Here is a 224,740-nt window from a genome sequence, read left to right as displayed (position 1 = left end):
CTCTGGGGCCTCGTCGACGTCTGGAGCGTCGTCGGCGCCCGGGGCGTTGTCGACGTGCGCGGGCTCGTTGGGCAGGGCCGGTCGGGTGGACTGTATTCGCGGCCCGCGACGCCTGTCCGGGTCCGGGCCGCCGCCGTCGGGCACGCACGTGCTGCTGCCGTCCGCCCGTGTCGGCTCAGCGGTGGTCACTGCGGCTCTCCCCGTTCCGTCCCTCTGTCTTGTCCCTGTGTGCCGTCGTCCCCCGGGCTGCCGGGCTCCGTCGCGTGCCGTTCGTACGGAGAGGACGCCGTCCCCGCGCCCTCAGTTGCCCGGGACGCTAACACGTGGGCGTCCCGGTCGCCCGGGACGCCCACGTGCTGCCGATGGCCCTCGGGCCCTCAGCCGATACGGGTCAGCTTCGCGCCGAAGCCCGGTTCCAGCAGGTCCTGCTGGAGTGCGACGGGCACGCTGATGGTGCCCGCGCCCGAACCGGCGGTGAGGCTGCCGACGACCGTGCCCGCCGTCGCCGTGTGCGGCAGCTTCTTGCCGCCGTCCGTCATGCCGAGTTCGACCTTCAGGCCCGACCACCCGACGACCGTCAAGTCCTTCGTGGCCACGACCGGGGTGTGGCCGCCGAGGCCGTCGTCGACGTGGCCGACGACATCGCCCTTCTTGATGACGGTCTTCGCCTGCAGCGCCTCGCGGGTGGCGACCAGCACCTCCTCGCTGACGCGGTTGACCGTCTCGAGGATGGACGGCTTGTTCTGGCCGAGTACCGCGCCGACGATCGTCTGCGTCGTGCCGCCGATGTCCTTGTACGCCGCGAACAGCAGGTTGCCGCCGGCCTTGGTGGTCGATCCGGTCTTGATGCCGATCGCGCCGTTGCGCGGCATCAGCGTGTTGTAGTTGCTGTGCCGCTTGCCGGACGGGTCGTACCACTCCTGCTGACGGGTGATGTCCACCATGACCTTGTTCTTCATCAGGGCCTGACCCAGTTTCACCTGGTCGGCCGCCGTGGAGACGGTGCTGGCGTCGAGACCCGAGGGGTCGGTGTACGTCGTGTTCGTCATGCCGAGTTCCTTGGCGGTGTCGTTCATCTTCTTGACGAACGCCTCCTCGGAACCGGCGTCCCAGCGGGCGAGCAGCCGGGCGACGTTGTTGGCGGACGGGATCATGACCGCGCTGAGGGCGTCGCGTTCGGAGATCGTGTCGCCCTCCTTGATCGTGTTGAGGGTCGACTCGTCGTTGGTCCTGTCGTAACCGCCCTCCTTCTCGGCCAGCGCGTCGACGGGGATGGATGCGCCGTCCTCGCCCCGCTTGAAGGGGTGGTCGCGCATGATGATGTACGCCGTCATCGTCTTGGTGACACTGGCGATCGGAACGGGCTTCTCCTCGCCGAACTCGCCGACGACTCCCAGCCCCGACACCGCGATCTGTCCCTGGCCCTCGCCAGGCCACGGGAGCGCGGGCCTGCCGCCCTCGAAGGCGACCTCCGCGTCGGCGGTGAGCGCGAGCTCCGGAGCCGGGAGCGGACGGAACATCTGCACGACCGCAAAAACGATCAGCAGAAGCAGGACCAGCGGGGTCCAGATCTTGATGCGTCGCACGACGGTACGGACCGGGGTCTCCGGCGGCGGAGGGGTGTTCGTCAGCTCGGCGAGCAGGTCGAGCGGGGGCAGCGGCGGCATGGGCTGCTGCTTGGTCCGCTCGGCCTCGGTGAGCGAGGCGGGAGGCAGGGGCGCGGCCGCGGCCTGCGGCTTGTAGGCGGCGGCGTGCGCGTCGTCGCGCCGCAGGGGCACGAAGGTGCTGGAACGCCCGGCCCCGGCCGCCTGCTCCTGCGTGGACTCGGCCGCCGGCTCGGAGGCGGCCGGCTTGGGCAGCGGCGGCAGCTTGAGCGCGGTCGTGGGCTGGTCGACGACAGGGCGGCGCAGCGCCTTGATCGCGGTGGTGGGCTGGTCGACGGGAGGCCGTTCGGCGCGGCCCGCACCCGCCTCCGCGTTCGGCTTGGCGCTCTGATCGGACTTCGCGTCCTCGTTCGCAGGTGCGGAGGAGTCGGCGGAGCCGTCGCCGTCCGCTGCTTCAGCGGAAGCTTTCTCCGCCGGTGACGGGGCGTCGGCGGAGGGCTCGTCGTCGGTCTTGCTCACCCACGCCGCCACCGCCGCGCGCAGACGCGCGTCGTTCCCGTTGCCGCCGGGCCGGCCGTCGCCGTCGCTCTTGGCCGCCTCCGGGGCCGCGTCGGACGCACCGCGCGCGGGCAGTGTCCGGAAGACCGCCGTCCGCTCGCTCAGCGGCGGCTCGGAGGCCTTGGGGCTGTCACTGTCGTCGGAGTCGTCGCCTGCGGCGTCCGGACGGGACGCACCCGAAGACGCGGCCGCGTCGTCCTCCTCGGAGCCCGAGGCCGAGTTCACGCCGTCGCCGTCTTCGGACGGCGTCCGGGCCGACGCCTCGCCGCCATCGGCAGCCCCAGTGCCCGCGCCGCTCCGGGCCGCAGCACCACGGGGCGCGTCACCCTCGGTCGTGTCGGCCGGCTCCGACGGCAGCGCCGGGGCCCCGTCGGCCTCGGCGTCCGGGGACACAGCGTCATCCGGCGCGGCGGCCTCCTCCGCAGGCCCCCGCAGGGACAACGCCCGGAAGACCGTCGTCCGCTCGTCCAGCGGCGGCTCCGCGGCCGACGCCAACGGCTCGGCCGGCTGGGAAGAGGTCGGGGAACCCTCGCGGAACACAGCGAGCCGCGGGTCGCGTTCGCTCCCCGTCGTCGCCCCCGACGATTTCCGCTGCTCCGCCCTGTCGGGGGACTCGCCCGCCACCGTGCCTCCTTCATGAGTCATTGCCGTGCGCCCATGCGTATCCAGGTGCGTACACCACCCGTGTACGGCACTACGAGTGTCACGACGAGCCCCCGAAACGCACGAGCGCCCGCCGTGTCCGAACCATCTACCAGTGTCCTGTGTGAGCGCTTGGCTCCCGTGCTAGACGAGAACGACATACCTATCGGTTCCCTAACAAAGCACCCAGGCGCTCTCGACAGACCAATGTGAGAGGGGTCACCCTGTCATTCATCCACGCGGGGAGGCATGGATGGGCAGGAGCCGCAGAACACTTCCGGAGGAGCTTCTGCTGCTCGCTCTGGACCCGGCCACGGGTACCACAGCGCAGCCGCAGTCGCTCGACCTCGGCCTGGCCGGGGCACAGCTAGTAGAGCTGGCTCTGGCAGGACGGATAGCCCCAGACGGGGATCGTATCGCCGTGGTGATGCCACGGCCGACCGGAGATCCGACTCTGGACTCCGCACTGGAACTGCTGCGCCGACGCGGCAGTCCGGTACGGGCGGTCCACTGGATCGGCGGGCCCCGGCTGGGGCTGCGCCAGATTTACCTCTCGCATCTGGAGCGGTGCGGCATGGTGCATGCCGTGGCGGGCCAGATGTGCGGAGTGCTGCCGACGACTCGCTACCAGGCGACGGACACGGCGATCAGCCGGGACATCAGGGCCCGGCTGGACAGTGCGATCCGCACCGGTGTACCGCCGGACCCGCGGACCGCGGCGCTCGCCGCACTGGCCCACGCGGTCGGTCTCGGCAAGCACCTGTACCCCGGGAACGAAGGGCGTTCCTCGAGGTCCCGGCTGCGGGACCTCATCCGGCACGACCCGATGGGCGGTCTCGTGGCGCACGCCGTCATGGACGTCCAGAACGGAGTGGCCGCCCAGCCGCGCCGTAGCCAGCCGGCGAACGGCAGCAGCCGCCAGCCGGGACCGGTACCGATGCAGCCACGCCGCAGCGGCATGGCCCGCGTCGCCGCGCACTGAGCGCGCCACCGCACCGCGTACCGCAGCACCACCGCTCGGGCACACGCACCATCCGCACCACGCCGCACCGATGTCCCCATGACCCGGTTCGGGAGCCGCAGAACGCGCGGGGCAGCTTCACCGCTGCCCCGCGCGTTCGCGTGTGTGGCCATTCGGCAGCGCAGGAAGGCCCTTTGGTGGCAGTCTGCTGAACAGTAGATACGCAGAGCAACGCGGTGGAGGTGCAGTTCCGTGGCGTCCAACGTCAATCCCACTGTCCGGAGACGCCGATTGGGCCAGGAGCTGCGCCGGCTCCGGGAACTGAAGGGCATGACGGCCGAGGAGGTCGCGGAGCGCCTGCTCGTGTCCCAGTCCAAGATCAGCAGGCTGGAGAACGGCCGCCGTTCCATCAGCCAGCGCGACGTCCGCGACCTGTGCGGGGTGTACGAGGTCGAGGACTACCGCATTGTCGACTCGTTGATGCAAATGGCCAAGGACTCCCGCCAGCAGGGCTGGTGGCACGCGTTCGGCGACATCCCGTACAGCGTGTACATCGGCCTGGAGACGGACGCGGCGAGCCTTCGGGTGTACGAACCGCAGGTCGTGCCCGGCCTGTTGCAGACGCGGCAGTACGCCGAGGCGCTGATCGCCGGCGCCCTGCCGGAGAGCGGGGTCCCGGACATCGAGAAGCGGGTCAGCGTCCGGCTGCGCCGCCAGGAGCGCATCAGGGACGCCGAGCACCCGCTGCGGCTGTGGGCGGTGATCGACGAGGCCGCGCTGCGCCGGAGGGTCGGCGACCACCAGCTCATGCGCGAGCAGCTGGAGCACCTGATCGAGCTGTCGCACCAGCCGCACGTCACCGTGCAGGTTCTGCCGTTCGACATGGGCGCGCATCCGGGCATCAACGGGCAGTATGCGATCCTGGAGTTCCCCGACGCCTCGGACTCGAGCGTCGTCTACATCGAGGGCGTCACGAGCGACCTGTACCTGGAGAAGGCCAACGACGTGCAGAAGTACAGCGTCATGTACGAGCACCTGCGGGCCCAGGCGCTGAACGTGGAGCAGACGCGGCAGTTCATCGAGACGATCGCGAAGCACTACGCACGGGAGACCGCGGGGGGCTTCATCGGCTGAAAGTGCCGCACGGTACACCACCGGACGGGCGTGATGGAAGAGTCGCTTGGTATATGCCATCCGGTCGAGTGAATGCCTGTCTCGCGCTCCCAGCGCGGCGAGTAGCGTCGATCACGCCAGCATGAACGTTGGCGCACATCACATCACTTGCCGAAGCGGAGCGATCATGGCAATCATTCAGGGCGCCACGGAGACCTGGACGAAGTCCTCGTACTCCACGGGTAACGGTGCTTGCGTCGAGGTCAAGTCCCCCGTGGTCGACGCGGTTTCCGTGCGCGACTCGAAGGTCACCGCCGGTCCGACGATCACCTTCCTCCCCGACTCGTGGAATGCGTTCGTGAACGAAGTGGCGCAGCGCCCGTTCGGTCGCGACTGAGCGCGGCGCCACGATTCACCCGCGAGTACCAGCGAGTATTCAGCCAGAATCGGACAGCACCGACAGGAGCCCTCTCGACTGGTTCGCCGTCCCGGCCGAGGGGGCTCGGCCCATCCCATCGAATCTCACCTGACATCCTCAGCGAGATCCTCGTCCGAGGCCCTCATCTGAGCAGGTCGACGTAGCGGTCGGTCCCGGGGATCGTCCTGGGCACCCTGCGGATGACCCGCGCCTGCCTGCCGGCGCTGAAGCAGCGGGGCGGCGCGGTCGTCGTCATCGGTACGCAGTCGGCCGTCGCCGCGCCCTCACAGGTCCGCCAGGCGGCGTACGCGGCATCCAAGGGTGCGCTCACCTCGGCGATGTACTCCCTGGCACGCGAGCTCGGCCCGTACCGGATCCGCGTGAACACCGTGCTGCCGGGCTGGATGTGGGGACCGCCGGTCCAGGCGTACGTCCGTATGACCGCGCACACGGAGGGCGTTCCCGAGGACGAGGTGCTCGGGCGGCTCACCGGGCGGATGGCGCTCCCGGAGCTCGCGACCGACGGGGACGTGGCCGAGGCCGTGGCCTTCCTCGCCTCCGAGCGGGCGCGGGCGATCACCGGTCAGTCACTGCTCGTCAATGCGGGCGAGCTGATGCGCTAGGCGGTACCGCCCCCGGGCGGGCAGACGACGCTGCTCTTCCTCGGCCTGTCGATGGCGATCGCGACGCAGGTCAACTCGCTTCTTCGGCGACATCGCCACCGTCGTCATCAAGTGGGTCGCCGGCCTTGGGCCCGATCGCGATCCTGCTGATGCTGGGCCTGCTCCCCTGGTTCCGCAAGAGCGGCCCGACGGCGGCGCTGCTCAGCCGGGGCGTCGGGCTGGTCGCCTTCTGGCTGGTCAACTACGCGATCAGCTGGAACGTCGAGGGCGGAGTGCCGCTGCAGTACCAGGTGTCGGTGCCGCTCGCGGTGTCGCCGGTGCTCCACGTCGTGGCCGGCTGGGTCAAGCCGGAGGCGACGCCGGAGCGGGACGAGGTCCTGTCGGAGATCAACACGGACGGTCCGTCGGGGGCGTCGGGCGCGGGTGCGCGCGCCACGGTCCCGGCAGGCGCCGACGGCTGAGGGCGGGGCCGCGCCTGCGTGCAGCCGCACCCGGCGACAATGCCCGCCGGCGGGGGCGGGCGCATCGTCGCCCGCCGAACCGGGCCACCTGCGGGGGCGGGCGCATCGTCGCCGGGTGCGGCCCGGCCACCACACGCCGCCGGCGCGGCCGCAGGCCCCGGGCGTCGCGGGGCGCGTGCCGGGGCGGGGCATCGGGGCGAGGGTTCAGCGAGGGCACCCGCTGCCGTGCGCGGCAGGCCCGGGGCCCAGGCGGGCGCGGCGGGGGCGGCGTCAGGGCAGTTCCGCCGCGCCGCGGGGATAGCGGGCCAGCCAGCCCGGCGCCGTGGACGTCGGGCTGTGCAGCGCCGGCCCCTGCGTCATCTCCATCGCGAAGTCGTCCGCGAGCTCCAGCACCGTCCCCCGCCCCTCCAGCTCGCACAGCCACGCGGGCGGCAGCGCCGTCTCCCCGTGGAGCGCGCCCAGCAGCGCCCCGCACACCGCGCCCGTCGCCTCCGACGGGCCGTCGTGGTTGACCGCGAGGCGCAGGCCGTGGCGGATGTCCTCACCGACGAGCGCGCAGTACACGGCGATCGCCAGCACCTCCTCCGCGTACCCGTCCTCGCCGAGCGCCGCGACGCGGGCGGGACTCGGGATGCCCTGCCGTACGGAGCCCAGCGCCTGCTTGAGCGCGTCCGTGACGGGCTGGTGGCCGGGGCGGGCGGCGAGCTGCGCGAGGGCGCGCTGCACCGAGCCGTCGAGGGTCTCGCCGCGGGCGAGCCCGTGCACGATCACGGCGAACGCGCCCGCGGACAGGTACGCGGTCGGGTGCCCGTGGGTCTGCGCCGCGCACTCCACCGCGAGCTGGCACACGAGCTGCGGCTCCCAGCCCACCAACAGCCCGAACGGCGCCGACCGCACGAGCGCACCCGCGTCGCGGGCGGTGGGGTTCTTGGGCGCCTGCAGCGTGCCCATGGTCTCGTCGCCGAGCCCGGTCAGGCACTCGCGGGAGGGACCGCGGCGGACGTAGAGCCATTCCTCCCGCGCCAGCCATCCGTTGTCCTTGCGGCGCTCGTCCGGTCCCCAGTCACGCTGGGTCGCGGCCCACCGCAGATACGCGCGGTGCAGGTCGGTCGGCGGATGCCAGGCTCCGGTGTCCCGCCGCACCTGGGCGCGGATCAGCCCGTCGACCGAGAACAGGGTCATCTGGGTGGCCGCGGTCACCGTCCCCCGCCGTCCACCCACCGGCACGAAGTCGACGAGGCCCTCCGGCCCGTGCGCCGCGCGCAACGCGTCGAGGCCCGCTCCCTCGGCCCCCGCGCCGAGCGCGTCGCCGATGGCGCCGCCGAGGAGCGCGCCGCGCACGCGGGAACGGAAGTCCTGCTGCTCGGCCCGGCCCCACACGGCCGCGGCTGCTGCACTCACCGTGCCCTCCACGACGTCGAACGAACACTGCCCGGCGCAGCACTGTAATCGAACGAGAACCGGGCTCCCGGGACGCGCAGGGGTTGGCGCGAATATGTGGCCATTCCTGTCGGATCCTGTCGGAGGTTCGCTTGTGACCGCGCGCGGAGGCCGCCCGGCAGGGCCGAACGGCGTCGGCCGACGGGCTGGGCCATGTGCGGCTGCTGCCGGTCACCCCGGCCCGCCCGTCCGCCCGGCCCGTGGGCCCCGCCCGTCAGTCCGGCAGCAGCGGAAGCAGGGCCGGGAGGTGGCCGTCGGACGCCGCGGCCGCCTCCTGCCGCTCCTGCGGCACCTCCCCGTACAGGGTGGTCCGCGGCTTCGCCGGCCGGCCCGCCGCCTCGGCGATCGCGGTGAGATCGCGCACGGACCGGTACGAGCCGTAAGCGGAGCCCGCCATGCGGGAGATGGTCTCCTCCATCAGCGTGCCGCCGAGGTCGTTCGCACCGGAGCGCAGCATCTCCGCGGCACCCTCTGCGCCCAACTTGACCCAGCTTGTCTGGATATTGGTGATGTGCGGGTGGAGCAGGAGGCGGGCCATGGCGGTCACGGCCCGGTTGTCGCGGTCCGTCGGGCCGGGACGGGCGATCCCCGCGAGGTACACGGGCGCGTTGGTGTGGATGAACGGCAGCGTCACGAACTCCGTGAAGCCCCCGGTCTCCTGCTGGATGCGGGCGAGGGTACGGAGGTGGCCGAGCCAGTGCCGGGGCTGGTCCACGTGCCCGTACATCATCGTGGAGCTCGACCGGATGCCCAGTTCGTGCGCGGTCCGCACGACGTCGATCCAGGTGGCAGCGGGCAGCTTGCCCTTGGTCAGCACCCAGCGGACCTCGTCGTCGAGGATCTCGGCGGCGGTGCCGGGAATCGAGTCGAGGCCCGCTTCCTTCGCAGCCGTCAGCCAGTCCCGTACCGACATGCCCGTCCGGCTCGCGCCGTTGACGACCTCCATGGGCGAGAAGGCGTGCACGTGGATGCCGGGGACGCGCTCCTTCACCGCCCGCGCGATGTCGAAGTACGCCGTGCCGGGCAGGTCCGGATGGATGCCGCCCTGCATGCACACTTCGACCGCGCCGACGTCCCACGCCTGCGCGGCGCGGTCGGCGACCTGCGACAGGGAGAGGGTGTACGCGTCGGCGTCCGTGCGCCGCTGGGCGAAGGCGCAGAAACGGCAGCCGGTGTAGCAGACGTTGGTGAAGTTGATGTTCCTGGTGACGATGTACGTCACCTCGTCCCCGACGACGTCCCGGCGCAGCTCGTCGGCGATGCGGGTCAGCGTGTCGAGGGCCGGTCCGTCGGCGTGGAGGAGGGCGAGCGCCTCGTCGTCGGTGAGCTTCGTCGGATCGTCCGCGGCCCGGCTCAGTGCCCGGCGCACGTCCATGTCGACGCGCTGCGGCGCCATGCCGGGTGCCGCGGCCTCGCGCAGCGCGTCCCAGTCGCCGTAGACGTGGTCGAAGTCGTCGCGCCGGTCGTGCGTGCGGCCCTCGGAGTCGATGGTCCGGTGCAGGTCCGTGCGGCCGGTGGCGGTGAACCCTTCGTCGGGCTCCTGCCAGGGCAGGCCGGCAGGCATCGCGTCCTCGCGCGCGAGCCCGGTGTCGGGGTCGGCCAGCGCCTGGACGTGCGGGAACAGCCGGGGATCGAGCCACGGCTCGCCGCGCTGCACGAACTCCGGATACACGCACAGCCGTTCGCGCAGCTCGAACCCTTCGGCGGCCGACTGCTCGGCGAGCAGCTCGATCTGCGGCCAGGGCCGCTCCGGGTTCACGTGGTCGGGGGTCAGCGGGGACACCCCGCCCCAGTCGTCGATCCCGGCGCGCAGCAGCCTGGCGTACTCCCCGTCGACGAGATTCGGCGGAGCCTGCAGGCACGCCGACGGGCCCATGATGAGCCGGGCGACGGCGACGGTGGCGACGAGTTCGTCCAGCTCGGCGTCGGGCATGCCGCGCATGGCCGTGTCCGGTTTGGCGCGGAAGTTCTGCAGGATGAGTTCCTGGATGCCGTGGTAGGCGCGGGAGACGCGGCGCAACGCGAACAGCGACTCGGCGCGCTCCTCGTACGTCTCGCCGATGCCGATGAGCAGGCCGCTGGTGAAGGGGACGTTCGACCGGCCGGCGTCCTTAAGGACGCGCAGCCGCACGGCGGGCTCCTTGTCCGGGGAGCCGTAGTGGGGCCCGCCGGGCTCGGACCACAGGCGGGTGGCGGTCGTCTCCAGCATCATGCCCATGGACGGCGCGACCGGCTTGAGCCGCTGGAAGTCGGTCCAGGACATGACCCCGGGATTGAGGTGGGGCAGCAGCCCGGTCTCCTCCAGGATGCGGATCGACATGGCACGCACGTACGCGATCGTGTCGTCGTACCCATGGGCGTCCAGCCACTCCCGGGCCTCGGGCCAGCGGTCCTCGGGCTTGTCCCCGAGGGTGATCAGCGCCTCCTTGCAGCCGAGTTCGGCCCCGCGCCGGGCGATTGCCAGGACCTCGTCCGGGGACATGAACGCCCCGTGGCCGGCCCGGCGAAGCTTGCCGGGGACGGTGGCGAACGTGCAGTAGTGGCACGTGTCGCGACACAGGCGGGTGAGCGGAATGAACACGCTCTTCGAGTACGTGATGACCCCGGCGCGCCCGGCGGCTTCGAGCCCCGCGTCCCGCACGCGCGCGGCGGAGGCGGCCAGGTCCTCCAGGTCGCTCCCCTGGGCCTGCAACAGGACGGCGGCTTCGGCGACATCGAGCGCCACGCCGTCCCTGGCCCGCCTGAGCGCGCGCCGCATGGCGTTCGCGGTGGGCCGTCCCGTGTCGTGTCCGCCCTCGTGATCGGTCATGCAGCGAGCATACGAGCGCGGGCTCGCGGGCCGGATGGGGCGGCCGAGTTGCAGGGGGGCGGCTGACCTGAGCCTCTACCGCGAGGGCACCCTGGTTTCCGGCCAGGGAGCCGATGCCCGCTCACGTAGCGTGTGATCATGACCATGCCTCCACCGCAGCAGCCGCCCGGTCCGTTCGGATCGCCGCCGCCCCAGCCGAACCCGTACGGGCAGCCCTGTCCGCCCTCTTACGGACAGCCGTCTGCGCCTCCGCAGCCGTACCCGCCGTATCCCGGGCCTCCCGGACCGTGGGGCCGGCCGCCGTCAGGGCCGCCGCGCAAGAACAGGACCGGTCTCGTCCTCGGGATCGTCTTCGGCTCGATAGCCTCCGTTTTCGGCCTCTTACCTCGGCACGCGGGGCGATGCCGCCGCCGACCGAGCCGCCAGGGAGGCCGCGCATCCGTTCCCCGCGGCCGAGTACCGGTTGACCGTGCCGCAGACGTTGCTGGACGGCGAGTACGAGCTGATCAAGGACGGCTCCTCCGAGGCGAACGCCGACATGGAGAAGAGCGGCCACGGTGCCGGACCGGATGCCCGAAACATCAAGGCGATCCGCGGCTCCTACAACGGCACCAGCACCGACGGCAACAGTGGAGTCGTACTCATCGTAATGTGCGGGCAGGTCAGATATCCGGCGCAGCCCCGTGACAGTCTCCTGGACGGCATGCGGAAGGCGGACGGCATGAGCGAGCCCAAGCCGGCGAGCACCATCACACCGCCGGGCTCCGACGTCGACCTCGAGTGCACGGTGATGCTGTCGAAGGACGAGGACGGCACCGCGACCATCCCGGTGTGCGCATGGGGTGACGAGAACACGGCCGCCTACGTCGCCTTCCTGACGCCGGCCGCCGCCGCACAGGACCCCGACTTTGTCGACCTCGACGCGATCGCAGAGCAGGTCGCGAAGGTCCGCGAAGAGGCGCGGCAGCCGATCAACTGACGCGACGACCGGCGAGCGCCGCCGGGCAACACCTCGACCGCCCCGTGCGACGGCATCGGCTTGCCCACCGCCGTCACCCCCCCCGGAGCCGTCACCCGCTACGAACGTGATGCCTTCGTAGGGCGCGCGGGAGTTCTGTCACGCTGCGACCTCGGCGCCCCCTGGCGTGCGACGCCGTCGCGCGGCTGAGGTCGTGGATCTACTCGGTGTCCTTCGGGTGCCGGGTGGACGCGTAGACAAGATGCACGGTGTCAATCGCTCGGGACTGACGAGGGAGAACTCGCCCTCGTAGGGCAGCGGTTCCGCTGGCAAGCGCGCGGGTCCCGGCGACGGGCGGGGACGGCCCGGTTCGCCGCTCGCGGCTCGCGTCGGCGTTCATCCGACTGGTCGGTAGGACCATTAGGCCGATTCAGCGTAATCGTCCGTGACTGGTACTGAATGCCGCAGGCGAGGGGAAGCATCGGCTGGCCTGTCCGCCTGGCAGGCCCCACGGCATTGTCCGCTCATGGAGGTTCACAGCATGTCGCTCACTGTCCGTAAGGCTCTCAGGGCCGCGGTCGTCCCCGTCGCCGCACTCTCCCTCACCCTGGGTGCGTCGTCCGCCGCCCTGGCCGCCTCCCTCGCGTCTCCTGCCGCTGCTTCGGCCGCGCAGCGGGCCGTCACGCCTCTCGAAACGGCCATCGCGGCTGACGTGGAAGCCGTTCTCGAGGCGCAGCTCGACACGGACGTCTCGGCCGCCGTCAACATGCAGGTCGCCCTCGACGGGAGCCTCGAGGTCTGGGTGGCGGTTGTCGCCGCGGCCGAGGTGGACGCCGACGCCGAGCTCGAGGCCGTCATCGCCGCCGAGCTCGAATCCAGAATCGAGGCCACCCTCAAGTCGCGCCTCGGCTTCGCCATGGACGTCGATGTCGAGGTCCAGGTCGACGGCGACATCGCGGTGGAGGTCACCAGCTTCTGACGCCTCGGCCGTCACGACGTTCCCACGCCTCCGTCACAGACCAGCGCCTGTCCACGGAGGATGAAGACGGCGGCCCGAGTGCCACATCGGCCGGCGCCCGAAGGGGCGAGGCCGAGCCGCTCGGGCCGCACGGAGTCCGCCGACTCCCTCCTACAGATACTGCGCGTACTCGTCCAACGCCCTCAGCACCTCTGTCGTCTCGCCGGGCGGGAGTTGCAGGACCACCTCCTCCACGCCCAGCTCCGCGTAGTGCGCCAGTTTCCCCGGGGAGGGGCGGACCGCGTACGGGACCACCTCCAGGGACTTCGGGTCGCGGCCCGCCGCCGCCCATGCGTCGCGCAGCAGCGGGACCGACTCCCGCATGCCGCGGCCGCCGACCGGCAGCCAGCCGTCGCCGTACTCCGCGATGTGTGCGAACAGCTTCGGGCCCGCCGAGCCGCCCACCAGGATGCGGGGCGCGCCGCCCTGCGGCTTCGGATGGGCGAAGGACGCGCTGACCGACGCGAACTCGCCGTCGTAGGCCTGCGGTTCGGCTGACCACAGCGCCCGCATCAGGCGCATCCTGTCCCGGACCAGTTCCCGGCGGGTCGACCACTCGACGCCGTGGTCGGCCGCCTCCTCCACGTTCCAGCCGAAGCCCACGCCCAGCGTGAACCGGCCCCCGGACACGTGGTCCAGGGTCGCGACCCGTTTCGCCAGGGCGATCGGGTCGTGCTGGGCCACCAGCGTCACACCCGTGCCCAGCCGCAGAGTCGACGTGACCGCCGCCGCCTGGGCCAGCGCGACGAAGGGGTCCAGGATGCGGCCGTACTCCGGCGGGAGTTCGCCGCCCGGGCCGTACGGGGTGGTCCGCGCCACCGGGATGTGGGTGTGTTCGGGGAGGTAGAGCCCGGCGAAGCCGCACTGCTCGAGTTCGCGGGCCAGCCGCACGGGGCTGATCGTCTCGTCCGTCAGAAAGATCGTGGTCGCGATCCGCATGGGGACAAGGTAGGCCAAACCCCGGGTCCCGTCGTCGGCCATGGCCGTGTCATCCGGCGATCCCCTGCCAACCCCCTTCCCTTGCACCCCCGTTCACGGCTCAATACCAGGGTTCGACTGCATCGACGCACCACCGCACCTCTCCTGTCCCTCGACATCCCGGGAGCCGACGGCATGTGCAACGACGACGAACACGCCCTGGGCAGGCGCGGTCTCCTCGTGACGGGAGCCGCCGCCGCCCTTACCTTGGGCACCGTGAGCTTCGCGAACGCGGCACCACGCATCGGCGAAGGGGCGACGGAGGTCGTACGCGGCACACTGCCGCCCGGCGCACCCGACTTCGTGTACCTCCCCGTGGAGATCCCGCCGGGCGTCAGCCGGATCCACGTCTCGTACAGCTACGAGAAGCCGCCCCAGCCCGCCGGCACCGCGGGCAACGCCCTCGACATCGGCATCTTCGACGAGCGCGGAACCGCCCTCGGCGGCAAGGGGTTCCGCGGCTGGTCGGGCGGCGCCAGGACGGAGTTCTTCATCCAGGCGGACGACGCGACTCCGGGCTATGTCCCGGGGCCCGTCCGGCCCGGCCTGTGGCACGTCGCCCTCGGGCCGTACACCGTCGCGCCGCAGGGCCTGACGTACGAGGTACGCGTCACACTCACGTACGGGGACGGGGCCGAGCCGCGCCCGGCGGTGTATCCGCCGGAGCGGGCCAAGGGGCGCGGGCGCGCCTGGTACCGGGGGGACTGCCACCTGCACTCGTGGTACTCGGACGGCAGGCGCACCCCCGCCGAGATCGCCGCCCTCGCGCGCGCCGCCGGTCTCGACTTCATCAACTCCTCCGAGCACAACACCCATTCCGCACACGCCCATTGGGCCGACGTCGCCGGTGACGACCTGCTGATCCTGCTCGGGGAGGAGGTCACCACCCGCAACGGGCACGTGGTGGCACTCGGCACCGACCCGGGGACGTTCGTCGACTGGCGCTACCGTGCCCGCGACAACCGCTTCGGGCACTACGCCCGCGCGATCCGCCGGGCCGGCGGCCTCGTCGTCCCGGCCCACCCGCACGCCACCTGCATCGGCTGCAACTGGAAGTTCGGCTTCGGCGACGCGGACGCGGTGGAGGTCTGGAACGGGCCCTACACCCCCGACGACGAGGTGTCCCTCGCCGACTGGGACAGCGCGCTGGCGGTCGCCGCGCGCTCCGGGAAACGCTGGACCCCTGCCATGGGCAACAGCGACGCCCACCGCCACCCCGACCCGATCGGCACTCCGCAGACGGTCGTCCTCGCCGACGATCTGACGCGCGAGGCGATTCTGGCGGGCATCAGGGCCGGGCGCGCTTACGTCGCCGAGAACAAGGACGTCACCGTGGCCTTCTCGGCGGCCGGCGGACGCGGGCAGCACGCGGGAATCGGCGGGCGGCTGCGCGTGGACGACGACGATCCGGTGACCGTACGGGCGGAGGTTGCGGGCGTACCCGGGTGCACGGTCCGCATCGTCACCGACCAGGGCGTCCTGCACACGGTGCCGGTCCCCGCCTCGGGGGCGGGCACGGTGGAGTGGCGTACGACGGCGCAGTACGCCACGTACGTACGCGCCGAGGTACGGCACGCGCCGGTTGTCGCCGGGCTGCCGGGGCCGCTGGCCGCCTTCACCAACCCGATCTTCCTGGGCGGCTGACCGGGCACTGGGGCCACGTACGCTCGGAGGACCCGAGACCGTGGAAGGAACGTGATCATGCCCAGTCCCGCCTCCGGGCCGCGGTCCGTCGACCGCGCGCTGGAGATCCTCGACGCCGTCGCCGACGCGCCGGGCCCCCTCGGGGCCAAGGTGCTCGCGCGGCGGCTGGGGTGTTCGCTGTCGACGGTGTACCACCTGCTGGGGCCGCTCACCGCGCGGGGGCACTTGGTGAGGACCTGCGACGGATACGCACCGGGGCCGCGCGTGGCCGTCCTGCACCGGTCGTTCCAGCGGCATCTCGGGCTCGGTCCGCAGCTCGCCGAACTGCTGCCGCGGCTGCGGCGGGCGACCGGCGCGGAGGCGTACGTCACGGCGTACCGGGACGGCCGGATCGTCGTGCTCGACAGCACGGTGCCGGTCACGGACAGCGAGCACCCCTTCGTGCCGGGTCCCGAGACGCGGGCGCACGCGACCGCACACGGCAAGGTGCTGCTCGCCGCGCTGCCGAGGGCGGCACGGCGGCGGTACCTCGCGGAGTACGGGATGGCCCGCTTCACGGACCGCACGATCACCGGCGCGGAACGCTTCGAGGCGGAGGTCGAGCGGGTGCGGGGCCGGGGGTACGCGGTGTCCGTGGGCGAGGCCGACCCGGCGTACACCTGCCTCGCGGCGACGCTTCCCGCCGGCCAGGGCGCGGACGGTGTCGTGCACGCGCTGTCGTTGTCGCTGCCGACGGCGGACTTCCGTCGCCGCCACGGCGAACTGCGGGCGGCCCTGGTGCGCACGGCGGCGCACCTGCCACCGCCCGGCGCGCCCACCGGCTGACCGCGTCGCTGTCGCGGTGCGCGCCATGCCACCATCCGGTGGCCGCCGACCGCCCGCGCCACCGTCAGGTGCGCCCGCCGGCTGACCGCGACGCCACCCTCGCGGTGCGCGCCCACCGCTGACGGTGCCACCCTCGCGGTGCGTCGCCGGCCGACCGCGCCACCGTCGCGGTGCGCGCCATGCCACCATCCGGTGGCCGCCGACCGCCCGCGCCACCGTCAGGTGCGCCCACCGGCTGGCGGTGCCGGCCTCGCGGTGCGCCGCCGGCCGACCGCGCCACCGTCCGGCGCGCTGTCGGCTGACCGTCGGCCGGATGTCGGCGGGACGGCGGCCGGAGCATCGGCCGGACATCGGCCGACCGTCGCCGGACCCGTTTCCGACGGTGTCGGAATGCGGGGGCGCCCAAGTGGTGCCGGGTCACCGGACCGCGGACCCTGGAGGCATGATCTTCATCGCCGTCAGGTTCACCGTCCGCCCCGAGTACAGCGACCGCTGGCTCGACATCGTCGACGATTTCACGCGCGCCACCCGCGCCGAGCCCGGGAACCTCTTCTACGACTGGTCGCGCAGCGTCGACGACCCGCACACGTACACGCTGCTGGAGGCATTCGCGGACGCCGAGGCGGGTGCGGCCCACGTCGCGTCCGACCACTTCAAGGCGGGCATGGAGGCCATGGCCACCGCCATCGCGACCAAGCCCGAGATCATCAACGTCGAGGTGCCGGGCCAGGGCTGGAGCGAGATGGCCGAGCTGGAGCCCGCCCCTCGCTAGTCGGTCCCGGGCCGTACGACTAGCGCTTCTCCTGCGGGAACAGCGGCGTCCAGGGCAGCGCGGTGCGCCACGCCACGCCGTCGCGCATCCAGTCGTCGATGACCTTCGCCACCGGCTCGGGGCCGATCACCGGACCCTGCGAGGGCACATGGGCCTGGAAGTGCAGCTCCTCTCGGCCTTCGCGGTACTCGACCTGGTAGCTGAGGTCATCGTTCAGATACACCTGCATGTAGTGGTGGCCCGCCGGCTCCCTGTCGCGCCGTTCGACGATCACGTAGGGGTGGGAGAGGTTCATGTCGGCGAGCAGGTCGTGCACCTCGACGTACGTGGGGTCGTCGACGGCGTTCCCGCCCGCTTCGACGGCACGGATCACAGGCTCGGGCTTCGTCGGCTCGGACGTCGTCGGATCGGGCTTCGTCATGCGGGCGACTGTACGGGGCGGCTCCGACAACCGCCGCGGGGCACGGGAGCGACGGCGAGGCTCCGCCACCTCCCCGTCCCTCGGCGGCAGAGTCGGTGCCGGACCCCGACCGAAGGAGCGCCTCATGAGCAAGGTCGTCGCGGACATCTCCGTGTCCCTGGACGGATTCATCGCCGGACCGAACGACAGTCGCGACAACCCGCTCGGCGACCGGGGCGAGCGGCTGCACGAGTGGGTGTATCCGCTCGCGGGCTGGCGGGAGATGCACGGTCTCGACGGGGGCGCCACGGGGCCCGACTCCGACCTGGTGAAGGAGGCGGTGCAGCGCGCCGGGGCCTACGTCATGGGCCGGCGGATGTTCGACCACGGCGAAGGGCCGTGGGGCGACGAGCCGCCGTTCCACGCCCCGGTGTTCGTCGTCACGCACGAGGAGCGTGAGCCGCTGGAGAAGCGGGGCGGGACGACGTTCACCTTCGTCACGGGCGGGGTCGCGGAGGCCGTCGAGCGTGCCCGCCGCGCCGCCGGGGACAAGGACGTGGCCCTGGCCGGCGGCGGGCAGCTGATCTGCGGCGTGCTGGCCGCCGGGCTGCTGGACGAGATCCAGCTCCATCTGGTGCCGGTGCTGCTCGGCGGCGGGGTGCGGCTGTTCGCCGCGGAGGGTGGGCGGACGGTCGAGTTCGAGACGACCCGCGTGACCGGCTCACCCTCCGTGACTCACCTGCGGCTGCGGCCCGTGCGGGCCTGACGGTCAGTCGGCCATCACCAGGGCCGGCGTCTCCTTCGTCAGCACCTCGCCGCGGAAGAACGCCGGGCTGCGGCGCTCCATCACGAGCATCAGCACGGCGCCCAGGAGCAGCAGGCCGACGCCGATCACGAACACCGAGCCCATGCCGAGGACGGAGGAGCCGGAGCCGTACGCGGGGTCCCACATGTCGTAGAGGGTCTTGGCGAAGACGGCGGTGAGCATCAGGCCGCCGACGCCGGGGAGCACGCCCTTGACCATGAGGTTGGCCGTCGAGCGCGAGAGCTCCTTGCGGAAGAACCAGACGCAGGCGAAGGCCGTGATCGAGTAGTAGAAGCAGATCATGAGGCCGAGCGCGTAGATGGTGTCGACCAGGACGTTCTCGCTGACGAGGCTCATCACCGTGTAGAAGAGGCCGGTGGCGACGCCCGCGGCGACGGTGGCCAGGCCGGGCGTCTTGAAGCGGGGGTGGACCTTCGCGAACGCCTTGGGCATGGCCTCGTACGAGCTCATCGCGAGGGCGGTACGGGCGACGGGGATGAAGGTCGTCTGGAGGCTCGCCGCGGCGGAGGCCAGGACGGCGACGAAAAGCAGGATGCCGAGACCCGAGCCCATGATCGGGTCGGCCAGGACCGCGAACACGTTGTCGGAGGTGTCCGGGTTGCCGAGGCCGGTGCCCTTGTCGCCGATGCCGGCGTACATCTGCACGGCGATGGCGACCATCAGGTACGAGACGACGATGATCACCATGGCGAGCATGGCGGAGCGGCCGGGAGTGCGGGCGCTGCCGACGCTCTCCTCGTTGATGGACAGGCAGGCGTCCCAGCCCCAGTAGATGAAGATCGACAGGGAGAGTCCGGCAGTGAAGGCGGAGAAGGACTCGACACCGAACGGGTTCATCCAGGACAGGGAGAAGTCCAGCGAGCCGGCGACCTCGTCCGCCTTGGCGATGGCCATGACGGCGAAGATGGCGATAACGGTGAGCTGGAGTCCTACCAGGGCGTACTGGACCCACTTGGTCGCGGTGATGCCGCGGTAGCTGATCGCCGTGGCGACGGCGATGAAGGCGAGGGTGGTGAGGATGTGGACGGCCTTGTTGCCGTCGAGCGCGGCCACGCTCTCGCTGCCGCTGATCTCTCCGGCGGTGAGCCAGAAGAAGGACGTGGCCACTCCGGCGAGGTTGGAGAGGACGACGACGGTGGCCACGAGCAGGCCCCAGCCGCACATCCAGCCGATCCGCGGGCCGAAGGCCTTCACGGTCCAGGTGAAGGAGGTGCCGCAGTCCGGGACCGCCTTGTTGAGCTCGCGGTAGGCGAAGGCGACCAGGAGCATCGGGAGAAAGCCGGCGAGGAAGATCGCCGGCATCTGGAGCCCGACCTCCCCGACGGTGGGTCCGAGTGTCGAGGTCAGGCAGTAGACGGGGGCGACGGTCGAGACACCGATGACGGCTCCGCCCATCAGGCCGACGGAGTTTCCGCCGAGACCTTTCTGGCGGACACCTCCGGCGTCTTCGGGGGCGGCCGTGCCCCGTACTGCATCTCCGGCCTGCGGCCGCGCATCGATCTGGGTCATGAAGAGGACGTTAAGTCCTGCGGTTTCCACATCCGGAGGATCGAAGTCCGGATATCACCCTTTGGATTCGCAGGCCAAACCGGCGGATTGGTTCATTATTGAAAGATCGAGAGGTGCGATGGGCCGCACTTCAGCAGGTCCAGACCCAACCTCCCCAAGGTGCGAGAACCGCAGCAAAGCCCGTTTTGCCCCTTTTCAAATCTTCCCGTGCCGATTTTCGGACGCCTTTTCCCGCAGGTTCGGCACACGTCCTCACCCCGGCCACACCACCGCCTGCAGCTCGCTGTACGCATACAGCGCGTACGACCCGACGTCCCGTCCGACCCCGCTCCGCTTGAACCCGCCGAACGGTGCCTCCATGTTCCGGCCGACCGTGTTCACCCCCACCCCGCCCGCGCGCAGCTCCGCCGCCACGCGGAAGGCGCGGGCCACATCACCCGACCAGACGTAGTCGATCAGGCCGTAGTCGCTGTCATTCGCGAGCGCCACGCCCTCCTCCTCGTCGTCGAACGGGACCACGACCACCACCGGCCCGAAGATCTCCTCCCGCACCACGCGCATGTCGTTGGTGCAGTCCGCGAAGAGCGCGGGCGCGACGTAGAAGCCCCGCTCGAACGCCGGGCGCTCACCGCCCGCCACCAGCCGCGCCCCCTCCTTGCGGCCCAGCTCGACGTACGACTCGACCCGCTCGCGCTGCGCGGCCGAGATCAGCGGGCCGACCACCGTCGCGGGATCGGCCGGATCGCCGACCCGCAGCCGCCCCGCGTACGCGGCCAGGCCCGCCACCACCCGCTCGTAGACGCCCCGCTGCGCGAGCACACGTGTCGGCGCCGTACAGATCTGGCCGCTGTAGAACGAGAACGTCGTCCCGATCCCGCGCACCGCGGATTCCACGTCCGCGTCGTCGTAGACGAGCGCGGCGCCCTTGCCGCCCAGCTCCATCAGCTGGCGTTTCATCGTCCGGCCGCACACCTCGGCGATGCGCTGCCCGACCGCCGTCGAGCCGGTGAAGCTGACCATGTCGACGTCCGGCGAGTCGACGGCGGCCTCCCCCACCGCGGGCGCGGACCCCGTCACGACGTTCACCGTGCCGGGCGGCGCACCGGCCTCCTGAAGCGCCTCGGCCATCCGGTAGACCGACAGCGGGTCCTGTGGGGCGGGCTTCACGACGACCGTGTTGCCCGCCGCCAGCGCGGGCGCGACCTTGCCGGCCGCGTTGGCCCACGGGTTGTTGTACGAGGTGATGCAGGTGACGACGCCGACCGGGCGGCGCACGGCGACCGCACCGACGACGCCCGCCCTCCCCATGGGGCCCGCCGCGTTGATCTGCGGCGGCAGCGCCTGCTCGACCGGCTCCAGCGCGCCTCTGGCATAGCGGCGGAAGCGGGCCGCGCCGACGGCGACATGCATGCCGCGGGCCGTGGCGGTCGTCGCGCCGGTCTCGGCCCGGGCGAGCGCCGTGTGCGCCTCGGCGTCCCGCTGGACGAGGTCGGCGGCCCGTGCCAGGACCGCCGCTCGCTCCTCCGGTCTCGTACGCGACCAGACCGCGAACGCCTCCCGGGCCGCAGCGGCCGCCTGGTGCACCTGGGCGCGGCTCGCCTCGGGGGCGAGGCCCACGACCTCCTCCGTGGCCGGGTCGACGACCTCGTAGTGACCGAGGTCCGGCTCGACCCAGGCGCCGCCGATGAACAGCTTCTGGGGTGTCATCGGGTCCTGGGGCTTCATCGAGTTCTGCTCTGTCAAAGGATTCTGCTCTGTCATCGGATTCCGGGGCGTCATCGGGTCGACACCGTCCTGGTGTCCCGTCCCGAGCGCAGGACGACGCCCGGCAGCGCCCCGGTGACCCGGTCGTCCCTGATCGTCTCGACGCCGTTGACCCGCACGGAGACGATGCCCCTCGCCTGCGCGTCCAGGCGCGGACTGTCCCCCGGCAGGTCGTGCACCAGCCGCGCGGGGCCGGCGTCGATCCGCTCCGGGTCGAACAGCACCAGGTCCGCGTGCCAGCCCTCCTGGACCCGTCCCCGCTCGCGCAGTCCGAACAGCCGCGCCGGGTCGTCCGTGAGCATCCTGACCGCCTGCTCCAGGCCGACCAGCCTGCGGCCGCGCAGGCAGTCCCCGAGGAACCGCGTCGTGTACGGCGCCCCGCACATGCGGTCCAGGTGCGCGCCCGCGTCGGAGCCGCCGAGCAGCACGTCCTCGTGCTGCCACGTCTCGGCCCGCAGCGCCCAGGACGCCGGGTCGTTGTCGGGGGGCATCGGCCACAGCACCGTCCGCAGCTCGTCCTCGGCGCAGATCCCGACGAGGCACTCGAAGGGGTCCTGGCCACGCTCGGCGGCGATGTCCCGGACGACCCGTCCGGTCAGGCCCTCGTTCTCCTTCGCGTACGTGTCGCCGACCACGTACCGGCCGAAGTCGGCGAGGCGGCGGAAGACACCGGCCTCCTCGGAGTCGGCGCGCCACAGCATCCGTGCCCGGACGGCCGGGTCGCGGAGCTTCGCGATCCGCTCGGGGACCGGGAGGGCGAGGATCTCGCCCCAGCCGGGGAGCAGGTTGAGCGCGCAGAACGTGCCGAGCGACATGTTCATGGGGGTCAGGATCGGCATGGTGAGGGCGACGATCCGGCCGCCGGCCCGCCGGGCACGCTCGCTCGGTACGAGCTGGCGGGGCACGCGCTCGGGAACGGCGGCGTCGATGGTGAGGACGTTCCAGTTGAGGGGCCGCCCGGCGGCGGCGCTCATCGCGACGAGCAGGTCGATCTCCTCGTCCGCGAACCGGTCGAGGCACCCCGCGACGATGGCCTCGAGTTGGGTGCCCTCGTGCTCGCCCACGGCCGTCGACAGGGCAATGAGTTCGTCGGGCCGGGCGTGCCGGGATGCGACGGGCCGCCCGTCGCCGTCGGAGTGCGTCGACGACTGGGTGGTGGACAGGCCCCACGCACCCGCGTCCACGGCGTCGTGGAGGAGGCCGGTCATCTGCCGGAGCTGCGCGGGCGTGGGCTGCCCGCCGACGGCGTCCGGGCCCATGACATGGCGGCGCAGGGCACAGTGCCCGACCATGAACCCGGCGTTGACGGCCGTCCGGCCGTCGAGCGCGTCCAGATACTCGCCGAACGTGTGCCAGGTCCAGGGCGCGCCCTGCTCCAGGGCCACCAGCGACATGCCCTCGACCTTGGACATCATGCGCCGGGTGTAGTCGGCGTCCTCGGGCCGGCCGGGATGCAGCGGGGCGAGGGTGAAGCCGCAGTTGCCGCCCACGACGGTGGTGACGCCGTGGTTGAGGGAGGGCGTGGCGTAGGGGTCCCAGAACAGCTGGGCGTCGTAGTGGGTGTGCGGGTCGACGAAGCCGGGGGCGAGTACGAGGCCGGTGGCGTCCTCCTCGGTCCGCGTGTCCTCGGTGACGCCGCCGGGAGGGGCGATGACCGCGATGCGTCCGTCGCGGATACCGACGTCGCCGGCGAAGGCGGGCCCACCACTGCCGTCGACGACGGTCGCGCGCCGTATGAGGTGGTCGAGCATGGGGCGTCCCTTTCTGGTGGGGGTGGGGGTGCGCTGCCCGCGGGAGCGGGCGGGGTGCGGGGGCGCTGCGCCGCGGGGGCGGTGTGGCCCGGCCGGGGGCGGCGCGTTCGGCCGCGAACGGGCGCCCGCCGGCCGGGCCGTGGACGGATGGCGGTCCGGGAAGACGCCACCCGCGGTTGTGGGGGGGTGGGGCGCCTGCGGCGGGCCGTTCCCCTACCCGCCCTCCCCCTACGGCCTGGCGGCCGTGGGAGGTGCCCCCATCCCGAAACCCGGGCTCCCCCCGGACCCGGTACCGCGCTGCGCGCGGTGTCCTCAAACGCCGGACGGGCTGCATTGCAGCCCCGCCGGCGATTGAGGCGCGGGGGTCCGCGGGCGGAGCCCCCGGTTCGTGCCCCCGCCCGACCTCACCCCGCCGACTCCCGCATCCGCGTCGTCCGGTGGATCGGATCCGTGTCGATGTGGGGGATCACCTGGTCGCCGATCAGCCTGATCGTCGTCATCGTGTCCTCGTACGACACCCCGATCGGCAGCCCGAACGACAACTGGTCCGCCCCCGCCTGCTCCCACCTCTTGCACTGCTGCAGCACCTCACCGGGGTCGCCGCAGATCATCAGTTCCTCCGCTATCAGCAGCTCGATGATCTCCGTCGTGTACTCCGGCAGCAGCTCCGGCCACTCCGGGATGCCCTCCGGCCGCGGGAAGGTGTCGTGGTAGCGGAAGAGCAGCGACTGGAGGTAGTTGAGCCCGCCGCCGGCCGCGATCTCGACCGCCTTGTCGTGCGTCTCCGCGCAGATCGCCGTCGACGTCACCATCACGTTGTCGTTGACGAACGCGCCGACCGCCTGCGCCTCCTTCACCGCCGTCTTGTACGACTCGACGACCCACTCCATGTCGGAGACCTTCTGCACGCTGAAGCCCAGGACGCCCAGGCCCTTCCGGCCCGCCATGGCGTACGAGGACGGGGAGCCGGCCGCGTACCACATGGCGGGGTGGGCCTTCCCGTACGGCTTGGGCAGGACCTTGCGCGGCGGCAGGGACCAGTGCTTGCCCTGGAAGCCTGCGTACTCGTCCTGGAGCCACATCCTCGGGAACTCGGCGATCGTCTCTTCCCAGATCTCCTTGGTGTGGTTCATGTCGGTGATGCCCGGCATGAAGCCGAGGATCTCGTGCGAGCCGGCGCCCCGGCCCGAGCCGAACTCGAAGCGGCCCTGCGACAGGTGGTCGAGCATCGCGACCTTCTCGGCGACCTTGACGGGGTGGTTGACGGGTGCGAGGGGGTTGAAGATCCCCGATCCCAGGTGGATCCGTTCCGTCGCGTGCGCGAGGTAGCCGAGGAAGACGTCGTTGGCCGACAGGTGGGAGTACTCCTCCAGGAAGTGGTGCTCGGAGGCCCAGGCGTACTTGAACCCGGACCGGTCCGCCTGGATGACGTACTCGGTCTCCTCCATGAGCGTCTTGTGCTCGGCGAGCGGGTCTGTCTCGGCGCGCTTGCCGAGGTATCCCTGTACGAAGATGCCGAATTCCACGGGGGTTCACCGCCCAATCGTTTCTGACGCTCCGTCAGACCTGGTTGGCTCCGACTGTTCCACCGCCCACCCGGACCGTCAATACCTGACGGTCCGTCAGAGAACGCTGACCCCGGCGAGCCATCCCCCGTCGATGACGAACGGCTGGCCCGTGATGTACGAGGAGTCCTCGCCGGTCAGGAAGAGCGCGAGCCGCGCGACCTCCTCGGGCCGCCCGACCCGGCCGAGCGGCACGAGCGTGCGGTACAGCTCCTCGATCGCGCCCGGGTCCGCGCCCTCCGGGTTGCTCATCGGGGTGTCCACCGCGCCCGGGCACACGGCATTGACGCGTATCCCCCGCCCGGCCAGCTCCAGCGCGGCGACCCTGGTCAGGCCAAGAATCGCGTGCTTGGAGGCGGTGTACGCGCCGACGTACGCCATGCCGGTCAGGGCCGTGTACGAGGCGGTGTTGACGATCGTCCCGCCGCCGGCGGCCTCGATCTCCGGGGCGAGCGTCTTGATCCCGAGGAACGCACCGACCTGGTTGACCTGGGTGATCAGCTGGAACTCCGCCAGCGGCGTGCCGACCAGTTCGTTGAAGCGCAGGATGCCCGCGTTGTTGACCAGGCCGTCGACGCGGCCGAAGGCGTCCTTCGCAGCGGCGACGGCGGCGGTCCAGTCGTCCTCCCGGCTCACGTCCAGGTGCACGTAGAGGGCCCCCAGCTCCTCGGCCAGCTTCTGTCCCGGCTCGTCGAGCACGTCGGCCAGGACCACGCGCGCGCCCTCCGCCGTGAAGAGCCGGGCCTCCGCCTCGCCTTGTCCGCGCGCCGCACCGGTGATGAACACGACGCGTCCGTCCAGTTTGCCCATGCCGAGTCTCCCTGGTCATTCGAGGGTCATGCGAGGCTTATGCGAGGTGAGGGGCCACGTCGGCGGCGAACGCCGCCATCTGATCCGTCAGTTCGGACACACCGCGGCTGCGGAAGCGGACCTGGATCTGGTCGACGCCCATCACCGCGTAGGCACGCAGTGCATCGGCGAGGGCCTCGGGCCTGCCGGTGAGGGTCCTGCGGCCGGTGGGCCAGGAGGGTTCGCCGACGTAGAGCGGTTCGGTGAGCGCGCCGATCACGCAGGGCACCTCGATCCCGGCCTTCTCGCGCAGCGCCCTGATGCGGGCGATCTGCGCGGGCAGCCGGTCGCGCGGGTCGCCCTGCGGCAGCCAGCCGTCGCCCTTGAGCGCGGCCCGGCGGACGGCGGCGGGCGAGGACCCGCCGACCCAGATCGGTACGCGCTCCTGGGCGGGCCGGGGCCGTTGCCCCAGGTCCTTGAAGGAGTACCGCACCCCGGTGAACTCGCAGAACTCCTCCGGGCCGAGCGCCGCCCGCAGCGCGTCGACGCTCTCGTCCAGCAGGGGTCCGCGGTCGTCGAAGCCGACGCCCAGCGCGTCGAACTCCTCGCGCACGTGCCCGGCGCCGACGCCGAGGATCAGCCGCCCGCCGGAGAGGTGGTCGAGGGTCGCGTACTGCTTGGCGGTCAGCAGGGGGTGGCGCAGTCCGACGACCGCGACATGGCTCAGGAGGCGGACGCGTTCGGTGACCGCCGCGAGGTGCGACAGCGTGGCGACGGGGTCGTACCAGACGGTGGACATGGCGTCGGCCAGGCGGCGCGGGATCGCGACGTGGTCGCAGACGGCGATGTACGCGAAGCCGGCGCGGTCGGCGGCGCGGGCGATCTCGACGAGCGCGTCCGGCCCGGCCTCGACCTCCCAGGGCTCGGCGTAGAGGGTGCTCTGGGACTGGACCGGGAGCTGCATCCCGTACGCGACCATGGAGGGCTCCTCGTATCTGACGGACCGTCATAAACAGCCCGCCCATGGTCGTGCCCCGCGGTCCAGCAGGCAAGGCCCCCGCGCCGCCTACCCCAGCAGCGCGTACACCGTGGAGGCGCGGGCCGCGGGGCCGTCCGCGCCCTCGGGGGTCATGGTGATGTCGGCGAACGCCATGCGCCGGCCCAGCTTGGTGATCCGCGCGTCGACGAGGACGTCGGCGCCCGTGACGGCCCGCAGGAAGCTGGTGGACTGCTGGACCGTGGTCATGGGGACGAAGGCCCCGCGGGCCGACGACACGGCGATCACGGTGGCGGTGTCGGCCGCGGCCATGAGCGCCTGCCCGGACAGGGCCAGCCCTCCCGCGCGAGCGCCTCGGACCAGGGCAGGCGCAGCACCGCGTGCAACTCGCCCGCCTCGTGGACGGTCAGCCCGAGGTCGAGCACCCAGGGCACGAAGTTGTCGGACAGGATCTTGTCGGCTTCGGCGATGGAGAGCGTCATGCGAAGCATGGTGCCGTGGAGGGAGCGGCGGGGGTAGCGGGCGTGGCCGGCACGCGTTTGCGTCGGCGGAGCGTGTCCGTATCCGGGTCATGCCCCCTACGCGCGCTCAACCACCTGGGGCCGCGTCCTGGGCTCGAAGGAGAGGTGATCTGTCGCTTCTCGGCTTCCGTAGATCGCCAGGACGGCGTCCACGCCGTCGATGGTGAGTTCTCTCAGCTCAAGGCGCCGGTCTTCGGCCGCTTCGCACCTGGCCGCCCACGATGCGGGCTCAGGTTGGAGGGAGGCAAAATCTCGATGACTGTGGCCATGCCGACGACAGGTCTGCCCTCGTGCATGGTGATCACGTCACCGACCTTCAGATGCAGCCATTGGTCGGGGCTCAGGGGAGCCAGCCGAACGTCGGCGGTCTCTCCGGGACCCAGCTCTTCCGCGAACTCCACCCACAACATCGCAATGTTCAGATCTCGCCCTCCATCGGCAGTGCGGTTACCGATGTCCCACAGTGGTCTGAGCCGACCGTCCCCGGAGAAGGCAGCCTGGCGCCCGCCCTCTTCTGCTTCCAGCAAGCTCAGCGTCGCCCGGACGGTGCCGTGCTGGACTTCCCAGCCCCGCCACTCGCACCAACGGCGGCTACGGTCGAGCATCATCTGCCGAGCGGCCTCGGCGAGGAGCTCCCAGAAGTCCACAGACAGGGGCCGGACGTCCGCGATCTCGACGAGAAGGCCGAGCGCCATCTCCCATTCCTGGCGCTTGATGTTCTCGCGCACATCCTCGACTGTCACGCCGTTCTCCGGCATGGCATCTTCGGGCAGCAGATCGACGGCCTGCCGAAGGAGTGTGAACGCGTCATCCATGTGGTGGATTGTCTCCTGACCACGGATGCCTCGTCACAGGCGACCAGGCAGGGCGCCACGGCACGACATGTCGTTCTGGTCGCCGGCCGCCAAGGGGTACGCCTCTCTTCTCGCCGTGCCCTTCGGCGAGAAGATCCACATCACCGCTCCGTTCGACTGCGTCCTCGACACCACCGGTTTCCAGGCACCGGCCGAAGGCTGACCCCCCGGCACCGGGCCCCGGCCGGCCCGGTCCAGCGCTACGCCCCCGCCCACAGCCCGTCCTCCGTCAGGCCCAGCAGCTCGATCGCGTTGCCGCGCACGATGCGGTTCACCACCTCCGGCGGGAGGTGGGCCATCTGGGACTCGCCGACCTCCTTCGACTTCGGCCAGGTCGAGTCCGAGTGCGGGTAGTCCGTCTCGTACAGCACGTTGCCCGCGCCGATCGCCGCCAGGTTCCGCAGGCCGAAGGCGTCGTCGAAGAAGCAGCCGTACACGTGCTCGGCGAACAGCTCGGAGGGCGGGCGGGTGACCTTGTCGGCTACGCCGCCCCAGGCGCGGTTCTCCTCCCAGACCACGTCGGCCCGTTCCAGGATGTAGGGGATCCAGCCGATCTGGCCCTCGGCGTACATGATCCGCAGGTTGGGGAAGCGCTCGAACTTGCCGCTCATCAGCCAGTCGACCATCGAGAAGCAGCAGTTGGCGAAGGTGATGGTGGAGCCGACCGCGGGCGGGGCGTCCGCCGAGGTCGAGGGCATCTTCGAGGACGAGCCGATGTGCATGGCGACGACCGTGCCGGTCTCGTCGCACGCCGCGAGGAAGGGGTCCCACTCGTCGGTGTGGATCGAGGGCAGTCCCAGGTGCGGGGGTATCTCGGAGAAGGCGACCGCGCGCACGCCCCGGGCGGCGTTCCGGCGGACCTCGGCGGCGGCGAGGCGGGCGTCCCAGAGGGGGATCAGCGTCAGCGGGATGAGCCGGCCGCGGGCCGCGGGGCCGCACCACTCCTCCACCATCCAGTCGTTGTACGCCCGCACTCCCAGCAGGCCGAGCTCCCGGTCGGCGGCCTCCGTGAATATCTGGCCGCAGAAGCGGGGGAACGTCGGGAAGCAGAGCGCCGACTGCACGTGGTTCACGTCCATGTCGGCGAGCCGGTCCGGGACGCTGTACGAACCGGGCCGCATCTGCTCGTACGTGATGACCTCTAGCCGGATCTCGTCGCGGTCGCAGCCGACGGCCGTGTCGAGCCGGGTCAGCGGGCGGCGCAGGTCCTCGTACACCCACCAGTCGCCGATCGGGCCGTCGTCGCCCGGCGCCCCCATGACCGGCGCGAACTTGCCGCCGAGGAAGGTCATCTCCTTCAGCGGGGCACGCACGATGCGCGGGCCGGTGTCGCGGTACTTCGACGGGAGCCGGTCCCGCCAGACATTGGGGGGCTCCACCGTGTGGTCGTCCACCGAGATGATCTTCGGGAAGGTCTCCATGGATTCACGGTAGCGCCGATCTGACGGTACGTCAGGTAGCGTGCACCGGTTCGCCGTGCGCCCTACGTATACACCGTGTCTATAGTGCGCTCACGCACGCGGCCGACCACCGCGGCACGCGCCGCTTCGCGCGACCACCACACAGGGGGAACACCGTCATGCCCGTCAAGACGCCCATACGCAGGCCGCGGGTTGTCTCCGCCGTCGCCGCCGTCTCGCTCGCGCTGGTCCTCACCGGCTGCTCCATGGACACGACCTCACCCGCCGACGCCCGCGCCGACGCCCCCGCGTCCGACGCCAAGGCACCCGGCAGCGGCAAGGGCGTCGGCGCGGGGGGCGGGTCGGCCGTGGACTACGAGAAGGCCAAGTGCATCGCGCTGACCTTCGACGCGGGTCCCGGCAAGGACACCCCGCGGCTGCTCGACATCCTCGAGTAGGAGAAGGTGCACGCCACCTTCTTCCTCCTCGGCAAGAACCACGTCCTCAAGTACGCGGACGTCGTCCGGCGCCTGGCGGCCGAGGGCCACGAGGTCGCCAACCACACCTGGACGCACCAGCGCCTGGACCAGCTGGACAAGGACGGGATACGCGACGAACTGGGCCGCACCCAGGACGCCATCGCCGACATCACCGGCACGAAGCCCACGCTGATGCGCCCGCCCCAGGGCCGTATCAACGACGACGTCACCGCCGTCAGCAAGGAGCTCGGCCTCTCCCAGGTGCTGTGGAGCGCCACCGCCAAGGACTACTCGACCACCGACTCCGCACTCATCCAGAAGCGCATCCTCGACCAGGCCGACCGCGACGGAATCATCCTGCTCCACGACATCTACGACGGAACGGTGCCCGCCGTCCCCGGCATCATCAAGGAGCTGAAGAAGCGCGGTTACACCTTCGTCACGGTCCCCGAGCTCCTCGCGCCCGCCGAACCGCAGCCCGGAACCGTCTATCGTCCCTGATCAGGTGTAGGACGAGGCTCACACGGGCAGGCGGGATCCGAGGTGCCCCGCTGCTGACGCGGCCGCACCCTACAGGGCAGACTGTCGGGGGCGATTTCCGGCAGTACGGGCAGGGGGCAGCCAATGGACCGTGACAGCGGGCCACGCGTACCGAATCAGCGCGCTCCGCTGCACAGCGGCGGCAGCGAGGCCGCCGGTCTGTACTTCAGCGTGCTCGGCCCCGTCCGGGTCAGGCGGGGCGCCGAGACCCTGCCGCCCGGCTCGCCGCAGCAACGCGCCCTGCTCGCCGCGCTGTTGCTGCGCGACGGCCGGACCGCGACGGCGTCGGAGCTGATCGACGCGATCTGGGGCGAGGAACCGCCCTCGCAGGCGCTCGCCGCCGTCCGCACGTACGCCTCCCGGCTGCGCAAGTCCCTGCCCGCCACGGTGCTCGTGAGCGAGTCCGGCGGTTACGCGCTGCGCGTCGGGCGGGACGCGCTCGACCTCGTCGTGGCGCAGGAGCTCGCCGCGGAGGCGGACAAGGCGCGTGCCGCCGGCGACCGTGCCCAGGCCCGGACGCTGATCAACAAGACGCTCGGCCTGTGGGACGGCGAGCCGCTGGCGGGCGTCCCCGGGCCGCACGCGGAGAACGAGCGCGCCCGGCTGGACGAGTGGCGGCTGCAACTGCTGGAGACCCGCCTCGACCTGGACCTGGAGCTCGGCTGCCACGCAGAGGCCGTCTCGGAGCTCACCGCGCTCACCGCCGCGCATCCGCTGCGGGAGCGGCTGCGGGAGCTGCTGATGCTCGCGCTGTACCGCAGCGGGCGGCAGGCGGAGGCCCTGGCCGTGTACGCCGACACGCGGCGGCTACTCGCCGATGAACTGGGCGTCGACCCGCGGCCCGAGCTGGCCCGTCTCCAGCAGCGCATCCTGCGGGCGGACGCGGAGCTGGCGCGGCCGGTCGAGGAACCGTCGCCCGCGCCGCAGGTCACGCGGCCCGCGCAACTTCCGGCCACGGTCCCGGACTTCACCGGCCGGGCCTCGTTCGTGCGGGAGTTGGGCGACCGGCTCGCCACCGCCGAGGGCTCGGTCATGGCGGTCTCCGCCCTCGCGGGCATCGGCGGCGTCGGCAAGACGACGCTGGCGGTGCACGTCGCCCACCAGGCGCGCAAGCACTTCCCGGACGGGCAGCTGTACGTGGACCTCCAGGGCGCGGGCAACCGGGCCGCCGAGCCGGAGACGGTACTCGGCGCGTTCCTGCGCGCCCTGGGCGCGGCGGACTCCGCGATCCCGGACACGCTGGACGAGCGGGCCGCGCTGTACCGCTCGACGCTGGACGGACGCCGGGTCCTCGTCCTGCTGGACAACGCGCGCGACGCGGCCCAGATCCGGCCCCTGCTGCCCGGCACGGCCGGGTGTGCGGCGCTGATCACCAGCCGGGTGCGGATGCTGGACCTCGCGGGCGCGCACCTGGTGGACCTGGACGTCATGTCGCCGGAGGAGGCGCTGCAGCTCTTCACGCGGATCGTGGGCGAGGAGCGGGTGCGTGCGGAGCGCGAGGCGGCGTTGGACGTGGTCGCGGCGTGCGGATTCCTGCCGCTGGCGATCCGTATCGCGGCCTCCCGCCTGGCGGCGCGCCGGACGTGGACCGTCTCGGTCCTGGCGGCCAAACTCGCGGACGAACGCCGCAGGCTGGACGAGCTCCAGGCGGGCGACCTGGCGGTGAAGGCGACGTTCGAGCTGGGCTACGGCCAGCTGGAGCCGGCCCAGGCCCGCGCGTTTCGCCTGCTGGGCCTGGCGGACGGCCCGGACATCTCGCTGGCGGCGGCCGCGGCGGTGCTGGATTTCCCCCTCCACGTGACGGAGGACCTGCTGGAGGCGCTGGTCGACACGTCGCTGCTGGAGTCGGCAGCACCGGGCCGATACCGCTACCACGACCTGGTCCGGCTCTACGCGCGTGCATGCGCGGAGCGGGACGAACAGCCGCCGGAGGAGCGGGAGGCGGCGCTGTCGCGGCTGCTGGACTTCTATCTGGGCACGGCGGCGCGGGTGTTCGCCATTGAGCGTCCCGGCGACCGGCTGGTGGACCATCTGGAGCCGACCGGGAACGCCGGGCTGTCGTTCACCGACCGGCAGGCGGCCCAGGACTGGCTCTACGCCGAGGCGAACTGCCTACTGGCCTGCGCGCGTCAGGCATCCGGCGGGTCTCACCTCCGGCGGGCGGTGGACCTGCTGTGGGCCGCCCAGAACCTGGCCGAGTCCGGGGCCAACTCGAAGACCTACGAGGCGGCGGCCTTCCTCGCCTTCGAGGCGGCGCGAGCCGCCGGCGACACGCGCACGGAGGCCCGAGCGCGGACGTCCCTCACCAATGTCCATCTGGTCGCGGGCCGTTATGCGGAGGCGGACGAGGAGGCCGCGCAGGCGGCGGTGCTGGCGAAGGCCGCGGACGACCCGGCGCCGGTGTACTGGTCGGACAACGACCGCGGCATCATCGCGTTCAACCAGGGGCGCCATGCGGAGGCCGAACAGCATCTGCGTCACGCCATGGAGGGCTCCCGGGCCGACGGCAATCTGCCCGGCGAGGCGAGTGCACTGTGCAACCTGTCGCGCGTCCACGTCGTCACCGGTCGGGCCTCCGAAGCCATCATCCTGGCCCGTGAGGGCGTCGCCATATACGACAGGATCGGCCACAAGCTGCGCCTGGCGAACGCCAGGTTCGCACTCGGCATCGCACTCACCGCGGCGGGGCACCACGCGGAGGCGCTGAATCAGCTGACGGACGCTCTGGGCCAGTTCGAGGTGAACCGGCAGCGACTGTGGGAAGGGACGACTCACTTCCGCATCGCCGAGGTCCACCTGTCCGCCCGCCGCCCGGCGGGGGCGGCGCAGCATGCCGAGCAGGCTCTGGCGATCGGCTGCATCGGTGGCGACCGCACGCGCGGCAAGGTGCTGCTCACTCTCGGCCGGGCGCTGGAGGCTCTTGGACAGGCGGACCGGGCCCGTGCCTGCTGGCGTGAGGCGCTGGCCCTGCACGAGCAGTCCGGCGCCGCTGAGGCCGAGGAGGCCCGGCAACTGCTCACCACTCCGCTGAGTGCCGCCTGAAAAGGCAGGGCCAGGGCGTTCATCGAATGTTTATGCTCGTCCGACATGCTCAACAGCAGTCGATCCGTCGTGTCGGGGGGCAGACGGATCACCGGGGCCGAAAGGTCCACTGGCCTTCCGTCCGGCAGCCCTCGGGGGAGTTTCCGGGCGGAGGGCCGAACTCAGTCGCATCGGTCAATCCCATGGGGGCACGAAGCATGAGCAGCACCGAGAAGAAGAACGAAGAGATCACCACGATGGGCGACCACCATTCGCCGGCGCCCCCGGCAGACGGCGGCATCACCACCATGGGCGACCACCACTCGCCGCTGCCCCCCGCCGACGGTGCGGTGACGACTCTCGGAGACCACCACTCCCCGCTGCCGCCGGCCGACGGCGGGATCACCACCATGGGCGACCACCACTCGCCCGCACCCCCGCTGGACTGAGCCACCCACGACGGGGAACGGCCGCGGCGGCGCGGAGGGGGAGCCGCCGCGGCCGTGGTGTGCCTGGGCGCGGTCACCCGCCGTGCCGGGCGCGCAGCTCGGCCTTCAGCACCTTCCCGCTCGCGTTCCTGGGCAGTTCGTCCATGAACTCCACCTGCCGCGGCACCTTGTAGTTCGCCATTTCCCGTCGCGACCAGGCGATCAGGTCGTCCGCGGTGAGCGTCGCGCCGGGGCGGCGGACCGCGTAGGCCTTGCCGGCCTCGCCCAGGCGGGCGTCCGGGACGCCGATCACCGCCACGTCCGCGATGTCGGGGTGCAGGCCCAGGAGTTGCTCGATCTCCGCCGGGTACGCGTTGAAGCCACCGACGATGAACATGTCCTTGATCCGGTCCGTGATGCGCAGGTTGCCCGCCGCGTCGAGGACGCCCACGTCGCCCGTGTGCAGCCAGCCGTCCGGGGTGAGGGCACGGGACGTCTCGGCCGGGTCCTCGAAGTAGGCGCGCATCACGTTGAGGCCGCGGACCAGGATCTCGCCCGGTTCGCCCGGGGGCGCGGCAACGCGGACCTCCGTGCCGGGGATCGCGCGGCCCGAGGTCGTGGCGATCACCGACGGGGCGTCGCCGCGGCGGCACATCGTGACGATGCCGCTCGCCTCGGAGAGGCCGTACGCGGTGAGCACGGTCGGGACGCCGAGTTCGCAGCGGAGGCGTTCGACGAGGCGCAGCGGGACGACGGCGGCCCCGGTCACCACCAGGCGCAGGGCCGACAGGTCGTGCTGGTCCCGGGCGGGATGGTCGAGCAGCGACTGGTGCAGGGTCGGGGGCCCCGGCAGGACCGAGATCCGTTCGGCGGCGATGTTGGCGAGGACGGTGTCCACGTTGAAGACGGACTGCGGCACCATCGTCGCGCCGCGGGTCAGGCAGGCGATCACGCCCGCCTTGTAACCGAAGGTGTGGAAGAAGGGGTTCACGATCAGATAGCGGTCGCCCTCGCGCAGCCCGGCGATGTCACTCCACAGGTCGTAGCAGCGCAGGGTCTGGGCGTGGGTGATGACCGCGCCCTTGGGGCGGCCGGTCGTCCCGGACGTGTAGACGATGTCGGACGGATCGGCCCCGGTGACGGTGTCCGCACGGGCACGGACGGCGGCGGACGTGATCGCGTCGCCGCCGGCGAGGAAGTCCTTCCAGGCGCGGTAACGCGGGGCGTCGGGCGCACAATCGGCGAGAACCACGATCTGCTCCAGGTCGGGAAGTTCCCCGTCGGCCCGGCGCAGCGAGGCGACGTACGAGGTGCCGAGGAAGGTCCCGGTGACGAACAGGAGCCGGGCGCGGGAGCGCCGGAGGACGTCGGCGGCCTCGGCGCCCTTGAAGCGGGTGTTGAGGGGGACGAGGACGGCGCCCGCGGTGACCGCGCCGAGCGCGGAGACGATCCAGTCGAGGGTGTTGGGCGCCCAGATCGCGACCCGGTCGCCCTTGGCGACGCCGGACGCGATGCACGCGGCGGCGGCGCGTTCGACGCGTTCGCCCAGTTCGGCGTAGGTGACGCGAGTGCGGCCGTCGACGACGGCCTCCCGTTGCCCGTACCGCCCGGCCGCGTCCCGCACCAGCCCCGGGACGGAGCCCCACTCCAGGTCGCCGCGTCGCATCGCACGCACCCCTCTCGGCAGCCAACTTAGCTGACGGTACGTCAGATTAGCTGTACGCTGCCCGCCATGGCGACCCTCAAGGACCGGGCGGCGATAGCCGGCATAGGACAGACCGCCTTCGCGAAACACCTGCCGGAATCCGAGAAGACCCTGGCCTGCCGGGCGGTGCTCGCCGCGCTCGGCGACGCCGGCATCGCGCCCTCGGAGGTCGACGCCTTCGCCTCGTACACGATGGAGGAGACGGACGAGGTCGAGCTCGCGAAGGCGATCGGGGCCGGGGACGTCACCTTCTTCTCCCGCGTGGGCTTCGGCGGCGGGGGCTCCTGCGCCACCGTCGCGCATCTCGCCACCGCGATCGCCACCGGCCAGGCGACCGTCGGCGTCGCGTGGCGCTCGCGCAAACGCGGCTCGGGCCCGCGCCCCTGGACGAACACGACCGCCCAACTGCCCACCCCCGCCCAGTGGACCCGCCCCTTCGGGCTGCTGCGGCCCGCCGACGAGATCGGCATGCTCGCCCGCCGCTACATGCACGAGTACGGCGCGACCCGCGACCACTTCTTCAACGTCGCGCTCGCGTGCCGGAGCAGGGCCAACCAGAACCCGGCCGCGATCATGTACGACCGGCCGCTGACCCGCGAGATGTACATGACGGCCCGCTGGATCAGCGAGCCGCTGTGCCTGTTCGACAACTGCCTGGAGACCGACGGCGCCCTCGCCTGCGTGGTCGTCTCGGCCGAACGTGCCCGCGACTGCCGCCGGCGGCCCGTCTACGTCCACTCGGCCGCCCAGAGCCTGCCCGCCCAGCACCACGGCATGGTCAACTACTGGAACGACGACCCGCTCACCGGCCCGGCCTGGACCGCGGCCCGGCAGCTGTGGAAGCAGGCCGACTTCGGGCCCGAGGACGTCGACGTGGCCCAGATCTACGACGCGTTCACGCCGCTCGTCCCGCTGTCCCTGGAGGGCTACGGCTTCTGCGGGAGGGGGGAGGGCGGCGCCTTCACGGAGGGCGGGGCCCTGGAGATCGGCGGACGGCTCCCGCTCAACACTGGCGGGGGCGGGCTCAGCGAGGCGTACGTACACGGCTTCAACCTGATCAACGAGGGCGTGAAGCAACTGCGCGGCGCATCGACGGCCCAGGTGGCGGGCGCGGCGACGTGCCTGGTCACGGCGGGCGAAGGCGTCCCCACATCCGCTCTGCTGCTGAGGAGTTGAGATGCTCGCACCCGTTTCCGACGAGGACGGCGCCCCCTTCTGGGAGTACGCCGCCCGGGGCGAACTGCGGATCCAGGCTTGCGCCGCCTGCGGCGAGCCGCGCTTCCCGCCCCGCCCGTGCTGCCCGCACTGCGGGTCCTTCGACAGCGAGTGGCGCCTGATGTCGGGCCGCGGCCGCATCTGGTCGTACGTGGTCCCCCACCCGCCCCTGCTGCCCGACTACGCCGACCAGGCCCCCTACAACGCGGTCGTCGTCGAACTCGCCGACGCCCCACGCATCCGCCTCGTCGGCAATGTCGTCACCTCGCCCGACGCGCCGCTGAACTCGCTCGACCCTGCGCGGCTGCGGATCGGGGCGCCGGTGAAGGCGGTCTTCGACCGCACCGGCCTGCCCCGCTGGCTGCTGGAGCGGCCGTGAGCATCCGGGTGGAGACGCACGAGGACACGGGCGTCGCCCTCGTCACCCTCGACCGGCCGGCGAAACACAACGCGATCGACCTCGCCATGGCCGGTGAACTGGCGGCGGTCTGGCAGCGGTTCCGCTTCGACGACACGGTCCGCGCGGCGGTCGTGACGGGCGCGGGAACCGCGGCGTTCTGCACCGGCATCGACCGCTCGGCCGAGGCGCCGCAGCCCTCATCCCCGTACTCGGTGGACGATCCGCTGCTGAGCATCGGGCCCAAGGCCCACGACCTGTGGAAGCCGGTCGTCTCGGCGGTGGAGGGCATGGCCTGCGGAGGGGCGTTCTACCTGCTCGGGGAGAGCGAGTTCGTGGTGGCCTCGCGCGAGGCGACGTTCTTCGACCCGCACACCTCGTACGGGATGGTCAGCGCGTACGAGTCGGTGAACATGGCGCTGCGGATGCCGCCGGGCGAGGTGGCGCGGACGGCGCTGATGGGGACGGCGGAGCGGCTGTCGGCCCGGCGCGCGTACGAGACCGGCCTGGTGTCCGAACTGACCGAGCCGGGCGGGGCCGTCGCGGCGGCGCTGCGGGCCGCCGCCGTGATCGCCTCGTATCCGACGGAGGCGGTGCAGGGCACCGTACGGGCCGTCTGGTCGGCGACGGAGTCGGCGCGAGCCGGGGCGCTCGCCCTCGCCCCGCACCTGGTCGTGCTCGGGAACCTGCCGCCGGAGCGGCAGGCCGAGTTGTTCGCGAAGGGGCGGGGCGGGGACGGGCGGGGCCGGGCCGGCTTCAGGCTGCGCTGAGGACCTCGTGGGTGCCGGACCTGGCGGGCCGGTCAGCTGCGGGAGGCGCGGGAGACCTCGCACTTGGTGTACTCGGAGCCGTCACCGGAACCGGTGTACGGGGTGGTGAGCACGGCGCTCTCGGACGCGCCCGCGGCGACGGCGATCGCCGTCTTGCTCGCGGTCGCCGGGACGACGGAGCCGCCGGCGGCACCCATGAACTTCATGGTGACGTCGTAGTCGTAGTCCGGCGCACCGCTGTTGGTGACCGTGATCCTCGCGGTGAGGTTCTTGGTCGCGGTGTCGTACTTGCACTCGTCGATGGTGATGTCGCGCGCGGCCTTGTCGGCGCTGGAGCCGCCGGGCAGCGAACCGCCGCTACTGCCGGAGCTGTCGTCGTCACGGTGGCTGCTGCCGCCGCTGCTGGAGCTGGAGCTGCTGTGGTTGTCGCAGCCGCCGCCACTGGAACCGCGGGCTCCGGTCAGGGCGACGAGTGCGATGCCGAAGACGGCGAGCGCGCGGACATGACGGATCTTCACGTTTCAACCCCCGTTGAAAGTGTCGGCAGATGGGCTCGGTTGACGAGCGCACGTCACCCTAGCAGCGCTCGGGGCCCCTCTCGTCCCGCTGCCCGTCTCCCGCGACCGCGTCAGCGTTCGTCGCGCTGCCCCGGCTGGGGAGGATACGTGGGCGGGCCTCCCGCGCCGTGTCCGTCGTCGTAGGGGCCGTGCCGGTGGGGGCTGTCGCGGTAGGGCACACCGGCGTCGGACCCGTACGGCCCCCGGTCCTCCTCCGGCGGGGCGTGCGTCTCCTCGTATGCGCCCCGGCGCGGGCGTCCGCTCATCACCACGGCGGCGACGAGCAGCAGGAGGCCGCCGCCCGCGGCGAGCGCGACGCCGATGCCGAGACCGGCCCCGTCACCGCCGACGGCCAGGCTGCCGGCCGCCTGGCCCTGGCGGACCATCCACAGGACGGTGAAGCCGAGCACGACCAGCCCGGACACGGCGACGAGCAGGCGCGAGCGCAGCACCACGCCGACCAGCGTGATCAGCGCGCCGACGGCGAGCGGCAGCAGGACGGACGTCAGGAGCGGGCCGTCGGTGCCGGTGATGCCGGTGAAGAGGTCCTGGACGCGGTAGTCGCGTCCGTGACGGCCGTCGTACCAGTCACGGAAGGGGCTCCATACGGCGGCCGTCGCTCCGACGAGAGCGAGGATCGAGCCGATGAAGTTGCGGATCATCGCCGGCCTCCTTGGGTCAGCCGCTCCGGTCGCGACCGCTCCCGGTCACGACGCTACGCCGGCGCGGGTACCCCGCCAAGCGGGTCGTAAGCCGCCGCGGGGGCGACTCCAGCCCGTCCGGCCCGTCCGGCGCGGGGGCGTGCCGACCGGGGGCAACTCCAGCCCGTCCGGCGCTTGAGGACACGGCCGCAGGCCGTGCCACGCCACCAGGGCGACGGCCGGATCCGAAACCTCAGCCGAGTCGCCGGGGCTCTGCCCCGGCCCCCGCGCCTCAAACGCCGGCGAGGCTGGATTCACCCGGTCCGCCGGCGCAGCCCACCCGCAGGGCTGCAATGCCCCCGGGCCGGGCACGCAGCGCACCCGTGTCAGCGGGCCGCGCGGCCCGTGGCCGTGCCCTTCTCCGCGTCGAGTGCGTAGACGCAGCGGTCCTTGCTGCACGCGTACACGACACCGTTGCGGGCGACCGGCGAGCCGGTGATCTCGCCGCCCGTGGCCAGCTTCCAGCGCAGCTGGCCGCCGCTCGCGTCGAGCGTGTAGAGCACGTGGTCGGCCGAGCCGAAGTGCACGCGGCCGTCCGCGACGACCGGTGCGCCGACGACCTCGCCGCCCGCCGCGAACCGCCACATCGGCGTCCCGGTCACGGCGTCGAGCGTGTAGAGCGCGCTGCCGCTGCCTACGTGGATGTTGCCGGCGGCGACGAGCACGGGCTCGATGGACTGGCGGGGCTCCGTGGCGATGCGCCAGCGGTCCTTGCCGGTGGTGGCGTCCAGCGCGTACACGGTGCCGAGGTAGTCGGCGAGGTACACGCCGCCGCCCGTCACGGCGGGGCCCGGCGCGAAGGCGGGCGGCGAGAGGAAGACGGCCGGCGCCTCGAAGTGCCAGCGCACCAGGCCCGAGGCGATGTCCACGGCGAGGACGCGCGTGCCGGCGGAGACGTAGACGTAGCCGTCGGGCGCGGGCTGTACGCGCACGGGCACGTTGCCGCAGGACGCGGCGTCGCCCACGGGGTAGGACCAGCGCTCGTCGCCGGTGCGGGCCTCCAGGGCGCGCAGGCGGGCGTCCTTCCACACGTAGACGGTGTCGCCGAAGATCGCCGGCCCCGCCTCGGGCGTCTCGAAGTCCGTCTGGGCACCGGTGATCTCCCACAGCTTCTGGCCGTTGGACGCCTCCCACGCCTGCACGCCGCCGCCACGGGTGCCGGTGAGGACGGTGCCGCGGTCGACCTTGAGGGAGTACACCCAGGCATCGGTCTGCAGCCGCCAGCGCTCGCCGCCGCTCGTGGCGTCGAGCGCATAGAGCGTCGGCCCGTCGGAGCCGTGGATACGGCCCCCCTCGACGGCCATGGACCAGGCGACGTCGCGGGTCTTGAACTGGCGTCGGCCGGTGCCGACGTCGAGCGCGTGGACCTCGAACGACGTCACGTACAGCAGGTCGCCGGAGACGACCGGCGTCCCCCACACGTCGTTCGACATGCGGAAACGCCACGGGCGCCAGTGCCCGGGCCCGGTCTCGGGGGGCGGCGCGGGGGCGGGTACCGGTGCGGGAACGGCGCTGGTGGCGGCCTCGGGGCCGTTCAGCCCACCGGGCGGACGGATCCATCCGGTGGCCGGGCCGGCGTCGGCGACCGGGGCGGCGTGACCGGCGCCGACCGCGCGCAGCCCGGGGCCGATGGCCACGGCGGTGCCTGCCAGCCGCACGGGGGCTCCGCCGGAGTGGGCGGGGCCGTGGCCGTGCCGGGCCGGCTCACGCTCGGGAGCGGGCGGCGCGGGGGGCGGCGGGGGCGCCTGGGGCGCGGGCCTCGCGGGCTCGGCGGGGCGCGGCGCGGGGGCGCGGCCGCCGCCGCGGCGGGCCTCGATCATGGCGGTGGCGAGGCCGGGCAGCCACGCGGACGCGGTGCCGCTGTCGTCGCCGCCGGCGGAGAACAGGTGCGGGGCGAGCTGGGCCTGGAGGTCCTCGGGGGTCGGCCGCAGCGCGGCCTCCATCTGCATGCACGACTCGATCAGCGGGCGCAGCTCGTCGGGCAGGCCCTCCAGGTCGGGCCCTTCGCGCAGGAGCATGAAGACGGTCTCGACCGGGTTCGCGCCGTGGAAGGGCGCATGGCCGGTGGCGGCGAAGACGAGGGTGGAGCCGAGGGAGAACACGTCACTGGCCCCGGTGACGCTGCGGGAGTCGCGGGCCTGCTCGGGCGACATGTAGGCGGGCGTGCCGACGGCGACGTTGGTCATGGTCAGCCGGGTGTTCGAGACGCCGGACGCGATACCGAAGTCGATGACTCGGGGTCCGTCCTCGACGACGAGGACGTTGGACGGCTTGAGGTCCCGGTGGACGAGTCCCGCGCCGTGGATGGACTGGAGGGCCTCCGCGATACCGGCCGCCAGCCAGCGCACCGCCTGGGCGGGCAGCGGCCCGCACTCGTTGACGATCTCCTCGAGGGAGGGCGCGGGCACGTAGGCGGTGGCGAGCCAGGGCACGGCGGCGCGCGGGTCGGCGTCGACGACGGCGGCCGTGTAGAAGCCGCTCACCGCGCGGGCGGCCTCCACCTCGCGCGTGAAGCGGACACGGAACAGCTGGTCCTCGGCGAGCTCGGTGCGCACGGTCTTGATCGCGACTCGGCGGCCGGACGCCGACCGGGCGAGATAGACCAGTCCCATGCCGCCGGCGCCGAGCCGGCCCAGCACCTCGAACGGACCGATCCGTCTCGGGTCGTGCTGCGTCAGCTGCTCCATACCTGCGTGCCACCTCCCCGTACGGGCTCCATCGACATGGAGCCCGTCATCTACCCCGTGCAGGGTCTCACCCTCGAGCCCCTCTGCGGTGAGCACCCTGATTCTTCCTGTCCGCGGCGACGGTTGCGAACCCGGGGGCGGATCGGGGTGTCTCACCCGGTTCCGGACACGTCGGACAGCGGGTCGCCTCCGGTGGGGACGCGCCGTACGGGTCCGAAGGTCTGCCGCCCGGTTGCGTCCGGGGGCCGCTCCCTCAGCGCGGGCGGCGCGGAGCCACCGCATCCGGCTCGCGGTGCTCCTGCGTGCGGTCCGGCGGGCGGGGGCGTTCCGTGTCCGGGTGGAGTTCGGGGTCCAGGCGCGGGGCCGGGGACGTGGTCGGTTCCGGGGCGCGCTGGGCCAGCGGGCCTTCCGGGAGGAGGGGCTCCGCGGGCGCGGGCTCCGCCAGGATCGCGAACGTCGCCCCCTGGTCGTCCGTGAGAACCGCCATGCGGCCGTACGGGATGTCGTACGGCGCCGTCCGCACCCGGCCGCCGAGCCGGACGACCGTCTCCGCCGCCGCGTCACAGTCCTCGACGCAGAAGTAGACGAGGAAGTGGCCGGGCATCTCCGCCGGGAGGGAGTCGTTGATCACGCTGCGTCCGCCCACGGCCGTGCTCTCGCCCGGCACCGTCCCCGCGGGCGACCACATGCGGAAGTCCTCGGACGTGATGCCGGGCAGGTCGGTGCCCTGGAAGCCGAGGACTCCCTCGTAGAAGGCGTCGACGCGCTCCTTGTCGCGCGTGTAGACCTCGGTCCAGCAGAACGAGCCGGGCTCGCCGTGCTTCTCGAAGCCCACGCGCTCCCCCGCCTGCCACAGGCCGAAGACCGCGCCGCCCGGGTCCGCCACCACGGCGGCCGTGCCCGCCCGGCCCACGGGCAACGGGTCGTTGATCACCTGGCCGCCACCTGCGGCGATGCGCCGCGCGAGCCCGGTGGCGTCAGGGGTGGCCAGGTACACGCCCCACACGGTGGGCATGCGCCCGTCACGCTTGGGAGTGAGGGCGGCGACGAGGCGACCGCCGCTGTATGCGTCGGCGTACCGCCCGCGTGAGCCGCCGCCGGGGAGCGGGTCCCCGCCGCCCTCGGTGAAGGTCCAGCCGAAGAGCTCCCCGTAGAAGCGCTTGCCCGCCTCGACGTCCGGAAGGGACGCGTCCACCCAGCAGGGCGTGCCCTCGGTGAATCCGGCCATGGAGTGGTTCCCTTCCGTGTGGTGCCCGTCACATCACGCTAACGTCGCCGCACCCGGGGCGCGCGGAAGGAGACCGAACAAAGGTCCAAGGAGGACATGAGGGGCAGTCGTCACGTTGAGCGACGACCCGTCTCGGTGGGTTGTCCACCGAAGTTGTCCACAGGCTGTTGATAACACTATTTCCGTCGCGCACCCGCCCCATTTGCAGTCGGCCGAATCGCGCGCCGATCGCCCCTCGGTAAGCTGACGGCATGACAGGACAAGTACGCACCGTCGACGGCCGGGTGGCCGGACGACGCGGTCAGGCGACGCGGCAGAAGCTGCTCGACTGCCTCAGCGAGATGCTCAGCTCCTCGCCGTACCGGGACGTCAAGGTCATCGACGTGGCCCGGAAAGCGGGCACTTCACCCGCGACGTTCTATCAGTACTTCCCGGACGTGGAGGGTGCCGTCCTCGAGATCGCCGAGGAAATGGCGAAGGAAGGCGCGTCGTTGACCGATCTGGTCTCCGGGCGCTCCTGGGTCGGCAAGGCCGGCTGGCAGTCCTCCGAGGAACTGGTCGAGGGTTTCCTCGACTTCTGGCGCCGCAACGACGCGATCCTGCGCGTGGTCGACCTGGGCGCGGCGGAGGGTGACAAGCGGTTCTACAAGATCCGCATGAAGATCCTGAACTCCGTCACCAACTCCCTTACCGAGGCCGTTCAGGAGCTCCAGTCCAAGGGCAAGGTCGACAAGGACGTGAGCCCCGCGGCCATGGCCGGATCGCTCGTGGCGATGCTCGCCGCGGTGGCCTCGCACCAGAAGGGCTTCACCACCTGGGGCGTGAAGCAGGCCGAACTGAAGCCGAATCTGGCGCTGTTGGTGCACCTCGGCATCACCGGCAAGAAGCCGACGAAGTAGCGTCGCCCCATCACCACCCGTAGTCCTGTCACGCGTAGTCCTGTCACGCCGACGGCGGTCACCCATGAGGTGGCCGCCGTCGCGCATTTGCGCCGCCGTGCGAGCCGCCGGACCGCAGGCCGAGGCGGCCGGCGAGCCGGCTCCACGACGCCCGGACGCGGGGAACGGAACGGGGGGATCAGCAGACCGGGCCGGGCGCGGCGGCGGTGGCGCGCAGCAGGTCGCGCACGAGGTCGAAGTCGATCCGCTCCATGCGGCGCAGCCGCAGGCAGCCCTTGCCCATGTCCTGTCCAGCGAGGCGCGCGTCGAAGGCCTCGCGCACATCGGGGCGCATGAGGTAGAGAGCCACGTACTGCTTCTGGTTCGCGAAGGCGATCTCCGGCTCGGCGCCCGGCCTGCGGTAGGCGGGCATGCCGTACGCCATGACCTCCTCGTAGCCGGTCAGCTCGATCCGGCACAGCTCCCTGATGCGGACGAGCGCGGTGAGCCGGTCCGGCTCCGCCACCTCCTCCATATAGGCGTCGACGTCCGCGGCACTGCTCGAGACCATACGACCCACCTTTTCTGATGTACCGTCAGATGCATGCCTTCTCCACAGCGCAAGGTCGCCGTCGTCGGCATATCCCTCTCGGACTGCGGCCGCGTCGACGGCCCCACTCCCTACACCCTGCACGCCCAGGCCGCGCGGCGCGCGCTCGCCGACTCCGGCCTCGACCGGTCCGTCGTCGACGGCCTGTGCTCGGCCGGCCTCGGCACGCTGGCCCCGATCGACGTCGCGGAGTACCTGGGCCTGCGCCCGAGCTGGGTGGACTCCACCGCGGTCGGCGGCGCGACCTGGGAGGTCATGGCCGCGCACGCGGCCGACGCGATCGCCGCGGGGCACGCGAACGCGGTCCTCCTCGTGTACGGATCGACCGCCCGCGCCGACATCAGGGCCGGACGCCGGACCTCCAGCCTCTCCTTCGGGGCGCGCGGCCCGCTGCAGTTCGAGGTGCCGTACGGGCACACGCTGGTCGCCAAGTACGCGATGGCCGCCCGCCGCCACATGCACCAGTACGGCACGACCCTGGAACAGCTCGCCGAGGTTGCGGTCCAGGCCCGTGCGAACGCCGCCGCGAACCCGGACGCCATGTTCCGCGACCCGATCACCGTGGACGACGTGCTGGGCGGACCGATGATCGCGGACCCGTTCACCAAGCTGCACTGCTGCATCCGCAGCGACGGAGGCTGCGCGGTGCTGCTGGCCGCGGAGGAGTACGTACCGGACACGGCGAAGGCGCCGGTGTGGGTCCTCGGTACCGGCGAGCACGTCTCGCACACCACGATGTCGGAGTGGGACGACTTCACCGTCTCGCCGGCAGCGGTCAGCGGCCGGCTCGCCTTCGCACGCGCCGGGGTGCGGCCCGACGAGATCGACATCACCGAGATCTACGACGCCTTCACGTACATGACGCTGGTGACGCTGGAGGACCTGGGCTTCTGCGCGAAGGGCGAAGGCGGCGCGTTCGTGGAGAAGGGCCGGCTGCTGCGGAACGGAGAGCTGCCGGTGAACACCGACGGCGGCGGTCTCTCGGCCTGCCACCCGGGGATGCGGGGTCTGTTCCTGCTGGTGGAGGCGGTGCGCCAGCTGCGCGGCGAGGCCGGGGCCCACCAGGTCCGCGACGCGGGGGGCGCGGTGCCCCGGCTGGCGGTGGCGTCGGGGACGGGGGGCTGGTTCTGTTCGTCGGGGACGGTGGTGCTGGGGCGGGAGTGACATGGACGGTGGTGCCCTGGGGCGGGAGTGACATGCCCGACCCGTGGGCCCGGCCCACGCCCGGAGTGACGTGACCGACCCGTGGACCCGGCCCACGCCGTGGGAGCGTTGAATGAGGCCCATGAGCCCCATGAGCGACGACGAGACCGCCCGCCAGGAGACGTTCCGGGCGCTGCTGCACGCCCAGCGCGTGTGGGACCTGCCGTCCCTGCCCTCCTTCGACCCGGACACGGCACCGGACACACCGCTGGCACTGTTCCACCGCTGGTTCGCCGAGGCCGTCGCGGCCGGGCAGTGCGAACCGCACACGATGACGCTCGCGACCGTGGACGACGCGGGCCGCCCCGACCTGCGGACGCTGATGCTGCACGACGCCGACGTGCGCGGCTGGCACTTCGCCTCGCACGCCACGAGCGCCAAGGGCCGGCAGCTGGCCGCCCGCCCCGAGGCGGCGCTCGGCTTCTACTGGCCCGCGCAGGCCCGCCAGATCAGGGTGCGCGGCACGGTCACCGCGGGCACGGCGACGGAGGGCCGGGCCGACCTGCACGCCCGCTCGACGGGGGCGCTCGCCGCCGCGCTCACCGGCCGCCAGAGCGAGGTGCTGTCCTCGCGGGACGAGCTCGCTCGGGCGTCGGAGGCCGCGTGGGCACGGGCCGAGGCGGAGCCGGACGCGCCCGTGCCGACCTGGACGCTGTACGTGCTCCGGCCGCGCGAGGTCGAGTTCTTCCAGGGGGACGCCCGGCGCAGGCACGTACGGCTGCGCTACCGGCGCACCGAGGACGGCTGGGAGCGGGAGCTGCTCTGGCCGTGACCCGCACGCCGGAACGTCACGCCGGAACGTCACACCTGAGCCTCACGCCGGACGGAAGACCGGGACCGTGACACCGTCCTGCCCCGTACGGAACGCCACGACCAGCCGCATGCCGACGGCGAGGTCCGCAGCCGCGCACGCCACGACCTCGGTCATCATCCGCGGGCCTTCGGCGAGTTCCACCACGGCGGCGGTGTACGGGACGCGGTCACCGAACGGCGGCAGGTCGTTGCGGTGGACGACGGACCACGTGTGGAGCACGGCCCGACCGCTCGCCCGCTCCCAGACGACGTTCTCGCTCCAGCAGTGCGGGCAGAACTCACGCGGGTAGTGGTGCGCCCGGCCGCAGTCGTCGCAGCGGCGGATCAGCAGGGCGCCGGCCGCCGCCGCGTCCCAGAAGGGGCGGGTGAAGTCGTCGACTTCGGGCGTGGCGGTCACGGGAAGAGTCCGATCGCGCGGTCGAGGGACCAGGTCTGCCAGGACATGGCGAAGAGGGCGACGACGGAGACGAGCGCCATCATGGCGTTCTGCCCCTGCTCCGCCCAGTCGTGGATCATCAGCACGAGATACAGCAGGTTGAGCAGCAGCCCCCCGACGAGGGCGACGGGGGTGAGCAGGCCGCCGATCAGGCCGAGACCGAGGGCGAGTTCGGCGTACACGACGATGTACGCCATCAGCCTGGGGCGCGGGGCGACGACCTTGTCGAAGCCGGTGCGCACCGCCTGCCAGCGGTGCTCCCGCGCGATGCCGGCCGCCCAGGCGATGCCGGTGCCGCGCTCGAACCAGCCCTTTTTGTCCTTGTGTCGCCAGCTCTCCAGCCACCACAGGCCGAGACCGATGCGCAGGACGGCTGCCCATTCGGCGCCGGTGAGCCAGATGGTCCGCATGGCCGACCCCTCTCCCCGAAGCGGAACCTGACGGTACGTCAGTTGAGCCGATTCGAGCGCTGGGCGCAAGACCTTCACAGCCGTGACCCATTCGCAACCGAACGAGGTCTTGACCGAGACCCATCAATAAAACGGAAGATTTACGCTCACCGTTCATGGCCGACGAAACAGGCAGGATCAAGGGCATCGACCGCACGGAGGACCGGCCCGTTTACGTCGTCGGCGGCGGCCCCGGCGGGCTCGCCGCCGCGGCCGCGCTGCGCAGGCGGGGCGTACGGGCCGTGGTGCTGGAGAAGTCCGGCTCCGTGGGCGCCTCCTGGCGCGGCCACTACGACCGGCTGCGCCTGCACACCACCCGCGCCCTGTCCGGACTTCCGGGCCTTTCGATGCCGCGCTCGTTCGGGCGCTGGGTCGCGCGCGACGACGTGATCCGCTACCTGGAGACGTACGCCGAGCACCACGAGCTGGACGTCGTCACGGGCGTCGAGGCGCACCGCGTGGAGCGGGCGGGGGCGGACTGGCTGGTGCGGGCGAGCGGCGGCCGTGAACTGACCGGCCGCGCGGTGGTGCTGGCCACCGGCTACAACCACACGCCGTACGTGCCGGCCTGGCCGGGCCTTGAGGGATACGGCGACGAGCTGCACCACGCCTCGCGCTACCGCAACGCCGCGCCCTACGCGGGCAAGGACGTCCTCGTCGTGGGCGCGGGCAACACCGGCGCGGAGATCGCGGTCGACCTCGCGGCGGGCGGCGCGGCGCGCGTCCGCCTCGCGGTCCGCACGGTCCCGCACATCCTGCCCCGCTCCGTGGCCGGCTGGCCCGCCCAGCGCACGGCCGTCCTGGCGCGCCGCCTGCCGGCGTGGCTGACGGACCCCGCGACCACGCTGCTGTGCCGGCTGGCCCTGCCCGACCTCTCCGAGCGCGGCCTGCCGCGCCCGGACACCGGCCTGCAGGCGCGGGCGAGGGCCGGCGCGACGCCGGTCCTCGACATGGGGCTGATCGACGCGGTGCGTTCGGGCCGGGTCGAGGTGGTCGCGGCGGTGGAGTCGTTCGACGACCGGAAGGTGGTATTGACGGACGGCACCCGGCTGGCCCCGGACGCGGTGATCGCGGCGACGGGCTACCGCCGGGGCCTGGAGGGCCTGGTCGGCCACCTCGGCGTCCTGGACGCCACCGGCCGCCCGTCGGCACGCGGTGGACGCTGCCCGGCGGGGGCGCCAGGCCTGTACTTCACCGGTTTCACGAACCCGATCAGCGGGATGCTGCGGGAGCTGTCGAAGGACGCGAACCGGATAGCGCGAGCGGTTGCCCGCGCGACGCCCGGCTGACGCCCCGGGGGGCGTTGCGCCCCCGTGCCCCTTGCCCGGGGGTGCTTACGCTCCCGGGGGGTGCCCCTGCCCGGGGGTGAGTGCGGGGGCCGGGGCCGCCACCCGCCGAAGGCGGGGCCTCGGGCCGGTCGACGGCCCCACCCCGGTGCCGCGGGGCCGGCCGCGTCCTGAACGCGGGCATCACGGCCCGCCACCCGCCGCAGGCGGGACCTCGGGCCGTCGACGGCCCGACCGCACGATGCCCGGCCGCGGCCGAGGGCACCGGGAGGGTCGCCTGGGGATCGGGACTCATTGCGTGCGGGCGGTTCCTGACGCTTCGTCAGTTGGGTAAACTGACTGAGCGTCAGATATGGGCCAGTCGGCCCGCACCGTCGAGCGGGAGCGGGGACCAGCGATGCTCGGATCAACTCACGGCACCCTCACCTCCGACCTCCGCGCGCGCGTCGTCGCCTGCGGTGAGCAGACCGGGGACGCCGTCCACGAAACCGCCGCCGTCGCCGTCGCGGCGGGCGAGACCGACGTCAGCGGACAGCCGTTGTACGCGCCCGTCCCCGACCTCGACCGGTTCTTCCGGCCCGCCTCCGTCGCCGTCGTCGGCGCCTCCGACAGCGACGGCCGCCCAGGCGCCGGCATCACCCGGCAGCTCGTCGCCTGGGCCGAGCACGTCGGGGCACGGCTGCACCCCGTCCACCCGTCGCGCCCGTCCGTCTACGGGCGCGCTTGCGTGCGGTCCGTACGGGAGCTGGCGGCTCCGGTCGACCTGGCCGTCCTCCTGGTCTCCGACCCGCTGCCTGTGATCGAGGAGTTGGCCGAGGCCGAGGTGCGGTTTGCCGTGGCCTTCGCGTCCGGCTACGCCGAGACCGGCCCCGAAGGCGCGGCCGCCCAGGCGCGCCTCGCCGAGGCCGCCGAGCGGGCCGGCGTACGGCTCCTCGGGCCCAACACCAACCTCAACGCCTTCGAGCGCTTCCGCGACGACCTCCAGGGCCCGGCCGTCGCGCTGATCACCCAGTCCGGGCACCAGGGCAGGCCCGTGTTCGCCCTCCAGGAACTCGGCGTACGCCTCTCGCACTGGGCGCCCACCGGGAACGAGGCGGACCTGGAGAGCGCGGACTTCCTCTCCTACTTCGCCGAGCAGCCGGAGGTCGGGGCCATCGCGTGCTACCTGGAGGGGCTGAAGGACGGGCGTTCCTTCCTGCTCGCCGCCGACCGGGCCGCACGCCGCAAGGTGCCGGTCGTCGCGGTCAAGGTCGGCCGCACCGAGACGGGCGCGCGGACGGCCGCCTCGCACACCGGCAAGCTCACCGGGACGGACGCGGTGGTGGACGCGGCGATGCGCCAGTACGGCGTGATCCGGGTCGACGGACTCGACGAACTCCAGGACACCGCCGCCCTGCTGGCGCGGGCCCGCACCCCGGTCGCCGACGGGGTCGCCGTGTACGCGATATCCGGCGGCACGGGCGCGCACTTCGCGGATCTCGCGACCGCCGCCGGGCTGCGCATCCCACGGCTCTCCGAGGCCCGGCAGGCCGAGCTGCACCAGTGGATACCGCCGTATCTGAACGTGGCGAACCCGGTCGACAACGGCGGTCACCCGGTCGGTGACGAACGGGGCCGGAAGATCATCGACGCGATCCTCGCCGACCCCGCGATCGGCGTGCTGATCTGTCCGATCACCGGCCCGTTCCCGCCGATGAGCGACCGGCTCGCGCAGGACCTGGTGGACGCCGCGGAGACCACGGACAAGCTGGTGTGCGTGGTGTGGGGTTCGCCGGTCGGCACGGAGCCGGCGTACCGGTCGACGCTGCTCGGGTCCTCGCGCGTGGCGACGTTCCGCACGTTCGCCAACTGCATCACGGCCGTACGGGCCCACCTGGCGCACCACCGCTTCACCGCCGGGTACGTCTCGCCGTTCGACGAGGCGCCGCGCACCCCGTCCCCGTCCTTCCGCAAGGCGCAGGCACTGATGCGGCCGGGCGAGCAGCTGAGCGAGCACGCGGCCAAGCAGCTGCTGCGGGCGTACGGCATCCGGGTGCCGCGCGAGCAGCTGGTGACGAGCGCGGCCGCGGCGGTGCGGGCGGCGGGTCTGGTCGGCTACCCGGTCGTGATGAAGGCGTCCGCGCCGCGCCTCGCGCACAAGACCGAGCTGGGCCTGGTCAGGATCGGGCTCACCTCGGCGAGCCAGGTGCGCGACGCGTACCGCGAGCTGACCGACATCGCCCGCTACGAGGACATCGACCTCGACGGGATCCTGGTGTGCCAGATGGTCGAGCGGGGCGTGGAGATGGTCGTCGGCGTCACCCAGGACGCGCTGTTCGGCCCCACGGTGACGGCGGGGCTGGGGGGCGTGCTGGTGGAGGTGCTGAACGACGTGGCCGTACGCGTCCCTCCGTTCGGCGAGGACCAGGCGCGGGCGATGCTCGCCGAACTGCGCGGCCGGGCGCTCCTGGACGGCGTGCGAGGCGGCCCGCCGGTGGACGTGGACGCGCTGGTGGAGGTGGTGCTGCGGGTACAGCGGATGGCGCTCGAACTGGGCGGGGTGCTGTCCGAGCTGGACATCAACCCGCTGATGGTCCTGCCCCGGGGCCAGGGCGCGGTGGCGCTGGACGCGCTGGCGGTGTGCCGGTGACGCCGGACGTGCTGCACGCGTGCCAGGGCGGCGTCTCGTGGATCACACTGAACCGGCCCGAAGTGATGAACGCGGTGACGTGGGAGCAGCGGGAGCGGATCATCGGCCTGCTCGGCTCGGCGTCCGAGGACCCGGCCGTGCGGGCCGTGGTGCTGACCGCCACGGGGCGGGGCTTCTGCGCGGGTGCGGACCTGCGGGCCTCCCCCACCGCGGGCGACCGGCTGCCGGGTGACGTGGCCCGGATGATCCGGCTGGGCGCCCAGCGGCTGATCGGGGCCGTACTGGACTGCGAGAAGCCGGTGATCGCGGCGGTGAACGGCGCGGCGGCGGGCATCGGCGCGCATCTGGCGTTCGCGTGCGACCTGGTGCTGGCGGCTGAGGACGCGCGGTTCACCGAGGTGTTCGTCCGGCGGGGGCTGGTGCCCGACGGCGGCGGGGCGTACCTCCTCCCCCGCCTGATCGGCCCGCAGCGCACGAAGGAGCTGATGTTCTTCGGCGACGCGCTGCCGGCGCACGACGCGGAGCGTCTCGGCCTGGTGAACCGGGTGGTCCCGGCGGACGCCCTGGAGGAGACCGCCCGCACCTGGGCGAACCGCCTGGCGGCGGGCCCGACGCGGGCGCTGGCCCTGACGAAGCAGTTGGTGAACGCGTCCCTGGACACGGACCGGGCGACGTCGTTCGCGGCGGAGGCGGCGGCGCAGGAGCTGACCATGACGACGCGGGATGCAGCGGAGGGCGTGGCGGCCTTCCGGGAGCGGCGGAGGCCGCGGTTCGAGGGGCGATGAGAAAGTGCACCGGCAGAGCGGTTCGCTAAGGACGACAACAGGTACGGGTCAGCGTGATCCACCTCGGGCGTCTGCACTGAGCGGCCGCCGTTCCGGCGGTGTGCCCAAACGCATGGAGCGGGATGGGCACACCGAGTCGGCCGACGCGCTCACGTCGGCTGATGGTGCAGCACCCTTCACACCTGACGGATAGTCAGATTCAATGACGGCATGATGGGACACGCCGCCATGGCCGCCACCGCCGTCCGCTACCTCCGGTCCGTCGGGGCCGGGACCGACTCGCCCGGGGCGTACGCGGCGACGCCGCGGCCGCGGTTGCGGGCCGTCGGTCAGGACGAGCGGGCGGGTGTCGACCGCCGTGAATTCCGGCGGGTGCTCGGGCACTTCGCGAGCGGCGTCACCGTCGTCACGGCGCACGACGAGGACGGGCCCGCCGGGTTCGCCTGCCAGTCCTTCGCCTCGCTCTCGCTCGACCCGCCGCTCGTCGTCTTCATGGTCGGGCGCACCTCCACGACCTGGCCGCGCATCGCCCGCGCCGGGGTCTTCTGCGTCAACGTCCTCGCCGACGACCAGGAGGCGCTGTGCCGGGGCTTCGCGGTGAGCGGCGCCGACAAGTTCGCGGGTGTCGGGTACGGCCCGGCTCCGGTCACCGGGTCGCCGCTGCTGGACGGCGTGGCCGCGTGGATCGACTGCACGGTCCAGGCCGTCCACACCGGCGGGGACCACCTCATCGTGGTGGGCCGGGTCGAGGCGCTGGACGCCCGGGACGACGCCGCCCCGCTGCTGTTCCACCGGGGGCGGTTCGGGCGGCTCGACGTCTGAATCCCGCCGGCGCCCGGGCGGGCCGCGCCGGATGCCGGGGCGCTGCGCGAGCGCGACGACGCCGGGCTCGTCCCCACGGGGCACGCCGGGTGTTGCGCGCCTACGGCCCCGACGGACGCATCCTCGGCGGCACGCTCGTCGAGGTCCGCCGCCGCTGAGCGGATGCCGTCACCAGGCCGGGCGCGGATCGCGCCGCTCGGGCGGGGTCTGCTCCGGCAGCGGCCGGCCCGCGTCCGTGCGCAGCAGGAGTCCGGGGTCCGGCGGGAACTCGTCGGTCGGCGGGGCGGGTTGGTGGAAGCGGCGCGTTCGCGGCAGGGGTATCTCCGCAAGCCTGCCGTCCTGCATCATCCACAGGCCGAAGCAGTCGTCGTCCTCGTCGTGGATCAGCACCTGGACGCTCTCCGGATACGGCCAGGGCAGCGACTCCAGGTGCCTCAGCAGCCCGGACCGGGGCCGCACCCTCCCGAACTCCATGGCCCAGGCGTGGCCGAGCAGCGGCCCGCCTGAGTCGAGGCGGACCTGGGTGAAGCAGCCGCGCCATGTGCGGGCCGGGTCCGAGCCGTCGTCGTCGCGGGTCAGGGGCTCCATCACCTCGTCCGCGTACAGGGCGAGCACGAGGACCTCGGCGTATCTGCTCATGCGCGGATTATCACGCGGGCACCGGGCCCGCGGCGACAGGATTCCTACCCGGCCGCCGGCGCGACCTTCGGCAGCGGCTTGCGGCGGATGACGAGGGCCATCAGCGCGGCCGCCGCGCACAGCGCCCCCGAGGCGTACCAGACCACGTCGTACGAGCCGAACACGTCGCGCGCCACACCCCCGGCGAACGCCACCGCCGCCGCGCCCACCTGGTGGGAGGCGAGGACCCAGCCGAAGACGATCGCGCTGTCCTCACCGTAGTGCTCGCGGCACAGGGCGATGGTCGGCGGGACCGTGGCCACCCAGTCCAGGCCGTAGAAGACGATGAAGAAGATCATCGGCGGGTGCACGGACGGCGCCAGCAGCATCGGCAGGAACAGGAGCGAGACACCGCGCAGCGCGTAGTAGACGGCGAGCAGCCGGCGCGCCTCGAAGCGGTCCGTGAACCAGCCGGAGGCGATGGTGCCGACGACGTCGAAGACGCCGATGACGGCCAGCAGCGAAGCGGCCGCCGTGATCGGCATGCCGTGGTCGTGGGCGGCGGGCACAAAGTGGGTCTTGACCAGGCCGTTCGTCGAGGCGCCGCAGATCGCGAAGGTGCCGGCGAGCAGCCAGAACGGACCGGTGCGCGCCGCCCTGAACAGGACGGTGAGCGCGCGGCGGGCCGCGCCCGGCATGGGGTCGGGCTTGGGTGTGAAGCCCTCGGCGCCGTACGCCGCGAGGCCCACGTCGGCCGGGTGGTCCCGCAGCAGCAGCCAGACGAACGGGACGACGGCGAGCGCAGCGAGCGCGACCGTGACCGCGGCGGGCCGCCAGCCGTGGTGCTCCACCAGCCAGGACAGCAGGGGCAGGAAGACCAGCTGCCCGGACGCGCCCGCCGCGGTGAGGATGCCGGTGACCAGGCCGCGGCGCCGCACGAACCAGCGGTTGGTGACCGTCGCGGCGAAGGCGAGCGCCATCGAGCCGGAGCCGAGGCCGACGAGGACGCCCCAGTACAGGACCAGCTGCCACGGCTCGGTCATCCACACCGTGAGGACGGAGCCCGCCGCGATCACGGAGAGGGCGACCGCGACGACCCGGCGGATGCCGAACCGGTCCATCAGCGCCGCGGCGAACGGCGCGGTGAGCCCGTACAGCGCGAGGTTCACCGAGACGGCGAACCCGATCGTGCCGCGCGACCAGTGGAACTCGCTGTGGAGCGGCTCGATCAGCAGTCCCGGGAGGGACGCGAAGGCGGCGGCGCCGATGATCGTCACGAAGGTGACGGCGGCGACGAACCACGCGCGGTGGACACGAGGAGCACGGCGAAGGGGCTGCTGGGAGCCGGTGTGCGGGGCGGTTGTCTGGGTCACGTCACACAGCATCCGGGTTCGTACGCCGCACAACGAGTGGCCCGAGGGACAGCATTCACTAGGATCGGGCCATGACCGAGGTGAGAAGGCATCGGGTGGTGGTCCTGGCGCTGACCGGGCTGCTCCCCTTCGAGCTGGGCATTCCGCACCGCATCTTCGGCCGCGCCAAGGACGACGAGGGCCGCTTCCTGTACGAGATCCTCACCTGCGGTCTCACCGCCGGCCCGGTCCGGACCGACGCCGACTTCGCGGTGACCGTCGAACACGGACCCGAGGTGCTGGCCACCGCCGACACGGTCGTGATCCCCGCCTCGTACGAAATCGGGCCCGTCTACGAGGAGGGACGCCTCACCAACGAGCTGGCCGCGGCCCTCGCGTACATCCGGCCCGGCACGCGCCTGGTCTCGATCTGCACCGGCGGCTACGTCCTCGCCGCGGGCGGGTACCTCGACGGCCGGCCTGCCACCACGCACTGGATGTCGGCCGAGCACTTCCAGCGGCTGTTCCCTGCCGTACGGGTCGACGCGGACGTCCTGTTCATCGACGACGGGGACGTGCTCACCTCGGCGGGCGTCGCGGCCGGGGTCGACCTGTGCCTGCACATCGTGCGCCGCGACCACGGCACGGCCGTCGCCAACGAGGTCGCGCGCCGCACGGTGGTGCCGCCGCACCGGGACGGCGGCCAGGCCCAGTTCATCCACCGCCCCCTTCCCGAGCCGCAGATGGCGACCACGACCTCGGCCCGCGCCTGGGCGCTCGCCCGCCTCCACGAGCCGATCCAGCTGCGCGACATGGCCGAGCAGGAGGCGATGTCCGTACGCACCTTCACGCGGCGCTTCCGCGAGGAGGTCGGCGTCAGCCCCGGCCAGTGGATCACCCAGCAGCGCGTGGAACGGGCCCGGCACCTGCTGGAGTCCACGGACCTGTCGGTGGACCAGGTGGCGCGGGACGCGGGCTTCGGTACGGCCCAGTCGATGCGCCAGCACCTGCAGTCGGCGCTGGGGGTGCCCCCGACGGTCTACCGCCGGACGTTCCGCGCGGCGGGCGGGAGCGGCTGACCGGGTTGTGGGGGGCGCCGGGCTTGGGGCGGAGCCCACGCAGGCGCGCCGCGCCACCGGAGCGTACGCCTCAGAACGTGAGCACCCCGCGTGCCACCCGGCCGTGGTGCGCGTCGTCCGCCGCCTTCGCGAAGTCCTCGACCGGGTAGGTCTCGGTGACCAGTTCGTCGAGCAGCAGCTCGCCCCGCCGGTACAGCTCGGCGTAGAGCGCGATGTCGTGCTGCGGACGCGACGACCCGTAACGGCAGCCGAGGACCGACTTGTCCAGGAACAGCGACGCCGGCAGGAACGTGGCCTCCGCCGTGGGCGAGGTCATACCCAGCAGCACCGCCTGGCCGCGCCGGTCGAGCAGGTCGATCGCCTGCCGGACCAGCGCGGGGCTCCCGACGCACTCGAAGACGTGGTCGGCGCCGGTCGGCAGGACCTCCCGTACGGCGCCGGCGGAGGTGAGGAAGTCCGTCGCGCCGAACCGCCGCGCCATGGCCTCCTTCGCCGGGTTGGCGTCGACCGCGACGATCGCCGACGCGCCCGCGATCCGGGCGCCCTGGACGACGTTGAGCCCGATGCCGCCGGTGCCGATCACCACGACACTCTCGCCGCGACCGGTCCCGGCCCGGTTCAGCACGGCGCCGACGCCGGTGAGGACCGCGCAGCCGATGAGCGCGGCGGAGGCGAGGGGGATGTCGGCGGGGATTCGCACTGCCTGCACGGCCCTGACGATCGTGCGCTCGGCGAAAGCGGACGTGGCGGCGAACTGGAACACCGGGGCGCCGCCACGTGAGAACGGCCGGCCGGGGCGGCCGATCGCGCGCCGGCACATGGTCGGGCGGCCCCGGTCGCAGTCGGCGCAGGTCCCGCAGTTGGCAAGGGTGGACAGGCAGACGTGATCGCCCGGCGCGACATGGCCGACACCGGGTCCGACCGCCTCGACGATCCCCGCACCCTCGTGGCCGAGGACGACCGGGGACGGGAAGGGGATCGTCCCGTCGACCACCGACAGGTCGCTGTGGCACAGCCCGGCGGCGGCGATCGCGACAAGGACCTCGCCGGGACCGGGCTCGCGTGTCTCCAGGTCGTCGACGACCTGTGCCTGCATGCCGTCGAACACCACGCCTCTCATGGCCTCGGCTCCTTGGGCAGGCCGAGCACGCGCTCGGCGATGAGGGTGCGCTCGGTCTCGTCCGAGCCGCCGCCGTGGACGGTGTCGGCCCGGCCGACGGGGAACAGGCGCGGATGGTCGCGGAGTTCGTACGTGCCCGGGGCCCGCGGTGGCCGCCGCGGATGCGCCCGCGGCCGGCTCCGGGCCGCGTCCCGGAAGGCGGGGCTGCTGCCGACGTCGATGTCCATGAGGTTGCTCCTGTCAGTGACTCGGGCCTTTCCCACCCGCCCACCCCTTCTGCCGGAGGGGTAGGGCGTCCCCACGCCCCGCCTGGGCGAGCGTGCCCGACGGCCCCGCCGGGCGTTACGGCGGCGGCTGCCCGCGCGCCGCAGGCCGCAAGCGCAGAAGCCGCCGGACATGCATCACCGCTCCCCGACCGGCGCGCCACGGCCCGGCACATCGAGCCACCGGTGCTGCACGCCGCAAGCCTGCGCCGCGCCCACGCTGCCCCTGCGCGCGGACGGCCACCGCACCCATCCGCGCGCAGGCCCGCGCACGCGAGTTGTGGACCATACGCCGCAGGGCCGCGCCCGGTCCGCCGGGTCACGCGTTCGGGCGGGTGCCCTGGGCCGCCGCCGCGGACATGGCGGCGACGTGCGACAGCAGCGGCATCGGGTCCGTGCCCACCGTGCCGGGGAGCGTGCGGGCGATCCGTTCCGGGGTCCAGGCGCCGCCCTCCGCGTACGCCGCGCGGAGTTCTCTCGGCTGGGCCCAGACCGCGATCTTGGGGCCCGCCACCGTGTACACCTGGCCCGTGATGCCCTCCGTGCGCGCGGCGTCGGAGAGCAGGTAGACCACGAGCGCCGCCACGTCCTCCGGGTCGCCGATCTCGGTGAGCTCCACGGGGACGTTCGCCGACATGCGGGTGCGGGCGACGGGGGCGACCGCGTTGGCCGTGACGCCGTACTTGTGGAGGCCGAGCGCCGCGCTGCGGACCAGCGAGATGACGCCGCCCTTCGCCGCCGCGTAGTTGGCCTGCGACACCGACCCCTGGTGATTGCCGCTGGTGAAGCCGATCAGCGTGCCCGAGCCGCGCCGCCGCATCACCGCGGACGCCGCCCGGAACACGGTGAACGTGCCCTTGAGGTGGGTGGCGACGACCGGGTCCCACTCCTCCTCGGTCATGTTGAACAGCATCCGCTCCCGCAGGATCCCTGCCACGCACACCACTCCGTCGAGCCGCCCGTACCGCGCCAGCGCGACGTCGACGACCCGCTGCCCGCCGGCCATCGTGGAAATGTCGTCGGCGACCGCGACCGCGTCGCCGCCGGCCGCCTCGATCTCCTTGACGACGTCGGCCGCGATCTCGCTCCTCGGTTCGCCGCCCGCGACGGAGACGCCGTAGTCGTTGACGACGACGCTCGCGCCCTCGGCCGCGGCGGCTCGGGCGACGGCGCGGCCGATGCCGCGTCCCGCGCCGGTCACGGCGACCACCTTGCCTGCCAAGAAGTTCCCCACGACGGCCCCTTCCCGCACAATCTGACGGACCGTTAGATTCTTGGCCGTCGGACTGCCGAGCACAAGCCCCAGGAGGCGCCATGTCCCTGCCGGCCGAGTTCCACGAGATCGCGAAGCGCGTCAACAACTGGGGGCGATGGGGGGCCGACGACGAGATCGGCACACTGAACCTGATCACTCCGGCCGCCGTGCGGGACGGCGTCGCCACCGTCACGCAGGGACTGCGCATCCCACTCGCGCTCCCGCTCCGGCAGGACGGCGTCCAGACCGGCGTCATCCCGGGGCGGGTCAACCCGCTGCACACCATGGTGCAGATCAACCAGGAGCTCTTCGGCCCCGGCACGGTCGCCACCAGCGACGACGTGGTGACGATGGGGCTGCAGTGCGCGACGCACTGGGACGCGCTGCCCCACGTCTCGCACTCGGGCGTGCTCTACAACGGCCGTCCCGCCGCCTCCGTCACCGCCCACGGCGGCGCCGGCTTCAGCGGCATCGGCACGGTCCCGCCGGTCGTCGCACGGGGCGTCCTGCTGGACGTCGCCCGCGCGAAGGGCGTGGACGGACTGCCGGGCGACCACGCGGTGACGCCCGAGGACCTGGACGAGGCCGCCGAGTTCGGCGGTGTCACCGTCCGGTCCGGTGACGTCGTCCTCGTACGGACGGGCCAGATGCGACACCTGCTGAACGGGGACCGGCGCGGCTACGGCTACCCCTCGCCCGGCCTGTCCGTCCGCACACCCGAGTGGTTCCACGCGAGAGACGTCGCGGCTGTCGCGAGCGACACGCTCACCTTCGAGATCTTCCCGCCGGAGATCAAGAACCTGTGGCTGCCCGTGCATGCGCTCCACCTCGTGGAGATGGGCATGCTCCAGGGCCAGAACTGGGACCTGGAGGAGCTGTCCGCGGCCTGCGCGGAGCAGGGGCGTCACGCCTTCCTGCTGTGCGCCGTGCCGGAGCCGTTCGTCGGCGGCACGGGCGCGCCCGTAGCCCCGGTGGCGGTCCTCTGACCGTCCTCTGGCCGGCGGGGTCGGGAGGCCACGCGCCGTCGGCCGTCAGGAAGCGACGCGCCGTCGGCCTTGCAGGAAGCGCCCTCAAGCCCCGTGCGCCGTCGCGCGCAGCGTGCCGTACGACTCGATCCCGTACGTCGCCTCGTGCACCCGCGGCACCGCGGGCGGCACTTCCCGCACGGGACCGGGACAACGGTCCACCTCGCACCAGATGGACTTGCCGGTGCCCTCCGCGCGCCAGCCCCAGCGATCCGCGAGCCCGTCGACGAGTTCGAGCCCGCGGCCGTTCGTGTCCTCGCCCTCCGCGTGCCGGCGCCGGGGCGGGCAGGCGCTGCTGTCGGCGACCTCGACCCGTACGGTCCCGACGTCCGCCTGGTCCCCGCCGAACAGTATCCGCAGCACGGCCGGACAGCCGGTGTGCACCACGGCGTTGGTGACGAGTTCGGAGATCAGCAGGATCAACGTCTCGGCCAGCGGCTCGTCGTCGCGCACCCCCGACCCCAGCAGGCGCGACCGTGCCCATCTGCGCGCCCGTCCCACCTCCGCCGGATCGGGCCCGACTTCCAACTGCACCTGAAGCACCTGCACCGCTCACACCATCCGAACCGGCGGACACATCGCCTTGCGCCTCATAGCCATCACGGAACGTGATTTCCTTGCAGGACAGCATGGTTGACGTACAGTCACCGCAACAAGCGCTTCGGGCATATTCCAGCGCGAAGAAGTACCCATGGTGCATACTGTGCGACGCACCTCACGGGGAGTCGAACACAGGCTCGCAATCCGCACACGCACCGGCCGATCAGCGCGCATCGGCAGACCCGGCTCGGCCGGACCGGCCGGACCGTGACGCCTCGTCCTCGCAGCGACTCGCATCTCATGGAGCGTACCGGAGCGGCACGACGACTCCGGGCCGTGACGAGTCGTCGGAAGGACACAACCCGATATCGACGCACGGTGACTCTTCATGGTGCTGAGGCCAATGCCCGTGCCTGCGTCTCCTCCGCCTCCGCCGCCGTGAGCCACGTCCCGGCCCGCAACCAGGCGCGCTTGAGGTGGAGATGGACGTCGGCCTCCCAGGTGAAGCCCATCCCGCCGAACACCTGGAGACAGTCCCGGGCCCCCCGCACGGCCGCCTCGTCGGCGAGGAGTTTGGCCCCGGCGGTCTCCACGGGGTCCGCGGTGACGGCCGCGGCGTAGACGGCGCAGCGGGCGAGTTCCGTGCGGACGAGCATGCCGGCGCACAGGTGCGCCACGGCCTGGAAGGAGCCGATGGGCCGGCCGAACTGGGTGCGTTCGCGGGCGTATCGCGCGGCCATCTCCGTCGTCCGGGCCGCCGACCCCAGCTGCTCGGCGGCGGTGAGCAGCACGGCGACGCGATCGGGCGGCCCGGCGCGACCGCCGGTGTCCCGGTGCAGGGGAGTGAGCGGGTCGAGGGACCGTACGGGCACGGGGTCGCCGAGTTCCCCGAGCACGGCGTCGGCGGCGTCCAGCCAGGGGACGAGCGCCCCGTCGGACGCGGTGACGACCGTCTCGCCGGTGGCCGCGCCGGGGACACGGCCCGCCGCGAGGTGCGTGGCGACCAGCGGCCCCGGCAGCAGAACCCGGCCGGCCTCCTCGAAGGCGAGCACCGCCTCCGGGAGGCCGAGACCTGCCCCGCCCGCCGCCTCCGCAAGCCGCAGGGAGAAGAATCCGGCGCTCCCCAGCTCCCGCCACAGCCCGCGGTCGAGCCGGGGCTCCGCCACGGCGGCGCGCAGCGTCTCGCGCCCGAAACGGGCGGACAACAGGGCACGTACGCCCGCCCGCAGGGCCCGCTGGTCGTCGGTGAGCCGGAAGTCCATCAGCGCCCCTTCGGCAGGCCGAGTATCCGCTCGGCGACGATGTTCCGCTGGATCTGCGAGGTGCCGGCGGCGATCGTGTACGACAGGGAGGAGAGCCGGTCGCGCGTCCAGTCGTGGCCGAGGTCGAGCGCGTCGGGGCCGAGGACGTCGGCAGCCGCGTCGTACAGCTCCTGACGGGCGTGCGAGTAGCGAAGCTTGAAGACGGAGCCACCGGTGCCGGGGACGCCGCCGGTGGCGGACGCCTCGCTCACGTTCCACTGGACGAGCCGCCACAGCGCGGTGAATTCGGCGTGCAGCCTGCCGAGCCTGCGGCGCAGCACGGCGTCGTCCCAGCGGCCGTTGTCGCGAGCCGCGCGGGCCAGTCGGGTCAGGGTGCGGCGGCAGGCGACGACCTCTCCGGCGAAGGCGGTGCCGCGTTCGAAGAACAGCGTGACCATGGTGACCCGCCAGCCGTCGTTCTCCTCGCCCACGCGGTTGGCCGCCGGCACCCGTACCTCGTCGAGGAACACCTCGGCGAACTCGGCCGGCCCGGCCAGTGTGCGCAGCGGCCGCACGGTGATGCCGGGAGCGTCCATGGGCATCGCGAGCCAGGTGATGCCGCGGTGTCCGGAGGTGTCGGGGCCGGTGCGGACGAGGAGTTCGCACCAGTCGGCGACCTCTGCGTGCGAGGTCCAGATCTTGGAACCGGTCACGACGTAGTCGTCGCCGTCGCGGACGGCGCGGGTGCGCAGCGAGGCGAGGTCGGAGCCGGCGTCCGGTTCACTGAAGCCCTGGCACCAGATCTCGTCGCCACGCAGGATCGGTGTCAGCCAGCGGTCCTGCTGCTGGGGGGTGCCCTCGGCGGCGATGGTGGGTCCGGCGTGGAGCAGTCCGACGAAGTTGGCGCCGACGTAGGGGGCGCCGGCGCGTTCCGTCTCCTCCAGGAAGACGAGCCGCAGGGCCGGCGGGGCGTTCGTGTGCACGTCCCCGTACCCGGCGTCGTACAACGCCCGCTGCCAGGCGGTGTCGTACGCGCGCCGGGCCGGCCAGTCCTCCGGCGGCGGTTCGGAGGGGAGTTCGGGAAGGGCGACGTCGAGCCAGGCACGCAGCCGGGCCCGGAACTGCTCCTCCTCGGCCGTGCTGCCCAGGTCCATCAGACCAGGTCCAGTCCGAGCATGCGGATCGCGTTGCCCCGCATGAGCTTGTACACCGTCTCGTCGTCGAGGTCCTCGACGTGGTCGAGCGCGACCTCCTTGGTGTGCGGGAAGGTCGAGTCGACGTGCGGGTAGTCGGTCTCGAAGGTGGCGTTGTCGCGGCCGACGGTGTCGAGGGAGGCGATGCCGTGCTTGTCGCGGAAGAAGCAGCAGAAGATCTGCCGGTAGTAGTAGGTGGAGGGCGGTTCGGGGATCAGGTCGCGTACGCCGCCCCAGGCCCGGTGCTCCTCCCACACGTCGTCGGCCCGTTCGAGCGCGTACGGGATCCAGCCCATCTGTCCCTCGCTGTAGGCGAGCGTGAGCCGGGGGAACCGCACGAGGACGCCGCTGAAGAGGAAGTCCGTCATCGAGGCCATGGCGTTGTTGAAGCTGAGCGACGCCTGGACGGCGGGCGGGGCGTCCGGGGAGGCGGCGGGCATCTGGGAGCTGGACCCGATGTGCATGTTGACGACCGTGCCGGTGTCCTGGCAGGCGGCGAAGAAGGGGTCCCAGTAGCCGGAGTGGATCGACGGGAGCCCGAGATGGGTCGGGATCTCGGAAAAGGTCACCGCCCGCACGCCCCGCGCCGCGTTCCGCTCGATCTCGGCCACCGCGAGGCGGACGTCCCACAGCGGGACGAGGCACAGCGGTATGAGCCGGCCGCCGCTGTCGCCGCACCATTCCTCGACCATCCAGTCGTTGTAGGCGCGCACGCAGGCGAGGGCGACCTCCTTGTCGTGGGCCTCGGCGAAGGTCTGTCCGCAGAAGCGGGGGAAGGTGGGGAAGCACAGGGACGCCTCGACATGGTTGAGGTCCATGTCCTTGAGCCGTTCCTTCGGGTCCCAGCAGCCGGGGCGCATCTCGGCGCGGGTGATCCCCTCCAGGGTCATGTCGTCGCGGTCGAAGCCGACGGCGGCGATGTTGCGCTTGTACGGGAACTTCAGGTCCTCGTAGATCCACCAGTCGGCCGGCGGCCCGTCCGGGTCCATGGTGATGCGGTACTTGCCGCCCACGTAGGCGAGCTCGCCGATGCCCGCGGTCAGCGGCTTCGGGCCGCGGTCGCGGTACATGGCCGGCAGCCAGGTCTCGAAGAGGTGCGCGGGCTCGATCACGTGGTCGTCGACGCTCACGATCCGGGGCAGTTCCTGTTCCACCGGGGCCTCCGCTGCTGCATTTTTCTGACGAGTCGTCAGCTTTTTTTTCAGGCTAGTCCCGGACCCCTGGACCGACAAGGCGCACGGACCTATTCTCTGACGGCGCGTCAGCTCTGGAGGGGGCCCCATGAATGAGACCGCACACGCACTCGGCGCGGCACGGACCCTGTGGGAGCTCGTCGACCGGCGCGCCGCGCTCACCCCGGACCGCCCCGTGCTCCTCCAGGAGGAGCGCACGCTCACCTTCGGCGGGCTGCGCGAGCGCGCCGAACGAGCGGCGGCCGGGCTGTACGCCATGGGCGTGCGCCCCGGCACCGTCGTCGCCTGGCAGCTGCCCACCCGCATCGAGACCGTGCTGCTGACCGTCGCCCTCGCCCGGCTCGGCGCCGTGCAGTCTCCCGTCATCCCCTTCTACCGCGACCGCGAGACCGGCTTCGCGCTGCGCGAGTCCAAGGCGGAGTTCTTCGCCGTGCCCGGCGAGTGGCGGGGCTTCGACCACACCGCGATGGCCGGACGGCTCGGGGCGCGCGGCGTCTTCGAGGCGTACGGAACCCTGCCCGACGGCGACCCGGCGGTACTGCCCGAGCCGCCCTCGTCGGGCAGCGACGTGCGCTGGATCTACTGGACCTCCGGCACCACGTCCGACCCCAAGGGCGTCCTGCATACGGACCGTTCCCTGATCGCGGGCGGCTCCTGCCTCGCCCACGCGCTGCGCCTCACCGCCGACGACGTCGGTTCGATCGCGTTCCCCTTCGCCCACATCGGCGGCCCCGACTACCTCGTGATGCTGCTGCTGTACGGGTTCCCGGCGGTCCTCTTCGAGCGGTTCGCGCTGCCCGATGCGCTGGCCGAGTACCGCAGACACGGCGTCACGACGGCCGGCGGCTCCACCGCGTTCTACGCGATGTTCCTCGCCGAACAGCGCAAACGACCTGGCGAGAGGCTCATCCCGACCCTGCGGCTGCTCGCGGGCGGCGGCGCACCCAAGCCGCCGGAGCTCTACCACGCCGTCGTCCGCGAACTGGGCTGCGAGCTCACCCACGGCTACGGCATGACCGAGGTCCCGATGATCACCATGAACGCGCCCGACGACACCCCGGAGAACCTCGCCCACACCGAGGGCCGCCCGCCCGCCGGGATGGAGATCCGCATCGTCGACGGCGAGATCCGCCTGCGCGGCGAGGCGGTCTGCCAGGGCTACCTGGGCACCGCGGAGAGCCCGTTCGACTCCGAGGGCTTCCTGAGAACGGGCGACCTCGGCCGGCTCACCGACAGCGGCCACCTGGTGCTCACGGGCCGCGCCAAGGACGTGATCATCCGCAAGGGCGAGAACATCTCGGCCCAGGAGATCGAGGACCTGCTGCACACGCACCCGGCGGTGGGCGACGCGGCGGTGATCGGCCTGCCCGACGCGGAACGCGGCGAACGCGTCTGCGCGGTGGTGGAACGGACCCCTGGCACACCCGCCCCCACGCTCGGCGAACTCCGCGCCCACCTGCGGACATCGGGCCTGGCGGTGCACAAACTGCCGGAGCAGGTGGAGGTGGTGGACGCACTGCCGCGCAACGAGACGCTGCGGAAGGTGCTCAAGTACAGGCTGAGGGAGCGGTACGGGTGAGGGGGCGTCCGGGAACGGGCGCCGTCTCGTCCCTGACCGTGGACGAGACGGCGGCCGCAGGCCGCGGCAAAAGCGAAGGCCCCCGGCGTCATAGGCGGCATCCGGAGGCCTCGTTCGTCAGCTCAGGGGATCGCCAGGAGCCCCTGAACAAGGACACAGTCCACTGCTGTCGTGGCCACTTCCGTGATGGACAGAGCCACCTTTCGACCTTTGCTCATATCATTCCCCTTCCGTTCGTCGTGACGTGTGAACATCTGGAGACTCTTCAAGCGTTCGACCAATGAACCGAAAGACCACGGCGAGGACCAGAGGGAGCACTACTCCCAGCTCCTGGCGCAGCCTGAACTGACGACGCTTTTAGAGTAGCGATGTCAAGCGGCCCAGGGGGCACAAACCCCTGAGTGCTTGGCGCAAGGGCCGGGCTGTGCACTATCCGCACAAGATCCCCCTTCTACGCCTTCAGCGCGGCGACCTCTCGCACTCGGCCTGCCATCGCGCGCACTGCCCGTGATTTTGCGTGCGGAGCCAGCCGCTTGCGCATCGTGGCGAAGTGGTCGTCTCCGCGGGCTGACGACACGTGCTCGTACTCGCCGAGGAACCGGGTCCAGGACTCGCATGCAGCGTCCAGGTTCCCGTGTTCGAACTGGCGCTGAGCCAGCACAGCGTAGGCGTGCACGCGCCCCTGCCGCTCCTGGGCCGGCTGGACCTTGATGGACTGCTTCATCGCCCTGATGCTGGCGGGCAGGTCGCGCTCTTCGTACAGGACGTGCGAGACGTGGAGCAGGTAGGCGGTCTGGTCGTACCCGCCGATCGCGTCCCGCCTGTTGTCCGCCTTCGACAGGGCGGCTTCGGCCTCACGCAGTCGCATGTGGGCCTGCTGCCGGTCTCCGACCATGGACGCCGCATGCGCCTGCTGGCCGCGCAGGAAGGCCACCAGGCGAGGCCTGGCGGACGGGGCGGCCTCAGCTGCGGAGTCAGCCAGTTCGAGACTCTTCCGCCCGTGTCCCAAGTTCGTGGCCTGGAGCGACATGCCGCGCAGTGTGCGGCAGTAGGTCACGTGATCCTGGGCCTCTCGCGCCAGCTGCAGCGCCTTGACGTAGTACGTCTGTCCGAGTCCGTGCGCCTTCTCGTACATCGCCATCCAGCCGGTGAGGTACGTGAGGTCGGAGGCGGCCGCGAGCATGCCGGCGTGGACCTGTTCGGTGGCCTGCGCTCTGAGCCAGGGGCCGACGGTGTTGACGAGGAACGCCGCTGCCAGAGGCCGGGCGTGCCCGGCGCCGAACTCATCAAGAATGTCCGCGATGCGGTCTGTCATGAACCGCACCGATTCAACCTGCGAGGTGCCGATCCTGGTCGTCGCTTTGCCAGGAGCAACCGGTTCGCTCGCCGCGTGAGCGGACTCGGCGAAAGCCGGGACGGCGAGTGCCGCCGAGAACAGGGTGGCGGCCAGTACGCCGCGACGAGTTGGGTCCATGTCCGCCCTTCCGAGGTCCAACAGCTCCTCGACAGTGTCGGCCTCGGGAGCTCCATTTGTGGACGTCGCGCGTCGAAACCAAGAGGCCCCTGCCCGACGACGTAGCAGTCGAGCGAGTAACCGCGATGACCGGCGCACTGCGAAAGCACCTGACGATCGGCGTCGGCCCCGTGCTCGCCGCCGGTCAACCGCTTGCGCCCATCGCCGAGTGGATCACCGGCATGGAGCGCGGCGGCGTTGCGCTCGCCGACGCCGCCCGGGACGGGCGCCTCACCCTGGGCACACGAAGCATCCTGGCGCGGCACGTCATCTTTCACTGGAACCGCATGGGATTTACTGCACGGCAGCAGGCCATCTGGTCACGCGCAGCTCGGCAGGCTGTCCTCAGCGACTGAACACCGTGATGGGCACTGCTCGGAGGGATGGCCGAGGGCGCCGGTCCGGAAGGCGCGGGGTGGGGCCGCCCGGTGTGCGGGCGGCCTTGGGGGCGACGAGTTACCGGGGCTGCTCGGGGGTGACGTAGTACGCGGCGAACGCCGCCAGGAGCTCCTCCTCGGAGATCCGGTTGTCGCCGTCCGTGTCCAGCGACGCGGCGGCCTGCCGCGCGACCTGCGCGTCCACACCGAGGGCGCGCATCACGCGGGCGGCCGACGCGGGGGTGACACCGGTGCCGTCCTCGTCGGCCACGGCGACGACGGCGTGCAGGAACGGGCGGGCGATCTCGCCGAACCGCTCGGGGTTGTCGCGCAGTCTCTTCACCGCGCTCGTCACGAACTCCTGCCGGCTGACCCGCTGGTCCCCGTCCACGTCGGCGATCCCGGCCATGCCCTGCCAGAACGCCTCGGCGCCGCTGTAGAGCGCCTGTCCCTTGTCGGACCGTGCCGTCACGGAGAATTCGGCGAGGACCGAGGCCGCGGCCTTGCTGAAGTCCTCACGGTCGATGGAGCCGTTGCCGTCCTGATCGAAAGCGGCGAAGCGGGAAGCGATCTTCCGCTCGTACTCTGCGCTGTCCATGGCGGGAGCGTAGAGCCCCGGGCGCTGACGCGTGTACGTACCCGGTGAATTGCACGCCGACGGCATCCGGAAGAAGACCCGGTGACGGGCCGGGGGCGCTCACGCCGACAGAGGCCGCGCCTCGTCGTCCGTCGCCGAAGCCGCGTCCGCGTACACCTCGAACAGGCGGCGCACGCCGAGCGCGCTCAGCACCCTGTTGACGTGCGAGCCCTCCTCCGCGCCCCGCGCGGGCAGTATCAGCCGGAGTCTGCCCCGGCAGGAGCGCATCAGCCGGCGCGCCGCGACGAGCACACCCACGCCGCTGGAGTCGCAGAAGAACACCTCGGAGAGGTCGAGCACCACATCGCGGTCCCCGGCCGCGACCGCGTCGTGCACCCGCTGGCGGACCACGGGCGAGGACACGAGATCGAGCTCGCCGCACACGTGCAGCACGGTCCACGCGCCCTGCCGGGTCTCGGCCACCTTGAGCATCATCACGTACGGACCTCTCGTCGAACCGGCCGGCCGCGAGACCGGAAGCCGTCATTCCACTGGCCACTGCCCTGCCGTCCCTCCCTGAAACGCGACGCACGTCACGCGGAGTTCCGCCCTCCGGTACGCGTTCCCGCGCCGACCAGGCGGGCTCCTGCCATCGCGGGCGGCGCGGGCGGGCGTACTTGCCGCAAAGAAGGGTGCGTACGTCGGAGGGCGCACTACATTCGAATGAGGCACGGGACGTCGAGGGCGACACGGCTGGGGGCCGCATGGCGAAGGACGCACCACCGCGCTGGGACCGCAAGATGCAGCAGCGGCTCGCGCGGGGCGAGGCCGCGGCGCTCGGGGAGCTGTACGACCGGTTCGCCGCGCTCGTGCACAGCCAGGCCCACCGGGTGCTGGCGGACGAGGAGGCGGCCGACCAGGTCACCCACGAGGTCTTCGGCTACATCTGGGAGAACCCGGACGCCTACGACCCCAAGCAGGGCTCGATGCGCTCCTGGGTGGCGCGGCTCACCAACAAGCAGGCCGTCCACCGGCTGCGCGAGAGCGAGGCCGCGGCCCTGGCCCGGGGCGGCGGTGGCACCGCGGAGGAGCTGGAGCAGAAGGTGCGGCGCGCGGCGGTCGCCGCCCGCGCCGACTACATCGTGACGTCGATGCCCGCGCCGCTGCGTGCGGCACTGGAGCTGGCGTACTTCCAGCGCCGGGACTACCGGCAGACCGCGGCCGACCTCGGGGTGACGGAGGACGAGGCGCGGCGCAGGCTGCGGCTGGGTCTGCAACTGCTGTCCACCGCGCACACCCGCCCGCTGGAGGGGGCGTCACCGCCCGGATACGGACGCGCACTGTGAGCGGGCCGCTGGACGGAGGCGTTCCCCGCATACCGGCCCCCAGACCGGCCGCGGACGACCTGTCGCCGCATGCCTACCGCCCGCCGCGCGACGACTCCGGCACGCCGGACGACAAGGACGCGGCCGCGCCTGGCGCCGCGCCCGCCGACGACGGCGCCGGACGCCCGTCCACGGGGGACGGGACGCAGACCCGCCACCCCGCGGACAGCGGCGGCCGGTCCGGCGCGCACGGGCAGGCCGCGGACGACGGTCACGTACCGCCGGCCACGCCCGGCAGGGACACGACGCCCGAGGAGCGCGGAGGCGACGGCGGGGCCGGCCCCGACGCGCACCGTGTCCCCGCGGCGCAGCCCAGAGGCCGCGCGTCGCACAGTGTGCTCAAGTCGCTGCTCGGAGCATGGGCCCTGTCCGCCTGTTCCGCGGAGGAGACCGCCGCAGTCGAGGAGCATCTCGGCGAGTGCGCCCCCTGTGCCGACGAGGCTCTGCGGCTGCGCGACGCCGTCGGGCTGCTGCACACCGACCGGGACCTGGACCTCGATCCGCTGCTGCGCTTCCGGGTCCTGGAGAACTGCCTGGGCCGCAGGCCCGCCCGTATCCCCGTGCCCGACTGGGCCGACCCCTACGACGCCGAGACCGCACGGCTGGATGCGCTGCTGCGCGACATCGGCGAGTCCGAGTGGCACGCACCCGTGCGGCTGAAGTGGTTCGAGGGCGGCCGGCCGGTCGACCGGCGTACGACCGTCGCCGGGGTCATCGGGCATCTGATGAGCGTGGACGGCCTGGTCTCCGGCGCGCTCGGGCTGGACGACCCGCTGGGCCGGGGCGCGCCCGTGCGGCCCGCAGAACGGACGGAGGCGTTTTGGCGCAGCCGCGACCTGCCGCCCACGCGCGCGGTCCGCGTGCCCTGGCGCGACCAGAGCCACGCCCTCGTCCGCACCGTCTCGTTCGCGAGCCGGGGCGTCGCCGAAATGTCCGTGTCGTACGGGTCGTTCTCCCTGCCGCTGCGCGACTCCCTCCTCGACCGGGCCTTCGAGTGCTGGATCCACGCCGACGACATCGCCGACGCGGTCGACTACCCGTACGCGCCGCCGAGCGGGGCCCATCTGAACCGGATGATCGACCTCGCCGCACGCCTCCTGCCCGCCGCCCTCGCGGAACGGCGGCGCGCGGGGCTCGCCGTGCCCGCACGTGACCTGGTGGCGGCCGGGGCGCCGGGGCGCTCGCTGCACCTGGAGGTCGAGGGATCGGGCGGGGGCAACTGGTACATCGCCCTGGACTCGCCCGCCGCCGTCGGCTCACCCGACCGGTCGGTGGCCCAGGTGGCGCTGGACGGCGTCGAGTTCTGCCGGCTCATCGCCGGTCACGTGTCACCCCAGGAGGCCGCGGCGGGCCAGGACGGCGACCGGGAGGCGATCCGGGACGTGCTGTCGGCGGCGGCCTCGCTGAGCCGGCTGTGAGGCGTCGGGGAGTCGCCTCGCTGAGCCCGGCCGTGAGGCCGCCGGGAGTCGCCGGGCTCCACAAAAGAGCCGCTAGTGCGGCCGCAGGCCGCCCACGCTGATGTTCGGGTTGCCGTCGCGGCCGTGCGGCTTGAGCTGGATCTGGATGGTGTGGGTGCGGTCGTGGCCCTTCGTGCCGCCCCCGCCCGCCGTCAGTACGCCGATCCGCAGCCCGCCGCTCCCGGTGGCCTCGCGCCTGACCTGCACGGCGAACTCCAACTGCACGCTCTCCACGCTGAACCGCAGATCGCGGTCCGCGCCGGCGCGCTGGGCCTGCTCCAGTTCGTCGCGGACCTGTCCGATCACCTCGGCCAGCCCCGCCACCGCGGTTTCGTCACGCTCGGCCATCGCGCCCCCCGCTTCCCGTAGTTATCGTTGGCCAGTATGAGCGATGCGTATCGCACATCCAACTCCTCGATGTTCGAGGAGAGTTGGCGGGTCCGTCTGCTGCGCACGCCGGACCGTGGCGGCGCCCCGCTGGGCGCCGGAGTCCTCCTGTCCCGTTCGTGGGTGCTGACCTGTGCGCACACGGTCCTCTCGGCGCCCGACCGGTCGGGGGTCCGCGCCCGGCTGGACCGCGTGTACATCGACGTGGTGCGTCCCGCGTCGTCCGGCGGCGCGTGGGCGCCGGTGCGTGCCCGCGTGGTCCCCAAGTTCTTCGTCGAGCCCACCCCCGACTTCGGCGGCGACATCGCCCTCCTCGAACTGGACGACCGGCCCGGCCTGCCGCACGACGTGCCCGCCGCGGTCCTGCACCGGCAGATCCCGGCCACCGGCGAGCCGGTCCACTTCACGGGCTACCCGCACGACCTGCCCGGCGGCGAGCACCTGCACGCCCGGCTGATGGGGCGCGGCGGGCCCGCGCCGACACCGGAGTGGGTGCAGCTCGACACCCAGGACTCGCCGTACGTGGTGCGCCACGGCTACAGCGGCTGCGGCGTCGTGCACAGCCGCTCGCGCCGGGTGATCGGCATCCTGGTGCACCAGTTCGGCACGCCCGAGGCCCGGGTGCGCCGGGACCACGCGTACATGATCCCGACGGAGACGGTGCTGCGTCATCTGCGGCGGGAGCGGCTGGAGCGGCTCGGGCTGAAGATCACCGGGCTGCGGGCCGTGTCCCGGGACGTCGCGGTCGCGCCGGACCGGACGGTCTCGGGGCGGGTGCCGGGGCTGCAACGGCGGCTGACCCGCTGGCTGGACGGCGAGCCGGACACCGATCCGGTGGAGCCCGTCTTCGCCGGAGCCGGCGAGCACGACCTCCGGTACACGATCCGGTCGGTGCTGACGCTGGCGGACCGCGAGCAGAGCCCGCCGGCGCCTTCGGTGATGCCCGCATCGGCCGGCGAGCCGCAGCTGGGCAGCATCGACATCGCGGTGGACGCGACGAACCGCACGGCGAACGAACTGGCACGCCAGGCGGCGGACCGTATCGGACTCGATGTGCCGGTGCCTGCGGAGGCAGCCGGTTCGGAGTCCCAGGAGGCCCTGCTGCGGCGTATCGCCGAGGAGAGCCCGCCGCTGAACATCGCGTTCCTCGCCGTCGACAGGGCCGCGTCCTCCGACGACGAGATCATGGACCTGCTGCGCGCCCTGCGGGCCGGCGGCGGGACCCGCCTCCTGCTCGTCTTCGCCGACCGCAGCTCCCCCCTGCTCGACCGGGTGCGCGCCGACTTGATGGAGCCCGACTGGCCGGACCGCCGCGCCGACCGGCTGCGGCCGCGGCTCGACCGGCTCGCCGCGTGCGAGCGATGGATCCGCGAGCACCCGGCCCGGCCCAAGGACGCGGCGGAACGGCACGCGCACGCCGAGCGGTTACGGGCGAAGCTCTCACAACTGCGCCCCGGCGGCCTGTCGTACGACGGCCGGACCCTGCCGTACGCGATGTTCCGCCTCGCCGTCGACATCGAGACGGTGCTGCTGGAGGCCGAGAACAGGGAGGAGATCCTGCACCGGACGGCGGGCCCGCCCGAGTTCGTCGCCGAGCCGGCGGGCGAGGGGCTGACGGATCTGCCGGTCGTCACCGTCGGCGCGCCGGACGCACTGGTCACCGCCCGCTCCGGCGCGAAGCTGGTGGCCGGTGACCTGCTGCACCAGCAGTACGAGGTGGTGGGCCCGATCGGCCGGGGCAGTCACGGGCAGGTGTACCTGGCCCGCGATCTGCTGCTGGAGAGGCGGCCGGTGGCGCTCAAGGGAGTCCTCGACCCCGACAACCCGGCCGCCGTCCGCCAGGCGCACCAGGAGCGGCTGCGGCTGGTCCGGCTCAACCACCCGTCCATCATCCGGGTGGTCAACTACGCGCGGCACCCGTCGGCACCGGACGAGTTCATCGTGATGGAGTTCGCCGACGGGGCCTCGCTGTCGTGGGTCGCGGAACGCATCGCCGCACGGCGAGCGCCGTTCGCCGGGAAGCGGGTGCGCGAATTCGTCGTCACGTACGGGCTGCTGATCCTGGACGCGCTGAGCTATCTGCACGAGGAGGGGCTCGTCTACGGGGACCTGTCGCTCACGAACGTCCTGCACTGCCGCGACGGCATCAAGCTCATCGACGTCGCCGGCGTGCGCGAGCCGGGCGAGTCGGGTCCGGTCACCCACAGGCCCCCGCGGTCGGGGCCGAGGGGCGAGATGACGACCGCCGGCGACCTGTACACCGTCGGCGCCGTACTGCGCGAGCTGCTGTCCCGGGACCCGGAGCCGTCCGCCGACATCGGCGAGGAGTCGCTGAACCGGGCGCTGGACCGGGCCATGGAGGAGGAGCCGGAGCTGCGGTACGCGTCCGCCGACGAGATGGCCGTGCAGCTGCGCGGTGTGCTGCGCGAGATGCGGTCGCTGCGGCTGGGCGAGGAGACCTACCAGCCGTCGACCCTGTTCGACCCGCCGGCCGCCGCGCTCGACGGCCAGCTCGGCAAGGCGCCGTCGCTGGAGCGGTGGCGTACGGACCGCGCGCCGGACCGCCTCGGCGCGCGCATCCCGGACCCCGCGGAGGCGGCGGTGGCGCTGCCGAAGCCCAAGCCGGACGTGCGGGACCCCAACTGGAAGGAGCTGCAGCGCTCGTCGTACGACGACCCGGCCGGTCTGCTGCAGCTCAGCCGCGAGTGGGAGCGCTCGCCGGAACTCCACCTGCTGCGCTGCCGGCTCCATCTCCAGCTCGGGGACGTGGCGGCGGCCGAGACGGAACAGGGGCTGGCCGAGGAGCGGCTCGGCGAAAGGGCCCGGTACGACTGGCGGCTGGACTGGCACCAGGGGCTCATCGACCTCGCGTCCGGCCGCACGGCGGACGCCTGGCGCCGCTTCGACGCCGTCTACCGGGCGATCCCCGGCGAGTACGCGCCCAAGCTCGCGCTCGGCTACTGCCACGAGAAGCTGGCCGTCGCGCCGCCGGGGGACGACGAACCGCCCAAGCTGCCACGGCCCCCGGCGGACCGAGAGCAGAACGTGGCGCAGGCGAAGAAGTTCTACGAGGCGGTCCTCCAGCGCAACCATGCGATGGGGGCGGCGGCGTTCGGGCTCGCCCGGATCCACCTCGCGCAGGACGAGTGGCAGAAGGCGTGCGCGTACCTGGACAGCGTGCCGCCGGACTCGCGGCACCGCACGGCCGCGCGCACGGCCGTCGTGCGCATCCACGTGAACCGGCGTTCGCCCGTGGACGCCTACGCCGCGCTGCACCGGCTCACCAACGACGAGGGGCTCACGGACGGGCCGGCGCAGGACCGGATCAGGACGGAGCTGCTGGCGATGCTGCTCGGCCTGGTCGAGGAGGCGGGCGAGGAAGCGGGCGAGGAGCCCGGTTCCGGCGGGCCCCTGGAGCGGCTGAAGGCGGCGGGCTTCCCGGAGACGCAGGTCCCGAGGACGGAGAGGCAGCTGCGGGACGAGCTGTCGGCGAGCTACCGCCGGCTGGCGAAACAGGTGCCCCGCACGGACCGGCCGGAGGACACGGCGCTGGCGGAGGCCCTGCTGGACCGGGCGTTCCGCACCCGCCCGCTCGGTGTCCGCCACGTCCGGGGCCGCGGGCGCTCGTCGCCCTGGCCGCGGTGGGCCCGGCGCCGTCCGCTCCGGGACCGGGAGGACTCGGCATGACGGCCGCCACGAGGGGGGCGCGTGGCGCGGCACGGTTCCGGCCGCCGTACGCCGGACGCGGCGCGGTGCCGCGGCGACGGCCGGCCGCGCCCGCCGCGCGCCACGCCCGGCGCGTCACGCTCCGGGACGGGGAGGAGTCCGCATGACGGCAGCCGGTACGGACCCGTCACGCGCCACGGGGCCCGGCCGTGACGGCGACCCGGCGGACACGACCCCGCCGGCCGACAGCAGCATCCAACGGGACGACGGACCGGCGCGCACGGCCCGGACCGACGACGACGGAGCCCGGCCGGACGATGACGGCGGCCGCCGTGACGGCGGCCCGGCGGACGCGGTCCGGCCGCCCGCCGCACCGCGGGCCGACGGCAGCGTCCTGCGGAATGACGTGACCTCGCCGCGACGCGCCGGCGGACCAGCGCGCGCCGCCACCGCGCTTCGGCGGCTCGGCGGTCGCCTTCGGCGCGACGGCCGCCGGACCTGGCGGCAGGCGCGGCGCGTCCCACCCGCGCTGTGGGCGCGGGCCACCGGCCGGTCCCCCGGCACCGGGCCGCCGACCGCCGCGTTCCTGCGGCGCAGGATGCTGGTGCTGCCTGCCCTCGCGCTGATCGCCCTGGCGCTGAGCGCCGCCGCCTACAACGACGTGCACCGGCGCTCCGAGGAGCTGCGCGACCGGTCCGTGCCGGCACTCGTGGGGCTCGCCCAGGCGCGCACCTCGCTCGGACTCGCCCAGGCGCAGGCGGAGTTACGGCTGCTGAACCCCGAGCACGCCGGGCGCGTCGAACTCGGCGAGACCTACCGCTCGCACCTGGCCGAGGCGACCCAAAGCCTGAACCGGGTCGCCCGGTCCGGGGCCCTGAGCAGGGCCCAGGAGCAGGAGCTGCGGGTGGTGTCCGGCCTCGTCGTCGCGTACGGGGACAAGATCGCCTGGGCGGACCGCAACCGCGCGAGCCGGGTGCTGCGCGAGGCGGGGGTGGCGTACGCGGCCGGGATGCTGCGCAGCCCGCAGCCGGCGGGCGGCGAGCAGGACCCGACCACCGTGCTGGACCTCATCGAGGTCCTGGAGGAGCAACTCCTCGACGAGAGCGCCGATCTGGCCGACTGGAGCGCGCTCACCGTGGCGGCGACGGCCGCGGCCGCGCTGGTCGCCGTCCTGTTCGGCTTCGCGGTCGTGGGCACGTCGGTGTTCCTGCGGGACCGGCTGCGTCTGGTGAGCCTCCAGATCGTCGCGGCGTCGGTGCCCGTGCTGCTGACGCCGGTACTGCTGGCCGTCGGCGGCTGCCAGGAGCACTCGGCCCAGCAGGAGGTGCACGACGGGGTCGCCGAGCTGGAGTACGTCACGGCCGTGCCCGGGGTCGGGCGCGTGATCGAGGGCGTGGCGGGCGACGCGGCGGACCGGATGGCGTCGGCGCACCCGTACGGCTGGGCGCTGACCGCCGGCGTCGCCGTCCCCGTGACCGGCCTCGGCGCGCTGGCCTGCGGCGTGACGCTCTACCTCTACGCACGGCCCTATCCCTCGTACGTCGCGCGGCGGAAGGACACGGAGGCATGAAGCGCTTGAGGCTCGCCCTTGCGGTCTGTCTGCTCGCCGTGACCGCCGCGTCGGCGGGCGGTTGTGCGAGCACCCCCGAGGAGCGGACGCTCGTCGTCCTCGGCCCGTGGACGGACGGGGAGGAGGCCCCGTTCGTGGCCGCCTTGCGGCGCATCGGCAAGGAGACGGGCCACCGGTACGTCTACAAGGGCACGCGCTCGCTGCGCGAGACGCTGGTCGCCCAGCTCCAGGCGGATGCGCCCCCGGACCTGGCGATCCTCAACAGCCCCGGCGAGCTGGCGCAGTACGCGCGCTCGGGCGACGCCCATCCGCTGCCGGAGAAGGTCGCCGGGGCGGCCGTCCCGCCGTGGGCGCCGCCGGTCACCGTCTCCGGCAAGGGCGGCGCGGCCCGGACGCACGTCTTCTGGGCGCCGGTGCGCGTCGACCTGAAGTCGCTGGTGTGGAGCCGTGCGGACGTCGGGGAGAGCGAGCCGACGTGGTGTCTCGGCCTGAGCTCCGGCGCCACCTCCGGCTGGCCGGGCACGGACTGGATCGAGGACCTGATCCTGCAGCGCCAGGGGTCGGACGCGTACGAGCGCTGGGCGACCGGCAAGACGTCGTGGAAGAGCACGCGCCCGGTCTGGGAGGAGTGGGCGCGGATGCTCACCGCGAACGGCCGCTCCCCCGCGCCGGACGCGCTCACCGACTCCTTCGACCTGCTCGACGACGGCAGCTACGGCCTGCTGAACCGCGGCGACTGCACCCACGAGCACCAGGGGTCGTTCATCCGCAGGCACTACGGCGACGACGTGCGGCCCACCCCTACGGCCCGCCATCTCGACGGGCCCACGGCCGGCGATGAGGACGGCGGCGCCGTCTTCGAGGTGTCCGGCGACATGGCCGCGGTCTTCCGGCCCAGCGCGGCCGCCTGGGACCTGCTCGGCCGCCTCACCTCGGCGCCCGCCCGCAAGGACTGGGCGGACGCGGCGAAGCCCGGCGAGCGGCCGTTCTTCCCGGGCGGCACGTTCGCCTCCAAGGCGCCGTCGCCGGGGACGCGGGCGGTCCAGGAGTTGTTCGACTCGGCGGGCCGGATCTGCATGGACGCCTCGGACACGATGCCGCCGACGCTGCGCGACGCGTTCTACCGGGCCGTTCTGGAGTTCGTCGGCCATCCGAAGGACCCGGTGCTGCTGACCCGCCTGCTCGAACGGCTGGACGCGGAGACCGCGCTCCAGCAGGAGAGGGAGGAGGCGGAGGCAGGCGCGTTCGTCCTGGACGACCTCTGCGACAACCCGGTGGCCGGGCCGCCGGATCCGGCTGCTCCCTAGGCGGTGTCCGCAGGCGGGGTCCGCCGCACCGGGCTCAGGCGAAGACGACGGTGCGGCGCCCGTTGAGCAGGATGCGGTGCTCGGCGTGCCACTTCACGGCACGGGCCAGGGCCTGGCACTCCACGTCCCGGCCCACGGCCACCAGCTGCTCGGGCGTGACCTCGTGGCCGACGCGCGCGACCTCCTGCTCGATGATCGGGCCCTCGTCGAGGTCGGCCGTCACGTAGTGCGCGGTCGCGCCGATCAGCTTGACGCCCCGTGCGTGGGCCTGGTGGTAGGGCTTGGCGCCCTTGAAGCTCGGCAGGAAGGAGTGGTGGATGTTGATGATCCGGCCGCTGAGCTGCTTGCACAGGTCGTCGGAGAGCACCTGCATGTAGCGGGCGAGGACGACCAGCTCGACCCGTTCCGCATGCACGAGGTCCAGCAGCCGCGCCTCGGCCTCGGCCTTGGTGTCCTTCGTCACGGGGATGTGGTGGAAGGGGATGCCGTACGAGCCGACCAGCTCGGCGAAGTCCGTGTGGTTGGAGACGACCGCGGCGATCTCCACCGGCAGGGCGCCGGTACGGGAGCGGAAGAGGAGGTCGTTCAGGCAGTGGCCGAACTTGCTGACCATCAGGACGATCCGCATGCGCTCGTCGGCCAGGTGGATCTGCCAGTCCATCGCGAAGGCGTCGCCGACGGCGGCGAAGCTCGCGCGCAGCTTGTCCACGGTCACCGGGGCCTCGGCGGAGAAGTGCACCCGCATGAAGAACAGGCCCGTGTCCCGGTCTCCGAACTGCTGGCTGTCCTCGATGTTGCAGCCCGTGATGAAGAGGTAGCTCGACACGGCGTGCACGATGCCCTGTTTGTCGGGGCAGGAAAGCGTGAGGACGTACTGGTCAGTCATCCTTGTAGCCTGCCACACAGCGGGGTGCGGACCCCTCCGGCGTCCGTCAAACGGACGCGGTGGTGGACAGCCGGCTCACCCCGACCGGGTCATGATCCGCAGCACGTCCAGCGAGCGCGGCGGCGCGTCCGGGTCCTCGCCGTCGTTCGACGCGAGGAGTACGTGCGCGTCACGGGCCGCACGGACGGCCTCCGGCCAGCCGTGGTGCTCCATGTACGCGGAGACCGGGGCGTCCGCACCGACCTGGTGCATGATGCGCAGCACCCGCAGCACGGCGACGTCCACCAGCGCGGCCTCGCCCGAGTCGCGGAAGATCGTGCCGACGTACTTCTCGGCCGACCAGTTGTCCAGCCAGGTGTCCTCGACCAGGCGGTACACGGCGTCCGTGACGTCGCCGTACCCCTCGCGCCCGGCCAGCCAGCACTCCTGGTGGAAGACGGGATCGGAAAGCATGTGCAGCGCCGAACGCACATTGCTGCGCCAGCGCCACCAGGGCATGTCGTTGAGCGGCATGCCGCCCATGGTGGAGGAGCGACGGGCGCGACGGGAAGGGTTGACCGAACCTTGCTGCACGCCTTCGATCGTACGTTCCCTTTTCGATCACCCGGCCCCGCCCCCGTAATTCACCTCTCGGTCACCTTGCGTTGAACAACGCTCACTGTGCCGTTCCTCATGGGGAGGAAACATGCGGGGTCATGACCGGTTGGCGTCGTTTCCCCGCCCCCCGCCCCTCCGAGACCCGTCGGCTGCGGACCGCGTGCACCGCGGTGGTGGCGGCAGGAGTGTCCCTCGTCGCCGGCTGTGGTGTCCCCGGGGGAAGCGGGGGTTCCAGGGAGCCCGTCACCGTCATGACGTTCGCCCCGGAGGAGACCCAGGCCACCAACATGCCCGGCATGATGGCGATGGCCAAGGCCTACGAACGCTGGGCCGACGCGCGCGGCGGCATCGACGGGCACGACCTCCGCGTCATCACCTGCAACGAGAAGAACACCCCCCAGGGCGCGGCCAATTGCGCCCGCCGGGCCGTCAAGGAGGGCGCGGCCGCGGTCGTCGGCTCCTACAGCCAGTACGGTTCCTTCATGGCGCCCCTGGAGGCCGCCGGCATACCCTTCATCGGCGGATACGGCATGTCCGGCGAGGAGTTCACCAGCTACCTCTCCTACCCGGTCAACGGCGGCCAGCCGGCACTGGTCGCGGGCAACGGCCGACAGCTCGCCGACTACTGCTCCGGCGTCTCCCTCGTACGCCCCGACAGCATCAACGGCGACGACCTCGTCCAGCTGCTCAACTCCGGTCTCGATGAGGGGAATCGGAACGTCCCCTCGGCCGACATCCGCGCGGCCGACGACGCCACCGAGTACACCGAGCAGGCCGAGCAGGCGCGCAGGCGCGCCGCGGAGCCCACCTGGACGACGACCGCCTCGTCCGGCACCCGGCCCGGGTGTGTCACCGCCGCCCTCGGCGACCGCACCGAGACCTTCTTCGACTCCTTCCGGCGACTGCCCGAGGACGGCCGGTACATCCGCATCTCGTCCGTCATCGGCAGCGTCGGCCAGCCCCTCGTCGACCGCACCGGCGGCCGCAAGGGCCCCTTCGAGGGCGCCTACATCACCGGCTGGTACCCGGACGCGAACGACGACCGCTGGGACGGCATGCGCAAGGTGGTCGACGAGCACGCCTTCGGGGACGACCGCATCGACCCGGCCGATGCGGGCGTGCAGACCACCTGGATCGCGTACACGGTGCTGGAACGGGTGATCCGCGCGCTCGACAGCGACACGGTCACCCCGGGCCGTATCTCCCACGCCCTCGACCAGGGCCTGGAGGTGACGACCGACGGCCTGACGCCGCCGCTGCGGTGGGGCTACGAGGACATGCTCGGCGCGCCCGGCTATCCGCGCATCGTCAACCGCAGCGTGACCTTCCAAGTAGTGCGGGACGGACGGCTGGTGGCGCAGGACAAGAACTTCGTGGACGTGGGCACGACGCTGATGGACGCGGCCTGAGCCGTCCCGCGAGACGGCCGCCGGCGGGGGCGGTGAACCGGGTTCGCCGCCCCGCCGCGGACTCAGAGCTGCTCGCTGCGCCGCTCGGTCAGGCCGTACGTGCGGGCGATCGAGTTCCACAGCTTCGCGGCCTCGTTCTTCGCCTTCGTCGCCTCGCCGCTGGCCCGGTTGCCCTGCGCGGTCTGCGCCGTGACGCGCGCCTTCCCGTCCTTGCACCCCTTCTTGCCCTTGACCTGCTGCGCCCATGCCGCGTAGTGGTCGTCGGCCGAGGCCGACGCCTGCCACGCCTTGGTCAGGGCGGAGGTCAGCGCGGCGTTGTCCGGGAGCTTGTCGACGGTCAGCCCGTCGAGCCGGGTCACCAGGCTGCGCCGCTGGGCGGCCGCGCCCTTCAGGTCGGTGACGGCCTGGTCGAGGTTCTTGCAGACCTTGATGTTCTCGACCGAACGGATCACCGCGGCACGGCTGTTGTTGCTGTCCGCGAGCAGCTTGTCGAGCTCCTTCGCCTGCGGCTCGGCGGGGTCGGGAGCCTTGCCGGACGCGCTCTGGCTCGGCGCGGGGGTGCCGACGGCGACGTTCTCGTCCGGCACCGGGTCCTTGTCGTCGTCCCCGCCGGACATCACGGCCCCGACCCCCAGCCCGAGCACGGCGCAGCCGATCACCAGCGCGGCGACGACGGGCACGATGGAGCGCCTGCGCGTCACGGGCTCGTCGTCGTAACGGGAGGTGTGGCCGGCGTGCCCCGGCTGCTGGTGCGCGGCCGGCCGGCTGCCCGGCCCGGTGTCGAACCGGGGCAACTGCTGGGTGGAGTCGGCCGGCTGGGCCTGGGGCGCGTCGGAGCGGAACAGGCTGTCGAACTCCGCGGGCGGCTGCCGGTCCCCCGGCGCACCGGGCCGGATGCCGAACGGCGCGGCGGTGGGGGCGGGCGGCACGGGCGCGATGTACTGCGTGGCGTCGGAGTCGCCGCCACCCGCGCGCGCCGCCCCGAGGACGGTCGTCGACTCGGCGGGCATCTCGGGCGGCAGGGCCCCGGGCGGCGTGGCGGGGCCGCCGGCGACGGGCTGGATGTACTGGGTGGCGTCCGAGGCCCCGACGGGTCCGCCGTGGCCGCCCTGGCCGCCCTGGGGCGGCAGCATCTGGGTGAGCTCCTCCAGCCCGGGAGCGCCCTGCACCGGCAACGGCAGGGGCACGGAGGCGCCCTGCGGCGCGGGGGTGCCGGGGTGACCGGGGCCGCCGGCCTGCGGCGCGGGGGCGGCCGGGCCTGTGGGCGGCCCCTGCGGGGCCGGGGCCCCATAGACGCTGGCCTGGCCCTGTGCGGGAGCGCCGGGGTGACCGAGGGCACCGGCCTGCGGCGCGGCTGCGCCGGGGTAGCCGTAACCCGGCTGCGGCGCGGAAGCGGCCGCGCCTGTGGGCGGCCCCTGCGGGGCCGGGACGCCGTAGCCGTTCGCCTGGCCCTGTGCGGGAGCACCGGGGTGGCCCAGACCGCCCGCCTGCGGCACGGGTGCACCGGGGTACCCGTAACCGGGCTGCGCCTGCGGGGCAGAGCCCGGGTGACCCGGGCCACCGGCCTGCGGCGCGGAAGCGCCCGGACCTGTGGGCGGCCCCTGCGGGACCGGGGCGCCGTAGCCGTTCGCCTGGCCCTGTGCGGGAACGGCGGGGTGACCCGCCTGCGGCGCGGGTGCGCCGGGGTACCCGTAACCGGGCTGCCCCTGCGCGGCCGCGGCGCCGTAGCCGCCCGCCTGGCCCTGCGCGGGGACACCGGCGTACCCGTACGTAGTACCCGGCGCACCCAGGGAGTTGGGGGTGGCGTAGTCCTGCGGGGCCGGGCCGGGCGCGGTCGGATAGCCGTAGCCCGGCTGCGGCGGCGCACCGGGCGCGTCGCCCGCCGACGGCGGCGGAGGCGACTGCTGCGGTCCCCACGGCGCGCCCCACGGCTGACCGCCCGCCGGAGCCGCCTGCGCCCCCAGGGATCCGGGGATGAGGGGCTCGCTGCCGTCGGCGGGCAGCACGACGCCTTCGTACGCGGGCCGCGCGGCCGGCAGCCGCTGCTCGTCACCCTGTCCGCTGTGCGTCACCGGGACTCCTACGTGTGGACCTACGGAATCGTCGGCTCACGCTACCGGGTGCCCCGAGCGCTCCGCACACACGTGCAGGACCAGTAACAAGATGCGGACACAGGACGCTGTTCATGCCCGGTGTGCGCACGCCTCCTACACCCGTCACGCCGCCCGCAGCTCCAGGCGCGCGGCCAGCTCCCGTACCGCCGGCTCGGCCGCGTACGGCTCCAGCCGGAGCTGGAGGTCCTCCAGATACTCCGCGCCCCGGCTGGAGCGCAACGTGTCCAGCAGGTCGACCGCGCGCGCGGCCGTGTGGCAGGCGTGCTCCACCTCCCGCTGCTGGACCTGGGCCGACGCCAGCAGCACCAGCCCGATCGCCCGCCGCCGCGCGCGGGAGGCCGGGTGGCCGGCGAGCGCGTCCTCGGCCTGCCGGGCTGCCTCGCCCGCCTCGCCGAGGTCACGGTGGCAGTGCGCCAGCTCGTCCGCGAGATACGCCTCGTCGAAGTGGGTGATCCACGCCGGGTCGTCGCCCGTGTCCGGCTCGGCCCGCTCCAGCGCGGCCACCGCCCTGGCCGCGGCCTCGTGGCAGGTGCGGGCGTCGCCGAGCAGGGCGTGCCCGCGGGCCTCGGCCGCGTGGAACATGGCCTCGACCCGGGGCGTGACCTGCCCGCGCGCCCCTTCCTGGGCGGCCCTGGCCAGTTGGGCGATCTCGCGTGGATTGCCGAGCTCGGCGGCGAGGTGGCTCATGGACGCGGCGAGCACATAGCCGCCGTAGGCGCGGTCCCCGGCCGCCTGCGCGAGCCGCAGGGCCTGGATGTAGTACCGCTGGGCGAGCCCCGGCTGACCGGTGTCCACGGCCATGTACCCGGCGAGTTCGGTCAGCCGGGCGACCGCCGCGAAGAGGTCGCGGCCGACCGCTTCCCGGTAGGAGCCCGAGAGCAGGCCGGAGACCACGCTGTTGAGATAGTGCACGAGGACGGGCCGCACGTGTCCGCTGCCGAAGCGGTGGTCCAGCTCCGTCAGGGCCGCGGTCATGGCCCGTACCGCCTCGACGTCCGAGGCGCCGACGTGCGCCCCGGCCGTACGCGCCACTTGGGCGTCCGCGCCGGTGATCAGCCAGTCGCGGCTGGGCTCGACGAGCGCGGAGGCGGCGACGACGGAGCCGGACAGGAAGTCGCGGCGGCCCACGTCGGACCGCCACAGCTCGCAGACCTGCTCGATCGCGCCCCCCACGGTCGGGGAGAACTGGAGGCCGACGCCGGAGGCCAGGTTCTTTCCGTTGGCCATGCCGATCTCGTCGATCGTGACCGTACGCCCGAGCTTGCGGCCCAGGGCTTCGGCGATGATGCCGGGGGCCCGGCCGCGCGGCTGCTGGCCGCGCAGCCAGCGGGCCACCGACGTCTTGTCGTAGCGCAGGTCCAGGCCCCGTTCGGTGCCGACCATGTTGACGCGCCGGGCGAGGCCGGCGTTCGAGCACCCGGCTTCCTGGATGAGCGCCTGCAACCGTTCGTTCGGCTGTCGGGCGACGAGAGGCCTGGCTGCCATGAACTACCCCCTGATGCCGCGGTGATCAATGATGTGATCACTGCCCGGCTGATATACGGAGAATGCAGAGTTGGTCGGTTTGGTTCCGTTTCGCCGTCGTACGGGCCCCGTTGCCCACCGTGCCGGACGGACCCGTTCCGGCCCGTCCCGTACGTGTCTCCGCTCTGGCTACCCGTCCCTGCGGGTGCGGCCCCCCGCGCGCCCCCGGCCGTGCACCCGTGCGCCCCGCATGCAGGATCGATGCTCCACCGTGCGTCGACAGAGGGCCCGTAACCCGAGGTCGCGGCGGTAGTTGAGTGTGGCGTGGAAGAGACCATGACAGTCAGTCAATCCCCGCGGATCCCCCAGCAACGAGGCGAGCAGATGCTGGACACCGCCGTGCGGTACGCGGAAGAGCGGCACTGGGACGTGTTCCCCGGCACCTGGCTGGAGGCCGTGGCCGGAGCGGAGCACTGCTCCTGCGGGGACGCCGGCTGCCAGGCGCCCGGCGCGCACCCGGCCGGGGCGGACTGGGCGAACCAGGCGACGGGCAGCGCCACGGCCGCCAGGCGGCTGTGGGACGCGCAGCCCGCGGCGTCGATCCTGCTGCCGACGGGCCGCACCTTCGACACGATCGACGTGCCGGAGTCGGCCGGGTTCCTCGCCCTGGCCCGGCTGGAGCGGATGGATCTTCCCCTCGGCCCGGTGACCTGCACCCCCGACCGTCGCATGCTCTTCTTCGTGCTCCCCGGCGCCGCCCTGAAGGTCCCCGCTCTCATCCGCGGCCTGGGCTGGGCGCCCGCGTCCCTCGATCTCGTCGCCCGCGGCGAGGGCCATTACGTGGCCGCGCCGCCGACCCGCATCGGCGGCCGGGGCGCCGTGCATTGGGTGCGCCGCCCCACTCCGGCGAACCGGTGGCTGCCGGACGCCGACGAGCTGATCAGCCCGCTCGCCTACGCCTGCGGCAGGGAGGCCGCCGCGGCACGATCCCGGCAATCCTGACCAGCGATTACTGCCTGGATCACCGCTACGCCCCGGGCGCGTCCGTCCGTAGGCTGTGCCCGTACCAACGGGGACCACGGGGACAGTGAGAGGCAGTGACCATGCCGGAAAAGGCAGTTGACGGGGCGGGCGGGGCGAACGGGGGCACGGCACCGCCCGCCGTGCAGGTGGAAGGTCTGTCGAAACGGTTCGGCGACCAGATCGCCGTCCAGGGGATCGATCTGACGCTTCCGGCGGGCCGGTTCATCGGCCTGGTCGGGCCGAACGGCGCGGGCAAGACGACCACGCTCTCCATGGTCACCGGACTGCTCCGGCCCGATCAGGGCCGGGTGCTGGTCGGCGGTCACGACGTGTGGCGCGACCCGGTCGAGGTGAAGGCCCGCATCGGCGTCCTGCCGGAGGGGCTGCGGCTGTTCGAGCGGCTGTCGGGACGCGAACTGCTCGCATACAACGGCCGGCTGCGCGGGCTGCCGGGCGACGAGGTCGACAAGCGCGCGACCCAGCTGCTCGACGTCCTCGACCTCGCCGGCTCGCAGCACAAGCTCGTCGTCGACTACTCGACCGGCATGCGCAAGAAGATCGGGCTCGCGGCCGCGCTGCTGCACAACCCCGAAGTGCTCTTCCTCGACGAGCCGTTCGAGGGCGTCGACCCGGTGTCGGCGCAGACGATCCGCGGCGTGCTGGAGCGCTACACCGCGTCCGGAGCGACCGTCGTCTTCTCCAGTCACGTCATGGAGCTCGTCGAGTCGTTGTGCGACTGGGTCGCGGTGATGGCGGCGGGCCGTATCCGCGCGCAGGGACCGCTCGCGGAGGTACGGGGCGACGCGCCGACGCTGCAGAGCGCCTTCCTCGAACTCGTGGGGGCGCGGGACCGGGACACCGGGGACTCGCTGGACTGGCTCGGCGGCGGTGCGCGGTGAGCACCCCGCCGTTGAACACTCCGCCGTTGAACACCGCTTCACTGAGCACCGCGTCGCCGAGCACCGCGTCGCTGACCCGGATCTTCGTCGGACTGAAGCTGTCGCTGCTGCTGGGCGGGCTGCGCCAGTCGTCCGGCCGCAAGGCCGCGTACATCGTCTCGCTCGTGTGCGCGCTGCTGTTCGCGGCGGCGCAGTTCGTGGGTCTGGTCCTGCTCCGCGGCGAGACGCACGCCGCCTCGCTCGTCGTGCTGCTCGCGGGTGTGCTGGCGCTCGGCTGGGCCGTGATGCCGCTGTTCTTCCCCAGCGGCGACGAGACGCTGGACCCGACCCGGCTGGTGATGCTGCCGCTGCGGCCGGGACCGCTGGTGACGGCGCTGCTGGGCGCGTCGGTGGTGGGCATCGGGCCGCTGTTCACGCTGTGCCTGGCGGTCGGTTCGGCGATCGCCGTGGCGCACGGGGTCGGTGCGGTCCTGGTGTCGGTGCTCGCCGTGCCGTTGACGCTGCTCGAGTGCGTCGCGCTGGCGAGGGCGGTGGCCGCCGCCAACATCCGCCTGCTGACCTCGCGCAAGGGCCGTGACCTGGCGGTGCTCAGCGGGCTGGTGATCGCGGTGGGCTTCCAGCTCGTGAACTTCGGCGCGCAGCGCATCGGCAGGGCGGGCGGGCTCGCCACGCTGGACCCGGTGGCCGACGTCGTGCGCTGGGTGCCGCCCGCGTCCGCACTCGGCGCGGTCGGCTCGGCGGGCGACGGCGCGTACGGGACCGCGCTGGCCCAACTCGCCCTCGCGGCCCTGGCCCTGGCCGCCCTGCTGTGGTGGTGGCAGCGCAGCCTGACGAAGCTGATGACGACCCCTGACGGCTCGACCCTGGCGGCGGCCTCCGAGCCGACCCGCAAGGGGACGTCGACCGGTCTGCACCGGCTGCTGCCCCAGGGCCGTACGGGCACGGTGATGCAGCGAAGCCTGCGGTACATGTGGCGCGACCCGAAGACGAAGGCGGCGTGGGTGACGTCGCTCGCGGTCGGCATGATCGTGCCGGTCCTCAACGCGCTCCAGGGCACCGGCTCGATCTACCTCGTGTGCTTCGCGGCGAGCATGCTGGGCCTGCTGATGTACAACCAGTTCGGCCAGGACACGTCGGCCTTCTGGATGGTCGCGCTGACGATCTCGTCCGCGCGGGACGCCTACGCCGAACTGCGCGCCCGGGCCCTGGCGTTGCTCCTGATCACCGTGCCGTACATGACGCTGGTGGCCGTGGTCACCGTGGGCCTGCTCGGCCGGTGGGCGGACCTGCCGGAGACGCTGGGCCTGTCGTTCGCCCTGCTGGGCGCGATGCTGGCGACGGGCGCGGTGGCCTCGGCGCACTTCCCGTACTCGATCCCGCAGGACAGCGCGTACAAGAACGTCGCACCGGGGCAGGGCGGCATCGCCTGGATCTCGATCTTCGGCGGCATGCTCTTCTCGGCGCTCCTGTGCACGCCGCTGCTGGCGCTGACTATCTGGCTGCACGTCTCGGACCCGTCCGCGCTGTGGCCGCTGTTGCCGGCGGGCACGGCGTACGGGGCGCTGCTCCTGTGGTCGGGCCTGCGCCTGGCCGCGCCCCGCACGGCGAACCGACTGCCGGAGATCCTGACGGCGGTGAGCAAGGGCTGAGGGGACGGTGGCGTGACGCGTCACGCCTCACGCACCGGCAGGTCCGCTTCGCAGAAGACGCACACGAAGTCGTCCTCGCGCACCACGTTGAGCTGGCCGCAGGTGCCGCAGCGGCGGAAGACCACCTCGTGGGTGAGGCCGTCGCCGTGCGGGCGAGGCCCGCCCGGTCGAGGGCGGCGGCGACCGCGGGCCACGAGTCGGGGCCGGGGCAGTAGCCCGTGGACTGGTTGCTGACGTAATCGGCCCGCCAGCGGCCGTCGCCGGTGTGCCGGAAGGCGACTTCCCCGGCCCCCGCGACGGCAGCGCGACCGGCACAGGCGACGTGCTCGCTGCGCCGCGGCGCCAGGCGCAGGAAGCCCTCACCGTCGACGACGTACGTGAACGGCTCGGCCAGATCGCCCGGCTGCTGTGCCCCGACCCAGGCCGCGAACTCCGCGGGCGTACGGATCACGCGGCCGGGCGGGGCGTGCTCGGCGGCGAGCCGGATGTCCGCAGGGCCCACGTAGCCGAAGCGGCGGGGGCCGTGGGTCGCAATAACGGTCCGGGCGCGCAGCCGCGCCACGCCGTCGCCCGAGAACCGCACCTTCGCGCCGTGCGGCGGGTCTACGAGGTCGACGTCCCGCCCGTACCGGTCGATCGCCTCCAGGCGCAGCCGCCCCTCGTCGTACCCCTGCCCCGGCCGGGCAACGCCGCCGACGCACCGCACGACGCACACGGCGGTGCGCTCGTCGACCGGCTCCACGGTGTGGATCTGCAACGCGCCGTACCCGTCCGTCATACGCTTCAACTCCCCGCCGTGACCACCACGTCGAATCCCGCGTCCCTCAACGCCCCCGCCAGCAGTTCCCCTTCCACGAGTGTCCCCTCCAGCCCGCTCCCCCGCAGCGCGTCCGCCGCGGCGCGCGCCTCGGACAAGGTGCCTCCGCGGATCTCGCGCAGGCACCTCAGCAGCCGTGCTCCGCTCCCCTGCGGCGACACGGCGAGCGACACGGTCACCGGTCCGTGCTCCGCGAGGACCGCCTGGCGGACCTCCGGCGGCGGCTCGCCCGAACCGCAGCCGATCCAGCTGTGCCCGCAGCCGGCGCACGAAACCTCAACCTGCCAGTGGCGGCGGCCGGCGACGAGACTCTCGCCGGTGTCCCGGCGTCGGGGCGCGCCGCACACGTCGCAGGGCTCCCTGGACGTCGCGCCCTGCCCGACCGCTGGGACCGTCACGGCGTCAGGACCCCGTCCAGGAAGGGCTCGATCGCCGTGCGCCAGCCGTCCGGGTGGTCGTAGTGGACGAGGTGGCCGGCGTCGGGGACCTCCCCGTACTGGCCGAGGGGGAGCACGCGGACCATCTCCTGGGCCTCCGCGCGGCCCAGTTCGCCGTCGAGGCCGCGCACCACCAGCGTCGGGCAGCGGACCTTAGCCAGCTCCTCCCAGTGCGCGTCGAAGACCCACGTCTCGCGGGACGTGAGCATCTGGCGGCGGGAGAACACCGGCCGCCAGCCGTCCGCGCGCTCGGCCATCACCTCGGCGAAGAACTCGCCCCGCGCCGGATTCGGACGCTCCACCCACGGGTCGTCCTCACCGAACCACTTGCGAACGTCCGCCAGCGTCGCGAATGGCACCGGCCAGGAACGGAACCAGTCCTCCCATTCGCGCTGGGACGCCACCCCGAGCGCCGACGCCCGCATGTCGCAGATGATCAGCGCGCGCACGAGGTCGGGACGCCGGGCCGCGAGCTGCCACGCCGTGAGCGCCCCCATGGAGTGGCCGATCAAGGTCACCGGGGCCAGCCCCAGCTGCTCGACGGCCGCCTCCGCGTCCGCCACATACGCCTCGCGGGTGAACGGCCCGTCGGTCGGCTTCTCGCTGCGGCCGTGGCCCCGTTGGTCGAGGGCGACCGCGCGATGCCGCTCGGCCAGCCACCGCGCCGTGGGCGCCCAGTGCGAGGCGCGGCCCATCAGCCCGTGCAGCAGTAAGACCCCCGGCGCACTCTCGTGCTCCCCGTGCCCCTTCGGCGGATCCGCGAACTCCCAGGCAGCCAGGCGCACACCGCCGGCTCCGGTCACATCGATGCGCCGCACCATCTGGCCTGGCACCCCCTTGTCTCCCCCGGATCGAGTGGCTCGTGTCGAGATGAGGCGAGACTATCGAACCTGTATTCGAAAACGCGGCTCTGCCACGCAACACCCCTCGTTCGAGTGACCAGGTCCGGGGATTGGACGGCGCAGCTGAGGGGAGATTCCCTGCGGGAGGCGGGCCGCTCGGGGAAAACGGTCCGACGGGATTGACCCTGGGAGCTCGGGGCTCCGGGTCAGCACCGGGGAGGACAGGTCCCGGCGCCCTCGGGCGTCGGGACTCCTCCATGTCAGGACGAGCGGGACGCGCGAAACGTACGGCAGGCGGCGCATCACCCTGGCTCCCCTCCCGAACCGTGGTCATATGCCTCGGCTTCAGAGTGGCACGCGATCCGCCCGGCCGCTGCCCTTTGGGCCGGAAATCGGTTTCGGTCCGGTGAACTCCCGGGCGGCGCCGTTCACCGCCACACACACGTCGGGCGGCCCCGGAGCACAGGGCTCCGGGGCCGCCCGACGTCGCTCCCCGCCCGGTCAGCCGGGCATCGCGCGCCTCATTGCTTCGCCACGAAGACGTGCGAGGCGACCTCCGCCTCCAGCTCCGCCGCCTCGCCGCTGCTGCCCACCAGCACGCCGCCCGGCGACTCCGTCACACTCACCACCGAGCCGGGCTGCACGCCCGCCCTGCGCAGCGTGTACATCAGCTGGGCGTCGGTCTGGATCGGCTCACCGATCCGCCGCACGACCACCGTCTTGCCGTCCGCGCCCGGGTCGAGCTCGGCGAGCGAGACCATGCTGTCGTCCAGGAACGGGTCCACTTCCGCCTTCTCGCCCAGCTCCTCCAGGCCCGGGATCGGATTCCCGTACGGCGACTCGGTCGGGTGGCGCAGCAGCTCCAGCACGCGGCGCTCCACCGCCTCGCTCATCACGTGCTCCCAGCGACAGGCCTCGGCGTGGACCTGCTCCCACTCCAGGCCGATCACGTCGACCAGCAGGCACTCGGCGAGCCGGTGCTTGCGCATCACGCGCGTCGCCAGCTGCCTGCCCTCGCCGGTCAGCTCCAGGTGCCGGTCGCCCGCCACCGTCACCAGGCCGTCCCGCTCCATGCGGGCCACGGTCTGGCTGACCGTGGGACCGCTCTGGTCCAGCCGCTCCGCGATACGGGCCCGCATGGGCACCACACCTTCCTCTTCGAGCTCGAGGATGGTGCGGAGATACATCTCCGTCGTGTCGATCAGTCCGGACATACGTGCCCCTCGAAGAAATCGTGCGCTGCGGCCCCGGCTCAATTCTTACGCATCCCACAGACAACCGTGCCGCGGTGGGCGAAGCCCGTATTGACAGCGCAATGGTCCAGACCGCAACGTGATCGGCGGCACGGATGTTCCCGGGCCGTCACGCACTCGTACGGTTCCTCCTACCCACCTCGTACCCTCCGGAAAGGCTCGGCGATGAGCGAGAGCAAGCTGGCCGGTCAGTTCTTCGACGCCGCGATCGGTCTGCTGCAGCGCGTACGGGACGAGGAGTCGGCGAACATCGCCGCCGCCGGGGCGGCCGTCGCCGACGCCGTCGCCGCGGGCGGGCGGCTGTTCGCCTTCGGCGCGGGCCACTCCTCCCTCGCCGCCCAGGACGTCGTCTACCGGGCCGGCGGCCTGGCCCTGATGAACCTGCTGGCCGTGCCGGGGGTCGTCGGCGTGGACGTCAGGCCCGCCACGCTCGGCTCCGCGCTGGAGCGCGTCGACGGCCTCGCCGCGGCGGTCCTCGAATCCAGCCCCGCCACGGCCGGCGACGTCCTCGTGATCGTCTCCCTGTCCGGGCGCAACGCGCTGCCCGTCGAAATGGCGATGAACGCCCGCGCGCTCGGGCTCACCGTCATCGGTGTCACGTCCGTGGCGTACGCGGAGGAGACCACGTCGCGGCACGCCTCCGGCACGTTCCTCAAGGACCACTGCGACATCGTCGTCGACTCCAAAATCGCGGTCGGCGACGCGGAGCTGACGCACGAGGGCACCGAGACGCCGTTCGCGCCCGCGTCGACGGTCGTGACGAGCGCGCTGATGCAGGCCATGATGGCGGCCGCCGCCGAGCAGCTGGTCACCCGCGGCATCGAGCCCCCACTGCTGCGCTCGGGCAACGTGGACGGCGGCCACGAGTGGAACGGCCGCGTGATGGCGGAGTACGGCGACCGCATCTTCTTCCACCACTGAGCCACCACGGCGCGTGCCCGCGCGCCGGCTGGGGCGGGGTGCCCCCGACCCGGGGAGGCCGACGTCGGCCGGCCCCCCGGCAGCCGCGTCACCAGGCGCCGGGCTGCAGCAAGGGGCAGGCCCAGGCGGGAGCCCAGAGGCGTAAGCCACGCCCGCGAGCGGGCGGCCGGGGCGCCCCTGCGGGGCCCCGGGGTCGCCCCCGGGGCCGGGAAGTCCGACACCGGCCGAGCACGGCCCCGACCGGCTGGACAGCCGCGGGCCCGCGGGCGGTCGGGGCACCGCGGGGCGCCGGGGCGAGGAGCCCGTGTGGGGGCTAGTGCGGTGGGGGTTGGGCGGGCGGGGCGGTTGTCAGGTGGGCCAGGTCCAGTGAGGCCGCAACCAGTACCGCCACGCTCTCCGCGTACACCGCGTCCGGGCGCTCGAACGCGGGGCGGCTCGCGGTGCGCAGGAACGTCAGCACGCCCACCGTGCGGCCCCGGCTGCGCAGCGCCGTGCACAGGGCGTGGGCCGCGTCCTGCGGCCACTGACGGCGCTCCGCCCAGCCACCCGGCGTCGCCTCCTTGCCCGCGCTCGCCCGCACCGACCCCGTGCGCTCGATCGCCTGGAACACCGGATGCCCCGGCTCGTACCGCACCGGAAGCCCGCCGCCCGCGGGCCGTGCCGAAGGACCCGACGCGCCCGACGGCGAGACCGCCGCCCGCACCAGACGCTGCCCGTCGTCCTCCGCGAGGTCCAGCAGCGCGTGGTCGGCGAACCCCGCGAGCGCGAAGTCCAGTTGCACGGCGGCCGCCTCCAGCGGGTCCTCGCACTCCGCCGCCACCCGGCCCGCCCGGTGCAGCTGCCCCGACCGGAACCGCAGCCGGTCCGCGTCCTGCTCCGCCAGCTTCACGTCCGTCACGTCGTGGAACACCCAGCCCACCCCGAGCGGTACCGGCTCCTCCGCGAGCGGCGAGGCCAGCCGCAGGAACCCGCTGCGCCAGCAGCGCCTGCGCTCGCCCTCCGGCGTCGCGACGGTCACCCACAGGTCCATGAGACCGCGCGGCGCGCCCTCCGCCAGCACGTGGTGCAGCGCGCCCTCCAGCTCCTCGACGCCCTGGGAGACGAGCTCCCCGAGCGGACGGCCCAGCACGTTCGCCCGGCCGGCGCCGAGCACCCGCGCCGCCTCGCTGTTGACCACGGCCGGACGCAGATCCACGTCGACCATGACGACGCCCCAGGACGCGTCGTCGAACAGCGCCTCGCTCAGCGCGATGGACCGCTCCAGGTCGATCTGGGCGTGGACCTCGCTGAACGCGCAGTACACCCCGGCCGGCTTCCCGTCGCCGCCGAGCACCCGCGCGGACTGGGTGCGCACCAACACCCGGCCTCCGTCCTTGCGCAGCAGCGCGAACTCGTGCACCTGCCGCCCCGGCACGGCCATCGAGGCCATCAGCCGCTCCTCCACCTCGCCCGCGTCGGCCCTGCGGACCGCCCACCCGGCGAACCCGCGCCGCCCCACGGCCTCCTCGGCGGTCCAGCCGAGAATGCGCTCCGCCTCGCGGTTCCAGTGCGTGACGGTCCCTTCGGCGTCAAAGGCGCACAACGCCGCGTCCATCCCGTCGAGCAGCGCCGCGAGCAGGTCCGCACCGGGCGGCCCCGAGGCCTTGGCCCCTGCCCCGGCCCCGGGCTCCGGCTCCCCGGACCCGAGCGCGTCGGTGATCTCACTCCTGGAAGCACTCATCCCGGCACCCCCTGCAGGACGTGTCCACGTGTACTGACGCACCTAGGCCCATTCAACTTCAACGTGACACAGGACACACACCGTTCCCCGAAATCGCCCCGGGGGGAAGGGCGAGGGGGCCGCCTCCGGGACCCGCGCCGCGTACGGCGAGGGCCCGGGAGACGGCCCCCGGCCGGCGGACGACCCGGTCGTCAGTAGTCGATGCGGTCGGACTTGGCCAGCCACGCCTCGAACGGCGCCGTACGGTGCGGCAGGTCCAGCTGCTCGACCGCCATCGGCCACACCGACGATGGCTTCTTCTCCAACAGGTCGTAGAACGCGCGGTCGTCGAAACCGGCCACCGCGGCATCGTCGCGGTCGGCGGCGTAGACGATCCGGTCGACACGCGCCCACAGAGCGGAGGACAGGCACATCGGGCACGGCTCGCACGACGTGATCAGGACGCAGCCCGCGAGTGAGAACGTGCCCAGTTCCTTGCAGGCGGCACGTATCGCGGACACCTCGGCGTGTGCCGTCGGGTCCAGGTTCGCGGTGACCTGGTTGTTCCCGATCGCGACGACCTCCCCGCCCCTCGCGATCAGTGCGCCGAACGGGCCGCCGCCGTTCCTCACGCTGTCGGTGGCGAGGCGGATCGCCTCGTTGATCCAGGCGAGTTCGAGCTCCTGGGCGCTCACTTCTTGGGTGTGCGCGGTCACGGTGACTCCTTCGGAGACGGTGGGGTTCCGGCCGGGGCGTGGGTCAGGTGCGGCCCCGTAGCAAGGCAAATGGCGTTCACGATCGCCGGGGTGGCCGAAAGGGTGGGCGGTTCGCCGACGCCACGCACACCGGGAGCCGGGCGCCGGGGTCCAGCGCGTCCGCCCATGCGGCGGGTCGGTGGAAGTCCACGACACTCGTCCCTTGCTTCGTGGCAACGTGTGAGAGGAGTACACAGCCAACCGAGCGGAGCCAGCTAGGGGTGGAAGACATGAAAACACCGCAGGCAGAGACCGCCTCTTCGTAGACTTCTACAAGAGCCGGTCCGCCCGTGATGTCCCCCTTGATGCCGATGGTGGAACGGCGCTCGGCCCGGCCGGGAAGCCTGGCCGGGTCGAGCGCCGATCTGTCTGACGGTGCGCGGACGAGGGCGCGGGCCCCCGCGGCCCGGCCGGCAGCGGTACGCGGTGCTGCCGCGGCTACTTCCGCCGCGAGGCGAAATGGTTCCCCCGGAATCGGTCTGGTTCCCCATCATGGCGATGATCGCGCCGACGACGTCGGGGTCCGCGTCGCCCGCGATCCCCACACCGGCGCAGCGGCGAGGACACCACCGCGCGCACGGTGCCGCGCACCGCGAGCATCGCCGCGGCGGCCTCGGCCTGCCGCTGCCCGGCCGCCGGCAGCGACGGGACGACAGCCGCCCGGACAGGACGGCCACGGACCACGACGGGAGCGCTAATTCACTTGAACCCGGCCGCGGCGCTTCTTAGGGTGTGGGCACACGCGAAAGGAGGTGATCCGAAAAAATGGTTTCTTTTCGGACTCGTGAGGTGACTGCGGGCTAACGGCCTGCCGTCGCACTCTGTGCACCTCGGCAGGCCGCCTGCCGAAACCCAAGCAGTCACCCGACCCGTGGGCCGCCGGTGAGTCCGGCCGGCTCCCTCCGTCCGGACGGAGGGACCAAGGCCCACGGGTCGTCCGCGTTTGCGGCGTTCCCCGAAACGGCTCGGGCCCCTCCCGCTAGGGCGCGAGGCGTTCCACACGCCAGGCGCCGTCGGTGCGCACGTAGCGCAGGCGGTCGTGCAGCCGGTTCTCGTGGCCCTGCCAGAACTCGACCGCGTCCGGCACGACCCGGATGCCGCCCCAGTGCGCGGGGGCGGGAACCTGCTCGCCCTCGGGGTAGCGCGCGGCCAGCTCCTCGTAGCGGTGCAGCAGGTCGGCGCGCGAGGCGATCACCGACGACTGGTCGCTCGCCCAGGCTCCGAGCTGCGAGCCGTGCGGGCGGGTGCGGAAGTACGCGGCGGTCTCGTCGCGGCCGATGCGGGACGCGGTGCCGGTGACGACGATCTGGCGCTCGAGCGGGTGCCAGGGGAACAGCAGCGAGACGTACGGGTTGGCGTCGATCTCCCGGCCCTTGCGGGAGTCGTAGTTCGTGAAGAACACGAAGCCCCGCTCGTCGTACTGCTTGAGCAGCACCGTCCGCGAGGAGGGCCGGCCGTCGGGCGTGGCCGTCGAGAGGATCATGGCGTTGGGCTCGAGCAGCGCCGCCGCCGCGGCCTCGGCGAACCAGCGGGAGAACTGCTCCATGGGCCCGGTGGCCAGTGCCGACTCGTTCAGCGGCGTGGAGCGGTACTGCTCGCGCATCACGGCGGGGTCCGGGACGACGAGCCCGGTCTCGGCCGGGTCCGGCACGGGCAGGCCGGAGACGGTCACGTCCGGTGTGACGTGATCCGGGCCGGAGCGGCGCGGGCCGGCGGCATCGTGGGCGGCGTGGTCGGTCACGGGAACATCCTGCCGCAGGCCCCAGTTTGCCCGGCACGGAGTGCCGCCAATCCTCCCTGGGCGAATCGGGGCAGTGTGCCGGATGTCACGCTTCCCCGCATCGGACGGACCGGCCAAAATCTTGGCTCGGGACACTGTGACCTCCCGACAGCAGGGGATATCGTGCCTGCCTCCCGGCCGTTGGATGACCACCGGCCGCACGGGGCATCACCGGGGTGACCGCCCCCGCCGTCCACACGGCACCCGCACCACCCGTGCACACCATGTCGTACGCATCTCGAGGAGCCGCCTGATGTCCGACTTCGTACCTGGACTCGAAGGAGTCGTCGCGTTCGAGACGGAGATCGCCGAACCGGACAAGGAGGGCGGCTCGCTCCGCTACCGGGGCGTCGACATCGAAGACCTGGTCGGGCACGTCTCCTTCGGTAATGTGTGGGGCCTGCTCGTCGACGGCGCCTTCAACCCCGGTCTGCCGCCGGCCGAGCCGTTCCCGATCCCGGTGCACTCGGGTGACATCCGCGTCGACGTCCAGTCCGCGCTCGCGATGCTCGCCCCGGTGTGGGGCCTCAAACCGCTCCTCGACATCGACGAGGCGCAGGCCCGCGACGACCTGGCCCGCGCCGCCGTGATGGCGCTGTCGTACGTGGCCCAGTCGGCGCGCGGCCAGGGCCTGCCGATGGTGCCGCAGCGCGAGATCGACAAGGCCGAGTCGGTCGTCGAGCGCTTCATGATCCGCTGGCGCGGCGAGCCGGACCCCAAGCACGTGAAGGCGGTCGACGCGTACTGGACCTCCGCCGCCGAGCACGGCATGAACGCCTCGACGTTCACCGCCCGCGTCATCGCCTCCACCGGCGCGGACGTGGCCGCGGCCCTGTCCGGCGCCGTGGGCGCGATGTCGGGACCGCTGCACGGCGGTGCGCCGTCCCGCGTGCTCGGCATGATCGAGGAGATCGAGCGCACCGGCGACGCGGGCGCGTACGTCCGGCAGGCCCTCGACAAGGGCGAGCGTCTGATGGGCTTCGGCCACCGCGTCTACCGGGCCGAGGACCCGCGGGCGCGCGTGCTGCGCCGTACCGCGAAGGAACTGGGCGCGCCGCGCTTCGAGGTGGCGGAGGCGCTGGAGAAGGCGGCCCTGGAGGAGCTGCACAACCGCCGTCCCGACCGGGTGCTGGCGACGAACGTCGAGTTCTGGGCGGCGATCATGCTGGACTTCGCCGAGGTCCCGGCGCACATGTTCACGTCGATGTTCACCTGCGCCCGTACGGCGGGCTGGTCGGCGCACATCCTGGAGCAGAAGCGCACGGGCCGCCTGGTGCGCCCGTCGGCGCGCTACGTGGGCCCGGGCGCGCGCAGCCCGCGCGAGATCCCGGGGTACGAGGACATCGCGGGCTGACCGCCGATCATTCGGCGGACGGGGTGCACGTGACGCGTCGCGCGCACCCCGGGGTGCTCAAAGGCCTATGAGGTGCACCCGGCCGTCGCAGAGGCGGGACATGTCGTCGACGTCGGAGGTGAGCATCACGACCGGTCCCGGCTGGCGCAGCGCCATCTCGGCGACGGTGGCGTCGATGGCGTACTTGCGGCCGTGCAGGCCGGTGCCCCTGAGGAGGCGGGCGGCGGCGCGGGCGGACTGTTCGGTGACGGGCTCGACCGTCACCCGCGACAGCAGCCACTGAAGCCGAGGAAGGCTCACTCCGTCATGCATCACCTCGACGATGGTGTTGGCACAGACGACGAGTCTCGCTTCTACGTTGTAGAAGTGCTGGATCTTCGCCGTGACCTTGCGGTCCTGCGTGATCCAGGCCGACAGCCCCTCGGAGTCCAGGACGACGGTGTTGATGCGGTTGGTCACGCTGCCCTCGCCGAGTTTCCCGCGCCGAGCGCCCGGTCGATCTCCGCGCGCGCCTCAGCCATCTCCTCCTCGGTGAAGGCGCCGTGCTCCTCCTGATAACGCTGCAGTTCTTCACCCAGCAACACGTGCCTTATCCGGCGGTCGACCGCCTCGGCCACGAAGGCGGACACGTTGTCCGTGAGCTTCTTCAGCTCCTCCACGTGCTCCGTGGGGAGCGTCACCGTGATACGCGTGGTCTCAGCCATGTGGTCAACCTACCCCATGAATGCATACTCACAGTATGCAGATGCGTTTCACCCCAGCCCCTCCTCCACCAGCGCCGCCCACTGCGCCACCACCCGCCTGCGCCGGGCCGCGTCGTCGGTGAGGAGGTTGGCGAGGCCGAGGCCGCGGGCCATGTCCAGCAGGCCCTGGACCGTCTCGCGCACGCCGGGGCGCGACTCGTCGGCGTCCAGCAGGCGGACCGCGATGCGGTGGGTCTCGCGGCCGACCCTCGCCTCCAGCTCGGTCACGCGCGGGCGCAGCTGCTCCTCGTTGGAGGCGGCCACCCACAGCTGGAGCGCGGCCCGGAACAGCGGGCCCGTGTACAGGTCGACCAGGGCCGCGACGACCGACGCCCGGTCCTGTACGGGCAGGTCCCGCAGTGCCTGCGAGCGTTCCTCGGCGACGTACTCGACGGCCGCCGTGAACAGGTCCTCGCGCGTCGGGAAGTGGTGCTGCGCCGCGCCGCGGGAGACCCCGGCGCGCTCGGCGACCACCGACACGGTCGAGCCGGCCCAGCCGACCTCGGCCAGGCAGGCCACGGCGGCCTCCAGCAGCCGCTGCCGGGTCGCCCGGCTGCGGTCCTGCTTCGGGGCCTTCGCCGCCGGGGGTGGCGTCACAACACCCATGCGGGATCCCGTCGTTCGAGAAAGGCTGTCATCCCCTCACGCGCCTCGGGCGACGCGAAGAGCGACGCCGAACGCTGGACCAGGTCTTCCGCGTCCCGGTCGAAGGTTTCCAGCACCTTAGCCGTGACCAGCCGCTTGGACGCGGCCAGCCCCTGCGGCGAGGCCCTGCGCAGCCCCTCGACCAGCGGCGCGAGCGCCTCGTCGACATCGGCGGCGGCGAGCGTGAGCAGCCCGGTCCGGGCGGCCTCGGCGGCGTCGAACCGCTCCCCGGTGAGGTAGTAGCGCTCGGCGGCCCGGGCGTCCATCCGGGGCAGCAGCGGCAGCGAGATCATCGCGGGCGCGACCCCGATCCGCACCTCGGTGAACGCGAAGTCCGACGCGTGGGTCGCGGCCGCGATGTCGCACGCCCCGACCAGACCCAGTCCGCCCGCCCGTACGTGGCCCGCGATCCGCGCCACGACCGGTTTGGGCAGCGTCACGATCTGCCGCAGCAGGGCGACGAACGCGTACGGGCTCGGCGGTGCCTTCAGATCGGCGCCCGCGCTGAACGTGGTGCCGGTGTGCGTGAGCACCACGGCCCGTACGGTGTCGTCGTCACCGCACCGGGCCAGCGCCTCGGTCAGCTCGCCGACCAGCCGCGCGGACAGCGCGTTGCGGCTGTCCGGGTCGTCCAGCGTCAGGGTGGTGATGCCGCGGTCGTGGCCGGTGCGGATCGTCATGCGGTTCTCCTACTCCTCGACGATGCGGTTCTCGCGGTCCCTGAGCTCACGCCGGAGGATCTTCCCCGACGCGGCGCGCGGGATGCCGGTGACGAACTCGACGCGGCGCACCTTCTTGTAGGGCGCGACGCGCTCGGCGACGAACGCGACGACCTCGTCCTCGGTCAGCCGCTCTGCATCCGGCTGCCGTACGACGTACGCCTTCGGGACCTCGTTGCCGTCCTCGTCCAGGACGCCGATCACGGCCGCGTCCGCGACGGCCTCGTGGGTGAGCAGCAGCGCCTCCAGCTCGGCGGGGGCGACCTGGAAGCCCTTGTACTTGATCAGTTCCTTGACGCGGTCGACGACGAACAGCCAGCCGTCCTCGTCGACGCGCCCGACGTCGCCGGTGTGCACCCAGCCGTCGGCGTCGATCATCGCGGCGGTCGCCTCGGGCCGGCCGAGGTAGCCCTTCATCACCTGGGGGCCGCGGATGGCGATCTCGCCCGCCTCGCCGGCGCCCGCGTCCTCGCCGGAGCCGTCGAGGGCGAGAATCCGCATCTCGGTGTTCGGCAGGAGCAGCCCCACGGCGCCGGGCGGAGGGTTGTGCGCGGCGAGCGGCACGACGTGGGTGCCCGGGGAGAGTTCGGTCATCCCGTACGCCTGCCGCACCGGCGGCAGGCCGAGGCGGCGCGAACAGGCCTCGCCGAGCCGGGCGTCCAGCGGGGCGGCCGCGCTGACGATGTACTGGAGGGACGACAGGTCGTACTTCGCGACGGCCGGGTGCTTGGCGAGCGCGAGGACGATCGGCGGGGCGACGTACAGGCCGTTGATGCGGTGTTCCTGGATCGCCGACAGGAACGGGTCCAGCTCGAAGCGCGACAGCACGACGACGGTCGCGCCCTGTCGCAGCGGGGCGTTCATCAGGGCGGTCAGCCCGTAGATGTGGAAGAAGGGCAGGACGGCGAGCATGCGGTCGCCGGGGCCCATGGGGATGAAGGGCTCCAGCTGGGACAGGTTGGTGGCGATGGACCGGTGCGTGAGCATCACGCCCTTGGGCACGCCGGTCGTGCCCGACGAGTACGGCAGGGCCGCGACGTCCTCGGACGGGTCGATCGCCACCTGGGGCTCGGGCGCGGTGGAGCCGGCCATGTCGAGGACGCTCACGTGCCCGTCGGCGCGGTCGCAGACGAAGATCTCCTCGATCCCGGGCGCGAGTTCGGCGGCGCGGCGGGCGACCTCCAGCAGCGGGGAGACGGTGACGATCCAGCGGGCGGAGGAGTCGCGCAGCTGCTTCGCGAACTCCTCCGCCGTGGACAGCGGATGGACGGTGGTCACCGACGCGCCGGCCCGCGTCGCCCCGTAGAACACCGCCGGGTACGCAACGGTGTTGGGGCTGTGCAAGGCCAGCACGTCGCCCTTGACGACGCCGGCGTCGGCGAGGGCCGCGGCGACTCTGCGGTGGAGCAGGTCGAGTTGCCGGTAGGTGACGGTGGCGCCGTTCGCCCCGTCGACGAGGGCGACCGTGTCGCCGTACTCGGCGGCGCGGCCCAGTACCGCCTCGTGGATGGGTTCGACGACGGCCGGGACATCTGCGTAGCTGCTGCGGAACACCATGACGGCCCCCTCGGCGGGTGGGTACGGACGGCCAGGATGTCGCCTGTCAGTACGACTTGGGGAGACCCAGGGACTGGTGGGACACGTAGTTGAGGATCATCTCGCGGCTGACCGGGGCGATACGGGCCACCCGGGACGCGGTGACCAGCTTCGCGAGACCGTACTCGCGGGTGAGCCCGTTGCCGCCGAGGGTGTGCACGGCCTGGTCGACCGCCCTCACGCACGCCTCGCCGGCCGCGTACTTGGCCATGTTGGCCGCCTCCCCGGCACCGGCGTCGTCGCCCGCGTCGTACAGGGCGGCGGCCTTCTGCATCATCAACCGGGCGAGCTCCAGCTCGATGTGGGCCTGGGCGAGAGGGTGGGCGATGGCCTGGTGGGCGCCGATGGGGTCCTTCCAGACCTGGCGCTCCTTGGCGTAGTCGACGGCCTTGGCGAGGGCGTAGCGGCCCATGCCGATGGCGAAGGCGGCGGTCATGATGCGCTCGGGATTGAGCCCGGCGAACAGCTGGAGCAGGCCCGCGTCCTCGTCGCCGACGAGCGCGTTCGCGGGCAGGCGTACGTCGTCGAGCACGAGCTCGAACTGCTTCTCCTGCGCGTGCAGTTCCATGTCGATGGCCGAGCGGTGGAAGCCCTCGGCGTCGCGGGGGACGATGAACAGGCAGGGCTTCAGCCTTCCCGTGCGGGCGTCCTCGGTGCGCCCGACGATCAGGGTGGCGTCCGCGATGTCGACGCCGGAGACGAAGACCTTGCGGCCGGTCAGCGACCAGCCGTCGGCGGTGCGGCGGGCGGTAGTGGTGATGCGGTGGGAGTTGGATCCGGCGTCGGGCTCGGTGATGCCGAACGCCATGCTCAGGCTGCCGTCGGCGAGACCGGGCAGCCAGGTGCGCTTCTGCTCGTCGGTGCCGAACCGGGCGATGACGGTGGCGCAGATCGCGGGCGAGACGATCATCATGAGCAGCGGGCAGCCGGCCGCGCCGGACTCCTCGAGCACGATGGACAGTTCGCTGATGCCGCCGCCTCCGCCGCCGTACTCCTCGGGGAGGTTCACGCCGACGTAGCCGAGCTTGCCGGCCTCGGCCCACAGTGCGGCGCGGTTGTAGGACCGGCCGTGCCGCCTGCCGAGGGCGGCGACGGCGGCACGCAGGTCCCGGTGGTCCTGGCTCTCCATGACGGTCATGACGCGATGTCCTCCTGGGCTTCCGGTACTTCCTGTACGACGGCGAGCAGGGTGCCGACCTCGACCTGGCGGCCGGGGTGGGCGTGGAGCGCGGTGAGCGTGCCGGAGGCGGGCGAGACGATCCTGTGCTCCATCTTCATGGCCTCCAGCCAGACGAGCGGCTGTCCCTGGACGACCCGGGCGCCCTCGTGGACGCCGTCCCCGACGCGCACGACGGTCCCGGGCATGGGAGCGAGGAGCGAGCCGGGCTCGGCCCGGGCGGTGGGGTCGGTGAACCGGGGGTGCGCGGTGAGGGTGTGGGCGCCGGCGGGACTGTCGACGTACACGCTGTCGCCGTGAACGGCGACGTCGTAGGCGCGTACGACCCCGTCGGTCTCCAGCCGCACGCGGGACTCGGTCGCCTCGACGGCGCGTACGCCGGGGGTGCCGGGCAGTTCGTAGCCCCCGTCGCGGGTGGGCCGGTAGCGGACCTCGTGGCCGTTGTAGGTCTTGACCTGGTCCTGGGAGGGGAGGTTGCGCCAGGCGCCGCCGAACCGGCCCCGGCGGGCGGCGGCGTCCGCGAGCGCCGCCGCGACGGCGGCGTGCGCCTCGCCGGGCCGGGGGCCGGTGAGTTCGCGGAGGCGGCGCTCGTAGAACCCGGTGTCGAAGCACGCCTCGGCGAAGTCGGGGTGCTCCAACGACCGCACCAGCAGGTCACGGTTGGTGACGGGCCCGTGCAGCCGGGCCCGCCGCAGGGCATGCGCGAGCCTGCGAACCGCCTCGGCGCGGGTGGGTGCCCAGGCGACGACCTTCGCGATGAGCGGGTCGTAGTGCACGCCGATGGCGTCACCGTCGGCGTACCCATTGTCCACCCGCACCCACGGCGCGGCCGGGGCGGCGGGGGCGTAGCCCGCCGGCCCCTCGGGGCGGACAGGGCCCCCGCCGGCGTGCGGCACGGACCCGCCCGGGGCCAGGGAGGCCCCGCCCTCCGGGCGAGGCGCCGGGGTGCCGGAGGCGGGAGGCGTCCCGCCCTCCGCGCCCAGCGCCGAACCGCCCGAGGCGAGGGCGCGGCCTGTCGGCCCCTCGGGCCGGGAAGCGCCCCCGCCGTGGTGCGGCTCCGACCCGCCGGGGACCACGGAGGCCCCACCTGCCGCGCGCAGCGCCGAACCGCCGGAGGCGGGAGGCGCACCGCCCCACGGGCGCACCCCCACGGCCCCCGGTGCGAGCGCGGCCCCAGCGCCCGCGGTCAAGGGCGGGTGGGTGGGGACGCTCAGTTCGTGCAGCACGCCCGTCTGGGGGGTCCAGCCGGACGCCGGGTCCTCCGCGTACAGGCGGGCCTCCACCGCGTGGCCCGTGGCCCGCGGCGGGTCCGGCGGCAGGGCCGCCCCCTCCGCCACGGCCAGCTGCATCGCCACCAGGTCGATGCCGAACACGGCCTCGGTGACCGGGTGTTCCACCTGCAGACGCGTGTTCATCTCCAGGAAGTGGGCCCGGCCGTCCCGGCCCACCAGGAACTCGACCGTGCCCGCGCCCGTGTAGCCCACGGCCCGCGCCGCCCGCACGGCCTGCGCGTGCAGCGCGTCCACGAGGTCGCCCGGCAGTCCCGGCGCCGGGGACTCCTCGATCACCTTCTGGTGGCGGCGCTGCAGCGAGCAGTCCCGCGTGCCCAGCGCCCACACCGTGCCGTGCGTGTCGGCGAGGATCTGGACCTCCACATGGCGGCCGTCCTCCACGTACGGCTCGACGAACACCTCGCCGTCGCCGAACGCGGACGCCGCCTCCGAGCTCGCCGCCTCCAGTTCGCCCGGCAGCGCGGCCAGCGAGCGGACGATCCGCATCCCCCGGCCCCCGCCGCCCGCCGCCGCCTTCACCAGGACCGGAAGGTCGGCCTCGGTGAGCGTACGGGCGTCCAGGGGCGCGAGGCCCATGAGTTCCTTGGCCCGCGTCTTCGACGCCATCGCCTCGATCGCCTCGGGAGGCGGGCCGATCCAGATCAGGCCGGCGTCCAGCACGGCGCGCGCGAAGCCCGCGTTCTCGGACAGGAATCCGTACCCCGGGTGCACCGCGTCCGCGCCGGCCGCCAGCGCCGCCTTCACGATCAGCTCGCCGCGCAGGTACGTCTCCGCGGGCGCGGCGCCCGGCAGCCGTACCGCCGCGTCCGCCTCCCGCACGTGCAGGGCCGAGGCGTCGGGGTCGGAGTGGACCGCGACCGTCGCGATCCCGAGGTCACGGCAGGTGTGGAAGACGCGGCAGGCGATCTCACCGCGGTTCGCGACCAGGACAGAAGCAATCACGGAAGGGTCCTCACATCCGGAAGACGCCGAAGCCGCTGCGGGCGCCTTCGACCGGTGCCGTGTGGATCGCGGACAGGCACAGGCCGAGCACCGTCCGCGTGTCGCGGGGGTCGATGACCCCGTCGTCGTAGAGCCGCCCCGACAGGAACGCGGGCAGCGACTCGGCCTCGATCTGCTGCTCGACCATCGCCCGCAGCCCGGCGTCCGCCTCCTCGTCGTACGGCCGCCCCTTCGCCGCCGCCGACGCGCGGGCCACGATCGACAGCACGCCGGCGAGCTGCTGCGGGCCCATCACCGCCGACTTGGCGCTCGGCCACGCGAACAGGAACCTCGGGTCGTACGCCCGCCCGCACATGCCGTAGTGCCCGGCTCCGTACGACGCGCCCATCAGCACCGACAGGTGCGGGACACGGGAGTTGGACACCGCGTTGATCATCATCGCGCCGTGCTTGATGATGCCGCCCTGCTCGTACTCCTTGCCGACCATGTAGCCGGTGGTGTTGTGCAGGAAGACCAGTGGGATGTCGCGCTGGTTGGCGAGCTGGATGAACTGGGCCGCCTTCTGCGACTCGGCGCTGAACAGCACGCCCTGCGCGTTGGCGAGGACGCCGACCGGATAGCCGTGCAGGCTCGCCCAGCCCGTGGTGAGCGAGGGCCCGTACAGCGGCTTGAACTCGTCGAAGTCCGAGCCGTCCACGATCCGGGCGATGACCTCCCGCGGGTCGAACGGCGTCTTCAGGTCCTCCGGCACGATGCCGAGCAGCTCGTCGGCCGCGTACTTCGGCTGCTCGGCCGGAAGGGGATCCGCGTGCGCCTTGCGCCAGTTGAGGCGGGCGACGATCCGCCGTGCCTGACGCAGCGCGTCCTGCTCGTCGAGCGCGTAGTGGTCCGCGAGACCGGAGGTCCGCGCGTGCATCTCCGCGCCGCCCAGCGACTCGTCGTCGCTCTCCTCGCCAGTCGCCATCTTCACCAGCGGCGGCCCGCCGAGGAAGACCTTCGACCGCTCCTTGATCATCACGGTGTGGTCGGACATGCCGGGGACGTACGCCCCGCCGGCCGTCGAGTTGCCGAACACGACCGCGATCGTCGGGATCCCGGCCGCCGAGAGCCGGGTGATGTCACGGAACAGCGCCCCGCCGGGGATGAAGATCTCCTTCTGGGACGGCAGGTCCGCGCCCCCCGACTCGACGAGCGCGATGCACGGCAGCCGGTTGGCGTACGCGATCTCGTTGGCGCGCAGGGCCTTCTTCAGCGTCCACGGGTTGGACGCGCCGCCGCGCACCGTCGGGTCGTTGGCGGTGATCAGGCACTCGACGCCCTCGACGACACCGATGCCGGTGACGATCGACGCGCCCACGGGACAGTCGCTGCCCCACGCGGCAAGCGGCGAGAGCTCCAGGAAGGGGGTGTCGGGGTCGAGCAGCAGCTCGATCCGCTCGCGCGCGAGCAGTTTGCCCCGTGCGCGATGCCGGGCGACGTACTTCTCGCCGCCGCCCGCCAGCGCCTTGGCGTGCTCCGCCTCCAGGTCGGCGAGACGGTCGAGCATCGCCTCGCGGCGGGCGGCGTATTCGGGGCCCGTCACATCGAGGGCCGAGCCGAGGACGGTCACAACAAAGCCTCCGGGATGTCGGCGTAGCGGGCGCGCAGCCACTCGCCCAGCGCCTTGGCCTGCGGGTCGAAACGGGCCTGCGCGGCGACGCCTTGGCCGAGGATTCCCTCGACGACGAAGTTCAGGGCGCGCAGGTTGGGCAGCACGTGCCGGGCGACGGCGAGCCCGGCGGTCTCCGGGAGCAGGGTCCGCAGCCGCTCGGTGGTCAGTTCGTGGGCGAGCCAGCGCCAGGCGTCGTCGGTGCGGGCCCAGACGCCGATGTTGGCGTCGCCGCCCTTGTCGCCGCTGCGGGCGCCCATGACGAGACCGAGAGGGGCGCGACGGGTCGGGCCGGGCGGCAGGGGCTCGGGCAGCGCGGGGCCGGTGTCGGCGGGGTCGGGGGCGTGCGCGGGCGGGGCGTCGGCGGGGTCGGGTACGGGCGCGGGTGCGGCGTCGGGGGTCACCGCGGCCGTGCCCGGCGGCGCCCCCAACTCGACGCGCTCGCCGTCCGGCAGCACGGCGGTGTGCGGGACCGAGGCGGCCGGGACGTACGCCGCGTCGAACACCCCGTACGGCGCGCCCTTGCCCGGCGGGGCCGTCACGTGGAAGCCGGGGTAGCTGCCGAGCGCGAGCTCGACCGCGGCGCTGCTCACCGCGCGCCCGACACGTTCCGCGTCCGGGTCGCGCACGACGAGCCGGAGATAGGCGCTGGCGCGCTCCTCGGTGTCGGCGTCGGCCGCGTCGGTGCGGGCCAGCTCCCAGCGCACCTCGGCGGGCCGCTGTGCGCCGAGCGCGTCCTCCAACTGGTCCTGCACGAGGCGGGCCTTGGCCTCGACGTCGAGCCCGGTCAGCACGAACACGACCTCGTTGCGCCAGCCGCCGATGCGGTTGAGGCCGACCTTGAGCGTGGGCGGCGGGGCCTCGCCGCGCACGCCCGAGATCCGCACCCGGTCCGGGCCGTCCTGCGTCAGGCGTACGGTGTCGAGCCGGGCGGTCACGTCCGGTCCGGCGTACCGCGCGCCGCCCGTCTCGTACAGCAACTGCGCGGTGACGGTGCCGACGTCGACCAGGCCGCCGGTGCCGTCGTGCTTGGTGATGACGCAGGTGCCGTCGGCGTGGATCTCGGCGAGGGGGAAGCCGGGGCGGCGGACGGTGTTGCCGGCTTCGGCGAAGAAGGCGTAGTTGCCGCCGGTGGCCTGGGTGCCGCATTCGAGGACGTGCCCGGCGACGACCGCGCCGGCGAGCCTGTCGTGATCCTCGGGTCCCCAGCCGAAGTGCGCGGCGGCGGGGCCGGTGACGAGGGCCGCGTCGGTGACGCGGCCGGTGACGACGACGTCCGCGCCCGCGCGCAGGCAGGCGGTGATGCCGGTGCCGCCGAGGTAGGCGTTGGCGGTCAGCGCGCCGGGGAAGCGGGCGGAGAGGTCGTCGCCCTCGACGTGGGCGACGCGGACGGGGACGCCGACGCGTGCGGCGAGTGCGCGGACGGCGTCGGCGAGTGCGGCGGGGTAGAGGCCGCCGGCGTTGGTGACGACGCGGACGCCGCGCTCGTGGGCGAGTCCGAGGGTGTCCTCCAACTGCCTCAGGAAGGTCTTGGCGTAGCCGAGGCGGGGGTCCTTGAGGCGGTCGCGGCCGAGGATGAGCATGGTCAGCTCGGCGAGGTAGTCCCCGGTGAGCACGTCGAGGGGCCCGCCGGTGAGCATCTCGCGCACGGCGTCGAACCGGTCTCCGTAGAACCCGGAGGCGTTCCCGACCCGCAACGGCCCGGCGGCGGGTGCGCCCGCCCGGCCGGTCATCCCTGCCCGCCGTCGACGTGACCGGTGCCCTCGGCCTCCCGGCGGTCGTCCAGGGCGGCCGCGTCGTCCGTACGGCCCGGAGCCGCACCCTGTTCGCGACCGGCTGACGGGCCGACGTCGGCCTTATTCGGGGCCGCACCGGCCTCGCGACCGGCGGACGAGCCGCCGACGGCCGTACGGTCCCGGACGGCGCTCCCGCTGCCTGCGTCGTGCCGAGCGGCAGCAGCCGCGTGCTGCGCGGACCCACGCCCACCAGCCTCCCCGCCCGCACCGCGGGCCTCGCGGCCCTTGCCCGGGGGGCCCGCGAAGGCCTGGGCGAGGTCGAGCCAGCGGTCCGCGTCCGGGCCCGTCGCCCGCAGCGACAGGTCCGCGCGGTGCGCCCGCTGCGTGACCAGGAGGCAGAAGTCCAGCGCCGGGCCGGTCACCCGCTGGGCCGCGTCCTCGGGGCCGTGGGCCCACAGTTCGCCGCCGGGTCCGGTCAGTTCGACGCGGAACGGCTCGGCCGGCGGGGTCAGCCCGTGCACCCCGTACGCGAAGTCCCGCGTCCGCACGCCGAGGCGCACGATCTGCGCGAGCCGCGTCGTCGGTTTCCGTACGACGCCGAGCGCGTCGGCGACGTCCTGACCGTGCGCCCACGTCTCCATCAGGCGCGCGGTCGCCATCGTGGCGGCGCTCATCGGGGGCCCGTACCAGGGGAACCGGGCACCGGCCGGGGCCTCGCGCAGGGCGGTCAGCAGCCGTTCGCGGCCCTCGCGCCACCGGTCCATCAGGTCGAGGGGCGGCAGCGCCGCCCCTTCGGCCGCGCCCTCGTCGACGAAGGAGCGCGGCGGGGCGAGCGCCTTGGCGACCTCCACGGCGAAGGAGTCCGGATCGGTGACCGCCGTCAGCGCGGCCCGGTCGGTCCAGGCGAGGTGGGCGATCTGGTGGGCGACGCTCCAGCCCTCGGCGGGGGTCGCCGTGGCCCACGCGCCGGGGGCCGACGGGGCGACCAGCCGGTCGAGTTCATCGCTCTCGTCGCGCAGGTCGTCGAACACGGCAGTCGGATCGGACACGTAACGCTCCCAGTGGGCACGACGGTTCGTGCCCCGGAGCATGGCAGCGTTCCAGAAAACAAGCAAGCATGCTTGCTTTGAATTTCAGCCTGCGGTGCGGCCCTTTCCGGCCGCCTGCGTCCGTACCGCCCCCATGCTCGCCGCGACGACCAGCGCGATCGCCGCCACCTCGGCCGGCGAAAGGGCTTGGTCCAGGACGAGGAAGCCGGCCGTCGCCGCAATCGCCGGCTCCAGGCTCATCAGCACGGCGAACGTCGCCGCCGGCAGCCGGCGCAGCGCAAGCAGTTCGAGGGTGTACGGCAGGACCGACGACATCAGGGCCACCGCGAGGCCGAGTCCCAGCGTGGACGGCACCACCAGCTTCGCCCCGGCCTCCATCAGGCCCAGCGGCAGACTGAGCAGGGCGCCCACGGCCATCGCCAGGGCGAGCCCGTCCGCCTGCGGGAAACGCCGCCCGGTGCGGGCGCTGAAGACGATGTACGCCGCCCACATCGCGCCCGCCCCCAGGGCGAACAGCGCGCCCACGGGGTCGAGCCGGTCGAAACCGCCGCCGCTCAGCAGGAACACGCCCGCGAGCGCGAGCCCCGCCCACAGCAGGTTGACGAGCCGGCGCGAGGCGATCACGGACATGACGAGCGGGCCGAGCACCTCCAGGGTGACGGCGGCGCCGAGCGGGATGCGGTGGGCGGCCTGGTAGAAGAGGACGTTCATCGCGGCCATCGCGGCCCCGAAGGCGAGGACGGTGCTCCAGTCGGCGCGCGAGTGCCCGCGCAGGCGCGGCCGGCACACGAGGAGCAGTACGAGGGCGGCGAGCACGAGCCGCAGCGTGACCACGCCGAGCGGGCCCGTACGCGGCATCAGCATCACGGCGATCGCCGCGCCGAACTGCACGGACAGCGCGCCCGCCACGACGAGCGACACGGGTCCGAGCGACCGCCGCGGGCGCGGCGACGGCCCCGCCGACGCATCAGCCCGGTCCGCGGGTCCGACGCCCTCGGGCAGGACGACGACGGCGCCGGCCGCGCCGTGGGCGCCCGACGACCGCGCCGTACGGTGGTCCGTCGTACGGCGACCCGCACCCACCGAGCCGGCCCCGCCGGCCGAACGACCCGGAGCCGAACCGCCCTGCGCGTCCCCCGCTGACCCCCTGCGCGCGGCGGCCCTGGCGATCGCCGCGCCCGCGCCCGCGAACGTGCGCCCTCGACCGGACCGCGATTCGTTCACCGCCCCACCTCCCTGCTCACCTCGACCCGCTGCCACCCCCACCACGCTACGGATCCGGAACGCCCCTGGTGAAATGCCGTTCTCGCTGCGGTTATGCTCCGTACGTATGAGCATCGAGCTGCGTCACCTCCGCTGCTTCCTCGCCATTGCCGAGGAGTCGAGCGTGACCAGGGCCGCCGCCCGGCTGAACCTCACCCAGCCCAGCGTCTCCCGCTCGCTCGCCGCGCTGGAGAGGCATCTCGGCACCCGGCTCGTCGACCGCTCCACGCACCACCTCGCGCTGACCGCCGAGGGGCGGGCGTTCCGCGACAAGGCGGCCGCCGCCGTCGCCGCGTTCGACGAGGCCCTCGACGCGGGCCGGCTGCTCCGCACACCGCTGCGGCTCGGCCACGCCTGGGCCGCGCTCGGCCCGTACACCACGCCGCTGCTGCGCCGCTGGGGCCGCGAGCAGCCGGAGACACCGCTCGAACTGCTGCGCGTCGACGACCGTACGGCCGGGCTGACCAGCGGCCGGGTCGACGCCGCCGTGCTGCGCGGGCCGGTCGACACGCCGGGCCTGGTCACGGCGTTGCTCTTCACCGAGGCGCGCGTCGCCGCGGTCACGGCGGACGGCCTGCTGGCGGAGCGCGCCGCGCTCACCCTCGCCGACCTGGCCACCGGGCCCGTCGTGCTCAACACCGTCTCCGGCATGACGACGCCCGACCTGTGGCCGCCCGACGCCCGGCCCGCCGACACGCTCACCGTCGGCAACACCGACGATTGGCTGACCGCGATCGCGGCGGGCCGCGCTGCGGGTGTCTCGGCCGCCTCCACCGCCGAGCTGCACACCCACCCGGGCGTCGCCTACCGCCCCCTGACCGATGCGCCACCGGTCCCGGTCCTGCTCGCCTGGCGCGCAACGTCACCGCACCCGGCGGTGCGCGCCCTGCTGGCCCTGACCCGCCAGGTGGTGACAACGGGGCCCCACTGACCGGCCCGGCGCGGGCCCGGCACAGCCGGACCGCATCCGTCGTGTCGGGGGCGGCCGCACGCCGGTTGCCGTGGTCCGCCCCCTGGCCTCCATCGCCCAGCGGGGCGATTGCACGCCACCAGGGCCGACGGCTCCGCCCGCCAGGCCCCGCGGGCCGGGAGCCCGGCCGGGCGGCACGCCGGCGGAGCCGGTGCCCCGCCCGAGGGTGACGGGTGCGCCCGCCGGGGTGAGGGCGACGTCCCCGCGCCGCGCGGCACCACGGGCACCCCGTGCCGGCGGCACACCGCCGGCGCCGCCGCCACGTCGTCCGCGTCGCGCGGCGCCGCCACACGGTCCGGGACGCGCCGGTAGTCGGAGGCGTCCATGGTCATCAGGGCCCGTGCAGCGGCGCCGAAGCGACGTCGCCGCGCACGGCGGACCTGAGCGCCCGCGCCACGTCCTGCGTATCCCCTGTCGTGTCTCCCAGGATGGCCCGCGCGGCACGCCTCACACCTGCGTCACGTCCCCGAGGGCCCGCCCCGGTCGTGCACGGTGTGCGGAAACGATCGGAAAGTCAGGCGCCCGGCTCTTGCCCATGTGATCGCCAACTCTCCTATAGTGACCTCCACTTGATCAGCATGCAGCGGCTTCGACACTCCCCACCGCATCCCCGGAAGGCATTGTGCGATGACCGGCACCGACGAGAAACGATGACCCGCGCGGGGGCACAGCTCAGCGCGATGAAGATCGTCGTGGCCGGCGGTTCCGGCACGGGAAGCACGACGATGGTGCGGTCCGTCAGCGAGATCCGTCCGCTGCACACGGAGGAGCCGATCAGCGCCCCCGCCGCCGCCCCGGGCCGGACGGTGACGACGGTCGCGCTCGACTTCGGGCGCCTCACCCTGGACGAGCGCACGGTGCTCCACCTCTTCGGCCTGCCCGGGCAGGACCGGTTCCGCTTCCTGTGGGACCCGCTCCTGGACGGTACGACCGGCGCCGTCGTCCTGGTCGACACCCGCGCGCTCGACGGCGCCCGGTACGCGATCGACTGCCTGGAGGGTCGCGACACGCCGTTCATCGTCGCCGTCAACGACTTCGGTGGCCCGTTCCGATCGGAGGGCGAGATCCGCGGGGAGCTGACGCTCGGGCCGGACGTGCCGCTCGTCGAGTTCGACGCCCGGGACCACTCGTCCAGCAAGTTCGTGCTGATCGCGCTGCTCAAACACCTTGCGGAACTCGCCGGCTGACCCGCAGCTCAGGGGCATGCGCGCCGTCTTCGGAGCCCGTCTCAAGAGCCGTCTCATGGTCCGGACCGAGTCGGCGGCCGACAGCCTGAGGGGATACGCTCCGGCTCGTGGCTGATATCCAGATTCCCGCTGACATCAAGCCCGCCGACGGCCGTTTCGGCGCGGGCCCCTCCAAGGTGCGTACGGAGGCGCTGGACGCCCTGGCCGCCACCGGTACCTCCCTGCTCGGCACCTCCCACCGCCAGGCTCCGGTCAAGAACCTGGTCGGCGAGGTGCGCGAAGGTGTGCGCGAGCTGTTCTCCCTGCCCGAGGGCTACGAGGTGGTCCTCGGCAACGGCGGCTCCACCGCCTTCTGGGACATCGCGACGCACGGGCTGATCGAGAACAAGTCCCAGCACCTGTCCTTCGGCGAGTTCTCGTCCAAGTTCGCCAAGGCCGCGAAGCTGGCGCCCTGGCTGGCCGGGCCGACGGTGATCTCCTCCGACCCCGGCACGCACCCCGAGGCGCAGGCCGAGGCGGGCGTCGACGTCTACGCCCTGACCCACAACGAGACCTCGACCGGTGTCGCGGCCCCGGTCAAGCGGGTCGCCGGCGCCGACGAGGGCGCGCTGGTCCTGGTGGACGCCACCTCGGGCGCGGGCGGTCTGCCGGTCGACATCACCGAGTCGGACGTCTACTACTTCGCCCCGCAGAAGTCCTTCGCCGCCGACGGCGGACTGTGGCTCGCCGTCTTCTCCCCGGCCGCGATCGAGCGCGCCGAGCGCGTCCACGCGTCCGGCCGCCACGTGCCGGAGTTCTTCAGCCTGCCGACGGCGATCGACAACTCCCGCAAGAACCAGACGTACAACACCCCGGCGCTCGCCACCCTCTTCCTGCTCAACGAGCAGCTGAAGTGGATCAACGGCCAGGGCGGCCTCGACTGGTCGGTGCGCCGCACGGCCACGTCGTCCCGCACCCTCTACGGCTGGGCCGAGGCGTCGAAGTACGCCACCCCGTTCGTCGTGGACCCGGCGAAGCGCTCGCAGGTCATCGGCACGATCGACTTCGCCGACGAGATCGACGCGTCGGCGGTGGCGAAGGCGCTGCGCGCGAACGGCATCGTGGACACCGAGCCGTACCGCAAGCTGGGCCGCAACCAGCTGCGCATCGCGATGTTCCCGGCGGTCGACCCGGCGGACGTCGAGGCGCTGACGGCGTGCATCGACTACGTGATCGAGAAGCTGTAGCAGCGGGTTGTACGCGAAGGGCCCGGCGGCCGAACCGCCGGGCCCTTCGCCGTACGTGCCGGTTCACGTGCTGACCAAGCCCGTGGCAGGCGACCACGCCCGTTCCGGACGGAACCTAGCCACGCCTGCGACGTCGCAGGGCGAGCACCAGCAGCGCTCCGCCGCCGAGCACCAGCAGACCGTACGTCGTCGCGCCGGGCTCCTCGGCCCCGTCGCCGGCGCCGGACACATCCCCCACGCCGGGCCGGGCCGTGTCGCCGCCGGAGCCGCCCTCGTCCCCCGACGCCACCTCCACCCGCTCGACGCGGCTCTGTTCGCCCTCCGTGCCGAACAGCAGCGCCTTGCCGTCGAGCGTGTACGTCACCGACTCCGCCTGCCCCTGGATGGGGGCGCGCACCCGGTGGTCGGCGCCCAGGCGGCCGTTCTCCCAGACGTAGCCGCGGGCGCTGAAGTACGAGCGCAGCACGAGCTCCCCGCCGTCCGGGGAGAACGCGCCGTCGGTCACCCAGGGCACCTCGCCGATCCGCCGGAAGGTGTTGGTCCCCGACGCGCTGAGCGTGGCCGGGCCCTCGTAGAGCCCGCCCCCGTCCTCGTTCTTCGAGGCGATGTAGACGCGGCCGGTCTTCGGATGCACCATCAGCGCCTCGGCGTCGCGCGGCCCGTCGGCGTACTGCACGACGAACTGGGTGGCGCGCACCGTCTGGTCGCGCAGCCGCGACGGCTCCGGGAAGCGGTAGATCCACACGTGGTCCCAGCCGCCGCCGAGGTTGTCGCCGATGTCGCCGACGTAGACGTTCCCGTCCGCGCCGACGGAGATCGCCTCCATGTCGCGCGGCGTGCCCACGCCTTGCAGGGTGATCGTCGCCACCGTCGCGCCCGTCGCCGAGTCGACGGCGAAGACACGGGGCTCGTCCTGGTCGTTGTGCGTCCAGTAGATCCCGGGGTGCGCCCGGCTCGCCGCGAGCCCGCTGGACTCGGTGATCCTCGGGTCCTCGATGGTGAACCCGTCGTCTTCCGCCGCGGCGGGCACGGCGGCGGCGAGAACGAGTGCGGCGGCGAGGCCGGTGACGTACGGAAAGGAACGCATGCCCCCCAGCCTGCCACCTCCGCCCCCCGTCGCTACGGGCGCACGGCGGTGACCAGCCAGGCCGTGCTGAGCAGCCGGACGGCGCCGTCCTTCTCGTACAGGCGCAGGACGTCGGCGAGTTCGCGCCGGGCCCGCTCGCCGGTGGCCTCGTCGACCTGGGCGAGCAGATGCCGTCCGGGTCCCGAGCTCAGCAGGAACGCGGTGGCGTCCTCGGCGTCGCTCCCCCACCTCCCGTACGCCTCCACCCGCTCGGCCGCGATCCCGTCGAAGCCGGCACCCGCCAGTACCTCGTGGATGCGGTCGGGGTCGGCGAGCGAGAACATGCCCGGCCCGCCTGTCGCCCCGAAGCCGCCCAACGGCAGCAGGCCCCGCAGCCGGGCGAGGGCCTGGAGCCACTCGTTGTCCCCGGCGTCCGCGGCCACGACGAACGCCGCGCGGCCGCCGGGGCGCAGGCCGGCGCGGATGTTGGCGAAGGCGGCGACCGGGTCGGCGAAGAACATGACGCCGTAGCGGCTGATGGCCACGTCGAAGGCCCGGCCCTCCAGCGGGTGCACCTGGGCGTCGCCGCGCTCGAAGGCCACGTTGCCGAGGTTCTCGGCGCGGGCGCGGGCACGGGCGCGCTCCAGCATCGGGGCCGACAGGTCCAGGCCCGTGACCCGGCCGCCGGCCGCGCGCCGGGCGGCGAGGCGGGTGGTGGCCCCGGCGCCGCAGCCGATGTCGAGGACGCTGTCCTCGGCGCGGATCGCGGCGGCGGCGATCAGGGGCTCGCTGAACCCCTCGTTGACGGCGTCCCAGCGGTCCTGGCAGCGGGCCCAGTGGGCGCCTTCGTGACCGTTCCACGCCTGCTCCTGCTCGGTGTTGACGACGTTCTGCACGGCAGTGCCTCCCGACTAGTATGGGCGTACGCCCAAACAGTATGGGCACACGCCCATACTGTCCATGCCCCTCTGGAAGGGATCCGGATGTCACCGCGCGGAGTCGCCGTACCCAACGCCCGCGAGCTGCTGTTCGCCGCCGCCGAACGCGTCGTCGCCGCGGCCGGACCCGGCGCCCTGACCAGCAGGGCGATCACGGACGAGGCGGGCTGCGCCAAGGGCCTGCTGCACGCGCACTTCGCGGGCGGACTGGACGAGTTCGTCGCGGAACTGGTCCTGGACCGCCTCGCCCGCACGGCCGCGCTCGCGGCGGAGCTCCCGGCCCGCGCGGGCAAGGACACCGTCGCGGCCAACCTCTCCGGCGTCGCCACCGCGCTGCTCACCGCCACCGGGCCGGACGTCTCGGGCCTCGCCCTCACCCGCCCCGGCGCCGCCGAACGCTTCCGGGACGCGATGGCGTCCGGAGCGCCGGGCTTCACCGCGATCCAGGAGTCCGTCACCCGCTACCTGGACGCCGAGCGGTCCCTCGGCCGCGTCCCCGCGGGTCTGGACACGGCGGCAGCGGCGCTCGCCCTGGTGGGCACGGTCCACCACCTGCTGATGACCACGTGGCCGGGCGCGCCGGATCCACGCGACCAGGTCGGGCGGCTGGTGGCCCTGCTGCTCCGTCCGTGACCGCGCGACCACCGGGCCGGTCACCCGCTCCCGCGCCCCTGATCCTCCGGCGCCCCGTCAGTGGCCCGACGGCTCCCACACGGCGCAGTCGTGCGCGAACAGCACCCGCGCCGGGGCGAAGTCGGCCAGCCGCTCCACCCACACGGGGTACGGCGGGAGCGGCTGCGCCACACCCTCGCGCGCGGCCCGCCGCGCGAGGTCGGCCGCCCCGAAGTCGGCGGCGGTGTCGTACGCCTGCCCGGCGAGGACCAGCGCGCCGCCGGGGCGGTCGACCACCAGGGACTGGTGCCCGTCGGTGTGTCCCGGTGTGGGCACCACCCGCACCCCCGGCCGGATCTCGGCCTCGCCGTCCAGTTCCTCGTAGCGGGCGCCGGGGAAGTCCACCAGGTGGTCGAGGGTGTAGTCGCCGCGCCGGGCCGTCGCCAGTTCGACGCGCTGGACCAGGAGCGGGACGCCGGGGAAGAGCGGGTTGCCGCCGCAGTGGTCGAAGTGCAGGTGACAGTTCACGACGAGCGAGACGTCCTGCGGTCGCACACCGACCGCGCCCAGCGCCGCCGCGAGCGGCCTGCGCCGCGGCCGGTACCGCGCCTCGACGCCGTCGTGCCCCGCACCGATCCCGGTGTCGAAGAGGATCAACTCTCCGCCCGTACACACCAGATGGGCGAGCACGGGCTCCACCCGCGGATGCGGGCCGCCCGCCTCGGCGGCGGAACGGACGAAGTAGCCGAGATCGAGCCGGTGGACCACCGATGCGTTCGCCATCACGCCATCCTGCCCGTCGGCGTCGGTGCCGTGTCCAGCCTCACATCGCCGATCACTGACGGGTTACCGACGAGTTCGGCGATGATGACGCCCATGCGTTTCCTGTTCGTCGGCGACTCCATGACCATCGGACGCGCCGGCGACTACAGCTGGCGCTACCGGATGTGGCAGCACCTCACCGCCCTCGGCGACCCGTTCGAGATCGTCGGCCCGCGCACCACGCTGTACGACACCGAGGCGAACGCCCCTGTGTCGACGGCGTACGCCGACCCGGCCTTCCCCGCCGAGGCCCGCCGCCACCTGGCGGGCTGGGGCGAGGGCTGGCTCCACATGGCCCCCGTCATCCGGGAGACGGTCGCCGCCCACCGGGCGGACATCGTCCTCGTCTCGCTCGGCCTGATAGACCTCGGCTTCTACACCAACAGCGACCAGACCGCCGCGAACGCCCGGGAGTTCATCGCCCGCGCCCGCGAGGCCGACCCGCACGTGCGCATGGTCCTGCTGCCCGTCATCCCCAACGTCCGCGCCGAGTCCGACGCCCCGTTCGCCGCCGAGTGCGACCGCTTCAACGTGCTCCTCGCGAAGGCGGTCGCGGACCTGGACACACCGACGTCCCCGATCCTGCTGGCCTCGCGCCCGCCGTCGTACGACATCCACCGCGACACCTACGACGGCACCCACCCGGGCCCGACCGGCGAGCACAAACTGGCGGCCGCGTTCGCCGACGCGATGCACCAGGCGTGGGGACTGGGCCGCGCGTACCGGGGCACCGTCTGAGGGGTCGCACGCGGAAAGCGCCCACCACAAGCACCTTGATCGCGTCCTTGACGCGCACCGGGACGCCGTCCGGGACACGGAGGAGAAGCCCAGGTCAGAGCGCCGGCCCTGTCCGGGACAGCGCTCCGCCCCACCGGAATCCGCCCGGCCCCGGCATCGTCTTTCCCGTCACGTCACCACTCGACCAACGGGAGACACGATGAAGACCGGCAAGCTGCGCAACCTCTCGACGGCCCTCGCCGGGACCATGCTGTCCCTGGCCTCCGTGCTCACCGCGTCCGGCAGTGCCGGCGCGGCGGAGAGCACCACGTACTACGGCACCTACCAGAAGGCGGACGGCTGCCCGTACCTGGTCACATCGAGCGGACGCCACTACTACCTGCCGGGTTACACCGTCGGCGGCAACGGCGGCCTCTACAAGTCCGGTGGCGGCTTCATCGCGTACCCCGGCTGGCGTATCCAGGCCAACGGCACGGCGTACACCAGCTCGGGCGGCACGACTCTCTGCACGTCCTGGGGCACCTACTACCGCATCAGGGCCACGTCCATCTACTCGTACTGACCGGCCCCGCCCGCCCGAAAAGGGCAGGCGGCCGCCGCCGACGCCGTCCTATGCTCGCCGGATGCCCGAAGTCCCCGATGACGAGCCGTTGCCGAACCGGTCCCGGCCCCCTCGGCAGAACCGCGACTTCGGTCTCTTCTGGGTCGCGCAGACCCTCTCGGTCATCGGGGACTCGTTCGCCCTCATCGCCCTCCCGCTCCTGGTGCTGCGGGAGACGGGGTCCGTCGCGCAGATGGGCCTGCTGACCGCCGTCGCGGGCGCGGCATCCGTCGTCGCCGGGGTCTTCGCGGGGATCGTGGTCGACCGGCTGGACCGCAGGAAGCTGCTGATCGCGTGCGACCTCGCCCGCATGGTGCTCTACGCGGCCGTTCCCCTGGCGTGGGCGTTCGGTCCGCAGATCTGTCTGCTGTACGTGGTGCTGCCCCTGGCCGAGGCCGTCGGCATGCTGTTCTCGGTCACGTACGTCACCGTCGTACGCGCCCTCGTCCCGGGGGACCGCATTACGGAGGCCAACGGCAGGCTGAACGCGACGGCCGCGGCGGCCGGAGTCGTCGGCCCGCTGTGCGCGGGCGTGGTGGCGGCCTGGTCCGGCCCGGCCGCCGCGGTCGGCGTGGACGCGGCGAGTTTCGGCGTATCGGCCGCCTGCCTGGCCTTCGTACGGTTCCGCAACCGCACACCGGCGGAGGCCGAGACGGCCCGGCAAACGCTGGGGAAGGACCTGCTCGCCGGGGTGTCCTTCCTCCGGCGGCACCCGGTGCTGCGGGCCCTGACCGTCTTTCTGTCCTTCTTCAGCTTCCTGACGCTCGGCCTGAACGACCTGCTCATCTACCACCTGAAGCACGACCTCGGCCACGGTGACGGCACCGTCGGCACGGTCTTCGCGGCCGGAGCGGTGGGCACGATCACCGGCGCCCTGCTGGTGGCCCGTGTCCGGCGCGGGCTCGGCTTCGGTGCGACGTGGATCGGCGCCGTGGCGGTCTGCGGGGTCGCCGTCGCGGGGATCGGCACCGCCCGCAGCGCGCCGGGCGTCGCCGTACTGACGGCCGCCTTCCTCTGCTGCGTCAGCGTCGCCGGGACCTGCTCCCTGTCCCTGCGTCAGGAAGTGACGCCCGATCATCTGCTGGGCCGGGTCACGTCGGCGTTCTGGACCATCCACTACTCGGCGGCCCCGCTGGGCGCGGCGCTTCTCACCTGGGCCGCGCAGCGCCACGGCACGGCGCCCGTCGGCCTGGCGGCCGGTGCGAGTCTCCTGCTCATCGCGGCTCTGGCGCTGCTCACCCCGATCCGTCAGGCCCGTCCGGAGCGGCCGGTGTCCGGGGAGGTCTCCCGTACGACGGGGACGGCACGGACCTGAGCCCGTGGCCTTTCCCTCCGTGCCCGCCGCCGTGCCCCGTTCGTCGACCGGGGCACGGCGGTTTGAGGAGCCTCAGAAGACGAACGGCCCCGGGTCCTGCGGCGACGTCGCCGTACACTCGGCCGTGACGCCGAAGACCACCACCGTCAGGGATGCCGCCTCCAGGCTGTCGCCCGCGGCGACGGTGCCGTTCAGCGGCCCGGTCGAGACCGCGCCGCCGGCCGGGATCGCCGGGTTGGCGTTGCCGGTGAACGTCGTCGTGCCGGAACCGTTCTTCGCGAGGGTGAGCGTGGACTCGACCGAGTCGGCCGCAATGGGGACGGGTGCTGTGATCGCCTCCGTCGAGACCTCGATCGTGGCGGCCGTGCCGTCCTGCGCGGCCTTGAGCGTCGCCGTACCGGAGCCGTAGGAACCGCAGTCGAACGACAACGTCGCCGTCTCCGGGGTCACCTGAGGCGCGGCATCGGCCACCGGCGCCACGGCGAGGGTGGCGGCGGCAAGGGTCGCGGCGAGGAGCAGGGTGCTGTGCTTCATGGGGGGTCCCGCCTTCGTGTGGGGGTCACGGGCTGGCGGACGCCATTGCGGCACGGGGCTCCGAAGAAGGGAAGGGGCACGCACCCGACCGCATCGACAACGTCCGGATTCCACCCCTCCGCCCGGGTGGCCGCCACCCCGTGCCGGACCTGAAGCTGTCGGCAGGAATGGGGACCCGGGTCAGGCGCGCACCAGCCGGTTGGCGAGCGTCGACATCGTGTACGTGCCGATGCCCATGACCACCTCCAGGGCGTTCTGCGGGGTGTACCCGTGTCCGAGGAAGGCACGCAGCTCGTCATCGCCGACCGCGCGCGCCGTGCGCAGCACCTCCAGCGTGAACTCCCGCACCCCCTCCAGGCGTTCGTTCTCCAGGGCGCGCTGCTCACGCAACGCCGCGATCAGGTCGCGGTCCGCTCCGAGCGCCCGGCGCGATCGACACCCTGCACGCCGAGCTCGCCGAGCAGGCCACCCCGACGTGCGGCCCGCGTACGGCTTCGCGATGCAGGCGATCGGCCCGGCCGGCGCGAGCGCGAGCGACATCGGACGCAGGCTCGGGGTCACCAAGCAGGGACCGTCGACCGGCTGGTCGCCCTCGGCTACGCGGAACGCGCCGACGACCCCGCCGACGCCCGCCGCAAGCTCATCCGCCTTACGCCGCACGGCCTGGACGCCCCGGCCCGTTCGGCCGAGATCTTCGACGAACTGCGCGCGCGATGGGCGACCTTGATGGGCCCCGACCGCCTGCGCGACCTGGAGTCCGCGCTCCGGATGGTGTCGGGCCCGGAGAGCTTCCGCCTGGACGCGGCGGGCTGGCAGGGCGGCGGGTGAGAGCCCCGGCGCGTGACGCCGCTTCGCCTCCGTGACCCGGTCACTGTGCGTATCGTTGTACCGCACGGCTGCATGCGTTCGAGCGGCAGCCGGGGAGAAGTGCCACGATGACCGCCTTGGACGAGCGCAGGATCGAGATGGCCGAGAACAACGACGAGCGCACTCTGGACGAGATGTTCCAGTGGCTCGAATCCGCCCCCGAAGGATTCAAGGTCGAGATCGTCGAGGGGGCCGTCTTCATGTCGCCACAGCGGGACAATCACTGGGACATCATCCGCCGGATCGTACGGGCCCTGGAGGACCGCTTCGGCATGGACGTACGCGTGCTGTCAGACGTACGGATCGATTTCCCTGGTGCGCGGAACGGCTTCGCTCCCGACGTCGCCAAACTCCGCGACGACGCCAAGAAGGACGCGTCCGGCCGCTGGCGCTACCAGGACGTCGAGTTCGTGGCCGAGGTGATCTCCAAGGGCACCGGCCACAACGACTACGGCCCCAAGAAGGTCGCGTACGCCGTCGCCCAAGTCCCCGTCCTCCTGATCGCCGACCCGTACCAGGGCAAGGTTCACCTCTACACCGACCCCAAGGACGGCGACTACACCACCGAGACCACCGTCACCTTCGGCACCGACGTCGACCTCACCCGCACCCCCGTCGGCCTGACCCTCACCACCTCCGACTTCCCCCGGGAGTAGCGGAGGCTGGGGTTCTGCCCCGGCCCGGCGTTACCATCCGCGGACAGGGTCCGTGTATGCCCGGGGGCGCCATATGGCCGATGACATACCGCAGTTGACCGTCGCGTCCCACGAGGACAGCGGCCTGTGGACCCTGCGGGCGCCGGCCGGGACGCTGCTCAGGCCCGTCGTCGCGGGCGGCACCGTCTACGTACCCCTGACCGGCGGCCGAATCGCCGCCCTCGACCCGAACAGCGGCCAACTCCTGTGGTGCAGCAGGGAGCTCACGGATCCCGTCCCCGACGCTTTGGCACTGGCCGGCGACACGATCGTGCTGCCCGTCCAACGGGACACCGAACGCGGCGCGTTCGCCGCCCTGGACGCCGCGACCGGCGAGGTGCTCTGGACGCGGCGCAAGAGCGCGCTGAACAGGTTCGCGGCCGCCGGGCCCACCGTGGTGCTGTGGGGCAAGGCGGGAGAGGACCGCCGCAGGATCGCCGGTGTCGACGCGCGGACCGGCGAGACCCTGTGGGAGGACGAGTTCAGCCGGATCTGGGGCCTCGTGGTGCGCGGCGTACGCCTCGTCCTCGACGTCGGCGACCTCCGTGCTCTCGACACCCGCACCGGCGACGAGCTGTGGAACCGGCCGGCCGCCGGCTACGGCTCCCTCATCCGGCACACCGGCCCGAACGACGCCGCCGTCTTCCACAGCCGGAGCTCCTCCGCCGTCCTCTCCGTACGCGCCACCGGGACCGGCGAGGAGGTGTCCCGCACCCGCTTCCCCAAGCGGGCCGTGCGGCGCTTCACCTACGACCCCGTGCTCCTCGACGGAGGCCGCGCCCTGTTCTCCGAGTCCCTGAAGCGCCGCGCCCGGCTGTACGCGTACGGGGGCCGCGACACCGCCGAAATCCTGGCGAGCCCGCGCCTCGGCTCGTGGCGCTTCACGTCCTTCCAAGGGCCCGCCGCCTGCGTCGGCGACCGGATCTACGCCGTCACCTGGCGCGACCGGCTCTACGAGGCCGACGCGCGCGGCGGCCGCCGCAGGCTGCGCCCCGTCCCGCTCACGGGGCCGGACGGCCGCACCCTGCGCAAGCCGTCCGAGCTGGCCGCCGGACCGAAGCACCTGTTCGTCGGCGGGAACAAGACGGTCGCGGGCGTCGTCGACGGCAAGGTCCAGTGGGTCGTGCCCACGAACCTGTCGAGCAACTACCCCGTCCCGCTCGGCACCGACCGGGTGCTGTTCCTGTCCCGGACCGACGACGGCGTCACGGCCCGGCTGCACTGCGCGGACGCGGACACCGGCCGCCGCCACGAGTGATGCGGGCCGCGCGTGAGACCGGCCCGCGCGTGACACCGGCCCGCGCGCCCTTGCCTGGAGTGGACTCGAAGCAGTTGGCTTGGGATCCATGAGGTACACGCAGCTCGGACGCACCGGACTCAAGGTCAGCCGACTCGTCCTGGGAACGATGAACTTCGGGCCCCAGACCGACGAGCCCACCAGCCACACCATCATGGACGCCGCACTCGACGCGGGCCTGAACTTCTTCGACACCGCCAACGTCTACGGCTGGGGCGAGAACAAGGGCCGCACCGAGAAGATCATCGGCAACTGGTTCGCCAAGGGCGGCGACCGCCGCGACAAGGTCGTGCTCGCGACCAAGGTCTACGGGAACATGGCCGGCGACGGCGACCCGTGGCCCAACCACGACCGGCTCTCCGCCCTCAACATCCGCCGCGCCGTGGACGCTTCGCTGAAGCGGCTGCGGACCGACTACATCGACCTGTACCAGTTCCACCACATCGACCGCCGCACCCCGGTCGAGGAGATCTGGCAGGCCATCGACGTCCTGATCGCGCAGGGCAAGATCCTCTACGCCGGCTCCTCCAACTTCCCCGGCTGGAAGATCGCCCAGGCCAACGAGACCGCGCGCCGGCTCGGCTCGTACGGGCTGGTCAGCGAGCAGTGCCTGTACAACCTCGCGGAGCGCCGCGCCGAGATGGAGGTCATCCCGGCCGCGCAGGAGTACGGCCTCGGGGTCATCCCCTGGTCGCCGCTGCACGGCGGGCTGCTCGGCGGCGTGATCAAGAAGGAGGTCGAGGGCGGCCGGCGCGCAACGGGCCGCTCGGCGGACGCACTCGCCGACACCGCCGTACGCGCCCAGGTCCAGGCGTACGAGGACCTGCTCGACAAGCACGGTCTGGAGCCGGGCGAGACGGCGCTCGCGTGGCTGCTGAGCCGGCCCGGCGTGACGGGCCCGATCGTCGGCCCGCGCACGCCCGAGCAGCTGGAGTCCGCGCTGCGGGCGGTCGAGCTGGAGCTGTCCGAGGAGGTCCTCACGTCCCTGGACGAGATCTTCCCGGGACCGGGGCCGTCGCCGGAGGCCTTCGCCTGGTGACACCGTCACCGCGTCGTGGCGGCCGTGACCGGGCTACTTGCCGGCCAGGGCCGCCACGGCGACGATCACGAACATGAGCACCAGAACGGCGGCCATGATCTGGTTACGGGTCTTCGGGTTCACCCGTCGAGGTTAACCCGCGGGCTTCAGCGGCCAGGAATCGACCACCTCGTAGCGGGGCTGTGCGCCCGGCCGGCCGCCGCCCGGGAGGTTGCTGCGGACGAGTGCGAGCTCCTCCACGTGCCAGGGTGAGCCCTCGAAGTCGTCGAGCGCCTCGACGTACGGGCGCAGGTCCGTGTCCTCGCGGGCGCGGGCGATGGTCAGGTGCGCGTGGTAGCTGCGGTGCTCGTCCATGTCGATCCCGGAACGGCGGGCGGCCGCGTCGGCGCGCTCGGCGAGCAGCCGCATCTCGTCCAGCCCGCCGGCCGCCCCGGCCCACAGGGCGCGCCGCCCGAAGCGTCCGCCGCGGTGCAGGCGCAGGGGGAACACCTCAGTCCGGTGCGCGGCCCGCGCGAGGCGCGCCCGCAGCTCGGGCACGAGGTCGTCGCCGACCTCACCCATGAAGGCGAGCGTGAAGTGCCACCCCTCCCGCCCGGTCCACCGCAGCCGGTCGGCCCCGGCCATACCGCTCAACCGGTCGACGGCGAGGCCGAGTTCGTCGACGGCGCGGTCGGGCGGCAGGACGGCGGCAAAGAGTCTCATGCGCCCAGTGTGCCGCGCCCCACCCGGGGCGCGCTGCCCCAGGGACCCGGCCTGCCTGTGCGCGACGCGCTTGCCGGGGCGCTGCCCCCGTGGACCCCGCGCCTCAAGCGTGGGCGGGGCTTCTTGTGCGCGACGCGCTTGTTGGGGCTCCGCCCCAAGCCCCGCGCCTCAATCGCCGGCGGGGCTGGATTTCGCTGCGCGAAATCAGCCCGTCTGGGGGCACCTCCCACGGCCGCCAGGCCGTAGGGGGAGTTTGAGGACACCGCGCGAAGCGCGGTACGGGGGTCTGGGGCGAAGCCCCAGTTTCGGGAAGGGGCGGGGAGGGGAAAACGCCCCGCGCAGCGGCCCACCCCCGGCCACGCGCCCCCCGGCGGCAGCGCCCCGTTCCCAAGACGCCCCCACCGCTCACGCCGCCGTCGTCAACCGCTTTCGTTCCACGAAGCGCACCCGCGGGTGCCCCCCGTGCCATCCCACCGAGACGCGCAGACCCCCGACCCGCGCCAGCATCACGCCGACGCCCGCCGCCGCGAGCGCCGCCACGGCGCCGCCCGCCGCGAAGCCGACGCGCGCGCCGTACGTGTCGGTGACCCAGCCCACGAGCGGCGCGCCCACCGGCGTACCGCCTGTGAACACCATCATGAACAGGCTCATCACACGGCCCCGCATCAGCGGATCCGTCGCCATCTGGAGGCTGGAGTTCGCCGTGACGTTGACCGTCAGGCCGAACATGCCGATCGGGACCATCAGCGCCGCGAACATCCAGAAGGCCGGGGCGAACGCCGTCACGACCTCCAGCGCACCGAAAAGCACCGCCGCGCCCACCAGCATCCGCAGCCGGGACGTCCCGCGCCGGGCGGCGAGCAGGGCGCCCGCCAGCGAACCGGCCGCCATCAGGGTGTTGAGCAGGCCGTACGTACCCGCGCCCGAGTGGTAGACGTCGTCGACGAAGGCCGACAGCCAGATCGGGAAGTTGAAGCCGAACGTGCCGATGAAGCCGACGAGCACGATCGGCCAGATCAGCTCGGGCCGGCCCGCGACGTAACGCAGGCCCTCGCGCAGCTGGCCCTTGCCGCGCGGCGCACGCTCCACCTTGTGGAGCTCGGCGGGCCGCATCATCAGCAGGCCGGCGAGGGGCGCGAGGAAGGACAGCCCGTTGAGCAGGAAGGCGTAGCCGCTGCCGACTGCGGTGATGAGGACACCGGCGACGGCGGGGCCCACCAGCCGCGCGGACTGGAAGTTCGCGGAGTTCAGCGAGACGGCGTTGCGCAGCTGGTCGGGGCCGACCATCTCGGCGACGAACGACTGCCGTGCCGGGTTGTCGACGACGGTGACGAGGCCGAGCAGGAACGCCGTGAGGTAGACGTGCCAGACCTGGACGTGTCCGCTGAGCGTGAGCACGGCGAGCGCCAGGCCGGTGAGGCCCATGGCGGCCTGGGTGACGAGGAGGAGCCGGCGCTTCGGCATCCGGTCCGCGATCACGCCGCCGTACAGGCCGAACAGGAGCATGGGGAGGAACTGCAGCGCGATGGTGATGCCGACGGCGGAGGCGGATCCGGTCAGGCTCAGTACCAGCCAGTCCTGGGCGATGCGCTGCATCCAGGTGCCGGTGTTGGAGACGACCTGTCCGGTCGCGAAGAGCCGGTAGTTACGGATCCTCAGCGAGCTGAACATCGTCTGCTTGCGGTCGGGCCGGTCGGGTCGGTCGGTCGTGGAGTCGTTGGCGGTCGGTGCGGGGGCGGAGTCTGCTCCGGGTCCCGTACTCAAAGGGGTTCGCCTCCTCGGCGTCGGCGGTCACTGCAGGTGTGCGAGCTTCTCCAGCACGGGGGCGGCGGCGCGCAGCGTGGCCCACTCGTCCTCGTCGAGGCCCTCGGCGAGGGATGCCAGCCAGGCGTTCCGCTTGCGGCGGCTCTCTTCGAGCATGGCCTCGGCCTGCTCGGTCTGGCTGACCACCTTCTGCCGGCGGTCCTCGGGGTGCGGCTCCAGCCGGACCAGTCCCTTGGCCTCCAGGAGCGCGACGATCCGGGTCATCGACGGCGGCTGGACGTGCTCCTTGCGGGCCAGCTCACCGGGGGTGGCCGAGCCGCAGCGGGCCAGTGTGCCCAGCACGGACATCTCCGTCGGGCTCAGCGATTCGTCGACGCGCTGGTGCTTCAGGCGCCGGCCCAGCCGCATGACGGCGGAGCGCAGAGAGTTCACGGCGGCGACGTCGGCGTCAGTACCGTGGGACAGGTCAGGCATGTTCCTTAGCATAACTTATTACCCTCGCTAAAGACCAGCCGCGTTTCAGCCACCCGACCACGGTCCTGATCGATGCATCACCCATACGAGTGAGAGCGGGTCCGAAAATGACACGCGGGTGCCGGCGGACCGGCGACCCTGGCCCGTATGGGATCGACAGTGCTCAGCCTGCGGATAGACGGTGAGCTGCTCGACCGGCTCCGGCAGCATGCCGCCAAACGGCAAATGAGCGTCCAGGACTACGTGGTCCGGACGCTCATTCGCGACGACTTCGACGAGCGCTTCAAGGCGGCCGTCGACGAGACGGAGAAGTTCTACGGCAGGGCCTAGCGGCCCGGCCCTGAAGCCAGGCGGCCCGGCTCAGGCGCGGCTCACGTGAGACCCAGCGCCGGCATCGCGTAGAAGAAGACGAACACGGCCGACACCGCGTACATCGCGACGGGCACCTCGCGCCCGCGCCCCGTCGCCAGCCGCAGCACGCTGAACGCGATGAAGCCGAGCCCGATGCCGTGCGTGATCGAGTAGGTGAACGGCATCATCACCATTGCCAGGAACGCGGGCGCGGCGATCGTGAAGTCGCTCCAGTCGATGTCCTTGACGGAACCGGCCAGGATCAGGAAGCCGACCGCCACCAGCGCGGGCGTGGCCGCCTGGGACGGGACCATCGTCGCGAGCGGCGTGAGGAACAGCGCCAGCGAGAACAGCAGACCCGACACGACGGACGCGAGCCCCGTACGGGCGCCCTCGCCGACACCGGCCGTGGACTCCACGAAGCAGGTGTTGGCGGAGCAGGAGGTGGCACCGCCCGCGGCGACGGCGAGGCCGTCGACGATCAGCACCTTGTTGATGCCGGGGTAGTCACCGTCCTTGGTCATCAGCCCGGCCTCGTCGCCGACGGCGAGGATCGTGCCCATCGCGTCGAAGAAGCACGACAGCAGCACGGTGAAAACGAACAGGACACCGGTCAGCAGGCCGACCTTCTCGAAGCCGCCGAACAGGCTGACCTGGCCGAGCAGCCCGAAGTCGGGCGTCGAGACCGGGTTGCCGGGCCACTCGGGCGTGGTCAGGCCCCAGGACGCGACGTCCGCGACGGCGTTGACGATCACCGCGAGGACGGTCATCACGACGATCGAGATGAGGATCGCGCCCGGCACCTTGCGGATGATCAGCGCGAGGGTGAGCAGCGTGCCGAGGGCGAAGACCAGGACCGGCCAGCCGAGCAGGTGACCGCCGGTGCCGAGCTGGAGCGGCACGGTGGTGTGGGCGGCGTCGGGGATACGGGTGACGAACCCGGAGTCGACGAGGCCGATGAGCATGATGAACAGGCCGATGCCGATGGCGATCGCCTTGCGGAGTCCGAGCGGCACCGCGTTCATCACGCGTTCGCGCAGGCCGGTGGCCACCAGCAGCATCACCACGAAGCCGGCGAGCACCACCATGCCCATCGCGTCGGCCCATGCCATCTGGGGCGCGAGCTGCAGGGCGACGACCGTGTTCACGCCGAGGCCGGCGGCGAGCGCGATCGGGACGTTGCCGATCACACCCATGAGGAGCGTGGAGAACGCCGCCGTGACGACGGTGGCGGTGACCAGCTGGCCGCCGTCGAGCTGGTGACCGTACATGTCCTTGGCGCTGCCGAGGATGATCGGGTTCAGCACGAGGATGTAGGCCATCGCGAAGAAGGTGGCGAAGCCTCCCCGGACCTCGCGGCCGACCGTGGAGCCGCGCTCCGAGATCTTGAAGAAGCGGTCCAGCCCGCCGACGGACTGTGGGGGCGTGGGCGGCAGGCCGGGGGAAGCGACCTCAGCGGTGGCCGTGGGGGGCATACGGGACCTTTCTCACCCGGTTCCGTGGGGACTCGCACAGAGGTTCATACGAACGAAACCGGTCGGACGCAAACTCGTTCAGTATGAACGTATAAAGTTGAAGATCGGTATCTCCGCGCGTAGACCCCTTGCGGGGACTGCCCCGCGGCTGCCTCCGCGCCCGGATCTACACTGTGCGCATGGCGAAATGGACCCCCAGGCACGAGGCACCCGAGCCCCTTGAGGGGCCGGTGGTCGCCACCGTCACCGGCGGCACGATCCTGTGGTTCGTCATGTTCGTCGTCCAGGTCCCCTTCTACGGCTGGTTCGCCGACCGCGACCTGACCTGGTGGGTGTGGACCTGCCTGGCGGGCGGCGGCCTCGGCCTGATCGGCATCTGGTACGTACGCAGCCGGGACGCGGCGATCAAGCGGAATCGCGCGGCGCGGGCGGGGGCCGCGGAAGCGGCCGAGACGCCGGACACGGGCCCGCAGACCTGACGCACGCGCCGCGCAGCGCGGTCCGGCGCGGAGATCCGCCGGGCCAGCACGGAGCCGACGCGCCCGGCGCCGCCGACGGAGTCCGCAGCGCCGCCGCGGAATCGGTGGAGCGGACCGGACACGACACGCCCTTGGCAAAGCTGATCCGGCGTCGCCCCGACACGACACGCCCCCCGGCGGAGCCCGACCCGGCGCCCGCCCGGACACGACACGATCCCCGTCCGGGGCGACCCGTAGTACCTCGGGACCATTCGCGTCCTCCGCCGGTCCGATCTTCCGCCCGCCCGGGGGGTGAAGCCGCCTCCCCCGCCGTACCGTCGGAACCATGACGCAGCGGGCGGAGATCGACATGGACGGCCAGGAGCCCCGCGGACCCGTCGCCGACGCGGGTGCCGAACTCGACCCCCTACACCCCCGGCAGCCACCGGGCCCCGAGACGCCGACCGCCGCGCCCACGACCGGGCTGACCGCGGACCAGGTCGCCGAACGCATGGCGCGAGGCGAGGTCAACGACGTACCGGTGCGCAGCTCGCGTTCGGCCGTCGACATCGTGCGCGCCAACGTCCTCACCCGCTTCAACGCGATCATCGGCGTGCTGTGGGTGATCATGTTCTTCGTCGCGCCGATCCAGGACAGCCTCTTCGGCTTCGTGATCATCGCCAACACCGGGATCGGCATCGTCCAGGAGCTGCGGGCCAAGCGGACCCTCGACTCCCTCGCCGTCATCGGCGAGGCGAAACCGCGCGTACGGCGCGACGGCGTCGCCTCCACCGTCTCCACGTCGGACATCGTGCTCGGCGACCTCGTCGAGCTCGGGCCGGGGGACAAGGTCGTCGTCGACGGCGAGCTCGCCGAGGCCGACAACCTGGAGATCGACGAGTCGCTGCTGACCGGCGAGGCCGACCCGGTGCTCAAGCAGCCCGGAGACCGGGTGATGTCCGGCAGCTTCGTCGTGGCCGGCGGCGGCGCGTTCACGGCGACGAAGGTGGGCCGGGAGGCGTACGCGGCCCAGCTCGCGGAGGAGGCGTCGCGGTTCACGCTGGTCCACTCCGAGCTGCGCTCCGGCATCTCCACGATCCTCAAGTACGTGACCTGGATGATGGTCCCGACCGCGATCGGCCTAATCATCAGCCAGCTCGTCGTCAAGGACACGAACTTCAAGGACTCGCTCGCCCGCACGGTCGGCGGCATCGTGCCGATGATCCCCGAGGGGCTGGTGCTGCTGACGTCCGTGGCCTTCGCGATCGGCGTGATCCGTCTTGGCCGAAAACAGTGCCTGGTCCAGGAGCTTCCCGCGATCGAGGGCCTGGCCCGCGTCGACGTCGTCTGCCTCGACAAGACGGGCACGCTCACCGAGGGCGGGATGGACGTCACGGAGCTGCGGCCGCTGGGCGGGACGGACGAGGCGTACCTGCGGCAGGTGCTCGGCGCGCTCGGCGAGTCCGATCCCCGGCCGAACGCCTCGCTCCAGGCGATCATCGAGGCGTATCCGGACAGCGAGGAGTGGCGCTGCACGGAGTCGCTGCCGTTCTCGTCGGCGCGCAAGTACAGCGGAGCGAGCTTCAGCGAGGGCAACGGGGAGTCGTCCACGTGGCTGCTGGGCGCGCCCGACGTCCTGCTGCCGGGCGGCGACCCGGCCCTCGACGAGATCGACGCCCTCAACCGGCAGGGCCTGCGGGTGCTGCTGCTCACGAAGGCGGCCGAGGCACTGGACGCGCCGTCCCCGGCCGACGGCGCGAAACCGGCGGCCCTGATCGTCCTCGAACAGCGGCTGCGCCCGGACGCGCCGGAGACGCTGCGCTACTTCGCGGACCAGAACGTCGCGCCGAAGGTCATCTCCGGGGACAACGCGGTCGCGGTCGGCGCGGTCGCGGACAAGCTGGGGCTGCCGGGCTCGGACCGTACGGTCGACGCCCGCCGGCTGCCGGCCGAGCGGTCGGCGATGGGTGCGGAGATCGACGCGAACGCCGTCTTCGGCCGGGTCAGCCCGCGGCAGAAGCGCGACATGGTGGGCGCGCTCCAGTCCCGGGGCCACACGGTCGCGATGACGGGCGACGGCGTCAACGACGTGCTCGCGCTGAAGGACGCGGACATCGGCGTCTCGATGGGCTCGGGCTCGGAGGCCACGAAGGCGGTCGCCCAGATCGTCCTGCTCAACAACAGTTTCGCGACGCTGCCGTCCGTGGTGGCCGAGGGCCGCCGGGTGATCGGCAACATCACGCGGGTGGCCACGCTGTTCCTGACGAAGACGGTGTACTCCGTCCTCCTCGCGATCCTGGTGGTCTGCTCGCAGGTGGAGTACCCGTTCCTCCCCCGGCACCTGACGCTGCTGTCCACGCTCACCATCGGCGTCCCGGCCTTCTTCCTGGCCCTGGCCCCCAACAAGGAACGGGCCAAGCCCCACTTCGTACGGCGGGTGATGCGCTACGCGATCCCGGCGGGCCTGATCGCGGCGGCGGCGACGTTCTCCACGTACCTGCTGGCGCGTTCGCACTACAGCGGCCCCGACGCGCTCGACGCGGAGACGAGCGCGGCGACGCTGACGCTGTTCCTGGTCGCGATGTGGGTCCTGGCGATCATCGCCCGGCCCTACACGTGGTGGCGGATCGGCCTGGTGGCGACGATGGGCGCGGGCTTCCTGCTGGTGCTGGTCGTCCCGTGGCTCCAGGACTTCTTCGCGCTGAAGCTGGTCGGCGTGACGATGCCGTGGACGGCGGTGGCGATCGCCGCGACGGGCGCGGCGCTGCTGGAACTCGCCTGGCGTGCGGTGGCCCGGCGCGTGCCGGCGTGACCGCCGGGAGTCGGGCCGGCCGGGAGCGGGCCGGCGAGGGTCCGGTCCGTACGTGGTCTCGCCGGGCTCCGGGACGTGACACACGGCCGGGAGCCCCGAGCGGCAGCCGCTACGCGTCGAACCAGCGCGCCCTCTCCAGCTCCGTCGTCCGGGAGGCGTCCTCCAGCAGCGCCGCCACCTCGAAGCGGCGCGGCCACTGGGCCGTCGACCAGGCCAGCGCGGCCGCCACGCCCTCCAGCGTCGCGGCGTGCAGCACGCCGTCCGGGGTGCGGCGCCAGTCGAGTTCGACGCCGCCCGCGATCAGCTCCTCGTGCTCGACGTACGTCGCCGGCGTCGAGGGGCCCAGCAGGACCCTTACGGAATCGGGCACCTCGTGCTCCTCGCCCTCCGTCGTGACCTCCGCCGTGACCGCCTCGCTCAGGCGGCGCACCTGGAACAGCTCCGCCAGGTCCGCGGCGCGCGAGGGCGCCACCGGGAGCAGGGGCAGCCCCGCGGTGAGCGGCAGCAGGTCGGGGGTGTCCGCCACGACCGCGTCCGCCGCGTCCACGACCACCACCTCGCCGTCCACCACGGCCCGCAGCTCGTCGGGGAGCGTGACCTGTTCCGGGTCGAGGTCGGCCAGCGCCGTGTACAGGGCGTGCAGCCGGTCGGCGCGCACCCGGCGACCGGGGTCGGCGAGGCGGGCCAGCAGCTCCGCGGCCCCGCCCGGCTCGTCCAGCAGCGCCGCGACGGACGTCCGTACGCCGAGGGCGTGCAGCACCTGCGTGTCCTCGAAGCCCGTCGTGTCGGCCGACTCGTACAGGCCCTCAAGCAGCGGGTCCGCGCCCGCCGCGCGCAGGCCCGCGGGGCGGCGGCCGTCGAGCACGGGATGGTCGCGCAGCCACCACGCCGTGTACGGCCGCACCGTCTCCGTCGTGCCGTCCGGCAGCAGGATGCGTACGGGCTGGGTCAGCGCGTCCCGCAGCGGCGGCTGCGCCAGCAGGGCGAGGGCCTGCGGCCAGCAGTCGTCGTCCACCAGGTCCAGGTCGCGCACCGCCACGATCTCCGTGGCGACCGGCGGCACCGGCGTGTCGGGCAGCCGGTCGAGCACGTCCTCGCACCACACGTCGACCGCGTCGAGCAGCCCGGCGTCGTCCGGCTCGGCGAAGTCGCCCTCGCGGGGCTCGAGTTCGTCGGGGTCGAGGACGACGTCCGCAGCCCGGACGAGGGCGAAGTTGGCGAGGACGCCGCAGGCGGAGAGCGGCTGCTCGCCCCAGCGTTCGGCCAGTTCCGCGTCGCAGAGCGCGAGTTCGCCCTCGCGCATGACCGAGGCGAACGGGCTGCCGGGCAGGACGAGTTCGCCCGCGGGCGCGAGCTCCCCCTCCTCGTCCGTCAGCGCCAGCGCGCCCAGCCACGGCTCGTCACCGGGCTCCAGCTCGGCGTCCCGTACGAGCGTGAGGACGGTCTCCGCCAGCTCCTCGGCGTCGAGGGTGTCGGCCTCCTCGTCCCAGATCTCGCCCTCGTCCAGCGACGCCGCCACCGCCGCCCGCACCTGCGGCGTCGTCAGCACGGCGCGCGGCGTCGCGGGCAGCGCGCCGAGCTTCTCCAGCAGCGGGTGCGCGGCGTCCGGGTGGACGACCTTCAGGCCGAGACGGGCCAGATGGGGCGGGGTGTCCGCGAGAGGGAGCAGGGTCTGGCGGGGGCCGATCGTCGTCCGGTTGTCCGCCAGCGGCACGGGCAGACCGGACAGCCGGTCCGGGTCGACGCCCGCGAGGCTGTCGTAGAACCTGCGCCACCAGGCGGGTTCGCGTTCCAGACCGGCGAGCCGGTCGATCGCCTCGGTCAGCGGCACGCGCGCGACGCCGAGCGTACGCAGCTCGACCCGGCGCTCGAGACCGGCGGGCAGCAGGCTCGGCAGCACCTCGGCCAGCACGCGCACGGTCTCCGCGCCCGCACCCTCCAGGACCTCCGCCTCGATGGGGCGCAGGCCCCGGGGCGCCTCGCGGCCGGGCAGACCGGAGTCGTCGTCCGCCTGCTCCCGCGGCGCGGCGGCCTCCAGGAACGCCGTACGCGACAGCCGCGTCAGGATCGCCGCCCGCAGCGCCCCGTCCAGCTCGCCCTTGCCGAGCGGGCCGGGCACCAGGTCGATCGTGCCGGTGCTCACCGGCTGCCAGTCGCCGAGCAGTTCGGCGTACGCGTCGGCCGCGCGCTCCACGAGGAAGTCGGTCAGCGGTCCGGGCGCCGGGTGCCGGCGCGTCGTGTCCAGCGGCAGCGAGGCGATCAGCAGCGCGGGCACGCCCAGGGGCTCGTCGGTGGGGGTCGGCGCGTGGACGACGGGCGCGGTGCCCAGGCGGGCGGGGGAGCCCTCCGCGTCGACGGGCACGGCCCAGGTGACGGCCCAGTGCGGGCGCAGCCGCTCCTCGACGGGCCGGTCCGCGAGCAGCGCGGGCTCGATCGCGCCCGCGTGGCTGACCACGCGCCAGCGCCGTGCGCCCTGCTCGCTGTCGTCGACACGGACGTACGCGCCGTCCTCGCCGCGCCGCAACTCCCTCACCCCGTCCGGGGTTTCGATCACGATCTCGGAGAGTCCCGGCAGTGTCAGCAGGAGCGCGTCGTCGATCCCGGCGAGCAGCCGCTCCACCAGGTCGACCGCGGCCCCGTCGCGCAGCGGCAGCACGACGACCGTGTCGTACCCCTCGGGCGCGCTGCCCTCGGCGGGCAGCGGCAGCCGCAGCAGTGGTACGTGGCCGTCCCGGCGGCGCAGCTCGTCACCGAGTCCCGGGCTGGCCTGGGCCGCCTGCCAGGCGAGCTCCCGAGCCTCGGCCAGGGACCAGCGCACGCCGCCGTGGCGGCCGACGACGGCGGGCTCGTCGCTGACCGCGAGGACGGCGGCGAAGCCGACGCCGAAGCGGCCGACGGAGGTCTCGTGCCCCTCGCGCTTGGCGGAGGCGCGCAGGGTGCTCAGAGACTCGACGCCGGCCGCGTCGAGGGGCGCGCCGGTGTTCGCGGCGGCCAGCACGGTGCGCTCGCCGCCCGTGCCCGGCCGCAGCGTGAGGCGCAGCCGGCCGGGCACTCGGGCGCGGGCGGCGGCGTCGGCGGCGTTCTGCGCGAGCTCGACGACGAGCCGGTCGCGGTAGCCGCCGAGCGCGAGGTCCTCCTCGGCGTTGGCGTCCTCGCGGAAGCGCGCCGGGCTGGCCCCCCACGCGTCGAGCACACCGCGCCGCAGCCGCGCCGTCCCGAACGGGTCGGCCCACTCGGTCGTCCTGACGCTCACGCTGTGACTCCGCCCTGCCGGTGCCGCATGCGGGTGCCTGCGGCGGCCTGTGTGTTGCTGCTGGGGCCGAAGGTACCGCGTGCGGGAGTTCCGTAACGTGGCGGGCGGGGGCGGGGGCGTGCCTTTCAGCCCGTCCGGCGCGCGAGGACGTCCGTCGGCTGGGCCGGGCCGTGCATTTCCAGCCCGTCCGGCGCGCCAGGACGTCCGTCGGCTGGGCCGGGCCGTGTATATCCAGCCCGTCCGGCGCGCCAGGACGTCCGCAGGGCGTGCCCTGCCACCGGGCGGCAGCCGGGCCCAATGCCTCGGCCGGGTCGCCGGGGCGCTGCCCCGGACCCCGCGCCTCAATCTCCCCCTACGGCCTGGCGGCCGTGGGAGGTGCCCCCAGCGAGGCTGAACTTGCCTCGTCCACACGCGCAACGCGCCGAGGCTCGGCCCACAGGGTGCAGCCCACTCGGGGTGGCGGCGGCCACGGCCGGGTGGGGTCCCGTGAGGGCGGACCCTGCCGGCCGGAGAGGCTAGGAGTGGCCCAGGTCCTCCGACTCCGTGTCCGTCTCCGGCGACACCGACCCGCTGTCCCGCGCCGGCCGCAGCGGGAACTCGTCCGCCGCCATCGAGTCCAGCACCGGCGGCGCCGGCACCGGCGGCTTCGGCATCACGGCCGCCTCCGAGTGACCACCGCAGCCGTACGCCAGCGACACCACGCGCCCGTCCGCCGGCGAGAACTCGTTCGCGCACACACCGAACGCCTGCCGCAGCGACCCCGCGATCGGCACCAGGAAGCCGCACGTCACGCACGCCGCCGGCGCCGCCTGCGCCATCGCGGTCTTCGGGCCGAAGGACTCGTCCCAGCGGTCCGCCGCCGTGTGCAGCCCGTACCGGGACAGCACCCGGGCCCGGCGCATGCCGAGCTCCTCGGCGAGCGCCGCGATCTGGCCGCGCCCGCTGTTGTCCGTCGCCTCGATCGCCGGCCTGCGGTCGGTCAGCTCGGCGTCCTCGGCGTCGACCCGTTCGACCAGGTCGTGCGAGGGCGGATGCTCGGCAAGCACCGACTTCGGCGGGGGCTCGTCCTCGCCCGTGTAGCCGGGCTCCAGCCGCAGGTCGTCCGCCTCCGTGGGCAGCAGGTCCCCCGGCCCCATGTCGCCCGGCCGCAGCCGCTCGCTCCACGGCACCCACTCCGGCGCGAGCAGCGCGTCGGGACCGGGCAGCAGGACGGTTTCGTCGAGCGTGACCACCTTGGCGCGGGACGCGCGCGCGACCGTCACGGCCCAGCGCCAGCCCCGGTAGCCCGCTTCCGTGCACTCGAAGAAGTGGGTGACGACCCGGTCCCCCTCGGAGACGAGGGACACATGCTCGCCCACCACTCCCGGTGCCGCGGCCTCCTCGGCCGCCTCCCGGGCGAGGTCTACCGCCTCGGCGCACAGACGGTCGGGGGTACGGCTTCGCGTCGTCGCACTCACAGGTCTCGCTTCTCTCCTACGCCGTCTCACGGGTGCGCCTGCCGGGCCGACAGGTACGGGGCCGCGGGCGGAGCGGACCAGAGGGCCGCATCGACGTCCACGCCCGGACCGATCCGTTTCCGGGCACACCTGACGTCATCCATTCTGCGGGATGCCGAAGAGGCGCGCGGCCGAGAACAACCGCCGGTGGCGCGCTACGCACGCTACCCCCTTCGCAGCTCCCCGCCCACCTGCCCGTCGCAACACGGGACGAACCGACAGGCCGCGCTGTCCGCATCGCGGACGCGGTCCGTGTCCAACACGCCGCCCCCGCACGGATCGCAGTTCGCGCCGAGGGGCGTTGGGGCACTATGACGAGGTGGCAGCCGCGAGGTCGTCCGAGACGTCCGGGCCGCTCCGCCGAGCGGGCCGGAAGATCGGGCGTGCCCTGCACCTCCCGTTCACCGGCACCGCGCGCGGCATCCGCAAGGCGACGCACGCGCACGGCGCGGGCGAGTCGGGCCTCGGGAAACTGATCGAACTGCACGCGGTCAACGGCGCCGGCGACATCATGATCACCATCGCGCTCGCATCCACGGTGTTCTTCTCCGTGCCGACCGACGAGGCCCGCGGCCGGGTCGCGCTCTACCTCGCCGTCACGATGGCGCCCTTCACCCTGCTCGCCCCCGTCATCGGCCCCCTGCTCGACCACGTCCCCCACGGGCGGCGCGCGGCGATGGCCGGCGCGATGCTCGCCCGCGCGCTGCTGGCCGTGCTGATGTCGGGGGCGGTCGTGACCGGCGGCCTGGAGCTGTATCCGGCGGCGCTGGGTGTGCTCGTGTCGTCCAAGGCGTACGGCGTGGTGCGCAGCGCGGTGGTCCCGCGGCTGCTGCCGCCGACGTTCTCGCTGGTGAAGGCGAACTCCCGGGTCACGCTGGCCGGCCTGCTCGCCACGGGCATCGCCGCGCCGGTGGGGGTGGGGCTCCAGCAGATCGGGCCGCAGTGGCCGTTGTACGGGGCGTGCGCGCTGTTCCTGCTGGGCACGTACTGGGCGTTCACAATGCCGCACAAGGTGGACTCGGCGAAGGGCGAGCGCAAGGCGCACATGCTGACGCACGGCGAGAAGAAGCCGAGCCTGCGCACGGTGGGCCCCTCGGTACTGCACGGCCTCCAGGCGAACGTGGCACATCGCGCGCTGTCAGGGTTCCTGATCTTCTTCCTGGCGTTCCTGCTGCGCAACCATCCGCTGCCCGGCCAGTCGGCGGCGGTGTCGCTCGGGATGGTCGGCGTGGCGGCGGGCGTGGGCAACGCGCTCGGCACGGCGGTGGGCGCGTGGCTGAAGGCCCGCGGCCCGGAGCTGATCATCGTCACGATGCTGTCGCTGGTCCTGTCCGCGGCGATCCTGTCGGCGGTGTTCTTCGGCACGGGCATGGTGGCGGTGCTGGGCGCGGCGGCGGGCTTCACGCAGGCGCTGTCGAAGCTGTCGCTGGACGCGCTGATCCAGCGGGACGTGCCGGAACAGGTCCGTACGTCGGCGTTCGCGCGCTCGGAGACGCTGCTGCAGATGTCGTGGGTGCTGGGCGGGGCGGTCGGCATCTCGTTGCCACTGAACGGCTCGCTGGGGATGTCGGTGGCGGCGGCGATCGTTACGGCTGGTGCGGTAGCGGCGGGCCGGGGCCTGCTCTCGGCCTCCCGCCGCGGCGACGCGCCCCGCCCCCGGGTGGCGTGAGGGCCATATCCGGCCCCGGGTGGCTGCGCCCGCGGACCCGGCCAATTCCAGCCCCGCTGGGGGGTACCTCCCACGGCCGCCAGGCCGTAGGGGGAGATTGAGGCGCGAAGTCCGGGGCGGAGCCCCGGCGACCCGGCCGAGGCATCGAACCCGGCTGCCGCCCCGTGGCAGGGCACGCCCTGCGGGCGTGTCCTCAAACGCCGGACGGGCTGGAACCCCCGTGCGCGCAGCCACGTCGGGCGGAAAAGGACGCCGCGCCGCACCCCCGCGCCGCCGCGCCCGCCGCGCCCGATAGCCTTCGGACCATGACCGTTGCGTTCTTCTCCGGCAAGCGCCGCCGGACCGCTGCCGCTCTCGGCGCTGTCTCCGCCGGGCTCCTCGTCCTCTCCGCCTGTGGCGACAAGCCGACCCCGCTCGCGACCGTGACGGTCGGATCGGACTCGGTCCACGCCGAGGCGACCTGCTACAACGACGGCAAGGCGCTCAAGGAGTCCGAGGTCCAGAAGTGCCTCACCAAGGGCACCCCCACCAAGATCACGTTCGCCGTCGACGACAAGGTCCGCATGGGCGTCGACCCGGAGATCGCCGAGAACGGCTGGACGCTGCTCTTCGGCGTACAGCCCGTCGAGCAGGAGCCGTACAAGAAGACGTACCGGACCATCCCGGGCAACGCCTTCTTCTCCTCGCAGACCGGCGAGCCGACCACCAAGGCCGACGTCAACATCATGGAGACGAAGGGCAAGAAGGTCATCGGCATCTACCGTTTCCAGTTCGAGAAGGCCTCCTGACCCGGAGCACCCCGAGCACCCGGAGGCCCCGCAGCACCCGGAGGGCACCGTGCGCGTCCTTGTCGTGACCGCCGTGGCGGCGGAGGCCGAAGCCGTCGCCGCGGGGGACCCCGGCGTCCTCCCCGGCGGCTACGCCCTCACCCGTACGCCCTCGCTCGACGTCGTCGTCGCCGGGGTCGGACCCGCCGCGGCCGCCGCGGCCACCGCCACCGCGCTGACGGCAGCGCCCGAGCCGTACGGCCTCGTCGTCTCGGCCGGCATCGGCGGCGGCTTCGCCGCGTACTGCCCGGTCGGCGCGCTCGTCGTCTCCGACGCGATCGTCGCCGCCGACCTCGGCGCCGACACTCCCGACGGCTTCCTCCCCGTCGACGCACTCGGCTTCGGCCGCACCGTCCACCTGCCGCCCGCCCGGCTGTCCGCGCGCATCGCGAAGGCGGTCGGCGCGGTGCACGCGCCCGTCCTCACCGTCTCCACGGTGACCGGCACCGCGGCGCGCGCCGACGAGCTGGCCACACGACACCCCCGCGCCGCCGCCGAGGCCATGGAGGGCTTCGGGGTCGCCGAGGCCGCCGCCGCCCACGGCGTGCCGGTGGTCGAGATCCGCGCCGTCTCCAACGCCGTGGGCCCCCGCGACCGCGCCGCCTGGCGCATCGGCGAGGCGCTCGGCGCGCTGCGCGGTGCGTTCCAGCAGCTCGCCCCCGTCCTCCAGGAGCAACCGTGACCCTGCAGATCGCCTACTCGCCCTGCCCGAACGACACCTTCGTCTTCGACGCCTGGGCGCACGGCCGCATCCCGGGCGCACCCGAGCTGGACGTGACGTTCGCCGACATCGACATCACGAACGGCATGGCCGAGCGCGGCGAGTTCGACGTGCTGAAGGTGTCGTACGCGGTGCTGCCCTGGGTCCTCGACGAGTACGCCCTGCTCCCGTGCGGCGGCGCGCTCGGCCGCGGCTGCGGGCCGCTGGTGCTGACCCGCGAGCCCGGCACCGGCCTGGAGGGCAGGACGGTCGCGGTGCCGAGCGAGCGCTCGACCGCGTACCTGCTGTTCCGGCTGTGGGCCGCCGATGTCGTCCCGGCCGGGGTCGGCGAGGTGGTCGTGATGCCGTTCCACGAGATCATGCCCGCCGTGCGCGACGGCAAGGTGGACGCCGGGCTGGTGATCCACGAGGCCCGCTTCACCTACCAGCAGTACGGGCTCCACGCGCTCGCGGACATGGGCGAGCACTGGGAGCGGACGACGGGACTGCCCATCCCGCTCGGCGCGATCATCGCCAAGCGCTCGCTGGGCCCGGAGATGCTGCGCCGGCTGGCCGACGCCGCGCGGACGTCCGTCCGCATGGCCTGGGACGACCCGGACGCGTCCCGGCCGTACGTGCTGGAGCACGCGCAGGAGATGGACCCGGCCGTCGCCGACCAGCACATCGGGCTGTACGTGAACGAGTTCACCCACAACCTGGGCGTTGACGGCTACGCGGCCGTGCGCGGCCTGCTGACACGCGCGGCGGCCGAGGGGCTCGTACCGCCCCTCGGCCGGGATGCGCTGTCGTTCGTCTGAGCGCCGGGCGTCACACCACCCGTCGCACGTCCGTCATAGGGCTCGTCGAACGTCCCCTCGCACGTCCGTCATACGTCGCGTCAGACGTCCCGTCATACGGCCCGTCACTATGGCTCGTCAGACGGCCCGTCAGACGTCCAGCTGGTCCGCGACCGCCCGCAGCAGGCCGGCGATCTTCTTGCCGTGCACCTTGTCGGGGTAGCGGCCGCGCTCCAGCATCGGCGTGATGTTCTCGAGAAGGGTCGTCAGGTCCTGCACGATGGAGGCCAGCTCGTCCGGCTTGCGCCGCTGGGCCGCCGCCACGGAGGGGGTCGGCTCCAGCAGTGTCACCGACAGTGCCTGGTCGCCGCGCTGGCCCGCCACCACGCCGAACTCGACGCGCTGGCCCGGCTTGAGGGCATCCACGCCGGAGGGGAGCACGGAGGAGTGCACGAAGACGTCGCCGCCGTCATCGCGTGAGAGAAAGCCGAAGCCCTTCTCGCTGTTGAACCACTTGACTTTGCCGGTGGGCACGTCTGTCCTCGTCCTCGTACTCGTCGGGCGCTGGGGGCACCGCAGGGCGGGCGCCGAAAAAACGGCTCTGGATAGCACTACAGCGGGTCGCCTGACCCGCCACCCCCAAGGCTAATGGTCCAGAGGCTGGTGACAAGACGTCCCCGATCGGTTCCTACGCGCAAGGGAACTACCCTGGCCGAATGACTGCTACTCCTCCCGCGGCTGCTCCCGCCCCGGGTGACGGGCTGGTACGCGTCGGCGGCATCGTCTTCGTCGTCGGCGCCGTCGCCACGCTCGTCACCGTCGCCCCGCTGTTCCTTGGCACCGAGCCGTTCCCGACGGTCGCGTACGCCGTGAGCATGCTGATGGGCGTCGGGTTCCTGATCGCCGCGGCCGGGGTGCTGCGGTCGGTCGCGGCGCAGCGGCGCCAGGCCAAATCCGCTCGGTCGCGGTAACGACCGCAACAGGTTTCGGTTTACGGGGGCCGAGCGGCCCCCACGCGGCGGTGCACCGGTGTCAGGACCGGGCGTGGCCGCGCAGCCAGTCCGGGAACGCGGTGAGGTCGTCCAGGATCACGTCCGCGCCCGCCCCGCGCAGTTCGTCCGCGTCGCAGGGCCCGGTCGGCACGGCCACCGAGAGCGCGCCGGCGCCCCGCGCGCCGCGTACGTCGCCGATGTGGTCACCGACGTACACGCTCGCGCCGTGCTCGCGCAGCGCCTCCGCCTTGGCCTCCGCCCACAGCCAGCCGACGACCTCGTCCGGTGCGATGCCCAGGTGCGCGAGGTGCAGCTTGGCGTTGGGTTCGTGCTTGGCGGTGACGACGATCGCGCGTCCGCCGAGCTCCCGGACCGCCTCGACGGCCTCGCGGGCACCGGGCATCGCGAGGGTCGGCGCTATCGCGTGCTCCGGGTAGATCTCCCGGTACCGGTCGCCCATCCGCTGGATCAGCTCGTCCGGGAACCAGTGCGCCAGCTCGTGCTCCAGCGGCGGCCCGAGACGGGTGATCGCCAGGTCGGCGTCGATCCACACCCCGGTCTCGGCGGACAGCGCCCGGTAGGCGGCGTGGATGCCGGGGCGCGAGTCGATGAGGGTCATGTCGAGGTCGAACCCGACGGTGAACGGCTTCGGTGCGGTGTCGATGGCCATGCCGGCCATTGTGCCCGGCGACGTCCGGCCCCCTCGGAGAAGCGAAATCCGGACACATAGACTTAGCCAAGCCTTACCAACCCTGGGTCTCTCTGCGATAGGTGTTCATGTCAGCCAGACGCGCTCAGGCCGTCCGCCGCATCGGCTGGACGGCGGCGGCCGTGGCGGCTCTGCTGCTGGCGGTCCTGCTCAGCCTCGCCGTCGGGGCGCGCGCGGTCGCGCCGTCGGCGGTGTTCGAGGCCCTGCTGTACGGCGGGAGCGGCGCGGACGCCGAGGTCGTCCGTGAACTGCGCGTGCCGCGCACCCTCATCGGCCTGATGGTCGGCGCGGCCCTGGCGCTCGCCGGCACGGCCCTGCAGGGCATCACCCGCAACCCGATCGCCGACCCGGGGATCCTCGGCATCAGCCAGGGTGCGTCGGTGGGCGTGGTGCTGGCGATCGCGTTCGCCGGGATCCACACGCTCACGGGGTACGTCTGGTTCGCATTCGCGGGCGCGGCCCTCGCCTCGGTCGCGGTGTACGCGATCGCCTCCAGCGGCCGGGGCGGCGCGACGCCGGTGAAGCTGGCGCTCGGCGGCGCGGCGATCAACGCGCTGCTGGTGTCGGTGACGATGGGGATCCTGACGACGAAGGCGGCGGCGCTGGACGAGTTCCGCTTCTGGCAGGTCGGCTCCGTCGCGGGCCGCGACGCGGAGATCGTGCACCAGGTCTGGCCCTTCCTGCTGGTGGGCACGGTGCTGGTGGTCGCGGTGGCCCGCGGCCTGGACGCGCTGGCGCTCGGCGAGGACGTGGCGAAGGGCCTCGGCCAAAGTGTGGCGACGGTACGGATCGTGGGCGGCGTCGGCGCGACGGTGCTCACGGGCGTGGGTGTGGCGGCGGCGGGCCCGATCGCGTTCATCGGCCTCGCGGTCCCGCACATCGCCCGCGCGATCGTGGGCAGCGACCACCGCTGGGTCCTGCCCATGGCCGCGCTGATCGGCCCGGTGATGCTGCTGGTGTCGGACGTTCTGGGCCGCGTGCTGTTCCCGCCGAGCGAGATCCCGGCGGGCGTGATGACGGCACTGATCGGCGTGCCGTTCCTGGTGACGCTGGTGCGCCGCAAGGCGGTGCCCGCGTGACCGTTTCCCGTACGGGGGCGCTGCCCCTGGGCACTCGCTGCGCGCGATCAGCCCGTCCGTCGGCACCGGTACACCGCGCGAAGCACGGTACGGAGTCCCGACACCTGCGCCCGGGGCGCACGGCCGGCGGGCCCGCAACGGAGTCCCGAACGGAGCCGGCGGCGCAGCCCCGAAGCCCGCGCACGGCCCGGGGGTCCGGGGGCGGAGCCCGGTTTCGGGATGGGGGTACCTCCCACGGCCGCCAGGCCGTGGGAGGAGGGCGCGGTGGGGCAGGCCCCGCCCAGCAGCCCCCGCGCGCAGCGGACATCGCACACACCGGAGGGGCCTCACATGACCGCTGAGACCTGCACCCGCGTCCGGCCCGCGGGCTACACGCTCGCCCGCGCCGGGCGTGCCAGCTTCCTGCTGCACCGGCGTGCCGCGCTCGCCGCCGCCGGGCTCACCGCCGTGCTCACCGCCGCCTGCGTCGCGTACCTCGGCGTCGGCGAGAGCTTCGTCGCGCCCGCCGAGGTGCTGAAAGTGCTCCTCGGGCACCCGTCCCCCGACGAGCTGGTCGTCGGCACGCTCCGGCTGCCCCGGCTCGTCGTCGGGCTGCTCGTCGGGGCCGCCTTCGGGGTCGCCGGGGCGCTCATCCAGACCGTCGCGCGCAATCCGCTCGCCAGCCCCGACATCATCGGCATCAGCCAGGGCGCGAGCGCGCTCACGGTCACCGCGATGACCTTCGGCGTCACCTCGTACGCGGCCCTGCCGTACCTCTCCGTCACCGGCGGCGTCGTCGCCGCCGCGCTCGTGTACGTCTTCGCGTGGCGCGGCGGTCTGCACGCCACCCGCTTCGTCCTCATCGGCATCGGCTTCGCGATCGCGCTCCGCTCGGTCACCACCCTGGTCATGACCAAGGGCGACTATCTCGTCGCCCAGCAGGCCCAGATCTGGATGACCGGCTCCCTCAACGGCCGCGGCTGGGACGAGGCCGCGCCGCTCGGCTGGACGCTGCTCGTCCTGCTGCCCGCCGTGCTGTGGGCGGCCCGCGCGCAGCGCACCGTCGCGATGGACGACGACACGGCGACCGCGCTCGGGGTGCGGCTGGGGCGCGTACGGCTCGGGCTGGTGCTCCTCGGCGTCGTCCTCGCGTCCGTCGCGACCGGGGCGGCGGGACCCGTCGACTTCGTCGCCCTGCTCGCGCCGCAGATCGCCCGTCGCATGACCCGCACCGCGCAGATCCCGCTGCTGTGCTCCGCCCTGATGGGCGCGGTGATCGTCGTTCTCGCCGACCTGCTGGCCCGGCGGCTGTTCTCGCCGACCGAGCTTCCCGTGGGCGTGCTCACGGCCGCCGTCGGCGCCCCGTATCTGATCTGGCTGATCGTCCGCAGCCACACCGGTCGTACCGCTGGAGGCAATTCGTGAGCAGGCTGAGGGCGCGCGAGCTGACGCTCGCCTACGAGGACCGCACGGTCGTGCACGCACTCGATCTCGCCGTGGCCGACGGGCAGGTCTCCGTCATCGTGGGCCCCAACGCCTGCGGCAAGTCGACGACGCTGCGGGCCCTGGGGCGGCTGCTGAAGCCGAAGGGCGGCGCGGTGCTGCTCGACGGCCAGGAGCTGGCGCGGATCCCGACGAAGCGGATCGCGCAGTCGATCGGGCTGCTGCCGCAGTCGCCCGTCGCACCGGAGGCCATCACGGTCGCCGACCTCGTCTCGCGCGGCCGCCAGCCGCACCAGGCGTGGTGGAAGCAGTGGTCCGACGAGGACGAGCGCGCGGTCACCGACGCGATGGCGCGCACCGACGTCACCGCCCTGGCCGACCGCCCGGTCGACGAGCTCTCCGGCGGCCAGCGCCAGCGCGTGTGGATCGCGATGGCGCTCGCGCAGGAGACGGATCTGCTGCTGCTCGACGAGCCGACGACGTACCTCGACATCGCGCACCAGGTCGAGGTGCTCGATCTCGTACGCCAGTTGAACCACGAGCGCGGCCGCACCGTCGTCGCCGTCCTGCACGACCTCAACCAGGCCGCCCGTTACGCCGACCACCTCTTCGCCATGAAGGCCGGGCGGATCGTCGCCGAGGGCCGGCCGGGGGACGTCGTGACCGCGGACCTCGTCCGCGAGGTCTTCGGGATGGAGTCCGTGGTCATCCCCGACCCGGTGACCGGCTCCCCGCTGGTCGTGCCCGCCGCGCCCTACGTCCCCATGCAGACACCCCCCGTCCCCCCGACGGAAAGCGTCACCTCCTCATGAACACGTCCCTCCGCCGCCGCGGCGTCGTCGCCGGTTCCCTCGCGGGCATCGGCTACACGGCGGCGTCGAAGATCCTGGACGAGTTGCAGGCGGATCTCACGAAGTGAGGTTCCCGGGGGCTCTGCCTCCGGGAACCCGCGCCTCAATCGCCGGCGAGGCTCCAAGGGAGCCCGTCTGGGGCACTCCCCCTGGCTTCGCTCGCCGCCGCCGCGCCTGAGCTCGCCGGGCACGTCCAGACGGTGAAGTTCGACGCGGACAGCGGCCAGCTGGACGTCGGCCCCAGACGCGCCCGCATACGGCACAAAGCTGCGCTGGATCGCGCCGAAGCTGATCGCGATAGCCAACGGCCAAGGCCCCGGGCGCGAACCTGCGCACCCTGACGTCCTGCCGCCCGCCACTCAGTACGGCCGGCCCCGCGGCGACCGACGACCCGGACCCGGTGCCGACTGCGCCCGCAGGCCCGCTGAAGACGCGCGAGACCGCGTCGGAGGGCTACCGGCGCGCCCTCGAAGCCCACCGGTCCGCTGCGCAGCGCGACGCGTCGACCCGCCCGCTGCCAACCCTTCGACGGCGCTCAGGTGTCCGGGCGATACCGGCACAGCGCAAGGCCCGCCGCGAGTACCCGAGAATGCAGCATCGGGCAGAGGGTTCGGCGAGGCCGGTCCAGTGCCAGATCACGGGTGTGGGGGGGCTCCTGTCGTCGGTCGGGGCGGGCGGTGGTGGTGTCACACTGTGACGGCTGGCGGCAGCCATGACACGGTCGCCAGCGCCGCAGCGGTGCTGGCGGTTGGCCGCGAAGGCCCCCTCTGTGGGGCGTGCCTGGCCTGCGCAGCTCACCGATCGCGGCTCTGATCACCAGCGCGGCGATTACGAGGGCCACTGGCAGCACGGCCGCGGCGGTCTTCACGCCGCCGCCTGGAGGAAGTGCTGCATGAGGCGGGCGGCGGTGATGGTGCCGAGCAGCGTCACGCCGTCGCTGCCGCGTTCGATGACGGCGACCAGCGGGCTGTGGGTGCGGGCCATCAGGGCCGCAACCTCCAGGGGGCGCGCGTCGGGTCCGACGACCGGCGGTGCATATAGGCGCCGCGGCACCCACTCGGCCACGGTGAGTCCGGCGAGGCGTTCGGCGAGCTCGCCGTTGTGCTGCTCGACCACGACGCCGGCCAGCGCCGGGTCCTCGGCGATATAGGCGGGGAGGAGCTGCCGGATCAGCTGGGAGCCGGGCACGATCGCGTACGGCTGGTTGTCGGTGTCGAGGACGAGCAGCGCCGGCAGTGACTGTTCGGCGAGCATCCGGGCCGCGTCGATTGCGTCGTCGTCGGTGGTCACGAACGGGTAGGGCTCGGCAAGATCCCGTGCACGCATGTCGGCCTCCTTCGCGTCCCGCCCCCGGCACGGCGGTGCCCGGGGCTGGCCTGCTGGTAGATGTCGGGGGCGCCGTCGGCGTCCTCGTCCCGGTCGTCGGCTCCTACAGGCGGCGGTAGATCCCGTTGCGCCGCTGTACCAAGATGCGCCGCTGTACCAAGATGAGCGACCTGTGGACGGTTCAGCCTCGACGGCGCGCCGCAGGGTCGCGCCTGGCGACGTGCCGGGCCACCGCGTCGACGCCGGGACGCGACGTCCCGCTCCAGGGAGCGCATGAAAGCGTGCCGGGGACCGTGCCAGCAGCACCGGGGTGAGGTGCCGCCCTCGGCGTCGTGGGTCAGGGCGCTGTGGCGCAGGCGGTGCAGCGTGCAGCCGCCAGGTCCTCGACGTCGTCGGACGAGGCGAGCGGGTTGGCCAGCAGCCGGGTGTCTCCGACACGTCCAGCGCCGCCGTCCCGGCCGCGGCCCTGCGGCCGGTCAGGAACAGCGGCCGACTGGTACGCCACGCGATCAGGCGGGCAGCAGCTGCGCAAACCGCGCCAGTGTCCCCGCTGACGGCGGCCGGCGCCCGTTGCGCGACCCGGCCGCCGCGGACGTCGAGGAGGGCGACGCGGGGTAAGTTCCGCCAGGCGCCTCGGAGTCCCAGCGGCCCGTCGGCCTGGCTGTCGAGACCCTGAGGGGGCGGCTCCGCTGTCCGGACCGGATCGGCCTGCCAGAGCCACCATACGCAGCGGCTGGCCCTGGCTACGGCGCCTTGTACCGGGGGCCGTAAACCGGGTGGACTCAGGCAGGGTGCCTCAGCTGGTCAGGGCGGCCTCGGCGTCGGCGACGGTGTCGAAGACCCGCAGGACCCGGTCGACTCTGGTCATCTCCAGGAGCCGACCCAGTGGGCCGGGGACGCTGGCCAGGACCAGCACCACCGCTGCCCTGTCTACTTCGCGACGGGTGCCCAGCAGCACGTTCAGCCCCGCCGTGTCGCAGAACCGTACATCCGCCAGGTCCAGGACGACGGCCCGCTCCGCGAGAGCGATCACCTGCCTCAGCCGCTCCCGCAGCTCCGGCTGCGAGGCGTAGTCCATGGCTCCGCGCACCTTCGCCACCAAGCAGGGGCCCGACATGGTCGTCTCGACCAAGGGAAGATCATTGACAACGCCTGCCCAACCGTCTCGCCCGGGACCAGAAGAGATGCCGACAAACCTATCGAGCAAGGCCCCGTCGGATGTCCGTCCCACCGGGCGCCTGGCCTACCTGCTCGGGGCTGGTGCAGGCGGTGGCGTCGCCGCCGCCTACGGCCCATTCGCCGTGGCCGACGCCGTGGTTGCCCTCGTCTGGGCGACCACGCGGGCAGTGCCTGGCTCGTTGCGCGGGTGTGGAGGACGAGCGAGTGGTAGTCGACGGTCCGTATGGGGCGGGGCAGCTGCGCCGCGAGCTGAGGTTCGGCCTCGAAGCCGCGCTGGCCCGGCGTCTGGGGGTGCTGCCCAAGCTGTCGGCGTGGCCTGACCTGGTGAGCTACGGCGGGACCGGGCGGTGCGACGGCTGGTGCCAGCTCGTAGGCTGCCGCCATGACCGAGATCAAGAGCCCGACACCCCGCGACGCCTTCGAGCTGCTGCTGGCCGGTAACCAGCGCTTCGTCGCCGGCACCCCCGAGCACCCCAACCAGGACGCCACCCGCCGCACCGAAATCGCACCATCCCAGCAGCCCTTCGCCGTACTTTTCGGGTGCTCCGATTCCCGACTGGCCGCCGAGATCATCTTCGATCGCGGCCTGGGCGACCTGTTCGTGGTGCGCACCGCCGGCCACGTGGTGGGTGCGGAAGTGCTGGGCAGTATCGAGTACGGCGTGGATGTGCTGGGCTGTCCGCTGGTCGTGGTTCTCGGTCACGACTCGTGCGGCGCCGTCGGCGCGGCGTGCGCCGCGCTGGAGGACGGGATGACACCGGCCGGGTACATCCGAGACGTCGTCGAGCGGGTGACCCCCAGCGTGCTGGCCGCGCGTGCCGCCGGACAGTTTGAGCCCGAGGAGATCCTCGCCGAGCACATCCGGCACACCGTCGACCTGCTGCTGGACCGCTCCCGGGTACTGGCCGAGAAGGTCGCCGCAGGCCAGGCCGCCGTGGTTGGGCTGTGTTACCGCCTGGCCGACGGCAGTGCACGGCTCGTCGCCTCTCGCGGCCTCGATGCAGCGGTCCCCGCCGCATCCTGACCACGCGTCCGGGCTCTCAGCGTGATCTGCCGCCGGACGACACTCGTATGAAGGCGTGCGGCGAGCGGACCGCGGCGGTAGCCGGTGGCCTGCGAGACCCCGGCGTCCCGGGCCAGGCAGTGCAGCCGCCGTGTTCTCGGAACCAGCACAGCACCAATGCCGCCTGGCGGAACGAGCCCAGGGCGGGAGAGCCCTTCGGGTGCCGATCCCGCTCCGGTGGGCGGCCAGCAACCGGGCGAGGAACTCCACGACGTGGCGTGGGACGTCGAGCGTGGCCGCATGAGTGACCAACGTGAAGCCTTGGCCGGCACCCATCCCGCGGACCAAAAGGGCACCCCGCGCTGGAGCCGCACCGGACTCCTGCAACCGCCGGGTCAATCGGCGCGGGCGTATCCCCCCATCTGAATGCCCGGTGCTGGCCTGGACGCACGGAATCACTAGGCCCTGCCAGACCGATGGGCGCTCAGCAGAACCCGTCACGAATCCGCCCGGCTCCCCGTGTCCGGAAGCAGTAAAGGCAGAGCGTCGGTGCTGGTCACACGGTGGGCCGGGGCCCCGCGGCGCGGCGAAGCCGGTTGGCAATCGCGAGTCCCAGCCCCTCTTCTACCGGCAAGGAGACGACGATGAGGTCGCACCCTCGCTGGTCGAGCTCGCGCAGGAACCCGTACAGCCCGCGCGCGTAGGCGGCCATCGAACCGGGGACCGCCACCACAGCGTGCGCCTTCACCGGGACGTCGGCGAAGGAGGCAGGCAGAAGGACGCCCACCTGGTGCCCCAGCTCCTGCGCGAGCTCCGCTTCGGCGACGACCTTCTCCGGCTCGACGAGGACGACCCGCGCCCGCGGCGCGTAGTGCGACGGATGCTGACCCGGCACCCGAACCCGGCTCGTCGAGGGCACCGCCAGCGGGCACCCCAGCACCGCTTCCAGGTCCTCACGCGTCACCCCGCCCGGCCGCAGGATGCTCGGGATCTCACCCGTGACGTCGACGATGGTCGACTCGACACCGACCCCGCAGGGCCCGCCGTCCAGCACGAAATCGACGGCACCCCCAAGCTCCGCACGAACATGGTCCGCCGTCGTGGGGCTGACCGAGCCGAAGCGGTTGGCGGACGGGGCCGTGACACCGCCGCCGAAGGCCGACAGCAGCGCGAGTGCGACGGGGTGGTCGGGCACCCGCACGGCCACCGTCTGAAGGCCACCGGTCGCTTCGAGGGGCACGCGGGTACCGCGCCGCAGGACCAGCGTGAGGGGCCCCGGCCAGAAGCGTTCGGCCAGCAGGCGCGCCGTCGCGGGCACGTCCTGGACCCAGTCGTCCAGCTGCTCCGCGCCGCCGATGTGGACGATCAAGGGGTGGGAGGGCGGACGGCCCTTGACCTGGAAGATGCGCGCGACGGCGGCGGGGTCGTCGGCGTTGGCGCCCAGACCGTAGACGGTTTCGGTCGGGAGGGCCACTAGGCCGCCGGCGCGCAGCACACCGGCCGCCTTCTCGATGTCACTGGTGCTTGCGGTCACTCTCGCAATCCTAGGAGCACAAAAGAACCGGCGAGGATCGTGATCACTTTCCGCGACCGGGGCATCGAGCTGTCCGCCCGCCCGGGTGGCCGAAGGCCATGGGGGCGAGATAGAGGAACAGACGTACCCTCGTACGTTTCACACCGCGACGGGCATCGAAAACAGGCGAGTGCGTCATCCTGTGTCACGCCTGCTACCCCTGAATCGCATTCGCTCAGGAACGCCGGGACTGGTACACCGAGGAGTTCCTCGCACCGCCACCGTGGGCCACACCTTGCCGGCCTGGGGTTTGTCGTGCTTGATCGCGCGCTGCTCACTCTGTCGCTCTTCGACATCGACACCTCGGTCCTCACCCAGGGCGAGTGGCGCGAAGTTCGCTTCTACGGCATCACCACATTGGGCGGAGTGCTCGACAACGCATGGGACTGACGTCCAAGCAAGACTCCGTGCTCGACGTTGGACGATGAACGTCAAGCTGATCGGACTGGCCCGGAGCGGCAGGCCGGGCGGTACGCGCCATGGTGTGCGTACCGCCCGGCCGGCGAGCGACGTCAGACGCCGGTTGACGCCTTCACCGGCTCGGCGTCCGCTGTGACCCTCACGGGCTCGGTGCCCGTGGCGCTGTGCTGCACGGCCCAGTTCTCCAGGGCAGTGCGGACAGCGTGGTCGACGTGGTGCAGGCCGGACAAGTCCAGCTCGACCGGACGGTCCTGCGGCAGTGCCTCCAGGCTGTCGAGGATCTTCGGCAGCCGCAGGAAGGTCGCGTTGCCCGACAGACACGCCTGAATCGGGCCGGCGCCCTTGTCGATGACCTCGAGCTTGACGTGTGAGGCCTCCCAGGCGGTCTTGATCACGGCCAGCGCGAGGCCGATGAGAACGCCCTCGAACATGTTCACAGCGACGATCGACACGGCCGTGATCACCAGGATCAGGGTCTCACCCTTGTGGTTCCGCCACATGTCGGCGATCTGGCGGAACGGGATGAGCTTCCAGCCCGCGTGCACGAGGATACCGGCGAGGGCGGGAATCGGGATCAGCGCCAGGGCGGCGGGCAGCGCGGCGGCGAACAGCAGCAGCCACACGCCGTGCAGGACGCGGGAGGCCTTGGTCTTCGCGCCCGCGCCCACGTTGGCGGAGCTGCGCACGATCACCGCGGTCATCGGCAGCGCGCCGAGCAGACCGCACACCGTGTTGCCGGTGCCCTGGGCGATCATCTCCTTGTTGTACTGCGTGCGCGGACCGTCGTGCAGCCGGTCCACGGCCGCGGCGCTGAACAGCGACTCGGCCGAGGCGATCAGCGCGAAGGCGATGATGGTGCCCCAGATGGCCGGGTTGGCCAGTTCACCGAAGGCCTCGGCCCCGGGCGGCTGAATGACGCCGAGCAGGCCCTCCACCTTCACCGTGGCGACCGGCAGGCTCAGGGCGAGGGTGGCGACCGTCGCCAGGACGACCGCGGCGAGGGCGCCCGGCACGGACTGCACTGCCTTCGGCAGCTTCTTCCACAGCACGACGACGGCGATGGTGCCCGCGCCGATCGCGAGCGAGGCCAGGGCCGCGGCGCTGCCGAGCGCCTCGGCCAACGCCCCCGGCAGCCCCACGATCTTGCCGATGCCGGACTCCGGTGCCTTCAGCCCGGCCGCCGCGTAGATCTGCCCGGCAATGATCACCAGACCAATACCGCAGAGCATGCCCTCGACGACGGAGACGGAGATCGCCCTGAACCAGCGGCCGATGCCAAGGAAGCCCATGGCGAGCTGGAGCAGACCGGCGATCAGCACGATGACACCGAGCGCCGACACCCCGAACTCGCTGACGGCCTCGAAGACCAGCACGGTCAGACCGGCGGCCGGCCCCGAGACCTGAAGGCTGCTGCCGGGCATGAGGCCGGTGACAAGGCCGCCCACGATGCCGGTGACCAGGCCCAGTTCGGCCGGGACGCCGGAGGCGACCGCCACGCCGACGCACAGCGGCACGGCGACCAGGAAGACGACGATGGAGGCGAGGAAGTCCTGCCTCAGACAAGGAAACTTGGACAGCATGATCACCTCCCTCACAGCGTCTCGAACGTGTCGGAGTGCGCGTGGTGCTCCCGCACGACGCCGGTGTGGACCTCGTAGTACCAGCCGTGCAGCTGGAGCTCACCCGCCTCGATACGCTGCTCGATGCACGGGTAGGAGCGCAGCCGCTCCAGCTGCGTCAGCACGTGGTTCTGCACGGCCTCGGCGACCGTCGGGTCGCCGGGGTCGGTGCACTTGGGCTCCTCCGCCGCGTGCGCGAGCCAATCGCGCACCGCGGGGACGGCGGACAGGTCGTCGTGGCGCACCACCGCGCCGACCGCGCCGCAGTGGGAGTGGCCGCACACCACGACGTGCTTGACGCCGAGCACCTGCACGGCGTACTCGATCGTGGCCTTCTCGCCCGTGGGGGTGGCAGAGCCGTACGGCGGGACGATGTTGCCCGCGGTGCGCAGCTCGAAGAGCTCGCCGGGCCGGGCGCCCGTGATCAGGGCGGGAACGACCCGGGAGTCGGCGCAGGTGATGAACAGGACCTCTGGGGATTGTCCCTCGGCGAGGTGGGCGAACTCCTCAGGGCGCTGTCCGAACGTACGGGCGTTGTCGATGAGGGGCTGCATATGTGGTGATTCCTCCTGGCGCGCCGCAGGGCGCGTCGGACGGGCAGGACAACGTGGGGGGTGGAGACTGCTCCGCTGTCAGCAGCGGAAGACCTGGAGTACGGCCGGGAGGTGGGCTGTCGACGGTCTCGACAAGCTGTGATGTCCGGCGCTGAGCGCGGCCGGTTCCTCCGCAGCGGCCGGATCCTGCGCCACCAGCAGGGGACGCTCGGACGGCTGCGGCGCGGAGTCGGCGGCGCGGTGCTGGCGGAGGCTATTCAGGGGGAAGCCCGGGCCGCCGACGTAGTCGACGTCGGGACAGGCGACGGCCTCATCGCGCAGCGCTGTCCCAGAGGGCTTGATTCCGGCCTCAGCTTTGGCCTCGGCATGACGGGCCGCGTGCGCCGGTGCGAACGGTGCCGTGGGTGCGAAGAACGGGAGGGCGAGGAGGACGGCAGCGACGACCGCGAGCATGGTCCATGCCGTCGTACCTCGGAACATTCGCCCCTCCAGGCAGTTCGCACTTCTTGCGTGTGCCAAAGATTGGTCAATGACTGGTCAAGAATCACGTTAACCAGGTGGAGTCGTTTGCTGGGTTAACGCAACGTTTCCTGCTGGAGAGAGCCCGAAAATGGTGGCCGGATTGGCCTGAACTGACCCTTGACCTTGGGAGGTTGGCGCGGCAGCTGATACCCCGTTTCCTACCAGCCTGCAAATCCGGCACAGCTGGCGCTCGCCGCCGTCGTGGGTGAAGCCAGTGCCCTGGCAGGCGCAGTCTGGAGCGTCGTCGGCTTCCCCCGCGGCTGCACGAAACGCTTCCGTGTGCAGCGACACGCCACTGCGGAGGCGTAAGGCTCATGGACCGGATCGTGCGCGTGGTCACCGACAACCGCGCCAACCATCGGCCGCAGCCTACCGGTTCATCCACTTGGGCAGACACGCACGGAAGACACCGGCCTCAGCGGCGCGTGGGCAATCGGCCGGCTGCGGCAGCGCTCTACGAGCCTTAGAGGTCGTTTTCACCTGGTTGCCCGCGTATTCAGCGATTTTCAGGCCGCCGGGTTGTGGGGCTCATGCTGCTGGAGATACCGGTTGGGGGATCGCCGAGATAAGCCCAGAAGCAGCCAGTAGTTGATCTTGAAGTCTGTGGCGGGCACAGGCCCATCCCCGGTGACATCTGGCGCTGAGGCTCCGTCGCACCGGCCGGCGGCGCGGACCGTGCGGATACGGAGGCTGATCGTCTTCCAGTCGGCGGGGTAGCGGTCACGGTTTTCGGGACGGATCGGCATGGAGTCCTCGGGGGTTCACCTGCGGCGGCGGGCGGCGGGGTCGCGCTCGGCGACGTGCTGGGCGACGGCGTCGACGCCGGGCCGGGCGTACCGCTCCAGGGAGCGGACGGAGGCGTGGCGGGAGCGTGCCAGCAGCATCGGGGTGGAGGTGCCGCTCTCCGCGTCGTGTGTCAAGGCACTGTGGCGTAGGCGGTGGAGTGTCCAGCCGTCCGGGTTCTCGATGTCGTCGGGTGAGGCGAGGGGGTTGGCTAGTAGGCGGGTGTTCTCCTCGTAGATTTCCTCGGCGCGGCGGTAGGAGAGCCGGGCCCGGCCGGTCTCCGGGCACACGTCGAGCGTCGGTGTTCCGGCCGGGGCCTTGCGGTCGGTGAGGAACAGCGGGCCGCGGGTGCGGCGGTCTGTTCAGGCGTGGCCTCCACCACGTAGCCCTTCAGCGCCTCGCCGCCCGCGCCGGCGCTCAGGTTGAGGACCTCGCGCACTGGTGCCTTCAAGGGGCGCGTCTGTTCGGCGGCCACAGCTTGAGGGTCGGTCACGGAGTTCTTCAGCACCACGATCCACCGGGAGGCCCGTGCTTCGGCTGCCTGTGCCGGTCCCGGCACCAGGGCGGAGTTCAGCGCACAGGCCACCAGCGCGGCGATCACCCCCGCCGCATGTGCCCAGGGCAGGTCCCGCCAGGTCTGCATTCGGTTCTCCCGTCACACCAGCGCGCACGCTTGTGCGTCCGCCACGACGGGGAACCTACGGCGCTGCATGCGGTCCGGCCGGGCACCCCAGGCGAGTGAGGCCGGTCATGCCACCGTTGCGGCCCATCCTGCACTGATCCGATGTGGTCGGGCCGCCTGCGGCTCGGGGAGGGACGGCCTGGGCCCGGGGCATCCACGGGTCGAGGAAGCCGGGTGCCTGTATGGAGGTGTCCCTTCGGCGGCCGGTCAAGCGGCCTGGCCGAGGCCAGCAGCGGTCAGGTCCGGGTCGCGCAGCGGGGTGAAGTCGACGTCGAGCTTCGGGTCGTACGCCTCCGGCTCGATGCCAAGTTCGTGCGTGCTGTACTCGCCAAACCGCTTGATGTGCTCGGTCAGGTACGGCGAGATGTGGGCCAGGTCCTCGGGGTCGATCTCCCAGCCCTCCTCCAGGAGCTGGCGGACGATCTCGGCGATGTCCAGGGCGTTGTGGAAGATCACCGCGTTCGTGAGCAGAGAGTTGAACTTCATCGCCTTCTCCTGCTCGACGGGGTCGTTGTCGGCGATGATGCCCTGGTTGCCGAAACCGACCAACTGGGAGAACCGGTTGAACGACTCGACCTTGTTGGTCGCGGCGGTCACCCGCCGGCGCAGCGGTGCGTCCGTCCCCCACCCACGGCCGCCAGGCCGTAGGGGGAGATTGAGGACACCGAGCGAAGCGCGGTATCGGGTCCGGGCGGAGCCCGGTCTCGGGAAGGGGCGGGGTGGGGAAAGGGCCCGCCGCAGGCGCTACCCCCGACCCCTCCCCCGGCGCCACAACAAATACAGCGCCGACCCCACCGCCGCCCCCCTCAGCACCCACGGCCACGTCCCCGTCAGCGCCTCCCTCATGCCGTCGTCCGGGATCGCCGGGCCCCAGTGGCCGTTGATGCGGCCCCACAGCCACACCGCCCCGGCCGCCGCGGCCGCCCCCGGCAGGCCGGCGACCGCCAGTTTCGACTGGGCGGGGGACAGCCGGCGTGAGCCGTACGCGAGGAGCCAGCCGCCCGCCAGCGCGAGCAGGGAGCCGAGGGCCGCCCCCGCCAGCAGCAGCACGGCGGCCAGCAGCAGCACCAGGTCGGCGGGCCTGCCCCCCTCGCGGCGCGGCAGCCACCACCGCCGCCGTACTGGCGCGGCCTCCTCGGCCGCCTCGTCGCCGGAGTCCGGATCGGCCTCGGAACCGGCATCGGGACCAGCCTCGGCGTCCGGCTCCTCCGCAGGCGGCGGCCTCAGTATCTCGGGGACCTCCACGCCGCCCACGAACCCGGCCACCCGCTCCCCCGCGCCGAACGGCCCCGGTTCGATCCGCCACCAGTCCGGCTCGGAGCCGGCGGGGCCGAGTTCGTCGGTCCCGGCCAGGTGCGGCGGCGAGGCGGCCGCCTCCCGGGGTGCGGAGTCCGTGCGCGGGCGCGGGACGCGGCGCCACCCCCGCTGCCGCGGCATCGCCGGCCGCCGGCCACCCGTGCCGGACGACGCCGCGGCCGACGGCGCGACCGACGGCGCAGACGCAGACGCAGGCGGCGCGGCCCGAGACGGCCCGGCCCCCGCCCCCTCCTCCGCCGCCGCGGCCACCACCGTCTCGGGCGCACCGAGGCGCCCGAGGATCCGGCGTACCGCCGCCGGGCTGTCCCCGCCGAACCGCGATCTCTGCTTGTCGATCTCCCCCCGCAGCGACGACACGAGCCGCATCCGCGCGCCCGACGGAAGCTGGGCCTGCTGGGCCAGGTCCCCGACCCGGCTCAGGTAGTCGTAGACCAGCTGATCGCTCTCGATCCCCACGGACGTTCCCCTGCGCTCCCGGCGTATCCCGACGAATCACGGCCCCATCCCCGGGCCCGCCCTGTCCCCGACGGTAGCGCTCCAGGGGCTACCGTGGGGCGGATGGGGACCAAGCCCGAACCACGCGGCGGCGCCGCCCCGCGCACGCTCGCGGAAGCGCTGCGCGCCCGCACCGACGAGGACCTGGCCGCGTTGCTGCGCGCCCGGCCCGATCTGCTGAGCCCGGTGCCGACCGACGTCACCCAGCTCGCCACCCGCGCCGGGACCCGCGCCTCCGTCGTCCGAGCGCTGGAGCGGCTCGACCGGTTCGCGCTGCAGACCGCCGAGGCGCTGGCCGTGGCGCCGGACCCGGCCCCGTACGAGACCCTGCTCGCGCTGATGGCCGGTGACGAGGGCGACCCGGAGGTCGAGGCCGCGCTGCCCGGCGCGCTGGGGGTGCTGCGCGCACAGGCCCTGGTGTGGGGCGGCGACGACCGGCTGCGCCTGGTGCGTACCGCCCGCGAACTGCTCCTGCCGTCCCCGACCCGTCCCTCGCCCACCGGTCTCGGCCCGTCCGTGGCCGAGGCGACCGCGGGCATGTCGCCGGGCAGGCTCCAGGAGATCCTCACGGCGGCGGGACTGCCGCCGACGCACGACCCGGTGTCCGCGGTGGCCGCGCTGACGGCGGTGTTCACGGACCGGCGCCGGATGGCGCTGCTGCTCGACACGGCGCCGCCGCAGGCGCTGGCAGTGCTGGACCGGCTGGTGTGGGGCCCGCCGTACGGGGAGGTGACGTCCTCCCCCACGCCGCCCGTGCAGTGGCTGCGCGACCGCGGGCTGCTGCTGCCGGCGTCGCCGCGGACGGTGGTGCTGCCCAGGGAGGCGGCGCTGCATCTGCGGGCGGGCCGGGCGCACCGGGTGCCGGAGCCGGTGCCGCCGGCCGTGACGCAGGCGGCCGAGAGTCGTCCACAGGTTGTGGACACCGCGGCGGCCGGGCAGGCGTTCACGGCACTGACGACGGTCGAGGACCTGCTGAAGGACTGGCACGAGGGCGGCCCGCCGGTGCTGCGCGCGGGCGGCCTGTCCGTACGCGACCTCAAGCGGACGGCCGCCGCGCTGGACACGACCGAGCAGCTCGCCGCGTTCTGGACCGAACTGGCCTACGCGGCGGGCCTGTTGGCCTCCGACGGCGAGGCCGACGAGCGGTACGCCCCGACGCCCGCGTACGACGAGTGGCTGGAGCTGCCCCCGGCGCAGCGGTGGGCGGAGCTCGCCGTCGCCTGGCTGTCGGCCACCCGTGCGCCGGGGCTCGTCGGCACCCGGGACTCCAAGGGCCGTACGCTCTTCGCGCTCGGCCCCGACCTGGACCGTTCGGCCGCGCCCGCGGTCCGGCTGCGGGTGCTGGAGCTGATGGCGTCCCTCCCGGCGGGCGCCGTCCCGGAGCCGGAGACGCTGCTGGACCGGCTGCGCTGGGAGCGGCCGCTGCGGGGCGAACGGGGCGACGCGGCGGGCGGCGGCCAGGACCTGCGGGCGCGCATGGCGAGCTGGGCGCTCACGGAGGCGGAGCTGCTGGGCCTGACGGGCCGCGGTGCGCTCGCCTCCCACGCCCGCGCGCTGCTGGGCCTGCCGGACCCGGACGGCGCCGGCGACGGGACGGCCGTGGCCGCCGTGCCGCGTCCCGGACCCGTCGCCTACCGCGCCACCGCCGACGGCGCCCCCGACGCCGGTGCCGCCGCCCGCCGGGACCGTGCCGTCGCCCTGCTCGCCCCGCTCCTGCCCGAGCCGCTGGACCACGTCCTGCTCCAGGCCGACCTGACGGCCGTCGCCCCCGGGCCGCTGGAGCGGCCGCTGGCCGAGACGCTCGCCGTCGTCGCCGACGTCGAGTCCAAGGGCGGCGCGACCGTCTACCGCTTCACGCCCGCGTCCGTGCGCCGCGCCCTCGACGCCGGGCAGGCCGCGGCCGACCTGCACACGTTCCTGGCCAGGCACTCCCGCACACCCGTGCCGCAGCCGCTGACCTACCTGATCGACGACGTCGCCCGCCGCCACGGCCACCTGCGCGTGGGCGCCGCCTCCGCGTACGTGCGCTGCGACGACGACGCGCTCCTCGGCGAAATCCTCGCGGACAGGCGCTCCCAGGGACTGCGCCTGCGCCGCCTCGCGCCCACGGTCCTGGCCGCCCAGGCCGACCCGGCGGCGCTGCTCGACGGACTGCGGGCGATGGGCTACGCGCCTGCCGCCGAGTCGGCCGAGGGCGACGTCGTGATCACCCGCGCCCATGCCCGCCGCACACCGCCGCGCACGCCGCCGGCACCGGTCCCGGAGGGGCCGCCGGTGCCCGACGCCACGCTGCTCGGCGCGGCCGTGAAGGCGATCCGGGCCGGCGACCTCGCGGCCACGGTGGAACGCAAGCCGGTCGCCGAGGCCGCCGCGCCCGTCCACAACGGCGAGATGCCCCGCACCACGCCGGCCGAGACCCTGGCCACCGTGCAGGCGGCGGCCATGACCGGCTCGGCGGTCTGGATCGGCTACGTCAACGCGGACGGCGCGGCCAGCCAGCGCGTGATCGCCCCGGTCCGGGTGGAGGGCGGCTTCGTGACGGCGTACGACCACACGGCGGACGAGGTGCGCACGTACCCGCTCCACCGCATCACGGGCGTGGCGGAACTGGCCGACGACTCGGTCTGAGCCCGCGCGTACCGGCCCACGGACTCGGCGCGCGTACCGGCCCACGGACTCGGTCCGAGCCCGCGCGTACCGGCCCACGGACTCGGTCCGAGCCCGTGTCTGCGGCCATGCGGCACACTTGAGGTTTGGCCTCACCGGCCTCAAGCAGCCCCGAGCCTTACCCAAGCGGCCCGGCCCCGAGCCTTACCGAAAGGGCGCAGGTGTGAACGGTCCCCTCATCGTCCAGAGCGACAAGACCCTCCTTCTCGAAGTCGACCACGAGCTGGCGGACGCCTGCCGGCGCGCCATCGCGCCGTTCGCGGAGCTGGAGCGGGCGCCCGAGCACATCCACACCTACCGGGTCACCCCCCTCGGCCTGTGGAACGCGCGCGCCGCCGGACACGACGCCGAGCAGGTCGTGGACGCACTGGTCGAGTACTCCCGTTACCCGGTCCCGCACGCCCTGCTCGTCGACGTCGCCGAGACGATGGCCCGCTACGGCCGGCTGACCCTCACCAAGCACCCCACCCACGGGCTCGTCCTGACCACCACCGACCGGCCGGTGCTGGAGGAGGTCCTGCGGTCCAGGAAGATCCAGCCGCTGGTCGGTGCCCGGATCGACCCGGACACGGTGGTGGTGCACCCCTCCGAGCGCGGCCAGATCAAGCAGACGCTGCTGAAGCTGGGCTGGCCGGCGGAGGACTTCGCGGGCTACGTCGACGGCGAGGCGCACCGCATCGACCTCGACGAGACGGACTGGGCCCTGCGCCCGTACCAGAAGCAGGCCGTCGAGGGCTTCTGGCACGGCGGCTCCGGTGTCGTCGTCCTGCCCTGCGGCGCCGGCAAGACGCTGGTCGGGGCGGGCGCGATGGCGCAGGCCAAGGCCACGACGCTGATCCTCGTCACCAACACCGTCTCCGCCCGGCAGTGGAAGCACGAGCTGGTGCGCCGCACCTCACTGACCGAGGACGAGATCGGCGAGTACAGCGGCACGAAGAAGGAGATCCGCCCGGTCACCATCGCCACCTACCAGGTGCTGACGACCAAGCGGAAGGGCATCTACCCGCACCTGGAGCTGTTCGACTCCCGCGACTGGGGTCTGATCCTCTACGACGAGGTGCACCTGCTGCCCGCGCCGGTCTTCAAGTTCACCGCCGACCTCCAGGCGCGCCGCCGACTGGGTCTGACCGCGACCCTGGTGCGCGAGGACGGCCGCGAGTCGGACGTCTTCTCGCTGATCGGGCCGAAGCGTTTCGACGCGCCGTGGAAGGAGATCGAGGCGCAGGGCTACATCGCGCCCGCCGACTGCGTGGAGGTACGGGTCAACCTCACCGACTCGGAGCGGCTCGCGTACGCGACCGCCGAGACGGAGGAGAAGTACCGCTTCTGCGCGACGACGGCGACGAAGCGCAAGGTGGCGGAGCAGCTGGTCCGCAAGCACGCGGGGCAGCAGGTCCTGGTCATCGGCCAGTACATCGACCAGCTCGACGAGCTGGGCGAGCACCTGGACGCCCCGGTGATCAAGGGCGAGACGTCGAACGCGCAGCGCGAGAAGCTCTTCGACGCCTTCCGCAACGGCGAGATCAGCGTGCTGGTCGTCTCCAAGGTCGCGAACTTCTCGATCGACCTCCCGGAGGCGACGATCGCGATCCAGGTGTCGGGCACGTTCGGTTCGCGACAGGAGGAGGCGCAGCGCCTCGGCCGCGTCCTGCGCCCGAAGGCGGACGGCCACAAGGCGCACTTCTACTCGGTGGTGGCGAGGGACACGATCGACCAGGACTTCGCGGCGCACCGCCAGCGGTTCCTGGCCGAGCAGGGCTACGCGTACCGGATCGTGGACGCGGAGGAGCTCCTGGCGGGCGAGGCGGAGGGTCCCGCGGACCCGGTCCACTGAGGGGTTCGTCGCCGGCGTCCGCTGAGGGGTTCGTCACCGGCGTCCGTCGCAGGGGGCCGTCACCGGCGTCCGCTGAGGGTTCGTCACCGGCGACGGACGCAAGGCCTCCTCCGCGTACTCGCCGAGGACGGCCACCGAGAACACGGCCTCGGCGAAGACCTTGATCGCGCGCAGGGCGTTGCCGACGAAGTGGGGTGAGTGGTGGACGGCGCGGGCGCCGGCGCCGCCCGGGGGCGTGGTGCCCGGGGCGAAAGTGGCTGTGGTCATGGCTCCATGGTGGCCGCGTCACCTGTCCGGAGCATCGCTCTGCGGGCTGAACCGCGCGCCGGGGCGCGTCCTACTCCAGACAGACGGCGTCCCCTACGGGACGGACGGCCCGCGCCCCGGCCCCGGCACCGGCCCCGGCACCGGCCCCGGAAAAACCGTTCGCCCCTCTCCCGGGCCCTGACTACAATCGCGGGCTTGCCCCCGACGCGGTCGGGGCTCTCCCGCCTCCCCTCCAGGAGCGCCACCGCCCGGACGGAAACCGGCCGGTCTGCCATGTCGTGACCACGCAGCATCAGCCCGGAGGCAACCCGTGCCCGCGCACGCCCCTGTACCCGACGTCACTCCCGCCCCGGCCGTACCCCCCGCCGCACCACCGGCCACGCCCCCGGCCGACGGCGATCCGCTCGGACGCGAGCGGGCCCATCTGACCGCCTCCCGCGCCGCGTTGCGGGCGATGCGCGAGGACGTCGAGTCGCTCGACATCAAGGACGTCACCGCGAACTGGGTCAACGCGGTCGTCCTGGGAGCCCAGATCGAGGAGCGCATCAAGGCGCTCGCCGACCTGTCGCACACCCCGCTGTTTTTCGGCCGCCTCGACTACCTGCCGACCACGCAGGAGGGGCAGCGCTTCTACATCGGCCGCCGGCACGTGCACGACGCCGTCGGGGACCCGATGGTCATCGACTGGCGCGCCCCCGTCTCCCAGCCGTTCTACCGCGCCTCCCGCAAGGACCCGCAGGACGTGGGCCTGCGGCGGCGCTTCGGTTACACGGGCGGCGAGCTCACCGCGTACGAGGACGAGCACCTCACCGACCCTGCGGAGGCCGAGCAGACCTCCAAGCTCCTCCAGGCGGAGATCGAACGGCCGCGCGTCGGGCCGATGCGGGACATCGTGGCGACGATCCAGCCCGAGCAGGACGAGATCGTCCGCAGCGGCCTGTCCGGCACGGTGTGCGTCCAGGGCGGGCCGGGCACCGGCAAGACTGCCGTGGGCCTGCACCGTGTCGCGTACCTCCTCTACGCCCACCGTGAACGCCTCGCCCGCACCGGCACCCTCGTCGTCGGGCCGAACCGCTCCTTCCTCCACTACATCGAGCAAGTGCTGCCCGCACTCGGCGAGTTGGAGGTCAAGCAGTCGACCGTCGACGACCTCGTCGCCCATGTGGAGGTGCGCGGCGAGGACACGGCCGCGGCGGCGGTCGTGAAGGGGGACGCGCGGATGGCCGAGGTGCTGCGCCGCGCGGTCCGCTCGCACGTCACGCTGCCGACCGAGCCGCTGATGGTCGTGCGCGGGTCGCGGCGCTGGCGTGTCCCGGCGTACGAACTGGAGGAAATCATCCGCGAGTTGATGGACCGGGACGTACGGTACGGCGCGGCGCGCGACGCGCTGCCCCAGCGGATCGCCCACGCGGTGCTCGTCCGCATGGAACAGGCGGGCGAGGCACCGGACGACCGCGTCCAGGACGCCGTGGCGCGCAACGCGGCGGTGAAGGCGGCGGTCAAGGCGATCTGGCCGGCGGTGGACCCGGCGAAGCTCGTCCTGCGCCTGCTGTCGGACGCGGAGTTCCTCGCCGTGCACGCCGACGGGGTCCTCACCGCCGAGGAGCAGGCCTCGATCCTGTTGCCGAAAGCGCTCCGCAGCGTGAAGTCCGCGAAGTGGTCCGCCGCCGACGCGGTGCTGATCGACGAGGCGACGGACCTGGTGCAGCGCACCCACTCGCTCGGTCACGTCGTGCTCGACGAGGCGCAGGACCTCTCGCCGATGCAGTACCGGGCGGTGGGCCGCCGCTGCTCGACGGGCTCGGCGACGGTGCTGGGCGACCTGGCCCAGGGGACGACGCCGTGGGCGACGGCCTCGTGGGCGGAGGCCCTGTCCCACCTCGGCAAGCCGGAGGCGGCGGTCGAGGAGCTGACGGCGGGCTTCCGCGTGCCGCGCGAGGTGATCGCGTACGCCTCCCGCCTCCTCCCGCACATGTCCCCGGGCCTGGCCCCGGTCTCCTCGGTCCGCGAGAACCCGGGCTCGCTGTCGGTCCGCGCGGTGTCGGACCTGAACGAAGCCGTCGTCGCCGCCTGCCGGCAATCCCTCACCCGCGAGGGCTCGATCGGCCTGATCGCCGCGGACACCCGCGTGCCGGCGCTGGCGGCGGCACTGGAGTCGGCCGACCTGCCGTACCTGGCCCCGGGCCAGGAGACGACCCCCGACACCCGCCTGACGCTGGTGCCGGCGTCGCTGGCGAAGGGCCTGGAGTACGACTACGTGGTCCTGGACGAGCCGTCGGCGTTGGTCACGGCCGAACCGGACGAACGCACGGGCCTGCGCCGCCTGTACGTGGCCCTGACCCGCGCGGTCTCGGGCCTGACGGTTCTGCATGCGGAGCCGCTGCCGGTGCAGTTGGGGTGACAGGGGGCGGGGACCTGGGGGCGCGGCGCTACCCGTCCAGGGCCTCGCGCCACTCCGCGACCGCCGCGGGGGACACCGGGCGGGACCACCCCGATGGGCGGGACGCGCCACCGATGTGGAAGGACCGGACTCCCGCCGCCCGCAGCGCCGGGACGTGGGTGAGGTGCAGGCCGCCTCCCACGAGGAGCGCCGGCTCGTAGCCCGGGTCCCCCTGCCGCGCCGCCTCCGCGAGCAGCGTCGGCAGTCCGGCGTCGACGCCCTCCGGCGACCCCGCCGTCAGGTAGGTGTCCAGGCCCGGCACGTCCGCGAGCTGCTTGCGCAGCGCGTCGCGGTCCCCCGCGCGGTCGATCGCCCGGTGGAACGTCCAGCGGCAGCCGCCCAGCACCGCGACCAGCCGTTCCACGGTCACGAGGTCCGGGTGACCGTGGTCGTCCAGGAAGCCGAACACGAACTCGTCCGCGCCCTCCGCGCGCAGCCCCTCCGCCGCCCGTACCAGCGCGTCGACGTCGTCCGGTCCGCCCGCCGAGAACCCGTCCGTCAGGCGGAGCATCACGCGCACCGGGATGTCCACGGCCGCCCGGACGCGGGCGAAGGTCTCCCGTGCCGGCGTCAGACCGTCGGCCGCCATGTCGGTGACCAGCTCCAGCCGGTCGGCCCCTCCGGAACGCGCGGCGATCGCGTCCTCCGCGTCGAGGGCGATCACCTCCAGGAGTGCACGGTTGCTCATGGGCCCATTCCTCCAGGAGAGACAACTGCGGCGGTGCTCGGCCCGCTGCGGGCCGAGAGGTCTAGTCCAATATTCAGCCTAGTACCCCTCCGGCGCCGGCCGCACGCGGCACTCGGAGATATCGGGTCCCCCGATCACACGGCGGTCACCCTTGCCCTTCCTTACGGGGAGGGGGTATACAGGAGGGAGTGGAAATACCCCCTGGGGGTATAAGCCGTCCCGATGAGGAGCAGGAATGCCGACCCCAGCCGCCCACCCGGCCACCACCGCAGCACGCGCGGTCGAGCTCGCCATTGGCGGGATGACCTGCGCCTCGTGCGCGGCGCGCATCGAGAAGAAGCTCAACCGGATGGACGGCGTCGAGGCGACGGTGAACTACGCGACGGAGAAGGCGAAGGTCACCTTCGCCGACGATGTCGCCGTCGCGGACCTGATCGCCACGGTCGAGGCGACCGGTTACACCGCCCACGAGCCCGCCCCGCCCCGAGCCACCCGTGAAGAGGGCGGCGAGCCACCGGAGGCCGACGAACTCGCCCCGCTGCGGGAGCGGCTGGTCACGGCCGTGGTGCTCTCGGTCCCGGTCATCGCGATGGCGATGGTCCCCGTCCTGCAGATCGAGTACTGGCAGTGGCTGAGCCTGACCCTCGCCGCCCCGGTCGTCACCTATGCCGCCTGGCCGTTCCACAAGGCGGCCTGGACGAACGCCCGGCACGGTGCCGCGACCATGGACACGCTGATCTCGGTCGGCACCTCGGCGGCGTTCCTGTGGTCGCTGTGGGCCCTGTTCCTCGGGACCGCCGGCACGCCCGGCATGACGCACCCCTTCGAGTTCACGATCAGCCGCAGCGACGGCGCGGGGAACATCTACCTGGAGGCCGCCGCCGGCGTCACCGCGTTCATCCTGGCCGGGCGGTACTTCGAGGCCCGCTCCAAGCGCAAGGCCGGAGCCGCCCTCAAGGCCCTGCTGGAGCTGGGCGCCAAGGAGGTCACGGTCCTGCGCGGCGGCCGGGAGGAGACGATCCCCACGGCCGAACTGCAGGCCGGGGACCGGTTCCTGGTACGCCCCGGGGAGAAGATCGCCACCGACGGCACGGTCGTCGAGGGCGCCTCCGCAGTCGACGCCTCGATGCTCACCGGGGAGTCCGTGCCGGTGGAGGTCACGGTGGGCGACGCGGTGACGGGCGCGACCCTGAACGCCGGTGGCCGCCTGGTCGTCGAGGCCACCCGCGTCGGCGCCGACACCCAGCTCGCCCGCATGGCCAAGCTGGTGGAGGACGCGCAGAACGGCAAGGCCGCCGCCCAGCGGCTCGCCGACCGCATCAGCGCCGTCTTCGTGCCCGTCGTCATCGGCCTGGCCCTCGCGACGCTCGGCTTCTGGCTCGGCAACGGCGCGGGCTGGACCGCCGCGTTCACCGCCGCCGTCGCCGTCCTGATCATCGCCTGCCCCTGCGCCCTGGGCCTGGCCACCCCGACCGCGCTCATGGTCGGCACCGGCCGCGGCGCCCAGCTCGGCATCCTCATCAAGGGCCCCGAGGTGCTGGAGACCACCCGCAAGGTCGACACCATCGTCCTCGACAAGACCGGCACCGTCACCACCGGCCGCATGACTCTCCTCACGGTGCACACCGCCACAGGAGTCGACGAGGCCGAGGTGCTGCGGCTCGCCGGCGCCCTGGAGCACGCCTCCGAGCACCCCATCGCCCAGGCCGTCGCCGCCGGCGCCGCCGAGAAGGTCGGCACCCTGCCCACCCCCGAGGACTTCGCAGGCATCCCCGGCCTCGGCGTCCAGGGCATCGTCGACGGCCACGCCGTCCTCGTCGGCCGCGAGAAGCTGCTCGCCGAATGGGCCATGGAGCTGCCCCCCGCACTGAAGGCCGCCAAGGACGACGCCGAAGCCGCCGGCCGCACCGCCATCGCCGTCGCCTGGAACGGCGAGGCCCGCGCCGTGCTGGAGGTCGCCGACGCCGTCAAGGACACCAGCCCCGAAGCGATCCGCCGACTGCGCGCGCTCGGCCTCACCCCGATCCTGCTCACCGGCGACAACCAGGCCGTCGCCCAGGCAGTGGCGACGGAGGTCGGCATCGACGAGGTCATCGCCGAGGCCATGCCCGAGGACAAGGTGAACGTCGTCAAGCGCCTCCAGGCCCAGGGCCGCAGCGTCGCCATGGTCGGCGACGGCGTCAACGACGCCGCCGCCCTCGCCCAGGCCGACCTCGGACTCGCCATGGGCACCGGCACCGACGCCGCCATCGAAGCCGGCGACCTCACCCTCGTCCGCGGCGACCTCAACGCGGCCGCCGACGCCATCCGCCTCTCCCGCAGGACACTCGGCACCATCAAGTCCAACCTGTTCTGGGCCTTCGCCTACAACGTCGCCGCCCTCCCCCTCGCCGCCGCCGGCCTCCTCAACCCCATGATCGCCGGAGCCGCCATGGCCTTCTCCTCCGTCTTCGTCGTCGGCAACTCCCTCCGCCTGCGCGGCTTCAAGGCGACGGGGTGAGGGGTCCCGGGCCCGATCCCGCCCCGCGGGCCCCGGCGGGCGCCGTTCTAGAGTCGGCACATGAGCGACGCCGCCGCCGATCTCCGTGACCGCTGGGCCCGGGCCCTCCTCGCCGCCCGGGGAGGGGCCGGGCCCGACCCCGTGCCGTACGCCGACAACCTCCTCGGCCGCTGGGCCGAGCCGCAGCGGCGCTACCACACCACGGCGCACCTCGTCGCGGTGCTGGACCATGTCGACACCCTGGCCGCCCACGCCGCCGACCCCGACCTCGTGCGTCTCGCCGCCTGGTTCCACGACGCGGTGTACCTGCCGGACCGGTCCGAGAACGAGGAGCGCTCCGCCCGGCTCGCCGAGCGTGCCCTTCCCGAGGCCGGACTGAGCGCCGGGGCCACCGCCGAGGTCGCCCGCCTCGTCCGCCTCACCGTCACGCACGACCCGGCCGGCGACGACCGCAACGGCCAGGTCCTGTGCGACGCCGACCTGGCGATCCTGGCCGCGGCCCCGGAGGCGTACGCGGCCTACGCGGCGGCGGTGCGCGAGGAGTACGCGTTCGTCCCCGACGAGGCGTTCCGCGACGGGCGGGCCGCCGTGCTGCGCCAGCTGCTGCGGCTGCCGCGCCTGTTCCACACCCCGTACGGCGCGCGCGAGTGGGAGGAGCCCGCCCGCCACAACCTCACGGTGGAACTTGAGCTGCTGGCCGCATCGTGAGACACCGGCGGGCCGGGGAATGACAGGGACGACCGCCCTGTCGGCACCTGTCATGCCCGCCCCTGCCGCAGCGACACCGTGACGAGCGCCATGGCCACAACGGTCATCGCCGTGCCCGCCCAGGCCGTCGACGCGAAGCCGAGGTCCGCGTCGATGACCGGATCGAAGGTCGTCACGGGTGCCATGACGACGGAACCGGCGGGGCAGACCGAGCGGGTGTGACGCGGTGCGGTGTGTGGTGCGGTGTGTCGCTCACCCGATCGTGGGACGCTGAGACGAACGGTCTCGCGGAGTGATCTTCCGGCCCTATTTTCCTTTCGTCGGGGCCACAGAAAGGGGACTCCACGATGACCGCACTGCTGGTCGAGCCCGAGCTGTCGGAGGAAGACATGCCGTCGTGGGACTACCTGCTCAGCACGTGGCAGGAGCTGGACGTGCCGGAGGGCTGGCGCGCCGAGATCGACGAGGGGCAGATCACCTTGGTACCGCCGCCGGACGACGGACACAATCTCATCGCCGAGCAGGTGCACTGGGCAGTGCGCAACGCAGCACCGGACGGCTGGGGCGTATTCCAGACGCTCGGGCTGTTCCTCTACCGGGACGAGCGGCTGTTCATCCCGGACCTCGTCGTCGTCCCGAAGAAACTGATCGCGGAGCGGGCGAGGAAGAAGGAGAAGGCCCCGCTGGCCGTCGCCGAGGCAGCGCTCGCCGTGGAGATCACCTCCCGCGGCAACGCCTCGCACGACCGGTCGGCGAAGCTGCACGCCTACGCCAACGGAGACGTACCGCTGTACCTGCTGATCGACCGGTACGACGAGGGCGGCCCCGCCGTCACGCTCTTCTCCGACCCGCACGAGGGCCGCTACCGCACCGGGCTGCGCAAGCCGTTCGGCGAGCCCGTCCCGTTGCCGGAGCCGTTCACCGGCGAGCTCGACACGTCGGAGTTCGTCGCCTGACGAGCCGAGGGGCTACGCCTGCCGGCCCTTGGGGCGCCGTAGCCCCGCCGTCGTGAGCAGCCTGACCACCTCGCGGCTCGACACCTCCACCGCCCCCGCCGCCACCGCGTCCGCGTACCGGTGCGAGGGCACGTCGTAGTGGTCGCGCTCGAACGCGCGGCGCGGGCAGCCGATCGACTCGGCGAACGCGTGGAGTTCGTCGAAGGACACGTCGCTGACCAGGTGCGACCACATACGGCCGTGGCCCGGCCAGTTCGGCGGGTCGATGTAGATCGTCACCACAGGCCGCCCACCGGCGCCACCACGACCCCGGCCTTGCCGCACACCCAGTGCGGGTCAGGCCCCAGTTCGGGCTCGACCTCCAGCGCGTGCGGGTCGCCCGCGTCGCACACCGGGCACAGCGGCCAGCGGCCGTGCCGCTCCAGCAGCGCGTCCTGGACGTCCTGGGCGACGAGCCCCGCGACGTACGCGATGCCCTCGGGCCACTGCTCGGCCCACCAGCGGCGGTGCGACACCGCCTCCTCGACCAGCGACACGACACCGGCGTCGGCCACGTCGCGCGCGGCGAGGTCCGCCAGCACCAGCGCGCGGGCAGCGTGCAGCGCCTGCTCCAGCGGGTTGGTCCGGTCCATGTCCCCATTGTCACCGGGGCTTGACGGCACCCGAAATTCGAAAATATCTTTCAGACGTGACCAATCCAGTGAAGGAAATTTTCAACGGTGAGGCACCCTCTCCCGCCGCGCCCGGCACGCGGGAGATCCCCCCGCCCGCCGCCCTCGCGGCGAAGGTGCGCACGCTCTCGCCGTCCATGACCCGCTCCATGCAGCGGGTCGCCGAAGCCGTCGCCGACGATCCGGCAGGCTGCGCCGCTCTCACGGTCACCGGACTCGCCGAGCTCACGGGCACCAGCGAGGCGACCGTCGTCCGCACCGCCCGCCTCCTCGGCTACCCCGGCTACCGCGACCTGCGCCTCGCGCTCGCCGGCCTCGCCGCCCACCAGGAGTCGGGCCGCGCACCCGCCCTCACCACCGACATCGCCGTCGACGACCCGATCGGGGACGTCGTCGCCAAGCTCGCGTACGACGAGCAGCAGACACTCGCCGACACCGCCGCCGGGCTCGACACCGTGCAGCTCGGCGCGGCCGTGGCCGCCGCGGCCACGGCCCGCCGCATCGACATCTACGGCGTCGGCGCCTCCTCCCTCGTCGGCATGGACCTCGCCCAGAAGCTGCTGCGCATCGGCCTGATCGCGCACGCGCACAGCGACCCGCACCTCGCCGTGACCAATGCCGTGCAACTGCGCTCCGGCGACGTCGCCGTCGCCATCACGCACTCCGGCTCGACGGGGGACGTGATCGAGCCGCTGCGGGTCGCGTTCGACCGGGGCGCCACGACGATCGCGATCACCGGCCGCCCGGACGGCCCCGTGTCGCAGTACGCCGACCACATCCTCACGACCTCCACCGCGCGCGAGAGCGAGCTGCGCCCCGCCGCCATGTCCTCCCGCACCAGCCAACTGCTGGTCGTGGACTGCCTGTTCATCGGCGTGGCGCAGCGTACGTACGAATCGGCGGCGCCCGCCCTCGCCGCCTCGTACGAGGCGCTCGCCCACCGCCACAGCCCGCGCACGCGCTGACCCCCCGCACGCCGTACGTCCCGAGAAAGCAGAGCCGCTCCTCATGACCCCCACCTACGGTGAACTCCGCGCCCAGCTCGATTCGCTCACGACCGAGGCGTTCCGTCCCGAGCTCGCCGACATCGACCGGCTGCCGACGCTGGAGATCGCGCGCATCATGAACGGCGAGGACCAGACCGTCCCCGCCGCGGTGGCCGCCCAACTGCCCGCCATCGCCGCCGCGATCGACGCCACGGCCGAGCGGATGTCGCGCGGCGGCCGGCTGATCTACGCGGGCGCGGGCACGGCGGGCCGCCTCGGCGTCCTGGACGCCAGCGAGTGCCCGCCGACGTTCAACACGGACCCGTCGGAGGTCACGGGCCTGATCGCGGGCGGGCCGACGGCGATGTTCACGGCGGTCGAGGGCGCGGAGGACAGCAAGGAGCTGGCCGCGGCGGACCTGACGGCGCGGAAGGTGACCGCGGACGACACGGTGGTGGGCGTCTCCGCGTCGGGGCGCACGCCGTACGCGATCGGCGCGGTGGAGCACGCACGGTCGCTGGGGGCGCTCACGATCGGCCTGTCCTGCAACGCGGCGAGCGCGCTGGGCGCGGCGGCGGACCACGCCGTCGAGGTCGTGGTCGGTCCCGAACTGCTCACGGGCTCGACGCGGTTGAAGGCGGGCACGGCGCAGAAGCTGGTCCTCAACATGATTTCGACGATCACGATGATCCGCCTCGGCAAGACGTACGGGAACCTGATGGTGGACGTGCGCGCGTCGAACGACAAGCTGCAGGCGAGGTCCCGACGGATCGTGTCACTGGCGACAGGCGCGGCGGACGAGGAGATCGAGGCGGCGCTGGAGGCGACGGGAGGAGAGGTGAAGAACGCAATCCTGGTGATCCTGGGGGGAGTCGACGCGGAGAGGGCGTCCACGCTGCTGACGAGCACATCGGGCCACTTGCGCGCGGCGCTGACGTCGTGCGCGGGTTGAGGGCCGGATGAGAGCCGCATGAGTGTTGCCGGCCGCGCCGCCGCCGGAGCGGGCGTCACCCAAGAATATTTTGCAAAATTACTTTGGCGAAAGGCACTTCGCGCCTACTCTCGCCCCATGCCCGACGAGATACCGCTCCGCCGCCGCGTCCTCGACCCGCGGCAGGACGCCGCCGCCCTCAAGGCCCTCACGCACCCGCTGCGCATCCGGCTGCTCGGGATGCTGCGCCAGGACGGCCCCGGGACCGCCAGCGAACTCGCCCTGCGCACCGGCGAGTCGTCCGCGTCGACCAGCTACCATCTGCGCGCCCTCGCCAAGTACGCCTTCATCGAAGAGGCCGGCAGCCGCGACGGCCGGGAGCGGCGCTGGCGGGCCCTGCACGACGTGACCAGCTGGTCCAACGCCGCCATGGCGGACGGCGACGAGAGCCGGGCCTTCGTCGACGCGGCCCGCCGCGCCCAGCTCGACCACCTGGAGCGGTCCCTGGCCCGCCACCGTGCGGACATCGAGGCCGGGCGGCTGGGCGAGGAGTGGCTGGAGCCGTCCGGCATCACCGACCTCGCGCTGCGCCTGACCCCCGAGTCCCTGGCCGAACTGTGGGCGACGCTCGACCGCGCGGCGACCGAGCTCGCCGCCCGTGACGCGAGCGACCCCCGGGCCCGGCAGGTCGTGCTCGTCACCGCCGGACTGCCCCTCTCCGGGGAGGAGCCCGTCGCCGGGGAGGAACACCCGTGACGGTTCTCGACCCCCGTTCCGCCCGCCGTCGCTTCGTCGCCGCCACCGGGCTCTTCTGGCTCCCGGTCGGCCTCTACATCCCCTCCCAGGTCCTGCTCTTGACCGAGCGCGGCATGAGCCTCGCCGTCGTCGCCGTGCTCTTCGCCGTCCATTCGCTCACCGTCTCCGCCATGGAGCTGCCCACCGGCGGCCTCGCCGACGTCGTCGGCCGCCGGCCCGTCCTCGCCGCCGCCGGGCTGCTCAACGCCGCCGCCCTGACGGTGCTCGCGCTCGGCACCACCGTCTGGACGCTCGCCGTCGCCATGCTCCTGATGGGCTTGGGCCGCGCCTGTCCAGCGGCCCCGCGGAGGCCTGGTACGTCGACACGGTCCAGTGCCACTCCGGCCCGGACGCCGAGCTGCGCACCGGGCTCGCCCGCGCGGGCACCGCCTGCGCCGTCGCGCTGGCCGCCGGCACCCTCGTCGGCGGCGGGCTGCCGCTCCTCCTCCGCCGCGGCCCCGACCTCGGCGCGGCCACCGGCGGCCTGCTGCTGCCGCTCTCCGCCCCGGCCCTGCCCGGCGCGGCCGTCGGCGTCGGCTACGTCGCGTACGTCCTGCTGGCCCTCCCCGAGCCGCCCCGGCCCCGCACCACGCTGCTCGCCGTGCTCCGCGGCGTACCCGCCACCGTGCTCGGCGGACTGCGCCTGGGCGCGGGGGACGCCGTGGTCCGGCGGCTCCTGCTCACGGCCGGCGCGGCCGGTGCCGGTCTGGCCACCATCGAGCTGCTCACCCCGGGCCGGGCCGCCGCCCTGACGGGCGCGCCCGAGTCCGGTGCCGTGCTGTTCGCGGCGCTGGCCTGCGCGGGGTTCGTCTGCACCGCGATCGGCAGCCACTTCGCGCCCCTGGCCGCCCGCCTGACGGGCAGCAGTGAGCACGCGGTGCTCGCGAGCATCGGGCTGAGCGCCGCCGGTCTGATCCTGCTCGGCGCGACGGCCCCTACGGCCGTGTCGGCCGCGTCGGACGGCCCGGTGGCCCTCGGGCTCGCCGCCCTCGGCTACGGCCTGGTTTATCTCGGCCTCGGCTCGGCGGGCCCCAACGAGAACGACCTGCTGCACCGCCGCGTCGACAGCACCGTCCGCGCCACGGCCCTGTCCGTGCAGTCCCTCGCCCTCCAGTCGGTCGGCGCACTGGCCGGTGTGGTCGCGGGCAGCCTTCCGGCCGGCCCGCCCCCGTGGCTCCTGGGCGGCGCGGTCCTGTGCGCGGGAGCGCTGCTGTGGGCCCGCCGCCCGGGTCCGCGTCCCGCACCCGCGGCGGATCCGGCCCGCGCGACAGATGCGGCCACCGGGCGTTGAATGGAACGCATGGGTGTCCGACGGCACGGAAGGCACCGCAGGCGCAGGCCGCGCGTGTACGCCGCGGCAGGTCTGGCCTCGTTGATGGCGGCCGCGTACCCGGCGACGGCCACGGCCGGCTCGCCGCACCCGTCTCCGGCCGCCCACCGGGCCGAGGCCCCGGCGCTCACGGACAAGCAGGTGGCCGACGCCGTCGCCAAGCTCGACGGGCAGATCCGGGCGGGCATGGAGAGGACCGGCGTACCGGGCGTCGCGGTGGCCGTCGTCCACAAGGACAAGGTCGTGTACCTGAAGGGCTTCGGCGAGCGTGAGGTCGGCAAGGCCGGCGCCGTGTCCCCGGACACGGTGTTCCAGCTCGCCAGCCTGTCGAAGCCGATCACCTCGACCGTCGTCGCCGACGCGGTGGGCGACAAGGCCATCGACTGGGGCACCCCCGTGACCCGGCATCTGCCCGGCTTCGGCCTCAAGGACCCGTGGGTGACGCGGCACGTGACGGTCGCCGATCTGCTGTCGCACCGCAGCGGGCTGCCCGACCACGCCGGTGACCTGCTCGAAGACCTCGGCTACGACCGGCAGTACATCCTCGGCCACCTGCAGTTCGAGCCGCTGTCGCCGTTCCGCGCGAGTTACGCGTACACCAACTTCGGATTCACCGCGGCGGCCGAGGCGGTCGCCGACGCGAAGGGCACGACGTGGGAGAAGCTGGCCGAGGACTCGCTGTACCGGCCGGCCGGGATGACGGCGACCAGCTCGTCCTTCGCCGACTACGAGAAGGCCACGAACAAGGCGGTCACCCACGTGGAGAAGGCAAGGGGCGAGTGGGAGGCGAGGTTCGTCCGCGACGCCGACGCCCAGGCCCCGGCCGGCGGGGTCAGTTCCACGGCGCGCGACATGGCGCGGTGGCTGCGCCTGCAACTCGCCAACGGCAGGCTCGGGGACGAGCAGATCGTCCCCGCCGAGCAGCTGCAGCGCACCCACCTGCCCGAGATCGTCTCGCAGCCGCCCGCTTCCCCGACGGACCGGACCGGCTTCTACGGCCTCGGCTGGAATGTCGGTTACACCGACCAGGGCCGCCTGCGCCTGAGCCACTCCGGCGCGTTCGAGCTCGGCGCGAACACCAGCGTGACGATGGTGCCGGCCGAGCAGCTCGGCATCGTCGTGCTCACCAACGGCAAGCCGGTGGGTCTCGCCGACTCCGTCGCCCTGAACTTCTTCGACACGGCACAGCACGGCAGGCCGACGCAGGACTGGCTCCCCCTGGTCGCCCAGCTCTACGAGAAGGAGGAACAGGCCGGCCGCTCCCCCACCGACTACACGAAGCCGCCGCCGGGTGCCACGGACGCCAGGGCCGACGACGCGTACACCGGGACGTACCGCAACGACTACTACGGTCCGCTGACGGTCACCGCCGACAACGGCGAACTGTCATTGAACCTGGGGCCGAAGCCCCTTCGTTTCGCGCTCACCCACTACAGCGGTGACACCTTCAGCTTCGAGACGGTGGGCGAGAACGCGGTCGGCCGCACGGGAGTCACGTTCACCGTCGGCGACGACGGCCGGGCGTCGCGGGTGACGGTGGAAAGCCTCGACGAGAACGGCCTGGGCACCTTCACCCGCAGGTGACCGCCGTCCTTCGGAACGCCTCACGCGGCCCGGCCCCCAAACGTCACTCCGTACCGCCTGCGCAGGCGGCCGATCTCCCACCACGCCACCGCCGACACCGATGCCGGGCCGCCGATCACGGCGCAGATCCGGACGAGCGGCGGGCCGGGCGGCATGCCCGCCGTCACCAGGTTGATCGCCGCGAGCTCCCGCACCAGCACGCCCGTCAGCAGGGCGCGGAGCGCGGCGTGGATCTCGGCGGTCTCGAACGCGCCCCGGACGACCGTCGACGACGCGAAGACCACGAAGAACAGCAGCCACACGACCGGCAGGAGCAGCGCAAAGGTGATCAGTACGTTGACCTCGCCGTCGGGCATGGCCCGGCTGAGGAGGATGACGCCCGCGAACAGGACCGGCACAGCGGTGAAGGCGCCGAAGTACCGCAGCGCCAGGCGGACGGCGGGGCGCACCCGCGCGCGCATCGCCGGCCGCGCGTGGGCGGGCGCGAGGCGGAACAGGACGGCGATCACGACTGGGGCGGTGCGCAGCAGCAGCCAGGGCGTGACCGCGAGCCGGAAGAGCACCTGGTCCTGCGCCTGCGACCAGTCCGCCTCGGTGCCGTACGCGGCCAGGATGGCGACGGATGCGGCGATCGCGATCCAGGCGCGGATCTTCTGCCCGCAGGACGCCCCGGTCCTGGATGCGGCGGTGGCTGTGCGCGGGGAAGACCGAGCGGGCCCTCCGCCGCGCCGAGCGGGCTATGGGGTAGCAGATCACCAGGAGGAGCGCCGGCCAGACGCAGAAGAGGAGGGGGACCCACACACAGCCGGGGATCGGGATCCGGCTTCTCACCTCCCGCAGCGGCGGCCACTCGTCCTCGCGGAACCGCTGCCGCAGCGTGGTGGCGGGCGGCCGGTACGGCGGCGGCACAAAGGGGTGCGGGGGCGGCTGCCCCCCGTTCGGCTGCCACGTCGGACCGTACGGATTGTGTCCCCCGAAGCTCACGCCCGATCCTCCCTGCGGTGTGTGACGCGGTGACGATCCTGCTGAATCCCGGGGCAGAGTCAACTCCCGGCGGAATCACGGCGGATGCGGAACTGGGGCGCGTGAACGCACACAACGGCGTACCCTCGACCGTATGAGCCGACGACGACATTGATCCACGGCAGCAGGTCCCGGAACGGGCTGTCGCGGGCCGCCGCACGGGTGAGCACCCGGCGTCCCCGTCCGTTCCGCAGAAGGACCACACACCATGCTCACCGCTTCGCCGTGCCCGCCCGACACCCGCGTCCGCTGCCTGGAGCGAAAGCTCTACGCCTACGCGGGGTTCAAGGACTTCGTCCTGCTCTATCCGCTGTACGCGCTGCTGTTCGCCGAGAACGGCCTGACCACCGCCGACATCTCGTCCCTGTTCGCCATCTGGTGCGTCGTCGGCCTGCTGGTCGAGGTCCCGTCGGGCGTCTGGGCCGACACGGTCTCGCGCCGGGCCCTCATGGTCGTCGGCCCGCTGCTGACCGGCGCCGGCTTCGCGCTGTGGGCCGTCACACCGTCATACGCCGCCTACGCCGCCGGGTTCACGCTCTGGGCCGTCGGCAGTGCCCTGCGCTCGGGCTCGACGGAGGCCCTGGTCCACGACGAGCTGGAACGGCTCGGCGCCGCCGACCGGTACGGCAGGGTCATGGGCCGGGCGGCCGCCGTGGGCATGGCCGCGACGGCCTTCGCCACCGCAGCCGCGGCCCCGGCCCTCGCCCTCGGCGGTCACGCCCTGGTGTGGGGCGCGAGCATCGGCGCCTGCGTGCTGTGCGCCGCGGCCGGCGCGACGCTGCCCGAGCACCGGGACCGCACCCGCGCGAAGGGCACTGAGGGACCTGGCTACCTGGCGACACTGCGCGCCGGCCTGTTCGAGGTGCGCGGCAGCCGGCCCGTCCGGCACACGATGGTGCTCGCCGTCGTGATCACCTCGCTGTGGGGAGTCCTCGACGAGTACGTGCCGCTGCTGGCCGCGTCCACGGGGGTGGCGACCGAGACCGTTCCGCTGCTCGTGCTGGTGGTGTGGGTCGGCGTGACGGCCGGCTCGCTGCTGGTGACCGCGGGCGAACGGCTCTCCGCGCGTGCGCTCGGCACGCTGGTCGCCGCCGCGGCGTGCGCGCTCGGCGCGGGCGCGCTGTCGGGCACGCCCTTCGGTTTCGTCCTGGTCGGTGCCGCGTTCCTCGTCTTCCAACTGGCGGACGTACTCGCCGACGCACGCCTCCAGGCGGCGATCATCGGCCCGAGCCGCGCGACGGTCACCTCGCTGACCGGCCTCGGCACGAGCCTCGCGTCCCTGGTCGCCTACGGCGCGTACGCGGCGCTGTCGCAGCACGCGTCGCACGGCGTGGTCTTCGCGCTGCTGAGCCTGCCGTACCTGGCCGTTGCCGTGGCCATGGGGCGGCGCGGACCGGCCCGCCATGACGTTCTAGAAGGATGGGGAAACCGAACCGGTCTCCGCTAGCCTGTCGGCCATGCGCGGGGGATTAGAAGGTCACTTCGACGTGAGCGGCAGCGGGGCGACGTCTCTGGATCCGGGCGATCCGCGCCGGATCGGCTCGTTCGCACTCCTCGGCGTCCTCGGCTCGGGCGGCATGGGCCGGGTCTACCTCGGTACGGCGGCGGGGCAGTACGCCGCGGTCAAACAGGTGCTGCCCGCCCTGGCCGAGGACCAGAACTTCCTCCGCCACTTCGGGCACGAACTCGACAACCTGGCAAGGCTGCCCGCCGTGGTCAGCGCGCGCCTGCTCGCCAGTGACCGCGTCACCCGGCCGCCGTGGTTCGCCACCGAGTACATCCCCGGCGTCACGCTGAGCGAAGCGCTGCGCCTGCACGGCGGCCCGCTGCCCGTCGACAGCCTCTGGCGGCTGCTCCGCGACGCGGCGGACGGCCTGCGGGCCGTGCACGCCGCCGACATGGTGCACCGCGACCTGAAGCCCTCCAACGTCATGCTGACCCTCGACGGCAACTCCGGCAGCGGGGGCGGCGAGAAGCCCCCGGCCGCCCAGCCCGCGCCCTCGGGGACTCACCTGCTCAGGGGCGCGTCGACGGGCCGGTGCCTGGCGGACTCGTACTCCGCCTACTCGGGCTCGTCCGTCTCCAACTCGGTGTGCGGCGCACCCTCGGGCAACGGGACCACCATGAATTACCGGTGGACGTACGAACCGATCTCGGGCACCACATTCCGGCTGGTCAGCCGGGGCACCGGCCGTTGTATCGAGTCCCGGAGCTACGCGGGGATCGCGATCGTGGACTGCAACGGCTCCGAGGCCCAGGCCTGGCGGGTCACCGCGACGAAGCCGAACGGGCACACCCTGCAGAACGTGGCCGACCGGACCTGCCTCGCGATGCCCAGCTCCATCGGCTTCGAGTCGGCCGCCTGCAACCCCTCGGACACGGCACAGCTCTGGCGCAACTCCTGACTGCTACGGCAACCGTCCCGCCGCGTTGCGCTCCCGCACCCGGGCGCGCAGGACGTCACCGGGCAGGGCAGGCCGTACGTCCCCGGGCGGACAGTCCCACTCCCGGCCTCCACCCGGCGGGCGCAGCTGCACGTACGTCCCGACGCACCCCATCACCACGCCCACCCGCCCGTCGCGCGTGTCGACGGCGTACTCCCCGAGCTCCGGGACGTCGGCCGTCACTTCTCCAGCCCCTGCAGGACGGCGGCCAGCCGCAGTGCCGTGTCGAGGTTGCAGCGCCCCAGGTCCACCAGTGGATACGCCATGTCGCTCGCCAGCGTGACGGGGTCGACCCGCAGCGACGGCAGTGTCACCGACACCACGCCGAGCCCGTCCCTGAGCTGGGCAACCACCTCCTCGGCGGCCCGCAGCCGCTCCGCCGAACGCACGACCTGCCCCATGCCTGGCACCTCCACCACTGCGTGTTCGCTTTCCTCACCCAGCGTGTCCGAGCCTCGCTAGCCTGGGAAGAGACGGCGGCCCAACAACGCGACCTGCTGATCCAGGAGTTGCACCATGCCCGGACCCAAGGATCTCGACCCGTCCACGTCCCCCAGGGCGCTGCTCGGCGCGGAACTGCGCCACGCCCGCATGAAAGCCGGCCTCACGCAGGACGAGTTGGGCCGCCCGCTGTTCGTGAGCGGCTCGTACATCGGCCAGATGGAGGCGGGCACGCGCCGCATCCTCCGCGAGCACGCGGTCCAACTGGACGAGGTGTTGGACACGGACGACTTCTTCGCGCGCAACTGCGAGGTGTCCGGCAAGTCGCGCTACCCGGACCACTTCGCGGAGGCGGCGGAGGCGGAGGCGATGGCGGAGACGATCCGCGTCTACGAGCCGCTGCTCATCCCGGGGCTGTTGCAGACGGAGGCGTACGCGCGGGCGGTGTTCCGGGCGTATGACCCGACGGCGACGGAGGAGGCGATCAACGATCTGGTGGAGGCGAGACTGGACCGCGCGCGTCTGCTCGCCGATCCAACAAAGCCGTTGTTGTGGACGGTGCTGGACGAGGCGGTGTTGCGCCGAAAGGTCGAGGGAACGAAGGCGGCGCTGCGACATGTGGCGGACCTGGCTCGGCGACGCCGGATCATCGTGCAGGTGCTGACGTTCGACGCGGGCGCGCACGCGTCTTTGGAAGGACCGATCAAGCTGATGACCTTTCCCGACGCACCGCCACTCGCCTATCTTCAGGGCCTGGGATCAGGACAGTTGGAGGACGATCCGGCCACTGTCACCCGCCACGCACTGACCTACGATCTCGTCAGGGCCAGCGCGCTGTCGCCGGAAACGTCCTTGGCCCTGATCGAGTCAGTGGCGGAGGATGACGCGCATGGAGACCAGCAGCCCTGAGTACGACCTGACGGCGTCCGCCTGGCGCAAGTCCAGCTACAGCGGCGGCAGCGGGGGTGAGTGCCTCGAAGTCGGCGACGGCCACCCTGACATCGTCCCCGTCCGCGACTCCAAGAACCCCGACGGCCCGCACCTGATCTTCCCGGCCGCCGCCTGGTCGATGTTCGTCGCGGACCTGAAGCGCGCTTAACCGTCCCGGATCTCGGGCGTCGAGAGCCGAGCGCCTTTTCTGCGGAAGGGAAGGAAGGGCCTCAACCCACCCTTCCGCCCCGCCGGTTGGCATGCACGCGGACTTTCCGCGACCGACTTGCCACGGAGCGTCATCGCGCTCTGGCGTTCCGATAAACGAACAACCCCCGACAGGTGCGGGAACACCTGCGGGGTCTGACCAACGAGATCGAATCGAGCGATCCCATGGCTGACGGCCACTTTAGTGCTGCCCCGCATCCCCTCGCCAACCCCGGCTACGGCAAACGGACGGTTTTCGACCAACTTCCCCGTAGGGCCGACGACTTCACGCATCTCCCGCCCCGCGTGGGGGCGATCGCCGCGTACATCGACCGGCTGCCGGACAACAGCGACATCTCCGTGAAGACGCTGGCCAAGTACACCCCGTACGGCCAGACGGCAGTCGGAAAGGCGCTCAACCACCTGATCGCGGCTGGACATCTGCGACGCGGCCTGGAGTCGGTCACGGTCGCCTCGGGCAGCACACAGTGGGTCACCCGCACGTGGTGGTCCCGTACCGCGCGGAACGACGCATGGTGGGCGGCGTACCAGCGGGGCGACGTGCCGGAGGAACGGCCGCCCCGGCCCACCCGCTCCCGCGCGTACATCCTGCTCGCCGCCCTCGGGCGGGAGAACCCGGTGATGTCGCTGTCCCACGCGGACTGCACGGCCCTCGCGTCGCTGGTGGAGGAGTGGTTCTCGCGGGAGGCCACCGAACGGCAGGTGCTGCACGCCCTCACGACCTGGCTACCGGTCCCGGTCCACCACCCGGCCGCGCTCGCCCGCCGCCGCCTCGTCGACAAGCTCCCGCCCGCGCCGCCGCCGAAGCCCCGCCCCGTACGCATCCTGGAATGCGGCGAGTGCGGCCGGCCGGCCGGGGCGGGGGACCTGCGGTCGGGCAAGTGCACCCACTGCCGAGGGACGCGGTCGGCCCCACCGCCGACGCTCCCACCCGCCCGCGTCCGCGCCCTGGCGGCCGAGGCGCGAGCGGCGGCATCGCGCCCACCCGAGAGGACACCGAACGTGGACTCGTGATCGAGGGCTACCGCAAGGGTCGCTGCCGCCCGGACGGCACGCTCGCACCGTCGGCCCACTTCGCCGGGCACGGCGAGTGGTCAGGCACAGACGGGGTGCTCATGACCGCCGAGACCACCTCGCACGACCACGACACCGAACGACGCGACCGGGTCGAGAAGCGCGACGGATACGCGCGGGCCGAGATCCCCGTCTACCTCCTGGTCGACCGCGACTCCCACACCGTCGTCGTCCACAGCGAGCCCAGAGAGGGCTTCTACCACCTCGCGCGGACCTACGGTTACGGCGAGACGGCCGAACTCCCCCACCCCGTGAACATCACTCTCACACCGAGAAGCTCAAGGACTACGCCGGCGGCCGGTAGTCCGCCCGCGGGACGGCGAGGCGGTCGGCGACCAGGGCGAGCCAGGCGCTCGGGGCATACGGAGCCGGCGGATCGACTTCCATGCCCAGCTCCGCCAACCCCAGAGCGTAGTCGGCGTCATCCAGGTCGAGGGCGAGGAGCTCGTTCAGCTCGCCGACGAGGCGGACCACGAGCTGCGGGTCCGTGGACTCGGAGTAGTCACGAACTGCCGCATCGTGGTCGGCGAACTCGTCCGGCATGTCCTGGGAGAACCAGCCGCCGAGAAACTGTGCGAGTTCGGGGAAACGGGTACGCCACTCCCAATGAGTGCCGGGCGTAACCGGACGCGGGACGTCACCTCCCTCGATGGACCGTTTGATGTGGTCGGCGATACGGAAGAGCCAGTCCTGGATCTCCGAGTCGGGCAGTCCGACGTCCGGTACCGGGTAGAACTCGCCGAGGCGCATCCGGAGCCGGCCGGGCGGGTTGCGGGCGTACTCGCGGACCTGCTGCTCGGCGACGCCCAGGGCCCAGGGGCGGGTGTGCCAGGTGTGGCGCAGGTAGGCCTGGAGCGCCTCACTCGGCACGTCCTCCGCGTCGTCTGCCGACTGGCCGGCGTAGGCGCTTATCACCTGGTCCAACTCGCCGTAGCGACGGTCGAATTCGAGAGGCTTCATGGACACGGCGGCGCATTCCTAGAGGTAGACGGGGAAGGTGGCGTGCACGACGAAGCCGTGCGGACTCGCCGGCTCGCGCCGCAGCACGACCCGCGCGGCCCGTACGTCCACGGGCTCGCGCCCGGCGAGCATCATCGCCTGCAGCAGTACGCGGCCAACCGGCTCGTCCCGGGACGGCCACGCGGCCTCGATCGTCAGGCGCGGCCGGGTGTCCTGGGCCAGCCACCGGTGGATGGCCTGCTCGTTGTGACGACCTGCTGAGTGGCCCATTGGGCGGTTTCGCGATCGGGGTAGGTGGAGGAGCGGGTGCGCATGCTTGTGTCCTTCGGCTTGGGACGCTCAGTATGTGTTGAACCGCCAGACGACGCCGACCTCCGTGGGAGACACAACAACGAGCCCCAGATCCGACAAATAGTCGGTGACTCCGAACCCGCCAGTGACATTGTGCAAGAAGTCTGCGTTCCGGTCGGTGCTCGCGTTTCCAGCCGGCGTATAGCATGTGCAGTCGGGATCAAATCGCGCAAGCAACGTACGCGCGTCTGACAGCAACCCTTCTTTGCGTTCGGGGAAATCCCGGATGTTCTTTGCCTGGAACCATTCGTCGGTCAGCGCCACGAGCAACTGGGCCGCCGAATCCAGAGCAACCTGGTGAAGAATTGCCCCGAGCCGCGCTTCCGCTGAGACGACAAAAGGGAAAGAAGCACCGCGTCCTGCGTCTGCCGCGTTCTCCTCTTTGTCCGAGTCCAATGTCATCCAGCCGCGCGGGTCGTCCACAGCGCGTGCCATGACGGCCAGCACATCCGTACGCCAGTCCGCATGACGTCGTGGGCCAACGGCCACGAATGCGTACTCGTCCTCGAAGAGACGCAGCACCGCCGCTTCCCAGTCCTGCTGTGAGGGCGTATTCATCACAGGTTCCGTGGTTCTGTCAGGGGATCGGCATCGACGTGAGGACCACGAAGGGCGGGTCCAGAGAGTCATCGTACTTAAGCACGGTCCTGATCCCGGTGACCGGGACGGCCTTGGCGTTGAGGCCGCCCTCCTTGTATCCGCTCATCGGATCGTTGGGATCGACAGGCTGCTTGGAAACGCTGCGCCCACTGTACTCGCCATTTGGCGCCGTCCCGTCGAACGCCTCGGGCCTGCTGCCGTTTGTAGGCGGAGGCGGACCTTCCAACCATGCCTTGATGGCCTGGGAATTCTGATTGACGTTGTGTTGCGTCAGTTCCTGGGCCCTCTCGGCGTTCTCGAACGTCGAAGCCGCGGCGATGGTCGGCTTGTTGTGCGGCCAACTCGGCGTGGGCGGCTGGCTCTGATCCCGCAGGCGCTGTGCGAGTTGCTCGTCGGTCTTACCCACATGCTTGTCGAGGGTATGGCCCTTGTTCATCCACTCGGATTCGGCGAGGTCGACCTTGTAGATGCCGTTTTTGGTGTCCTCAGGGTTGGTCCACTGGTGTTCCTTCTTGAACTCGTTGAGCGCCCTCCTGCCGAACGCCTGCGCCCGCGCCTCCTGCGCCTCGAATTTGGGGGCGCTGCGGTAGGCCTCGTCGAGCGGCCCCATGAGCGCGTCCAGCTGAGGCACCAGCGCATTGACCCGCCGGTTGTACTCGGTGACGATCGCGTTCAGCTTCGCTGTGTCGATGTTGAGGACGATGCCCGCACCGAGCTGGCTCGCTCCCTTGGCCACGCCCTTCGCGACGCCCTTGACGAGCCCCTTGAGGTCGTCCATTCCGACGCCGTCCTTGAGGTTCACCTCGACCTTGGGGATCGCCTCGCGAATCGCGGCCTTGTAGACCTCCCACACCTCATGGTTGAGGTAGACGGCCGCCTCGGCGAACTGGTACAGGAGGTCGCTGACCTTCTGTGCGGTGTCGAAGAGGACGGTCATCACCGGGTGCGTGGCGGTCTGCGAGGAGGCCGAGTCGTGCTTCCACTGGTAGCCCGCGGTGTTCTTGCCCCATGCCGTCGTGCCCCACAGCGAACTGCAGAACTGGCGCATGGCGTTGTGCCATTCGCTGTTGCTCTGCTGGGTGATGCTGCTGACGTTCCCGGTCAGCGCGCTCTCGGCCAGGGAGAGGGGCATGGTCATCGCCATCCAGGCCTTGGACAGCGAGTTGAGATAGTGCTGCTGGGGATACGGGTAGACCTCGGCGACCTTTCCCATCCGGAAGGCGTGCTTCACGATGGGGCGCAGGCCTCCCGCACGGGCTCCGGGACCCACTCGAGCAACGACCTTTCGATGTCGTCGCCGCCGTCGTCGTCGCCCCACTTGAGGTTCGGTACGGACCCGTAGTCCGGCACCTTCTCGATGACCACGGGGAGCGGCTGGGTGACGGCCTTCGTCTTGCCCGTCGGGTCGTTGGCCGCCTCGGCCTTGGCGTAGCTGTTGGCCGTGGCGGTGAAGCCCACCGCGGCGCCGCCGATGCTGACGACGCTCTTCGCCCACACGTCGAGGAAGCGGTTGCCCACCTTGACGTACGAAATCGCGAAGGCCTGCGGAGCGGTGCCGTAGCCGCCGGCGTCCGGGTACTCCCTCAGCTTGTCGAGGAGCTCCTTGGCGCCCTTGTCCATGGGTGACTGCTGGGCCGCCACTCCGCCGGACACCCGGTACAGATCGGACGGCTTGACGTCGATGGTGCCGTTCTGGCCGGGTCCCTGTGCGCCCGGCTGCGGACCGCCATCAGCGGGCGCCCCGGCTCCGCAGCACCGCCTGGTGCGCCGCCGCATAGTTGATGTGGCCCTTGGTGACGACCTCGTGCAGCCAGGCCTGGGCGGCCTGCAGGTCCTCCGCCGACCGGTCCCACTTGTCGAGCTCGTAGACGAAGACCTCACGGGCCTCCCCCTCCCAGGTCAGGACGAGCTTCTCGACCCGGCCGTAGAGCAGGTCCAGCCTTTCGTTCAGCTTCTTGAGGATGTCCTCGAGGTCACTCGAAAGACGCTGCAGAGTGGCGAAGTTGACGGTTATGTGCTCGTCGTCCGACATGTTTCCCCCGTACTCAGAAGTCGGCGATCCTGCTGCGCGCCGCGTCAGGAACCTCCGGGTTCGGTGTGGAGAGCCGGCGCGCCTCGCCGGCCACGTCCACCCCGGCCTGGACCGCTCGCAGGCGCTCCATGATGTCGAGGTCCTGCTGCGAGAAGCCGTCGGCTGAGGCGGACGGCCTGCTCGAGCCGCTGCATGACCATCCGGATCCGCACGGCGTCCTCGGCTGCGCCCCGGTGCAGCGCCCGGTACGCCGTGGCGGACGGGCCGCGCCAGCCGGCCTCGATGCTGTCGACGATCTCGTCCATGCGCTTGACCTGCTTGTCGAGGTACCCCTGCATGTCGTCGAGGTCGTCGGCGAGGGCGGTGAGCTTGTCGTGCTGCGCCTTGAGCCTGGGCTGCTCCATTCGTCCCCCCCGTGCATATCGGTCAACTGCCAAGCAATACCGGTCGCTTGCGTCACCCTAACAACACCTGGAACAGTCACTTCTGCTCGCCTGTGGGTAACAGTCAACAGGCGAGGATCGGTCCACTCGGAGTCGGGTCCGCGGGTCACGCGGTAGCGTTGGGCCTGACGCCGAGCATTCTCATTCGAGGATCCCCTGTGCCCCATCCGCCCTTTCCTCCGCCACCCATGAGCACGTGGCCCAACCGGACCGCCCTGCTCGCCGACCGGCGAATCGCGCTCGACGCGCTGCGGAAGCGCAGTTTGGGGCTTGGGCGGCTGGTCCTGCTCTGGCTCGTGGGGACGCTGGGACTCCTGGGCTGGACGTCGTTCACCCTGCCACTGCAGGGACTTGGCCCGAACGGCGACCGCATGATGCTGATCCCGGCACCGTTGCTCGTACCCCTGGGCCTCGGGGCGCTGGTGCCCGCCGTCTTCGTGGTGGTGCGCGGCGTCCGACGTGACCGGGAGGTGCGCGAGCTGATGGACCTGTGGCTGGAGCTCGACCGCGACGCCGGCCTCGATGCCCGCCTGCGCGCACCTGGTCTCAGCCTGACCTGGCTGCTGCTGTCCTTCGTGCCGTGCGGGCTCGGCCTCTGGATGTCCTTCGGGACCGCGGCCGAGGCCCGCACGATCTACGACGCCGTGCTCGGCATGGGAGCCGGCGTGATCGCCTGGGTCACCGGGCTGCTCGGGATCGCCAAGTCGGTCGCCCACCGGAAATGGATACTGGCACGGCTGCGGCGCACACCGGCAGCCGGCGGCCGGTGATCCGCGCTTGCCGCACCCCCACGGAGTACGAGTCCCTGAAGGAGACGGCCTACCTGCTGCGCAGCCCCGAGAACGCCCGCCGACTGCTGGCGTCCGTCGACCGCCTGGAGAACGGCGGCGGCACGGTCCGGGAGCTTGCCGAATGAAGTTCGTTTCGTGTGGGACGAGTCCAGTCGGGCGGACTACGTCTGGTGGCAGGCCCAGGACCGCAGGGTCCTCAAGCGGATCAACACCCTGCTCCAGGACATCGCCCGCAACGGCAACGAGGGCACCGGCAAGCCCGAACCTTTGAAGCACGGCTTCCAGGGCTACTGGTTCCGCCGCATCACCGACGAGCACCGCCTCGTCTACAAAGTCGTCGACGACGAGATCCGCGTCGCCGCCTGCCGGTACCACTACGAACGCTGAGGACGGACGGCCGCGGCCGGCCCCGCGAACGCCCGAGGGCGGCACCCCTGGGAGTGGGGTGCCGCCCTCGGTCCGTACAGCGTGCGAACTGCTGATCCGTGAAGGATCAGAAGTCCATGTCACCGCCCGGCATGCCGCCACCGGCGGGCGCGGCGGCCTTCTCCGGCTTGTCGGCGATGACGGCCTCGGTGGTGAGGAACAGCGCCGCGATGGAGGCCGCGTTCTGCAGGGCGGAACGGGTGACCTTCGCGGGGTCGATGATGCCCTCGGCGATCATGTCGACGTACTCGCCGGTCGCGGCGTTCAGACCGTGGCCGACGGCCAGGTTGCGCACCTTCTCGACGACGACGCCGCCCTCGAGACCACCGTTGACGGCGATCTGCTTCAGCGGGGCCTCCAGCGCGAGCTTCACGGCGTTGGCGCCGGTCGCCTCGTCGCCCTGGAGCTCGAGCTTCTCGAAGACCGAGGAAGCCTGGAGCAGCGCCACGCCACCACCGGCGACGATGCCCTCCTCGACGGCCGCCTTCGCGTTGCGGACGGCGTCCTCGATGCGGTGCTTGCGCTCCTTGAGCTCGACCTCGGTCGCGGCGCCGGCCTTGATGACGGCCACGCCGCCGGCCAGCTTCGCGAGGCGCTCCTGGAGCTTCTCGCGGTCGTAGTCCGAGTCGCTGCTCTCGATCTCGGCGCGGATCTGGTTGACGCGACCGGCGACCTGGTCGCTGTCACCGGCACCGTCGACGATCGTGGTCTCGTCCTTGGTGATGACGACCTTGCGGGCGCGGCCCAGCAGGTCCAGGCCGGCGTTCTCGAGCTTGAGGCCGACCTCCTCGGAGATGACCGTGCCGCCCGTGAGGATGGCGATGTCGTTCAGCATGGCCTTGCGGCGGTCGCCGAAGCCCGGGGCCTTGACGGCGACGGACTTGAAGGTGCCGCGGATCTTGTTCACGACGAGCGTGGACAGGGCCTCGCCCTCGACGTCCTCGGCGATGATCAGCAGCGGCTTGCCGGACTGCATGACCTTCTCCAGCAGCGGAAGGAGGTCCTTCACGTTGCCGACCTTGGAGTTGACGATCAGGATGTACGGGTCGTCGAGGGACGCCTCCATACGCTCCATGTCGGTGGCGAAGTACGCCGAGATGTAGCCCTTGTCGAAGCGCATGCCCTCGGTGAGCTCCAGCTCCAGACCGAAGGTCTGGGACTCCTCGACGGTGATGACGCCTTCCTTGCCGACCTTGTCCATGGCCTCGGCGATGAGCTCACCGATCTGGGTGTCGGCGGCGGAGATGGAGGCCGTGGAAGCGATCTGCTCCTTGGTCTCGACATCCTTCGCCTGCTCCAGCAGGGCGCCGGAGACGGCCTCGACGGCCTTCTCGATGCCGCGCTTGAGGGCCATCGGGTTGGCGCCGGCGGCCACGTTGCGCAGACCCTCGCGGACGAGCGCCTGGGCGAGAACGGTCGCGGTGGTCGTACCGTCACCGGCGACGTCGTCCGTCTTCTTGGCGACTTCCTTGACCAGCTCGGCGCCGATCTTCTCGTACGGGTCCTCGAGCTCGATCTCCTTGGCGATGGACACACCATCGTTGGTGATCGTGGGGGCGCCCCACTTCTTCTCGAGGACGACGTTGCGACCCTTGGGACCAAGGGTGACCTTGACGGCGTCGGCGAGCTGGTTCATCCCGCGCTCGAGACCGCGCCGTGCCTCCTCGTCGAACGCGATGATCTTGGCCATGTGAAGTGTCCTCCCGGACATGGGGGTCCCCCCGCGCGAAGCTGCGGGGGAGGATTGCCTTCGGATCGCATCCGGCGCCCGCGACGGACGGTCTGCGTGCCGCGTGGTTCCTTGCCCCACCCGGCCTGCGGACCTCACCGACCCGATCCAAGTTCTGTCACTCTCACTCGGAGAGTGCTAACGCCAATGATTAGCACTCGACCCCTGAGAGTGCAAGCGCCTGACGCTCACGGTGACCGCCGCGGCGCACGCACGAGGGGCCCGCATCCCCGTCTGTGGGATGCGGACCCCTCGTGGCGTGCGTGCGCCGGTGGCCGATCGCGTCTGGATCAGTCGGATCAGACGGCGAGCTTGACCATGTCGGCCTGCGGACCCTTCTGGCCCTGCGAGATCTCGAACTCGACTCGCTGACCCTCTTCGAGGGTGCGGTATCCGTCCATCTGGATCGCGCTGTAGTGGACGAAAACATCCGCACCACCGTCGACCGCGATGAAGCCGTACCCCTTCTCCGCGTTGAACCACTTGACGGTGCCCTGAGCCATGCCTAACTCCCCTATTACTGGCCCTTGCACAGGACCGCACTTCGCGGACCCGGGTCAGACCTCACCCCAGCAGGAGGGGTGTGCGCCGGAACGCGTCGACCGCGGCTGAATGTATCTGCCCAACTGCCCTCCGCAACAGGTCAATCGGACGAGAAATCTGGGCAGGGCCGATCGGCCGATCCATGCGAATTCATTGAATTCCGGGGCAAGTCGGGCCCGGCAAAGTGCGACTTTCGGCGCAATTCGATCGCTTACTTTGGCGCATTCTTGTGGAGCGGGAACGCATTGCCGGGCAGCCGGCGGAGGGGGCTTCCCAGACTCTACCGCGCTCAACCATGCAGAATTACCCCCTCCGCTTCTCTCGCGGAGGGGGCAATGCCGATAACGCGGGGTAACGCGGAGGGGATCAGCCGCCGGCGACGGCGGGGATGATCGACACGCCCGCACCGTCCGGCGTCGCCGTCTCGAGGCCCTGCTCGAAGCGGACGTCGTCGTCGTTCACGTACACGTTGACGAAGCGGCGCAGCTTGCCCTGGTCGTCCAGGACGCGGGCCGCGATGCCCGTGTGGTTCTTCTCCAGGTCCGCGATGACCTCGGCCAGAGTCGCGCCCTCTGCGGAAACCTCGGCCTGACCGCCCGTGTACGTGCGGAGGATGGTGGGGATACGGACGTTGACGCTCATGCGAGGCCAGCCTCTCGGAAAGAGTCCAGGTTGGGTCGGATGACAGCGGTCATACCCGTCGTGGGCGCCACCGCGTCGAGGGTCTTGAGGCCGTCACCCGTGTTGACGACGACCGTGGTGAGGGACGGGTCGATGACACCGGCCTCGATCAGCTTCTTCGCCACGCCGAGGGTCGTGCCGCCGGCGGTCTCCGTGAAGATGCCCTCCGTGCGGGCGAGCAGCTTGATCGCGTCCACGATCTGCCCGTCGGTGACGTCCTCGACCGCGCCGCCGGTGCGGCGGCAGATGTCCAGGACGTACGGGCCGTCGGCCGGGTTGCCGATCGCGAGGGACTTGGCGATGGTGTCGGGCTTCTGCGGCCTGACCACGTCGTGGCCCGCCTTGAAGGCGACGGACACCGGGGAGCAGCCCTCGGCCTGGGCGCCGAAGATCTTGTAGGGCTTGTCCTCGACCAGACCCAGCTTGATCAGCTCCTGCAGGCCCTTGTCGATCTTGGTGAGCTGGGAGCCGGAGGCGATCGGGATGACGATCTGGTCGGGCAGCCGCCAGCCGAGCTGCTCGCAGATCTCGTACGCGAGCGTCTTGGAGCCCTCGGCGTAGTACGGGCGGAGGTTGACGTTCACGAAGCCCCAGCCCTCGCCGGCCGGGTCGCCGATGAGCTCCGAGCAGAAGCGGTTGACGTCGTCGTAGTTGCCCTCGATGCCGACCAGTTCACCGCCGTACACGGCGGCCATGACGACCTTGCCCTGCTCCAGGTCGTGCGGGATGAACACGCAGGAGCGGAAGCCGGCGCGGGCGGCCGCGGCGCCGACGGCGCCCGCGAGGTTGCCGGTGGAGGAGCACGAGAGGGTGGTGAAGCCGAACGCGCGGGCTGCCTCCAGGGCCTGGGCGACGACACGGTCCTTGAAGGAGTGCGTCGGGTTGCCGGAGTCGTCCTTGACGAACAGCTTGCCGGCCTCGACGCCCAGCTCGCGGGCGAGGTTGTCGGCCTTGACGAGCTTGGTCCAGCCGGGGTTCAGGTTCGGCTTGTCCGCGACGTCGGCCGGGACGGGCAGCAGCGGGGCGTAGCGCCAGATGTTCTCGGGCCCGGACTCGATCCGCTTGCGCAGGGCTTCCGGGTCGCCGCTCGGCACGTCGTACGCGACTTCGAGCGGCCCGAAACAGACCTCACACGCGAAGATCGGGCCGAGGTCGAACCGCTCGCCGCACTCGCGGCAGGAGAGCCCGGAGGCGGGGCCCAGGTCGACGGATCCGGTGGAATCGGCGGATTCGTTGGTGGTGGCAACAGTCTGCACAGCCATGGAGGCGAGGCCCTTTCTCCTCATCTTCCCCGCGACGCACCTCGCCGCGAGACGGAATTGGCACCTTCCCTAGCCGTGAGCCTCGCGCGATGAGCGCAGAGATCGGCTGGAGGGTTGCCGGGGCTTCAACGGGCCGTATCCCTCTGCCCCTCTGGATGAGCGGTATTCGGTTGTCGCGCGCGGCGACCCCGACATGCGGCGGTCACGCGCGTTGTTCAAGACTGTAGCCGAACCCCTGGACGCTTGAGATGGTCGTCCGATCCGCGAGATGGAGATCACGTGCTGGATGAGGTGGAGCGCTGGCTCGCCCGACGGTCCTGGTCGGTGGCCGACCGCCCACTCGGCCGGCTGCTGGCCGCCAAGAAGAACACCACGGTCAGCGTCGTGCTGCCGGCCCTGAACGAGGAGGAGACCGTCGGGGAGATCGTCTCCGCGATACGCGACGGGCTGATGTCGGGCCCCGTTCCGCTGGTGGACGAGCTGGTGGTGATCGACTCGGCGTCGGGCGACCGCACGGCGGACGTGGCCGCCGCGGCGGGCGCGCGGGTGGTCCACCGGGACGCCGTCCTGCCGCACATACCGGCCGTGCCTGGCAAGGGCGAGGTGCTCTGGCGGTCACTGATGGTGACCAGCGGTGACATCGTGTGCTTCGTCGACGCGGATCTGCGCGACTTCTCCGCGGACTTCGTCTCGGGGATCGTCGGGCCGTTGCTGACCGAGCCCGAGCTGCAGTTCGTCAAGGCGATGTACGACCGCCCGCTCGGGGGCGCGCCCGCTCAGGGCGGCCGGGTGACCGAGCTGGTGGCGCGGCCGCTGCTGAATCTGCACTGGCCGCAACTGGCCGGTTTCGTCCAGCCGCTGGGCGGCGAGTACGCGGCCCGGCGCTCCCTGCTGGAGCAACTGCCCTTCCCGGTCGGCTACGGAGTGGAGCTGGGGCTGCTGGTGGACGCCCTCAACCTGGTGGGACTCGACGCGCTGGCGCAGGTCGACGTGGGCACGCGCCGGCACCGCCACCAGGACGGGCAGGCGCTGGGCCGGATGGCGGCGACGATCTACCGCACGGCTCAACTGCGCCTGGCACGCGGCCACTTGGTACGGCCGGAGCTCACCCAGTTCGAGCGCGGCGAGCACGGATTCGTACCGCGCAACCACCAGGTGGACACCGAGGAGCGGCCGCCGATGCGCGAGATCGGTGAGTACGCGGCGCGTCGCGCGGCATAAGCCGGACCTTGTGTTCAGTTTGTCTAACTTTCCTCTGTATGAACCTCATGCACCTCGCCGACCTCATGGACGTCATGCACGGGATCCGGGACACGGCACCGGCCCTGGCCGCCGAGGGGCCGCGGTACACCGGTGAGCCGGCCGGCGCCGGTTTCCCCGCCGAGCAGCTGTGGCTGCTCGGCGGGGTCGCGCTCAGCGTGAGCGCGGCGGGCGCGGTCGCGATCGCGGCGGCCCGTGGCCGGAACCGTGACCGCTGACCCGCGGCACGGCCGCACGCACGTTTGAGGGAATGCGGGACGGGCTAGGTTCGCCACATGGTCACCGACGCTGCTCAGATCCTCGTCGCTTCCAACCGCGGCCCGGTCTCCTACTCACCGGACGGCAAGGGCGGGCTCGACGCCCGCCGCGGCGGAGGCGGCCTCGTCTCCGGCCTCTCCGCGATCGGCTCCGACGCGCAGTCGCTGTGGGTGTGCGCCGCCCTCGGCGACGGCGACCGCGAGGCCGTGCGGCGCGGGGTGAGCGAGCCGGGCGTCAGGATGCTCGCCATCGACCCGGCGCTGCACTCCGACGCGTACAACGGCATCGCGAACTCAGTGCTGTGGTTCGTGCACCACATGCTGTACCAGACCCCGCTGGAGCCGGTTTTCGGCCGGGAGTTCCGTCGGCAGTGGGACGCCTACCGGGCCTACAACCGCGCCTTCGCCGAGGCGCTGGCCGCCGACGCCGCCGAGGGCGCGGCGGTGCTCGTGCAGGACTACCACCTCGCGCTGGTGCCGGGCATGCTCCGGCAGCTGCGCCCCGACCTGCGGATCGGCCACTTCTCGCACACCCCGTGGGCGCCCGCCGACTACTTCGGGCTGCTGCCGGACGACGTCGCCGAGGAGCTGCTGCGGGGGATGCTGGGCGCGGACCGGCTCGGCTTCCTGACCCGGCGATGGGCGGACGCGTTCGCCGCGTGCTGCGAGCGGGTCACCGGGGGCACCGGCACGACGGAGATCGGGGTCCACGGGCTCGGCGCCGACGCGGACTTCCTGCGTGAGCGGGCGCACCGGCCGGACGTGGAGGAGCGGATGGCGCAGCTGCGCGAGCAGGTGGGCGAGGGCCGCAGGACGATCGTGCGCGTCGACCGGACCGAGCTGTCGAAGAACATCGTGCGCGGTCTGCTGGCGTACGAGGAGCTGCTGGAGACCCGCCCCGAGTGGCGCGAGCGGGTCGTCCACATCGCGCTCGCCTACCCGTCGCGGCAGGACCTCGCGGTCTACCGGGACTACACGGCCGAGGTCTCCCGGCTCTCCGCCGAGATCAACGAGCGGTACGGCACCCCGGGCTGGACCCCGGTCGTCGTCCACGTCAAGGACGACTTCGCCCGCTCGCTCGCCGCGTACCGGCTGGCCGACGTGGCCCTCGTCAACCCCATCCGGGACGGCATGAACCTGGTCGCCAAGGAGGTCCCGGTCGTCTCGGACGCGGGGTGCGCGCTGGTGCTGTCCCGGGAGGCGGGGGCGTACTGGGACCTGGGCGAGGACGCGATCACGATCAACCCGTACGACGTGACCGGCACGGCGGAGGCGCTGCACGCGGCGCTGACGATGCCGGCGCCGGAGCGGGCGGAGCGCACGAAGCGCCTGTCGTCGTCGGCGACGTCGCTCCCACCGCGCCGCTGGTTCCTGGACCAGCTGGAGGCCCTGCGGCGGTAGCCGCGCGCGGGGCGCCGTGTGTGGGCGGGGCCGCGTGTGGGCGGGGGCGCGTGTGGGCGGGGCCGCGTGTGGGCGGGGGCCGCGTGTGGGCGGGGCTGTTCCCCTACCCGCCCCCTCCCGAAACCGGGCTCCGCCCGGACCCGGTACCGCGCTGCGCGCGGTGTCCTCAAGCGCCGGACGGGCTGATTTCGCGCAGCGAAATCCAGCCCCGCTGGGGGCACTCCCCCTGGCTTCGCCGGGGGCCCCACCCACGGCTGCCAGGCCGCAGGGGGAGATTGAGGCGCGGGGGTCCGGGGGCGGAGCCCCCGGGGAAAGGGCCCCGCAGGGCTACAGCCGCTCCGACAGCGCCGCCAGCAGCGACGCCACCGCGCCCGGTCCCGGCACCACCAGGTCCGCGCGGGACGACAGCTCCGGGACCTCGGTGCCGCTGCACACCAGCAGGCCCGGCACCCCGTCCGACCGCAGCTTCTCGACCGCACCGTACGCCGGCAGGTCACCCAGGTCGTCCCCGGCGTAGAGCACGGCCGTGGCGCCCACCTCCCGCACGTACTTCGCGAGCGCGACGCCCTTGTCCATGCCCGGGGGGCGCAGCTCCAGGACCATGCGGCCCGGTTCCAGGATCAGGCCGTGGCGGGAGGCGAGCGCCGCGAGCGGTTCGCGCAGGGCCTCGTACGCTCCCTGCGGATCGTCCGCGCGGCGCGTGTGCACGGCGACGGACCGGCCCTTCTCCTCGATCCACGTGCCGTGCCAGGCACCGTGGCCGTCGAGGAAGCCGGGCAGCTCCGCACGGGCGGCGGCCACACCGGGGTGGGGCGCGGGCGCGGTCACGGTCCCGGTGACGGCGTCCCAGCGCTCGGCGCCGTAGTGCCCGAGCACCACCAGGTGGTCGAGGCCCTCGACGCCCGCGAAGCCTCCGTAGCGCACGGCGACCCCGGCGGGCCGACCGGTGATCACCGCGACGGATGCGACCTTCGGGGCGAGCGCGGCGAGCGCCGGCACGACGCCGGGGTGGGCGCGGGCCTGCTCGGGGTCGGGCACGATCTCGGCGAGGGTGCCGTCGAAGTCGAGCGCGACGACGGCTCCGGCAGGACGGTCGAGCAGTGCCGCGAGTCCGTCGCGGCCTGCGGGGGTGGACGGCGTCGGCAGGGTGTGTGCATACGGGGAGCTGCCCATGTGTCCGACCCTATCGGCGACTTCTCCGCGCGTCCCTCACACGGCGAAGCCGGTTGACGGTGACAGGGTCGTGGGCGAGGGCGCGCGGGTCGTCGAGGAGGGCGTTGAGGAGCTGGTAGTAGCGCACCGGGGACATCCCCAGCTGCTCCCTGATCGCCCGCTCCTTGGCCCCGGGCCCGGCCCAGGACCGTCGCTCCACCCCTAGGACGGCGCGCTCACGCTCGGTCAGCGTGGGCTCGTCGGTCATACGATCCAACCTATCGCCGCACAGAGGCGCTCGGGGACACGCTCGGCCACATCGGCCCCCGCCCGCCCCGCGCGGACGTGCTCGGGCCCATCCGGGCCGACCCGCCGGGACGGGCGCGGCAGTCGGGGCCGGCGCGGCGAACTATTCCGCGGCCTCCGCCACATCGGCCTCGCGGGCGATGCGGCCGAGGACGCTCGCGGGGGTGGTGCCCGGCTCGACCGCCTTGCCGATGTTCTTCTTGATGGACTCGCTGACCGCGGCCCACGACGTCTTGCCGACGGGCGGGAGCACCGAACCCGGCAGCTCCTGGAGGAACGCCTTCAGGTCCTTGTGCGCAGGGGTCAGCTCCATCGCCTCGGAGGCGGAGACGGTCACCGGGAGCAGGTCGTTCTGGTCGGCGAAGTCCAGGACGTTCTTGTCGGTGAAGACGAAGTCCAGGAACGCGCCGATCTCCTCGCGGTGCCCGTTCTCCTTGAAGCCCATGATCCAGTCGGCGACGCCCATGGATGCCTTGGCCTCGCCGTCCCGGCCCGGCAGGGCGACCTTGCCGACCTCGATGCCTTTCTTCTCGGCGGCCTGCATGAGGGAGGGGTGGCCGTTGAGCATGCCGACCTCACCACGGGTGAACGCCGCGAAGGCGTCCTTGCGGTTGAGCTTGCCGGGAGCGACCGGCCCGGTGAGGCCCTCCTCGACGAGGTGGTCCTTCAGCCAGGCGAAGGTGTCGATGTTGCGCTGCGAGTCGATCGCGTACTTGTCGACCGCGTCCGTGTAGCCGTCACCGCCGCTGAGCAGCCACATCATCGTCTCGGCCTGGGCCTCCTCGGGGCCGAGCGGCAGGGCGAAGGGGTAGGCGGCGTCGGTGCCGGCCTTCAGCTGCCGGGCGGCCTCCTCCAGGTCGGCCCAGGTCTTCGGCTCGTCCTCGATGCCGGCTTCGGCGAACAGCTCCTTGTTGTAGAAGAGCAGCCGGGTCGAGGCGGCGAAGGGCAGTCCGTACTGGGTGAGCTTCTGCTCGCCCGCCTCGGTGAGCGGGCCGAGGAAGTTGGACTGCACGGGGATGGAGAGCAGCTGGTCCGCGGAGTAGAGCTTGTCGGCGGCCGCGTAGTCGGCGTAGGCGCCGATCTGCGCGATGTCGGGGGCCTCGCCGGCCTCGACCATCTCGGCGACCTTGCGGTCGACGTCGTTCCAGGACTCGATCTGGACCTCGACCTCGATGCCGGGGTTCTTCGCCTCGAACGCGGCGGTGAGGTCGGCCCAGTAGGTCTTGGTGCTCTCGCCGCCGGCGACGTCGTAGTCGGCGGCGACCAGCTTGAGGGTGACGCGGTCGGAACCGGTGCCGCAGCCGCTGAGTGCGACCGTCGTGCCGAGTGCGGCGACTGCCGCGGTCAGACCTATGAAGGGCCGCTTCACGGCACTCCCCCACCCTCTGCTGTTCGTTGTCGAATTGCCCCGTTCGGTCCCCCATGACGTCCTGCGAGACGAGAGCCGATTCTTCCACGTTCGTTCATGAGGTCTACACCTCTGCCGGTCTCGCTTTCGCAACACCCCGCCCGGTATGCCGCCGTTCGGCGGAACGGTTTTGTATGGCGCGACAACAATCCCCTCTACTGGACTAGACCTGTTTGCGGTCGACGCGCCACACTGTCTCCGTGAGACACGTCATCGCCCTCGATGTGGGCGGCACCGGTATGAAGGCCGCCCTGGTCGGCGCGGACGGGACCCTGCTCCACGAGGCACGGCGGGCCACCGGGCGGGACCGGGGAGCCGACGCCGTCGTCGCGTCCATCCTCGATTTCGCCGCGGACCTCCGTGCGTACGGACAGGCGCACTTCGGCCGCCCCGCCGAGGCCGCCGGCCTCGCCGTGCCCGGCATCGTGGACGCCGGACGCGGCATCGCCGTCTACGCCGCTAACCTCGGCTGGCGCGACGTCCCCCTCCGTGACCTGCTCGTCGAGCGGCTCGACGGCGTACCCGTCGCCCTCGGCCACGACGTCCGCACCGGCGGCCTGGCCGAGGGCCGGATCGGAGCGGGCCGCGGCGCCGACCGGTTCCTCTTCGTCCCGCTCGGCACCGGCATCGCGGGCGCCATCGGCATCGACGGGACCATCGAGGCCGGCGCGCACGGCTGCGCGGGCGAGATCGGCCACCTCGTCGTACGGCCCGGCGGCCCGGAGTGCGGCTGCGGCCGGCGCGGCTGCCTGGAGACCCTCGCCTCCGCCGCCGCCGTCACCCGTGCCTGGGCCGCCGCCTCCGGCGACCCGGGCGCCGACGCCGCCGACTGTGCCAAGGCCGTGGAGTCGGGCGACCCGGCGGCCCTGCGGGTCTGGCAGGAGGCCGTGGACGCGCTCGCCGACGGGCTCGTCACCGCGCTCACCCTGCTGGACCCCCGCATGCTGATCATCGGTGGCGGCCTCGCCGAGGCCGGGGAAACCTTGTTCACACCGCTGCGGGCGGCCGTCGAGGAACGCGTCACGTTCCAGCAGCTGCCCGACATCGTCCCGGCGGCCCTCGGGGACACCGCCGGATGCCTGGGCGCGGGACTGCTCGCCTGGGATCTACTCGCCACGGAGGTAACCGCCTGATGGCCGCCAGCACCGGAAGCACCACGAGCACCGTTCTCGCCGGAGCCCGTGTCGTGCTGCCGACCGGGACCGTGGAGAACGGCCGGATCGCCGTCGAGGGCACGAGGATCGCCGCCTCCGCACCCGGCGGCGCCCCCGCGCTCGACCTGTCCGGGCACTGGATCGTCCCCGGCTTCGTGGACCTCCACAACCACGGCGGCGGCGGCGCCTCCTTCACCTCCGGCACCGCCGACGAGGTGCTGCGGGGCGTGCTGACCCACCGGCAGCACGGCACGACCACCCTCCTCGCCTCCACCGTCACCGGCGACATGGACTTCCTCGCACACCGGGCCGGTTTCCTGTCCGAGCTCGTCGAGCAGGGCGACCTCGCGGGCATCCACTTCGAGGGCCCGTTCATCTCGCCCTGCCGCAAGGGGGCCCACAGCGAGGCGCTGCTGCGCGACCCCGACCCGGCCGAGGTCCGCAAGCTGGTCGACGCGGCGCGCGGCACCGCGAAGATGATGACGCTCGCCACCGAACTGCCGGGCGGCATCGACTCCGTACGGCTGCTGGCCGAGCACGGCGTCATCGCGGCGATCGGGCACACGGACGCCACCTACGACCAGACCCGTGCGGCGATCGACGCCGGCGCAACCGTCGCCACGCACCTGTTCAACGCCATGCCCGCGCTCGGCCACCGCGCCCCCGGACCGATCGCCGCGCTGCTCGAGGACGAACGGGTCACCGTCGAGCTCATCAACGACGGCACCCACCTCCACCCGGCGGCCCTGCGGCTCGCCTTCCGCAGCGCGGGCGCGGGCCGGGTCGCGTTCATCACCGACGCGATGGACGCGGCGGGCTTCGGCGACGGCCGCTACCAGCTCGGACCGCTGGAGGTCGAGGTCAAGGACGGCGTCGCGCGGCTCGTGGAGGGCGACTCGATCGCCGGGTCCACACTCACCCTGGACACGGCCTTCAGGCGGGCCGTCACCGTCGACCGCATTCCGGTCGCGGACGTCGTGACCGCCGTCTCGGCCAATCCGGCGAAGCTGCTCGGCATGTACGACGAGGTCGGCTCGCTGGAGCCGGGCAAGTACGCGGACCTGGTCGTCCTCGACGAGGGGTTCGCGCTCAAGGGCGTCATGCGCCGCGGGGAATGGGTGATTGCACCACAAGTGGTGTGATTTCCACCCAAACCCCGGCAAGGCGGTTGGTCACCAGGTCTTGGGCCAACCGCCTTCTGTTTGGCATGATCAGGACCCGTACGAGTACGGCAGGCGCGCTATCCGGGGGTACAGACGAGTGATCCTTACGGTCACGCTCAATGCCGCCCTGGACATCACGTACAAGATCGCCGCTCTCACCCCGCACACCACGCACCGCGTCGGCGAGGTCCGCGAACGTCCCGGCGGCAAGGGCGTCAACGTCGCCCGCGTGCTCAGCGCCCTCGGCCACGACACCGTCGTCACCGGCTTCGCCGGCGGCCGCACCGGGGCCGTGCTGCGCGAGATGCTCGCGCCGCTCGCCCCGCGCGACGCGTTCGTCCCCGTCGGGGGCACCACCCGCCGCACCATCGCCGTCGTCGACGACGCGAGCGGCGACACCACGCAGCTCAACGAGCCGGGCCCGACCGTCACGCCCGAGGAATGGTCCGCGTTCCTCGCCGCGTACGCGTCCCTCCTCGCGGAGGCCGACGCGGTCGCGCTCTGCGGCAGCCTGCCTCCCGGCATCCATGTCGGCGCCTACGCCGAACTGGTCCGCCGCGCCCGTGCCGCCGGCGTGCCCGTCCTGCTCGACACCAGCGGCGAACCGCTGCGCCGCGGCATCGCCGCCCGCCCCGACCTGATCAAGCCGAACGCCGACGAACTGGCCCAGCTCACCGGCTCACGCGAACCGCTGCGCGCCACCCGCGACGCCCGCCGCCGCGGCGCGCACGCGGTCGTCGGCTCGCTCGGCCCCGACGGCCTGGTCGCGGCCACCGCCGACGGCATCTGGCAGGCGTCCCCGCCCACGGCCGTCCGGGGCAATCCGACCGGTGCGGGCGACTCGGCCGTGGCCGGCCTGCTGTCGGGCCTGGTCGACGGGCTCCCGTGGCCCGCGCGCCTGGCCCGCGCGGTCGCCCTGTCGGCGGCCACGGTGCTGGCCCCCACGGCGGGCGAGTACGACGCGGCGGCGTACGAGAGTCTCCTGCCGCAGATCACGGTGACGGAACACGCCGCCACGGCCTGAGCCGGCCGCCCCTCGCACACGCCGCAACGGCGTGAGCCGCCACCTCTCACACGTCGTCCCGGCCATCGCGGGGCGACGGCCGGGACGGTGACGGATCGAGGGCGCTCAGCCCTTCTCCTACGGACCTGTACGGACCTGGGGCTCAGCCCTGCTTCTGACCGGCCTCCAGCCAGACCTGGTCCAGGTACGCCTCGCACTGGTTGCCCGGCTCGCAGGAGATCTTGAGGTCGTTCTTGCCCTTGTCGAGGTTCACGAAGACGTAGGTGTTGGTCCACCCCTTCTCCCAGTCGCCCTCGGCGGCCTTGGAGAAGTTCGCCATGTTGATCTCACGGGGCTGGCCGCCGTTGATCGTCAGCGACGTCTTGGCATCCTTCCCGGGCACGCTGTAGGTGATGTACATCGTGTACGCGCCCGCCTCGGGCACGTCGACGGACCAGCTCGCCGAGCCGCCCTCGCCGTTGAACATCACATAGCCGCCGCCGGTGCCCTTGGCGCCCGGCACGCTGTTCGCCGCGGACGCGGGGCCGCCCAGCTTCAGCGTCGCCGCGTCCTGCTTCGGCAGCTCGGCGGGCTCCTCGGGCTTGTCCGAGGGACCGTCGCTCGGCTTGACCGACTCCGCCGCCGTCGGGCTCGTGCTCGCACCGGGCTCGTTGCCCGCTTCGTTCTTCTCGCCGCCGCTCGTCAGCAGCGCCGCGCCGATGCCGATCAGGACGACCGCGACGACCGCGATGGCGCCGATGAGCAGACCCCTGGTGTTGGGGCCGCGGCCGCGGCCCCGCGGCGGGGGCGGGACCTGGGTCTGCCGGGTCTGCGCACCGCCTGGGTACGTCTCGGGGGCGGCGTACGCGGCGGTCGGCTGCTGGCCGTAGCCCTGCTGCTGCTGGGGGAACGGCTGGGCGGGCGGCTGGGCGTACTGGCGGCGCTCGCCGACCGTGCGGACCTGGTTGTAGGAGGTGCGCGGGACGCCGGGCTGCGCGGCGGGACCGGGATAGCCGTAGCCGCGGCCCTGTCCCGGCGGTGTGGCGCCCGCGGCCTGCCCGTCCTCGTACAGGTAGCCGAACGGGTCGTCGTCCTCGGGCGTGCTCGCGCCGTTGTTCGCGGCCGTCATACCGGTCACTCCTCACCATCTCGTCAGCACATCGCCGACCCGGCGAGCCTACCCGGTCGCAGTGGCCCCCATGGGTGCCCTGCGCCTCATCCGGCCCGGCGGTGCACCTTGGAGCGGGACCGCTTCTCGACGTACATCCGCTGATCGGCGGACTGCAGGACCTCCTCCACGGACATCCCGCAGCTGGCCCAGCCGATGCCGAAGCTGGCTCCGACCCGCACCCCGCGGCCACCGACCCGGATCGGCAGGATGATCGCGTTCCGCAGCCGCACGGCCAGGTCCGCGGCGTCCGCGGCGCCGAGGCCGTCGGCGAGCACGACGAACTCGTCCCCACCGAGCCGCGCGACCGTGTCCCCGTCCCGTACGCCGGTGGTGAGCCGGCGCGCGACCTCGACCAGCACGGCGTCACCGGTCTGGTGCCCGAACCGGTCGTTGATCGACTTGAAGCCGTCCAGGTCGCAGAAGAGCACCGCGAGACCCTTCGTGCCGTCGTCGATCTCGTCGTCCGGGGCGACGGTGTGCACATGATGGTCGTACGCCCGGCCGCCGACCGCACCGAAGTCGAAGGCGTCCGCGCCGAAGCCGCCGTCGCCCTCGTACGCCGCGTCGAGCGACTGGATGTCGCTCGCGTACGGCGCGTGCGGCCGCTCGCACAGCCGCGCGCTCAGGCGCGCCCGCAGCTCGGCGCTGTTCGGCAGTCCGGTGAGCGCGTCGTGCGAGGCCCGGTGCGCGAGCTGGAGCTCGTGGCGCTTGCGGTCCTCGATGTCCTCGACGTGGGTGAGCAGGAAGCGCGGCCCGTCGGCGGTGTCGGCGACCACCGAGTTGCGCAGCGACACCCATACATACGTGCCGTCCCTGCGTCCCAGCCGGATCTCGGCGCGGCCGCCCTCGGCGGAGGTCCGCAGCAGGGTGCCGACGTCCTCGGGATGGACGAGGTCCGCGAACGAGTAGCGCCGCATCGCGGAGGCGGGCCGGCCCAGCAGCCGGCACAGGGCGTCGTTGGTCCGCAGCAGCCGCCCGTGCTGGTCGCCGCCCATCTCGGCGATCGCCATCCCGCTCGGCGCGTACTCGAACGCCTGCCGGAAGGATTCCTCACTGGCCCGCAGCGCCTGCTGCTCGCGCTCCAGGCGGACCAGGGCGCGCTGCATGTTGGCGCGCAGCCGGGCGTTGCTGATCGCGATCGCGGCCTGCGACGCGTACATCTGGAGGGCCTCCTGACCCCAGGGGCCGGGCCGGCGCCCGTTGCGGGGCCGGTCCACGGAGATCACGCCGAGCAGCTCGCGCCCGCCGCCCGACGCGTACATGGGCGCGTAGAGCCGGTCCTGGGGGTGCCACTCGTCCTCGAAGCGGGGCTCGGGGCCCTCGGTGTGCCACTGCGGGACGTCGTCCTCGATCAGGACCCAGCCCTCGGTGTGCGGGATGAAGCGGAGCTCGCCCCACGCCTCGCCCATCGACAGCCGCCGCTCCCAGGACTCGCGGGAGCCGACGCGGCCGGTGATCAGGGCCTCGGCGGCGGCGCTGCCGGCGAAGGCGGCGACGACGAGATCGCCGTCGGGGCGCACGAGATTGACGCACGCCAGCTCGTACCCGAGTCCGGCCACGATGCCGTCGGCGACGGTCTGCAGGGTGTCGGCCAGGCTGCGGGCCGTGTTGAGGTCAGCGACCACCTGGTGCAGCTGCCGCAGGGTCGCAAGACGGACGTAAGGCTCCGACTCGGTCTCCATCGCTTGCTCTCCCCGAGACTTCGACAGCAAAACTCCAGGCTTCTGATTGGCGTACTTGTTGCGGTATCCGAGCCACTGAATCACAGCGAGCTGCCCAGTCGGTACAGAGGGTCAACAAATACCGGGCTCTGTGACTCAAGTCACAACAGGGGATGAAGGGTCGGACGGGTCCGCCACGGGCACACCCTCGCTTTCTTGAACACACAACCAATGTGGGAACGGCCGTGCCGGCTGCACCCATGGTCCTAGGACCCGGCTGGTTCCCTGGCCCGATGCGGGCGTGGAAGGGCCGACATTAGCGTTACGGGTGTGCTCCAGACGACCCCTGCCACCGCTGCCGCCGCCATCCCCCATGCTGAGGGGGTGAGCAACGAGGAGTTCCGCGCCGCCATGTCCCGCCTGGCCGCCGGTGTCGTGCTGGTCACCGCGCACGACCCCGACGACGGCCCGCGCGGCGAGGACGTGGGCATGACCGCGACGGCGTTCCTGTCCGTCTCCCTGGACCCGCCGCTGGTGATGGTGAGCCTGCGCACCGGCTCCCGCATGGACGACCTGCTCGCCGAACAGCCCCTGTGGGGCGTCTCGCTGCTCGCCGAGACCCAGCGCCAGGTCGCGGGCCGCTTCGCGATGAAGGGCCGGGTCAGCGACCGGCTGCTGTTCAAGGACCTGGCCTACGAACGGGGCGAGGTGTGCGGGGCGCCCCTGATCACGGGAGCGCTCGCGACGCTGGAATGCCGCACCGAACAACGGGTGGAGGCGGGCGACCACACGCTGGTGATCGGCCGCGTGCTCACGGTGGGCCTGGCGGGCCCCGACACCGGCCCGCTGACGTATTTCAAGGGCCGCTACCGCCACTTGGCCTGATACCGGGCGCCCCCCGGGTCACGACCAGTCGCGGCCCGAACGCCCCCGCTTCGTCTCCGCCCGCTGCTTCTTCTCCCGCAGCCGCCGCTCGTTGATGCCCCGCGGGATCTTCGTCGCCCGCCGCGGCCTCGGCGGCGGCGCCGTCGCCTCCGCCAGGAGCGCCGCGAGCCGCACCGCCGCCGCCTCGCGGTTGCGCCACTGCGAGCGGTGCTCCGAAGCGCGTACGGCGATCACCCCGCCCACCAGCCGGCCCGCGAGCCGCTCCAGCGCCCGCTCCTTCCACACCGGCGGCAGCGCCTCGGTCCTCGCCAGGTCGAAGCGCAACTCGACCTGCGAGTCGCTGGTGTTGACGTGCTGGCCGCCGGGCCCGGAGGAGCGCGAGAAACGCCACAGGAGCTCGGCCTCCGGCAGGGAGACCGAACCACGGATGATGTAGGGCCCGGACATGAACCCATGGTCCCGCGCCGGGGCGGAGCCGTCACCCGCTTTTCCCTGCGCCTGCCCCCGCCATTCGCGGACGTTTCTGGTTGCCCCCGCCGTCCCTGCCTGTCCCGCGCCGTCCCTGCCTGTCCCCGCCGTTTCCCGGCATTTCCGCCGACGTTGGAACCTGCCGGTCCCCCGCTCGCGTTATGACGGATGACGGTAGCTTCGCAAGGACCCGAAGCCCGCACCAACCGAAGGGGACTTCCCAATGGCAGTAAGCCTGTCCAAGGGCGGCAACGTCTCGCTCACCAAGGAGGCACCGGGCCTGACCGCCGTCACGGTCGGCCTCGGCTGGGACGTCCGCACCACCACCGGCACGGACTTCGACCTCGACGCCTCCGCCATCGGGGTCAACGCCGCGGGCAAGGTCGCCTCCGACGCCCACTTCGTCTTCTTCAACAACAAGTCGACGCCGGACCAGACCATCGTCCACACCGGGGACAACCGCACCGGCGAGGGCGGCGGCGACGACGAGCAGATCAACGTCAACCTGGCGGGCCTGCCGGCCGACGTCGACAAGATCGTCTTCCCGGTCTCCATCTACGACGCGGTCTCCCGCGCGCAGAACTTCGGCCAGGTGCGCAACGCCTACATCCGCATCGTCAACCAGGCCGGCGGCGCCGAGATCGCCCGCTACGACCTGAGCGAGGACGCCGCCGTCGAGACCGCCATGGTCTTCGGCGAGCTCTACCGCAACGGCGCGGAGTGGAAGTTCCGCGCGGTCGGCCAGGGTTACGCCTCGGGCCTCGAGGGCATCGCCCGCGACTTCGGCGTCAACATCTGACCCGGCGCTCCGACCGGCGAGGGCCCCGGCCGTTCCGGCCGGGGCCCTTCCCCTTCAGGGGGTGTCCGGCCGCCCGTCCCCGTACAGCCACACGTCCCACACCTCGGTGAGGTCCTGGCCCGACCGCTCCTCGGCGTAGGCGGTGAAGTCGTCGGTGGAGGCGTTGCCGTGGCGGTGCTCGGCCGCCCAGCCGCGCACGATCCGGAAGAAGGCGTCGTCGCCGACCGCCGCACGCACCTGGTGCAGGACCATCGCGCCCCGGCCGTACACCGGAGAGGCGAACAGGTCGGCGGGGCCCGGGGGTTCGGCGGGCGGGAAGGCCCAGTTCTCGTCGTCCTCGTACGCCGCCTCGAAGCTCTCCTCGACCGGGACGTCCTCGAAGTCCTCCCGCCACAACCACTCCGCGTACGTGGCGAAGCCCTCGTTGAGCCAGATGTCCCGCCAGGACTCGGGCGAGACGGAGTTGCCGAACCACTGGTGCGCCAACTCGTGCACCAGGGTCGTCCCGTCGAACTGGTCCAGCGGGAAGACGGGCCTGGTCTGCGTCTCCAGCGCGTAGCCGATCCGTTCGCTGGGCACGACGATCGCACCGGCCGACGCGAAGGGGTACGGGCCGAAGCGCCGGGCGCACCAGTCGACATAGCCGGGGAGTTCACCGAGCAGGTCCGCACTGGCCTTCGCGGCCTTCGGATCGACGGCGGTGACGACCGGCAGCCCGGAGGCCGTGCGGGACGTCGTCACCCGCAGGTCGCCGACGGCGAGGGTCGCGAGGTAGCTGGCCATCGGCTCGGCCGAACGCCAGCTGTGGGTGGTGCGTCCGCCGGTGGTGCGTTCGCCGGCCCGCTCCCCGTTGGAGACGGCCTGCAGGCCCTTGGGCACGGTGACGGCGATGTCGTAGGTGGCCTTGTCGGAGGGGTGGTGGTTGCCGGGGAACCACGCCATCGAGCCGGACGGCTCGCCGACCGCGATCGCCCCGGCCGGTGACCTGAGCCAGCCCTCGTGGGCGTCGTCGGAGTCCGTGACGGTCTGCGGGACGCCGGAGTAGCGGATGACCGTACGGAAGCGGGAGCCGTCGTCGATGTCCTGGCGCGGCCGTACGGTCAGCTCGTCCCCGGCCCGGTTGGCCGCAGCGCGCCGCCCGTCGACGGTGGCGCTCTCGACGGTCAGGCCGCGGAGGTCGAGATGGAAGGCGCTGAGGTCCTGCGTGGCTCGTGCGGTGATCTCGGCGGTGCCGTCGAGGCGGCCGGTGGCGGGGTCGTAGTCGAGGGCCAGGTCGTAGTGCTGGACGTCGTAACCGCCGTTGCCGAGCCTCGGAAAGTACGGATCCCGCACCCCTGCGGCCCCCGGCTCCCCCCGCACCCCCGCGGCCCCGTCCGTACAGCCCGCGAGTACGAGCACGCCGAGGGCGACGACGATCCGGACAACAGCACGCGATTCCACGCCTTGATCCTAGGGTGGGCCGGGGCCCCGTTGCCGGGGGCCGCATCCGGCCCGGGGGGTGCCGGGGGGACGCCCAGCCCCGCGGGGGCAGGGCCGGGGGCAAACCCAGCCCCGCTGGGGGTACCTCCCACGGCCGCCAGGCCGTAGAAGGAGTTTGAGGCGCGGGGTCCGGGGCAGCGCCCCGGCCAGACCGCCGCCCGGACAGGCGCAGCCACGCAGGGAGCCGGGCCGCCCAGGGGGCCCGGGGCCCGCCCCGCCCCCGACGTCACCGCGTCACCGCCGCGACGCCCACCTGCGCGAACTTCTCGTCCAGCGCGCCGCTCGGCGCACCCGCCACACCGATGCCCGCGATCGGGGCGCCGCCGGCCGTGACGGGGACACCGCCCCCGAGGAACAGCGTGCCCGGGATGTCCTTCAGGTTCGGCGCCTGCTCCAGGCGCTTGACCAGCTCGGAGGTCGGCGCGTTCCACGACACCGCGGTGAACGCCTTGCGCTCGGCGGACTCGTACGACTGCGGGCCCGCTCCGTCACCGCGCAGGGTGACGATCGTGTTGCCGTTGCGGTCGACGACGGCGACCGTGACGCGCTGGTTCTCCTTCTCCGCGGCCCGCAGCGTCGCCTGCGCCGCCTTCGTCGCGGCCTCGACGGTCAGGTGCGTGGACTGCTGCAGGTTGCGGTCCGAGGCGTCGGCCGTCACCGCGGCCCGGGTCTCGGCGGCCGGGGCCGACGCACTGGCGGAGACCGCGCCGAACGTACCGGCGGCGACGACGGCGGCGGTGGTGGTGGTGGCACCGATGATGATCTTCTTCACGGGATGGCTCCTTGGGAGGGACGGGGCTGTGTTCTCGCTCTGCCCTCGATCCTCCGGCGGCCCCCGGCCCCGTGCGGTCCACGGTCAGGCTGCCCCTGCCACCCGTGACGGACGACCGGCATGTCGACCGATCGGCTGATGCCGCCCTGGTCCGCCCGGGTCACGATGAATGCCTACGACCTGTACCGCTGCCAGGTCGGCGCCCGACCCGAGGAGCGAGCCGTGCACGAGCAGGACCCCGACGCCCGGTGGCTGGCGCGGGTCATGCACGTCGCGTTCTTCCTGCTGCTCGGCGCCTCGCTCGCCCGCTACCTGCTGCGCCACCCCTGGGAGATCCGCTCCCCGTGGATCATCGGCCTGTCGGCCGCGCTGACGCTGCTGTACGTCCTCGGGCCGGTCTTCGGCCCGCGCGCCATACCCCGCCGGTTCGTGCGGCCGTGGCTGTTCACCGTCGTCACCGTGTGGATGGTGCTCGTCGTGCTCGCGCCGAGCTTCGCCTGGTGCGCGGTGCCGCTGTTCTACACAGGACTGCGCACGCTCCCGATGCGGGCCGCGCTCGTGCTCGTGGTCCTGCTCACCGTGTTCGTCGTCACGGCGCAGGTCCAGCTCTCGCACGGCGGGTTCGACCCCAACCTGGTCATCGCGCCGCCCGCGGTCGCCGCGATCGCCACCGCCGTGTTCGTCCACGCCGAACGGCTCGTGGCCCGGCAGCGCGCCCTCATCGACGACCTGATCAGGACCCGCCGCGAGCTGGCCGCCACCGAACGCCGCGAGGGCACCCTCGCCGAGCGCCAGCGTCTGGCCATGGAGATCCACGACACGCTCGCCCAGGGCCTGTCGAGCCAGCAGATGCTGCTGCAGGCGGCCGACCGCACGTGGGACACCGATCCGCAGGCCGCCCGCCGCCATGTCCGTACGGCAGCGTCGATCGCCGAGCACAACCTCGCCGAGGCCCGCCGTTTCGTGCACGACCTGGCGCCCGCCGACCTCGCCGATGCCGGCAGCCTGGAGGAGGCGCTGCGCACGGTCGCGGCCCGCGAGTCCGCGGGCTTCCGGGTCGACGGCGCACCGGTCGCGCTGCCGGACCGGGTCCAGTCGGCGCTGGTGCGCATCGCGCAGGGCGCGCTGGCGAACGTGCGCGAGCACGCCGGCGCCACCACCGCCGCCGTGACGCTGACGTACCTGGGCGACCAGGTCGTCCTCGACGTCGCCGACAACGGCCGGGGCTTCGATCCGGGCGAGGTGTCCGGTGCCGGGGCCGACGCGCCGTCCGGCGTCCGCGGGCACGGCCTGCCCGCGATCCGCGCACGGGTGCGGCAGCTCGGCGGCACCCTGACCGTCGAGTCCACGCCGGGCGAGGGCACGGTGCTCTCGGCGGCGATCCCCCTGGAGGTGTCATGACCGTACGGATCCTGCTCTGCGACGACCACGCCGTCGTACGGGCGGGGCTGCTGGCCCTTCTCGGCAGCGAGAGCGACATCGAGGTCGTCGGCGAGGCGGGCAGCGGCGAGGAGGCGGTGGCGATGGCCGCCAAACTGACTCCGGACGTGGTTCTGATGGACCTTCAACTCGGCGCGGGGATCGACGGGGTGGAGGCGACGCGGCGCATCGCGTCGCCCGACGTGCACGTGCTGGTGCTCACGACGTACGACACGGACGCGGACATCACCCGCGCCATCGAGGCCGGGGCGACCGGATATCTGCTCAAGGCGGAACGGCCGGAGGAGCTGTTCGCGGCGATCCGCGCGGCGGCCGAGGGCCGTACCGCACTGTCGGCGCCCGTCGCCGGCCGCGTGATGGAGCGGATGCGGGGCGCGGCCGGACCGACCCTGACGGAACGGGAGCGGGACATCCTCGGCCAGCTCGCCCGCGGTCTCGGCAACCGCGAGATCGCCCGTGCGCTGTTCATCAGCGAGGCGACGGTGAAGACGCACCTGGGCCGTATCTACGCCAAGCTCGGCGTGGACACGCGGGCGGGTGCGGTGGCGGTGGCGAAGGAGCAGCGACTGCTGCCGTGACCTCGCGAGGCGGGTCAGGACTCGCCGGCGTCGAGCTCGAAGCCGAGGGGGCTCGGGCACTCGAACGTGTGCGCGGTAACGTTTCCGCAGGTCGCATGACACCATCACCTACGTGCTCGACATCGGCTACTCCCTCTCCCGCCGCTTCCCTGACCCTCCGCAGACCGACTACCGGCGCGCGGACGTCCACGCGCTGCGCCACGACCTGTTCTGCGGCGACGTCTACCTCGCCGACACGAAGGCGGACCGGGAAGTGTCCACAGCCTGGGGATGGGTGCCGGTGCTGGACTTCGCGTGGGCGCTGTGCGACATCGTCGAGCACCTCGACCGCGACCCCCTCGGCAGCCGCGCCTCCCGGCCCCAGCACGCCGAGCTCGACTTCACCGAGTCCACCGACCGCATGCTCTTCGAGCGGCGCTTCGGCTGGGTCGACGTCGAGGCCGACTGGATGCCCGGCGACGAGCCGCCCCTCACCTTCAGCCACGCCGAACTGCGCCGCGAGGCCCGCGACTTCCTCCACGACCTGATCGCGGACCTGACGGACATGCACGAGGGCCTCGCCGACAACCCCGCGATCTGGGACCTCCAGTCCCGCTTCCCCCGCACTCCGTAGCCCCGGCCCGCAGCCCCGGCTCCCGCCGAACCGCCGCCCGTAGCCCCGGCCCGCCGAACCGCCGCCGGACCGCCCCCGGGCGCGTGGGACGCCCCCCGCGCGTCCCACGCGCCTTCGCCATCGTCCCCATGGTGACGTGTGCCACTGACAACGTCCCTGGGCCGCGGCGATGTCACACATCCCGGTACCCGATCCGTCGCATCCGCAGAACGGACCGAGCCACCAGGGAGAGACAGCATGCAGGAGATCACGGTCGTCGGCGGCGGATTCGCCGGCCTCACCGCCGCCATCACCGCCGCCGAGTCCGGTGCCCGCGTGGCCCTGTACGAGGCGCACCACACGCTCGGCGGCCGGGCCCGCACCGCGGAGGGCCCCTACCGGACCAACGACGGCCCGCACGCCCTCTACAACGGCGGCCCCCACTGGACCTGGCTGAAGCAGCGCGGCCTGCTCGGCCCCACGGCCGCCGTCCCGCCCCTCGAAGGCGCCCGCTTCCGCTTCCGCCGCGACGGCGCACTCCGCAGGACCCCGCCGCTCGCCCTGCTCAGGATCGCCCGCCGCCGTACCGAAGACGCCCCCGTCGACACCGACTTCATGACCTGGGCCACCGGCGTCGCCGGTACGGCCGGCGCCCGCGCCACCGCCCACTTCATGGGCGTCGCCCTCTTCCACCACGACCCCGGATCGCTCTCCGCCGCCTTCGTCCAGGAACGGCTCCGCCGTGCCACCGCCCTGCCGCCCGAGGCCCACTACCCGCGCGGCGGCTGGGGCCAGGTCGTCGACCGCATGGCGGCGCGCGCCTGGGACCTCGGCGTACGCATCGAGACCACCTCCCGCGTCGACGCCCTGCCCGAGCGCCACGGCCCCGTGATCGTCGCCACCTCCCTCGACGCCGCACGAGGACTCCTCGGCGACGACACCCTGCGGTGGCCCAGCGGCCGCACCACCCTCGTCGACCTGGCGCTGCGCGCGCGGCGCGGCGACCCGTTCGTCGTCTCCGACCTCGACGCCCCCGGCTGGCTGGAACGCTTCACCGCCCAGGACCGGTCGCTCGCCCCCAAGGGCCAGTCGCTCATCCAGGCGCAGCTCCCGATCGCCCCCGACGCCTCCAAGGCCGACGGCGTCGCCCACGCCGAAGCCCTCCTCGACCTCGGCTTCCCCGGCTGGCGCGAGCGCACCGTGTGGCGCCGCGCGGCACTGGCGAGCGGCCGGACCGGAGCCGTCGACCTGCCCGGCACCACCTGGCGCGACCGGCCCGCCATCGACCGCGGCGACGGCGTCTACCTCGCCGGCGACCAGGTGGCCGCCCCCGGACTCCTGTCCGAAGTGGCCTTCAACAGCGGGATCGAAGCGGCCTCACTCGCCCTGCGCGCCATCAAGCACGCGGACACGCGAACAGCCCTTGACCTCGAGCAAAGTTGAGGTTGAACAGTGGGTCCCGCAACCGACAACGAGGGAGCCCACCATGCACGCTGTCCGCCTCCACGCATTCGGCCCCGCCGAGAACCTCACCCACGAAAGCGTCGCCGACCCCGTACCCGGCCCCGGCCAGGTACGGATCGCCGTCGCCGCCGCAGGCGTGCACCTCCTCGACGCGGCCCTGCGCGAGGGCGCCCAGGGCCCCTACCCGGCCCCGCCCCCGCTCCCCACCGTCCCCGGCCGCGAGGTCGCCGGAACCGTCGACCGGATCGGCGACGGCACCGACGAGACCTGGCTCGGCAGGCGCGTCGTAGCCCACCTCGGCATGAACCCCGGAGGCTACGCCGAACTCGCCGTCACCGACGCCGACCGGCTCCACGAGATCCCCGACGGCCTCGACGAGGCCGAGGCCGTCGCCATGATCGGCACCGGCCGCACCGCACTCGGCATCCTCCAGTTCACCGACCTCGGCCCCGCGGACACCGTCATCGTCCCCGCCGCCGCAGGCGGCATCGGCACGCTGATCGTCCAGTACGCCAAGCACGCCGGCGCCACCGTCGTCGGCCTCGCCGGCGGCCCCGACAAGACCGCCCGCGTCCGCGCGAACGGCGCCGACCTCGCCGTCGACTACCTGCACCCCGACTGGCCCGACACCGTCCGCGCCCACCTCGGCGACCGCCGCGCCACCGTCCTCTACGACTCCGTCGGCGGAGACACCGCCCGCGCCGCCGCCGACTTCCTCGGCAAGGGCGGACGGCACATCGTCTTCGGCTGGTCCAGCCAGGGCATCACCGCCGGCGCCGCCCCCCTCTTCACCGACGACGAACTCGCCGAACGCGGCATCACCTCCGAGGGCGTCCTCGGCCCCGCCATGCTCGAAAAGGCCGGCGGCCTGCGCGCCCTCGAAACCCGCGCCCTCGCCGAAGCCGCGGCCGGCCGGCTGCGGCCCGCCGTCACCCGCTTCCCCCTCGACCAGGCCGCCGCCGCCCACCGCGCCCTCGAAACCCGCGGCACCGTCGGCAAGGTCGTCCTAATCCCGTAGCCCCGAAGGATCCGTAGCCCCCGAAGGGCCTACGACCCCAGACTCGCGAGCGCCCCGTCCGTCAGCCGGTACACCGTCCACTCGTCCTGCGGCTTAGCCCCCAGCGACTCGTAGAAACTGATCGACGGGGCATTCCAGTCCAGCACCGACCACTCCAGGCGCTCGTACCCCCGCGCCACGCAGATCCGCGCCAGCTCCGTCAGCAGCGCCTTGCCATGGCCCCCGCCCCGCAACTGCGGCCGCACGTACAGATCCTCCAGATAGATCCCGTGCACCCCACGCCACGTCGAGAAGTTCAGGAACCACAACGCGAAACCGGCCACCTCACCCGCGTCCGTCTCCGCGATGTGCGCGAACGCCGCCGGCCGCTCCCCGAACAACGCCTCCCGCAAGTGCTCCTCGCTCGCCCTCACCTCGTGCAGGGCCTTCTCGTATTCCGCGAGCTCCCGGACCATCTCGTGGATCACCGGCACGTCGTCGGGCACAGCAGTACGAATCATGCGCACAGCCTGCCCCGACGACCGCCTACCGTGCCAGCAGTTTCCGCGCAATGAACACCTGGTCCCCGTCAAGCTCGTCCTCACCGTCCTCGACCTCCCACAGACCGTTCTGCAGCACGCGGCCCAACGTCCACGCACGCGCCCGCTCACGATCCAGCCCCAGCACCTCCGTCAACAGGTCGAAACGCCACAGCACCGCGTCCTCGTCGAACCGGTTCCACAGCGCAGGCAGCAACTCGAACCCCGGATCCCCCGCGAGCGGCTTCGGATCGATCGCCAGCCACGGCTCACGCTCGGCCGCCAGGATGTTGTCGAAATGCAGGTCCCAGTGCAGCAACCGGTCACCGGGCTCCCCCGCCACCTCCCGCACCGCCCCCGCACAGTCCCACAGCAGCCGCCGCTCCTCCTCGCGCACCAGACCACGGGCCGCGGCCGGCACCCTCTCCAGCATCCCCAGTGCCACTTCCCCCAACCCGCGCAACACCGCCGGCGCCGCCACCGACGACAACCGCGCCAGCAACCCCGCCAGCACCTCCGTCGCCACCCGGTCGTCCGCCACCGCCGACAGATGCCGCCCCGGAACCACCCTCTCCAAGAGCAGCGTCCCCGTCTCCGCGTCACACTCCAGCAGCCGCGCCACCCCGTCACCGGCCCAGGTACGCAGCGCCAGCCACTCGCCCTCGGTCTCCTCGTCCCGCTGCTGCAGCTTCAGCACCGCCCGCGTCCCGTCCGCACGCACCACCGGCAGCACCAGCGACACCCCGCCGTACATCGACGGCCCGTCGACCCGCAGTCCCCACCCGTCGAGGAACGCCTCCGCCCGCCCGGGCAGCGCCGCGATCAGCGCCCGCCCGGACTCCTCCCCGTACGACAACAGCGAAGCGACCAGCTCGTCCGGAATGTCGATCACGCCGCGATCGTACGTCGCGAAACCACGCCCGGAGCAGTAAATTCCCGCCACACCAACGCGTCCACCGGCACCCGCAGGGAAGCAGCAATCGACATGAGCACCGTCAACGGCGGCATATCGTTCTGGTACGCACAGGACGGCACCCCCACCCCCCGCGAACCCCTGCCCGGCGACACCACCGCCGACGTCTGCATCGTCGGCGGCGGATACACCGGCCTGTGGACCGCCTACTACCTCAAGAAGGCCGTCCCCTTCCTCAACATCACCGTCCTCGAAGCCAAGTTCTGCGGCTACGGCGCCTCCGGACGCAACGGCGGCTGGCTCTACAACGGCATCGCAGGACGCGACCGCTACGCCCGCCTGCACGGCCACGACGCCGCCGTCCGCCTCCAGCAGGCCATGAACGACACCGTCGACGAAGTCATCCGCGTCACCGGCGACGAGGGCATCGACGCCGACATCCACAAGGGCGGCGTACTCGAGATCGCCCACACCCCCGCACAACTCGCCCGGCTCAAGGCGTTCCACGCCGTCGACATCGCCTTCGGCGAGAAGGACCGCCTCCTGCTCGGCGCCCGCGAAACCGCCGAACGCATCCGCGTCACCGGCGCCGTCGCCTCCACCTGGACCCCGCACGGCGCCCGCCTCCACCCCGCCAAACTGGTCAAGGGCCTCGCCACCGCCGTCGAAGCCCTCGGCGTCACCATCCACGAGTCCACCCCCGTCACGGAGATCAAGCCCAAACACGCCATCACCCCGTACGGCACCGTCCGCGCCCCCTCCGTCCTGCGCTGCACCGAAGGCTTCACCGCCTCCCTCAAGGGCAGCCACCGCATCTGGCTCCCCATGAACTCCTCCATGATCGTCACGGACCCCCTGCCCGAAGACGTCTGGTCCGAGATCGGCTGGGCCGGACGCGAAACCCTCGGCGACATGGCCCACTCCTACATGTACGCCCAGCGCACCGCCGACGACCGCATCGCCATCGGCGGCCGCGGCGTCCCCTACCGCTACGGCTCCAGGACCGACAACGACGGACGCACCCAGCCCGCCACCATCGACGCCCTGCGCGAGATCCTCGTCCGCTTCTTCCCCCGGCTCGCCGGCACCGGCATCGCCCACGCCTGGTCCGGCGTCCTCGGCGTCCCCCGCGACTGGTGCGCCACCGTCACCCTCGACCGCTCCACCGGCCTCGGCTGGGCCGGCGGCTACGTCGGCTCGGGCGTCGCCACCGCCAACCTCGCCGCCCGCACCCTGCGCGACCTCATCCAGCAGGACTCCGGACAGTCCGGCCCCACGGACCTGACGGCACTGCCCTGGGTCAACCACAAGGTCCGCAACTGGGAACCGGAACCCCTCCGCTGGCTCGGCGTCCACACCCTCTACGCCGCCTACCGCCGCGCCGACCACCAGGAAGCCACAACCCACACGCCGACGACGGCCCGCCTGGCCCGCCTCGCCGACAAGATCTCGGGCCGCCACTGAGCCGGTGCGGTCACGTGACGGCGAAGGGCCCCCCGGATCCGCCCGCGCGGCCGACCCGTACGCCCCGCCCGGCTCAACAGCGTGCCGCCCCGCACGCACCTCGATCCCGAAACCCCTGTAAAACGCACGTGCCCCGGACCTGAGGGGTCCGGGACACGTGTTTGGTTGGAGCCCCCTGTCGGATTCGAACCGACGACCTACGCATTACAAGTGCGTTGCTCTGGCCGGACTGAGCTAAGGAGGCAGCTTCACACAGTCACAAGCGCGTGAAAGCGTCACCACTCTACACAGAGCCATGGACCACCCGCGAAGAACTTCGCGTCGACCGTAACCACCCACCCACACGTTCGTTGAACGGACTGACGTTCTGTTCCGACCATCGGACAGCAGGGGGTGCATGACGGAGTCACCCGCTCGCGTCGTCGGCGAGGAAGCCAAGCGCATCAAGCGCGAGGCACTGGGTATCGCCGGCCGTCGCAAGCACCACCAGCGCCGGGCCGTTCCCTTGCAGCGCCGCGCCAAGGAATCCGGCACCCAGCAGCGCGTCTGCCGTTTCCGCTTCTATCCAACCGTGGACCAGGCCGCACAACTGGAGCAGACCTTCGGCGCCTGCCGGTGGGTCTACAACGAGGGGCTTGCCCTGCGGGCGCGTGCCTGGGAGCAGCATCGGGTGTCCGTGGGTTTCGCGGAGACATGCCGGGCGCTGACGGGGTGGCGTCGGGCGGAGGGGACGTCATGGCTGCGGGATGTGTCGTCGGCAGTGTTGCAATAGGTGCTGCGGCATCTGGACGGTGCGTTCTCGCGGTTCTTCAAGGGCGCGGCGAAGTATCCGAAGCGGAAAAAGAAGCGCCGGTCACGGGATTCTGCGACGTACGTGCGGACCGGGTTCCGCTGGGTCGAGGATCCGGAGCGGCCCGGTACGGGGCTGGTCACACTGGCCAAGCAGAGCGAGCCGCTCGATGTGCGGTGGTCGCGTCCGCTTCCCAGTGGTGAGGTGCCGGTGAAGCTGACGGTGACGCGGGACCGGGCCGGCCGGCATTTCCTGTCGGTGCTGGTCGAGGAACGGATCGACCCGCTGCCTGCAGCGTTTCTGCCGGGTGGGACCGAGCCGAAGGCGGTCGGTCTGGATCTTGGTCTGGCGACGTTGGTGACGCTGGACGACGGTTCGAGGCTGGAGCATCCCCGGCTGCTCAGGAAGTACGCGGACGAGCTGGCCCGGCGGCAGCGGGAACTGCACCGCAGGGAGAAGGGTTCGAGGAACAGGGGGAAGGCAAGGGAGCGGATCGCACGGCTGTATGCGCTGATCAGCGACGTTCGCAGGGATCTGTTGGATCAGTTCACGACCCGCCTCGTGCGCGAGAACCAAGTGCTCGTGGTGGAGGACCTGCCCGTCGCCGATCTGCTGCGCCCGGCCGTGGGCAAGGGACGGCGGCGGAAGGCGAAGCTGAACCAGTCGATCATCGATGCGGCGTGGGGCGAGCTGCTGCGTCAGCTGCGCTACAAGTGCGAGTGGTACGGGCGCACGCTGGTGATCGTGGACCGTTTCTTCCCGTCGACCCGCCGTTGCTCCGCATGCCGTGCGAAGGGTCCGAAGTTGGATGTTTCGGTGCGCGAGTGGACCTGCGAGGAGTGCGGCGTGCTGCACGACCGGGACGTGAACCCCGCAGTGAACCTTCGGAACGAGGGGATGCGGCTGTTCTGGTCGGTGGCGATGGCTTTGCCGCCGGGCAGGCCCATGCCGCCGGTGATCAAGGCTTCGGAGCTGCCAGAGGTCCATCTGGCAGCGTGAGAGGTAACGGACCGACGGGCCGTCGGCCGTCATGCCTGTGGAGCCCGCGTAAGGCCGTACGGGGATAGCCCTCAGGGCCATTCCGTTCGGCGATGGGCGTCGAAGCAGGAAGCACCGTTCATGCGGTAGCAGGTCAAAAGTCAACCGCTCTGCCGGTCCGTGCGCGACAGAGCATTCGAAATTTCCTCACCCACCGACTGCTGACAGATCCTCCATCGCCAGGTAGCGTCACCGAAAGTCCATCCACGGGTGGACTGGACCACTCCCTCTACAACGGATCGTCCGGCACGTTCCTGCCGGTGAAGGGAGCCATTCACCATGGCTACTGTCACGTTCGACAAGGCGACCCGGATCTACCCGGGTTCCGACAAGCCCGCCGTCGACCAGCTCGACATCCAGACCGAGGACGGCGAGTTCCTCGTCCTTGTCGGCCCCTCCGGCTGCGGAAAGTCCACCTCGCTGCGCATGCTCGCGGGGCTCGAGGACGTCAACGGCGGCGCCATCCGCATCGGTGACCGCGACGTCACGCATCTGCCGCCGAAGGACCGGGACATCGCCATGGTGTTCCAGAACTACGCGCTCTACCCGCACATGACCGTCGCCGACAACATGGGCTTCGCGCTCAAGATCGCCGGCGTCAACAAGAGCGAGATCCGCAAGAAGGTCGAGGAGGCCGCGAAGATCCTCGACCTCACCCAGTACCTGGACCGCAAGCCCAAGGCGCTCTCCGGAGGTCAGCGCCAGCGTGTCGCCATGGGCCGCGCCATCGTGCGTGAGCCGCAGGTCTTCCTCATGGACGAGCCGCTGTCGAACCTCGACGCCAAGCTCCGTGTCTCCACGCGTACGCAGATCGCCTCGCTCCAGCGCCGTCTCGGCATCACCACGGTGTACGTCACGCACGACCAGGTCGAGGCCATGACCATGGGCGACCGCGTGGCGGTGCTCAAGGACGGTCTGCTCCAGCAGGTCGACTCGCCGCGCAACATGTACGACCGCCCGGCGAACCTCTTCGTCGCCGGCTTCATCGGCTCCCCGGCCATGAACCTGGTCGAGGTCCCGATCACCGACGGCGGCGTGAAGTTCGGCAACAGCGTCGTCCCGGTCTCCCGCGAGGCCCTGTCCGCCGCCGCCGACAAGGGCGACACGACCGTGACGGTCGGCGTCCGCCCCGAGCACTTCGACGTCGTCGAGCACGGTGCCGCCGAGGCCGAGACGCTCTCCAAGGACGCCCCGGCGGGCCTCGCCGTGTCCGTGAACGTCGTCGAGGAACTCGGCGCCGACGGCTACGTGTACGGCTCCGCCCAGGTCGGCGGCGAGCACAAGGACCTGGTCGTCCGCGTCGGCGGCCGCAGCGTGCCGGACAAGGGCAGCGAGCTGCACGTCGTGCCGCGCCCGGGCGAGATCCACGTCTTCTCGACGTCGACGGGCGAGCGCCTGAGCGACTGACGCGCCGGACAGCTCTCCGGCTCGATGGCACACAGGTCGGGCTCCGCACGCGACGTGCGGAGCCCGGCTTCTCGTGCAGGCGGAGAAATCCCGTACATTCAGCGGCATTTCCCTCACCCACGTCAACACACGATTCGAAAGGAACCCTCGAACCATCCCCCGCGTGAGTGACGGGATGTCGCCATGCCATTACCGGCCGCTACGCTCGCTGACGTGACGCACACAGCCCGCCGAATCGGCCGCAGCCTCGCCCTCGTCCTGCCTGTCGTCCTGGTGCTCTCCGGGACCCTCGCGGTCTCCACCGTCCCGTGGGCAGGACAGGCCACCAAGTCGCAGATGCGCACCGCCTCTTCCGAGCACGTCTCCACGCGCGCCACGTCCCGTGCCCCGCAGGACGTTCTGCGGGACAGGCTGCTCACGGAGCTGCAGGCGAAGGACCCGGGCGTCGCGCTGACGCATCTGCAGCGCGAGGTGGAGGCGCGTCCATCGCTCGCCCAGCACTGCATGGCGATCGCCCGCGCCCTCGGCCGGGCCGCCGTGGACCGTTACGGGCCCACCCGCGCGCAGCGGTTCTCGCGGCCCGTCTGCGACACCTCCTTCGCCACGGGCGTCCAGCAGCAGGCGCTCGGGCACTGAGGGGTCCGGCGTCGCGGGCAGCCCGCGACGCCGATACGGCACCGATACGGCGCCGATACACGGACCGGTTCGACGGACCGGGCCCGCAGTCGCGGGTCCGGTCCGTGCCGTGTCCGGCGGTGCGCATATCGTTCACGGCATGCAGACGCCTACGTATCCGACGCAGGCCGTGGTCCTGGCCGGCGGCCAGGGCTCCCGGCTGCGTCCGTACACCGACGACCGCCCGAAGCCGATGGTGGAGATCCCCGGCACAGGGATGCCGATCATCGGGCACCAGCTGGCCTGGCTGGCCGCGGAGGGCGTGACCGATGCGGTGGTCTCGTGCGGCCATCTCGCCGAGGTGCTCCAGAAGTGGCTGGAGAGCGCCGATCTTCCGCTGCGGGTCACGACGGTGGTGGAGAGTGAGCCGCTGGGCCGTGGCGGCGGTCTGAAGTACGCGGCGGCGAGCCTGCCGCATCCGGACCAGCCGTGGTACGCGACGAACGGCGACATCTGGACGCGGTTCTCGTTGCGGGAGATGGCGGCGTTCCACGGGGAGCGCGACGCGACGGCGACGCTGGCGCTGGCGCGTCCACGGATTCCGTGGGGCGCGGTGGAGACGGACACCTTCGGGCACATCACGGACTTCATCGAGTCGCCGCCGTCGCCGTATCTGATCAACGCGGGTGTGTACGTGTTCTCGGCGGCGTTCACGGGGCTGCTGCCGGATGTCGGCGACCACGAGCGCACGACGTTCCCGCGGCTGGCGCGTGAGCGGCGGCTGGCGGGCTTCCCGCTGCCGCAGGGGGCGTACTGGCGGGCGATCGACACGGCGAAGGACCTGACGGAGGCCGCGAAGGAGCTCGCCTCGCAGGTGCGCTGAGCAGGTGCGCTGAGCAGGCGCGCTGAGCAGGTTCGCTGGGCCCTGTGCTGGCAGGCATACGCAGTCTCCTTCCAGGACGTACGCGCGAGGGCGGCCACCGGACGCTTCCGGTGGCCGCCCTCGCGGCGTGTGCGGTCTCAGCCCAGCAGACCGCCGATGACGCCACCGCTCCCGGAGCCGCCGCTCCCGGAGCCGCCGCTGTCGCCGGAGCCACCGGTGGAGCCTCCGGAGCCGGTTCCCCCGGAGCCGGTGCCGCCGCTGGAGGTGGGGCCGCTGGAGGTGGGGCCGGCGCTGGTGGGCGGCGGGGCGGGCCGGGAGCCGGTGGGGGGCTGCTGGCCGGTGCCCTGGGTCTGGCTGGGGGCGCCGCCGGCCTGGCCGGTCTCGCGGACGGTGTCCTCGGCGGGTGCGGAGGTCTCGGAGGCGGGGGTGCCGGAGGGGGTGGCGGACGGGGACGGCTTGTCCTCGGGCCGGCTCGAGGAGCCGGAGTGGGTGCTTGATTCCTGCGGGAGCGCGGCGCCGGGCAGGTGGTTGCTGGGGTTCTGGTGGGGGCCGGGGACGGTGACGACCTCGGTGGAGCGGACGGCGCCGCCGAGCATGGAGCCGGTGAGCATGGTGAGGCCGACGACGACGGCGGCGACGAGTCCGCCGCGGCGGAGGACGCGGCGGCGCAGGTCCCAGATCCCGGAGCGGGGGCCGAGGGTGCGCCAGGCCTCGCCGGCGAGGCGTCCGTCGACGGAGTAGACGGGGGCACCCGCGATGACCAGCGGGGACCAGGCGGCGAGGAAGATGAACTCGGGGGCGTCGTAGACGGGGACGGTCCGCCAGCTGACGGTCACGATGAGCACCGCGGACAGCAGGGCGCCGATGACGGCGGCGACGCGCTGCCACAGGCCGAGGACGGTGAGGGCGCCGACGACGACCTGGAGGAAGGCGACGGTGAGTCCGGCGCCGACGGGGTGGGCCAGTGCGAAGTCGCGCAGGGGCTCGGCCAGTGCCCAGGGGTGGAGCGAGGTCAGCCATTTGACCATGGAGCCGCGGTCGCCACCGTCGAAGTAGACGGGGTCGCAGAGCTTGCCCATCCCGGCGTACACGCAGATCAAACCGAGGAACAGGCGCAGCGGCAGGAGCACCACGCCGAGGTTGAGGCGGCGGCCGGGGTAGTAGGCGTGCCGTGTGGGGTCGCCGGTGGCCCGGTGGGAGGCGGGCGCCTCGGTGGGCGAGATCTCGGCGTACGGCTCCGGGTCGTAGTCGCTGTGGCCGTACGCGTCCCCGCCGTAGGTGTCCCCGCCGTACGCGCCCCCGCCGTAGACGCCCTGACCCTCCCGACCGCCCTGCCCGTCCCCACCGTCCTGTCCGGCCTGGCTGTAGGTGTCGTACGCGTCGTAGGCGCCGACGGCCTGGCGCATGGGCGGCAGCAGGGGCCGTGCGCCGGGGGCCGCGGGGCGCTGCACGGTGTCGTCGCCGAGGTCGACGCGCGGGATGACCCGGGTGGCGCCGGTGCCATAGGGGTCGTAGCGGTCGTAGGGGTCGTGCTCCAGGGTGGAGTTGCGCACGGCCTGGAGGAGCCCGGTCGCGCCGGAGTCCCCCGGGGCGGACCTGCCGCTCCACACGACGGGCGCCCTGCGCCGCGTGGCGCCCGCGCCGACGGAGGCCAGTCGTGCGGTGTCGGCCAGGGCACGTCCGGGGCGCGCGCGCTGGGCGAGCTGCACCCGGAAGCTGGCGTGGTTGACGATGACCTGCGCGGGATCGCAGTTCACCTTGACCATGCTCAGTGCAGGCTGATCATCGAACCCGGACCGGGGCGTTCTGGTGTCCACACTCATCTAACCGAGTGACGTGTGTTTAGGGCACGGCCCCGACGGGCCCGATCTGTCCGAGACCCGTCAAGCGCTCCTCTTGAGTCTTTTCGACCGTCCTTCACCGGGTCTGCCCGATACGGAGGCGCCCCGGGAACGCTTGCGTTCCCGGGGCGCCTCCCCCGTCCTCGTGCCGAGGGGGATCAGCGGCGCTTGGCCGCCTCGTAGAGCACGACGCCTGCCGCGACGCCCGCGTTCAGGGACTCCGCGCCGCCCGGCATGGGGATGCGGACGAGGTAGTCGCAGGTCTCGCCGACCAGGCGGGACAGGCCCTTGCCCTCGCTGCCGACCACGATCACGACCGGGCCGCCGAGCGCCTCCAGTTCGCCGACCTCGGTGTCGCCGTCGGCGGCGAGACCGACGACGGTGAGGCCGGCCTTCTGGTATGCCTCCAGCGCGCGGGTCAGGTTGGTGGCGCGGGCGACCGGCGTGCGCGCGGCCGTGCCGGCCGAGGTCTTCCAGGCACCGGCGGTCATGCCGGCCGCCCGGCGCTCGGGCACGACGACGCCGTGGCCGCCGAAGGCAGACACGGAGCGGACGACCGCGCCCAGGTTGCGCGGGTCGGTCACGCCGTCGAGCGCGACGATCAGCGGGTCGTCGCCGTCGTCGAAGGCGGCCGCCGCGAGGTCCTCGGGGTGGGCGTACTCGTACGGCGGGACCTGGAGCACCAGGCCCTGGTGGTTGAGCCCGTTCGTCATGCGGTCGAGCTCGGGGCGCGGCGCCTCCATGATGTTGATGGTGCCGCGGCCGGTGGCGAGCTGGAGCGCCTCGCGGACGCGCTCGTCGTTGTCGATGAACTGCTGGACGTAGAGGGTGGTGGCGGGCACGCCGTCACGCAGCGCCTCGAAGACCGGGTTGCGGCCGACGACCATCTCCGAGGTGCCCTTGCCGCCGCGGCGGGCGACGGGACGGCGCTGGGCCTGCTTGGCCTTGGCGTTGGCGATGCGGTTCTTGACGTGTCCCTTGCGCGCGGAGGCGGGCGGCGTCGGCCCCTTGCCCTCGAGTGCGCGGCGCCGCTTGCCACCGCTGCCGACCTGCGCGCCCTTCTTGTTGGACGTGCGGCGGTTCCTGCGCTGGCTGTTCCCGGCCATGACCTACCTGTTTCTGTAAAGCTCGCTCAAACAAAAGTGTGTACGTAAGGAAGTGTGCCGCCCGGCGGACCGGGCGGCACATCGCGCCGTGGCTCAGCGGGAGCCGAGGGTCCACCGGGGGCCGTCGGGGCTGTCCTCGATGGCGAGCCCGGACTGGCCGAGCTGGTCGCGGATGGCGTCGGCGGTGGCCCAGTCCTTGCGGGAGCGGGCGGCCTCGCGCTGCTCCAGCACCAGGCGCACCAGCGAGTCGACCACGCCGTGGAGGTCGTCGCCGCGCTCGCCCTCGCCCGCCCAGCGCTCGTCGAGCGGGTCGAGGCCGAGGACGCCGAGCATGGCGCGGACCTCGGCGAGGCGGGCCACGGCGGCTTCCTTGTCGTCGGTGGCCAGGGCGGAGTTGCCCTGGCGGACGGTGGTGTGGATGACCGCGAGGGCCTGCGGCACCCCGAGGTCGTCGTCCATGGCCTCGGCGAACGCGGGCGGCACCTCGTCGGCGGGCGCGACGACGCCCCCCGCCTTCTCGACCACGCGCTGCACGAAGCCCTCGATGCGGGCGAACGCGGACTCGGCTTCGCGCAGCGCCTCCTCGCTGTACTCGATCATCGAGCGGTAGTGCGGGGTGCCGAGGTAGTAACGCAGGACGACGGGGCGCCAGTTCTTGACCATCTCGCTGACGAGCACCGAGTTGCCGAGCGACTTGGACATCTTCTCGCCGCTCATGGTGACCCAGGCGTTGTGGACCCAGTACTGGGCGAAGTCGTCGCCGAAGGCCTTGGCCTGGGCGATCTCGTTCTCGTGGTGCGGGAAGATCAGGTCGAGGCCGCCGCCGTGGATGTCGAACGCGGAGCCGAGGTACTTGTGGGCCATGGCCGAGCACTCCAGGTGCCAGCCGGGGCGGCCGCGTCCCCAGGGCGTCTCCCAGTCGGGCTCGCCGGGCTTGGTGGCCTTCCACATGGCGAAGTCGCG

Annotated in this window: 206 protein-coding genes, 1 tRNA gene, 13 pseudogenes and 1 riboswitch (2 of these 221 only partly in view); of the genes and pseudogenes, 104 read left to right on the top strand and 116 right to left on the bottom strand. The window is 72.5% G+C overall.

The genetic code is table 11. From position 1 onward, the window contains the following. Together ACLB9X_RS15150 and ACLB9X_RS15145 are read right to left on the bottom strand one after the other, a co-directional pair. Positions 1-189, bottom strand: partial view of an MFS transporter gene (locus ACLB9X_RS15150; RefSeq protein ID WP_410360862.1) — the 5' portion only. 1,815 nt of this gene lie to the left of the window's left edge; only the first 189 of its 2,004 coding nucleotides appear in the window; its start codon is at positions 187-189; its stop codon lies off the left edge, out of view. Between the two features lie 188 nt (positions 190-377). Further along, complete coding sequence (locus tag ACLB9X_RS15145; protein WP_410360861.1) at positions 378-2,786, bottom strand: D-alanyl-D-alanine carboxypeptidase; 2,409 nt, start codon at positions 2,784-2,786, stop codon at positions 378-380. A 271-nt stretch (positions 2,787-3,057) separates the two neighbouring features. Between ACLB9X_RS15145 and ACLB9X_RS15140 the strand changes: the two genes are divergently transcribed. The 5 genes and pseudogenes from ACLB9X_RS15140 to ACLB9X_RS15120 all read left to right on the top strand — a co-directional run. After that, a complete protein-coding gene (locus ACLB9X_RS15140) occupies positions 3,058-3,786 on the top strand; it encodes a GOLPH3/VPS74 family protein (protein ID WP_410360860.1) in 729 nt (242 codons plus the stop codon). A 231-nt stretch (positions 3,787-4,017) separates the two neighbouring features. After that, on the top strand, positions 4,018-4,899 hold the full coding sequence (locus tag ACLB9X_RS15135) for a helix-turn-helix domain-containing protein (protein ID WP_410360859.1): 882 nt from the start codon (positions 4,018-4,020) through the stop codon (positions 4,897-4,899). A gap of 166 nt (positions 4,900-5,065) precedes the next feature. Beyond that, entirely contained in the window at positions 5,066-5,275 is a 210-nt protein-coding gene (locus tag ACLB9X_RS15130) for a DUF397 domain-containing protein (RefSeq protein ID WP_410360858.1), read from the top strand. Positions 5,276-5,478: 203 nt separating this feature from the next. Further along, positions 5,479-5,919, top strand: a pseudogene (locus tag ACLB9X_RS15125) (SDR family oxidoreductase); the annotation flags it as partial. Between the two features lie 24 nt (positions 5,920-5,943). Then, positions 5,944-6,380, top strand: a pseudogene (locus ACLB9X_RS15120) (Na+:solute symporter); the annotation flags it as partial. 270 nt (positions 6,381-6,650) lie between these two features. On the opposite strand, the gene ACLB9X_RS15115 reads toward ACLB9X_RS15120, so the two are convergent. After that, positions 6,651-7,781, bottom strand: coding sequence for an ADP-ribosylglycohydrolase family protein (locus tag ACLB9X_RS15115; RefSeq protein WP_410360857.1), 1,131 nt, complete (start codon positions 7,779-7,781; stop codon positions 6,651-6,653). 253 nt (positions 7,782-8,034) lie between these two features. Continuing rightward, positions 8,035-10,629, bottom strand: coding sequence for a bifunctional FO biosynthesis protein CofGH (locus tag ACLB9X_RS15110; RefSeq protein ID WP_410360856.1), 2,595 nt, complete (start codon positions 10,627-10,629; stop codon positions 8,035-8,037). 469 nt (positions 10,630-11,098) lie between these two features. On the opposite strand from ACLB9X_RS15110, the gene ACLB9X_RS15105 reads away from it, so the two are divergent. Both ACLB9X_RS15105 and ACLB9X_RS15100 read left to right on the top strand, forming a co-directional pair. Beyond that, a complete protein-coding gene (locus ACLB9X_RS15105; protein WP_410360855.1) occupies positions 11,099-11,608 on the top strand; it encodes a hypothetical protein in 510 nt (169 codons plus the stop codon). 520 nt (positions 11,609-12,128) lie between these two features. Further along, positions 12,129-12,566, top strand: a complete 438-nt coding sequence (locus ACLB9X_RS15100; RefSeq protein ID WP_410360854.1) for a hypothetical protein — start codon at positions 12,129-12,131, stop codon at positions 12,564-12,566. A gap of 150 nt (positions 12,567-12,716) precedes the next feature. Here the strand turns inward: ACLB9X_RS15100 and ACLB9X_RS15095 are convergent, their stop codons facing one another. Then, positions 12,717-13,544: an LLM class F420-dependent oxidoreductase gene (locus ACLB9X_RS15095; protein ID WP_410360853.1), complete on the bottom strand. Its 828-nt coding sequence runs from the start codon at positions 13,542-13,544 to the stop codon at positions 12,717-12,719. Positions 13,545-13,718: 174 nt separating this feature from the next. Here ACLB9X_RS15095 and ACLB9X_RS15090 point away from each other — a divergent pair, with 174 nt between their 5' ends. The 3 genes from ACLB9X_RS15090 (at position 13,719) to ACLB9X_RS15080 (ending at position 16,824) form a co-directional block, all read left to right on the top strand. Beyond that, positions 13,719-15,227: a CehA/McbA family metallohydrolase gene (locus tag ACLB9X_RS15090; RefSeq protein WP_410360852.1), complete on the top strand. Its 1,509-nt coding sequence runs from the start codon at positions 13,719-13,721 to the stop codon at positions 15,225-15,227. A gap of 57 nt (positions 15,228-15,284) precedes the next feature. Further along, positions 15,285-16,052, top strand: a complete 768-nt coding sequence (locus ACLB9X_RS15085; RefSeq protein ID WP_410360851.1) for an IclR family transcriptional regulator — start codon at positions 15,285-15,287, stop codon at positions 16,050-16,052. 442 nt (positions 16,053-16,494) lie between these two features. Next, complete coding sequence (locus tag ACLB9X_RS15080) at positions 16,495-16,824, top strand: putative quinol monooxygenase (protein WP_410360850.1); 330 nt, start codon at positions 16,495-16,497, stop codon at positions 16,822-16,824. Positions 16,825-16,843: 19 nt separating this feature from the next. Here ACLB9X_RS15080 and ACLB9X_RS15075 read toward each other — a convergent pair whose 3' ends face one another. Further along, entirely contained in the window at positions 16,844-17,245 is a 402-nt protein-coding gene (locus ACLB9X_RS15075) for a hypothetical protein (protein WP_410360849.1), read from the bottom strand. Between the two features lie 124 nt (positions 17,246-17,369). Here ACLB9X_RS15075 and ACLB9X_RS15070 point away from each other — a divergent pair, with 124 nt between their 5' ends. Continuing rightward, positions 17,370-17,990 (top strand): dihydrofolate reductase family protein, encoded by a 621-nt coding sequence (locus ACLB9X_RS15070; RefSeq protein ID WP_410360848.1) that lies wholly within the window; start codon positions 17,370-17,372, stop codon positions 17,988-17,990. 3 nt (positions 17,991-17,993) lie between these two features. On the opposite strand, the gene ACLB9X_RS15065 is transcribed toward ACLB9X_RS15070, so the two are convergent. From ACLB9X_RS15065 to ACLB9X_RS15030, 8 genes and pseudogenes are all read right to left on the bottom strand, one after another. Continuing rightward, entirely contained in the window at positions 17,994-19,559 is a 1,566-nt protein-coding gene (locus ACLB9X_RS15065) for an APC family permease (RefSeq protein ID WP_410360847.1), read from the bottom strand. A 252-nt stretch (positions 19,560-19,811) separates the two neighbouring features. After that, positions 19,812-21,266, bottom strand: coding sequence for an aldehyde dehydrogenase family protein (locus ACLB9X_RS15060; RefSeq protein ID WP_410360906.1), 1,455 nt, complete (start codon positions 21,264-21,266; stop codon positions 19,812-19,814). A gap of 68 nt (positions 21,267-21,334) precedes the next feature. Beyond that, positions 21,335-23,074: an N-acyl-D-amino-acid deacylase family protein gene (locus ACLB9X_RS15055; protein ID WP_410360846.1), complete on the bottom strand. Its 1,740-nt coding sequence runs from the start codon at positions 23,072-23,074 to the stop codon at positions 21,335-21,337. A 404-nt stretch (positions 23,075-23,478) separates the two neighbouring features. Beyond that, positions 23,479-24,600, bottom strand: coding sequence for an LLM class flavin-dependent oxidoreductase (locus ACLB9X_RS15050; RefSeq protein ID WP_410360845.1), 1,122 nt, complete (start codon positions 24,598-24,600; stop codon positions 23,479-23,481). A 96-nt stretch (positions 24,601-24,696) separates the two neighbouring features. After that, positions 24,697-25,449 carry an SDR family NAD(P)-dependent oxidoreductase gene (locus ACLB9X_RS15045; protein ID WP_410360844.1) on the bottom strand — a complete coding sequence of 251 codons (753 nt, stop codon included), beginning with the start codon at positions 25,447-25,449 and terminating at the stop codon, positions 24,697-24,699. 37 nt (positions 25,450-25,486) lie between these two features. Next, complete coding sequence (locus ACLB9X_RS15040; RefSeq protein ID WP_410360843.1) at positions 25,487-26,407, bottom strand: LLM class F420-dependent oxidoreductase; 921 nt, start codon at positions 26,405-26,407, stop codon at positions 25,487-25,489. 87 nt (positions 26,408-26,494) lie between these two features. After that, positions 26,495-26,907, bottom strand: a pseudogene (locus ACLB9X_RS15035) (PaaI family thioesterase). A 212-nt stretch (positions 26,908-27,119) separates the two neighbouring features. Next, positions 27,120-27,761 (bottom strand): hypothetical protein, encoded by a 642-nt coding sequence (locus tag ACLB9X_RS15030; protein WP_410360842.1) that lies wholly within the window; start codon positions 27,759-27,761, stop codon positions 27,120-27,122. Positions 27,762-27,828: 67 nt separating this feature from the next. Between ACLB9X_RS15030 and ACLB9X_RS15025 the strand changes: the two genes are divergently transcribed. Continuing rightward, positions 27,829-27,963, top strand: a complete 135-nt coding sequence (locus ACLB9X_RS15025; RefSeq protein WP_410360841.1) for a hypothetical protein — start codon at positions 27,829-27,831, stop codon at positions 27,961-27,963. Between the two features lie 37 nt (positions 27,964-28,000). Here ACLB9X_RS15025 and ACLB9X_RS15020 read toward each other — a convergent pair whose 3' ends face one another. After that, positions 28,001-29,221: an amidohydrolase family protein gene (locus tag ACLB9X_RS15020; protein ID WP_410360840.1), complete on the bottom strand. Its 1,221-nt coding sequence runs from the start codon at positions 29,219-29,221 to the stop codon at positions 28,001-28,003. A gap of 158 nt (positions 29,222-29,379) precedes the next feature. On the opposite strand from ACLB9X_RS15020, the pseudogene ACLB9X_RS15015 reads away from it, so the two are divergent. From ACLB9X_RS15015 to ACLB9X_RS15005, 3 genes and pseudogenes are all read left to right on the top strand, one after another. Then, positions 29,380-30,180: pseudogene (locus ACLB9X_RS15015) on the top strand (polysaccharide deacetylase family protein). Between the two features lie 123 nt (positions 30,181-30,303). Further along, the gene (locus ACLB9X_RS15010; protein ID WP_410360839.1) at positions 30,304-33,261 is read left to right on the top strand and encodes an AfsR/SARP family transcriptional regulator; all 2,958 of its coding nucleotides are present in this window, start codon (positions 30,304-30,306) and stop codon (positions 33,259-33,261) included. A 197-nt stretch (positions 33,262-33,458) separates the two neighbouring features. Then, on the top strand, positions 33,459-33,689 hold the full coding sequence (locus tag ACLB9X_RS15005; protein ID WP_410360838.1) for a hypothetical protein: 231 nt from the start codon (positions 33,459-33,461) through the stop codon (positions 33,687-33,689). A 73-nt stretch (positions 33,690-33,762) separates the two neighbouring features. Here ACLB9X_RS15005 and ACLB9X_RS15000 read toward each other — a convergent pair whose 3' ends face one another. Continuing rightward, positions 33,763-35,334: a FadD3 family acyl-CoA ligase gene (locus tag ACLB9X_RS15000; protein WP_410360837.1), complete on the bottom strand. Its 1,572-nt coding sequence runs from the start codon at positions 35,332-35,334 to the stop codon at positions 33,763-33,765. Between the two features lie 66 nt (positions 35,335-35,400). Here ACLB9X_RS15000 and ACLB9X_RS14995 point away from each other — a divergent pair, with 66 nt between their 5' ends. Genes ACLB9X_RS14995 through ACLB9X_RS14985 form a run of 3 tightly spaced genes read left to right on the top strand, consistent with a single transcriptional unit; the run spans position 35,401 to position 37,755 of the window. Next, positions 35,401-36,549 carry a lipid-transfer protein gene (locus ACLB9X_RS14995; protein ID WP_410360836.1) on the top strand — a complete coding sequence of 383 codons (1,149 nt, stop codon included), beginning with the start codon at positions 35,401-35,403 and terminating at the stop codon, positions 36,547-36,549. 1 nt (position 36,550) lies between these two features. Continuing rightward, positions 36,551-36,967, top strand: a complete 417-nt coding sequence (locus tag ACLB9X_RS14990) for a Zn-ribbon domain-containing OB-fold protein (protein ID WP_410360835.1) — start codon at positions 36,551-36,553, stop codon at positions 36,965-36,967. Further along, a complete protein-coding gene (locus ACLB9X_RS14985) occupies positions 36,964-37,755 on the top strand; it encodes an enoyl-CoA hydratase/isomerase family protein (RefSeq protein WP_410360834.1) in 792 nt (263 codons plus the stop codon). The genes ACLB9X_RS14990 and ACLB9X_RS14985 overlap by 4 nt, the downstream gene beginning before the upstream one ends. A 32-nt stretch (positions 37,756-37,787) precedes the next feature. Here ACLB9X_RS14985 and ACLB9X_RS14980 read toward each other — a convergent pair whose 3' ends face one another. From ACLB9X_RS14980 to ACLB9X_RS14965, 4 genes are all read right to left on the bottom strand, one after another. Further along, positions 37,788-38,273 carry a hypothetical protein gene (locus tag ACLB9X_RS14980; RefSeq protein WP_410360833.1) on the bottom strand — a complete coding sequence of 162 codons (486 nt, stop codon included), beginning with the start codon at positions 38,271-38,273 and terminating at the stop codon, positions 37,788-37,790. A 110-nt stretch (positions 38,274-38,383) separates the two neighbouring features. Next, entirely contained in the window at positions 38,384-38,974 is a 591-nt protein-coding gene (locus ACLB9X_RS14975) for a hypothetical protein (RefSeq protein WP_410360832.1), read from the bottom strand. Positions 38,975-39,339: 365 nt separating this feature from the next. Continuing rightward, positions 39,340-41,700 carry a PQQ-binding-like beta-propeller repeat protein gene (locus ACLB9X_RS14970; protein WP_410360831.1) on the bottom strand — a complete coding sequence of 787 codons (2,361 nt, stop codon included), beginning with the start codon at positions 41,698-41,700 and terminating at the stop codon, positions 39,340-39,342. A 253-nt stretch (positions 41,701-41,953) separates the two neighbouring features. Next, positions 41,954-42,928, bottom strand: a complete 975-nt coding sequence (locus ACLB9X_RS14965; protein ID WP_410360830.1) for a VOC family protein — start codon at positions 42,926-42,928, stop codon at positions 41,954-41,956. 251 nt (positions 42,929-43,179) lie between these two features. On the opposite strand from ACLB9X_RS14965, the gene ACLB9X_RS14960 reads away from it, so the two are divergent. Then, on the top strand, positions 43,180-43,827 hold the full coding sequence (locus tag ACLB9X_RS14960; protein WP_307714933.1) for a TetR family transcriptional regulator: 648 nt from the start codon (positions 43,180-43,182) through the stop codon (positions 43,825-43,827). A gap of 178 nt (positions 43,828-44,005) precedes the next feature. Here the strand turns inward: ACLB9X_RS14960 and ACLB9X_RS14955 are convergent, their stop codons facing one another. Beyond that, positions 44,006-44,377, bottom strand: a complete 372-nt coding sequence (locus ACLB9X_RS14955; protein WP_410360829.1) for a DUF1801 domain-containing protein — start codon at positions 44,375-44,377, stop codon at positions 44,006-44,008. Positions 44,378-44,410: 33 nt separating this feature from the next. On the opposite strand from ACLB9X_RS14955, the gene ACLB9X_RS14950 reads away from it, so the two are divergent. Both ACLB9X_RS14950 and ACLB9X_RS14945 read left to right on the top strand, forming a co-directional pair. After that, positions 44,411-45,580, top strand: a complete 1,170-nt coding sequence (locus tag ACLB9X_RS14950) for a thiolase C-terminal domain-containing protein (RefSeq protein ID WP_410360828.1) — start codon at positions 44,411-44,413, stop codon at positions 45,578-45,580. Positions 45,581-45,692: 112 nt separating this feature from the next. After that, positions 45,693-46,391, top strand: coding sequence for a pyridoxal 5'-phosphate synthase (locus ACLB9X_RS14945; protein ID WP_410360827.1), 699 nt, complete (start codon positions 45,693-45,695; stop codon positions 46,389-46,391). A gap of 42 nt (positions 46,392-46,433) precedes the next feature. Here ACLB9X_RS14945 and ACLB9X_RS14940 read toward each other — a convergent pair whose 3' ends face one another. Next, positions 46,434-46,829, bottom strand: coding sequence for a Zn-ribbon domain-containing OB-fold protein (locus ACLB9X_RS14940; protein WP_410360826.1), 396 nt, complete (start codon positions 46,827-46,829; stop codon positions 46,434-46,436). Beyond that, positions 46,826-47,278, bottom strand: a complete 453-nt coding sequence (locus ACLB9X_RS14935; RefSeq protein ID WP_410360825.1) for a DoxX family protein — start codon at positions 47,276-47,278, stop codon at positions 46,826-46,828. Before ACLB9X_RS14935 ends, ACLB9X_RS14940 begins: the two co-directional genes overlap by 4 nt. 155 nt (positions 47,279-47,433) lie before the next feature. Between ACLB9X_RS14935 and ACLB9X_RS14930 the strand changes: the two genes are divergently transcribed. From ACLB9X_RS14930 to ACLB9X_RS14915, 4 genes are all read left to right on the top strand, one after another. Then, positions 47,434-48,606, top strand: a complete 1,173-nt coding sequence (locus tag ACLB9X_RS14930; RefSeq protein WP_410360824.1) for a flavin-containing monooxygenase — start codon at positions 47,434-47,436, stop codon at positions 48,604-48,606. Between the two features lie 394 nt (positions 48,607-49,000). Next, positions 49,001-51,232, top strand: coding sequence for an acetate--CoA ligase family protein (locus tag ACLB9X_RS14925; RefSeq protein ID WP_410360823.1), 2,232 nt, complete (start codon positions 49,001-49,003; stop codon positions 51,230-51,232). Continuing rightward, positions 51,223-52,017: an enoyl-CoA hydratase/isomerase family protein gene (locus ACLB9X_RS14920; protein ID WP_410360822.1), complete on the top strand. Its 795-nt coding sequence runs from the start codon at positions 51,223-51,225 to the stop codon at positions 52,015-52,017. Before ACLB9X_RS14925 ends, ACLB9X_RS14920 begins: the two co-directional genes overlap by 10 nt. A gap of 228 nt (positions 52,018-52,245) precedes the next feature. Further along, on the top strand, positions 52,246-52,839 hold the full coding sequence (locus ACLB9X_RS14915) for a flavin reductase family protein (RefSeq protein WP_410360905.1): 594 nt from the start codon (positions 52,246-52,248) through the stop codon (positions 52,837-52,839). 168 nt (positions 52,840-53,007) lie between these two features. Here the strand turns inward: ACLB9X_RS14915 and ACLB9X_RS14910 are convergent, their stop codons facing one another. Both ACLB9X_RS14910 and ACLB9X_RS14905 read right to left on the bottom strand, forming a co-directional pair. Then, positions 53,008-53,478: a hypothetical protein gene (locus ACLB9X_RS14910; RefSeq protein WP_410360821.1), complete on the bottom strand. Its 471-nt coding sequence runs from the start codon at positions 53,476-53,478 to the stop codon at positions 53,008-53,010. A gap of 44 nt (positions 53,479-53,522) precedes the next feature. After that, positions 53,523-54,842: an MFS transporter gene (locus tag ACLB9X_RS14905; protein ID WP_410360820.1), complete on the bottom strand. Its 1,320-nt coding sequence runs from the start codon at positions 54,840-54,842 to the stop codon at positions 53,523-53,525. Positions 54,843-54,901: 59 nt separating this feature from the next. Between ACLB9X_RS14905 and ACLB9X_RS14900 the strand changes: the two genes are divergently transcribed. Continuing rightward, positions 54,902-55,888 carry a GlxA family transcriptional regulator gene (locus ACLB9X_RS14900; RefSeq protein ID WP_410360819.1) on the top strand — a complete coding sequence of 329 codons (987 nt, stop codon included), beginning with the start codon at positions 54,902-54,904 and terminating at the stop codon, positions 55,886-55,888. Positions 55,889-55,958: 70 nt separating this feature from the next. On the opposite strand, the gene ACLB9X_RS14895 is transcribed toward ACLB9X_RS14900, so the two are convergent. The 3 genes from ACLB9X_RS14895 to ACLB9X_RS14885 form a co-directional block, all read right to left on the bottom strand. Continuing rightward, positions 55,959-57,008: a Zn-dependent alcohol dehydrogenase gene (locus ACLB9X_RS14895; protein WP_410360818.1), complete on the bottom strand. Its 1,050-nt coding sequence runs from the start codon at positions 57,006-57,008 to the stop codon at positions 55,959-55,961. Further along, complete coding sequence (locus tag ACLB9X_RS14890; RefSeq protein ID WP_410360817.1) at positions 57,005-57,235, bottom strand: hypothetical protein; 231 nt, start codon at positions 57,233-57,235, stop codon at positions 57,005-57,007. Before ACLB9X_RS14890 ends, ACLB9X_RS14895 begins: the two co-directional genes overlap by 4 nt. Before the next feature lie 355 nt (positions 57,236-57,590). Then, complete coding sequence (locus tag ACLB9X_RS14885; protein WP_410360816.1) at positions 57,591-58,505, bottom strand: SDR family oxidoreductase; 915 nt, start codon at positions 58,503-58,505, stop codon at positions 57,591-57,593. An 80-nt stretch (positions 58,506-58,585) separates the two neighbouring features. On the opposite strand from ACLB9X_RS14885, the gene ACLB9X_RS14880 reads away from it, so the two are divergent. After that, the gene (locus ACLB9X_RS14880) at positions 58,586-59,512 is read left to right on the top strand and encodes a cyclase family protein (protein WP_410360815.1); all 927 of its coding nucleotides are present in this window, start codon (positions 58,586-58,588) and stop codon (positions 59,510-59,512) included. Between the two features lie 84 nt (positions 59,513-59,596). Here the strand turns inward: ACLB9X_RS14880 and ACLB9X_RS14875 are convergent, their stop codons facing one another. From ACLB9X_RS14875 to ACLB9X_RS14860, 4 genes are all read right to left on the bottom strand, one after another. After that, positions 59,597-60,100, bottom strand: coding sequence for an ATP-binding protein (locus tag ACLB9X_RS14875; protein WP_410360814.1), 504 nt, complete (start codon positions 60,098-60,100; stop codon positions 59,597-59,599). A gap of 377 nt (positions 60,101-60,477) precedes the next feature. Beyond that, positions 60,478-61,353: an acyl-CoA dehydrogenase family protein gene (locus tag ACLB9X_RS14870; protein WP_410360813.1), complete on the bottom strand. Its 876-nt coding sequence runs from the start codon at positions 61,351-61,353 to the stop codon at positions 60,478-60,480. Beyond that, positions 61,353-62,486 carry an acyl-CoA dehydrogenase family protein gene (locus ACLB9X_RS14865; RefSeq protein ID WP_410360812.1) on the bottom strand — a complete coding sequence of 378 codons (1,134 nt, stop codon included), beginning with the start codon at positions 62,484-62,486 and terminating at the stop codon, positions 61,353-61,355. The genes ACLB9X_RS14870 and ACLB9X_RS14865 overlap by 1 nt, the downstream gene beginning before the upstream one ends. Further along, complete coding sequence (locus ACLB9X_RS14860) at positions 62,486-63,679, bottom strand: amidohydrolase family protein (protein ID WP_410360811.1); 1,194 nt, start codon at positions 63,677-63,679, stop codon at positions 62,486-62,488. Before ACLB9X_RS14860 ends, ACLB9X_RS14865 begins: the two co-directional genes overlap by 1 nt. A 127-nt stretch (positions 63,680-63,806) precedes the next feature. Between ACLB9X_RS14860 and ACLB9X_RS14855 the strand changes: the two genes are divergently transcribed. After that, a complete protein-coding gene (locus tag ACLB9X_RS14855) occupies positions 63,807-65,297 on the top strand; it encodes a class I adenylate-forming enzyme family protein (protein ID WP_410360810.1) in 1,491 nt (496 codons plus the stop codon). A gap of 451 nt (positions 65,298-65,748) precedes the next feature. Here the strand turns inward: ACLB9X_RS14855 and ACLB9X_RS14850 are convergent. Beyond that, positions 65,749-66,822: pseudogene (locus tag ACLB9X_RS14850) on the bottom strand (hypothetical protein); the annotation flags it as partial. Between the two features lie 74 nt (positions 66,823-66,896). Here ACLB9X_RS14850 and ACLB9X_RS14845 point away from each other — a divergent pair. Further along, positions 66,897-67,166, top strand: coding sequence for a hypothetical protein (locus ACLB9X_RS14845; RefSeq protein ID WP_410360809.1), 270 nt, complete (start codon positions 66,897-66,899; stop codon positions 67,164-67,166). 100 nt (positions 67,167-67,266) lie between these two features. Here the strand turns inward: ACLB9X_RS14845 and ACLB9X_RS14840 are convergent, their stop codons facing one another. Further along, the gene (locus tag ACLB9X_RS14840) at positions 67,267-67,785 is read right to left on the bottom strand and encodes an EF-hand domain-containing protein (RefSeq protein WP_410360808.1); all 519 of its coding nucleotides are present in this window, start codon (positions 67,783-67,785) and stop codon (positions 67,267-67,269) included. A gap of 99 nt (positions 67,786-67,884) precedes the next feature. Further along, on the bottom strand, positions 67,885-68,259 hold the full coding sequence (locus ACLB9X_RS14835) for an STAS domain-containing protein (protein WP_410360807.1): 375 nt from the start codon (positions 68,257-68,259) through the stop codon (positions 67,885-67,887). 269 nt (positions 68,260-68,528) lie between these two features. Here ACLB9X_RS14835 and ACLB9X_RS14830 point away from each other — a divergent pair, with 269 nt between their 5' ends. Together ACLB9X_RS14830 and ACLB9X_RS14825 are read left to right on the top strand one after the other, a co-directional pair. After that, entirely contained in the window at positions 68,529-69,110 is a 582-nt protein-coding gene (locus tag ACLB9X_RS14830; RefSeq protein WP_410360806.1) for an RNA polymerase sigma factor, read from the top strand. Next, a complete protein-coding gene (locus ACLB9X_RS14825; RefSeq protein ID WP_410360805.1) occupies positions 69,107-70,567 on the top strand; it encodes a zf-HC2 domain-containing protein in 1,461 nt (486 codons plus the stop codon). Before ACLB9X_RS14830 ends, ACLB9X_RS14825 begins: the two co-directional genes overlap by 4 nt. A 72-nt stretch (positions 70,568-70,639) precedes the next feature. Here the strand turns inward: ACLB9X_RS14825 and ACLB9X_RS14820 are convergent, their stop codons facing one another. After that, positions 70,640-70,954, bottom strand: coding sequence for a trypco2 family protein (locus ACLB9X_RS14820; protein ID WP_410360804.1), 315 nt, complete (start codon positions 70,952-70,954; stop codon positions 70,640-70,642). A gap of 36 nt (positions 70,955-70,990) precedes the next feature. Between ACLB9X_RS14820 and ACLB9X_RS14815 the strand changes: the two genes are divergently transcribed. The 3 genes from ACLB9X_RS14815 to ACLB9X_RS14805 all read left to right on the top strand — a co-directional run bounded on the left by ACLB9X_RS14815 (position 70,991) and on the right by ACLB9X_RS14805 (position 77,536). Next, the gene (locus ACLB9X_RS14815; RefSeq protein WP_410360803.1) at positions 70,991-74,680 is read left to right on the top strand and encodes a tetratricopeptide repeat protein; all 3,690 of its coding nucleotides are present in this window, start codon (positions 70,991-70,993) and stop codon (positions 74,678-74,680) included. Between the two features lie 142 nt (positions 74,681-74,822). Next, the gene (locus ACLB9X_RS14810; RefSeq protein WP_410360802.1) at positions 74,823-76,229 is read left to right on the top strand and encodes a hypothetical protein; all 1,407 of its coding nucleotides are present in this window, start codon (positions 74,823-74,825) and stop codon (positions 76,227-76,229) included. After that, the gene (locus tag ACLB9X_RS14805) at positions 76,226-77,536 is read left to right on the top strand and encodes an extracellular solute-binding protein (protein WP_410360801.1); all 1,311 of its coding nucleotides are present in this window, start codon (positions 76,226-76,228) and stop codon (positions 77,534-77,536) included. Before ACLB9X_RS14810 ends, ACLB9X_RS14805 begins: the two co-directional genes overlap by 4 nt. Before the next feature lie 34 nt (positions 77,537-77,570). Here the strand turns inward: ACLB9X_RS14805 and purU are convergent, their stop codons facing one another. Continuing rightward, positions 77,571-78,422, bottom strand: a complete 852-nt coding sequence (gene purU, locus ACLB9X_RS14800; RefSeq protein ID WP_410360800.1) for a formyltetrahydrofolate deformylase — start codon at positions 78,420-78,422, stop codon at positions 77,571-77,573. A 75-nt stretch (positions 78,423-78,497) separates the two neighbouring features. After that, a complete protein-coding gene (locus tag ACLB9X_RS14795) occupies positions 78,498-78,944 on the bottom strand; it encodes an SCO4402 family protein (protein WP_410360904.1) in 447 nt (148 codons plus the stop codon). 173 nt (positions 78,945-79,117) lie between these two features. Here ACLB9X_RS14795 and ACLB9X_RS14790 point away from each other — a divergent pair, with 173 nt between their 5' ends. Continuing rightward, entirely contained in the window at positions 79,118-80,428 is a 1,311-nt protein-coding gene (locus ACLB9X_RS14790) for an ABC transporter substrate-binding protein (RefSeq protein WP_410360799.1), read from the top strand. Between the two features lie 62 nt (positions 80,429-80,490). Here ACLB9X_RS14790 and ACLB9X_RS14785 read toward each other — a convergent pair whose 3' ends face one another. Then, positions 80,491-82,500, bottom strand: a complete 2,010-nt coding sequence (locus ACLB9X_RS14785; RefSeq protein WP_410360798.1) for a hypothetical protein — start codon at positions 82,498-82,500, stop codon at positions 80,491-80,493. A gap of 144 nt (positions 82,501-82,644) precedes the next feature. Further along, positions 82,645-84,027, bottom strand: a complete 1,383-nt coding sequence (locus tag ACLB9X_RS14780) for a transcriptional regulator (protein ID WP_410360797.1) — start codon at positions 84,025-84,027, stop codon at positions 82,645-82,647. 315 nt (positions 84,028-84,342) lie between these two features. Between ACLB9X_RS14780 and ACLB9X_RS14775 the strand changes: the two genes are divergently transcribed. The 3 genes from ACLB9X_RS14775 (at position 84,343) to ACLB9X_RS14765 (ending at position 87,577) form a co-directional block, all read left to right on the top strand. After that, the gene (locus tag ACLB9X_RS14775) at positions 84,343-85,008 is read left to right on the top strand and encodes a bifunctional DNA primase/polymerase (RefSeq protein WP_410360796.1); all 666 of its coding nucleotides are present in this window, start codon (positions 84,343-84,345) and stop codon (positions 85,006-85,008) included. Positions 85,009-85,109: 101 nt separating this feature from the next. Then, positions 85,110-85,928 carry an ABC transporter ATP-binding protein gene (locus tag ACLB9X_RS14770; protein WP_410360903.1) on the top strand — a complete coding sequence of 273 codons (819 nt, stop codon included), beginning with the start codon at positions 85,110-85,112 and terminating at the stop codon, positions 85,926-85,928. Between the two features lie 26 nt (positions 85,929-85,954). Beyond that, positions 85,955-87,577: a transporter gene (locus tag ACLB9X_RS14765; RefSeq protein WP_410360795.1), complete on the top strand. Its 1,623-nt coding sequence runs from the start codon at positions 85,955-85,957 to the stop codon at positions 87,575-87,577. A 20-nt stretch (positions 87,578-87,597) separates the two neighbouring features. Here the strand turns inward: ACLB9X_RS14765 and ACLB9X_RS14760 are convergent, their stop codons facing one another. The 4 genes from ACLB9X_RS14760 to ACLB9X_RS14745 form a co-directional block, all read right to left on the bottom strand. After that, positions 87,598-87,771: a hypothetical protein gene (locus ACLB9X_RS14760; protein ID WP_410360794.1), complete on the bottom strand. Its 174-nt coding sequence runs from the start codon at positions 87,769-87,771 to the stop codon at positions 87,598-87,600. A gap of 589 nt (positions 87,772-88,360) precedes the next feature. Continuing rightward, positions 88,361-88,741: a hypothetical protein gene (locus ACLB9X_RS14755; protein WP_410360793.1), complete on the bottom strand. Its 381-nt coding sequence runs from the start codon at positions 88,739-88,741 to the stop codon at positions 88,361-88,363. Between the two features lie 47 nt (positions 88,742-88,788). After that, positions 88,789-89,652 (bottom strand): alpha/beta fold hydrolase, encoded by an 864-nt coding sequence (locus ACLB9X_RS14750; protein WP_410360902.1) that lies wholly within the window; start codon positions 89,650-89,652, stop codon positions 88,789-88,791. Between the two features lie 542 nt (positions 89,653-90,194). Continuing rightward, positions 90,195-90,887 carry a metal-dependent transcriptional regulator gene (locus tag ACLB9X_RS14745; RefSeq protein ID WP_410360792.1) on the bottom strand — a complete coding sequence of 231 codons (693 nt, stop codon included), beginning with the start codon at positions 90,885-90,887 and terminating at the stop codon, positions 90,195-90,197. Between the two features lie 204 nt (positions 90,888-91,091). On the opposite strand from ACLB9X_RS14745, the gene ACLB9X_RS14740 reads away from it, so the two are divergent. Further along, positions 91,092-91,847, top strand: coding sequence for an SIS domain-containing protein (locus ACLB9X_RS14740; protein WP_410360791.1), 756 nt, complete (start codon positions 91,092-91,094; stop codon positions 91,845-91,847). 313 nt (positions 91,848-92,160) lie between these two features. Here the strand turns inward: ACLB9X_RS14740 and ACLB9X_RS14735 are convergent, their stop codons facing one another. The 4 genes and pseudogenes from ACLB9X_RS14735 to pdxH form a co-directional block, all read right to left on the bottom strand. Beyond that, positions 92,161-93,567: a PAS domain-containing protein gene (locus ACLB9X_RS14735; protein ID WP_410360790.1), complete on the bottom strand. Its 1,407-nt coding sequence runs from the start codon at positions 93,565-93,567 to the stop codon at positions 92,161-92,163. Between the two features lie 191 nt (positions 93,568-93,758). Beyond that, positions 93,759-94,262 (bottom strand): nucleoside deaminase, encoded by a 504-nt coding sequence (locus tag ACLB9X_RS14730; protein ID WP_410360789.1) that lies wholly within the window; start codon positions 94,260-94,262, stop codon positions 93,759-93,761. Beyond that, positions 94,259-94,444 (bottom strand): annotated as a pseudogene (locus ACLB9X_RS14725) (hypothetical protein); the annotation flags it as partial. The pseudogene ACLB9X_RS14725 and the gene ACLB9X_RS14730, both read right to left, overlap by 4 nt. A gap of 836 nt (positions 94,445-95,280) precedes the next feature. Further along, positions 95,281-95,904: a pyridoxamine 5'-phosphate oxidase gene (gene pdxH / locus ACLB9X_RS14720; RefSeq protein ID WP_410360901.1), complete on the bottom strand. Its 624-nt coding sequence runs from the start codon at positions 95,902-95,904 to the stop codon at positions 95,281-95,283. A 430-nt stretch (positions 95,905-96,334) separates the two neighbouring features. Between pdxH and ACLB9X_RS14715 the strand changes: the two genes are divergently transcribed. Further along, entirely contained in the window at positions 96,335-97,435 is a 1,101-nt protein-coding gene (locus tag ACLB9X_RS14715) for a citrate synthase 2 (protein WP_410360788.1), read from the top strand. Between the two features lie 57 nt (positions 97,436-97,492). Here the strand turns inward: ACLB9X_RS14715 and ACLB9X_RS14710 are convergent, their stop codons facing one another. The 11 genes and pseudogenes from ACLB9X_RS14710 to ACLB9X_RS14660 form a co-directional block, all read right to left on the bottom strand. After that, on the bottom strand, positions 97,493-97,894 hold the full coding sequence (locus ACLB9X_RS14710; protein WP_410360787.1) for a DNA-binding protein: 402 nt from the start codon (positions 97,892-97,894) through the stop codon (positions 97,493-97,495). Next, on the bottom strand, positions 97,891-98,139 hold the full coding sequence (locus tag ACLB9X_RS14705) for a hypothetical protein (protein ID WP_410360786.1): 249 nt from the start codon (positions 98,137-98,139) through the stop codon (positions 97,891-97,893). Before ACLB9X_RS14705 ends, ACLB9X_RS14710 begins: the two co-directional genes overlap by 4 nt. A gap of 48 nt (positions 98,140-98,187) precedes the next feature. Next, a complete protein-coding gene (locus ACLB9X_RS14700) occupies positions 98,188-98,784 on the bottom strand; it encodes a TetR/AcrR family transcriptional regulator (RefSeq protein WP_410360785.1) in 597 nt (198 codons plus the stop codon). Next, positions 98,772-99,503 carry an enoyl-CoA hydratase family protein gene (locus tag ACLB9X_RS14695; protein ID WP_410360784.1) on the bottom strand — a complete coding sequence of 244 codons (732 nt, stop codon included), beginning with the start codon at positions 99,501-99,503 and terminating at the stop codon, positions 98,772-98,774. The genes ACLB9X_RS14700 and ACLB9X_RS14695 overlap by 13 nt, the downstream gene beginning before the upstream one ends. Positions 99,504-99,512: 9 nt before the next feature. Beyond that, positions 99,513-101,099, bottom strand: a complete 1,587-nt coding sequence (locus ACLB9X_RS14690) for a 4-coumarate--CoA ligase family protein (protein WP_410360783.1) — start codon at positions 101,097-101,099, stop codon at positions 99,513-99,515. 46 nt (positions 101,100-101,145) lie between these two features. After that, positions 101,146-102,276, bottom strand: a complete 1,131-nt coding sequence (locus tag ACLB9X_RS14685) for an acyl-CoA dehydrogenase family protein (RefSeq protein WP_410360782.1) — start codon at positions 102,274-102,276, stop codon at positions 101,146-101,148. Continuing rightward, positions 102,273-104,549 (bottom strand): biotin carboxylase N-terminal domain-containing protein, encoded by a 2,277-nt coding sequence (locus ACLB9X_RS14680; RefSeq protein WP_410360781.1) that lies wholly within the window; start codon positions 104,547-104,549, stop codon positions 102,273-102,275. Before ACLB9X_RS14680 ends, ACLB9X_RS14685 begins: the two co-directional genes overlap by 4 nt. 10 nt (positions 104,550-104,559) lie before the next feature. After that, positions 104,560-106,158, bottom strand: coding sequence for an acyl-CoA carboxylase subunit beta (locus tag ACLB9X_RS14675; RefSeq protein ID WP_410360780.1), 1,599 nt, complete (start codon positions 106,156-106,158; stop codon positions 104,560-104,562). After that, on the bottom strand, positions 106,155-107,930 hold the full coding sequence (locus tag ACLB9X_RS14670) for an acyclic terpene utilization AtuA family protein (protein ID WP_410360779.1): 1,776 nt from the start codon (positions 107,928-107,930) through the stop codon (positions 106,155-106,157). The genes ACLB9X_RS14675 and ACLB9X_RS14670 overlap by 4 nt, the downstream gene beginning before the upstream one ends. Positions 107,931-108,193: 263 nt before the next feature. Beyond that, positions 108,194-108,982 (bottom strand): annotated as a pseudogene (locus ACLB9X_RS14665) (TIGR03084 family metal-binding protein); the annotation flags it as partial. 84 nt (positions 108,983-109,066) lie between these two features. After that, a complete protein-coding gene (locus tag ACLB9X_RS14660; protein ID WP_410360900.1) occupies positions 109,067-109,984 on the bottom strand; it encodes an EamA family transporter in 918 nt (305 codons plus the stop codon). Positions 109,985-110,312: 328 nt separating this feature from the next. On the opposite strand from ACLB9X_RS14660, the gene ACLB9X_RS14655 reads away from it, so the two are divergent. Continuing rightward, positions 110,313-111,176: a LysR family transcriptional regulator gene (locus ACLB9X_RS14655; protein WP_410360778.1), complete on the top strand. Its 864-nt coding sequence runs from the start codon at positions 110,313-110,315 to the stop codon at positions 111,174-111,176. A 233-nt stretch (positions 111,177-111,409) separates the two neighbouring features. On the opposite strand, the pseudogene ACLB9X_RS14650 reads toward ACLB9X_RS14655, so the two are convergent. Continuing rightward, a pseudogene (locus ACLB9X_RS14650) lies at positions 111,410-111,645 on the bottom strand (FAD-binding protein); the annotation flags it as partial. Positions 111,646-111,865: 220 nt separating this feature from the next. Between ACLB9X_RS14650 and ACLB9X_RS14645 the strand changes: the two are divergent. Both ACLB9X_RS14645 and serC read left to right on the top strand, forming a co-directional pair. Continuing rightward, a complete protein-coding gene (locus tag ACLB9X_RS14645; RefSeq protein ID WP_410360777.1) occupies positions 111,866-112,402 on the top strand; it encodes a GTP-binding protein in 537 nt (178 codons plus the stop codon). Between the two features lie 107 nt (positions 112,403-112,509). Further along, on the top strand, positions 112,510-113,628 hold the full coding sequence (serC, locus tag ACLB9X_RS14640) for a phosphoserine transaminase (protein ID WP_410360776.1): 1,119 nt from the start codon (positions 112,510-112,512) through the stop codon (positions 113,626-113,628). Positions 113,629-113,743: 115 nt separating this feature from the next. Here the strand turns inward: serC and ACLB9X_RS14635 are convergent, their stop codons facing one another. Both ACLB9X_RS14635 and ACLB9X_RS14630 read right to left on the bottom strand, forming a co-directional pair. Further along, on the bottom strand, positions 113,744-114,715 hold the full coding sequence (locus tag ACLB9X_RS14635; protein ID WP_410360775.1) for a WD40 repeat domain-containing protein: 972 nt from the start codon (positions 114,713-114,715) through the stop codon (positions 113,744-113,746). A 32-nt stretch (positions 114,716-114,747) separates the two neighbouring features. Then, positions 114,748-115,590 carry a class I SAM-dependent methyltransferase gene (locus tag ACLB9X_RS14630; RefSeq protein ID WP_410360774.1) on the bottom strand — a complete coding sequence of 281 codons (843 nt, stop codon included), beginning with the start codon at positions 115,588-115,590 and terminating at the stop codon, positions 114,748-114,750. A gap of 87 nt (positions 115,591-115,677) precedes the next feature. Between ACLB9X_RS14630 and ACLB9X_RS14625 the strand changes: the two genes are divergently transcribed. Beyond that, entirely contained in the window at positions 115,678-116,265 is a 588-nt protein-coding gene (locus ACLB9X_RS14625; protein ID WP_410360773.1) for a TetR family transcriptional regulator, read from the top strand. A 57-nt stretch (positions 116,266-116,322) separates the two neighbouring features. Here ACLB9X_RS14625 and ACLB9X_RS14620 read toward each other — a convergent pair whose 3' ends face one another. Next, positions 116,323-117,027 carry an N-acyl homoserine lactonase family protein gene (locus ACLB9X_RS14620; RefSeq protein WP_410360772.1) on the bottom strand — a complete coding sequence of 235 codons (705 nt, stop codon included), beginning with the start codon at positions 117,025-117,027 and terminating at the stop codon, positions 116,323-116,325. A 93-nt stretch (positions 117,028-117,120) separates the two neighbouring features. Between ACLB9X_RS14620 and ACLB9X_RS14615 the strand changes: the two genes are divergently transcribed. From ACLB9X_RS14615 to ACLB9X_RS14605, 3 genes are all read left to right on the top strand, one after another. Then, positions 117,121-117,804, top strand: a complete 684-nt coding sequence (locus ACLB9X_RS14615) for a GDSL-type esterase/lipase family protein (RefSeq protein WP_410360771.1) — start codon at positions 117,121-117,123, stop codon at positions 117,802-117,804. Positions 117,805-118,003: 199 nt separating this feature from the next. Beyond that, positions 118,004-118,366, top strand: coding sequence for a hypothetical protein (locus ACLB9X_RS14610; protein WP_410360770.1), 363 nt, complete (start codon positions 118,004-118,006; stop codon positions 118,364-118,366). Positions 118,367-118,427: 61 nt separating this feature from the next. After that, positions 118,428-119,720, top strand: coding sequence for an MFS transporter (locus ACLB9X_RS14605; protein WP_410360769.1), 1,293 nt, complete (start codon positions 118,428-118,430; stop codon positions 119,718-119,720). 72 nt (positions 119,721-119,792) lie between these two features. Here ACLB9X_RS14605 and ACLB9X_RS14600 read toward each other — a convergent pair whose 3' ends face one another. Both ACLB9X_RS14600 and ACLB9X_RS14595 read right to left on the bottom strand, forming a co-directional pair. Then, on the bottom strand, positions 119,793-120,254 hold the full coding sequence (locus ACLB9X_RS14600) for a hypothetical protein (RefSeq protein WP_410360768.1): 462 nt from the start codon (positions 120,252-120,254) through the stop codon (positions 119,793-119,795). Positions 120,255-120,434: 180 nt separating this feature from the next. Further along, entirely contained in the window at positions 120,435-120,644 is a 210-nt protein-coding gene (locus ACLB9X_RS14595; protein WP_410360767.1) for a hypothetical protein, read from the bottom strand. A 41-nt stretch (positions 120,645-120,685) separates the two neighbouring features. Here ACLB9X_RS14595 and ACLB9X_RS14590 point away from each other — a divergent pair. The 4 genes and pseudogenes from ACLB9X_RS14590 to ACLB9X_RS14575 all read left to right on the top strand — a co-directional run. Continuing rightward, positions 120,686-121,082, top strand: a pseudogene (locus ACLB9X_RS14590) (MarR family winged helix-turn-helix transcriptional regulator); the annotation flags it as partial. A 107-nt stretch (positions 121,083-121,189) separates the two neighbouring features. Beyond that, positions 121,190-121,777 (top strand): Uma2 family endonuclease, encoded by a 588-nt coding sequence (locus ACLB9X_RS14585; RefSeq protein ID WP_410360766.1) that lies wholly within the window; start codon positions 121,190-121,192, stop codon positions 121,775-121,777. Positions 121,778-121,850: 73 nt separating this feature from the next. Then, positions 121,851-123,074 (top strand): PQQ-binding-like beta-propeller repeat protein, encoded by a 1,224-nt coding sequence (locus ACLB9X_RS14580; protein ID WP_410360765.1) that lies wholly within the window; start codon positions 121,851-121,853, stop codon positions 123,072-123,074. A gap of 88 nt (positions 123,075-123,162) precedes the next feature. Then, entirely contained in the window at positions 123,163-124,152 is a 990-nt protein-coding gene (locus tag ACLB9X_RS14575; RefSeq protein WP_410360764.1) for an aldo/keto reductase, read from the top strand. Positions 124,153-124,284: 132 nt separating this feature from the next. Here the strand turns inward: ACLB9X_RS14575 and thpR are convergent, their stop codons facing one another. From thpR to ACLB9X_RS14560, 3 genes are all read right to left on the bottom strand, one after another. Next, positions 124,285-124,854 (bottom strand): RNA 2',3'-cyclic phosphodiesterase, encoded by a 570-nt coding sequence (gene thpR / locus ACLB9X_RS14570; RefSeq protein WP_410360763.1) that lies wholly within the window; start codon positions 124,852-124,854, stop codon positions 124,285-124,287. Between the two features lie 405 nt (positions 124,855-125,259). Continuing rightward, on the bottom strand, positions 125,260-126,618 hold the full coding sequence (locus ACLB9X_RS14565; protein ID WP_410360762.1) for an MFS transporter: 1,359 nt from the start codon (positions 126,616-126,618) through the stop codon (positions 125,260-125,262). 27 nt (positions 126,619-126,645) lie between these two features. Then, positions 126,646-127,092 carry a MarR family winged helix-turn-helix transcriptional regulator gene (locus tag ACLB9X_RS14560; protein WP_410360761.1) on the bottom strand — a complete coding sequence of 149 codons (447 nt, stop codon included), beginning with the start codon at positions 127,090-127,092 and terminating at the stop codon, positions 126,646-126,648. A gap of 147 nt (positions 127,093-127,239) precedes the next feature. On the opposite strand from ACLB9X_RS14560, the gene ACLB9X_RS14555 reads away from it, so the two are divergent. Further along, positions 127,240-127,422: a ribbon-helix-helix protein, CopG family gene (locus tag ACLB9X_RS14555; RefSeq protein ID WP_410360760.1), complete on the top strand. Its 183-nt coding sequence runs from the start codon at positions 127,240-127,242 to the stop codon at positions 127,420-127,422. 41 nt (positions 127,423-127,463) lie between these two features. Here the strand turns inward: ACLB9X_RS14555 and ACLB9X_RS14550 are convergent, their stop codons facing one another. After that, entirely contained in the window at positions 127,464-128,918 is a 1,455-nt protein-coding gene (locus ACLB9X_RS14550) for an NCS2 family permease (protein ID WP_410360759.1), read from the bottom strand. A gap of 179 nt (positions 128,919-129,097) precedes the next feature. Between ACLB9X_RS14550 and ACLB9X_RS14545 the strand changes: the two genes are divergently transcribed. Next, positions 129,098-129,397 (top strand): DUF2530 domain-containing protein, encoded by a 300-nt coding sequence (locus tag ACLB9X_RS14545; protein ID WP_410360758.1) that lies wholly within the window; start codon positions 129,098-129,100, stop codon positions 129,395-129,397. 325 nt (positions 129,398-129,722) lie between these two features. Continuing rightward, positions 129,723-132,188, top strand: a complete 2,466-nt coding sequence (locus ACLB9X_RS14540) for an HAD-IC family P-type ATPase (RefSeq protein ID WP_410360757.1) — start codon at positions 129,723-129,725, stop codon at positions 132,186-132,188. 109 nt (positions 132,189-132,297) lie between these two features. Here the strand turns inward: ACLB9X_RS14540 and ACLB9X_RS14535 are convergent, their stop codons facing one another. Both ACLB9X_RS14535 and ACLB9X_RS14530 read right to left on the bottom strand, forming a co-directional pair. Next, positions 132,298-135,441: a sacsin N-terminal ATP-binding-like domain-containing protein gene (locus tag ACLB9X_RS14535; RefSeq protein WP_410360756.1), complete on the bottom strand. Its 3,144-nt coding sequence runs from the start codon at positions 135,439-135,441 to the stop codon at positions 132,298-132,300. Positions 135,442-135,956: 515 nt separating this feature from the next. Then, positions 135,957-136,898, bottom strand: a complete 942-nt coding sequence (locus tag ACLB9X_RS14530; RefSeq protein WP_410360755.1) for a DUF3027 domain-containing protein — start codon at positions 136,896-136,898, stop codon at positions 135,957-135,959. A gap of 358 nt (positions 136,899-137,256) precedes the next feature. Between ACLB9X_RS14530 and ACLB9X_RS14525 the strand changes: the two genes are divergently transcribed. The 4 genes from ACLB9X_RS14525 to ACLB9X_RS14510 all read left to right on the top strand — a co-directional run bounded on the left by ACLB9X_RS14525 (position 137,257) and on the right by ACLB9X_RS14510 (position 140,951). Further along, entirely contained in the window at positions 137,257-138,606 is a 1,350-nt protein-coding gene (locus ACLB9X_RS14525; protein WP_410360754.1) for an MFS transporter, read from the top strand. Positions 138,607-138,911: 305 nt separating this feature from the next. After that, a complete protein-coding gene (locus tag ACLB9X_RS14520; RefSeq protein WP_410360753.1) occupies positions 138,912-139,394 on the top strand; it encodes a DUF2771 domain-containing protein in 483 nt (160 codons plus the stop codon). Positions 139,395-139,443: 49 nt separating this feature from the next. After that, positions 139,444-140,115, top strand: coding sequence for a futalosine hydrolase (locus tag ACLB9X_RS14515; RefSeq protein WP_410360752.1), 672 nt, complete (start codon positions 139,444-139,446; stop codon positions 140,113-140,115). After that, positions 140,112-140,951 (top strand): 1,4-dihydroxy-6-naphthoate synthase, encoded by an 840-nt coding sequence (locus tag ACLB9X_RS14510; protein ID WP_410360751.1) that lies wholly within the window; start codon positions 140,112-140,114, stop codon positions 140,949-140,951. The genes ACLB9X_RS14515 and ACLB9X_RS14510 overlap by 4 nt, the downstream gene beginning before the upstream one ends. Before the next feature lie 129 nt (positions 140,952-141,080). On the opposite strand, the gene ACLB9X_RS14505 is transcribed toward ACLB9X_RS14510, so the two are convergent. Further along, positions 141,081-141,464 carry a cold-shock protein gene (locus ACLB9X_RS14505; protein ID WP_410360750.1) on the bottom strand — a complete coding sequence of 128 codons (384 nt, stop codon included), beginning with the start codon at positions 141,462-141,464 and terminating at the stop codon, positions 141,081-141,083. Positions 141,465-141,646: 182 nt separating this feature from the next. Between ACLB9X_RS14505 and ACLB9X_RS14500 the strand changes: the two genes are divergently transcribed. After that, positions 141,647-141,901, top strand: a complete 255-nt coding sequence (locus ACLB9X_RS14500) for a hypothetical protein (RefSeq protein WP_410360749.1) — start codon at positions 141,647-141,649, stop codon at positions 141,899-141,901. Between the two features lie 61 nt (positions 141,902-141,962). Here the strand turns inward: ACLB9X_RS14500 and ACLB9X_RS14495 are convergent, their stop codons facing one another. Then, positions 141,963-142,592, bottom strand: a complete 630-nt coding sequence (locus tag ACLB9X_RS14495) for an HAD family hydrolase (RefSeq protein ID WP_410360748.1) — start codon at positions 142,590-142,592, stop codon at positions 141,963-141,965. A gap of 107 nt (positions 142,593-142,699) precedes the next feature. Here ACLB9X_RS14495 and ACLB9X_RS14490 point away from each other — a divergent pair, with 107 nt between their 5' ends. From ACLB9X_RS14490 to ACLB9X_RS14480, 3 genes are all read left to right on the top strand, one after another. Beyond that, complete coding sequence (locus tag ACLB9X_RS14490) at positions 142,700-143,710, top strand: FecCD family ABC transporter permease (RefSeq protein WP_410360747.1); 1,011 nt, start codon at positions 142,700-142,702, stop codon at positions 143,708-143,710. Positions 143,711-144,040: 330 nt separating this feature from the next. Then, on the top strand, positions 144,041-145,114 hold the full coding sequence (locus tag ACLB9X_RS14485; protein ID WP_410360746.1) for a FecCD family ABC transporter permease: 1,074 nt from the start codon (positions 144,041-144,043) through the stop codon (positions 145,112-145,114). Continuing rightward, the gene (locus ACLB9X_RS14480) at positions 145,111-145,944 is read left to right on the top strand and encodes an ABC transporter ATP-binding protein (RefSeq protein WP_410360745.1); all 834 of its coding nucleotides are present in this window, start codon (positions 145,111-145,113) and stop codon (positions 145,942-145,944) included. The genes ACLB9X_RS14485 and ACLB9X_RS14480 overlap by 4 nt, the downstream gene beginning before the upstream one ends. A gap of 903 nt (positions 145,945-146,847) precedes the next feature. On the opposite strand, the gene ACLB9X_RS14475 is transcribed toward ACLB9X_RS14480, so the two are convergent. From ACLB9X_RS14475 to ACLB9X_RS14465, 3 genes are all read right to left on the bottom strand, one after another. Beyond that, positions 146,848-147,309, bottom strand: coding sequence for a CBS domain-containing protein (locus ACLB9X_RS14475; RefSeq protein ID WP_410360744.1), 462 nt, complete (start codon positions 147,307-147,309; stop codon positions 146,848-146,850). A gap of 337 nt (positions 147,310-147,646) precedes the next feature. Next, positions 147,647-147,814 carry a hypothetical protein gene (locus ACLB9X_RS14470; protein ID WP_410360743.1) on the bottom strand — a complete coding sequence of 56 codons (168 nt, stop codon included), beginning with the start codon at positions 147,812-147,814 and terminating at the stop codon, positions 147,647-147,649. 291 nt (positions 147,815-148,105) lie between these two features. Continuing rightward, positions 148,106-148,441, bottom strand: coding sequence for an STAS domain-containing protein (locus tag ACLB9X_RS14465; RefSeq protein ID WP_410360742.1), 336 nt, complete (start codon positions 148,439-148,441; stop codon positions 148,106-148,108). Between the two features lie 429 nt (positions 148,442-148,870). On the opposite strand from ACLB9X_RS14465, the gene ACLB9X_RS14460 reads away from it, so the two are divergent. Then, positions 148,871-149,512 carry a carbonic anhydrase gene (locus ACLB9X_RS14460; protein WP_410360740.1) on the top strand — a complete coding sequence of 214 codons (642 nt, stop codon included), beginning with the start codon at positions 148,871-148,873 and terminating at the stop codon, positions 149,510-149,512. 535 nt (positions 149,513-150,047) lie between these two features. Here the strand turns inward: ACLB9X_RS14460 and ACLB9X_RS14455 are convergent. Next, positions 150,048-151,025 carry an L-threonylcarbamoyladenylate synthase gene (locus ACLB9X_RS14455; protein WP_410360738.1) on the bottom strand — a complete coding sequence of 326 codons (978 nt, stop codon included), beginning with the start codon at positions 151,023-151,025 and terminating at the stop codon, positions 150,048-150,050. Positions 151,026-151,319: 294 nt separating this feature from the next. Here ACLB9X_RS14455 and ACLB9X_RS14450 point away from each other — a divergent pair, with 294 nt between their 5' ends. Next, positions 151,320-151,454, top strand: a complete 135-nt coding sequence (locus ACLB9X_RS14450) for a hypothetical protein (protein ID WP_410360737.1) — start codon at positions 151,320-151,322, stop codon at positions 151,452-151,454. A 122-nt stretch (positions 151,455-151,576) separates the two neighbouring features. Here ACLB9X_RS14450 and ACLB9X_RS14445 read toward each other — a convergent pair whose 3' ends face one another. The 6 genes from ACLB9X_RS14445 to ACLB9X_RS14420 form a co-directional block, all read right to left on the bottom strand. Then, positions 151,577-153,064 carry a SulP family inorganic anion transporter gene (locus ACLB9X_RS14445; RefSeq protein ID WP_410360736.1) on the bottom strand — a complete coding sequence of 496 codons (1,488 nt, stop codon included), beginning with the start codon at positions 153,062-153,064 and terminating at the stop codon, positions 151,577-151,579. A gap of 11 nt (positions 153,065-153,075) precedes the next feature. Next, the gene (locus ACLB9X_RS14440) at positions 153,076-153,657 is read right to left on the bottom strand and encodes a carbonic anhydrase (protein ID WP_410360735.1); all 582 of its coding nucleotides are present in this window, start codon (positions 153,655-153,657) and stop codon (positions 153,076-153,078) included. Between the two features lie 78 nt (positions 153,658-153,735). Next, positions 153,736-154,137 (bottom strand): hypothetical protein, encoded by a 402-nt coding sequence (locus ACLB9X_RS14435; RefSeq protein ID WP_410360733.1) that lies wholly within the window; start codon positions 154,135-154,137, stop codon positions 153,736-153,738. A gap of 803 nt (positions 154,138-154,940) precedes the next feature. Further along, positions 154,941-155,252 (bottom strand): site-specific integrase, encoded by a 312-nt coding sequence (locus ACLB9X_RS14430; RefSeq protein WP_410360731.1) that lies wholly within the window; start codon positions 155,250-155,252, stop codon positions 154,941-154,943. Between the two features lie 599 nt (positions 155,253-155,851). After that, positions 155,852-156,385: a Tn3 family transposase gene (locus ACLB9X_RS14425; protein WP_410360899.1), complete on the bottom strand. Its 534-nt coding sequence runs from the start codon at positions 156,383-156,385 to the stop codon at positions 155,852-155,854. A 3-nt stretch (positions 156,386-156,388) separates the two neighbouring features. Beyond that, the gene (locus ACLB9X_RS14420) at positions 156,389-157,417 is read right to left on the bottom strand and encodes a hypothetical protein (RefSeq protein WP_410360730.1); all 1,029 of its coding nucleotides are present in this window, start codon (positions 157,415-157,417) and stop codon (positions 156,389-156,391) included. 102 nt (positions 157,418-157,519) lie between these two features. Between ACLB9X_RS14420 and ACLB9X_RS14415 the strand changes: the two genes are divergently transcribed. Both ACLB9X_RS14415 and ACLB9X_RS14410 read left to right on the top strand, forming a co-directional pair. Further along, the gene (locus ACLB9X_RS14415) at positions 157,520-160,084 is read left to right on the top strand and encodes a helicase-associated domain-containing protein (RefSeq protein WP_410360729.1); all 2,565 of its coding nucleotides are present in this window, start codon (positions 157,520-157,522) and stop codon (positions 160,082-160,084) included. Between the two features lie 202 nt (positions 160,085-160,286). Then, a complete protein-coding gene (locus ACLB9X_RS14410; protein WP_410360728.1) occupies positions 160,287-161,957 on the top strand; it encodes a DNA repair helicase XPB in 1,671 nt (556 codons plus the stop codon). Between the two features lie 33 nt (positions 161,958-161,990). Here ACLB9X_RS14410 and ACLB9X_RS14405 read toward each other — a convergent pair whose 3' ends face one another. Beyond that, positions 161,991-162,224 carry a hypothetical protein gene (locus ACLB9X_RS14405; protein WP_410360727.1) on the bottom strand — a complete coding sequence of 78 codons (234 nt, stop codon included), beginning with the start codon at positions 162,222-162,224 and terminating at the stop codon, positions 161,991-161,993. 310 nt (positions 162,225-162,534) lie between these two features. Between ACLB9X_RS14405 and ACLB9X_RS14400 the strand changes: the two genes are divergently transcribed. Next, a complete protein-coding gene (locus ACLB9X_RS14400) occupies positions 162,535-164,625 on the top strand; it encodes a HelD family protein (RefSeq protein WP_410360726.1) in 2,091 nt (696 codons plus the stop codon). 28 nt (positions 164,626-164,653) lie between these two features. On the opposite strand, the gene ACLB9X_RS14395 is transcribed toward ACLB9X_RS14400, so the two are convergent. After that, positions 164,654-165,352, bottom strand: coding sequence for a copper homeostasis protein CutC (locus ACLB9X_RS14395; RefSeq protein ID WP_410360725.1), 699 nt, complete (start codon positions 165,350-165,352; stop codon positions 164,654-164,656). Between the two features lie 235 nt (positions 165,353-165,587). Between ACLB9X_RS14395 and ACLB9X_RS14390 the strand changes: the two genes are divergently transcribed. Together ACLB9X_RS14390 and ACLB9X_RS14385 are read left to right on the top strand one after the other, a co-directional pair. Continuing rightward, the gene (locus ACLB9X_RS14390) at positions 165,588-167,852 is read left to right on the top strand and encodes a heavy metal translocating P-type ATPase (protein WP_410360723.1); all 2,265 of its coding nucleotides are present in this window, start codon (positions 165,588-165,590) and stop codon (positions 167,850-167,852) included. Positions 167,853-167,912: 60 nt separating this feature from the next. Then, on the top strand, positions 167,913-168,560 hold the full coding sequence (locus ACLB9X_RS14385) for a hypothetical protein (protein ID WP_410360722.1): 648 nt from the start codon (positions 167,913-167,915) through the stop codon (positions 168,558-168,560). Between the two features lie 50 nt (positions 168,561-168,610). Here the strand turns inward: ACLB9X_RS14385 and ACLB9X_RS14380 are convergent, their stop codons facing one another. After that, entirely contained in the window at positions 168,611-168,736 is a 126-nt protein-coding gene (locus ACLB9X_RS14380; protein WP_410360721.1) for a hypothetical protein, read from the bottom strand. A gap of 171 nt (positions 168,737-168,907) precedes the next feature. On the opposite strand from ACLB9X_RS14380, the gene ACLB9X_RS14375 reads away from it, so the two are divergent. Beyond that, the gene (locus tag ACLB9X_RS14375) at positions 168,908-169,516 is read left to right on the top strand and encodes a Uma2 family endonuclease (protein ID WP_410360719.1); all 609 of its coding nucleotides are present in this window, start codon (positions 168,908-168,910) and stop codon (positions 169,514-169,516) included. A gap of 12 nt (positions 169,517-169,528) precedes the next feature. On the opposite strand, the gene ACLB9X_RS14370 is transcribed toward ACLB9X_RS14375, so the two are convergent. Together ACLB9X_RS14370 and ACLB9X_RS14365 are read right to left on the bottom strand one after the other, a co-directional pair. Further along, positions 169,529-169,795 (bottom strand): DUF4031 domain-containing protein, encoded by a 267-nt coding sequence (locus tag ACLB9X_RS14370; RefSeq protein WP_410360718.1) that lies wholly within the window; start codon positions 169,793-169,795, stop codon positions 169,529-169,531. Then, positions 169,792-170,148: a hypothetical protein gene (locus ACLB9X_RS14365; protein WP_410360717.1), complete on the bottom strand. Its 357-nt coding sequence runs from the start codon at positions 170,146-170,148 to the stop codon at positions 169,792-169,794. Before ACLB9X_RS14365 ends, ACLB9X_RS14370 begins: the two co-directional genes overlap by 4 nt. A gap of 56 nt (positions 170,149-170,204) precedes the next feature. On the opposite strand from ACLB9X_RS14365, the gene ACLB9X_RS14360 reads away from it, so the two are divergent. From ACLB9X_RS14360 to ACLB9X_RS14340, 5 genes and pseudogenes are all read left to right on the top strand, one after another. After that, positions 170,205-171,152 carry a MurR/RpiR family transcriptional regulator gene (locus ACLB9X_RS14360; protein ID WP_410360716.1) on the top strand — a complete coding sequence of 316 codons (948 nt, stop codon included), beginning with the start codon at positions 170,205-170,207 and terminating at the stop codon, positions 171,150-171,152. Between the two features lie 43 nt (positions 171,153-171,195). Further along, the gene (gene murQ, locus ACLB9X_RS14355) at positions 171,196-172,125 is read left to right on the top strand and encodes an N-acetylmuramic acid 6-phosphate etherase (protein WP_410360715.1); all 930 of its coding nucleotides are present in this window, start codon (positions 171,196-171,198) and stop codon (positions 172,123-172,125) included. A 117-nt stretch (positions 172,126-172,242) separates the two neighbouring features. Next, on the top strand, positions 172,243-172,860 hold the full coding sequence (locus ACLB9X_RS14350) for a helix-turn-helix domain-containing protein (protein ID WP_410360714.1): 618 nt from the start codon (positions 172,243-172,245) through the stop codon (positions 172,858-172,860). Next, positions 172,857-174,190, top strand: a pseudogene (locus tag ACLB9X_RS14345) (MFS transporter). Before ACLB9X_RS14350 ends, ACLB9X_RS14345 begins: the two are co-directional and overlap by 4 nt. Before the next feature lie 9 nt (positions 174,191-174,199). Continuing rightward, complete coding sequence (locus ACLB9X_RS14340) at positions 174,200-175,813, top strand: serine hydrolase (RefSeq protein WP_410360713.1); 1,614 nt, start codon at positions 174,200-174,202, stop codon at positions 175,811-175,813. A gap of 20 nt (positions 175,814-175,833) precedes the next feature. Here the strand turns inward: ACLB9X_RS14340 and ACLB9X_RS14335 are convergent, their stop codons facing one another. After that, entirely contained in the window at positions 175,834-176,376 is a 543-nt protein-coding gene (locus ACLB9X_RS14335; protein WP_410360711.1) for a hypothetical protein, read from the bottom strand. Positions 176,377-177,044: 668 nt separating this feature from the next. Between ACLB9X_RS14335 and ACLB9X_RS14330 the strand changes: the two genes are divergently transcribed. The 3 genes and pseudogenes from ACLB9X_RS14330 to ACLB9X_RS14320 all read left to right on the top strand — a co-directional run bounded on the left by ACLB9X_RS14330 (position 177,045) and on the right by ACLB9X_RS14320 (position 179,241). After that, positions 177,045-178,283 (top strand): MFS transporter, encoded by a 1,239-nt coding sequence (locus tag ACLB9X_RS14330; protein ID WP_410360710.1) that lies wholly within the window; start codon positions 177,045-177,047, stop codon positions 178,281-178,283. Positions 178,284-178,293: 10 nt separating this feature from the next. Then, a pseudogene (locus ACLB9X_RS14325) lies at positions 178,294-178,786 on the top strand (protein kinase domain-containing protein); the annotation flags it as partial. Further along, positions 178,768-179,241: an RICIN domain-containing protein gene (locus ACLB9X_RS14320; RefSeq protein ID WP_410360898.1), complete on the top strand. Its 474-nt coding sequence runs from the start codon at positions 178,768-178,770 to the stop codon at positions 179,239-179,241. The pseudogene ACLB9X_RS14325 and the gene ACLB9X_RS14320, both read left to right, overlap by 19 nt. A 3-nt stretch (positions 179,242-179,244) precedes the next feature. Here the strand turns inward: ACLB9X_RS14320 and ACLB9X_RS14315 are convergent, their stop codons facing one another. Further along, positions 179,245-179,463, bottom strand: a complete 219-nt coding sequence (locus tag ACLB9X_RS14315; protein ID WP_410360709.1) for a hypothetical protein — start codon at positions 179,461-179,463, stop codon at positions 179,245-179,247. Beyond that, on the bottom strand, positions 179,460-179,681 hold the full coding sequence (locus ACLB9X_RS14310; protein WP_410360708.1) for a hypothetical protein: 222 nt from the start codon (positions 179,679-179,681) through the stop codon (positions 179,460-179,462). The genes ACLB9X_RS14315 and ACLB9X_RS14310 overlap by 4 nt, the downstream gene beginning before the upstream one ends. Positions 179,682-179,796: 115 nt before the next feature. On the opposite strand from ACLB9X_RS14310, the gene ACLB9X_RS14305 reads away from it, so the two are divergent. From ACLB9X_RS14305 to ACLB9X_RS14290, 4 genes and pseudogenes are all read left to right on the top strand, one after another. Next, positions 179,797-180,630 (top strand): helix-turn-helix domain-containing protein, encoded by an 834-nt coding sequence (locus ACLB9X_RS14305; protein WP_410360707.1) that lies wholly within the window; start codon positions 179,797-179,799, stop codon positions 180,628-180,630. Further along, complete coding sequence (locus ACLB9X_RS14300; RefSeq protein ID WP_410360706.1) at positions 180,611-180,820, top strand: DUF397 domain-containing protein; 210 nt, start codon at positions 180,611-180,613, stop codon at positions 180,818-180,820. Before ACLB9X_RS14305 ends, ACLB9X_RS14300 begins: the two co-directional genes overlap by 20 nt. Positions 180,821-181,044: 224 nt before the next feature. Next, positions 181,045-181,893 carry a hypothetical protein gene (locus ACLB9X_RS14295; protein WP_410360705.1) on the top strand — a complete coding sequence of 283 codons (849 nt, stop codon included), beginning with the start codon at positions 181,045-181,047 and terminating at the stop codon, positions 181,891-181,893. 101 nt (positions 181,894-181,994) lie between these two features. Beyond that, positions 181,995-182,159 (top strand): annotated as a pseudogene (locus ACLB9X_RS14290) (Uma2 family endonuclease); the annotation flags it as partial. A gap of 79 nt (positions 182,160-182,238) precedes the next feature. On the opposite strand, the gene ACLB9X_RS14285 reads toward ACLB9X_RS14290, so the two are convergent. The 7 genes and pseudogenes from ACLB9X_RS14285 to ACLB9X_RS14255 all read right to left on the bottom strand — a co-directional run bounded on the left by ACLB9X_RS14285 (position 182,239) and on the right by ACLB9X_RS14255 (position 186,300). After that, positions 182,239-182,919 (bottom strand): contact-dependent growth inhibition system immunity protein, encoded by a 681-nt coding sequence (locus ACLB9X_RS14285; RefSeq protein ID WP_410360704.1) that lies wholly within the window; start codon positions 182,917-182,919, stop codon positions 182,239-182,241. Between the two features lie 12 nt (positions 182,920-182,931). Continuing rightward, positions 182,932-183,227 (bottom strand): annotated as a pseudogene (locus ACLB9X_RS14280) (RNase A-like domain-containing protein). 25 nt (positions 183,228-183,252) lie between these two features. After that, positions 183,253-183,822, bottom strand: coding sequence for a hypothetical protein (locus tag ACLB9X_RS14275; protein WP_410360703.1), 570 nt, complete (start codon positions 183,820-183,822; stop codon positions 183,253-183,255). Between the two features lie 19 nt (positions 183,823-183,841). Further along, a complete protein-coding gene (locus ACLB9X_RS14270) occupies positions 183,842-185,095 on the bottom strand; it encodes an RNase A-like domain-containing protein (RefSeq protein WP_410360702.1) in 1,254 nt (417 codons plus the stop codon). Then, complete coding sequence (locus ACLB9X_RS14265; RefSeq protein WP_410360701.1) at positions 185,092-185,640, bottom strand: hypothetical protein; 549 nt, start codon at positions 185,638-185,640, stop codon at positions 185,092-185,094. The genes ACLB9X_RS14270 and ACLB9X_RS14265 overlap by 4 nt, the downstream gene beginning before the upstream one ends. After that, positions 185,594-185,896 (bottom strand): WXG100 family type VII secretion target, encoded by a 303-nt coding sequence (locus ACLB9X_RS14260; protein ID WP_410360700.1) that lies wholly within the window; start codon positions 185,894-185,896, stop codon positions 185,594-185,596. The genes ACLB9X_RS14265 and ACLB9X_RS14260 overlap by 47 nt, the downstream gene beginning before the upstream one ends. Before the next feature lie 44 nt (positions 185,897-185,940). After that, complete coding sequence (locus ACLB9X_RS14255) at positions 185,941-186,300, bottom strand: WXG100 family type VII secretion target (protein ID WP_410360699.1); 360 nt, start codon at positions 186,298-186,300, stop codon at positions 185,941-185,943. A 227-nt stretch (positions 186,301-186,527) separates the two neighbouring features. Here ACLB9X_RS14255 and ACLB9X_RS14250 point away from each other — a divergent pair, with 227 nt between their 5' ends. Genes ACLB9X_RS14250 through ACLB9X_RS14240 form a run of 3 tightly spaced genes read left to right on the top strand, consistent with a single transcriptional unit; the run spans position 186,528 to position 187,517 of the window. Then, complete coding sequence (locus tag ACLB9X_RS14250; protein ID WP_410360698.1) at positions 186,528-187,109, top strand: hypothetical protein; 582 nt, start codon at positions 186,528-186,530, stop codon at positions 187,107-187,109. Next, positions 187,061-187,255 (top strand): hypothetical protein, encoded by a 195-nt coding sequence (locus ACLB9X_RS14245; RefSeq protein WP_410360697.1) that lies wholly within the window; start codon positions 187,061-187,063, stop codon positions 187,253-187,255. The genes ACLB9X_RS14250 and ACLB9X_RS14245 overlap by 49 nt, the downstream gene beginning before the upstream one ends. After that, positions 187,245-187,517 carry a Txe/YoeB family addiction module toxin gene (locus ACLB9X_RS14240; protein ID WP_410360696.1) on the top strand — a complete coding sequence of 91 codons (273 nt, stop codon included), beginning with the start codon at positions 187,245-187,247 and terminating at the stop codon, positions 187,515-187,517. Before ACLB9X_RS14245 ends, ACLB9X_RS14240 begins: the two co-directional genes overlap by 11 nt. A gap of 106 nt (positions 187,518-187,623) precedes the next feature. On the opposite strand, the gene groL is transcribed toward ACLB9X_RS14240, so the two are convergent. From groL to thrC, 4 genes are all read right to left on the bottom strand, one after another. Continuing rightward, positions 187,624-189,246 (bottom strand): chaperonin GroEL, encoded by a 1,623-nt coding sequence (gene groL / locus ACLB9X_RS14235; RefSeq protein WP_410360695.1) that lies wholly within the window; start codon positions 189,244-189,246, stop codon positions 187,624-187,626. Positions 189,247-189,584: 338 nt separating this feature from the next. Then, positions 189,585-189,788, bottom strand: coding sequence for a cold-shock protein (locus tag ACLB9X_RS14230; RefSeq protein ID WP_005315736.1), 204 nt, complete (start codon positions 189,786-189,788; stop codon positions 189,585-189,587). A 406-nt stretch (positions 189,789-190,194) separates the two neighbouring features. Continuing rightward, positions 190,195-190,470, bottom strand: coding sequence for a MoaD/ThiS family protein (locus ACLB9X_RS14225; RefSeq protein ID WP_058924632.1), 276 nt, complete (start codon positions 190,468-190,470; stop codon positions 190,195-190,197). Beyond that, a complete protein-coding gene (gene thrC / locus ACLB9X_RS14220) occupies positions 190,467-191,771 on the bottom strand; it encodes a threonine synthase (protein WP_410360694.1) in 1,305 nt (434 codons plus the stop codon). Before thrC ends, ACLB9X_RS14225 begins: the two co-directional genes overlap by 4 nt. Positions 191,772-191,788: 17 nt before the next feature. Continuing rightward, positions 191,789-191,933, bottom strand: a riboswitch (SAM riboswitch). A 117-nt stretch (positions 191,934-192,050) separates the two neighbouring features. On the opposite strand from thrC, the gene ACLB9X_RS14215 reads away from it, so the two are divergent. The 3 genes from ACLB9X_RS14215 to ACLB9X_RS14205 are packed head-to-tail and all read left to right on the top strand — an operon-like array spanning position 192,051 to position 194,689. Next, positions 192,051-192,992, top strand: coding sequence for a glucosyl-3-phosphoglycerate synthase (locus ACLB9X_RS14215; RefSeq protein WP_410360692.1), 942 nt, complete (start codon positions 192,051-192,053; stop codon positions 192,990-192,992). 38 nt (positions 192,993-193,030) lie between these two features. Continuing rightward, the gene (locus ACLB9X_RS14210) at positions 193,031-193,249 is read left to right on the top strand and encodes a hypothetical protein (RefSeq protein ID WP_410360691.1); all 219 of its coding nucleotides are present in this window, start codon (positions 193,031-193,033) and stop codon (positions 193,247-193,249) included. 57 nt (positions 193,250-193,306) lie between these two features. Then, complete coding sequence (locus ACLB9X_RS14205) at positions 193,307-194,689, top strand: trehalose-6-phosphate synthase (RefSeq protein WP_410360690.1); 1,383 nt, start codon at positions 193,307-193,309, stop codon at positions 194,687-194,689. Positions 194,690-195,016: 327 nt separating this feature from the next. Here the strand turns inward: ACLB9X_RS14205 and otsB are convergent, their stop codons facing one another. From otsB to ACLB9X_RS14190, 3 genes are all read right to left on the bottom strand, one after another. After that, positions 195,017-195,862, bottom strand: coding sequence for a trehalose-phosphatase (otsB, locus tag ACLB9X_RS14200; RefSeq protein ID WP_410360689.1), 846 nt, complete (start codon positions 195,860-195,862; stop codon positions 195,017-195,019). 10 nt (positions 195,863-195,872) lie between these two features. Beyond that, entirely contained in the window at positions 195,873-196,109 is a 237-nt protein-coding gene (locus tag ACLB9X_RS14195) for a DUF3263 domain-containing protein (protein ID WP_410360688.1), read from the bottom strand. 141 nt (positions 196,110-196,250) lie between these two features. Then, positions 196,251-197,516, bottom strand: coding sequence for an extracellular solute-binding protein (locus tag ACLB9X_RS14190; RefSeq protein WP_410360687.1), 1,266 nt, complete (start codon positions 197,514-197,516; stop codon positions 196,251-196,253). 239 nt (positions 197,517-197,755) lie between these two features. Here ACLB9X_RS14190 and ACLB9X_RS14185 point away from each other — a divergent pair, with 239 nt between their 5' ends. From ACLB9X_RS14185 to ACLB9X_RS14175, 3 genes are all read left to right on the top strand, one after another. After that, positions 197,756-198,688, top strand: coding sequence for an ROK family protein (locus ACLB9X_RS14185; protein WP_410360686.1), 933 nt, complete (start codon positions 197,756-197,758; stop codon positions 198,686-198,688). Next, on the top strand, positions 198,688-199,851 hold the full coding sequence (gene nagA / locus ACLB9X_RS14180; protein WP_410360685.1) for an N-acetylglucosamine-6-phosphate deacetylase: 1,164 nt from the start codon (positions 198,688-198,690) through the stop codon (positions 199,849-199,851). The genes ACLB9X_RS14185 and nagA overlap by 1 nt, the downstream gene beginning before the upstream one ends. 118 nt (positions 199,852-199,969) lie before the next feature. Continuing rightward, complete coding sequence (locus ACLB9X_RS14175) at positions 199,970-200,896, top strand: 1-phosphofructokinase family hexose kinase (protein ID WP_410360684.1); 927 nt, start codon at positions 199,970-199,972, stop codon at positions 200,894-200,896. A gap of 142 nt (positions 200,897-201,038) precedes the next feature. Here the strand turns inward: ACLB9X_RS14175 and ACLB9X_RS14170 are convergent, their stop codons facing one another. Next, the gene (locus ACLB9X_RS14170) at positions 201,039-202,004 is read right to left on the bottom strand and encodes a carbohydrate-binding protein (RefSeq protein ID WP_410360683.1); all 966 of its coding nucleotides are present in this window, start codon (positions 202,002-202,004) and stop codon (positions 201,039-201,041) included. An 86-nt stretch (positions 202,005-202,090) separates the two neighbouring features. Beyond that, positions 202,091-203,728: a diguanylate cyclase CdgB gene (cdgB, locus tag ACLB9X_RS14165; protein WP_410360682.1), complete on the bottom strand. Its 1,638-nt coding sequence runs from the start codon at positions 203,726-203,728 to the stop codon at positions 202,091-202,093. 309 nt (positions 203,729-204,037) lie between these two features. On the opposite strand from cdgB, the gene ACLB9X_RS14160 reads away from it, so the two are divergent. Beyond that, entirely contained in the window at positions 204,038-204,592 is a 555-nt protein-coding gene (locus tag ACLB9X_RS14160) for a flavin reductase family protein (RefSeq protein ID WP_410360681.1), read from the top strand. Positions 204,593-204,610: 18 nt separating this feature from the next. On the opposite strand, the gene arfB is transcribed toward ACLB9X_RS14160, so the two are convergent. Continuing rightward, on the bottom strand, positions 204,611-205,039 hold the full coding sequence (arfB, locus tag ACLB9X_RS14155) for an alternative ribosome rescue aminoacyl-tRNA hydrolase ArfB (protein ID WP_410360680.1): 429 nt from the start codon (positions 205,037-205,039) through the stop codon (positions 204,611-204,613). 244 nt (positions 205,040-205,283) lie between these two features. Between arfB and ACLB9X_RS14150 the strand changes: the two genes are divergently transcribed. Further along, positions 205,284-205,859, top strand: a complete 576-nt coding sequence (locus tag ACLB9X_RS14150; protein ID WP_410360679.1) for a TerD family protein — start codon at positions 205,284-205,286, stop codon at positions 205,857-205,859. Between the two features lie 54 nt (positions 205,860-205,913). Here the strand turns inward: ACLB9X_RS14150 and ACLB9X_RS14145 are convergent, their stop codons facing one another. Next, complete coding sequence (locus ACLB9X_RS14145) at positions 205,914-207,299, bottom strand: M1 family metallopeptidase (RefSeq protein WP_410360678.1); 1,386 nt, start codon at positions 207,297-207,299, stop codon at positions 205,914-205,916. 265 nt (positions 207,300-207,564) lie between these two features. Next, the gene (locus ACLB9X_RS14140; RefSeq protein WP_410360676.1) at positions 207,565-208,110 is read right to left on the bottom strand and encodes a GlcG/HbpS family heme-binding protein; all 546 of its coding nucleotides are present in this window, start codon (positions 208,108-208,110) and stop codon (positions 207,565-207,567) included. Between the two features lie 264 nt (positions 208,111-208,374). On the opposite strand from ACLB9X_RS14140, the gene ACLB9X_RS14135 reads away from it, so the two are divergent. The 5 genes from ACLB9X_RS14135 to ACLB9X_RS14115 all read left to right on the top strand — a co-directional run bounded on the left by ACLB9X_RS14135 (position 208,375) and on the right by ACLB9X_RS14115 (position 213,202). Further along, positions 208,375-209,511, top strand: a complete 1,137-nt coding sequence (locus tag ACLB9X_RS14135; RefSeq protein WP_410360897.1) for a sensor histidine kinase — start codon at positions 208,375-208,377, stop codon at positions 209,509-209,511. Next, complete coding sequence (locus tag ACLB9X_RS14130) at positions 209,508-210,128, top strand: response regulator (RefSeq protein ID WP_410360675.1); 621 nt, start codon at positions 209,508-209,510, stop codon at positions 210,126-210,128. Before ACLB9X_RS14135 ends, ACLB9X_RS14130 begins: the two co-directional genes overlap by 4 nt. Before the next feature lie 112 nt (positions 210,129-210,240). Then, positions 210,241-210,741 carry a hypothetical protein gene (locus ACLB9X_RS14125; protein ID WP_410360674.1) on the top strand — a complete coding sequence of 167 codons (501 nt, stop codon included), beginning with the start codon at positions 210,241-210,243 and terminating at the stop codon, positions 210,739-210,741. 237 nt (positions 210,742-210,978) lie between these two features. Further along, a complete protein-coding gene (locus ACLB9X_RS14120; protein ID WP_410360673.1) occupies positions 210,979-212,163 on the top strand; it encodes a phytoene desaturase family protein in 1,185 nt (394 codons plus the stop codon). A 43-nt stretch (positions 212,164-212,206) separates the two neighbouring features. After that, positions 212,207-213,202 (top strand): zinc-binding dehydrogenase, encoded by a 996-nt coding sequence (locus ACLB9X_RS14115; protein ID WP_410360672.1) that lies wholly within the window; start codon positions 212,207-212,209, stop codon positions 213,200-213,202. 29 nt (positions 213,203-213,231) lie between these two features. Here the strand turns inward: ACLB9X_RS14115 and ACLB9X_RS14110 are convergent, their stop codons facing one another. Then, the gene (locus ACLB9X_RS14110; protein ID WP_410360671.1) at positions 213,232-213,702 is read right to left on the bottom strand and encodes an N-acetyltransferase family protein; all 471 of its coding nucleotides are present in this window, start codon (positions 213,700-213,702) and stop codon (positions 213,232-213,234) included. A gap of 25 nt (positions 213,703-213,727) precedes the next feature. Then, on the bottom strand, positions 213,728-214,612 hold the full coding sequence (locus ACLB9X_RS14105; RefSeq protein WP_410360896.1) for an aminoglycoside phosphotransferase family protein: 885 nt from the start codon (positions 214,610-214,612) through the stop codon (positions 213,728-213,730). 93 nt (positions 214,613-214,705) lie between these two features. On the opposite strand from ACLB9X_RS14105, the gene ACLB9X_RS14100 reads away from it, so the two are divergent. Continuing rightward, positions 214,706-216,097 carry an NAD(P)/FAD-dependent oxidoreductase gene (locus ACLB9X_RS14100; protein ID WP_410360670.1) on the top strand — a complete coding sequence of 464 codons (1,392 nt, stop codon included), beginning with the start codon at positions 214,706-214,708 and terminating at the stop codon, positions 216,095-216,097. Between the two features lie 166 nt (positions 216,098-216,263). Here ACLB9X_RS14100 and ACLB9X_RS14095 read toward each other — a convergent pair. After that, positions 216,264-216,341: transfer RNA gene (locus ACLB9X_RS14095), tRNA-Thr, on the bottom strand. Positions 216,342-216,494: 153 nt separating this feature from the next. Here ACLB9X_RS14095 and ACLB9X_RS14090 point away from each other — a divergent pair. The 5 genes from ACLB9X_RS14090 to ACLB9X_RS14070 all read left to right on the top strand — a co-directional run bounded on the left by ACLB9X_RS14090 (position 216,495) and on the right by ACLB9X_RS14070 (position 220,830). After that, positions 216,495-216,869, top strand: coding sequence for a helix-turn-helix domain-containing protein (locus tag ACLB9X_RS14090; RefSeq protein ID WP_410360669.1), 375 nt, complete (start codon positions 216,495-216,497; stop codon positions 216,867-216,869). After that, positions 216,870-217,886: an RNA-guided endonuclease InsQ/TnpB family protein gene (locus ACLB9X_RS14085; protein WP_410360668.1), complete on the top strand. Its 1,017-nt coding sequence runs from the start codon at positions 216,870-216,872 to the stop codon at positions 217,884-217,886. 318 nt (positions 217,887-218,204) lie between these two features. Next, entirely contained in the window at positions 218,205-219,332 is a 1,128-nt protein-coding gene (locus tag ACLB9X_RS14080; RefSeq protein ID WP_410360667.1) for an ABC transporter ATP-binding protein, read from the top strand. 213 nt (positions 219,333-219,545) lie between these two features. After that, the gene (locus ACLB9X_RS14075; protein WP_410360666.1) at positions 219,546-219,968 is read left to right on the top strand and encodes a hypothetical protein; all 423 of its coding nucleotides are present in this window, start codon (positions 219,546-219,548) and stop codon (positions 219,966-219,968) included. Positions 219,969-220,107: 139 nt separating this feature from the next. After that, positions 220,108-220,830 (top strand): NDP-sugar synthase, encoded by a 723-nt coding sequence (locus tag ACLB9X_RS14070; protein WP_410360665.1) that lies wholly within the window; start codon positions 220,108-220,110, stop codon positions 220,828-220,830. Positions 220,831-220,967: 137 nt separating this feature from the next. Here ACLB9X_RS14070 and ACLB9X_RS14065 read toward each other — a convergent pair whose 3' ends face one another. The 3 genes from ACLB9X_RS14065 to cysS all read right to left on the bottom strand — a co-directional run. Continuing rightward, positions 220,968-222,653, bottom strand: coding sequence for a DoxX family protein (locus ACLB9X_RS14065; protein ID WP_410360664.1), 1,686 nt, complete (start codon positions 222,651-222,653; stop codon positions 220,968-220,970). 176 nt (positions 222,654-222,829) lie between these two features. Further along, on the bottom strand, positions 222,830-223,777 hold the full coding sequence (gene rlmB / locus ACLB9X_RS14060; RefSeq protein ID WP_410360663.1) for a 23S rRNA (guanosine(2251)-2'-O)-methyltransferase RlmB: 948 nt from the start codon (positions 223,775-223,777) through the stop codon (positions 222,830-222,832). A 93-nt stretch (positions 223,778-223,870) separates the two neighbouring features. Then, positions 223,871-224,740, bottom strand: the 3' portion of a protein-coding gene (gene cysS / locus ACLB9X_RS14055; RefSeq protein WP_410360662.1) for a cysteine--tRNA ligase. The gene runs 531 nt beyond the window's last position; the window shows 870 of its 1,401 coding nt (coding positions 532-1,401); its start codon lies beyond the right edge, outside the window; its stop codon occupies positions 223,871-223,873.

Source organism: Streptomyces sp. 5K101 (assembly GCF_046506645.1).
Classification (GTDB): domain Bacteria; phylum Actinomycetota; class Actinomycetes; order Streptomycetales; family Streptomycetaceae; genus Streptomyces.
The sequence above is the reverse complement of the archived record's forward strand: the minus strand, read 5'-3'. Positions and strand labels throughout refer to the sequence as shown.

Bases quoted from the DNA above. Each gene is read 5' to 3' on its own strand.
- ACLB9X_RS14695 (WP_410360784.1), bottom strand. From the start codon at position 99,503: ATGACGATCCGCACCGGCCACGACCGCGGCATCACCACCCTGACGCTG.
- ACLB9X_RS15140 (WP_410360860.1), top strand. From the start codon at position 3,058: ATGGGCAGGAGCCGCAGAACACTTCCGGAGGAGCTTCTGCTGCTCGCT.
- ACLB9X_RS15110 (WP_410360856.1), bottom strand. From the start codon at position 10,629: ATGACCGATCACGAGGGCGGACACGACACGGGACGGCCCACCGCGAAC.
- ACLB9X_RS15065 (WP_410360847.1), bottom strand. From the start codon at position 19,559: ATGACCCAGATCGATGCGCGGCCGCAGGCCGGAGATGCAGTACGGGGC.
- murQ (WP_410360715.1), top strand. From the start codon at position 171,196: ATGACCCCCACCTACGGTGAACTCCGCGCCCAGCTCGATTCGCTCACG.
- ACLB9X_RS14255 (WP_410360699.1), bottom strand. From the start codon at position 186,300: ATGGAGCAGCCCAGGCTCAAGGCGCAGCACGACAAGCTCACCGCCCTC.
- ACLB9X_RS15080 (WP_410360850.1), top strand. From the start codon at position 16,495: ATGATCTTCATCGCCGTCAGGTTCACCGTCCGCCCCGAGTACAGCGAC.
- ACLB9X_RS14900 (WP_410360819.1), top strand. From the start codon at position 54,902: ATGACCGAGGTGAGAAGGCATCGGGTGGTGGTCCTGGCGCTGACCGGG.
- ACLB9X_RS14685 (WP_410360782.1), bottom strand. From the start codon at position 102,276: ATGACCGTCATGGAGAGCCAGGACCACCGGGACCTGCGTGCCGCCGTC.
- ACLB9X_RS14265 (WP_410360701.1), bottom strand. From the start codon at position 185,640: ATGCGGCGGCGCACCAGGCGGTGCTGCGGAGCCGGGGCGCCCGCTGAT.
- ACLB9X_RS14615 (WP_410360771.1), top strand. From the start codon at position 117,121: ATGCGTTTCCTGTTCGTCGGCGACTCCATGACCATCGGACGCGCCGGC.
- ACLB9X_RS14210 (WP_410360691.1), top strand. From the start codon at position 193,031: ATGAACCTCATGCACCTCGCCGACCTCATGGACGTCATGCACGGGATC.
- ACLB9X_RS14905 (WP_410360820.1), bottom strand. From the start codon at position 54,842: ATGCTGTGTGACGTGACCCAGACAACCGCCCCGCACACCGGCTCCCAG.
- ACLB9X_RS14960 (WP_307714933.1), top strand. From the start codon at position 43,180: ATGACAGGACAAGTACGCACCGTCGACGGCCGGGTGGCCGGACGACGC.
- ACLB9X_RS14490 (WP_410360747.1), top strand. From the start codon at position 142,700: ATGTCAGCCAGACGCGCTCAGGCCGTCCGCCGCATCGGCTGGACGGCG.
- ACLB9X_RS14330 (WP_410360710.1), top strand. From the start codon at position 177,045: ATGCTCACCGCTTCGCCGTGCCCGCCCGACACCCGCGTCCGCTGCCTG.
- ACLB9X_RS15100 (WP_410360854.1), top strand. From the start codon at position 12,129: ATGTCGCTCACTGTCCGTAAGGCTCTCAGGGCCGCGGTCGTCCCCGTC.
- ACLB9X_RS14555 (WP_410360760.1), top strand. From the start codon at position 127,240: ATGGGATCGACAGTGCTCAGCCTGCGGATAGACGGTGAGCTGCTCGAC.
- ACLB9X_RS14115 (WP_410360672.1), top strand. From the start codon at position 212,207: ATGCACGCTGTCCGCCTCCACGCATTCGGCCCCGCCGAGAACCTCACC.
- ACLB9X_RS14930 (WP_410360824.1), top strand. From the start codon at position 47,434: ATGGCCGACGAAACAGGCAGGATCAAGGGCATCGACCGCACGGAGGAC.
- purU (WP_410360800.1), bottom strand. From the start codon at position 78,422: ATGACTGACCAGTACGTCCTCACGCTTTCCTGCCCCGACAAACAGGGC.
- ACLB9X_RS14340 (WP_410360713.1), top strand. From the start codon at position 174,200: ATGGGTGTCCGACGGCACGGAAGGCACCGCAGGCGCAGGCCGCGCGTG.
- ACLB9X_RS14770 (WP_410360903.1), top strand. From the start codon at position 85,110: ATGCCGGAAAAGGCAGTTGACGGGGCGGGCGGGGCGAACGGGGGCACG.
- ACLB9X_RS14300 (WP_410360706.1), top strand. From the start codon at position 180,611: ATGGAGACCAGCAGCCCTGAGTACGACCTGACGGCGTCCGCCTGGCGC.
- ACLB9X_RS14925 (WP_410360823.1), top strand. From the start codon at position 49,001: ATGCTCGGATCAACTCACGGCACCCTCACCTCCGACCTCCGCGCGCGC.
- arfB (WP_410360680.1), bottom strand. From the start codon at position 205,039: ATGTCCGGGCCCTACATCATCCGTGGTTCGGTCTCCCTGCCGGAGGCC.
- ACLB9X_RS14605 (WP_410360769.1), top strand. From the start codon at position 118,428: ATGCCCGAAGTCCCCGATGACGAGCCGTTGCCGAACCGGTCCCGGCCC.
- ACLB9X_RS14625 (WP_410360773.1), top strand. From the start codon at position 115,678: ATGTCACCGCGCGGAGTCGCCGTACCCAACGCCCGCGAGCTGCTGTTC.
- ACLB9X_RS14855 (WP_410360810.1), top strand. From the start codon at position 63,807: ATGAATGAGACCGCACACGCACTCGGCGCGGCACGGACCCTGTGGGAG.
- ACLB9X_RS15075 (WP_410360849.1), bottom strand. From the start codon at position 17,245: ATGACGAAGCCCGATCCGACGACGTCCGAGCCGACGAAGCCCGAGCCT.
- ACLB9X_RS14100 (WP_410360670.1), top strand. From the start codon at position 214,706: ATGAGCACCGTCAACGGCGGCATATCGTTCTGGTACGCACAGGACGGC.
- ACLB9X_RS14070 (WP_410360665.1), top strand. From the start codon at position 220,108: ATGCAGACGCCTACGTATCCGACGCAGGCCGTGGTCCTGGCCGGCGGC.
- ACLB9X_RS15030 (WP_410360842.1), bottom strand. From the start codon at position 27,761: ATGGATGACGCGTTCACACTCCTTCGGCAGGCCGTCGATCTGCTGCCC.
- ACLB9X_RS14865 (WP_410360812.1), bottom strand. From the start codon at position 62,486: ATGGACCTGGGCAGCACGGCCGAGGAGGAGCAGTTCCGGGCCCGGCTG.
- ACLB9X_RS14950 (WP_410360828.1), top strand. From the start codon at position 44,411: ATGCCTTCTCCACAGCGCAAGGTCGCCGTCGTCGGCATATCCCTCTCG.
- ACLB9X_RS14910 (WP_410360821.1), bottom strand. From the start codon at position 53,478: ATGAGCAGATACGCCGAGGTCCTCGTGCTCGCCCTGTACGCGGACGAG.
- ACLB9X_RS14670 (WP_410360779.1), bottom strand. From the start codon at position 107,930: ATGACCGGCCGGGCGGGCGCACCCGCCGCCGGGCCGTTGCGGGTCGGG.
- ACLB9X_RS14830 (WP_410360806.1), top strand. From the start codon at position 68,529: ATGGCGAAGGACGCACCACCGCGCTGGGACCGCAAGATGCAGCAGCGG.
- ACLB9X_RS15010 (WP_410360839.1), top strand. From the start codon at position 30,304: ATGGACCGTGACAGCGGGCCACGCGTACCGAATCAGCGCGCTCCGCTG.
- ACLB9X_RS14790 (WP_410360799.1), top strand. From the start codon at position 79,118: ATGACCGGTTGGCGTCGTTTCCCCGCCCCCCGCCCCTCCGAGACCCGT.
- ACLB9X_RS14880 (WP_410360815.1), top strand. From the start codon at position 58,586: ATGTCCCTGCCGGCCGAGTTCCACGAGATCGCGAAGCGCGTCAACAAC.
- ACLB9X_RS14170 (WP_410360683.1), bottom strand. From the start codon at position 202,004: ATGACGGCCGCGAACAACGGCGCGAGCACGCCCGAGGACGACGACCCG.
- ACLB9X_RS14320 (WP_410360898.1), top strand. From the start codon at position 178,768: ATGCTGACCCTCGACGGCAACTCCGGCAGCGGGGGCGGCGAGAAGCCC.
- ACLB9X_RS14305 (WP_410360707.1), top strand. From the start codon at position 179,797: ATGCCCGGACCCAAGGATCTCGACCCGTCCACGTCCCCCAGGGCGCTG.
- ACLB9X_RS14275 (WP_410360703.1), bottom strand. From the start codon at position 183,822: ATGAATACGCCCTCACAGCAGGACTGGGAAGCGGCGGTGCTGCGTCTC.
- ACLB9X_RS14385 (WP_410360722.1), top strand. From the start codon at position 167,913: ATGAGCGACGCCGCCGCCGATCTCCGTGACCGCTGGGCCCGGGCCCTC.
- ACLB9X_RS14475 (WP_410360744.1), bottom strand. From the start codon at position 147,309: ATGCGTGCACGGGATCTTGCCGAGCCCTACCCGTTCGTGACCACCGAC.
- ACLB9X_RS14250 (WP_410360698.1), top strand. From the start codon at position 186,528: ATGAGCACGTGGCCCAACCGGACCGCCCTGCTCGCCGACCGGCGAATC.
- ACLB9X_RS14405 (WP_410360727.1), bottom strand. From the start codon at position 162,224: ATGACCACAGCCACTTTCGCCCCGGGCACCACGCCCCCGGGCGGCGCC.
- ACLB9X_RS14500 (WP_410360749.1), top strand. From the start codon at position 141,647: ATGACTGCTACTCCTCCCGCGGCTGCTCCCGCCCCGGGTGACGGGCTG.
- ACLB9X_RS14645 (WP_410360777.1), top strand. From the start codon at position 111,866: ATGACCCGCGCGGGGGCACAGCTCAGCGCGATGAAGATCGTCGTGGCC.
- ACLB9X_RS14245 (WP_410360697.1), top strand. From the start codon at position 187,061: ATGGATACTGGCACGGCTGCGGCGCACACCGGCAGCCGGCGGCCGGTG.
- ACLB9X_RS15055 (WP_410360846.1), bottom strand. From the start codon at position 23,074: ATGCTCGACCACCTCATACGGCGCGCGACCGTCGTCGACGGCAGTGGT.
- ACLB9X_RS14150 (WP_410360679.1), top strand. From the start codon at position 205,284: ATGGCAGTAAGCCTGTCCAAGGGCGGCAACGTCTCGCTCACCAAGGAG.
- ACLB9X_RS14520 (WP_410360753.1), top strand. From the start codon at position 138,912: ATGACCGTTGCGTTCTTCTCCGGCAAGCGCCGCCGGACCGCTGCCGCT.
- ACLB9X_RS14975 (WP_410360832.1), bottom strand. From the start codon at position 38,974: ATGATCCGCAACTTCATCGGCTCGATCCTCGCTCTCGTCGGAGCGACG.
- rlmB (WP_410360663.1), bottom strand. From the start codon at position 223,777: ATGGCCGGGAACAGCCAGCGCAGGAACCGCCGCACGTCCAACAAGAAG.
- ACLB9X_RS14195 (WP_410360688.1), bottom strand. From the start codon at position 196,109: ATGACCGACGAGCCCACGCTGACCGAGCGTGAGCGCGCCGTCCTAGGG.
- ACLB9X_RS15000 (WP_410360837.1), bottom strand. From the start codon at position 35,334: ATGCGACGCGGCGACCTGGAGTGGGGCTCCGTCCCGGGGCTGGTGCGG.
- ACLB9X_RS15060 (WP_410360906.1), bottom strand. From the start codon at position 21,266: ATGACACCCCAGAAGCTGTTCATCGGCGGCGCCTGGGTCGAGCCGGAC.
- ACLB9X_RS15020 (WP_410360840.1), bottom strand. From the start codon at position 29,221: ATGGAGACCTTCCCGAAGATCATCTCGGTGGACGACCACACGGTGGAG.
- ACLB9X_RS14080 (WP_410360667.1), top strand. From the start codon at position 218,205: ATGGCTACTGTCACGTTCGACAAGGCGACCCGGATCTACCCGGGTTCC.
- ACLB9X_RS14610 (WP_410360770.1), top strand. From the start codon at position 118,004: ATGAAGACCGGCAAGCTGCGCAACCTCTCGACGGCCCTCGCCGGGACC.
- ACLB9X_RS15025 (WP_410360841.1), top strand. From the start codon at position 27,829: ATGTCGTTCTGGTCGCCGGCCGCCAAGGGGTACGCCTCTCTTCTCGCC.
- ACLB9X_RS14635 (WP_410360775.1), bottom strand. From the start codon at position 114,715: ATGCGTTCCTTTCCGTACGTCACCGGCCTCGCCGCCGCACTCGTTCTC.
- ACLB9X_RS14805 (WP_410360801.1), top strand. From the start codon at position 76,226: ATGAAGCGCTTGAGGCTCGCCCTTGCGGTCTGTCTGCTCGCCGTGACC.
- ACLB9X_RS14965 (WP_410360830.1), bottom strand. From the start codon at position 42,928: ATGGCCGGATTCACCGAGGGCACGCCCTGCTGGGTGGACGCGTCCCTT.
- ACLB9X_RS15040 (WP_410360843.1), bottom strand. From the start codon at position 26,407: ATGGTCGCGTACGGGATGCAGCTCCCGGTCCAGTCCCAGAGCACCCTC.
- otsB (WP_410360689.1), bottom strand. From the start codon at position 195,862: ATGGGCAGCTCCCCGTATGCACACACCCTGCCGACGCCGTCCACCCCC.
- ACLB9X_RS14990 (WP_410360835.1), top strand. From the start codon at position 36,551: ATGCTCGCACCCGTTTCCGACGAGGACGGCGCCCCCTTCTGGGAGTAC.
- ACLB9X_RS14390 (WP_410360723.1), top strand. From the start codon at position 165,588: ATGCCGACCCCAGCCGCCCACCCGGCCACCACCGCAGCACGCGCGGTC.
- ACLB9X_RS14575 (WP_410360764.1), top strand. From the start codon at position 123,163: ATGAGGTACACGCAGCTCGGACGCACCGGACTCAAGGTCAGCCGACTC.
- ACLB9X_RS14550 (WP_410360759.1), bottom strand. From the start codon at position 128,918: ATGCCCCCCACGGCCACCGCTGAGGTCGCTTCCCCCGGCCTGCCGCCC.
- ACLB9X_RS14810 (WP_410360802.1), top strand. From the start codon at position 74,823: ATGACGGCAGCCGGTACGGACCCGTCACGCGCCACGGGGCCCGGCCGT.
- ACLB9X_RS14135 (WP_410360897.1), top strand. From the start codon at position 208,375: ATGCACGTCGCGTTCTTCCTGCTGCTCGGCGCCTCGCTCGCCCGCTAC.
- ACLB9X_RS14815 (WP_410360803.1), top strand. From the start codon at position 70,991: ATGAGCGATGCGTATCGCACATCCAACTCCTCGATGTTCGAGGAGAGT.
- ACLB9X_RS15070 (WP_410360848.1), top strand. From the start codon at position 17,370: ATGAGCAAGGTCGTCGCGGACATCTCCGTGTCCCTGGACGGATTCATC.
- pdxH (WP_410360901.1), bottom strand. From the start codon at position 95,904: ATGCGCGAGCAGTACCGCTCCACGCCGCTGAACGAGTCGGCACTGGCC.
- ACLB9X_RS15095 (WP_410360853.1), bottom strand. From the start codon at position 13,544: ATGCGGATCGCGACCACGATCTTTCTGACGGACGAGACGATCAGCCCC.
- ACLB9X_RS14585 (WP_410360766.1), top strand. From the start codon at position 121,190: ATGACCGCCTTGGACGAGCGCAGGATCGAGATGGCCGAGAACAACGAC.
- ACLB9X_RS14820 (WP_410360804.1), bottom strand. From the start codon at position 70,954: ATGGCCGAGCGTGACGAAACCGCGGTGGCGGGGCTGGCCGAGGTGATC.
- cdgB (WP_410360682.1), bottom strand. From the start codon at position 203,728: ATGGAGACCGAGTCGGAGCCTTACGTCCGTCTTGCGACCCTGCGGCAG.
- ACLB9X_RS14600 (WP_410360768.1), bottom strand. From the start codon at position 120,254: ATGAAGCACAGCACCCTGCTCCTCGCCGCGACCCTTGCCGCCGCCACC.
- thrC (WP_410360694.1), bottom strand. From the start codon at position 191,771: ATGGCTGTGCAGACTGTTGCCACCACCAACGAATCCGCCGATTCCACC.
- ACLB9X_RS14775 (WP_410360796.1), top strand. From the start codon at position 84,343: ATGACAGTCAGTCAATCCCCGCGGATCCCCCAGCAACGAGGCGAGCAG.
- ACLB9X_RS15045 (WP_410360844.1), bottom strand. From the start codon at position 25,449: ATGGGCAAACTGGACGGACGCGTCGTGTTCATCACCGGTGCGGCGCGC.
- ACLB9X_RS14540 (WP_410360757.1), top strand. From the start codon at position 129,723: ATGACGCAGCGGGCGGAGATCGACATGGACGGCCAGGAGCCCCGCGGA.
- ACLB9X_RS15090 (WP_410360852.1), top strand. From the start codon at position 13,719: ATGTGCAACGACGACGAACACGCCCTGGGCAGGCGCGGTCTCCTCGTG.
- ACLB9X_RS14415 (WP_410360729.1), top strand. From the start codon at position 157,520: ATGGGGACCAAGCCCGAACCACGCGGCGGCGCCGCCCCGCGCACGCTC.
- ACLB9X_RS14365 (WP_410360717.1), bottom strand. From the start codon at position 170,148: ATGGACCGGACCAACCCGCTGGAGCAGGCGCTGCACGCTGCCCGCGCG.
- ACLB9X_RS14690 (WP_410360783.1), bottom strand. From the start codon at position 101,099: ATGGTGTTCCGCAGCAGCTACGCAGATGTCCCGGCCGTCGTCGAACCC.
- ACLB9X_RS14485 (WP_410360746.1), top strand. From the start codon at position 144,041: ATGACCGCTGAGACCTGCACCCGCGTCCGGCCCGCGGGCTACACGCTC.
- ACLB9X_RS14230 (WP_005315736.1), bottom strand. From the start codon at position 189,788: ATGGCTCAGGGCACCGTCAAGTGGTTCAACGCGGAGAAGGGGTACGGC.
- ACLB9X_RS14840 (WP_410360808.1), bottom strand. From the start codon at position 67,785: ATGGACAGCGCAGAGTACGAGCGGAAGATCGCTTCCCGCTTCGCCGCT.
- ACLB9X_RS14780 (WP_410360797.1), bottom strand. From the start codon at position 84,027: ATGGCAGCCAGGCCTCTCGTCGCCCGACAGCCGAACGAACGGTTGCAG.
- ACLB9X_RS14460 (WP_410360740.1), top strand. From the start codon at position 148,871: ATGACCGAGATCAAGAGCCCGACACCCCGCGACGCCTTCGAGCTGCTG.
- ACLB9X_RS14740 (WP_410360791.1), top strand. From the start codon at position 91,092: ATGAGCGAGAGCAAGCTGGCCGGTCAGTTCTTCGACGCCGCGATCGGT.
- ACLB9X_RS14745 (WP_410360792.1), bottom strand. From the start codon at position 90,887: ATGTCCGGACTGATCGACACGACGGAGATGTATCTCCGCACCATCCTC.
- nagA (WP_410360685.1), top strand. From the start codon at position 198,688: ATGGCCGCCAGCACCGGAAGCACCACGAGCACCGTTCTCGCCGGAGCC.
- ACLB9X_RS14130 (WP_410360675.1), top strand. From the start codon at position 209,508: ATGACCGTACGGATCCTGCTCTGCGACGACCACGCCGTCGTACGGGCG.
- ACLB9X_RS14395 (WP_410360725.1), bottom strand. From the start codon at position 165,352: ATGAGCAACCGTGCACTCCTGGAGGTGATCGCCCTCGACGCGGAGGAC.
- ACLB9X_RS14870 (WP_410360813.1), bottom strand. From the start codon at position 61,353: ATGGACTTCCGGCTCACCGACGACCAGCGGGCCCTGCGGGCGGGCGTA.
- ACLB9X_RS14795 (WP_410360904.1), bottom strand. From the start codon at position 78,944: ATGGGCGGCATGCCGCTCAACGACATGCCCTGGTGGCGCTGGCGCAGC.
- ACLB9X_RS14545 (WP_410360758.1), top strand. From the start codon at position 129,098: ATGGCGAAATGGACCCCCAGGCACGAGGCACCCGAGCCCCTTGAGGGG.
- ACLB9X_RS14225 (WP_058924632.1), bottom strand. From the start codon at position 190,470: ATGAGCGTCAACGTCCGTATCCCCACCATCCTCCGCACGTACACGGGC.
- ACLB9X_RS14970 (WP_410360831.1), bottom strand. From the start codon at position 41,700: ATGGAGCAGCTGACGCAGCACGACCCGAGACGGATCGGTCCGTTCGAG.
- ACLB9X_RS14995 (WP_410360836.1), top strand. From the start codon at position 35,401: ATGGCGACCCTCAAGGACCGGGCGGCGATAGCCGGCATAGGACAGACC.
- ACLB9X_RS14935 (WP_410360825.1), bottom strand. From the start codon at position 47,278: ATGCGGACCATCTGGCTCACCGGCGCCGAATGGGCAGCCGTCCTGCGC.
- ACLB9X_RS14120 (WP_410360673.1), top strand. From the start codon at position 210,979: ATGCAGGAGATCACGGTCGTCGGCGGCGGATTCGCCGGCCTCACCGCC.
- ACLB9X_RS15085 (WP_410360851.1), top strand. From the start codon at position 15,285: ATGCCCAGTCCCGCCTCCGGGCCGCGGTCCGTCGACCGCGCGCTGGAG.
- ACLB9X_RS14440 (WP_410360735.1), bottom strand. From the start codon at position 153,657: ATGCAGCCCCTCATCGACAACGCCCGTACGTTCGGACAGCGCCCTGAG.
- ACLB9X_RS14310 (WP_410360708.1), bottom strand. From the start codon at position 179,681: ATGGGGCAGGTCGTGCGTTCGGCGGAGCGGCTGCGGGCCGCCGAGGAG.
- ACLB9X_RS14065 (WP_410360664.1), bottom strand. From the start codon at position 222,653: ATGAGTGTGGACACCAGAACGCCCCGGTCCGGGTTCGATGATCAGCCT.
- ACLB9X_RS14205 (WP_410360690.1), top strand. From the start codon at position 193,307: ATGGTCACCGACGCTGCTCAGATCCTCGTCGCTTCCAACCGCGGCCCG.
- ACLB9X_RS14835 (WP_410360807.1), bottom strand. From the start codon at position 68,259: ATGATGCTCAAGGTGGCCGAGACCCGGCAGGGCGCGTGGACCGTGCTG.
- ACLB9X_RS14945 (WP_410360827.1), top strand. From the start codon at position 45,693: ATGAGGCCCATGAGCCCCATGAGCGACGACGAGACCGCCCGCCAGGAG.
- ACLB9X_RS14295 (WP_410360705.1), top strand. From the start codon at position 181,045: ATGGCTGACGGCCACTTTAGTGCTGCCCCGCATCCCCTCGCCAACCCC.
- ACLB9X_RS14845 (WP_410360809.1), top strand. From the start codon at position 66,897: ATGACCGGCGCACTGCGAAAGCACCTGACGATCGGCGTCGGCCCCGTG.
- ACLB9X_RS14735 (WP_410360790.1), bottom strand. From the start codon at position 93,567: ATGAGTGCTTCCAGGAGTGAGATCACCGACGCGCTCGGGTCCGGGGAG.
- ACLB9X_RS14090 (WP_410360669.1), top strand. From the start codon at position 216,495: ATGACGGAGTCACCCGCTCGCGTCGTCGGCGAGGAAGCCAAGCGCATC.
- ACLB9X_RS14700 (WP_410360785.1), bottom strand. From the start codon at position 98,784: ATGGGTGTTGTGACGCCACCCCCGGCGGCGAAGGCCCCGAAGCAGGAC.
- ACLB9X_RS14705 (WP_410360786.1), bottom strand. From the start codon at position 98,139: ATGGCTGAGACCACGCGTATCACGGTGACGCTCCCCACGGAGCACGTG.
- ACLB9X_RS14655 (WP_410360778.1), top strand. From the start codon at position 110,313: ATGAGCATCGAGCTGCGTCACCTCCGCTGCTTCCTCGCCATTGCCGAG.
- ACLB9X_RS14580 (WP_410360765.1), top strand. From the start codon at position 121,851: ATGGCCGATGACATACCGCAGTTGACCGTCGCGTCCCACGAGGACAGC.
- ACLB9X_RS14495 (WP_410360748.1), bottom strand. From the start codon at position 142,592: ATGGCCATCGACACCGCACCGAAGCCGTTCACCGTCGGGTTCGACCTC.
- ACLB9X_RS14620 (WP_410360772.1), bottom strand. From the start codon at position 117,027: ATGGCGAACGCATCGGTGGTCCACCGGCTCGATCTCGGCTACTTCGTC.
- groL (WP_410360695.1), bottom strand. From the start codon at position 189,246: ATGGCCAAGATCATCGCGTTCGACGAGGAGGCACGGCGCGGTCTCGAG.
- ACLB9X_RS14955 (WP_410360829.1), bottom strand. From the start codon at position 44,377: ATGGTCTCGAGCAGTGCCGCGGACGTCGACGCCTATATGGAGGAGGTG.
- thpR (WP_410360763.1), bottom strand. From the start codon at position 124,854: ATGAGACTCTTTGCCGCCGTCCTGCCGCCCGACCGCGCCGTCGACGAA.
- ACLB9X_RS14445 (WP_410360736.1), bottom strand. From the start codon at position 153,064: ATGCTGTCCAAGTTTCCTTGTCTGAGGCAGGACTTCCTCGCCTCCATC.
- ACLB9X_RS14890 (WP_410360817.1), bottom strand. From the start codon at position 57,235: ATGGACATCGACGTCGGCAGCAGCCCCGCCTTCCGGGACGCGGCCCGG.
- ACLB9X_RS14375 (WP_410360719.1), top strand. From the start codon at position 168,908: ATGACCGCACTGCTGGTCGAGCCCGAGCTGTCGGAGGAAGACATGCCG.
- ACLB9X_RS14715 (WP_410360788.1), top strand. From the start codon at position 96,335: ATGTCCGACTTCGTACCTGGACTCGAAGGAGTCGTCGCGTTCGAGACG.
- ACLB9X_RS14350 (WP_410360714.1), top strand. From the start codon at position 172,243: ATGCCCGACGAGATACCGCTCCGCCGCCGCGTCCTCGACCCGCGGCAG.
- ACLB9X_RS14915 (WP_410360905.1), top strand. From the start codon at position 52,246: ATGGCCGCCACCGCCGTCCGCTACCTCCGGTCCGTCGGGGCCGGGACC.
- ACLB9X_RS14435 (WP_410360733.1), bottom strand. From the start codon at position 154,137: ATGTTCCGAGGTACGACGGCATGGACCATGCTCGCGGTCGTCGCTGCC.
- ACLB9X_RS14560 (WP_410360761.1), bottom strand. From the start codon at position 127,092: ATGCCTGACCTGTCCCACGGTACTGACGCCGACGTCGCCGCCGTGAAC.
- ACLB9X_RS14750 (WP_410360902.1), bottom strand. From the start codon at position 89,652: ATGGTGCGGCGCATCGATGTGACCGGAGCCGGCGGTGTGCGCCTGGCT.
- ACLB9X_RS14260 (WP_410360700.1), bottom strand. From the start codon at position 185,896: ATGTCGGACGACGAGCACATAACCGTCAACTTCGCCACTCTGCAGCGT.
- ACLB9X_RS15005 (WP_410360838.1), top strand. From the start codon at position 33,459: ATGAGCAGCACCGAGAAGAAGAACGAAGAGATCACCACGATGGGCGAC.
- ACLB9X_RS15130 (WP_410360858.1), top strand. From the start codon at position 5,066: ATGGCAATCATTCAGGGCGCCACGGAGACCTGGACGAAGTCCTCGTAC.
- ACLB9X_RS14895 (WP_410360818.1), bottom strand. From the start codon at position 57,008: ATGAGAGGCGTGGTGTTCGACGGCATGCAGGCACAGGTCGTCGACGAC.
- ACLB9X_RS14110 (WP_410360671.1), bottom strand. From the start codon at position 213,702: ATGATTCGTACTGCTGTGCCCGACGACGTGCCGGTGATCCACGAGATG.